Genomic DNA, 230,686 nt, shown 5'->3' on the forward strand with positions numbered 1-230,686 from the left:
TGCCGGGTGCGGTGACGGTGCAGGTGCTCAGCGAGCGGCCCGACGGCACCCGGGCCGTGGTCAGCCACTTCAACAAGACCCACAAGGGCCGGCTGGCCCGGCTCCTGGCCACCACGACCGGCGAGCCGGACTCCGTCGTCCGGCTGCGGGCGCTGCTTCGCCGGGCGGGGTTGCACGTGGAACACCACCGCGGGACCGAGCTGACCCTGGTGGTCCCGGCAGCTGCCGTGACCCGCTGAGCCGGGGTCAGTCCTGCTCGGTGCCGGCGGCGCGGTAGGCCCCGCCGCTGCCGGGCGTGGCGGCCGGCAGGTGCGCCCGGGCCTCCTCGAGCTTCTCCTGCTTGCGGGCCAGGAAGACCGTGACCACCAGGAACAGGCCGGACAGGACCAGGATGACGGCGGTGAAGGCGTTGAGGAACGGGATGTCGACTCCGGCGATGGTGAGCACGCCGATCACGATGAGGACGACCGCGGCCAGCACGGCACCGGCGGCCCGCAGCGGGCTCTTGCCGACCTCTTCGATGCCCTGCTCCGCCTTGTCCTGGGCGTAGTCGAGCGGCTTCTTGGCCCAGTCGAAGCGGGTGGCCAGCACCGCCAGCCCGGCGAAGATGACGATGAACCCGGGCCCGGGGAGGATGAGCAGCCCGATGCCGGCGAGGGTCAGCAGGCCACCGAGGACGGCGATGACGACGGTCTTCATCAACCTGTTGTGCCCTGCCTCTCTCCCAGGCATGCCTCGCGTCGTGCGTGTCCTACCTCGCCGTCACGAGACCGCACGACCTCCCCGGGCTCCTAGCGGCGGCGGCGGAGACCGCGCAGGGTGCGGACGGCGACGACCAGCTCGGCCAGCTCGTGCCGGTCCCCGCCGGCCACCTCGGCCAGCTGGGCGGCCGAGCGCTGCTGGGTGACGTCCCAGGCGTCCGCCCAGCGCTGCACCAGCTCGGCCCCGACGGCCTCCACGTCGTCACCGGGGTGGGACTCGCGCAGCGCCAGGACGTCGGCGGTCAGCGCTGCCTGCTCCGCGGCCAGGTCGTCGCGCAGGCTCGCCCGGGCCATCGACGGCCAGCGGCGGTCGCGGGGGAGCGCGATGACCAGCTCGCGCAGCGGCACCAGGCCCAGCAGCTCGGCCAGGCACTGCGACACCTGCGCGGCCAGCGCGATCGGGGCGCCGGTGTCCTCGACGACCACGGCCAGGTCCAGCGCCGTGGGCAGCAGCGGGGCGACGGCGACCTCGGCGGCCAGCTCCGGCGGCACCCCGGCCGCGCGCAGCCCGGCGGCCCGGTCGGCGTAGGCCTCCGCGTCGGCGCCCAGCAGCCAGCCGGACAGCCCCGCGCACACCTCGGCCACCGGGGCGGCGAACCGCTCGGTCACTGCGGCGAGGCTGGCCGCGGGCTCCGCGGTCAGCTCGGGCACCCGCAGCAGCCAGCGGGTGGCCCGCTCGGCCAGCCGGGTCGCCTCGTTGCGCAGCTGCACCTGGACGGCGGCCGGCACCCGGTTGTCGAGGTCGCGGGGGGAGTCCCACAGCCGGTCGACGTCGAACACCGCCCGGGCCACCGCGTGCGCCCGCACCACCGCCGACAGCGGGGCGCCGGTCTCCTCGGCCAGCCGGAACAGGCCGGTCACCCCGGCGGTGTTCACCGTCCGGTTGGTCAGCGCGGTGGTGATGATCTCCCGGCGCAGCGGGTGGCTGGTCAGCGCGGTGGGGAAGCGGCGGCGCAGCGGCTCGGGGAAGTAGTCGACCAGCAGCTGCTCCAGCGCCGGGTCGTCGGGCAGCCCGGAGTGCAGCACCGCGTCGTTGACCTCGATCTTGGCGTAGGCGAGCAGCACCGCGAGCTCGGGGTTGGTCAGCCCCTGCCCGTCCCGGCGGCGCTCGACCAGCGCCCGGTCGTCCGGCAGCGCCTCCACCGCCCGGTCCAGCCGCCCCGAGCGCTCCAGCGCGCGCAGGTACCGCTGGTGGGCGTCGAGCAGCCCGCGGGCCGCGGTCGACTCCCCGGCGAGGGTGGCGTTCTGCGCGTAGTTGTCGCCGAGCACGCCGACGGCGACCTCGTCGGTCATCTCGCCCAGCAGCCGGGCCCGCCCGACCGGGTCCAGCCGGCCCTCGTCGGTCACCCGGTTCAGGGCGATCTTGATGTTGACCTCGTGGTCGGAGGTGTCGACGCCCGCCGAGTTGTCGATGGCGTCGTTGTTCACCCGCCCCCCGGCCAGCGCGTACTCGATCCGGCCGCGCTGGGTCAGCCCCAGGTTGCCGCCCTCCCCGACCACTCGGACCCGCAGCTGCGCACCGTCGACCCGGACGGCGTCGTTGGCCTTGTCGCCCACGTCCAGAGCGCTCTCCGTGCCGGCCTTGACGTAGGTGCCGATCCCGCCGTTGAACAGCAGGTCGACCGGGGCCAGCAGCACCGCGCGCACCAGCTCCGCGGGGCTGAGCGCCGTCACGTCGTCCTCGAGGCCCAGCGCGGCGCGCATCGGCTCGGAGACCGGCACCGACTTCGCCGTCCGGGGCCACACGCCGCCGCCGGCGCTGATCAGCGAGCTGTCGTAGTCGGCCCACGAGGAGCGGGGCAGGGTGAACAGCCGTTGCCGCTCGGCCCAGGACGCCGCCGGGTCCGGAGTGGGGTCGACGAACACGTGCCGGTGGTCGAAGGCGGCCACCAGCTGCAGGTACTCGCTCAGCAGCATCCCGTTGCCGAAGACGTCGCCGGACATGTCGCCGATGCCGACGACGGTGACCTCCTGGCTCTGCACGTCGACACCGAGCTCGCGGAAGTGCCGGGTGACCGACTCCCACGCGCCGCGGGCGGTGATGCCCATCGCCTTGTGGTCGTAGCCGACCGAGCCGCCGGAGGCGAAGGCGTCGCCCAGCCAGAAGCCGCGCTCCAGCGCCACGGCGTTGGCCAGGTCGGAGAAGGTCGCCGTCCCCTTGTCGGCGGCGACCACCAGGTAGGTGTCGTCGCCGTCGTGCCGGACCACCCGCTCGGGCGGGACGACCCGGCCCTCGACCAGGTTGTCGGTCAGCGACAGCAGCGCGCCGATGAACAACCGGTAGCAGGCCCGGCCCTCGGCCAGCACCGCGTCCCGGTCGGCGCCCTCGCCGGGACCGCGCAGGACGACGAAGCCGCCCTTGGCCCCGGTCGGCACGATCACGGTGTTCTTCACCGTCTGCGCCTTGACCAGGCCCAGCACCTCGGTGCGCAGGTCCTCGCGCCGGTCGCTCCAGCGCAGCCCACCGCGGGCGACGGCACCGAAGCGCAGGTGCACGCCCACCACCCGCGGCGAGCTGACCCACACCTCACGGGCGGGCCGCGGCTCGGGCAGGTCGGCGAGGGCGTGCGGGTCGAGCTTGAGGGCCAGCGGGGCGGTCCCGGCGAGCACGCCGGCGGTGAAGGCCGTCGTCCGCAGGGTCGCCTGCACCGCCGACAGCAGGGCGGTGAGCACCCGGTCGGCGTCCAGGCTCTCGACCGAGCCGATCGCCTCGGTGAGGGAGTCGACCAGGGCGGCGGTGCGCACCTCGCGGCCGGCGGCGAGGTCGGGGTGGAAGCGGGTCTCGAACAGCGCCACCAGCCGGGCGACGACGCCGGGGTGGGCGGCGAGCACCTGCTCGACGTAGGCCGCGCCGAAGGGCAGCCCGCCCTGACGCAGCCACTGCACGTAGGCGCGCAGCACCGCCACCTGCCGCCAGGTCAGCCCGGCCAGCAGCACCAGGGCGTTGAGGCCGTCGTCCTCGGCCCGGGCCGACCAGACCGCGGCGATGGCGTCGGTGAACCGCTCGGGCAGCGTGCCGGCCAGGGGCACGGTCGCGGTCGGTGCGGCCAGGCCGAAGTCGTAGACCCACGCCATCGGCGCACCGATGCGGTCGATCTCGTAGGGCCGCTCGTCGACCACGTCGACGCCCATGTGCTGCAGCACCGGCAGCACGTCGGACAGCAGCAGCCGCTCGCCCACCCGGTAGACGGTCAGCCGGCGGTCGCCGTCGGCGGCGTCCGCGGGTGCCCAGAGCCGCAGGTCGGTCCCGCCGCCGGCGAGCCGGTCCAGCCGGGCGAGGTCCTCGACGGCGACCCGGGCGGGGAAGTCCTCCTGGTAGGCCGCGGGGAAGGCGTCGGCGACCCGGGCGAGCAGCCGGGCGGCGTCGTCACCGTGCCGCGCGGCGAGGGCGTCGGCGAGGTCGTCGGTCCAGCTGCGGGCGGCCGCCGACAGCGCCGCCTCCAGGGCCGGGACGTCGACCTCGGGCAGGGTCGGGGAGCTGTGCCGGCGGACCGGCACCCGGACGACGAAGTGCAGCCGGGACAGCACCGACTCGCTGGACCGCACCGTGAACTCGACGTTGGTGCCGCCCAACGTCTCCAGCAGCAGCCGCTGCATGGTCAGCCGCACCTGGGTCGTGTACCGGTCGCGGGGCAGGTAGACGAGGGCGGAGAAGAACCGGCCGAAGGGGTCCCGGCGCAGGAACAGCCGGGTCTGCCGGCGCTCGCGCAGGTGCAGCACGGCCAGCGCGACCGGCAGCAGCTCCTCGGTGTCGACCTGCAGCAGCTCGTCGCGGGGGTAGGTCTCCAGGACGTCGAGCAGCTCCTTGCCCGAGTGGCTGTCCGCGGGGACGCCGGAGCGCTCCAGCACCGCCTCCGCGGTCCGCCGCACCAGCGGGACGTCGCGCACGCTGCTCGTGTGGGCCTCGGTCGGGAAGAGCCCGACGAGCAGCAGGCGGGCGGGGCTGCCGGTCTCCCCGGGCAGGTCGACCACGACCAGGTCCAGCCAGGCCGGGCGCTGGACGGTCGAGCGGGCGTCGCCCTTGGTCACCAGCACCCGGCGGGTCATGGCCTCGGGGGAGGCGAGCGCCGCCGGCGCGACCGAGGTGGCCCGCTCCGGCGAGCTGCGCAGCACCCCGAGTTCCGAGCCGGGGACGACGGTGGCGGTGGGCCCGTCGGGCCCCGCGACGAGTTCGACGGTGCGGGCGCCGAGGAAGAGGAAGTTGCCCTCGGTCAGCCAGCGCAGCAGCGCCGCGGCCTCGACCGGGTCGTCGGCGGGGTGTGCGGCGCGGTGGGCGGCCCGCCCGGCGAGCTCCCCGGCGACCGGCAGCCGTTCGAGGACGTCGGCGGCCTCGAGGGTCCGCGCGATCAGGGCGCTCTCGTCGAGGTGGCTGCGCCGGACGTCGGCCAGCACGGTGGCCAGCCCGGCGAGCAGGTCGGTGGCCGACTCCTCGTCGACGTGCCCGGCCAGCACCACGGCCATCCAGGACTCGGCGAGCGCGTCGGCGCCGCAGGCCCCGGCGTCCGCGCTGTCGCAGAAGGCGAGCAGCTGCCCGGCGGGGCTCCGCCGCACGACCACGACGGGGTGGACGACGTGCTCCAGAGCGATGCCCTGGCGCACCACCTCGGCGGTGACGGAGTCGACCAGGAACGGCATGTCGTCGACGACGACCCGCAGCACCGAGGGCCCCTCGGCGGTGCGGTGGACGTCGAGCAGCGGGGTGCCCACCGGGCGGGCGGCGGCCAGCCGGAGGTGACCGACGGCCAGCACGGCGAGGTCGGCCGGGTCGTGGCCGACGACCTCGGCGGCGGGCTCGCCGGCGTAGAAGCGGTGCACCAGGGCGGCGGCGTCCGCGGGACCGATCACGAGGACGTCGTCGGGCTCCTCGGCGAGCAGCCCGCCCGCCGCGGCCGCAGCCAGGTCCAGCAGCCGGCGCTTGGCGTGCTGGGCGGCCTCGAGGGAGGCCATGTCGACCGGTCCGTCGGCGGTGACCGACGGCGAGTGCAGCAGGTCAGGAGCAGCGGACCGATCGGACTCCGTACCCAGGCCAGCCATGCTCACCGACGCTAGTGGCCACCCCGCCACGCCGCACGCACATCGGCGTGCCGCGCCGAGCCCCGCGTCGGGCCCGGGACGTCAGCCGCGGACCTTGAGCGGCAGCAGCAGCTCGGCGATCCAGCTGAAGACGGCGATGAGGAAGCCGCCCAGCAGCGCGGCCACGAACCCGTCGACGCTGAACCGGTCGGACAGGGCCGCGGTGAGACCCAGCAGCGCCGCGTTGATGACCAGCAGGAACAGGCCGAGGGTCGCCATGACGAACGGCAGCGCGAGCAGCCGGACGACCGGGCCGACGACCGAGTTGACGACGGCGAACAGCAGCGCGACCCACAGGTAGGTGCCGGTGCTGCCGAGGGTGGCCTGGTCGTTGCCGATGACGTCGATGCCGTCGACCAGCCGGGTGACCACGTACATGATCACGGCCAGCACGACGACCCGGAGGGCGAACTTCCCGATCGTGTTCACGGCGCGCACGCTAGCGCCCGGCGGCCGTCGGGGCGGGCAGCCGCGCACCGACCCGTCGCGCGTCGCAGGCGGCCGCCCGACCGTGCCGTTGTCGGGAACAACTCCCGGTCCCACTCGCTTGTACGAGGTGCCGGTCCGGACAGACCCCCGGGCCTCACCTCAGCGTCGCCGCGAGCGACCACTCGCCGAGAGGCGGCTGACGGACCGGCCATCGCGCGCCCCGTCGGGACCACCTCCAGGCGGGGCGCTGCGCCCGTCCCGGGCCGCGGCGCTTGCGACACTGACGGGGTGGCCCCCGTCCCCGCAACCCCGGCCGGGCGTCTCCCCCGGGGGGCGGTGCTGCGGTCGGTGGCACTGCTCGGCCTGCTGGCCGCCGGCGTCGTGGTGGCCGTCCTCGTCGACGTCCCGGACGTGGCCACGGTCCGGGGCTGGCTGAACCGGCGCGGTCCGGTCGGCTGGGTGCTGCTGCTCGCCGCCTTCTCCCTCGCCCCGCTGGCCCCGGTGCCCCGCACCGCGCTCTCGGTGCTGGCCGGGGTGCTCGCCGGCTTCTGGGGCGGTCTGGCCCTGTCGCTGGGCAGCGGCGTGCTGGCCGCCCTGGCCGGCTTCGGTCTCGCCCGCTGGCTGGGCCGGGAGACGGTGACGCGACTGGCCGGCCCGCGACTGGCCCGGGCCGACGCCCTGCTCACCCGCCGGGGTGCCGTCGCCGTCCTGGTCGGGCGGTTGCTGCCGGTCACGCCGTTCACGCTGGTCAGCTACGCCAGCGGTCTGTCCGGCATCCCACTGGGTGCCTACCTGCTCGGGTCGACGGTCGGGATGGCACCGGGCAGCATCGCCTACGTGACCCTTGGTGCGACCGTCGGGTCCGCAGGGGAGGGTGGCGGGCTGCTGCTGGCTCTGGTGCCGCTCTCGGTCGCGCTGGTCGGGCTGGCCCTCGCCCGCTGGTGGCACGTGCGGCGGCGGGCCACGACCTGATCTCCGTTCGAACACGTGTTCGAGATCGGTGCTAAGGTCGAGACGCGAGCAGGACGACGGACGAACCACCTCTGACGGTGTCTGCGGCTCTCTAGCGCTGTGGCTAGACAGCCTGAGATGCCGATCGAGACGGCGGTCGATGTCGTGGTCTACGCCTGTCTAGCTCCAGACCAAGAAGACCGCATAGCCTCCTCGACATGGACCCCGTCCGGAACCCGTACGCCCCCGGCGCCGGGCAGCGCCCCCCCGAGCTGGCCGGCCGGGACGTCGAGCTGTCGGCCTTCGACGTCGTCCTGGAGCGCATCGCCCGCGGCCGGCCGGAGCGCTCGCTCGTGCTCACCGGCCTGCGCGGGGTCGGCAAGACCGTGCTGCTCAACCAGCTGCGCTCGGCCGCGATCAGCCGTGGCTGGGGCACCGGAAAGATCGAGGCCCGGCCCGACCAGTCGCTGCGCCGTCCGCTGTCGGCCGCGCTGCACATGGCGCTGCGCGAGCTGCGGCACCCCGACCAGGAGTCCACCGACGCCGTCCTGGGCACCCTCAAGGCCTTCGCACAGCGCCAGGCGACAGCGGACGCCAAGGTGCGCGACCGCTGGCAGCCGGGCATCGACGTGCCGGCGACCACCGGGCGGGCCGACTCCGGCGACATGGAGATCGACCTCGTCGAGCTGCTCAGCGACGTGGCCGGGATCGCCGCCGACGTGGGCAAGGGCGTGGCGCTGTTCATCGACGAGATGCAGGACGTGCAGGCCGACGACGTGTCGGCTATCTGCGCCGCCTGTCACGAGCTGTCCCAGCAGGGCGCCCCGCTGATCGTCGTCGGCGCCGGGCTCCCCCACCTGCCCGCCGTCCTGTCGGCCTCGAAGAGCTACTCGGAACGGCTCTTCCGCTACCTGCGGATCGACCGGCTCGACCGGGACGCCGCCGACCGCGCGCTGCTGGCCCCCGCCGAGCGGGAGGACGTCACCTTCGAACCCGCCGCCCTGGACGCCCTGTACGACGCCGCCGACGGCTACCCCTACTTCGTGCAGGCCTACGGCAAGGTCACCTGGGACGTCGCCGCCTCCTCCCCCATCACCGCCGCCGACGTCGCGATGGGCGCCCCGGCCGCCGAGGCCGAGCTCGCGGTGGGCTTCTTCGGTTCCCGCTACGACCGCGCCACCCCCGCCGAGCGCGAGTACATGCACGCCATGGCCGAGCTGGGCGGCCCCGCAGGCGCCGCAGTCGGGACGTCGGACGTCGCGGTCACCCTGGGCCGCAAGCCCGCCTCGCTCTCCCCCGCCCGCGACTCGCTGATCAAGAAGGGCCTGGTCTACTCCGCCGAGCGCGGCCAGATCGCCTTCACCGTGCCGCACTTCGGCCGCTACCTGCTCAGCCACGCCACCGACTGACGCAGGTTCCACGTGCGACAACCGGGTGCCGAGGGCAGGGTGACGGGGTGAGCACCCCCGCCGACGTGCGCCTGCCCGAGGAGATCACCGTCCCGGTGGACGGCGGTGACCTGGCGGCGCTGTACTGGGCGGCCGACGCACCCGCCGCCCCGCTGGTCGTGCTGGTGCACGGGATCACCAGCAACGCGATGGTCTGGGCGCCGGTGGCGTCCGCGCTGGCCGGCGGCTGCCAGGTCGTGGCCCCCGACCTGCGCGGCCGGGGCCGCAGCGCCGGACTCCCCTCCCCCTACGGTCTGGGGACGCACGCCGCCGACGTCACCGCGCTGCTGGATGCCTTCGGGGCCGACGACGGCGCCGGTGCCGACGTCACCGTGCTGGTCGGCCACTCGATGGGCGGCTTCGTCGCCACCCTGGCCACCGCCGGCACCGCCCGCGGCCTGGTGCACGGGCTGGTGCTCGTCGACGGCGGGCTGCCCTTCCCCGTCCCCCCGGCCGCGGACACCGACGCGATGCTGGCCGCCTTCCTCGGCCCCACCCTGGACCGGCTCGACACCACGTTCCCCGACGAGGCCGCGGTCCTGGCCTTCTGGGCCGAGCACCCCACCGTCGGCCCGTGGGTCGACGACCCGGCCGTGGCCGCCTTCCTGGCCCGCGACCTGACCGGGGCCCCGCCGGAGCTGCGCAGCGCGGTCTCCCGGGAGGCGGTGCGGGTCGACGGCGCGGACATGCTGCGCAACGAGGCGGTGCTGGAGACCACGACCGACCTGCCGGTGCCGGCCACGTTGCTGTGGGCGACCCGCGGCATGGACGGCGAGACCCCCGGGCTCTACGACGAGGCGCGGCTGGCGGGCATGGGCCTGGCCGGCGCGCACGTCACCGCCCGCGAGGTTCCCGACACCGACCACGACTCCCTGCTGTGGAGCCCCCAGGGCGTCGCGGCGGTCGCCGCCGCCGTCCGGGAGGCCGTGGTTCGCGCCGACTGAGCGCCGGTCAGCGCCCCGCGGGGTGCGCGCGGACGGCCAGCAGGGCGACGTCGTCCTCCGCGCCGTCGATGAGCAACTCGGTCAACAGTCCGTCGCACAGGTCCGCCAGCGGCTCCCCCGCCAGCGCCGCGACGGCGGCCCGCAGCCGGTCCCGCCCGGTGTCCAGGTCACCGGTGCGGCGCTCGAACAGCCCGTCGGTGAACAGCAGCAGCGTGCTGCCGGGCAGCAGCTCGGCCACCCCGTCGACGCGCGGCCCCCGCCAGTCGGTGCCCAGCGGCGGGCCGACCGGCGCGTCCAGGTCGACCACCGCGCCGTCGGGCTGCACCAGCATCGGCATCGGGTGGCCGGCCGAGGCCCAGCGCAGCCGGCGCCGCCCGGCCGCCCGGTCCTCGTCGCCGGACTCGATCCGGCCGACCAGCGCGGTGGCCAGCGTGGCCACGCCCAGCCCGGCGACGGCCCGGTCGGCCCGGCCGAGGACCTGCGCGGGCGGCTCCTGCCGGTCGTAGGCGATCGCCCGGACGGTCGTCTTCAGCTGGCCCATCGTGGCGGCGGCCTCCAGGTCGTGGCCGACGACGTCGCCGATCACCAGCACGGTGTCCCCGTCGGGCTGCTGGAAGGCGTCGTACCAGTCGCCGCCGATCGCGATGCCCTTGGTCGCCGGCCGGTAGCGGACGGCGACCTCCAGGTCGTCGGGCTGCACCGGGTCCGACAGCAGGCTGCGCTGCAGCCGCTCGGCGACCCGCACCTGCGCGCTGGCCAGCCGGGCGTTGTCCAGCGCCAGCGCCGCCCGGAAGGAGGCGACCGCGGCGGTGCGCAGCTCCAGGTCGGTGAACGGGCCGCGCTCGGGCCCGTTGACCAGGGTCAGCGCGCCGAACAGCTCCTCGCGGGCGATGAGCGGGTAGACCGCCACCGCGCTCGGCTGCAGCACCCGGAGCGCCTCCAGCGCCCGCGCGTCACCGACCATCGAGGCCATGGCCTCGTCGGTGAGCTGCTGGATGACCACCGGCGTGCCCTCGCGCAGCGAGGTGGGCACCGGGGCGTTGGGGCGGTTGGTGCGCACCCGCAGGTCGGCGTACCGGTCGACGGCGGCCAGCTGCGCCGGGTCACGGTGGGCCCGGCCGATGTCGCGGCGGACGCCGTCCTCGACCACGGAGACCAGGCACCAGTCGGCCAGGATGGGCACCACCCGGTCGGCGAAGCGGTGCACCGCCTCCTCGACGTCCAGCGTGGAGGTCATGGCCTGGCTGATGTCTCCGAGCAGCATGAGGTGGCGGCCGGCGAGCGCCGCCTCCTCGGCGGCCGCTGCGGCGCGGACGGCCTCCTCCTCGCGGGCGGCGGCGGCCTCGGCGCGGGCCAGCTGCTCCTGCCGCCGCGCCGTGACGTCGTCGTAGGTGACGACCAGGCCGCCGTCGGTGCGGAAGGCGTCGACCTGGAACCAGATGCCGAGCGGGGCGAACCACGCCTCGAAGCCCTCGGCCACGCCGGTGGCGGCGACCCGCCGGTAGGTCTGCTCGAAGAGGCTGCCGACGGTCTCGGGATAGGCCTCCCAGATGACCCGGCCGACCAGACCTCCGACGGTCTCCCCCAGCAACGCGGCCCCGGAGGGGTTCATGTAGCTGAACCGCCAGGCGTCGTCCAGCACGAAGAGCGGACGCGCCATCCCCTCGACCGCCCGCATCAGCAGGTCGGAGGGCGCCGGGGCCCCGGTGACGGTCATCCGACCACTCTGCACCATCCCCGGGCCCGGGACGGCGACCGCCGCCCCGGGCTCCTGCTGCCGGATCAGCGCGGGGACGGGGTCTCGCCGGTCCCCGGGGCGCCGCTGGCGGCACCGAGCCCGCGGTCGGCGGCGTGCCCGTCGGGCTGGCCGTCGCGCTGGTCGGCACCGTGCCCGTCGTCGACCATGGTGGCCTCGTCGAAGGGCCGCTTCCCGGCCAGGACGGCGTCCAGCTGCTCGCGGTCGAGCTCCTTGGTCCAGTGGGCGACCAGCACGGTGGCGATCGCGTTGCCGGAGAAGTTGGTGACCGCGCGCGCCTCGGACATGAACCGGTCGATGCCCACGATCAGGCCGACGCCGTCGAGCAGCTCCGGACGGTGCGAGGACAGGCCACCGGCCAGCGTCGCCAGGCCGGCGCCCGTGACGCCCGCCGCGCCCTTCGACGCGATGATCATGAAGACCAGCAGGCCGATCTGCTCGCTCAGGGACAGCGGGTCGCCCAGCGCCTCGGCGATGAACAGCGAGGCCATCGTCAGGTAGATGGCCGTGCCGTCGAGGTTGAACGAGTACCCGGTCGGCACCACGATGCCGGCCACCGGCTTGGAGACCCCGACGTGCTCCATCTTCGCGATCAGCCGGGGCAGGGCGGTCTCCGACGAGGACGTGGAGACGATGAGCAGGAACTCCCGGCCCAGGTACTTCAGCAGCTTCCACACGTTGATCCGGGTGAAGACCCACAGCACCGCGCCCAGCACGCCGAAGACGAAGATCAGGCAGGTCGCGTAGAAGCCCAGCATCAGGACGGCGAGGCTCTTGAGCGCGTCGACGCCGGTGGCCCCGACCACGGCCGCGATCGCGCCGAAGGCACCGATCGGCGCCACCCACATGATCATCGACAGCACCTTGAAGACCAGCCGCTGGAAGTGGCCGATCCCGCGCAGCACCGGCTCCCCCGCCGTCCCCATCGACTGGATGGCGAACCCGACCAGCAGCGCCACGAGCAGCGCCTGCAGCACCGAGCCGTCGGTGAGCGCGGAGACCAGCGTCTCGGGGATGAGGCCGAGGATGAAGTCGGTGGTGCCGCCGGCGCCCTCGGCGGTCTCGGCCAGGGTCTGGCCGCGGGCGCGCAGCTCGTCGGAGAGCTGGAGGCCGTCGCCGGGGTGCAGCAGGTTGCCCACGACCAGGCCGATGGTCAGGGCGAAGGTGGACATCAGGATGAAGTAGCCCAGCGCCAGGCCGCCGACCCTGCCGACCTGGGCGGCCTTCCGGATCGAGCCGATGCCCAGCACGATCGTGCAGAAGATGACCGGCGCGATCAGCATCTTGATCAGGTTGACGAAGGCGTCACCGAGCCACTTGAGCTCCACGGCGAAGTCGGGGAAGACCAGCCCGACGACGATGCCCAGGGCCACCGCGGCGATCACCGAGAGGTAGAGCCAGTGGGTGCGGTCGCGGCGGCGGCTCGGCGTGCCGGTGTCCGTCCCGCCGTCGCCGGGTGTCCTGGTGGTGGCCATGGGGAGATCATCGCCCGCCCGGCCCGACCCGTCGAGGCCGGGGTGTGACAGGGGACACCACGACGAGGACCGGGGGACCGGGGCGGGCGCCCTGGTCCCCCGGTCCCGGGGTCGTGCGGTGGAGCCGTGGAGCTGGGGTCAGTGCGCCAGCACGATCGACAGCGCGCCCTTGCCGTACCCGGCCACCTCGGCGTCGAGGTCGATGCGGTTGAACGCGGCCGCCAGGCCGGCGATGTCGCCGGGGAGGGCCTCGCCGGGCGCGTACAGCTTGTACAGCTTCGAGTGGGTGATGCCGCCGCCGTTGAACAGCGCCGCCATCACGTTGACCACCTCGTACAGCACCTCCAGGTGCATGTCCGAGAGCTCGCCCTCGTCGATGGCGTCCTCGAGGCCGCCCTTGGGGAGCAGCGCGAACGCGCCGGCGCACCAGGCGGCGAGGGGGACGTCCACCAGCACCAGGGCGGTGGTGGCCATCGTCGGGTCGACGTAGACGGCCACGGCCGGCTTGTCGTTGAGCGAGAGCGGGTCACCCGCCCCCACGGTGACGTCCTTGCCGATCAGCCCCTCGATCAGGTCGCGGACGTCCTTGGGGTTGGGCAGCAGGGCCGGCGCGGGGGCGGTCACGAGATCACCCCGTCCAGGGCGTCGCGGAAGGTGTCCTCGGTGAAGGGCTTGGCGATGAGGAACAGCGCGCCGGCGTTGGCCGCCTTGTCCCGCATCTCCGGGGAGCCCTCCGAGGTCACGAAGCCGAAGGGCACCTGGGAGCCCGACGCCCGCAGCGCCTCGAGGCACTCGATGCCGGTCATCTCGGGCATGTTCCAGTCCGAGAGCACCAGGTCCGGCTTCTCGGAGGCGACCAGGTCGAAGGCCTCCCTGCCGTCGGCGGCCTGGATGATGTCGTGGTCGTCGTACCCGGCCTGACGCAGGGTTCGGATGACGATCTGCCGCATGACTCGGCTGTCGTCGGTCACCAGGATCTTCACTGCTGCGGCACCTCGTTCCGCTCGGTGTGCGGCGCCCCGGTGGCGCCCTGCACGGAGATGGTCAGGGACTGTCCGCGCCACTGACCGTCGATGCGGCGGACGTCGTCCAGCCGCCCGGTCGGCGGCGCGGTCCCGATCCGGGGCAGCCCGAGGGCCGAGGGCCCGGGCAGCACGGACTTGATGTTGCCGCCGAGCACGTTGGCCAGCTCGCCGAGGGCGTCGGCGACGTCCTCGGCGTCCACGACCGTGGGCGGCCGGGTCATCAGCACGCTCTCGGTGAGCGCCTCGGCCGTGGCCGGGGCGCAGGTGAGGACGACGGCGCCGTTCCACGGGCCGGAGATCGTGACCCAGGCGCTGACGACCTCGGCCGGCGGCGCGACGGGCAGGGGCACGAAGGCCTCCCCGTCGCCCACCAGCGAGGGCCAGACCTCGTCGGCGATGCTCTGCACCGTCTCGGCGTCCAGCAGCTCGGTGATCGGCTGGGCGTGGGACGTGGTCATGCGGACACCCCCTCGGGGAGCAGGCCGAGCAGCGCGAGCTTGTCCCGCATCGCGTCGGCGGTGAACGGCTTGATCAGGTACTCGTGGGCCCCGGCGGCCAGCGCCTTGACGATCTGGCCGGTCTCGCTCTCGGTGGTGACCATCATCAGCGTCACCTGCCGGTACGCGGGGTTGGCGCGGACGGCCATGACGAACTGCAGGCCGTCCATCACCGGCATGTTCCAGTCGATGCAGCACAGGTCGGGGGTGAACCCCTCCTGCAGCACGTCGAGGGCCTGGCGGCCGTCGCCGGCCTCCCGGACCTCGTAGCCGAAGTCCTTCAGGATCGTGCCGACGATGCGCCGCATGGCGCGCGAGTCGTCGATCACCAGAGCGCGCATGGTCATGCTCCCTTCCGGGGTCGGTAGGCGGAGCCGCGGCCGAGGACGACCCGCTCCCAGTTGTCGTCGACCCCGAGGGTCGTCTCGGCGGCGCCGAGGAAGAGCCAGCCGTCGGGCCGCATGATCTGCCGCACCCGACCGAGGATCTGCTGCTTGGTGGCCAGGTCGAAGTAGATGAGGACGTTGCGCAGGTAGACGACGTCGAACGGGCCGAGACGCGGCAGCGGCGCGGCGAGGTTGCACTCGCTGGCGGTGACCATCCGGCGCAGCGCCGGGGCGATCTCCCACTCGTTGCCGGCCCGGGTGAAGTGCCGCACCAGCATCGAGGCCGGGAGGCCGCGGTTGACCTCCAGCTGGCTGAACCGGCCGGCGCGGGTGCGCTCCACCATCTTCTGGGACAGGTCGGTGGCGGTGATCGACACCCGGGTGGCGGCGTTGGGCAGCGCGTCGGACAGCAGCATGGCCAGCGTGTAGGCCTCCTGCCCGCTCGAGCAGGCCGCGGACCAGATCTGCAGCCGCTCGTCGGGACGGCGGGCGGCCAGCAGCTGCGGCAGGACCGTGCTGGTGAAGGAGGTGAACGGGTCGCCGTCGCGGAACCACGACGTCTCGTTGGTGGTCAGCGCCTCCACGATCCGGCGGGTGACCGCCGGGTCGGGGGTCTTGCGGACGCTCTCGACGAGCTCGCTGACCCCGGACAGGCCGCGCTGCTGGGCCATCGGCAGCAGCCGCGCCTCGACGAGGTACTCCTTGCCCGGCTGCAGGACGATCGCGCTCTCGCGGTGCACCAGCTGGCGCACCCAGTCGAAGCTCGTGGCGGTCAGGGTCATCGGATGCCTCCCATCGGAACGGCGGCGCGGCCGGCGGCGGAGAGGCCGCCCGGTCGCGGGGTGGGCAGGAGCCGGATGATCGCCTCGGCGACCCGGCCGAGCGGCAGGACCTCGTCGGCGAAACCGGCCTGGGTGACGGCGCCGGGCATGCCCCACACGACCGAGGTGGCCTGGTCCTGGGCTACGACGCTGCCGCCGGCGTCACGGATGAGGCCGGCGCCGATGCGGCCGTCGGAGCCCATGCCGGTCAGCACGACCCCCAGCACGGCGCCGTCGTAGGCGGCCACGGCGGAGCGGAACAGCACGTCGACGGCCGGGCGGCAGAAGTTCTCCGGGGGGGCCTGGTTCAGCGCGGTGCGCCGGTTGGCCCCGCTGGTGCCCACGGTCAGGTGGAAGTCGCCGGGGGCGATGTGCACGGTGCCCGGGGCCAGCAGGGTGCCGTCGACGGCCTCGACCACGTCCAGCGCGCAGAGGCGGTCCAGCCGCTGGGCGAACTGGCGGGTGAAGACCGGCGGCATGTGCTGCACCAGCAGGACCGGGACGGGCAGGTTGGCCGGCAGCAGCGGCAGCACCTTGGTCAGCGCCTCGGGCCCACCGGTGGAGGACCCGATGACCAGCACGGCGGGGGGCTTGGGGGCGCGGGTGCGGGCGACCGGCGGGCGCACCGCGACCGGCGCGGCGGAGGCGGGCGCCGCGGTGGCGGTCTGCGGGCGGCCGGTGAGGGCCTTGATCTTGGGGATGAGCTGCTGGCGGACGCTCTCCATCGACTGCGCGACGCTGCCGACGTTGGCCGGCTTGGTGACGTAGTCGTTGGCGCCGGCGGACAGCGCGTCCAGGGTCGCGGAGGCGCCGCGCTCGGTGAGCGTGCTGAACATGATGATCGGCACGCGGTTGCGGAGGCCACGGATCGCACGGACCGCCTCGATGCCGTTCATCTCCGGCATCTCGATGTCCATCGTGATCAGGTCGGGCTTCAGCTGCTCCAGCTTCGCCACGGCCACGCGGCCGTTCACCGCGGTGCCGACGACGTTGATCATCGGGTCTGCGGACAGCACATCGGTCACGATCTTGCGGACGACGACGGAGTCGTCGACGACCATCACCTTGATCTGTTCCACGCGTTCCCCCGCAGCCGTAGGTACCGGCCGGTGGGCCGCTCCCTCCCTGTATCGGCACGGGGTGCCGGGGCTTGAGCGGACTCGCGGGTCTCGTGTCAGATCCGGGGGCAGGTCACCCCCGCACGGGTCAGCTCCCCTGCGGCAGCGCGCGCCCGGTGACCATCGCCCAGGGCGAGCCGAGCACGGTCAGCGACTCGTCGTCGAGCAGGTCGGCCATCGCCAGCCCCTGCACGCAGCCGGAGAGGGCGTTCCAGACCCCCTCGGCGCCGTCCCGCGGGGAGAACCCGCCCTCGACGAAGGCCGAGACGGTCATCAGCTGGGCGGCGGCCAGCGTGCGGGTGCGCCCGGAGACGTGGGCGGCCCAGGCGGCGCCGTGCATGGCCGCGGCCCAGGGGCGCCGCTGCGCGCGACCGGCGTCCACGGCGGCCCGCCAGCGGCGGCGGTCCGTGTCGCCGGCACCGCGGACGGCGTCCAGCAGCTCGGCCAGGCCGGTGGCCATCGGCCCGAGGTCCGGCCGCGGGCCGGGCTCCCAGGCGGTGCCGGTGGCGTAGGAGCCGGTCAGCTCCCGGCGGGTCGGGGCGTCCAGGGCCTCGGAGGCCCACCAGCCGGTGGCGGCGTCGGCCAGCACGTCGGCGGCGAGCGCGGCGACGGCGGGGTCGCAGTCGGCGACGACGGGGTGCTCCGGGCCCAGCACGTCGTCGCGGACGAGCCGCTCGAGGGCCGGGGTGTTGCCGATCGTGCTGCGCTCGAGGAGCGTGACCAGCTGCGCCGAGCGGTCGTCGGGGTCCCCGGCCGGCTCGGTCATGTCGCGCAGCTGGGGGACGCCGGCGGCGGCGAGCTCGTGCGCGCGGCGGGCCCGGACGGCCAGCGTGGCGCGCTCGGCGTCGGAGCGGCCGGCGGCGGCGTGGGCGCCGGCGAGCCGGTGCAGGGTGTCGGCGTCGGCGCCGAGGCCGGTCAGCAGGACGTCGGCGACCTGCGCGCCGCCGGGCAGTCGGACCAGGTCGAAGCCGAGCGTCGCTGCGCTGACCAGGGAGTAGGGCACGTCGCCTCCAGGGAAGTGGTGCGGCAAGCGTGCGGGGGGACCGCCACCTGCTGCCACGCCTCGATCACCCGCTCGCGGGACAGCGAGGGAGGAGCGCCGCGCGTTCCTGTCCGAGGGTCAGTGCCCGGTCACAGCCTGTTCCAACCCTTGTCACCCGGTCGGTGCGCCCCGGGGGCGGACCCGACGGCCGCCGGCCGTCAGGGTGACCACGACGCCGCCGCGCTCGTCCTCGGCCACGGTCTCCTCGGGTTCGGTGACGACCACCAGCCCGAGCCGGGCGGCAGCCCGGTCCAGCGCGGCCCGGGCCCGGTCGCGGACCATCCCCCGCTCACCAGCGGACACCTGCCAGGCGCTCGGCGGCACCACCAGGCCGACGGTGACCGACTCCAGGGCCGTCGGGGCGTCCTCCTGGCTGCCCAGCAGGGCGACGAGCTCGCCCTGGAGCACGAGCACCCGCTCGAGCCGGGCCCGGAGCGGGTCCGGGCCGGGCCGAAGCTGCAGCGGCACCCCGGGGACGTCCTGCCCGGCGCGCCGGGCGGCGGCGGCCAGCTCGTCCGTGGCGTCCCCGAGGTCGGAGGTCAGCTGCACGAGCTCGTCCAGGTCCACGGGCGACGAGGGTAGACCGTTTCTGTTTACAACGTAAACCGACTGCGTTGCCGGGTGGGTCGCCCTCAGAAGGTGAACCGGGCGACGCTCCCCCGGAGGTCGCTGGCCATCCGGGACAGCTCGTCCACGGCCAGGCGAGTCTGGCCCAGCGCCGAGGTGGTCGCCGAGGCCGCGGTGGAGACCCCCGTGATGGTGGTGGCGATCTCGGTGGACCCGCCGGCGGCCTCCTGGACCGAGCGGGACATCTCGCTGGTGGTCGCGGTCTGCTCCTCGACCGCGCTGGCGATGGTCAGCTGGAAGTCGTTGATCTGCCCGATGACACCGGAGATGCCGCCGATGGCCGTGATGGCCCGGCTCGTGTCGGCCTGGATGGCCTCCACCCGGCGGGCGATGTCCTCCGTCGCCCGGGCGGTCTCCTGGGCCAGCTCCTTGACCTCGTTGGCCACCACGGCGAAGCCCTTGCCGGCCTCCCCGGCGCGGGCGGCCTCGATGGTGGCGTTGAGGGCCAGCAGGTTGGTCTGCTCGGCGATCGAGGTGATCGTCTTGACCACGGCGCCGATCTCCTTGGAGCTGGCGCCGAGGGCGGTGATGGTCTCGGTCGTCGACTCGGCCTCCCCCACCGCCTGGGCGGCGACCCGGGCCGCCTCGTTGGCGTTCTGGCTGATCTCGCGGATCGAGGCGCCCATCTCCTCGGCACCGGCGGCGACCGTCGCGACGTTGCGGGAGACCTCCTCGGCCGCCGCGGAGACGACGCCGGACTGGGCCGAGGTCTCCTGCGCCGATCCGGAGATCTGCGCCGCGGACGCCGACAGCTCCTCGGCCGATGCGGCGACGGCGTCGGCGGAGGCCACGACCGAGGTCATCACCGAGCGCAGCCCGGTCATCGCGTCGTCCAGCGCGGTCGCCGTCCGGCCCACCTCATCGCGGGAGCGGACGTCGGCGGTGCGGGTGAGGTCGCCGACGGCCAGGCCCTCGGCGGCGTGCTGCACGCGCTGCAGGCCAGCGGTGATCCGCCGGGCGATGAGGACGCCGATGGCCAGGGCGAGCGCGGCGCCGGCCACCACGGTGCCCAGCAGGACCCAGCGGGTGTGCTCGTAGGAGGCGGTCGCCGCGGCGGCGCTGGCGGCGGCGTTCTCCTGGCGCAGCGCGGCCAGCCGGTCCAGGTCGGTGACGATGTCGGCGGCGATCGGGGCCACCTCGGCGTCCCGCTGCGCGGCCCAGGCGGTGAGGTCCCCGCTGTCGGCGAGGGCGTCCAGCGCCGGCAGGGCCGCCTTGTACTCGTTGAGGCTGCCCAGCGCGCTGTCGATCAGCTCGCGGCTCTCCGCCGTCGGGTGGGTGGCGAGGTAGTGCGAGGCGGCCCGGGCGAGCAGGGAGAACGCCTCCTGCCGGTCGCCCATGTACTGCTGCCGGGCGGCGGCGTCGGTGGCGACGGCGTAGTTCACCGCGGACAGCCGCAGGGCGTACAGCTCGGCCCGCACGGCCTCGACGTCGGCGGTGCCCACCAGTTCGTCGCGGTACATGCGCTCCGTCGCGTCGGCGGACCCGCGCAGGCTGGTCAGCCCGACCAGGCCCACGCCGACGGCCACCAGGACGGCGACGGCCACCGCCGAGAGGATCTTGGCCAGAATCCCGCGTACGCGGAACCGGGCGAAGAGGGATGGTGCGCTCACGGGTGTGCCTCCTGGGGCGGGTGGTGCCGGTGCGAGTCGGCAGCGACGTGGTCGATCGTCGGGCAGTCCGGCCGGCACGGACCTGTTCCTCGTCGGCGTGTCGGTGCGCTGACCTGCAGGAAAGGAACTGACCGACGCTCGCTGGCGATGAGTCGACACGGGCCGGTGACCGCACCGCGGCCCGCCCACGACGACGACGGCCGCCGCCCCTCCGGAGAGGTGCGACGGCCGTCGTGGTCGGTCAGGCCCTGGTGCAGGGGCCCGCCCCGAGCCTGCGAAGGGTGGGGAGGAAGGGGGTCCTTCTAGTAGGTGAAGCGGGCCACGCTCCCCCGCAGGTCGCTGGCCATCCGAGACAGCTCGTCGACGGCCTGCCGGGTCTGGCCCAGCGCCTGGGTGGTCGAGCTGGCCGCGGTCGAGACCCCGGTGATGTTGGTGGCGATCTCGGTCGAGCCGCCGGCGGCCTCCTGGACCGAGCGCGACATCTCGTTCGTCGTCGCGGTCTGCTCCTCGACGGCGCTGGCGATGGTCAGCTGGAAGTCGTTGATCGACCCGATGATCTCCGAGATCCGGCCGATCGCGGCCACGGCCCCGCTCGTGTCGCCCTGGATGGCCTCCACCCGGCGGGCGATGTCCTCCGTCGCCCGGGCGGTCTCCTGGGCCAGCTCCTTGACCTCGTTGGCCACCACCGCGAAGCCCTTGCCGGCCTCCCCGGCCCGCGCCGCCTCGATGGTGGCGTTGAGGGCCAGCAGGTTGGTCTGCTCCGCGATCGAGGTGATGACCTTGACGACGTTGCCGATCTCGCGGGACGAGTCGCCCAGCTTGACGACGGTGGCGTTGGTGGTCTCGGCCTCGGCGACTGCCTGGGCGGCGACCCGGGCCGCCTCGTTGGCGTTCTGGCTGATCTCCCGGATCGAGGCGCCCATCTCCTCCGCGCCGGCGGCGACCGTGGCCACGCTGCGGGAGACCTCCTCCGCGGCGGCGGAGACGACACCGGACTGCGCGGAGGTCTCCTCGGCCGAGGCCGAGATCTGCGCAGAGGAGGCGGACAGCTCCTCGGAGGCGGCGGCGACGGCGTCGGAGGAGGCGGCGACCGCGCTCATGACCTGACGCAGGTTGCCGATGGCGTCGTCCAGCGCGCGGCCCATGGTGCCGAGCTCGTCCGTGGTGGTCAGCCCGCTGCTGCGGGTCAGGTCGCCGGCGGCCAGGCCCTCGATGACGTCGCGCACCCGCTGGGTGGCCCGGGCGACCCCGGTCGCGACGAACCAGCCGAGCAGCAGGGCCAGGGCCATGCCGACGACCAGGACGACGAGGACGAGCGTGCGCGCCGAGGAGGCGTCGGCGGCGGCGTCCTGGGCCGCCTCGGTGGCCAGCTGGGTCTCGGCCGAACGGAGCTCACCGAGCACGTCGGTGGCCTGGGTCAGCAGCAGATTGGCATTGTTGGCCTCGATCCACCCCCGCACGTCGCCGGAGAGGGCCAGCGGGGCGAGGGTGCTCTGGGAGTAGGCCTGCCAGTCGTCGACCAGTCCGCCGGCCTCCGCGGCGAGGGCCAGACGGTCGGCGTCCACGTCCAGGCCCGTGTAGGTGTCCTCGTCCTCCTGGTAGGCGGTCAGGATCTCCGGGATCCGGCTGAGCGCCTTCTCCGTGTCCTCGGGGGTCAGGGACAGCGCCGCGTTGCGGGAGGTGACCCGCAGCTGCTGGATGTCGTCGGCCATGTCCCCGACGACGGCGACCGCGGTGACGTTGTTCTCGACCAGGTCCGCCGTGTCGGCGGCACCCTGGCTGACCGACTGGATGCCCACGACACCGATGCAGGTGCCCGCCACGGCGGCGGCACCGACCGCGGCGAGCACCTTGGTCCGGACACTGCGGTCGCCCCAGACGGAGCCAGATCGAGCGAGCGGGTTACCGGACATGGGTCTCTCCTGGAGTGGGGTGGGGAAGGGGTCGGACTGGGGGTGGTGGGCCCGCGGGGAACCGGCGGGAGCAAGTGGAACCGAGGAGTTCCGTGGCCATGGTGGACCGGTCGGGAATGGCGTACCCGACGTCCGTCTGCGTGTCGTGAGGAATGGCGGAGAAAGGACGGCGACCGTCCCGGACAGCTGCTTTGTCGACAATCCCGGGGAACGGTCGACGCAGCAGCTGCGCGGTGGATCAGTAGGTGAACGTCGCGACGCTGCCGCGCAGGTCGCTGGCCATCCGGGAGAGCTCGTCGACGGCCAGCCGGGTCTGCCCGAGGGCCTGGGTGGTCGCGGCGGCCGCAGCGGAGACGCCGGTGATGTTGGTGGCGATCTCGGTGGAGCCACCGGCGGCCTCCTGGACCGACCGGGACATCTCGCTGGTCGTGGCGGTCTGCTCCTCGACGGCGCTGGCGATGGTCTGCTGGAAGTCGTTGATCTGCCCGATGACACCGGAGATGCCGCCGATGGCCGCGACCGCGCGCGTCGAGTCGGCCTGGATGGCCTCCACCCGGCGGGCGATGTCCTCCGTCGCCCGGGCCGTCTCCTGGGCCAGCTCCTTGACCTCGTTGGCCACCACCGCGAAGCCCTTGCCGGCCTCCCCGGCCCGCGCCGCCTCGATGGTGGCGTTGAGGGCCAGCAGGTTGGTCTGCTCCGCGATCGAGGTGATGGCCTTGACCACCGCCCCGATCTCCTGGCTGGAGGCGCCCAGCGCCTGGATCGTCTCGGTGGTCGTCTGCGCCTCGACCACGGCCTGCGAGGCGACCCGGGTGGCCTCGTTGACGCTCTGGCTGATCTCGCGGATCGCCGAGCCCATCTCGTCCGCGCCGGCGGCGACCGTCGCGACGTTCCGGGAGACCTCCTCGGCGGCCGAGGAGACCACCGCGGACTGCACCGAGGTCTCGTCGGCCGAGGCGGAGATCTCCGCCGCCGACGCCGACAGCTCCTCCGACGCCGCTGCCACCGCGTCCGAGGACGCCGCGACCGCGGCCACGACGGCCCGCAGGTGCTGCTGGGCGGTGCGCAGCTCGGCGGCCATCCGGCCCACCTCGTCGCCGGCCGTCACGCCGGAGTCGACGGTGAGGTCACCGGTGGCCATCGCCGCCAGCGAGGCCTGGACCCGGCCGAGGGGGCGGGCCAGCGAGCGCTGGGTGAGCAGGCAGATGCCGGCGATGACCAGCAGGCCGGCGACGGCGGTCAGCACACCCAGCCGGGCGGAGCGGGCGATCGCGGCCTCGACCTCGGCGTCGGCGACGTCCGAGGCGACGTCCAGGACGTCCTTGGCCTCGCTCACCGCGGTGTCGGAGACGTCGTTGGCGTCCTGGATCTCCTCGTACCGGCCCCGGGCGCCGACCTGGTCGGCGACCGCGCCGTCGGTGAAGGTGCGGATCGCGGCGGTGTAGGTCGCGAAGGTGTCCTGCAGCCCGGCGACGGCGGTGGCGGACTCCCCGGTGAGCGGCACCTCGCCGAGCTCGGCCAGCAGGCCGTCGGCGGTCTCCGTGTCGTCCGCCAGGTCGGCCAGCTGGTCCCGCGGGTCCGGGCTGACCAGCGCCTTGAGCCCGTCGACCTTCAGCTCGCTGGCCCGCGTGTCCAGCTGCAGGACCAGGGTCTCCGCGTCGGCCACGGCGGACCGGGTGGCGCTGGCGTCACGGACGACGGCGTTGGAGCTGAGGAGGTTGGCGAGCAGGGCGCCGAAGGCCACCACCACGACGCCGAGCAGGACACCGAACTTGACGGCGAGCCGGCGGCCGGCGAACCAGGCGAGCGGGCCGGACGGTGCAGAGGAGCTCATGACGGTTCTCCAGGACGATGACGGATCCCGGTGTCCGAGGTGGACGGCGGGGGGGAGGAGGAGCACCGTCGTCCGCCGTCACCGCGCGGTCGAGCGTGTTCTCCCGGGCACCAGAGTGGAGCAAGCGGTAACCGCTGTTACCGGTTTTCGCACGTGTCGCGCGAGGTGTCGGGAGAATGGTCGGTGACCCGCCCGGACGGGCACTTTGTCGACAATTCGACGACCATTCCCCGGGCACGGTCCGCACACACGACCGCGGCCGCCGCTCCGCCCGGGGAAGGGGACGGAACAGCGGCCGCGGGGGTCGGTGTGGACGGGGTCAGGCCCTGGTGCAGGGGCCCGCCGCGAGCGTGCGAGCGGTGGGGGGCACCAGGGTCCTTCTAGTAGGTGAAGCGGGCCACCGTGGTGCGCAGGTCGCTCGCCATGCGGGAGAGCTCGTCGACGGCCTGCTGGGTCTGGCCGAGCGCCTGGGTGGTCGAGCTGGCGGCGGTGGAGACCCCGGTGATGTTCATGGCGATCTCCGTGGAGCCGCCGGCGGCCTCCTGGACCGAGCGCGACATCTCGTTGGTGGTGGCCGTCTGCTCCTCGACCGCGCTGGCGATGGTCAGCTGGAAGTCGTTGATCGAGCCGATGATCTCCGAGATGCGGCCGATCGCGGTGACGGCGCCGGAGGTGTCGCCCTGGATGGTCTCGACGCGGCGGGTGATGTCCTCGGTGGCCCGGGCGGTGGCCTGGGCCAGCTCCTTGACCTCGTTGGCGACCACGGCGAAGCCCTTGCCGGCCTCCCCGGCGCGGGCGGCCTCGATGGTGGCGTTGAGCGCCAGCAGGTTGGTCTGCTCGGCGATGGAGGTGATGACCTTGACGACGTTGCCGATCTCGCGGGAGGAGTCACCGAGCTTCACGACGGTGGCGTTGGTGGTCTCGGCCTCGGCGACGGCCTGCGCGGCGACCCGGGCGGCCTCGTTGGCGTTCTGGCTGATCTCCCGGATGGAGGCGCCCATCTGCTCGGCTCCGGCGGCGACGGTGGCCACGTTGCGGGAGACCTCCTCGGCGGCGGCGGAGACGACACCGGACTGGGCCGAGGTCTCCTGCGCCGAGGACGAGATCTGGGCGGAGGTGGCGGACAGCTCCTCGGAGGCGGCGGCGACGGCGTCGGAGGAGGCGACGACCGAGGCCATCACCGAGCGCAGGGCCACCTGGGCGGCGGCGAGCGAGGCGGCCATCTGGCCGATCTCGTCGGCGTCGCGGACCTCGGGCACCACGGTCAGGTCGCCGGTCGCCATCGCCTCGACGGTGGCCTGCACCGAGCGGACGGTGGACAGCAGCCGGCGGATCATGAACACGCCGAGCCCGGCGGCCAGGAGCACCCCGATCAGGGCGGTCGTCACCACGAGGACCACGGCCTGGTCGGCGGCGGCGGCCGCCTCGGCGTTGCGGGCCTGGGCCTGGGTGGACTGGGCGATGCCCTCGTCCTCCAGCGCCTGGGAGAAGTCGCTCACCACCGGCGCGGCGACGTCCTTGTAGAGGCGGCCGAAGCCCTCGAGGTCACCGGCGTCGGCGGCCGGGATCATCTGGGTCTCGTTGATCTCGACGAGCTTCTGGAACTCGGTCTCGAAGGTCGCCGCGGCGGCCTGGTCGATGATGTAGGGCGTGTAGGAGTCGACGGCGGCCTTCAGGTCCGCCAGCTTCTCCGCCGCCTGCTCGGTGATGGCCGGCCGGTCGGCGGGCGTGTAGACCGGGTACTGCAGCACCCGGGAGCGGTAGGCGGCGACCGCGCGCTGCATGGCGGCCAGGTCGTTCAGCGGCCGGAGGTTCTCGGTGTAGATCTCCTCCTGCACCGCGTTCATGTCACGCATGCGGGAGATCGACAGCACGTTGGTGCCGGCGACGACCACGACGAGCAGAGCCAGGACCGCACCGATCTTCAAGCCCAGGGGCCGGTCGGTGAACCACCGGGTCCACCGGGCGGGCGAGGCGGCGTTGCTCATGGTCTGGCTCCTGGCTGGCTGGATGGGTCGTACGGGCCCCGCCGGTGGGCGGGGTGGGAGAGCGCCCCCGGGTGCCTGCCTTCGACGGCGGGGGAGTGGTGCAGCGGTGGGACACCCACCCCCGGCGGACCGGGGGTGGGCCTTCAGGTGCCGACGGCCCGGTTGACGTCCAGGGACAGCAGCAGCTGGCCGGCGAGCTTGTAGGCGCCGCGGATGAGGTCGCGGGCGCTGCCGTCGAGGGTGTCCGGCGGGGCCTCGAAGTCGCGCACGTTGACGTCGACGACGTCGGCGATGCTGTCGACCAGCAGGCTGACGGCCTCGCCGTGCAGCCGGACGACGATGACGACCGGCTGCTCGCCGGCCGGGCGGGCCGGGCGGCCGAGCCGCTCGCGCAGCTCGATCGCAGTCACGACCTGGCCGCGCAGGTTGATCAGCCCGGCGACGGCCGGCGGGGCCAGCGGCACCCGGGTGATGCTCTGGCTGCGCAGCACCTCCTGGACGTGCTCGACCTCCACGCCGTAGAGGTCGCCGTCCAGCCAGAAGGTCGCCAGCTGGCTGGTGACGGGCACGGTGCGGGCGTCGGTGGCGGTGCTCACGTCAGACCTCCATCAGGTGGACGCCGGCGGCCTCGAGGGCGGCGAAGGCGTCGGGCATGCCGGGCGGGGGGTTGTAGAAGGCGGGGTCGGCGGCGAGGATCGCGGCCCGCACGTCGAGCAGCTCGGTGACCCGGTCGCCGATGACGGCCGAGCCGAGCAGGCCCAGGTCGTCGATGTCGCTGTGCACCGAGGCCTCGCCGTCGACGATGTCGAGGATCTCCTCGACCACGATGGCCACGCTGCGGCCGTGGTCGGCGTAGACGATGACCTCGAGGGTCTCCCGGTCGTCGTTACCGAAGGCGCCCAGGTGCCGGTCGAGCCGGACGATCGGGAGGATCGCGCCGCGGTACTGCACGACCTCCCGCGACCCGACCCGCTCGACGGTGTCGCTGCGCACCTGCTCGAGGCGGGTGACGGTGTCCAGCGGGATGGCGACCCGGCGGCCGCCGCCGATGGCGGCCAACAGCATCCGCTGGCGCTCCTGGGTGGCGACCGCGGCGGTGATCGCCGCGCGGGTCTCCTGCCGGTCCGCGGACTCGGCGCGCAGCGCGCGGCGGGCCAGCGCCTGGACGTCGAGGATCAGCGCGACGGCGCCGTCGCCGAGCACGGTGGCGCCGGAGTACAGCCCGATCGCCTTGAGCACACTACTGACCGCCTTGACGACGATCTCCTCGGTGTTGATGACGCGGTCGACCACCAGGCCGAACCGGCGCCCCTCCGAGCGGAGGACGGCGATGACGACGTGGCCGTCGTGCCGGTCCGAGGGCAGGCCCAGGACGTCGGCCAGGCGCACGAGGGGGAGCAGCTCGCCGCGCAGCCGGTAGACCGATGCGCCGCCGACCTCCTCGACCGCGGCCGAGGCCTTCTCCGCGTCCAGCGAGACGAGCTCCTGAAGGCTGATCTGCGGGATGGCGTAGCGGTCGCCGGCGCACTCGATGGTCAGCGCCGGGACGATCGCCAGGGTCAGCGGGATGCGCAGCCGCATGCAGGTGCCGCGGCCGACGGTCGACTCGACCTCGATGGTGCCGCCGATGCCCTCGATGTTGGTCTTGACCACGTCCATGCCGACCCCGCGACCGGAGACGTTGGTGACCGCGGCGGCGGTGGAGAAGCCGGGCGCGAAGATCAGCTGCAGCAGGTCCTGCGGGCCCATCCGGGTCAGCTGGTCGGGGGTGACGAGGCCCTTGGCCACGGCGCTGCGGCCGATCTTGGCCGGGTCGATGCCGGCGCCGTCGTCGGCGACCTCGACCACGACCTGGCCGCTCTCGTGCCGCGAGCGCAGGGTGAGCACGCCCTCGGCCGGCTTGCCGGCGGCGATGCGGTCGGCGGTGGCCTCGATGCCGTGGTCCACGGAGTTGCGGACCAGGTGGGTCAGCGGGTCCTTGACCGCCTCGAGCAGGGTCTTGTCCAGCTCGGTGTCCTTGCCCTCCATCTCCAGCCGGATGTTCTTCTGCAGCTGGAGGCCGAGGTCGCGGACGACGCGGGGGAGCTTGGACCAGATGTGGTCGATGGGCTGCATGCGCGTCTTCATCGCGCTCTCCTGCAGCTCGCTGGCGATCAGGTTCAGCCGCTGCGAGGCGCGGACGAGGTCCTGGTCGTCCTGCCGGCCGGCGTACTGCACGATCTGGTTGCGGGTGAGCACCAGCTCACCGACGAGCAGCATCAGGTTGTCCAGCAGGTCGACGTCGACGCGGATGGTGCTGTCGGCGACGCCGCGGGCCTTGGGGCCGGCCTCGGCGGTGCCCGGCTCGGGGGCGAGCGGGGCGGCCGGCGCCGGGGCGGCGGCGGGCGGCGGGGTGACGGGCGGGGCCGACGGCATCGCGGCGACGGGGGCCGGGGCGGCAACGGTCTCCATCGCCGGCACCGGTGCCGGCGCCGGGACGGCGGCCTTGGCACGGGAGGCGCGCTTGGCGGGAGCCCGCTTGGCGGCGGGCTTCTCGGCCTTCACGGACGCAGCGGCGGGGGCCTCGGCGGCCTCCACCACGGACTCGGCGGCGACGACGGCCTCGGCGGCCTCGACCACGGCCGTCTCGGCGGCGGGGGTGGGGACGTCCTCCAGGGCGGCGGCGAGCACCGCGACGGTGTCGGCGACCTCGACGGTCCCCTCACCGCCGGTGGCCTCGATGGCGGCCAGCAGCGCCCGGATGATGTCGGTCATCATCAGCAGCGCGCTGGTGCGGGACGGCGTCAGGTCCAGCGCGCCGTCGCGGAGCCGGGACAGCAGGTTCTCCCCGACGTGCGCGACCTCCTCCAGCCGGTTGAAGGCGAGGAAGCCGCTGGTGCCCTTGATGGTGTGGATCGTGCGGAAGATGCTCGAGAGCCGGTCCCGCGACCGTGGGTCCTGCTCCAGGGCGACGAGGTCCTGGTCCAGCTGGTCCAGGTTCTCGTGGCTCTCCACGAGGAACTCCTCGACGATGTCGTCCAGACCTTCCACGCCTGCCTCTTCCCTTGGTGCGCCGTGCGGGCCTGCCCCGTCCGGTGATGGCTGTTTCGGCGCCCTCCGATCCACCTGAAGGTGAATCGAGCGGAATGCGCACGCTTGTCGGGAATGGTCGTGTGAGGCACTCGGAATGGTTCTTCGTGCCCTTGTCGACAATTCCCTGCAGTGACCGTCCGCCCTGGTCAGCGGCGGTACTGCGGCGTACTGGGAGGCATCGGCAGGGCCCGGGACGACCGTGACCGCCGTCCCGGGGGGAACGGCGGTCACGGTGGGGGAGCAGGGGCGGGAACGCACCGGTGAGGCGACTGGGACAGCCGGGCGGGTGTCCGGCTCGCGGCGGTCTAGCCGCGCGGCGGCTCGGCCGGGAGCACGACGACCCCGTCGCGGTCGGCGCAGAGCCACTCGCCGGGCCGGAAGACCACGCCGGCGAACTCGACGGGGCGGTCGGCGACGCTGGAGTGCAGGCCCCGCTCGCTCTTGCGCGGCACGGCCGCCAGCGCCCGGACGCCGATCGGCTGGGCCTCGAGCTCGGCGAGGTCCCGGACGGCGCCGGAGACGACCACGCCCGCCCAGCCGTTCTGCGCCGCCGCGACCGCGAGGTTGCCGCCGAACAGCGAGCAGCGCAGCGAGCCGCCGCCGTCGACGACGAGGACCCGGCCCTCGCCGGGGGTGCTGACCGCCTCGCGGACGGAGGTGTTGTCCTCGAAGACCTTGAGCGTGGTGATCGGGCCGCTGAAGGCGGGCGTGCCGCCGAGCACGAGGAACACCGGCGCGCAGACCTGCGCCTCGGAGTGCTCGTCGCACAGGTCGGTCGTGGACCAGGGGGTGGGTGCGGTCACGGGAGTGCCTCCAGGGGTCGGGAGTGGTGGGACGGGTCGGCCAGCGCGGCGAGCACGGCGGCGGTGTAGGAGGTCGTGGACGCCGTCCCGCCGAGGTCACGGGTGCAGACGCCCGCGGCGACCGTGCTCCGGACCGCCGCCGACACCCGGTGCGCGGCGTCGAGCAGGGCCGGGTCGCCGCGGCGGGTGCCCAGCCACTCCAGCAGCATCCCGGCCGACAGCACCATCGCGATCGGGTCGGCGACGTCCTGCCCGGCGATGTCCGGGGCCGACCCGTGCGCGGCCTGCGCCGCGGCCCGGGTGTCGGAGCTGTTCAGCGACGGGGCGGTGCCCAGGGAGCCGGCGAGCTCGCCGGTCAGGTCGGAGAGGATGTCGCCGAACATGTTCTCGGTGACGACGACGTCGAAGTCACCGCCCCGGCGGAGCAGGTGGACGGTGATGGCGTCCATGTGCAGGTCGTCGACCACGACGTCGGGGTGGCGCGCCGCCACCTCCCGGCACACGTCGCGGAACAGGCCCATGGCCAGCGGCAGCACGTTGGCCTTGTGCACGATCGTGACGTGCCGGCGCCGCCGGCGGGCCAGCTCGAAGGCGGTGACGGCGATCCGCTCGATGCGGGAGCGGGTGAAGACGCCGATGCTGAGCGCGACGTCCGGCGTGGGCATGAACTCACCGGTGCCGGCGTGGGTGTTGCGGTCGGCGTAGAAGCCCTCGGTGTTCTCCCGGACGACGACCACGTCCAGCTCGGGGCACAGCGCCCGCCCGGCACCGAACGCCCGCGCGGGGCGGACGTTGGCGTAGAGGTCGAAGTGCTTGCGCAGGGCGCCGCTGGGGTTGAGCCGGGACCGGAACGGCTCGGGGTAGGCCACCCCGTCCACCGGCCCGAGCAGCCACCCGTCGGTACCGGCGAGGACGTCGAGGGTCTCGGCCGGCAGCGGCGTGCCGTGGCTGGCGATGGCCGCGGCACCCATCGGCAGCTCCCGCCACCGCACCGGTGCCGCACCCGCGGCCTGCAGCGCGGCGTCGACGACCCGGACCGCGGCCGGCACGACCTCCGGCCCGATCCCGTCGCCGAGCAGGACACCCAGCTGCAGGCCCGGCCCGGGCAGGTCCCCGTGCTCCGTCATGGTTATAACCTAGCGGTGACCAGGTGGCGGTGCACAAGTCCTGGCTGCGGTTTCATGCTCACCACCGTTATGAGGAGGGGCCGTGTCGGAGACCTTCGCGACCAAGAGCGACCTCGCCTACGCGCGGGTCCGCGACCTGGTCATGGACGGGTCGCTGCCCCCGGGGACGGTGCTGGCCCAGGCGGCGCTGGCCCGGCAGCTCGGCGTCAGCACCACCCCTCTGCGGGAGGCCCTGCGGCGGCTGGCCCAGCAGGGCCTGGTCGAGCTGGACGCGCACCGGGACGCCCGGGTCGCACCGCTGGACGCCGCCGAGGCCCGCGACCTGGTCGAACTGCGGCAGAGCCTCGACCCGCTGGCCGCCGGACTCGCCGCAGCCCGCCGCACGGCCGAGGACCTCACGGAGATGCGCGCCGCGCTGGACGCCCTGGAGTCGCTGCCCGCCGACCCCTCCCCGGGCCAGCTGGCCGGACACCGGCGCTTCCACGCCGCGGTCTACACCGCCTCGCACAACCGGCTGCTGGTGCAGAGCCTGGACGGGCTGTGGGACAAGACCGACCGCTACCGGCGGCACGCGCTGCAGGAGGAGCGCACCCCCGCCGAGCTCGCCCGGCGTGCCGAGGAGCACCGGCTGCTGCTGGAGGCCGTGGTGGACCGGGACGGAGACGCGGCGACGGCGCTGATGCACCGGCACGTGGAGACCAGCCTGGGCGCCCGGGCCGCCGCACGGCTCGCCGACCCCGCCGCGCGTCGGTGAGCGCGACGGCCGGGGGGAGGGCGTTCCGGCTGCTGCTGGTGCACTCGGTGCTCACCCAGGTGGTCACCTTCGTGCTCCGCCCGATGACCGCCTACCGGGCCGTGGAGCTCGACGTCCCCGCCGCCTGGCTCGGGGCGCTCACCGCCTCCTTCGCCGTCGTCCCGCTGCTGCTGGCCGTGCCGTCGGGGCAGGCCACCGACCGGTTCGGCGAGCGGCGGGTGATGCTGGCCGGCGCCGTCCTGTTCGTGCTGGCCGCCGTCGTCTTCGCCACCGGGCGCGGGGGCGCGGCGGGGCTCGTGGTGGGCAGCGTGGTGCTGGGCACCGGCCACCTGCTGTCGGTGGTGGCCCAGCAGGCGGCCGTGGCGAACTCCGCCGGCCCGGGCCGGTTCGACACCGCGTTCGGGCACTACACGTTCGCCGCCTCCCTCGGGCAGGCCGCCGGCCCCGCGCTGATCACCGTGCTCGGCGGCTCGGGCGCGCTCCCGGACAGCCGGCCGGTGTTCCTGGCCGCCACGGTGCTCGCCGTCGTCCTGCTGGGCGTGACCGCCGTGCTGCGCACCCCGGCCCGGGTGTCCGCCGGCGCTGCCGCCGAGGCCGGCGGCATGGGCGCCCTGCTGCGGCTCCCCGGGCTGCTGCGGGCGCTGACGGTCAGCTGCGTCGTGCTCGCCGCGGTCGACATCACCCTCGTCTACCTGCCCGCCCTGGGCGCCGAGCGTGGGCTGGCCGCGGGCGCGGTCGGGCTGCTGCTCACGCTGCGAGCGCTGGCCTCGATGACCTCCCGCCTGCTGCTGGGCCGGCTCGTCCGGCTGGCCGGGCGCCGCCGGCTGATGATCGGCAGCGTCGCCCTGTCGGCCGTCGCGATGGGGGCCGTCGCGGTGCCGATGCCCCTGCCGGCGACCTCGGTCCTGGTGCTGCTGCTGGGGCTCGGGCTCGGCGTCGGGCAGCCGCTGACGATGTCCTGGCTGGCCGAGGTCGCCCCGCCGGGGTCCCGGGGGCGGGCGATGTCGCTGCGGCTCACCGGCAACCGGCTGGGCCAGGTGCTGCTGCCCAGCGCCGTCGGGCTGCTGGCCGCGGGCTTCGGGGCCGCCGGGGTGCTGTGGGCCAGCGCGGGGGCGCTGGCCGCCGTGGGGGTGGCCGCCCGCCGGCTGGCGGTGGACGGCCACCCCGGTCCGCAGGGCTGAGCTACTCCGAGGTCGGTGCCCGTCCGGCGGGCGCGTCCTGCACCCACCAGCTCCGGACGTTGACGAACTCCCGGATGCCGGCGGCGGCGAGCTCCCGCCCGTACCCGCTGGCCCCGGTGCCGCCGAAGGGCATCCGCACGTCGGAGGCGACCACCGCGTTGACGAAGACCGCGCCGGACCGGATCCGCCGGGCGACGGCCACGCCGCGCGCGGCGTCCGCCGTCCACACGCTCGCCCCGAGCCCGAAGCGGGTGTCGTTGGCGATCCGGACGGCGTCGTCGTCCCCGTCGGCCTCGATCACCGCCGCCACCGGACCGAAGGTCTCCTCGTCGTAGGCGGGCATGCCCGGGCGCACGCCGGCCAGCACGGTGGGGGCGTAGAACCACCCCGGCCCCGGCAGCACCCGGCCGCCGGCCAGCAGGCGTGCGCCGGCGGCGACGGAGGCCTCGACCTGCCGGTGCACCGCCGCCCGCAGGTCCGGCCGGGCCATCGGCCCGACGTCGGTCCCGGGCGCCGTCGGGTCGCCGACGACCAACGCGGCCACCTCGGCCAGCAGCAGCCCGGTGAACTCCTCGACCACCGAGGTGTCGACGACGAACCGCTTGGGCGAGATGCAGCTCTGCCCGGCGTTGAGGTACCGGGCCCGGGTGGCCAGGGCCGCGACCCGGGGCAGGTCCGCGTCGGCGAGCACCACGAAGGGGTCGGAGCCGCCGAGCTCCAGCACCGACTTCTTGATCGCACCCCCGGCGGCGGCGCCCACGGCCCGCCCGGCCCGCTCGCTGCCGGTCAGGGTCACCGCACCCACCCGGGGGTCGGCGACCAGCCGGGCGGTGACCGTGGGCACCTGCGGCTCGGCCACGACGAGGGCGGTGAACAGCCCCTCGGGTGCCCCAGCCTCGGCCAGCACCCGGGCCACCGCCAGCGCGCAGCCGGTGGTGTTCGGCGCGTGCTTGAGCAGCGCGGCGTTGCCGGCCATCAGGGCGGGCGCGGCGAACCGGAACACCTGCCACAGCGGGAAGTTCCACGGCATGACCGCCAGCACGACCCCGACCGGCTCGTAGCCGACCCAGCTGCGGTCGGCCGGGGTGTCCACCGGCTCATCGGCCAGCAGCGCGGGGGCGTGCGCGGCGTACCAGTCGCAGCCGGTGGCGCACTTGTCCACCTCCGCCCGCGCCTCGGCGAGCGGCTTGCCCATCTCGCGGGTGACCAGCAGGGCCAGCTCCTCGGCACCTGCCCGCAGCAGCGCGGCCGCGCGGTGCAGCACTGCGGACCGGTCGGCCGACGCCCGGGCGGCCCACGCCGGTTGCACGGCCGCGGCCCGGTCCAGGGCGGCGTCGACCTGGGCGTCGGACCACGCCGGGTGCTCCGCGAGCGTCTCCCCGGTCGCCGGGTCCACGGTGGTGACCACCCCGGTCACCGCGGGCCCCCCGGACCGGTGGCGCCGCGGTCGGCGTCGGACAGGTGGACGAAGGTCTCCCCGGTCGCGGTGATCGTCCGGGTGACCTCGCGCCCGCCGTAGACCCAGTAGATGGTCAGGTCGCCGCTGCCGCGGTTGAGGAAGCAGTGCGGCACCCCGGCCGGCACCCACGTGGCCTCACCGGCCACCAGGTCGAAGCGCTCGTCGCCGATCACCGCGGTCGCCTCCCCGGCGAAGACCAGGACGGTCTCCTCGACGTTGTGCGAGTGCAGCGGGATGCCCGTGCCCGGTCCGAACACCGTCATCCCGGTCGTGACCGTGTTGCCCTCGGTGTTCCAGCTCCCGACGAAGGGCACGGTGACCACGCCGTTGCCCCGGTCGAAGCGCTCGATCTCCGCCGGTCGCAGGACGTGGGCGGGCTGCGGGCCGCGGGGCGCGCTCACGCCGACTGCTCCGCCGCGTGGCTGGTCACCAGGTTGCCGGCGGTGTTGACCTGGCTGCCGGGCACCACGGTCTGCTCGGCGACGGCGCGCCAGCGCCGGAAGTGCGGCGAGTCCCGGTGGGCCTGGAACGCCGCGGCGTCGGTGTAGAGCTCGTAGAACACGAAGCGGTCCTCGTCGCCCTCCATTTCACAGACGTCAAAGCGCAGGCAACCCGGCTCGTCGCGGACCGAGGCCTCCGCGTTGGCCGCGATCCCGGCGCGGAACTCCGCCTGGCTCCCGGGTCGGACCTGCAGCGTCACCAGCATGCTGAACATCGGGCGTCCTCCAGCTCGTCTTGTGTGCAAAGATGTATACAGGATGCACCGCTCAGGAGGGACCCCGATGACCCAGGACCTGCTCGCGCCGGACGCACTGCGCGACTTCGGCACCGCCGTGCTCACCTCCGTCGGCGTCCCGGCGGACGACGCCGCCCTGGTCTCCGACAGCCTGGTGCAGGCCGACCTGTGGGGGCACCAGTCGCACGGTCTGCTGCGGCTGCCCTGGTACGTCGCCCGGCTGCGCAGCGGCGCCATGACCGCGGTGACCCGGCCCGAGGTGGTCACCGACACCGGCCCGCTGGTGGTCCTCGACGGGCGGGCCGGCATCGGCCAGGTGCTGGCCGACCGGGCCCGGGAGCTCGCCGTCGGACGCGCCCGCCGGCACGGCGTCGGCGCGGTCGGGGTGCGCGACTCCAACCACTTCGGCACCGCCATGTACTTCACCCGCCGGGCCGCGCGGGAGGGCTGCGTCGCGGTGCTGACCACCAACGCCAGCCCGGCGATGGCGCCCTGGGGCGGCCGGGAGAAGGTGCTGGGCACCAACCCGTGGTCCATCGCCGCACCGGCACCCGGTGGCCGGGTGGTCGCCGTCGACATCGCCAACACCGCCGTGGCGCGGGGCAAGGTGTACCTGGCGGAGAGCCGGGGCGAGCCGATCCCGGCGACCTGGGCGCTCACCGCGGACGGCGCGCCCACCACCGACGCCGCCGAGGGCGTGCGCGGGGTGATCCTGCCGATGGCCGGGCACAAGGGCTACGCGATCACCTTCCTGATGGACGTGCTCTCCGGCGCGCTCACCGGCAGCAGCGTGGGCAGCGACGTGCACGGCCCCTACGAGCCCACCGCGCGCAGCGGCGCCGGCCACCTGTTCCTCGCCCTGGACCCGGCGGCCTTCGGCGACGAGGCCGGCTACGGCGCCCGGGTCGAGCAGCTGATCGCCGAGGTCAAGGGCGTGCCGCTGGCGCAGGGGTTCGACGAGGTCTTCTACCCCGGCGAGGTCGAGGACCGGGCCGAGGCCGCCGCGCTGACCGCCGGCGGGGTCGGCCTGTCCGAGGGGTCGCTGACCGCCCTGCGTGCGCTGGGCACCGAGACCGGCGTCGCCTTCCCCCCGGCCGGGGCCGGCCGGTGACCGCCGCCGCTGCCCCGGGCCCGGGCAAGGGCGAGCTGGTCTACCAGCAGCTGCGGGCCGACATCGAGGCCGGCACGCTGCCCCCCGGTGCGCCGCTGGGCGAGCTGGCCCTCGTCGCGCGCACCGGTGCCTCGCGCACCCCGGTCCGCGAGGCGCTGCGCCGGCTGGCCGCCGACGGGCTGGTCGAGCTGGCCCCCCGGCAGGGCGCCCGGGTGTCGCGGGTGTCGCTGCGCAGCGTGCGCGACCTCTACGACCTGCGGGCGCTGCTGGAGCCCGAGGCGATGCGCCAGGCCGCCCGGGCGCCCGGCTCCCCGCTGCACGCGCAGCTCCCGCGCGTGCGGGCCGAGCTGGTGCGGCTGCAGCGCCGCTCGCCGTCCGCGGCCCGGTCGGCGGCCTTCTACGCGCTGGCCGACCGCTTCGACCAGGCAGTGGCCGACGCCTGCCCCAACGCGCACCTGCAGCGGGTGCTGGCCGACCTGCGCCCGCACAGCGCCCGGCTGCGCAACCTCTCCCACCTCGACCCGGCGCGGATCGAGACCTCCCTGGTCGAGCACCTGCGGATGGTCGACGCGCTGGCGGCCGGGGACGCCGAGGAGGCCGCCGCCGCCTGCGCCGCGCACCTGGCGCAGGGGCTGGCCACCATCGTGGCCACCCTGCGCCAGGACACCGGCGGGGTGCTCGACGACCTCGACCTGCCCCTCGGCGCGCGCTGAGGGCTAGTACGTGGCCTTGACCGCCAGCACGGGGCAGGGCGCGTCGAGCAGGATCCGCTGGGCCTGGCTGCCGGTGAGCAGCTTCCCGGTGGGGCTGCGACGCCGCATGCCGATGACGATCAGGCTGGCCTGCACCCGGGCCGCGGCCTCGACGACCTCCTCGGCGGCCTCGTGCCCCCGCACCTCCTGGGCGATCTCGAAGACCACGCCGGCCTCCTCCAGCCGCGCCCGGACCGTCGCCAGTGCGTCGTCGGAGGCGAAGCGCGGGTCGGCGAGGGCGTCCCCGCGGGAGCTGTTGACCAGGTGCAGCGGCTGCTCGCGCAGCCGGGCCTCGGCGATGGCGGCGGTCAGCGCGGCTTCCCCCTCGGGGGTGGGGACGTACCCCACGACGATCGTCATGCACGGATGATCGCCGACGCCTGCCGGGTCGGCAGCCTTGCGGCGTTAACGGATCTTTCGTTCCTTCCGTGCACCCGGGCGGCACCTGGCGGCCGGCTCGTCCGGCCGGCTCAGTCCGGGCGCCGGGCCGCGCGCAGGGTGAAGCGCCGCTCCGGACGGCCCGCGGTGCCGTAGCGCTGCCGGACGTCGGCGTCCTGCAGGGTCACCAACTGCTCCAGGTAACGGCGGGCGCTCACCCGGGCCAGCCCGGTGCGCTCGCTGCACTCGGTGGCCGACAGGCCGTCGGCGCCGGCGTCGAGGAGCACCCGGCGCACCAGCTCCAGCGTCTCCGGCGCGATGCCCTTCGGGGTCGCCGCCGGCGCCGGCGCGGCCCCGCGGGCGCGGCCGAACACCCGGTCGACGTCGCCCTGCCCCACCTCCCGGAGCTCGGCGAGCTCCCCGCGCAGCGCCGCGTAGTCGGTGAGCCGGGCGCTGAAGGTGCGCCGGTCGAAGGGCTTGACCAGGTAGTGCAGGACGCCGCCGTGCAGCGCGCTGCGGATGCTGTCGACGTCCCGGGCGGCGCTGATCACGATGGCGTCGGTGGGCGCACCGGCGGCCCGCAGCCGGCGCAGCACCTCCAGCCCGGTCATGTCCGGCAGGTAGACGTCCAGCAGCACCAGGTCCGGGGCCAGCCGGTCGACCTCGGCCAGCGCCTGCGCCCCGGTCGAGGCCGTCCCGACCACCTCGAAGCCCTCCAGCGCCGCGACGAACCCGGCGTGCACCCGCGCCACCATGAAGTCGTCGTCGACGATCAGGACGCCGATCACGAGTCCACCAACGCCGGTTCCGCGGGCAGCCGGGCGCTGAACGTGGACCCGCCGATCGACGTCGCCGTCACCTCCCCGCCACGCCGGGTGCAGACCAGGTGCACCAGCGACAGCCCGATGCCCCGCTCTCCCGGCCCGCCGGGCGAGGAACGGGCGACGTCCTTGCTCGTCACACCCCGGCGGAAGACCTCCCGCTCCATCCCCGGCGGCACCCCGGCGCCGGAGTCGCGCACCACGACGTCGACCTCACCGTCGACGAGGCCCAGCCCCACCTCGACCCAGCGGTGCGGCGCGAGCGCGGCGGCGTCCATCGCGTTGTCCACCAGGTTGCCCACGACGGTGGCCACGTCGGTGCTCAGCTCGTCGTCCAGCACCGGCAGCGCGGAGTCCGGGGCGATGCGCAGGTCGACGCCGAGCTCGTCGGCCTGGCTGGCCTTGGCGATGAGCAGGGCCGCGACCGAGGGGTCGCGCACGGCGCCGGCGACCACCGCGCTGAACTCCGAGCGGCTGGAGCTGATCCGGTGCACCAGCCGCACCGCCTCGTCGGCCTCGCCCAGCTCGATGAGCCCGGCGATGGTGTGCAGCCGGTTGCTGAACTCGTGCGCCTGCGCCCGGAGGGTGTCGGTGACGTGCCGGGTCAGCTCCAGCTCGCGCCGCAGCTCCAGCAGCTCGGTGCGGTCGCGCAGCGTGGTCACCGAGCCCAGCGCCCGTCCTCGGCTGGAGATCGGCAGCCGGTTCACCACGAGCACCCGGCCGGCGCTGCCCACCGGCCGGTCCCGGGTCACCTCGCGGTCCAGCAGCACCTCGCGCATCTCCGCACCGACCCCGAGGTCGGCCAGCGTGCGGCCCAGCGCGTCCCCGGGGATGCCCAGCAGTCGGATCGCCTCGTCGTTGACCAGCGTCACCCGGCCCTGCAGGTCCAGTCCGACGACGCCCTCGCGGATGCCGTGCAGCATCGCGTCGCGGTGCTCGACCAGGCCGGCGATCTCGGTGGGCTCCATGCCGAGGGTCTGCCGCTTCACCCGCCGGGCGACCAGCAGCGACCCGACGATGCCCAGGACGCTGGCCAGGCCCAGGTAGGTGAGCAGGTTGGGGGCGGCGGCGGCGAGCCCGTCGGCCAGCGTGGGGTACTCGCGCTCGACCGCGACCAGGCCCAGCAGGCCGCCGCCGGTGCCGCCGAGCACCGGCACCATGGCGACCGCGGCCGAGTCGCCGTGCAGGACGCCCTCCCCGACCCAGGCGCGGCCCTGCAGCACCGTGCTCTCCCCCACCACCAGCGGGTCCCCGAGCTCGTCGGGCTCCGCGGTGGCGATGATCCGGCCGTCCGGCGCGGCCACCACCACCGACCCGGAGCCGGAGACGCTGCGGCTGCTCTCCGCCGCCACCCGGACGTAGGTCTCCTCCCCGCGCTCGAGCGCCTCGCGGATGAGCCGGGTGTTGGCCACGGTCTCGGCCACGGCGAGCGCGCGGCGGCCCTCGGTCTCCTGGGCGCGCTGCGCGGTCTGGGCCACGGTGACCGCGGCGACCCCCAGCAGGACGGCGCAGACGATGACCACCTGCAGGGCCAGCAGCTGACCGGCCAGCGACAGTCGCCGCTTCACACCTGACCTCCTGACCGGTTGCTGAGGGGAGCGCCGCGCGGCCGCGCGACGGCCGCTGGGGCACGGCGCGGCGTGGACACAACGACCACAAAGCGCACTGCGCACGCAAGAGTGACATGGGCCACCATCGTTGCCACCTTCCTTGTCACGCGGCGGCATCCCGCCCGACATCCAGGAGGAACAATGCGCACTGCTCCCGCTCGGAAGCTCACCGTCGGCATCGTCGCCGCCGGCCTCGTGCTCACCGGCTGCGGCACCACCGCGGACGGCGGCTCGGCGGCCGCGGGCGGGGAGTCCGGTCCGATCACCGGACTGCGGGTCATGGTGCCCAACTCCCCCGGCAGCGGCTACGACACCACCGCCCGCGAGTGGAGCAAGGTCCTCGAGGACGAGGAGCTGGCCACGGGTCTGGAGGTCTTCAACCTCGAGGGCGCCGGCGGCACGGTCGGCCTGCAGCGGCTGGTCAACGAGAAGGGCAACGACAAGCTCCTCATGCAGATGGGGCTCGGCGTGGTCGGCGCGCAGTTCAGCAACCAGTCCGAGGCGACCCTGGACCAGACGACGCCGATCGCACAGCTGATCGAGGAGGCCGAGGCGATCGTCGTGCCCGCCGACTCCCCGTTCCAGAGCATGGACGACCTGGTCACCGCGTGGAAGGCCGACCCCGGCGCCACGCCGGTCGGCGGCGCCTCCAACCCCGGCGGTCCGGACCACCTGACCCCGATGCTGCTGGCGCAGGAGGTCGGGGTCACCCCGACCGACGTCAACTACGTCAGCTACGACGGCGGCGGCGAACTGCTGGCCGGCATCCTGGGCAAGGACATCGCCTTCGCCGCGACCGGCATCGGCGAGGTCACCGAGCCCGCCGCCGCGGGCCAGGTGCGGATCCTCGCCGTCACCAGCGAGGAGGCGGTCGCGGGCGTCGACGCACCGACGCTGCAGGACGAGGGCATCGACCTCACCTTCACCAACTGGCGCGGCATCGTGGCCCCGCCGGAGCTGTCGGCGGAGCAGACGCAGGCCTACGTCGACGCGGTCACGGAGATGCACGACAGCGAGGCGTGGAAGCAGGTCCTCACCGACCAGGGCTGGACCGACGCCTTCACCACCGGCGAGGAGTTCAGCGCCTTCCTGGAGTCGGAGAGCGAGCGCGTCGAGGGCGTGCTGACCGAGCTGGGGCTGGCGTGACCTCTGCCCCCCGGGGCAGCACCGTGGAGCAGGGCCGCTCCGAGCTCGGGGTGGCCCTGTTCCTCGGGGTGATCGGCCTCGTCGTGCTGGTCTCGGCGATCATGCTCCCGGAGAGCCGGATCGCCCGCGGGCCCGTCGGCCCGGGCGCGGTGCCCATGGTCGTGGGCGGCCTGCTGGTCCTCACCGGCGTCTTCCTGGCCGTCGACGTCGTGCGCGGCGGCCGCGGCGAGCCCGAGGGCGGGGAGGACGTCGAGCTGGGCGGGGGCACCGACTGGCGCACCGTCGGCCTGCTCGCGGTGGCCTTCCTGTCCAACGCCCTGCTCATCGAGCCGCTGGGCTGGCCGCTGTCGGGGGCCATCCTGTTCTGGGGATCGGCCTTCGCCCTCGGCAGCCGCCACCACGTGCGCAACGTCGTCATCGCCCTCGTCCTGGGCGTCGGCTCCTGGTACCTGTTCGTGCTCGGCCTGGGCATCAGCCTGCCGGTGGGCGTCCTGAAGGGGATCCTCTGATGGACTCGTTCTCCTCCCTGATCGACGGGTTCGGCACCGCGCTCACCCCGACCAACCTGCTGTTCGCCTTCCTCGGCGTGCTGCTGGGCACCGCCATCGGCGTGCTCCCGGGCATCGGCCCGGCCATGACCCTGGCACTGCTGCTGCCGCTCACCCGCGGCCTGGACGTCACGACGGCGCTGATCATGTTCGCCGGCATCTACTACGGCGGCATGTACGGCGGCTCGACGACGTCGATCCTGCTGAACACCCCAGGGGAGAGCGCCTCGGTGGTGACCGCCATCGAGGGCAACAAGATGGCCCGCGCCGGCCGGGCGTCCCAGGCCCTGGCCACCGCCGCGATCGGCTCGTTCGTCGCCGGCACGATCGCCACCCTGCTGCTGGCGCTGCTGGCACCCGTCGTGGCCGACCTGGCCGTGCAGATCTCCCCGGCCGACACCTTCGCGGTGATGGTGCTGGCCTTCATCGCCGTCACCTCGGTGCTGGGCAGCTCGCGGGTGCGCGGTCTGGCCGCCCTCGGGATCGGCCTGGCCATCGGGCTCATCGGCATCGACGCCACCTCCGGCCAGCAGCGGCTCACCTTCGGAGTCGACGAGCTGGCCTCGGGCATCGACGTCGTCGTCGTCGCGGTGGGGCTGTTCGCCGTCGGCGAGGCCCTGTGGACGGCGGCGCACCTGCGCCGGCGCCCGCTCCAGGTCATCCCGGTCGGCAACCCGCGGATGAGCCGGGAGGACTGGCGGCGCTCCTGGAAGCCGTGGCTGCGCGGCACGTTCATCGGCTTCCCGTTCGGGGCCATCCCCGCCGGTGGCGCGGAGATCCCGACGTTCCTCTCCTACGTCACCGAGAAGCGCCTGTCCAAGCACCCCGAGGAGTTCGGCAAGGGCGCGATCGAAGGGGTGGCCGGGCCCGAGGCCACCAACAACGCCTCCGCCGCCGGTGGCCTGGTGCCGCTGCTGACCCTCGGCATCCCGACCACGGCGACCGCCGCCGTGATGCTCTACGCCATCCAGAGCTACGGCATCCAGCCCGGGCCGCGGCTGTTCGCCACCGAGCCGGAGCTGGTGTGGGGCCTGATCGCCAGCCTCTTCATCGGCAACGCGGTGCTGCTGCTGCTCAACCTGCCCCTGGCCCCGCTCTGGGCCAAGCTGCTGCGGATCCCCCGCCCGTACCTGTACGCCGGGATCCTCTTCTTCGCCAGCCTCGGGGCCTACGCGTCGAACGCCAACACCTTCGACCTGTTCCTGCTGCTGGTCATCGGCGGGCTGGGCTTCATGATGCGGCGGTACGGCATCCCGCTGCTGCCGGCCATCATCGGGGTGATCCTCGGCCCCTTCGCCGAGGAGGAGCTGCGGCAGGCGCTGCAGATCAGCAACGGCGACCTCGGCGGCCTCATCGAGCCGATGTCGGTGGTCGTCTACGTCATCGTCGCGTTCGTCCTGCTGTTCCCGGTGGTCAAGCGGTTCCTGCCGAAGAAGGCGGTCCCCGCGGTGCTCAGCGAGGCGGTGCACGACGTCGAGGTCGTCCACCACCAGCACGGCACCACCGACGCGGTGTCGGTGGAGACCTCCGGCGACTCCCCGCAGCGCGGCGGGGAGCCGCGGTGACCTGAGGGCGGCCCCGCCGCCCTCTCCTCGTCGAGCCGGGTGCGGTCTACCGCACCCGGCTCGACGGCGTCCGGGGCCGATCAGGCGCCGAGGGCTCCGGCCAGCCGGGTGAGCAGGGCACGGACGCCGTCCAGGTCGGGCACCCGGTACCGGGCGACCGTCGCGCCCTCGCCGACCTTGACGCTGAGCCCGTCGGGGGCGATCGCGGTGAAACCGTCCTCGTCGGTGACGTCGTCGCCGAGGTACAGCACGCCCGCCGCACCCAGCTCGTCGCGCAGCCGGACGAGCGCGGACCCCTTGTCGGCGTCGGTGACGGCCAGCTCCAGCACGTCCTTGCCGGGCTTGGCGGTCAGCGACGGGTGGGACCCGGGGCCGGCCGCGGCGTCGGCGAGCAGTCGGGCGGCGGCGTACCGGTCGGGGACCGTGCGCACGTGCACCGCGGCGCTCGCCGGCTTGACCTCCAGTCGGGCACCGGGCACGGCGGCCACCAACGGGGCCAGCGCGTCCGCCAGCGCGTCGCGGCGGGCGGCGAGATCGCCGGCCAGCGGACCGTCGAACTCCGCGCCGTGGCTGCCCACCCAGCGGAACGGCCCGGTGAGCCCGCTGGTCGCCTGCAGGTCGGCGACCCCGCGACCGCTGACCAGGGCGACGGTGACCCCCTCGACGGCGGCCAGCCGGGTGAGCAGGTCGGCGACCCCGGGCTCGGGGACGGCGGTGTCCGGGTCGTCGCGCAGCCGGGCGAGCACCCCGTCGTAGTCGCTGGCCAGCAGCAGCGGCCGCCGCGTGGCCAGCTCGTCGAGCGCGGCCTCCAGCGGCGTCACACCCGCACCCGTCACACCTGCAGCCGTCACACCTGGGCCTGGAGCGACTCGATGAAGGAGTTGGCCCAGTGGTCGAGGTCGTGCTCGGTGATGTGCGCGCGCATCGACCGCATCCGCTCGGCGGCCTCGGCCGGCTCCATCCGCAGCGCCCGCAGCAGCTGGGTCTTGACCCCGTCGATGTCGTGCGGGTTCACCAGCAGGGCCTGGGTGAGCTCGGCGGCGGCACCGGCGAACTCGCTGAGCACCAGCACGCCCTGGTCGTCGCCGCGGGCGGCCACGTACTCCTTGGCGACCAGGTTCATGCCGTCGCGGTACGGGGTCACCAGCATGACGTCGGCGGCCCGGTAGAGGGCGGCGAGCTCCTCGCGCGGCATCGACTGGTTGAAGTACTGCACCGCCGGCCCCGCGGTCGAGCCGTGCAGGCCGTTGATGTGCCCGACCTGCTGCTCGATCGTCTCGCGCATGGTCACGTAGTGCTCGACCCGCTCGCGGCTGGGCGTGGCCACCTGGACCAGCACCGTGCCCGGCGCCTCGATGGCGCCGTCGTCCAGCAGCTCCCCGAAGGCCTCCAGGCGGACGCCGATGCCCTTGGTGTAATCGAGCCGGTCGACACCCAGCACGATCTTGTCCGGCCGGCCCAGCTCCTCGCGGATCTCCGCGGCGCGGGCCAGCACCTCGGGGGTGCGGGCCAGCTCGTCGAAGGAGGAGACGTCGATGGAGATCGGGAACGACTTCGCGGTCACCGTGCGGCCCTCGTAGCGGACCGTGCTGCCCTCGGTGGGCAGGTCGTGCAGCCGGTGGGCCAGGTTCACGAAGTTGGTCGCCCCGGCGGGCTGCTGGAAGCCGATCAGGTCCGCGCCCAGCAGGCCCTCGATGATCGCCGAACGCCAGGGGAGCTGGGTGAACAGCTCGAAGGGCGGGAACGGGATGTGCAGGAAGAACCCGATGGTCAGATCGGGCCGGCGCTGGCGGAGCAGCGCCGGCACCAGCTGCAGCTGGTAGTCGTGCACCCACACGACCGCGCCCTCGCCGGCCACCTCGGCGGCCCGGTCGGCGAAGCGCTTGTTGACCTCGACGTAGCTGTTCCACCAGCTGCGCTGGTACTCCGGCTTCTCCACCACGTCGTGGTAGAGCGGCCACAGCGAGGCGTTGGAGAAGCCCTCGTAGTAGCGGTCGACCTCCTCGGCCGAGAGCGGCACCGGGACCAGCTGCATGCCGCCGGACTCGAAGGGCTCCGGGGCGTCCCCGGCCGCACCCGACCAGCCCACCCACGCACCGCCGCGGCCGGCGACGAAGGGCTCCAGGGCCGTCACCAGGCCCCCGGGGCTGCGCTGGTAGCGCGTCGTCCCGTCGGCGTCGGTGACCTGGTCGACCGGGAGTCGGTTGGCGACCACGACCACCGGACTGTCGGCCCGGACCTGCGTTCCCGCTGTCTCGCTCATCACCGCCGACCCTAGGGGACGGGCGTGGCCCGTGGCGCGGCGGAGGGACCGTTCACCGGACCAACACGTACCCGAGTGCCGCGACGCCCAGACCGAGCACCAGCGACCCGGCCACGTAGCCGGCCGCGCGGAGCACCGCCCGCTGCTCGACCAGCCGGACGACGTCGGTGCCGAAGGTGGAGAAGGTGGTCAGCGAGCCGCAGAAGCCGGTGCCCACGAGCGCCACGACGGCGGGCGGGACGTCGCGCAGGCCGAGCAGGACGCCGAGCACCGCGCTGCCGACGACGTTGACGGTCAGCGTGCCCAGGACGCTGGCCCCACCGCGCCGCGCACCGGCCACCCGGTCGGCGAACAGCCGCAGCGGCGCCCCGACGACCGCGCCGAGCACCACCAGCAGCGCGGTCACCGGCGCGCCTCCCGTGCGGCGGGGACCGCCCGGCCCAGCCGGACACCGGCCGCCGCGGCCAGCACCCCGCCGGCCACCGAGGCGAGCACGTAGCCGGCTGCCGCGGCCCCGCGGCCGGCGTCGGCCAGCTGCACCGCGTCCACGGCGAAGGTGGAGAACGTGGTCCAGCCGCCCAGGACACCGGTGCCGAGGAACGGGCGCAGCCAGGGCGAACGGGGGTGCCGGGTGAACAGCGCGAAGGCGAGCAGCCCGAGCAGCAGGCAGCCGGTCAGGTTGACCACCAGCGTCGCCGTCGGCCAGGCGCCGGGGTCGTGGGGGAGAGCCAGACCCAGCCCCCAGCGGGCCAGCGAGCCCAGCGCGCCGCCGAGCGCGGCGGCGACGTAGCCGATCAGCGGTCCTCCCCGGGCCCCGGCCACCCGGCGGCGGCTGGGGGGCAGCATGCCACCGGGGTCCGGCGTCGTACCGGAGGCTGCGCCCGGGTCCCGCCGGATGCGCTGTTCCACGTGGAACGGACGCCGCCCCGGGCAGAGGCGGCGTCCGGGTGGGTCAGGAGGCTGCGGCCTCGATGTCGTCCATGACCAGCTGCGCGGCGGTCGGACCCGAGGCGCTGCTCCACACCGAGCCGTCGACCTCCGACGTCGTCCCGGCCTGGACGGCGCCGAGCTGGGTGAAGGCGGGCTGGGCCTTGGCGGCCTCCAGCGCCCCCTTGCCGTCGGCGCCGAAGGCGGCGACGAACAGCCGGTCGGCGTCGACCTGGCCGAGGTTCTCCAGGGACAGCGGGTCGCTGTGCGGCTCGGCACCGAGGTCGGCGATCGGCAGCGGGTCGGCGCCGGCGGCCTGCAGCAGGGAGCCGGGCATGAGCGCGGAGTTCATCACCAGCGCGCCGTTGGCCATCCAGCGGAGCACGGCGGCGGTGCCGTCGAGGGAACCGGCGGCGGCCACCGCCTCGGCCCGGGCGGTGATCGCGTCCAGGTCCGCGGTCAGCTCGTCGTCGGCGCCGAGCGCCTGGGCGTAGACGTGCAGCGGCTCCTGCCAGTCCCCGCCGGTGGCCGTGTCCGGGACGACGGTCGGCGCGATGGCCGTCAGCGCGTCGTACTGCTCCTGCGCCAGTCCGGCCGAGGCGAGGATCAGGTCGGGCTCGGCCTCCAGGACCGCCTCGAGGTTCGGCTCGGCCACCGTCGCGACGACCGGGATGGCCGCGGCAGCCTCGCCGAGGTAGGCCGGGGCGGCGTTCCCGCCGCGGCTGGCCGTGGTGCCGACCGGGGTGACGCCGACCGACAGGGCGACGTCGAGCGCGTTCTCGGCCAGCGTGACCACGCGCTGGGGGTCGGCCGGCACGGCGACCTCGCCGAAGGCGGTGCCGACCGTGGTCTCCGAGGCGGCTGCCTCGCTGGCCGCGTCGGCCGCGGGGGACGCCGTCTCGCTGCTCCCGCAGGCGGACAGGGCCAGGGCGGCGGCGGCCAGGGTCGCGGCGGCGCGGACCGGGCGGCGGCGCGCTCCGGGCAGGTGGGTCACAGGGGTCCTCCAGCGTTCGGGTACGGCACCGTCCATCGGCGCCGCGGCCGTAGGTTAGCCTCGCCTAACAACAGGCTGGCAAGGCCGTGGTGGAACGGGGGAGCAGGGTGCGCTCGGTGCTGCTGCGCGGCCTGGTGCCTGCGCTGGCCGTCCTCGTGGTGGCCGTGCTGGCCAGCCTCGCGGTCGGCGCCGGGGAGGTCGGGCCGGCGCGCGCGCTGGCCGTCCTGGGCGGCGGAGGGGACGCCGACGCCCGGTTCGCCGTCCTCCAGCTGCGGGTGCCGCGCACCGTGGTGGCCGTCGCCGTGGGCATCGCGCTCGGGGTGGCCGGCGCCGTCCTGCAGACCGCCGCGCGCAACCCGCTGGCCGAGCCCGGTCTGCTCGGGGTCAGCGCCGGCGCCTCCTTCGCCGTCGTGCTGGTCATCGCATCCGGGGCCAGCGCCGCCTCGCTCGGCCCGTGGGTCGCCGTCCTGGGCGCGGGGGCCGGGTGCCTGCTCGCGGTGGGCGCGGCCCGGCTGCGGGGTGCCGGCGACGACCCGGTCCGGTTGGTGCTGGCCGGCGCGGCGCTGTCCGGGCTGCTGTCCGCGGCGACCTCGGTGGTGCTGCTGCTGGACCAGCGCACCGCCGACGAGGTCCGGTTCTGGACGGTCGGCTCGGTGGCCGGCCGCGACCTCGGCACCCTCACCCAGGTCGGCCCGGTGCTGGCCGTCGGCCTGCTGATCGCCCTGCTCGCCGCCCGGCCCCTGTCGGCACTGGCCCTCGGCGACACCGTCGCCCGCGGGCTGGGCCACCGCCCCGCCCGGGCCCGCGCCCTGGCGATGGTCGCGGTCGCGCTGCTCGTCGGGGGCGCGGTGGCCGCTGCCGGCCCGGTCGTGTTCATCGGGCTGGTCGTGCCGTTCCTGGCCCGGGCGCTCGTCGGCCCCGACCTGCGCCGGGTGCTGGCGGTGACCGTGCTGCTGGGTCCCGCGGTGGTGCTGCTCGCCGACGTCGCGTCCCGGCTGCTGGTGCGGCCCTACGAGATGCCACTCGGCGTGGTCACCGCGATGATCGGCGCCCCCGTGCTGGTGGCCGTCGTCCGGTCGACCCGGATGCCGGCGCTGTGACCGCCACCCTGCCCCGGCCCGCTGCCCGCGCCGCAGCCCCCGCGCCCCCGGGCACCTGGCGGCTGGCGCTGGGCGGCCGCTCGGTGCTCCTCGACCGCCGGGCCGCCCTGGCCGCCACCGCGCTCGCCGCGCTGGTGGTCGTCGCGGTCGCGGTGAGCCTGGCCGTGGGCACCGCCCGGCTGCCGCTGACGCACACGCTGCCGGCGGTGTTCGGCTCCGGCAGCGACCGGGAGGTCCTGCTGGTGCAGCGGCTGCGACTGCCCCGGGTGGCGGCCGCGCTCGCCGTCGGCGCGGCGCTGGGCACCGCCGGGGTCCTGCTGCAGACCCTGGCCCGCAACCGGCTGGCCACCCCGGACACGGTCGGCCTCAACGACGGCGCCACCGCCTTCGCGGTGGCCAGCGTCGTCGCCGTCTCCACGAGCATCTCCCCGTCGGCCTTCGCGCTCGTGGGCGCGGCGACCGCCGCAGCGCTGGCGCTGGGCCTCGCTGGCGGCGCCGGCACCCACGGGTACCGGTTCCTGGTCGTCGGGCTGGGGGTCGGCGCCGCGCTGGGCGCGGTCACCCAGCTGATGCTCGCCCGGGCCGCCATCGACGACGCCAACGCCGCCTTCCCCTGGAGCGTCGGCAGCCTCAACAGCCGTTCCGCCACGTCCGTGGCGGTGCTCGCCGGAGGGCTGGCCGTGGCGCTCCCGGTGGCGGTCGTGCTGGGCCGGCAGCTGCGGCTGCTCCGGCTCGCCGACGCCGTCGTGGTCGGGCTGGGCACCCGCGTGAAGCGGGTCCGGCTGGCCGTCATCGCCACCGCCGTCGTCACCGCCGGGCTGGCGGTGGCCACCGCCGGGCCGCTGGGGCTGGTCGCCCTGCTGGCCCCCGAGATCGCCCGCAAGGCCGCCGGCCCGCGAGTCGTGCCGGTGTTCGGCGCGGCGCTGGCCGGTGCGCTGGTCGTGCTGCTCGCCGACCTGGCCGGCCGCACGGTCGCCGCGCCGCTGGAACTGCCCGCCGGCCTGGTCACCGCCGTCATCGGCGGCCCCTACCTGTTGTGGCTGCTGCTGGCCACCCGATCGAGGAGGCTCGCGTGAGCACGCTGGAGGCACCCCGCCCCACCCGGGGGGACACCGTGGCCGACCCCGCCGACCTCGTCACCGAGGCCCTGGACCTCGGCTACGACGGCACCCGCGTCGTCCACGCCCTGGACCTGCGGCTGCCGCCCGGGCAGGTGACGGCGATCGTCGGGCCCAACGGCTGCGGCAAGTCCACCCTGCTCGGCGCGCTGGCCCGGGTGCACGAGGCGCAGGGCGGCGCCGTCCTGCTCGACGGCCGCGACCTGGCCACGCTGCGGCCCCGGGACGCCGCCCGGCGGATCGGGCTGCTGCCCCAGCAGGCCGCAGCACCCGACGGGCTGACCGTCCGCGACCTGGTGCGCTACGGCCGGCACCCGCACCAGGGGCTGCTGCGCCAGTGGTCGCCGGAGGACGCCGCCGCCGTGCACGGGGCGCTGGCCGCCGCCGACCTGCTCGACCTCGCCGACCGCCCGCTGGACCAGCTCTCCGGCGGGCAGCGGCAGCGGGCCTGGATCGCCATGGTGGTCGCCCAGCAGACCGCGGTCGTGCTGCTCGACGAGCCCACCTCCGCGCTCGACCTCGGCCACCAGCTCGAGGTGCTGGAGCTGGTGGCCGACCTGGCCGCGCAGGGCCGCACCGTGGTCCTGGTGCTGCACGACCTGTCCACCGCCTGCCGGCACGCCGACCACCTGGTCGCCATGCGCGACGGGCGGGTGGTCGCCGAGGGACCGCCCGCCGACGTCGTCACCGCCGGGCTGGTGCGCGAGCTGTACGGCGTCGAGGCCGCCGTCCTGCGCGACCCGACGTCCGGGACGCCGGTGGTGTGCCCGGTGCGCCGCGTCGCCGCGACTGGTTGACCCGTGCACATCCGGGGCACGCACCCTTCATGCAGATCCGACAGCTCCGCGACCTGACCGTCTCCGCCCAGGGCCTGGGCTGCATGGGCATGAGCGAGTTCTACGGGACCGGCGACCAGGCAGAGGCCGAGCGGACGATCGGCCGCGCCCTCGACCTCGGCGTCACGTTCCTCGACACCGCCGACATGTACGGCCCCTTCACCAACGAGCGCCTCGTCGGGCAGGCGATCGCCGGCCGCCGCGAGGAGGTCACCCTGGCCACCAAGTTCGGCAACGAGCGCAGCGAGGACGGCTCCTTCCTCGGCATCAACGGCCGGCCCGAGTACGTGCACGCCGCCTGCGACGCCTCGCTGCAGCGCCTCGGCGTCGACGTCATCGACCTCTACTACCAGCACCGCGTCGACACGACCGTGCCGATCGAGGACACCTGGGGCGCGATGAGGGAGCTGGTCGAGGCCGGGAAGATCCGGCACGCCGGCATCTCCGAGGCCGCCCCGGACACCATCCGCCGGGCGCACGCCGTCCAGCCGGTGACGGCGCTGCAGACCGAGTACTCGCTGTGGTCCCGCGACCCCGAGGACGACGGCGTGCTGGCCGTCTGCGCCGAGCTGGGCATCGGCTTCGTCGCCTACTCCCCGATCGGCCGCGGCTTCCTGTCCGGGCAGATCCGCAGCATCGAGGACCTGGCGCCCGACGACTTCCGCCGGCACAACCCCCGCTTCCAGGGCGAGGCGTTCGCGGCGAACCTCGAGCTGGTCGACCGGGTCCGGAAGATCGCCGACGCCAAGGGCGTCACCGCCACCCAGCTCGCCCTGGCCTGGGTCATGGCGCAGTCCGGGCGCGACGGGAACCCGACGATCGTGCCGATCCCGGGCACCAAGCGGGTGTCCTACCTGGAGGAGAACGCAGCGGCCGCCGACGTCGAGCTGACCGCCGACGACCTGCGTGCGCTCGACGCGGCCGCCCCGGCGGGGTCCACCGCCGGCGACCGCTACCCGGACATGTCCTCCGTCCACCGCTGAAGGAGGACGCGGGAGGATGGGGGCGTGCAGCCCTCACCTCCCGGCCGGTGCCGATGAGCACGCCCCTCGTCGTCGTCCTCACCGTCGTCGCCGTCGTCCTGGCCGGGGTGGGGGCGCTGAGCACGGTGCTGCGCCGGCGGATCGGCACCGCGCACCTGGCCGTCGCCGGCGTGCTGGAGCTGCTGCTGGTCGTGCAGGGGGTGCTCGCCGTCGTGCGGCTCGTCGGCGGGCACCGCCCGGCCGAGCTGACCACCTTCGCCGCCTACCTGGGCAGCGTGGTGCTGCTGCCGGTCGCCGGCGTGCTGTGGGCGCGCACCGAGCCCACCCGCTGGGCCGGCACCGTGCTCGGCGTCGCCGCGCTCACCGTCGCGGTGATGCTGTGGCGGCTGGTCGACCTGTGGGCGGTCACCGGTGGCTGACTCCCCGCTGGGCGGGCCCGCACCGGAGCCGACCGGCGCCGACACCGCCCGCGGTCCGGGTCGGGTGCTCGTCGCGGTCTACGGCGTGTTCGCCCTGGCCGCCGGCGCCCGCGCCGTCGTCCAGCTCGCGGTGCAGTTCGACGAGGCGCCGGTCGCCTACCTGCTGTCCGCGCTGGCCGCGGTCGTCTACGTCGTGGCCACCGTGGGCCTGGCCCGGGGCGGCCGGAACGGACGGCGCACCGCGATGGCCGCCTGCGGCGTGGAGCTGGCCGGGGTGCTCGTGGTCGGCACGCTCTCGCTGGTCGACCCGGCGGCCTTCCCCGACGCCACGGTCTGGTCGGGGTTCGGCCAGGGCTACGGCTACGTCCCGCTGGTGCTGCCGGTGCTCGGGCTGCTGTGGCTGCGCCACCTGTCCGAGCTCGACGCCCCGGACGGCGACGCGCACGGGCGGCCCGGCCCGGGTTGACCGGGCCGGGCCGCCGGCGTCAGAACTCGCCGCCGAAGTCTCCGCCGCCGTCGAAGTCGCCGCCACCACCGTCGAAGCCGCCGCCGTCCTGGTAGCCGCCGGCGTCGTAGTCGGCGCCGCCGCCGTCACCGCCGTCGCCGCCACCGTCGCCGCCGTCGCCGCCACCGTCGTCGGACTGATCGCCGTCCTGGTAGCCCTCGGCGTAGGCCTCCTCGTCGCCGCCACCGAACAGGCCGCCGTCGCCGAGGCCGGTGTCGAACAGCGCGTCGGCCACCGCCGTGCCGACGACGAGCCCGCCGATCGTGCCCAGCATGCTGCCGCCGATCATGCTGCCCATGCCCATGCCGCCGCCCATGCCGAAGCCGCCGCCCCGGCCGTAGCCACTGCCGCCGTAGCCGCCGCCGCCGTAGCCCGGGCCGTAGCCGCCCCCGCCGTAGCCGGGGCCGTACCCGCCACCCCCGCCGCCGAAGACGCGCTCGAGGGTGCCGGGCTGGCGGATCTCGGCGCGGGTGGCGGCGCGGGCCAGGCTCTGCGCGTCGTCCCCACGGGGTCGCTCGGAGGCCGGACCGGCCGCCGCCAGCTGCTCCAGCACCTGTGCGCGCTGCTCGGGGGTCAGCTTGGCGAACGCCTCGGCGTGCGCGGCCTCCACCTGGTCCGGCGGGGCGGTGCGCAGCAGGTACCGGTAGCGCTCGACCGCCTGTTCGTCGGCCGAGCGGGCAGGCCGCTGCCCGCCGGTGGGCGCCGCGGGGGCCGGCTGGCGGGCGTACCCGTAGCCCCGCTCCTCCCCGGCGTACTGCTGGTCGGGGCCGTACGGCGAGCTGGTGCGCTGGCTGCGCCCGAAGAGCCGGTCCAGGAGTCCCATGCCGCGTCCTCTCTCGTGGTCCTCGTCCGGCGCTCGGCGCCGGACGTCCGTCGTCCCTACCCCGCCCGCCGCCGGGTGACGCACCACCCGAAAGGCGTGCTCAGACGGCCGGTCCGTGGTGCGCAACGGACCCCCTCGGTAGTCTCGTGCCGTGCCGTCCGACAGACGACCGGGGGACCGCGTCCCTGCCCAGGTCCCCCCCGAGGCCGCTGCCGCGCTGGCCCACACCCTGAACGTGGGCTCCGACCCGACCGAGCGCGACCAGCAGGCCTCGCTCGTCGGCGCTGCCGAGGCGGTGGTCACCGGCAGTGACTCCGAGCGCGGTGCGCAGGCGGCCCTGCCGGGCGTGCTCTCCGACGTCCCGGTCGCCGTCCTGGTGATCGACCAGGTGGCCGGCACCGTCACCTACGCCAACACCGCCGCGATCGAGCTCGCCGGCAACGTCCGCCTCCCGGTCCCGGTGGACGCCTGGGGCGCCGCCGCCGGGCTCACCGACCTGGGCTCGGCCCCGCTGGCCGACACGAGCAGCCCGCTGTCCCTGGTGGCCGCCGGACGCCCGGTGGTGGGGGAGGCGGTGCGGTTGTCCCCGCGGCGCAGCTCCGACCAGGAGCGGGCGGACGCGTCGACGGACGCGTCGGACCAGGTGCTGTGGGTGACCGGCTTCCCGCTGTCGCAGGACGGCAGCGCGCAGCGCCTGTCCCTGGTGGTCTTCCTCAAGATCGACGAACCCGCCCTCTCCGACGACCCCGAGGCCCAGCTGCAGGACCTGCGCGAGCGCGCGGTCATCGCCACCGACATCGCCTTCACCATCACCGACCCGCGCCAGGAGGACGACCCGCTGGTCTGGGTGAACCCCTCGTTCAGCCGGATCAGCGGGTACACCTACGAGGAGAGCGTCGGGCGCAACTGTCGCTTCCTGCAGGGCCCGGCGACCGACCGCGAGACCATCGCCCAGCTGCGCAAGGCGCTGCAGGAGCACCAGCCGGTCAGCACCACGCTGCTGAACTACCGCAAGGACGGCACCGCCTTCTGGAACCAGCTGTCCATCACGCCGGTCTTCGACGGCGAGGGCGAGCTGGTCAGCTTCGTCGGCGTGCAGAGCGACGTCACCGAGCGCGTCCGGGTCGAGGATGACCGCCGGGCCGCCTTCGCCGCCGAGCGCGCCGCCCGCCGGGACGCCGAGGAGGCGCACGCCGCCGCCGACGCCGCCCGGGTGCAGGCCGAGCGGGCCCAGAGCCGGCTGGCGCTGATGGCCGAGGCGACGAGCACGCTGAGCGCCACCCTGGACATGGACGACCTGCTGGGCCGGCTGGCTGCGCTGTGCGTGCCGCTGCTGGCCGACTGGGTGTTCGTGACCCTGGTCGACGAGCACGGGGTGGTCCGCGGCACCGACTCCCGGCACCGCGACGGCCGCGCCGCCGAGCTCCAGGAGCTGGCCGAGCTGCACGTCAGCAACCTCCCGGAGAACTCGCCGACGCGCCGGTCGCTGACCAGCAGCGAGCCGGTGCTGCAGGCCCGGGTCACCGAGGAGTGGACCGACCGGGTCTTCCCGACGGCGCGCACGGCCGAGCTGTTCCGCTCCCTGGGCGGGGCCTCGGTGCTGACCGTGCCGCTGGTCGCCCGCCGCCGGATGCTCGGCGCGATGGCCATGGTCAAGACCGACCAGCGGCAGCCGTTCACCACCGAGGACGTCGAGCTGGCCCGCGACCTGTCCCGGCGCGCGGCGCTGTCGATGGACAACGTGCGGCTCTACCAGCAGGAGCACACGGTCGCCGAGACGCTGCAGCGGTCACTGCTCCCCGAGCTCCCCACGATCCCCGGCATCACCGCCGCCGCCCAGTACCTCAGCGCGTCCAGCAGCGCCGACGTGGGCGGCGACTTCTACGACATGCTCCACCTGCCCGACGGCAGCGTGGGGATCGCGATCGGCGACGTGGTCGGCCACGACGTCGCCGCCGCCGCGGCGATGGGCCATCTCCGCGGTCTGCTGCGGGCCTGCGCCTGGGACGCCGGGGACGGCGACACCGGGGATATCCTCGGCCGGGTCGACCGGCTGGTGCAGGGCCTGCACGTCGCGCCGATGGCGACCATGGTCTACGGCCGGGTCGTGCGCCCGACCGGGCCGGGGGAGCCGTGGCGGATGCAGCTGGCCAACGCCGGCCACCCGCCGCTGCTGCTGCGGCACGTCGACGGCAGCGTGGAGGTGCTCGACGGCATCACCGGGCTGCTGATCGGTGTCGACGCCACCCACGTGCGGGCCTCCCGCGAGGTGGCCATCCCGCCGGGGTCGACGCTGGTCGCCTACACCGACGGTCTCATCGAGCGTCCCGGTGAGGACCTCGACCAGGGGATCGCCTCCCTGATGACCCGGCTGTCCGCGGCGCCGGTCGACGCCTCCCCGGTCGAGCTGTGCGTGCACGCGGTGGGGCCGCACCCCGACCGCCGGGACGACGTCGCGGTCATCGCCGTCCGGTTCTCCTGACGGCCCCGCTGCAGGGGCCCGCCGCGAGCTCGCGAGTGGTGGGGGGCAGCGGGGTCCTTCCTCAGGCCCCCGGGTCGGGCAGGGCCGCCCGCACGCCGTAGCCGCCGCGGTGGAACAGCAGCGGCGTCCGGGATGCGTCCGCGCCCAGGTCCAGGACCCGGGCCACGACGATCGTGTGGTCACCGCCCTCGTACTCGGCCCACAGCTCCCCGTCGATCCAGGCCACGACCCCGTCGAGCACCGGCGAGCCGTGCGCGCTGGGCGCCCAGTCGACACCGGCGAACTTGTCGGTGCCGGTGCGGGCGAACTGCCCCGACAGCGCCCGCTGGTCCTCCGAGAGCACGTTGACGCAGAAGCGCCCGGCCTCGCGCAGTCGCGGCCAGGTGGTGGAGGTGCGCGACGGGGCGAAGGTGACCAGCGGTGGGTCCAGCGACAGCGAGCTGAACGACTGGCAGGTGAAGCCCACCGGGCCGTCGGTCCCCATCGCGGTCACGACGGTGACGCCGGAGGCGAAGTGCCCGAGCACGTCGCGCATCGCCCTCGGGTCGATCACCTGGGCGGGGACGTCCGGTTCGCCAGTCACGCCCCCGATCCCATCACGCGGCCGCCCGACCGCCCCGGGAGGGGCCGTCGCGTTCCACGTGGAACCGACGGAGCATCAGCGCCGTCCGGCGGGCTCGGGCTCGGGCTCGGGCGCGCGCACGGCGTCCAGCCGGGCGCCCTCGACGTCCAGGTCGGGGAGCAGGCGGTCCAGCCAGCGCGGCAGCCACCAGGCCGAGCGCCCGACCAGCGCCAGCACCGCCGGCACCAGGGTCATCCGGACGACGAAGGCGTCGACCAGCACGCCGACGGCCAGACCGAAGGCGATCGCCTTCACCGTCACGTCGTCGATGTGCACGAAGCTGGCGAACACCGCGAACATGATCAGCGCGGCCGCGACGACCACCCGCGCGGCGTGCCGCATCCCGGCGACGACCGACTCCCGCGGCGCCCCGCCGTGCACGAACTCCTCGCGCATCCGGGAGACCAGGAAGACCTCGTAGTCCATGGCCAGGCCGAAGAGCACGGCCATGAGCAGGATCGGCATGAAGCTGATCACCGGCCCGGTGGCCGGGACGCCGAAGACGTCCATCAGCCAGCCCCACTGGAAGACCGCCACGACGGCGCCGAAGGAGGCGCCCACCGACAGCAGGAAGCCGAGTGCGGCCTTCACCGGCACCAGGACCGAGCGGAACACCAGCAGCAGCAGGACCAGCGCCAGGCCGACGACGACGAGCGTGAAGGGGAGCAGCGCCTGCGCGAGCCGGGTGGAGACGTCGATGGCCACCGCGGTCTGCCCGGTGACCGCCACCTGGGCGCCCGTGCGGGCCTCCAGCTCGGCGCCGGTGTCCCGCAGCGCGGTGACCAGGTCGGTGGTGGCCTCGTCCTGCGGGCCGCTCTCCGGCACCACCTGCACGATGGCGTCGGTGCCGCCGGGCAGCAGCTGCGGGGCGGCGTAGACGACGTCGTCCAGGCCGCCGTCGAACTGCCCCGGCGTCCCCGTGGGCGTGCCGCCGATGGTCACCGCCGCCTCGTTCGCGGTCTGCTCGGCGGTCGCCGGGTCCAGCTCGCTGAGGAGGACCAGGATCGGCCCGTTGACGCCGGGGCCGAAGTACCGGCTGACGGCGTCGTAGGCCTGCCGCTCGGTGGTGTCCGCAGGGGCGGTGCCGGCGTCGGGCAGCGAGAGGCGCAGCTGCAGCGCCGGGATCGCCATGACCAGCAGGCCGACCACGCAGACGGCCACGGTGAGCGCCGGGCGCCGGGTGACCAGGGCGGCCCAGCGGGCGCCGCCGGTGCGCGCCGGGGCACCGGCGTGCTCGGCCAGCGCCTGCTCCCGGCGGGCGGCCCGCGACCCGGGCCCCGGCACCAGCCGCGCACCGGCGAAGCCCAGCAGCGCCGGCAGCAGGGTGAGCGCGACGAGGACGGCGACCAGCACGGTGCCGGCCGCGCCCAGACCCATCACGGTGAGGAAGGGGATGCCGACGACGGACAGCCCGGCCAGCGCGATGATCACCGTCAGGCCGGCGAAGACGACGGCGGAGCCCGCGGTGCCGGTGGCCCGGGCTGCGGACTCCTCGGGTGCCATGCCGGCGGCCAGCTGGGAGCGGTGCCGGGACAGGATGAACAGCGTGTAGTCGATGCCGACCGCCAGGCCGACCATCAGCGCCAGCGTCGGGGCGGTGGACGACAGCGTGATCACCCCGGACGTCGCCAGCAGCCCGGTCAGCCCGATCCCCACCCCGACCAGCGCGGTCAGCAGGTTCATCCCGGCCGCCAGCAGCGAGCCGAAGGTCACCACGAGCACCAGGACGGCGACGACGACGCCGACCAGCTCGGTGGGCCCGACGGTGACCGCGCCGGTGTTGAACGCGTTCCCGCCGACCTCGACCTCCATGCCGGCCGCGGTGGCCGCACCGGTGGCCTGCTGGAGCTGCTCGAGGGCGTCGCCGGAGAGCTGGTCGGCGCTCACGCCGTACTGCACCGACGCCAGCGCCGCCCGGCCGTCGGGGCTGACCGCCTGGCTGGTGAAGGGGTCCTGCACCGCCGCGACCTGGTCGACCGCACCGGCCGTGGCCACGACCTCACCGATCGCCGCGGCGTACTGCGGGTCGACGACCGTCGCGCCCTCGGGGGCGATGAACACCAGCTGTGCGCCGGCACCGGCGGCACCGGGGGAGGCCTGGCCGAGCTGGTCCAGTGCGGCCTGGGACTCCGAGCCCGGGATGGTGAACTCGTCGTCGAACTCCCCACCGATCGTCAGGAACAGGGCGATGACGGCGCCGAGCACCACCACCCACGCCGCGGAGAAGAGCACGCGCCGGCGGTAGGCGGCACGGCCCAGGCGGTAGAGCAGCGTCGACATCGGTTCTCCTGGATCAGCCGGTCAGGGGGTGGTCGGGGGTGGTGCTCACGGCGCCCCGGACGAGCAGCAGCAGCGCGTCACGCCGCAGCCCGTCGGCCTCGGCCGGGTCGGTCAGGGACAGCACGGTCATGCCGGCGTGCAGGGCGAAGACCGCCTGCATCAGCTCGGCGGCGGGCACCCGCAGGTGCAGCCCGGCCTCGGCCAGCGCGGGCGTGATCAGCTCGACGAGGCTGTCCTGCATCTGCCGGCGGTAGCGGCGGAGCACCTCGGCGGCCTCGGGGTGCCGGGCGGCGTGCAGCACGTACTCGGTGGTGACCAGCGTCCAGACCCGGCCGACCCGGAACAGCGCCAGGCCGCGGTCGACGGCGGCGGTGACCGGGTCGGGCTCGTCGACCAGGCCGGTCAGCATGTCGGCGGCCCGGGCGAGGTCGCGCTCGACCTCGCGGTGCATCAGGGCGGCGAAGAGCTCGTCCTTGCTGCGGAAGCTGGAGTAGAACGCGCCGCGGGTGAACCCACCGCGGCCGCAGACGTCCTCGACGCTGGAGGCCGCGAAGCCCTGCTCGGCGAAGGTCTCCAGCGCGGCGTCGAGCAGTCGCTCCACGGTCGCCTCACGGCGCCGCCGGGGCCGCTCGCCGTCCGCCTCCGTCACGATGCACCACTGTATTGGATACAGCGGTGCATCGGGGGCGTTCCCGACCCCCGTCGGCACCGCTCTCACCGTCCTGGCCGGGACGCCGTCCCCCTGCAGCGGAGACTGTCCCCCTGCACCAGCGTTGATGCGGGGGGACAGTCTCTGATCAGGTCACCTGATCACTGCTGCGTCCGGGCGGGGGTGTCCCTCAGGCGAGGGCGCGGCCCACGGCGACGGCGCGGGTGTCGGGCGCGGCGAGCCGGACGGCGTCGGCCGCCAGGTCGTCGCCGGCCTCCTGCGAGCGCCGCTCGGCGTCGACCCGGGCGCGGTAGCTGTCGACCTCGCTGGCGATGCGCGCGGCGTCCCAGCCGAGCACCCCGGCCACGGCACGGGCCACCGGCTCGGCCGACTCCACGCCGCGGTGCGGGGTCTCGATGGAGATCCGGGTGCGCCGGGCGAGCAGGTCGTCCAGGTGCAGGGCGCCCTCGTGTGCGGCCGCGTAGACCATCTCGACCATCAGGTACTCCTCGCCACCGGGCACCGGCTGGAGCAGCGACGGGTCGTCGGCGGCCAGGGCGAGCACCTCCGGGGTCAGCGAGCCGAACCGGTTGAGCAGGTGCTCGGCGGCGAAGCGCGGGATGCCCCAGCGCTCGCTGAGCGAGTCGAGGGAGTTGACCATCGCCTTGTAGCCCTCGGCGCCGACCAGCGGGATGTCCTCGGTGACGCTCGGCGGCACCCGGCGGGTGACGTCCTCGGCCACGGCGTCGACCGCGTCGGCGGCCATCGGGCGGTAGGTCGTGTACTTGCCGCCGGCGACGGCGATCACGCCGGGCATCGGCCGGGCGACGGCGTGCTCGCGGGAGAGCTGGCTGGTCGACTCCTCCTCGCCCGACAGCAGCGGGCGCAGCCCGGCGTAGACGCCGGTGATGTCGTCGTGCGTGATCGGCACCGAGAGCACCTCGTTGACGTGCTCGAGGATGTAGTCGATGTCGGCCCGGGACGCCGCCGGGTGCGCCTTGTCCAGCGACCAGTCGGTGTCGGTGGTGCCGATGATCCAGTGGCTGCCCCACGGGATCACGAACAGCACGGACTTCTCGGTGCGCAGGATCAGGCCGGCCTCGCCGTTGATCCGGTCGCGCGGGACGACGATGTGCACGCCCTTGCTGGCCCGCACGTGGAACCGGCCGCGGCCGCCGACCAGGGTCTGCAGGTCGTCGGTCCACACCCCGGTCGCGTTGACCACGACCTCGCTGCGGACGTCGACCTCCTGGCCGGTCTCCACGTCACGCACCCGGGCGCCGACGACGCGGCCGCCGGCGTGGGCGAAGGAGACGACCTCGGCGGAGTTCAGCACGGTCGCGCCGTAGGCGGCGGCGGTGCGGGCCACGGTGAGGGTGTGCCGGGCGTCGTCGGCCTGGGCGTCGTAGTAGCGCACCGCGCCGACGAACGCGTGCTCCTTGAGCGCGGGGAACATCCGGCGGGCGCCGGTGCGGGTCAGGTGCTTCTGCCCGGGCATGGGCTCCGACAGCGCGCCGAAGCGGGCCAGGCCGTCGTAGAGCGCCAGGCCGGCGGTGACGTAGGGCCGCTCCCAGCCGCGGTGGGTCAGCGGGTAGAGGAAGGGCACCGGCTTGACCAGGTGCGGTGCGATCCGGTTCACCGAGAGGTCGCGCTCGTGCAGCGCCTCGCGGACCAGGCCGAAGTCGAACTGCTCCAGGTAGCGCAGGCCACCGTGGAAGAGCTTGGAGGAGCGGGACGACGTGCCGCTGGCGAAGTCACGCGCCTCCACCATCGCCGTGCGCAGGCCGCGGGTGGCGGCGTCCAGCGCGACTCCGGCACCGGTCACCCCGCCACCGACGACGAGGACCTCGAACTCGCCCCGGGCCAGTTCGGCCCAGGCCTCGGCGCGCTGCTGCGGACCGAGCGGGGGGACAGCGGTCATGTGAGAGCTCCTCGTGCCGGGCCGGCGCACCTCGCTGTGGCCTCTGGCACCCCACGGTAGGTCGGTCGCGGCACCCGCGCCGAGGGCCGGCGTCCGACGATGTCGCACAGCCCGGCGGGCTCCGCTGCGCCCGGGAATGGCCTACGGTCGCGCCGTGCCCGGGAGCGTGCAGTCCATCGAGCGGGCGGCGGCCATCCTGCAGGTGGTGGCCGGGTCCGGCGGGACGCTCGGGGTCACCGACATCGCCGAGGCCGTCGGGCTGGCCAAGACCACCGCGCACAGCCTGCTGCGCACGCTGCTGCTGGTCGGCTTCGTGGAGCAGGACCCGGCGACCGGCCGCTACTCCCTGGGCACCGCACTGCTGCGGCTGGGCTCCTCCCTCGACACCAACGAGCTGCGCGCCCGGGCGTCGAACTGGGCCGACGCGCTGGCCGCCCGCAGCGGGCACGCCGTCCGGCTGGCCACCCTCTCCGGCGACGAGGTCGTCGTCGTCCACCACGTCTTCCGGCCCGACGACTCCGCCCAACTGCTCGAGGTCGGCACCGCGCTGCCGCCCAGCAGCGCGCTGGGCAAGGTGCTGCTCGCGCACAGCCACCCGCACACCGGCTCCCGGTCGGGCCCCCGGCCCCCTGCGGTCGCGGCGGAGCTTGGCGAGGTGCGCGCCCGCGGCTGGGCGGCCGACCGCGCCGAGGCCAACCCCGGGTTCGGCGGGATCGCCGCACCGGTGCGCGGCGCCGGCGGGCTGGTCGTGGCGGCCCTGGGCGTCAGCGGGACGCGCAGCGCGCTGTTCGACGCCGCCGGCGTCCCGCGCCCGCTGGTGCTGTCGATGGTCATCGATGCGGCGCACGCCGTCTCCCGCGAGCTGGGCGCCCCCGGTGCCTGAGCGGTACGTGCTCGCCGTCGACCAGGGGACGACGTCGACGCGGTCCCTGGTCTTCGACCGGGGCGGGCGGATGGTCGCCGTCCGGCAGCGGGAGCACCGGCAGTACTTCCCGCGCCCGGGCTGGGTCGAGCACGACCCGATGGAGATCTGGGCGAACACCCAGCGCACCGCCGCCCAGGTGCTCGCCGACGTCCCGGGCACCGGTGAGGTGATGGCGCTGGGCATCGCCAACCAGCGCGAGACGACCGTGGTGTGGGACCGGGACACCGGCCGGCCGGTGACCCGCGCGCTGGTCTGGCAGGACACCCGCACCGACGACCTGGTCACCGAGCTGGCTGCGCGGCAGGGGGCCGCGCTGGTGGCCGAGCGCAGCGGCATGGCGATCGCCGGCTACTTCTCCGGGCCCCGGTTGCGCTGGATCCTCGACCACGTCCCCCGCGCCCGGGAGCGGGCCGAACGCGGCCAGCTGCTGTTCGGCACGATGGAGACCTGGCTGATCTGGAACCTCACCGGCGGCCCGGACGGCGGGGTGCACGTCACCGACGTGACCAACGCCAGCCGCACGCTGCTGATGGACGTGCGCACCTGCCGCTGGGACCCCGACCTGCTCGCCTTCTTCGACGTCCCGGCCGCGATGCTGCCCGAGATCCGCCCGTCGGTCGGCGTCCTCGGGACGGCCACGGCGCTGTCCCCGGCGCTGCCGATCACCGGTGCGCTGGGCGACCAGCAGGCGGCCCTGTTCGGCCAGACCTGCTTCGCGCCGGGCGAGGCCAAGTGCACCTACGGGACGGGGAGCTTCCTGCTGCAGAACACCGGCACCGAGCTGGTGCGCACCCGCTCGGGGTCGATCAGCACGGTGGCCTACCAGCTGGCCGGCGAGCCGGTGCACTACGCGCTGGAGGGCTCGGTGGCGGTGGCCGGCGCCCTGGTGCAGTGGCTGCGCGACGGGCTGGGGCTCATCTCCTCGGCCGCGGAGGTCGAGACGCTGGCCCGCACCGTCAGCGACAACGGCGGCTGCTACGTCGTCCCGGCGTTCTCCGGGCTGCTGGCCCCGCACTGGCGGGGCGAGGCCCGTGGGCTGGTCGCCGGGCTCACCTCCTACGTCACCAAGGGGCACCTGGCCCGGGCGGCACTGGAGGCGACCGGCTGGCAGACCCGGGACGTCGTCCGGGCGATGGCGGCGGACTCCGGGCTGTCGCTGCCGGCGCTGCGGGTCGACGGCGGGATGACCACCAACAACCTGCTCATGCAGTTCGTCGCCGACGCCCTGGACACCCCGGTGGTGCGGCCGATGGTGGGGGAGACGGTCTCCCTGGGCGCCGCCTACGCCGCGGGGCTCGCCGTGGGGCTGTGGTCGGACGTCGAGGCGCTGCGGCGCAACTGGCACCGAGCGGCCCAGTGGTCGCCGTCCCCGGAGCGGGCGCGCGCCCTCACCGCCGAGTACCCGACGTGGGAGCGCGCGGTCCAGCTCAGCATCGCCTGGGGCGCTCCCTGACCTGGTACGACCATGTCGCACCAGGCGTGTTGTCCGGGTCACATCGGCACTCATACGGTCCGCACCACACCCGGTGACGGTGATCACCACACCGGGTGGGACATCCACGGCCCGCATCGGAGCGGGCCCGTTGTGAGGAGCGCCTACACGTGGACAGCGTCGGTCTGCTGACCGTCTTCGCCAGTGAAGTCACCGGTACCGCCATCTTGATCCTGCTCGGCGTGGGCGTGGTCGCCAACGTCCTGCTGGCCAAGTCCGGCGGCCTCGGCGGCGGCTACATCGTCATCATCTTCGGCTGGGGGCTCGCCGTCTTCGCCGGCGTCTACGCCGCGGCCACCTCGGGAGCCCATCTGAACCCGGCGGTGACCGTCGGGCTGTGGGCCAGCGGGGCCGACGAGTACGCACCGGGTGTACCGGTGACGTTCACCGCCACCCTGGTCTACTTCGCCGGCGAGCTGGTCGGCGCGATCCTGGGCGCCGTGCTCGCCTGGGCCGCCTACCGCAAGCACTACGACGCCGAGCCCGACCAGGGCACCATCCTCGGCACCTTCTCCACGGGCCCGGCGATCAAGAGCACCGTGGACAACCTGGTCACCGAGATCATCGGCACCTTCGTGCTGATCTACATCATCCTGCGGTTCGGTGACACCCCGGTCGCGCTCGGCCCGCTGGCCGTGGCGCTGCTCGTCGTCGGCATCGGCGCGAGCCTCGGCGGGCCCACCGGCTACGCCATCAACCCGGCCCGCGACCTCGGCCCGCGCATCGCGCACGCCCTGCTGCCCATCAAGGGCAAGGGCGGCAGCAACTGGGGCTACTCGTGGGTGCCGATCGTCGGCCCGCTCATCGGCGGCACGCTCGCCGGCCTGTTCTCCCACGTCTCCATCTGACCTCCCCCACCCGCTCCCTCACGGGCGAAAGTGGCCACTTTCGCCCTCCTCGACCAGGAGGAACTGTCATGCCGCAGTACGTAGCAGCGATCGACCAGGGCACCACGAGCACGCGGTGCATGCTCTTCGACCACGACGGCAAGGTCGTCGCGGTCGGGCAGAAGGAGCACGAGCAGATCTTCCCGCGGGCCGGCTGGGTCGAGCACGACGCGAAGGAGATCTGGGCCAACACCCGCGAGGTGGTCGGCCAGGCCCTCGCCCGGGGCAACGCCAGCAACTCCGACATCGTCGCCGTCGGCATCACCAACCAGCGCGAGACCACCGTGGTCTGGGACCGCACCACCGGCGAGCCCGTGTACAACGCGATCGTCTGGCAGGACACCCGCACCGGCAAGATCTGCGAGGAGCTGGGCGCCCTGGGTGGCGGTGCCGACCGCTACAAGGACAAGGTCGGCCTGCCGCTGGCCACCTACTTCGCCGGCCCGAAGGTGCGCTGGATCCTCGACAACGTCGAGGGCGCCCGGGCCAAGGCCGAGGCCGGTGACCTGCTCATGGGCACCATCGACTCCTGGCTGATCTGGAACATGACCGGCGGGGTCGACGGCGGCAAGCACCTCACCGACGTCTCCAACGCCTCCCGCACGATGCTGATGGACTACCGCACGCTCGCCTGGGACACCGAGATCGCCGCGGAGATGAAGATCCCGGTCTCGATGCTGCCGGAGATCCGGTCCAACTCCGAGGAGTACGGGGTCGGCCGCAAGTCCGGCTTCCTCGCCGGGGTGCCCATCGCGGGCTCCCTCGGTGACCAGCAGGCGGCCACCTTCGGCCAGGTCTGCTTCACCAAGGGCATGGCCAAGAACACCTACGGCACCGGCAACTTCATGCTGCTCAACACCGGCGAGGAGGCCGTCCCGTCGAAGAACGGGCTGCTCACCACGCTGTGCTACCAGCTCGGCGACGCCAAGCCGGTGTACGCCCTCGAGGGCTCGATCGCCGTCACCGGCTCACTGGTGCAGTGGGTGCGGGACAACCTCAAGATGATCTCCAGCGCCCCGGAGATCGAGACCCTGGCCCGTGAGGTCGAGGACAACGGCGGCTCCTACTTCGTGCCGGCGTTCTCCGGTCTGTTCGCCCCGCACTGGCGGGCCGACGCCCGCGGCGCCGTCGTGGGCCTGACCCGCTTCGTCAACCGCGGCCACCTGGCCCGCGCCGTCCTGGAGGCCACCGCCTACCAGACCCGCGAGGTGCTCGACGCGATGAACGCCGACTCCGGGGTCGACCTGACCGAGCTGCGGGTGGACGGCGGGATGGTCGGCAACGAGCTGCTCATGCAGTTCCAGGCCGACATCCTCGACGTCCCGGTCATCCGGCCGGAGATCGCCGAGACGACGGCGCTGGGCGCGGCCTACGCGGCCGGTCTGGCCGTCGGCTTCTGGTCCTCCCTGGACGAGCTGACCGCGAAGTGGGCCGAGGACAAGCGCTGGTCGCCGGCGATGCCGACCGAGGAGCGCGAGCGGCTCTACCGCAACTGGCAGAAGGCCGTCACCAAGTCCCTGGACTGGGTCGACGACGACGTCAGCTGACGTCGAGCCCTGACGAGAGGCCGGGTGCCGGCCCGCTGGAGGTGACTCCGGCGGGCCGGCACCTCCTCGTCCCCGGACGACGGCGTACGCCGGAGGGAGGGCTCCCCGATCGACCCCACGACCACCGTGGGCACTGGACGGACCATGCACGACCTCGACGAAGAGGATCGATCATGAAGGCTGCTCTCCCGAAGACCCTGTTCACGATGGCGGTGGCCGCGGGCCTGTCCGTCGCGGCACTGCCACTCGCCTCGGCCACCGACCCGGAGCCGACCACCGCTCCGGGCACCGTGTTCGGCACGGCCGCCGACGTCACCGGCCCGCTGCCGGTCACGGCCGACTCCCACCCGTTCGGCGCCGCGGACCGGACGGAGGTCCCCGAGGACCTGGCCGCGTCCGGTTACGTCGAGGAGGAGTTCCTGGCCAGCGGCACGTCGAACGTCTACAGCTGGCCGGCCGACGCACCGGCGGTCGTGCGCACCGCCGACGCCCCGTACACCACCCGCGTCCTGGTGCGCCGCCCCGCCGAGGGCGCGCAGTTCAGCGGCAACGTCGTGGTGGAGATGCTCAACCCCTCCAACCTGTTCGACCTCAACATCGGCTGGGCGGTGGCCAACCGCCAGCTGGTCGAGAACGGCGACGCGTGGGTCGGCATCACCGCCAAGCCCGTCGCGGTGGAGGCGCTGAAGAACTTCGACGCCGAGCGCTACGGCGCCCTCTCCTTCGCCAACCCGCTCCCGGAGTCCGATCCGGCCAACTGCTCGACGGTGGACGCCGATGCCGACCCGGCCACGCCGGAGGTGCCGCTGCCGGCGGACACCACGCGGGCCACCGAGAACGGCCTGATCTGGGACGTCTTCACCCAGGTCGGCAACTGGCTGCGGACGGACGACGCGAGCAACCCGCTCACCTACGGGGCGCCGGAGACCCAGGTGGAGCACGCCTACGGCTTCGGCTACTCCCAGACCGGCGGGTACCTGATCAACTACATGAAGGCGGTGCACCCCCTCGTCGTGGCGGCCCAGGGCGGCCCCACCTACGACGGCTACCTCCTCGGGGTGGCCGGCGGCGGGTTCGCCGGCGCCTACCCGATGAACCAGTGCGAGGCCGCCCCGCCGGTGGACGACCCGCGCCGGGACCTCTACGGGATCGGCGTCCCGGTGATCCAGCTGATGTCCCAGTCGGACTACCTGCGCGGCATCGGCTCCCGTCGTCCGGACAGCGACACCGCCCCGGACCGGTTCCGGCACTACGAGATGGCCGGCGCCGGCCACGCCACCCCCGACGAGCTGTACTTCTCGGCGTCGTCGGCGGACATCGTCGCGGCCGGCCGGGCCGTGCCCCCGGCGGCCTGTGACCAGGGTCCGCGCAGCCGCTTCCCCAGCTCGATCTTCTTCGACGCCGCGCTGCGCAACCTCGACCGCTGGGTCCGGGACGACGTCGCGCCGCCGCGGGCCGACCCGATCGTCGTGCGCAACGGCGAGCCGGTCCTCGACGAGTTCGGCAACGTGCAGGGCGGCCTGCGCTCGCCGTACCTCGACGTGCCGCGGAGCACCTGGTTCGGCTCCGCCACCGGCGCGTCGTTCTGTTACATCGCCGGCTACGAGGTGCCCTTCGACCAGGCCACCCTCGACCGCCTCTACCCCACGGCGGAGGACTACCTGGCGCCGGTCTGGGACAGCGTGCACGACCTGGAGGAGGCCGGGTTCCTGACCTCCTCCGACGCCCGGCGGCTCTTCGCTGAGGCGGAGGACGTGGCCGGCGAGTAGGCCCCGCTGGACGACCGCCCTCCCACCGCCCCGCCGGCGAGCCACGCCGGCGGGGCGGTGGGCGGTGGAAGGTGGCCCGCCGGCGGGAGGCCGTCGGGACGCCGGAGGAGCACGCCGCCCAGGTCGCCGCCGCGCCGGGGGTCACCCCGGTGGGCCGGTGGGCGCAGGTGCGCGCAGGACTGTCCTGGCGGGACCTGCTCCTCGCCGTTCTGTGCGGCCTGCTGACCCGGGTCCGGCAGCTCAGCCCTGCTGGCCGGCGGCGGCCCACTGCTGGACGACGCGCTGCCCGCTCAGCGACGCGGTGACGACCGGCAGGACGAGGGCGGCGATCACGAAGAACAGCAGGCCGATCGTCTCGTCGCCGTCCAGGGTGACCGTGGCGGCGAGCAGAGCCAGCAGCAGGACGGCGACCGCGGCCACGGATCCCCACAGCACCCAGGTGGCCCGGCGCCGGTTGAGCAGGGAGATGCCGCCGGCGAGCAGGACGCCACCGACCGGCAGGCCGAGCGCCAGCAGCCAGGTGGGCAGGTCGCCGTCGCCGGTCGACCCGGCGACCAGCATGCCCAGGCCACCGAGCGCGGTCAGGGTACCGGTCACGATGGCCAGTACAGCCGAGGCGGTGGCCAGCCCGGGGCGACCCGGACCGTGCGGCCACACACCCGGCTGCTGCCACCCCGGGCCGTACCCGGTGGGCCCCCAGGCCGGCGGCTGACCGTAGGGCCCCTGCCCGTGGGGAGCCCGCCCGTACGGCTGCCCGTACGGAGCGGGCGGGCCGTACGGGGGCTGCCCGTACGGCTGCTGGCCCGGCGGCTGCTGCCCGTCCTGCGGTCGGCCCTGCTCCCATGCGGTCACGGCCGGGAGTCTGCCAACGCCCGGCCGTGCCGCACAGCACGTCTCACCCCTTCAGGGCGGCGCTGACCACCTCGCGGGCCTCGACCTGCACCTGGGCCAGGTGCTCAGGACCCTTGAACGACTCGGCGTAGACCTTGTAGACGTCCTCGGTGCCCGACGGGCGGGCGGCGAACCAGGCGTTCTCGGTGGTGACCTTGAGCCCACCGATCGAGGCGTCGTTGCCCGGGGCCCGGGTGAGCTTCGCGGTGATCGGCTCGCCGGCCAGCTCGGTGGCGGTGACGGCGTCGGGGGAGAGCTTGCCGAGTGCGGCCTTCTGCTCCCGGGTGGCCGCTGCGTCGATCCGCGCGTAGGCCGACTCGCCGAACCGTTCCGTCAGTGACGAGTGCAGCTGCGAGGGCGAGCTCCCGGTGACCGCCTGGATCTCCGAGGCCAGCAGGGCGAGCAGGATGCCGTCCTTGTCCGTCGTCCACACCCCGCCGTCCCGGCGCAGGAAGGAGGCACCGGCCGACTCCTCGCCGCCGAAGCCGACCGACCCGTCGAGCAGGCCGGGCACGAACCACTTGAACCCGACGGGCACCTCGACCAGCGTCCGGCCCATGTCCGCCACGACCCGGTCGATGAGCGAGGAGGAGACCAGCGTCTTGCCGACGGCGGTGCCCGCGCCCCACTCCGGCCGGTGGGCGAACAGGTAGGAGATCGCGACGGCGAGGAAGTGGTTGGGGTTCATCAGCCCGCCGTCGGGGGTGACGATGCCGTGCCGGTCGGCGTCGGCGTCGTTGCCCGTGGCGATCTGGTAGTCGTCCTTGGCGCTGATCAGCGAGGCCATCGCGGACGGCGAGGAACAGTCCATCCGGATCTTGCCGTCCCAGTCCAGCGTCATGAAGCGCCAGGTCGGGTCGACCAGCGGGTTGACCACGGTGAGGTCGAGGCCGTGCCGCTCGGCGATGGCGCCCCAGTAGTCGACGCTCGCGCCACCGAGCGGGTCGGCGCCGATCCGGACGCCGGCGCTCTTGATCGCGGCCAGGTCCAGGACGTTGGGCAGGTCGTCGACGTAGGTGCCCATGAAGTCGTAGGCCTGCGCGGCGGCGCGGGCCCGGGCGAACGGGACGCGCTTGACGCCCTCGAGCCCGGTGGCCAGCAGCTCGTTGGCCCGGCGGGCGATCCAGCCGGTGGCGTCGGTGTCGGCGGGGCCGCCCGAGGGCGGGTTGTACTTGAAGCCGCCGTCGCGGGGCGGGTTGTGCGAGGGGGTGACGACGATGCCGTCGGCCAGCCCGGTGGTCTTGCCGCGGTTGGCGGTGAGGATCGCGTGGCTGACCGCCGGCGTGGGGGTGTACCGGTCGGCGGAGTCGACCAGCACGGTGACGTCGTTGGCGGCGAGCACCTCCAGGGCGCTGACCCAGGCCGGCTCGGACAGCCCGTGGGTGTCGCGGCCGATGAACAGCGGGCCGTCGTACCCCTGCTGGGCGCGGTACTCGCAGATGGCCTGGGTGGTGGCGAGGATGTGCGGCTCGTTGAACGCGCCGTCCAGCGAGGACCCCCGGTGGCCGGAGGTGCCGAAGACGACCTGCTGGGCGACGTCGGCCGGGTCCGGCTGCACCGCGTAGTACGCGGTCACCAGGTGCGGGACGTCGACCAGGTCGGAGGGCTGCGCGGTCTGTCCGGCGCGGTCGGAGCTCATGCCCCGATCTTCGCGCCGCAGGGCCGGTCCGCGCGACCCGGGTCACCCTCCCAGGCGAGCAGGCCGGGCGGTCAGGAGCTCCTGGGTCGCTTGTCGAAGGCGGCCCAGACCACCTTCGAGTCCGTGCCGTAGTGCACCCCGCGGGCCGAGGTCAGGTCGGCGACGACGTAGAGGCCGTAGCCGCCCTGCCCGGCGGGCCGGCCACCGGCGGGGGCGGGCCGACGTCCGGGGGCGCTGTCGGTGACCCGGACGACCCACCGGGTGCCCTCGTCACCGAGGTGCAGCCCGGCCGGGCGCGAGCCGTGACGCAGGGCGTTGGACGCCAGCTCGTCGATCACCAGGACCGCCTGGTCGACGACGTCCTCGTCGGACCCGGGACCCAGCGAGGACGTCAGGAACTCCCGCACCTGCCGGCGGACGCCGCTGAGCCCGCGCAGCGAGGTCAGCTCGACCTCGAGCCCGGCCTCCGCGGGTGCCGGGACCGGGTCACCGCCCCGCCACGTGGCACGGGCCTCGGTGTACCGCTCCGGCGTCCGACCGGGGGCACCGGCCGACGACCGGTCCAACCGGACCGCGACGAGCGCGACGTCGTCGGCCGCCCGGCCGTCCACCAGCTGGTCGATCACGCGGTCGCACAGCTCCTCCAGCGGCAGCGCGGCGGCAGCCGTGACGACCTCGCACAGCGCCGCCACGCCGGCGTCCAGGTCGCTGCCGGGCCGCTCGACCAGCCCGTCCGTGTAGAGCAGCAGGGTGGCGCCGTCCTCGAGGTCCAGCACGGTCTCCCCGCGGGTGCTGGTGGGGGTGACGCCGAGCATCAGGTGCCCGGGGGCCTGGGGGACGACGACGAGCCGGCCGGCCGCGTCGAGGACCACCGGGGGCGGGTGCCCGGCGCTGGCCCACCGCAGCCGGGTGCCGCCGGACGACGTCCACTCCAGCCGGCCCATGCCCACGGTGGCGTAGGTGGCCAGCCCGAGCTGGGTGATCGCGGTGTCCATCGTGTCGAGCACCGCCGCCGGGCCGGGACCGCCGGACACGGCGATGCCCCGCAGGAGGCTGCGCAGCTGGCCCATGGTGGCGGCCGCACCGGTGTCGTGGCCGACCACGTCGCCGATGACCAGGTCGACCGACCCGTCCGCCTGGTGGAAGGCGTCGTACCAGTCGCCACCGACCTGGGCGGTGCCGGTGGCCGGCAGGTAGCGCACCGCGATCTGCCCGTGATCGGGCTGCACGGGCTCGGTGAGCAGGCTGCGCTGCAGCTCCTCGGCCAGCTGGCGGCTGCGCTCGGCGGACCGGCGCTCGAGGGTCAGGGCCTGCAGGCGGTCCAGCGCCTGGGCGCACTGCGCGGCGAAGGCCTGCACCAGCTCCACCTCGGCGGCGGGGATGGCCCGGTCGACCCGCCAGCCGGCCAACAGCGAGCCGATCAGGCGGCCACCGGTGGTCAGCGGGACGGTGATCCAGGACCGCTGCCCGGACTGCTCGGAGGCCTCGCGCATCTCCGGGGACCAGGCCTCCGCCTCGGCCTGGGTCTCGTGGACCAGGGTCTCGCCGGTGCGCGCGGTCCACGCCGCCGGCAGCCGGCTGTCCAGGTCGATGGTGCCGAACCGCCGCTGCGCCCCGGTCCCCAGCGACGGGGTCATGGTCACGTGCACCACCCCGCGGTCGTCGTCCCGCAGCGCGATCGCGCCGCCGTCCGCACCGATCGCGCTCAGCCCCGCCCCGGCCAGGATGTCGGTGACGTCCTCGACGGTCTCCGCGTCCGCCAGCTGCAGCACGACCTGCGCCGTCGCGGCGAGCCGGCGAGCCGTCGCCTCCTGCGCCGCGAGGACGGCCCGCAGCTCCTGGCTCCGGGCGAACAGGTCGGCCTCCAGGACGTCCAGGCGCGCCCAGGTCCCCTCGGCCCGGTGCTCGGCGACCCGCTCGCGCTCGGCGAGGAAGTCCGACACGTCCTCGACCCGCTGCAGCACCAGCTGGGTCCGGCCTCCCTCGTCGGGCACCGGCGCGCTGATCAGCGACCAGGCACGGGGGACCGAGCGTCCCGTCTCGAGGTCGGTCACCTCGTAGCGGAACAGCGGCAGCTGGTCGGGCACGCCGGTGTCCCGGGCCCGCTCGAAGGACAGCTGCAGCGGGTTGTGGCCGTCGGCGTCCAGGCTCTCCGGCGCCGGCGGGAAGGCGTCGAAGACGTAGCGGCCGACCAGCTCCTCGCGCGTGCGGCCCAGCAGCTCGAGATAGGCCGGGTTCGCCTCGACGATGACCAGGTCCGGCGACATCACCAGGTAGGCGGTCGGCTGGGCGGTGAAGACCGCCGCGAAGTCCACCTCGACCGGCCGGTGCCTCGCGCCCGTCTCGTCCGTCACACGTCCCCCTGGCCCGGGCCCACCGCCAGGCGTGACGCCTGGTAGCCGACCGTGAGCGCACATCATCCCGCACGCGCCCCGCGCCCGCGCCGTCCTGTCGGCCGACCGCCGTAACCTGTCGGGGTGCTCGGGGACTGGCGGGACATGGTCACCGATTCGGCTCTCGCCGACGCGGTCGGCCCCGACGTGCTCGACCGTGCCCAGCGGTACGTGGCCCGCGCGGTGCTGGACGTCCGGGTCGCCGAGGACGCGCGGCGGGTCACCGGTCTGGTGCAGGGCGGCGCCGACGCCCCGTACCGGACGACGGTGGTGCGCACCGACGGCGGCCGGGTGGGCTGGGCCGGTGCGTGCACGTGCCCCGTGGGCGACGACTGCAAGCACGCCGTGGCGGTGTTGCTCTACCTGCGCCCGCAGGTCCAGCGCGCGCCGGGCGGCGCGCTGACCCGGCCCGGGCGCACCTGGGAGCAGGAGCTCGAGGAGCTGGTGACGGCCGCCGCCGAGCGGGTCCCGCGCACCGCCGTCCCGCTCGGGCTGCAGTTCGAGGCGGTCGAGCAGGAGCCCGGGCGGGGGCGGGCCTCGGTGGGCGCCCCGGGCACGCGGCAGCGGCTGGTGCGCCTGCGCCCGGTCACCCCCGGCCAGCGCGGCCAGTGGGTGCGCAGCGGGGTGTCCTGGAAGCAGCTGCAGTACGACAGCGTCCAGGCCGGCTGGGACTCCGGCCACCTGGCGGCCCTCCGGGCGCTCTACGCCACCCACCAGGCCGCGCGCGGGCAGTACTACTCCTACGCACCGGTCGACGTGTACCTGCACGAGTTCGGCCCGGGCCTGTGGCGGCTGCTGGCCGAGGCGGTGGCCGACGGCGTCACGCTGGTCACCGCCGACCGCCCACCCCGGCCGGTGGTGCTCGCCGCCGCGGACGCCGACGTCGCCGTCGACCTGCGCCAGGGCGAGGACCGCACCGAGCTGTCCGCGCTGCTGCGCGTCGACGGCCGGCCGGTCGACCCGCAGCAGCTGTCCTTCCTCGGCGTCCCGCCGCACGGGGTCACCGTCGACGGCCCCCGCCGCGACCAGGCGGCCGAGGGCGCCCCGGGGCTGGTGCTGGCCCGGCTGGACTCCCCGGTGCCGCCGGCGCTGGCCGGGCTGGTGGCCCGCGGCGGGTCGATCGGCATCCCCGCCGCCGACGTCGACCGCTTCCTCCGCGACTGGTACCCGGGCCTGGCCCAGACCGTGCCGGTGGTCTCCGTCGACGGCTCGGTCGACCTGCCCGACGTCGTCCCGCCCCGGCTGGCCGTCGACGCCCGTCACCCCGGCGACGGCACCGTCTGCGTCTCCTGGGAGGTGCGGTACGGCCCCGACCGGTCGCACCCGCCGGGTTCCCCGTCCACCCCCGGCGACGGGCGCGACCCGGCCGCCGAGCTGGCCCTGGTCGAGGCGCTGCCCGGTCCGGTGGGCGGCCTGCCCGAGCTCTGGACGACGGAGCGCGAGCTGGCCGCGCGAGTCGAGCTGGCCGGCGTGGAGGCGCTGGAGTTCACCACCGAGGTGCTGCCCGCGCTGCGCGCCGACCCCGGCGTCGACGTGACGGTGGAGGGCACGCCGCCGGACTACCGGCAGAACACCTCCGCCCCGCAGATCAGCTTCACCGCGCGCGACACCCGGGAGTCCGACTGGTTCGACCTGGGGGTCAGCGTCTCCGTCGACGGCCAGAGCGTGCCGTTCGAGACGCTCTACAAGGCCCTCGCCGCCGGCCGCACCCGGCTGGTGCTGATCAGCGGCACGCACTTCTCCCTGATGCGCCCGGAGTTCGAGCAGCTGCGGCTGCTGATCGAGGAGGCCCGCGAGCTGCGCGACGTCCCCGGCGACGGCGTCCAGGTCAGCCGCTACGCCGTGGGGCTGTGGGAGCAGCTGATGGGCCTGGGGGTGGTGGAGGCGCAGAGCGAGCGCTGGACGCAGGACGTGCGCGGGCTCCTCGACGCCGAGGACGCCACCCCGCCGCCGGTCCCGGCCGGGCTGGCTGCGGAGCTGCGGCCCTACCAGCACGAGGGTTACGGCTGGCTGTCCTTCCTCTGGGACCACCGCCTCGGCGGGGTGCTCGCCGACGACATGGGGCTGGGCAAGACCCTGCAGACCCTGGCGCTGCTCGTGCGGGCGCACGAGGCCGGCGAGCTGGACGACGCCCCGGTGCTGGTGGTGGCCCCGACCAGCGTGATGTCCACCTGGTCGCGGGAGGCGGCCCGGTTCGCCCCCGGGCTGCGGGTGGTGACCATCGCGGAGACCGAGCGCCGCACCGGCCGGACGCTGGCCCAGGAGGTGGCCGGGGCGCACGTGGTGATCACCTCGTACGCGCTGTTCCGGATCGACGCGGAGTCCTGGACCGGGCTGCCGTGGCGGGCGCTGGTGCTCGACGAGGCCCAGTTCGTGAAGAACCACCAGTCGCGCACCTACCAGTGCGCGCGGCAGCTCACCGCGCCGGTGAAGTTCGCGCTCACCGGCACGCCGCTGGAGAACAGCGTGATGGACCTGTGGGCGCTGACCTCGATCGTCGCGCCCGGGCTGTTCCCCGACCCGTCCCGGTTCACCGAGTTCTACCGGCTGCCGATCGAGCGGGACGGCGACGCGGAGAAGCTGGCTCTGCTGCGCAGGCGGATCCGGCCGCTGGTGCGCCGGCGCACGAAGGAGATGGTCGCCGCCGACCTGCCGCCCAAGCAGGAGCAGGTGCTGGAGGTGGTGCTCAACCCCGAGCACGAGAAGCTCTACCAGACCCACCTGCAGCGGGAGCGGAGCAAGGTCCTCGGCCTGGTCGAGGACATGTCGCGGAACCGGATGACCATCTTCCGGTCGCTGACCCTGCTGCGGCAGCTGAGCCTGGACCCGGTGCTCATCGACCCGGCCTACTCCGACGTGCGGTCCAGCAAGGCCGACGCCTTCCTCGACCACCTGCGCGAGGTCGTCGCCGAGGGCCACCGGGTGCTGGTGTTCAGCCAGTTCACCCGCTTCCTGCGCAGCATCCGCGACCGGCTGACCGCCGAGGGCATCGACTGGGTCTACCTCGACGGCACCACCCGCGACCGGGACGCCGCCGTCCAGGACTTCCGCACCGGGACGGCGCCGGTGTTCCTGATCAGCCTCAAGGCCGGCGGGTTCGGGCTGACGCTCACCGAGGCCGACTACGTGTTCGTGCTCGACCCGTGGTGGAACCCGGCGGCCGAGGCCCAGGCCGTCGACCGGGCGCACCGGATCGGCCAGGACAAGACGGTGATCGTCTACCGGCTGGTGGCCGTCGGCACGATCGAGGAGAAGGTCATGGAGCTCAAGGCCCGCAAGCAGGCGCTGTTCTCCCGGGTCGTGGACGACGGCGCGCTGGCCTCCGGTGCGCTCACCGCCGACGACGTCCGCGGCCTGTTCAGCTGAGCTGCCTCACCCCACCCGCGGCTGGCCCCGGTAGGTGCCGAAGCTCCACAGGTTGCCCTCCGGGTCACGGGCGGTGAACTCCCGGGAGCCGTAGTCGGTGTCGTTCAGCGGCTGGACCACCTCGGCCCCGCCGGCCACGGCTCGGTCGTGGACCCCGTCCGGGTCGTCGGTGACGACGTAGCAGCCGGTGCTGCCCGGCGCCACCGTCCAGATGCTGCCCTCGCGGACGGAGCCGAGCATCACGCCACCGCCCGCCGGCCAGGCCAGCTCGGCGTGCACGACGTCGCCGCCGCCGTCGGGCTGGTCGCCCCAGACGACCACCTCCTCGAACCTGAAGGCGTCGACGAGGAAGCGGATCAGGGCACGAGCGTCCCGGGCGCGCAGCGTCGGCCAGACGGTGGGCGGGGGAGCGGCTGCAGAGGTCGTCATGTCCGCAGCCTGGCCTCGGCGCCCGCGCTGCGGGACCCCTTCCTGCGCCGGCTCCGCAACGGTGGCCCTGCGGCCACGGGCTGGAGGGCAGGCCGTCGTCCGCACGAGGAGCCGGCTGGCCTGACGTCGAGCCGTGCCGTGGCACGGCCGGACGTCGGGTGGACCGGCTCAGCGGTCCCAGGCCCGCCCGGGGGTCAGCTGAAGCCGGAGGTGGAGCTGAGCACGACACCGAAGAGGAGGATCACGGCCAGGATGCCGATGCCGACCCAGCCGAGCACGATGCCCGCGGTCGCCATGCCCCCGCCGGCCTCGCCACGCTCGCGGATCTGCCGCTTGGCGACGTAGCCGAAGACCAGCGCCAGGACGCTGCCGATCCAGTAGATCCAGAGGATCCCGAGCACCATCGAGGCGATGGCCATCCCGTTGGTGCGCTGCGGCGGCGGGTAGCCGTACCCGTACGGCGGCGGGCCGTAGGGCTGGACGTGGGGCTGCTGGCCGGGGAGCTGCGGCGGCTGTCCGTACGGCGTGGCCTGCCCGTACGGCTGGGCGGTCGCGCCGTGGGACGGGGATGCCTGCCCGTACGGCGCGGCGGCCTCCCCGTACGGCTGGGCGGTCTGCCCGTAGGGCTGGGGCTGCTGCCCGTACGGCTGCGGTTCCTGACCGTGGAGCGGCTTGTCGAACGGCTCCGTCGGGTGCCGCCTCGCCGCGTCGTCGTCCTGGCTCATCTGCTCGTCCCCCGCGCTCGGGTGCCGCCCCGGCGGGTCGGACCACTGTGGTCCGGACTGTAGGAGCCCGCGGGACCACCGACCACCCGCCACGCTCCGAAGGGTGAGCGCCGCCCAGCCGGGTCGACCCGCGCCGGGCAGGGGAGAGCCGCGTACGCACGCGGCTCTCCCCTGCCTCGCGCGGGTCCACCCGCGGGGGACGGGCTCAGCGGTCGACGCGGGCCGCGGTCCGGCGGACGGCGAGGCCCTGCAGCAGCAGGCTCGCGGCCAGCACGGCCCCGACGCCCTCCCCGGCACGCAGCCGCAGGTCCAGCAGCGGCTCGCAGCCCAACGCCTGCAGCACCAGGTCGTGCCCGCGCTCCCGGCTGCGCTGCCCGGCGACCAGGCTCGCCTGCACCGCGGGCTCCAGCTGGACGGCGGCCAGTGCGGCCAGCGACGCGGCGAACCCGTCGACGACGACCACCGCCCGCACCTCCGCCGCCCCCAGGGCCACCCCGGCGAGCACGGCCAGCTCCGGACCGCCGAGCTGGGCAAGCGCGGTCAGCGGGTCGGGAACCACGCCGGCCCGGGCGACGGCGGCGGTGACCACCGCGGCCTTGCGGGCCAGCATCGCCGAGTCCGCGCCCGAACCGAGGCCCACCACGGCCGCTGGTTCCACGTGCAACAACGCACAGGCGAGTGCGGCGGCCACGGTCGTGTTGGCGACGCCGACCTCACCGAGGGCCACCAGTCCGCTGGCACCGGCCTCCCTCCCCAGGGCGCGGCCGGCCTCGACCAGGGCCGTGGTGTCCTCGGCGGTCATCGCGGGGGAGCCGACCAGGTCCCCGCGCGGGCCGGCCGGGCGCGCGCCGACCGCGCCGGGCACCGGTCCGCCGGCCACCCCGGCGTCCACCACGACCGCCGTCAGCCCGGCGCCGCGGGCAGTGGTGACCCCGACCGCCGTCCCGGCGACGGCGGCCTCGGTGACGTCCCGGGTGACCCGGGGGTCGAAGGCGGAGACACCGTGGACGGTGACCGGGTGGTCGGCGGCGGCCAGCACCAGCACGCCGCCGGTGACCCCGCCCCGGCCCAGGGCGACGGCCCGGTCGACGGCGGCGTCGAGAACGCCGAGCGAGCCCGGCGGGGTGAGCAGCCGGTCCCCGCCGTCCCGGGCGGCGACGACGTCGGGCTGGTCGGGGCCGCGCAGTGCCGACGGCGGGGGAGCCGCACCGGCCCAGCGGTCGGTCATGAGGACGTCGGCCAGCGGCAGGCGCTGCGACCAGCCGGCCCGCTCGAGGCCGGGTGCGGGCGGGCGCTCGTCGGGCCAGCCCAGGCACAACCAGCCCAGCGTCTCCACGCCGTCGGGCAGGCCGAGCAGCTCCGCCAGGTCGGCGGGGCGGAACAGCGTCACCCAGCCCAGGCCGAGGCCCTCGGCGCGGGCGGCCAGCCACAGGTTCTGGATGGCGGCGGCGCAGCTCCACAGGTCGGCGTCGGGGTAGGTGGCCCGGCCGAGCACCCCCGCGGCCGGGGCGCGGCGGTCGCAGCAGACGACGACGCCGAGCGGGGCGTCGCGGACGCCCTCCAGCTTCAGGTCGAGCAGCCGGCGGGCGGCGTCGGGCTCCAGCTGGGCGGCCTGGCGCAGCCGCTCGCGGTCGGTGAGGACGGCGGCGCGGTCACGCACATTGGGGTCGGTGACCACGACGAAGCGCCACGGCTGGCTGTGCCCGACGCTGGGGGCGGTGTGCGCGGCGGTGAGCACCCGCTCCAGGACGTCGGCCGGCACCGGGTCGGGGCGGTAGCGGCGGACGTCGCGGCGGGCGGCGAGCACCCGGTGCAGGGCGTCCCGGTCGGCCGGGTCGAACGCCCAGCCGGTCGGGTCCGCCGCCCGCTCCGAGGCCGCCGTCGGGTCACCGATCAGCGGTACCGGCCGCGGGTGCACGCTCACGTCTCGACCTGCTGCAGGAACCGCCGGAGCGTCTCGACGAACACCTCGGGCTGCTCCGAGTGCACCCAGTGCCCGGCGTGCTTCACCCGCACCAGCCGCACGAGCGGGAAGAGCCCGGCCATCCGCGGGCGGTCGGTGTCGAGCACGTAGTGCGAGTTCGCCCCGGCGATCCACAGCACCGGCCCGTCGAAGTGAGCGCCGGCCGGGGGCTCAGGAAAACCCCGCAACGTGGCCAGGTCACGGCCCAGGACGTCGAGGTCCAGCCGCCAGCGCCAGCCCCCGCCCTCCCGGACGAGTGACTGCAGCAGGAAGGACCGGACCATCGTGCTCGGGACGGCGGGCCGCAACGCGGCGTCGGCGTCCTCGCGGGTGGCCAGCGCGCCGAGGTCGATCGCCTTCATCGCGGCGATGAAGGCGGCGAAGGGGGAGGCCTCCTCGGACGGGTCCTCGGTGCGCCCGCCGGTCTCGGGGTACTCGACCGGGGCGATGTCGACGACCACCAGGGCGCGCAGCAGGTCCGGGGTGCGCAGCGCGAGCTGCATGGCCACCTTGCCGCCCATCGAGTGCCCGACCAGCGTGACCGGCTCGCCGAGCGCCGCGAGCTCGGCGGCGACCAGGTCGGCCATGTCCAGGTAGTCGACCCGTTCGGTCCACGGCGAGTGCCCGTGGTGGGGGAGGTCGAGCAGGGTGACGCGGTGGCCGTCCTCGGCCAGCTGCCGGGCGATCGTCGTCCAGTTGCGGCCCTGGCCGAACAGCCCGTGCACGAACACCACCCGCGGCCCGGTGTCGCCGAGGGTGCGGGCGGCCAGCCGGACGGGATCGGTCATGCCCCCATCCCATCAGACGCCGCAGACCCGATGTCGCTGCCGCGGATCGTCGGTGGCCCCGCCTACGGTCGCAGCGACCGGCCGCTCGACCCCAGGAGACCCCGTGCCCGGACGCCGACGGCGCTCCACCAGCTCCTCCCGCACCACCACCGCCCGCGCGGCGACCCCGGCGAAGAACGCAGCGGCCGCGAAGAAGGCCACGCCAGCGAAGAAGGCCGCCCCCGCCAAGAAGGCGACGCCCACGAAGAAGGCCACTGCCCGGGCCGCGCCGACGAAGCGGGCTGCAGCGGCGAAGGCCGCGCCCCGCACGGCCGCCCCCCGGAGGACCGCGGCCGCCGCCGGGCTGCCGACCGCGCCGGCCGGGCAGCGGGTCTGGGCGCTGGCCGTGCCGTTCCGCGCCCCCGCGCCCGGTGCCACGTGGCACGCCGGGCTGTCGACACACGTGTACGTCGGGGCGTCCCTGCCCGCCGCGCTGGCGCCCTACGACCCGGCGCCGTACAGCTTCGAGCGGTTCGTCGAGGACGAGCTGAACGCCGACCCGCGACCGGTGCCGCCGGGCCGGCCGATGACCCCGCGAGCCGAGCAGACCACCGGGGCCGCCGTCATCGCCGCGCACGCCGCCGCCGGCGGGCGGATGTTCCTGCTCGGCGACGACCCGGGCGTGGGCAAGACCGGCACCGCCGTCCTGGCCGTGCAGCAGATCGCCGCCCAGCGCGCCGAGACGCCCCGCCCGGTGCGCACGGTGCTGGTGGTCGCCGACCGGCCCGCGGCGATCACCGTGCCGCACTGGGCGCGGTCGATCGCCGCCTTCGGCGATGCCGGGCTGCGGTGGTGCGTGACGACGTGGGACCGGCTGGGCAAGGTCAACGGCGCGCTGAAGGCGACCGGGAGCCGGTTCGACGTCGTCATCGCCGACGAGGCGCACATGGTGCGGCACACCACGACCCAGCGGTGGAAGCACTGGAAGGCCGTCTCCGGCGCCGGCCGGGTCAAGGACGCCCCCTACGTCCTGCTGGCGACCGCGACCCCGGCGCACTCGCCGCTGGAGCTGCCCTACCTGGCGCCGCACTTCGCCGCCGTCCACGGCGAGCCGCTCAAGGAGTGGTCCGACCTCCCGGCCCGGCTGGCCGCGCACGGGTTCCACGTGGAACGTGCCCGCTACGGGTGGAGCTGGACCGAGGACGCCGACGAGCGCTGGGCCGACCTCACGCAGCTGCGCAGCTGGCTGACCGACACCGACCCGCCGGCCACGCTGTACCGCCCTGCCCCCTGGGGGCCGGTGTCGGTGACCGGCACGCCGGTCGAGCTGACCCCGGCCGAGCGCGCGCAGTACGAGGCGGAGTGGTCGGAGTTCCGGGCCGAGATGCAGCTGGCACGCCGGGCCCGGCAGAGCGCCCGCGGCCGGGCAGCGCTGCTGCGCTTCCGGCAGAAGGCCGGGCTCATCCGGGCCGCGGCCACCGTCGACTGGGTGAAGGCACAGGTCGAGGCCGACCGGCAGGTCGCCGTCTCGGTGGAGTTCGTCGAGACCGCCGCCGACCCGATCCGGGAGGCGCTGCTGGACGGCGGCATCGAGGTGGCCGGCATCTACGGCCGGGACCGCTTCGACGTCGAGGCCGAGCGGCTGCGCTTCCAGACCGGTGCGGCGCCGGTGTGCGTGTTCACCGTGACCGCCTCGATCAGCCTGCACGCCCGCGAGCAGCTGCCCGGCGGGCTCACCGCGTCGACCACGCCGCGGGTGGGACTGTTCCACCAGCCGCGGTTCTCCGGGATCGCCGCCCGTCAGGTCACCGGCCGCACCCACCGCGACCACCAGGTCTCCCCGTGGCGGGTGGCGTTTGCCGCCGACACCGTCGAGGAGGACGTCGCCCGGGTGATGGTCGAGCGGCTGGCGGTCACCGGCTCGACCGCCGGCGGCGACACCGCGGGGCTGCAGCAGATCGCCGAGCTGCTGGAGGCCGACTGGCTCCCCGCCGCCTCCCTCACCGGCTCCGACTAGACGAGGACCCCGTCCCACTCACCACTCGCCAGCTCGCGGCGAACCTCCGGACGGGGCCGGGAACGATCGGAACTCAGGCTCGCTGCAGGCGCATGGGGAGGTGCTGGATGCCGTCCTCGTCGTAGTCCGGGCCGGAGCGGCGGAAGCCGAAGCGGGTGTACCAGCTCTCCAGGTACGCCTGGGCGCCGATGTCGATCGTGCGGCCCTCGCTGAGCTCGATGCCGCGCTCGACCAGCCGGGCGGACAGCCCGCGCCCGCGCGCGGACACCGCGGTGGCGACCCGGCCGATGGCCCGGTCCTCGCCGTTGTGCAGCAGTCGGATGGTCGACAACACGGTGCCGTCGTCGTCGGCGAACCACAGGTGCTGCGTGGTCGGCTCGGTGTCGCGGCCGTCGAGCTCGGGGTAGGGGCAGGCCTGCTCGACCACGAACACGTCGACCCGCAGCCGGAGGATGCCGTACAGCTCGGCCGGGGTCAGCTCGGAGAAGTGGGCGGTGCGCAGCACGGGCTGGTCGGTCACCGGGACATGCTCCCCCGAGCGGGGCAGGTGGTCGGCGCGGGCCCGGGGTCAGCTGCCGGTGCGGGACCGGTGCGCGACCTGGTCAGCGGGCAGCACCCGGGTGTCGGCGACGCTGACGTGCCCGCGATCGGCCAGGTCACCTGAAGGCGGCGTACTGCCTGGCCACCTCGCCGGCGGGGAGTGCGGTCACGAAGACGCCCATGTGGGCGATCGACCCGGCGAAGAAGTTGCTCGTGGGGGCGTTCGGCCAGCCGGCCAGGTTGTCGTACCCGGCCCGGAAGAGGCCGGACACCGGCTCGGCGGTGGTCATCGCGCTGTTGACGGCGACCTGGACGCCGTCCACGTAGAGGGTCGCACCGGTCGAGCCGGAGAAGGTGGCGGTCACCATGTGCCAGGCACCGTCGTTGTAGGCCCTGGACGAGCTGATGGTCCGGGCGCTGCCGTCGTAGACGCCGAAGGTCACCCGCCCGTCGTTGGTCATGTAGACCAGCCGGTCCCTGCTGCTGGAGGTGTCGCCGTTGGTGCCGTTGCCGAAGCCGACGAGGTACCCGCCGCGGGCGGTGGTGGTCCGGAACCACAGCTGGGTGCTGAACGGCGAGGGGTTGCTGACCCGGATGGACGTGTAGACGAAGCCGGAGCTGCCGTCGAGGGTCACGGCGCGGTCCGCCCGGTCGCAGGGCGGTCCGGAGACCCGGTAGGTCACCCCGGTGCCGCTGTACGTGCCGTCCGCGGTGAACGTGCCGTCGTTGACCGCCGTCGGGCCGCGGGTCTCCTGCATCGCCAGGTACTGGGCGGCGACCGGCGCGGCCGGACCGGTGCAGGTGAAGTTCGGTGCCGCGGCGAAGGTGTTGGTGTGGTTGGCCGTGCTCCCGCTGAACGCGGCCGCCGTGGTCGGCACGAGGACGGCGACGGCCAGGGCTGCCGTGCTCCCCCGCACCGCCGTCCGCAGGCGCCGGCTGCGTCGGGGCCCGGACGGCGGTCCGACGAGGGCCGGCGGCTCCTCGCCGGGCTCGTCGTCGGGGGAGCGGTGCAGCAGGGCGAGCCCGAGCAGGGCGGTGAGCACGAGCGTGGCACCGGACAGCGGGAGCCAGCGGCCCTCCGACGCCCACAGGACGGGCAGGCCGAGGTCGGGGAGCCGCAGCGCGCCCACCCCGTGCACGGCCGAGGGGGCGACCAGCGAGCCGTCGGCCGTGGCGTTGGCGTCGCCCTTGAGCTGGAGGAGACCGGCGTCGGTCACGGCCGCCAGACGGTGCAGCCGCAGGCCGCCGGGGACGTCCGGGTCGTCGACGAGGAGGACCTGGCCCGGTTCCAGGGCGGCGGCCTCGACCGGGCGGACCAGCGTGACGTCGCCGGGCTGGACGCTCGGCGCCATGGAGCCGGACATGACCACGGTGGACTCCCAGCCCGCCACGGCCGGGACGACGGAGACCATGACGAGCAGGACCAGCGCGCCCAGCACGGTGCGGGCCAGGGCGCTGACGACGAGGGCCGCCCGGGAGCTGCGCAGCCCGGTGGGGGAGGCGGTCACGAGAACCTCGACTCCCACACGAAGGTGGCGCCGGCCGACCCGCCCTGGGCACTGGTGGGCGTGGCGGCGTCGAGGGTCACGGTGATCTCGTAGGTGCGGGTCTCACCGGCAGCGGGTGCCGTCCACGAGTTCCGCCCGTTCGACCAGCTGTCGGCGGGGAAGTCGGTCAGGTGCCCGGAGAAGACCTGCGCCTTGGACTGGAACCCGGTGCAGCCGGCGTAGCCGCCACCGGTGCCGATCCGGACGCCGACGGTGAGCCAGCCGGCCAGCGAGCGCTGGCTGCTCAGCCCGGTGGCGTACATCCGGACGTCGGAGGGCCGGGCGGTCGGGCCCACGGTCGAGTTGGTGGAGCGCACCGTGATGCACCGCGGCCCCGTGCTGTCGCCGGGCCGGAGACCGGTCACGGTGAAGAGCTTGCCCTCCGCGTCGTCGTCGGTGAGCGTGATGGTGGCCGTGCCCGCGGTGGCCCGCAGGGGAGCCGTGGAGTCGGTGAAGCCGGCCGAGGCCGACTGCCAGACCACGGTCACGGCCAGCAGCAGGGCGCCGGTGGCCGACGCCACCGCGACCAGCCGGGCCCGCGCGCGCCGGGACCGGGGGCGACGAGCGGTGGCGCTGCGCATCCTCGGTCTCCCGTCGTCGGTGGGGTCATGGGCTCCTGCGGTGGTCCGCAAGGGTGACGCTAGGAGCAACGGCTGGATCCGGGCAGACGTTGAGTGACTCGCTCACTCCGCAGGGTGACGACCCAGGAGCATGGTGCCGCCCCACCGGGTGGACCCGGGACGCAGGGCCACCCGGTGGGGCTCAGGGACGGAGCGGTCAGCGGTGCCCGTCGGCCGAGGCGCCGTTGCCGCTGACGCCGTCCAGCGGCACGTGGGTCACCGTCGCCGCGGGGTTCCCGTCGGTCGCGCCCACGCCCAGCCGGCGCAGCATCGCGGCGACGTCCAGGCCGGTCAGGTCGCCGGTGATCTGCATCCCCTGCGCCACGTTCGCCGCGACCGACCGGCCCAGCGCGCCGGCGCCGTCGGCGGAGATCACCGTCATCTTGTCCACCGCGGCCAGCGGGGCCGACGCCGCCGACACGATGTCGGGGAGCACCTTGACCAGCAGGTCCAGGATCGCGGCCTCGCCGTAGGTGGCGAACGCATCGGACCGGGCGTCCATCGACGCGGCCTCGGCCTTGCCGCGGGCCAGGATGGCGGCGGCCTCGGCAGCACCCTCCCGCTCCACGGCGTCGGCGATGGCCTCGCGGCGCAGCTTCTCGGCCTCACCGCGCTTGGCGCCCTCGATCGCCTCCGCCTCGGCCAGCGCGCTGCGGCGGGCCCGCTCACCCTCACCGGACAGCCGCGCCTGCTCTGCAGCGGCCTGGGCGGCGGCGATGGTGGCCTGGCGCTGGGCCTCGGCGGAGAGGATCGCGGAGTTCTTCCGACCCTCGGCCTCCTGCTCCACCCGGTAGCGCTCGGCGTCGGCCGGACGGCGCACCTTGGTGTCCAGCTGCGCCTGGGTGAGGGTGGCGGTGCGCTCGGCGACCTTCTCCTGCGCGGCCAGCACCTCCTGGTCCTGGGCGGCCTGGCTCAGCGGCCCGGCCGCGGCGGCCCGGGCCTTCGCGGCGTCGATCTCCGCGTCGATCTCGGCCTGCTTGAGCGCCAGCTGCCGCTGGGAGATCGCGATGGCCTCGTCGGCCAGCAGCTGCTCCTGCTGCGCGGCCTGCCGGGCGCGGGCCTCGGCGATGCTCGCCTCCTTCAGCACCCGGGCGGCCTCGGGCCGGCCCAGGTCGGCGAGGTAGGTGCCCTCGGCCTGGATGTCCTGCAGCTGGAAGGTGTCCAGCACCAGCCCCTGGCCGGTGAGCGAGGACTCGGCCTCCTCGGCGACGGCGGAGGCGAAGGCCGCCCGGTCGCGGATGATCTCCTCGATCGTCAGCCGACCGACGATGGAACGCAGCGCACCGGCGAGCACCTCAGAGGTGAACGTGTCGATGCCCTCCTGCTGGTTGAGGAAGCGCTGGGCGGCGGCCCGGATGGCGCCCTCGTTGCCGCCGACCTTGACGATCGCGACGCCCTCGAGGTCGCACTTGACGCCCTGCAGGCTCACCGCCCCGCGGATGGCGACCGGGATGCGCCGGCTGGACAGGTCGATCGAGTGGAGCTTCTGCACGACCGGGAGCACGAAGACGCTGGCGCCCATGACGACCTTCTGCCCGCTCATGTCGCGGCTGACCGCCCCGTCGGTGCTGGTGACCGAGCGGCCCTGCCGGCCGGTGACCAGGAACGCCTGGTTGGGGCCGGCGACCTTGATCCGGGAGAGCACCAGCAGGACGAGCAGCAGCACCAGCAGTGCGATGCCGCCGATGGCGATGAGCAGGGTCACGCGGTTCCTCCGGGATCTGGGAAGGGGGTCGTCTCCGGGGCGGTCGAGACGACGTGCACGGAGGTCTCCGTGGGGGTGTCGACGACGTAGACCGGCGTCCCCGCGGCGAGCGGGACGTCGCTGCGGGCGTGGTACTTGAGCTGCTGACCGGCGACCGCGAGCCGCACCTCACCGAACCCGCCGGCCGGGACCCGGCTGATGACGACGCCCTGGGCGCCGAGCAGCCGGGCGGGGGTGAGGGTCGGCTCGGTCGCCATGTCGCGCAGCGAGGCGGAGAGCCGGACGGCGCCGGCGGCCAGCGGCAGGGCGACCACGAGGCCGGCGACCAGGGCCAGCAGCACGGTGGCCACCCCCGGCAGCTCGGGCAGCAGCGCGGTCGCCGCGGCCCCGCCGAAGCCGATGCCGCCGAGGAACGCCGCGATCGCCGGGACGGAGAACGGGCCGTCGGCGTCACCGTGCCCGAGGTCGCCGAGCTCCCCGGCCAGCAGGGACACGACGAGCACGAGCAGACCCACCCCGCCGACGGCGAGGAAGGCCATGGCGACGGGGTCCACGCGGGCCTCCTCCTGGGTCTCTGGCGGCCAGAGTCACAGGTCAGCGCATCGTGATCAAGCAGTCTCACCCCTCCGGGGGCGAGAAACGGACGGTGCCGTCCGGGTCCTCAGCCGGCGGCGGCGAACTGGGCGGCCACCTCGGCCCGGGTCAGCCTGCCGGCGAAGACGCTCATGTGGGCGATGGAACCGGCGAACCAGTGGCTGGTGGGCTCGTCCGGCCAGCCCTGGAGGCTGTCGTAGCCGGCCCGGAAGTACCCGGTGTTGTTCTCCGCAGCCGTGACCGTGGCGTCGGACTGGACGAGCGCGCCGTCGACGAAGAGCCTGATGCCGGTGTCCGTGGAGAAGGTGGCGGTCACCAGGTGCCACTTCCCGTCGTTGTAGCTCGCCGGTGAGACCACCGTGCGTGGCGTGGTGTCGTAGACGCCGAACCGGATCCTGCCCGTGGTGGTCATGTAGACCATCCGGTCCTTGGCGCTGGAGGTGGCGCCGTTGGTCCCGTTGCCGAAGCCGATGAGGTACCCGCCACGCGTGGTCGTGGTCGAGAACCACAGCTGGGTGCTGAAGGCCTGACCCGGGGGGAGCGAGACGTTGACGCCGCTGTGGACGAAGCCCGAGCTGCCGTCCAGCCGGACCGCCCGCGTCGCGCCGGTGCAGGGTGGACCGGCCACCCCGTACGTCACCCCGCCGGCGTAGGTGCCGTTCCCGGCGTAGGAGCCGCGGTTGGTCGCCACCGTCCCGCTGCTCTCCTGCAGGTCCAGGTACTGCGCCGCACCGGCTGACCCCGAGGCGCAGGTGTAGTACAACGCGGAGCCGAAGGCGTCAGGACCGTTGGCCGTGCTGGCGGTGTAGGCCGCCGCCGCGGTGCCGTACGCCGCCACGGCGGCGCCCGGCAGCAGGACGGCGACGGCGAGGACCGCCGCCGACCGGCGCCGCCCCCGCCGGGGACCCCGGCCGGGCCGCTGGTCGGCCGGGGGCCGGTGCAGCACCGCCAGGCCCAGGAGGCCGGCCAGTGCCAGCGTGGCGGCACCGAGCGGCGCCCAGCGCTGCTGCGCCGCCCACACGACGGGCAGGCCCAGGCCGGGCAACCGCAGGGTGGCGACCCCGTGCACCGCCGCCGGGTCGACGAGCGCGCCGTCGGCGGTGGGGTTGGCGTCGCCCCGCAACCGGAGACCGCCGTCCTCCACCGTCACCAGGCGGTGCAGCAGGAGTCCGCCGGCGCCGTCCGGGTCGTCGACGAGCAGCACCTGGCCGGCCGCGAGGTCCGCGGTGTCCACCGGCCGGGCCACCGTGACGTCGCCGGGCTGCACCCGGGGCGCCATCGACCCGGACGTGACCACGGTGGCCTGCCAGCCCGCCACCGCGGGCACGAGGGCGACCAGGACGGCCAGCGCGAGCGCCGCCAGCACCGTGCGGGCCAGCGCGCTCACGACCTGGGCCGCCCCGGAGCCGCGCACGCCGGCGCGCGCCGGGTCGGGCGCGGGGGGAGCGGCAGTGGTCACGTGGTCGGTGCTCTCCGGACGGGGGTCGCGCCGAGGGGTCGGTGCGCTCAGGGGTGCCGGCCCGGGGGACGCGGTCGTCCCGGCGGTGCGGACGTCGCCGGCGCCGGGCGACGGGGGTCCTCCCGTCGTGCCGGCCGGCGGACGGGTCCTCCCGGCCGCCGGAGCATAGGACGGCGGGGATGCGGAACCGGGCAGTTGCGGCTGTGACGCAGCCGGTGTCGCCGGTCCCCGACCGCTGCAGCCCGTCGCGGCAGTGGTGTTAGCGTCGCCTGCTGACACGGGGTGTCCCGACCGGGACTGAGATCACACCCGTCGAACCTGCTCCAGCTCTCGCTGGCGAAGGGATGTCACGGCGTGGACGCCACCTCACTGCGCGCCGCCAACGCGGCGCTGCGCAGCACCTCCCCCCTGGTGCACTGCCTCACCAACACCGTCGTCCAGACGATCACCGCGAACGCGCTGCTGGCGGTGGGTGCGGCGCCGGCGATGGTCGACGAGCCGGCCGAGGCCGGCGAGTTCGCCGCAGTCGCCTCCGCGGTGCTGGTCAACGTGGGCACGGTGCACCAGCGCACCGCCGAGGCGATGCGGGTCGCCGCCCGGGCCGCCGGGCAGGCCGGCACGCCCTGGGTGCTCGACCCGGTCGCCGTCGGTGGGCTGACGTTCCGCACCGGGCTGGCCGTGGACCTCGTCGGCATGTCGCCCACCGTCGTGCGCGGCAACGCCTCGGAGGTGCTGGCGCTGGCCGGCGCGGGGAAGGGCGGCCGCGGCGTGGAGAGCGTCGACGGTCCCGAGGAGGCCCTCGAGGCCGCCGGCGAGCTGGCCCGGCGCACCGGTGCGGTCGTCGCGGTCAGCGGCCCGGTCGACGTGGTCACCGACGGGCACCGGGTGGTCCGGGTCGGCGGCGGGTCGGTGCTGCTGACCCGCACCACCGGCGCCGGCTGCGCGCTCGGCGGCCTGGTCGCCGCCTACGTCGCCGCCGCCGGGGACGCGCTCACCGGCACCGTCGCCGCGCACGCCCACGTGGCGCTGGCCGCCGAGGCCGCCGCCGCGACGGCGGCCGGCCCGGGCACCTTCGCCGCGCTGTGGCTGGACGCGCTGGACGCCGTGGACGGCGACGCGCTCACCCGCGCGCAGGTGAGCTGGTGACCCGCCGGTTGGACGCCACGCTCTACCTGGTCACCGACACCCTGCTCTGCGCGCCCCGGTCGGTGCCCGCGGTGGTGGCCGCGGCCGTCGCCGGTGGCGTCACCGCCGTCCAGGTGCGGGACAAGACCGCGAGCCGGCGCGACCTGCTGGCGTTGACCCGCGCCGTCCAGGCGGTGCTCGCGCCGACACCGCACGTCCCGCTGTTCGTCAACGACGCGGTGGACGTCGCGCTGGTCGCCGGCGCCGACGGCGTGCACGTCGGCCAGGACGACCTGCCCGCCGAGGAGGTGCGGGCGCTGCTCGGGCCCGACGCGCTGGTCGGGGTGTCCACCGGCAGCGACGCCGAGCTCGACGCCGTCCTGGCCCTCCCCGGCGGCACCGTGGACCTGGTCGGCATCGGCCCGGTGTGGTCCACGCCCACCAAGCCCGACGCGGGGGAGTCGCTGGAGCCCGCCGGGGTCCGCGCGCTGGCCGCACGCGCCCGGGCCGCGGGCCTGGTCGCGGTGGCGATCGGGGGCATCCACTCCTCCAACGCCTCGCTGGTGACCGGCGTCGACGGCATCTGCGTCGTCTCCGACGTCTGCGCCGCCGCCGACCCGGCGGAGGCGGCCCGGCTGCTGCGCGAGGAGATGGGGCGGTGACGGCGGCCGTGGCGCTGACCGTCGCCGGCAGCGACCCCAGCGGGGGCGCCGGCGTGCAGGCGGACCTGAAGACCTTCAGCGCACTGGGCACCTACGGCACCGCGGTGCTCACCGCGCTGACCGCGCAGAACACCCGCGGGGTCACCGGGGTGCACGGCGTCCCGGCGGACTTCGTGGCGCTGCAGCTGCAGACGCTGTTCGCCGACGTCACCGTGCACGCCACCAAGCTGGGCATGCTCGGCACCGCCGACGTCGTGCGGGAGGTGGCCCGGGTGCTGGCCGACCGTCCCGGCGGCCCGGTGGTCTGCGACCCGGTCATGGTCGCCACCAGCGGCGACCGGCTGATCTCGGCCGAGGCGGTGGACGCCGTGCGGGCCGACCTGCTGCCGGTCACCGACCTGCTCACCCCGAACGTGCCCGAGGCCGCCGCGCTGCTCGACGTCGCACCGGCCACCACGGTCGAGGAGCTGGCGCCCCAGGCCACGGCGCTGCTGGCGCTGGGCCCGGCGGCGGTGCTGCTCAAGGGCGGGCACCTGGGCGGGGAGCAGAGCGTCGACGTGCTGGTCACCGCGGGCGGGGTGCTGGAGACCCGGCGCCCCCGGGTGGCCACCACCTCCACCCACGGCACCGGCTGCACGCTGTCCTCCGCGCTGACCGCGCTGGCCGCGCAGGACCGCCTGGCCGGCCGCGAACCCGACTGGGCACCGCTGGTCGACCGGGCGCGCGACTACCTGCAGACGGCGCTGGAGGCCGGTGCCGCGCTCGGCGTGGGCTCCGGCCACGGCCCGGTGCACCACTTCGCCGGGTGGTGGGAGGCGTGAGCTTCACCGCCGACGCCTGGGCCGCCACGGCGGCGCTGCGCACCGCGATCGAGGAGTTGGCCTTCCTCACCGAGCTGGGCGAGGGCACGCTCGCCCCGGCGGCGTTCCGGCACTACCTGGAGCAGGACGCCCTCTACCTGGCCGGGTACGCGAAGGCGCTGGCCCTGCTGGCCGCCCGCGCAGACGACCCGGACGCGGCCGCCGTCTGGGCGGGCTCCGCGTCGGTCACCCGCACCGTCGAGACCGCGCTGCACGCCGACCTGCTCGGCTCCGAGCTGCTGGGCCCCGCGTCCGCCGAACTGCTGCACTCACCGACCTGCCTGGGCTACGTCTCCTACCTGGTGGCCACGGCCGCGACGGCGTCCTACGAGGTGGCCGCGGCGGCGGTGCTGCCCTGCTACTGGGTCTACGCCGACACCGGCGTCCGGCTGGCGGCGACCGCCCGCAGCACGCCCGGGCACCCCTACGCCCGCTGGGTCGCCACCTACGACGACCCGGCGTTCCAGGAGTCGACCCGCCGGGCGCGGCAGCTGGTGGACGAGGCCGCGGCGGCCACGCCGTCGGCGGTGCCGGCGATGCACCGGGCGTTCGCCCTGGCCACCCGCTACGAGCTGGAGTTCTGGCGCTCGGCACACGCGCAGGAGACCTGGGCGCACCCGCTGGGCTGACCCCGCCCGTCCGGCTCAGCCCTCGGAGATGACCTGGCGCAGCACCCGGGCGGCCAGCTCGTCGCCACCGGCCGCGGCGATGGAGAAGTGCTCGATCGCGCCGTCGACGTCACCGGCGCCCAGCAGCAGCACCCCGAGGTTGTGGTGGGAGTGGATGTCACCGCCCTCGATGCCGGCCCGGTAGGCGGCCTCGGCGGCGACGACGTCGTCCAGCTCCTCGCGGTAGATGTTGCCCAGCGGCAGCCAGCTGGCGACCTCACCGCGGACGGCGCCGCGCTCCAGGACGCTGCGGGCCTCCTCGACCCGCCCGGTGACGCGGAGCAGGTCGGCCAGGCCGGCGCGGGCGGAGTGCGAGTGGTCGGCGCCGGCGCGCAGCTGCGGCTCCAGCGCGGTGTCCCGGCTCTCGACCCAGCGCCAGCAGGCGAGGGTCCCGGCGGCGGTCAGGTTGCCGGCGTCGGCGGCCAGCTGGGCCCAGTGCCAGGACTCCAGGTGCCGGCCGGCCTCGCGCAGCAGGTGCGCCAGCTCGAGCGCGGCGGGGGCGTCGCCCCGCTCGGCGGCCTCGCGCAGCGACCGCTCGCGGAGGGTCTCGACGGTGTCGGGTCCGTCGGGGGTGGGGTCCTGCGCCGGCTCGGCAGGGTCGCCCGGGGACCGGGCGACGAGGTGGTCGTCGTCCGAGGGGAACTGGGGGTCCAGGGGCACGCTCGGAGTCTGTCGTGCCCGGGCGTCCGCGCGCCTCACCCCAGGGGGCTGGTCCACCCGTTCAGGGGGTCCAGTCCGGAGGGTCGGCCGGCTGCAGCGCCGGGTCGTCGGCGGGCAGCGTGCGCACCGGGCCGGGGGTGGTCAGCGGGCCCTCGAAGCGCACGGTCACCCGGTTGAGCCCGCTGCCCCACACCCAGCCCGCGCCGTGGTCGGGGTGGACGACGTCCTGCCCCGGGTACCAGGCGTGCACCGCGGCGCCCGGCCGCGGGTCGTCGGGCACCGGCTCGACGTCCGGCTCCTCGGCGGCGGGCTCCACGACCGGTGCGGCCTCGGTGGCGAACAGGTCGCCCTGGGCGTAGGGCGAGAGCCCGGAGACGCCGACGCCGAGCAGCCGCAGCCCGCCCGAGCGGTCGACGGCGGTCAGCAGCCGGTGCGCGACCTCGGCGATGTGCCGCGGGTCGTCGACGGCGTGCGCGAGGGTCTGCGAGCGGGTGAGGGTGCTGAAGTCGTAGCGGCGGACCTTGAGGGTCACCGTGCGCCCGGAGGTGCCCGAGCGCTGCAGCCGCACCCCGACCCGGGTGGCGAGCGCGTCGACCTCGGCGGCCAGCCGCGCGGGGTCGGTGACGTCGCGGGCGAAGGTCTCCTCCGCGCTGACCGACTTGGCCTCCCGGTCGGCGACCACCGGCCGGTCGTCGTCGGCACGGGCCAGCCGGTACAGCCCGGCGCCGTTGGCCTGGCCGACCAGGCTCGTCAGGTCCACGAGCGAGAGCCGGTGCAGGTCGCCGACGGTCTTCACCTTGATCTGCGCCAGCCGCTCGGCGGTGACCGGGCCGACGCCGCCCAGCGCCCGCACCGGCAGCGGGTGCAGCACCTCGAGCTCCGAGCCGGCCGGGACGACGGTGAGCCCGTCGGGCTTGTCCAGCTCCGAGCCGATCTTGGCCAGCGACTTGGACGTGCCGATGCCCACCGACCCGGTGACCCCGCCGGTGGCCGCGGCGAGGCGCGCCTTGAGGTCGGTCGCCATCGCGGTGAGCCCGGCGATGCCCAGGTCGTGCCCGCCGGCGGCCAGGTCGACGTAGGCCTCGTCGATGGAGACCGGCTCGACCAGCGGGGACAGGTCGCGCAGCAGCGCCATCACCACCTCCGAGGTGCGCCGGTAGGCGGCGAACCGGCCGCCGAGGAACGCCGTCCCGGGTGGGCAGAGCCGCCGCGCCTCGGCGGTGGGCATGGCGCTGCGGGCGCCGAACGCCCGCGCCTCGTAGGAGGCGGTGGCCACCACACCGCGCCCACCGGTGCCGCCGACGACCACCGGCCGGCCGCGCAGGGAGGGCTTGTCGCGCTGCTCGACCGCGGCGAAGAAGGCGTCGAGGTCCAGGTGCAGGATGCTCGGCTCACGCCGCACGCCCGTCCCCCCTCCACCGCCGCTCCGACCGACCCTCGATGATGCCCCCATGGTCGAGCCGAGCGCATGGACGCAGATCACCCAGTCCGACCCCGAGCACTCGCACCGCTACGTCGAGCGGTTCCGCGCGATGGCCGCCCGCGGCGCCGACCTCGCCGGGGAGGCGCGGCTGGTCGACGCGCTGCTGCCGCGCGGCGCCCGGGTGCTCGACGCCGGCTGCGGCCCGGGCCGGGTGGGCGCGGTGCTGCACGCCGCCGGGCACACGGTGGTCGGCGTGGACGGCGACCCGGTGCTCATCGCCGCCGCCGAGGCCGACCACCCCGGTCCGCGGTGGGTGGTCGGCGACCTCGCCGAGCTCGACCTGGGCGAGCAGTTCGACGGCATCGTCTGCGCCGGCAACGTGATGGCGTTCCTGGCGCCCAGCACCCGGCGCGAGGTGCTGCGGCGGCTGCGGGCGCACCTGGCCGACGGCGGCAGGGCGGCATTCGGCTTCGGCGCGGGCCGCGGCTACGAGTTCGACGAGTTCCTCACCGACGCCCGCGCCACCGGCTGGGAGGCGGACCTGCTGCTGTCCACCTGGGACCTGCGGCCCTCCACCCCGGACGCCGACTTCCTGGTCGCCGTCCTGCGCTGAGGAGCAGGCTCGGGGCATGACCCACCTGCCCGACCCGGCCACGTTCTCCCGCCAGGAGGACCAGCGCTCCGCCGGCCGCACCCGGTTCCTCGCCACCGGCGACCAGACCCGCGGCGACTTCGGCCTGTTCGAGGTGACCATGGCGCCGGGCGGCAGCGGCCCCGGGCCGCACCTGCACCGCACGTTCAGCGAGTCCTTCCACGTGCTGGAGGGGTCGCTGGCGGTGCTCGCGAACGGCGGGTGGACGACGGCGCACGCCGGGGACCTGGTGTACGTGCCCCGCTCCGCCGTGCACGGCTTCCGCTCGGCCGGGCCGGACGTCGGCGCCCGCTTCCTGGTCCTGTTCACCCCCGGCATCCCACGGGAGGCGTACTTCACCGGTCTGGTCGAGCTGCACGCCGGCGGCCGGACGCCGTCCACGGAGGAGATCGACGCCTTCGCGCTGGAGCACGACCAGCTCAACCTCCGCGACTGACCGCCGTCCCGGGGCTCATCCCAGGGAGAGGCGGGTGGCGGACCGGCGGAGGGTGACCGTCTGGCCGTAGGAGAGGTGCGGGCCGGAGTCCACCGTCGCCACCCGGGACGGCGGCCGATCCGCGCAGCTGTACCGCCGCGGCCCGGCGGCGGCGCTGCACCCGCCGCTGCGGCGCACCGAGGGCTGAGCGCAGCGCCGGCCGGACCCGGGCCGTCAGCCGTGCAGAAAGGGGGTGTGCGGTGGGTGTCACCAGCGCTACGGTCCGGCGTCGTCCGGTACGGGCGCGCACGGCGCCGACGACGAACGGGAGACCTCCGATGACCAGCTCCGCTCCTGGAGGACCCCACCTGCTGCGGCGCGCGCGGGCCGCCGCCACGCTCGTCCTCGGCCTGCTGGCCGTGCTGTTGCTCTCCACGGCACCGGCCCAGGCCGCGCCGCCCGGTGCGCCGACTGCCTCGCTCGTCACGCCCACGATCGCGGACCTCAGCCCGATCCGGCTCGCGTACCACCGATCCGGCGCCTCCTCCGGGCCACTCGGCGCGCAGGTGAGCGGTGAGATCTGCGGGCTGGTCCGCTCGGGGTGCTACCAGCACTACACCGGCGGCTCCATCTACTGGTCGCCCACCACCGGCGCGGTCATCGTCCTGAACCAGGTGCGCGACCGCTGGGCCGCCCAGGGCTGGGAGCGGGGCGCGCTGGGCTACCCGATCTCGGGCACCTTCTGCGGGCTGCGCGACGGCGGTTGTGGCGAGCACTTCGAGGGCGGGTCCGTCTACTGGTCGCCGGCCACGGGTGCCCGCCAGGTCGCCGGCGTCGTCCGTGACCGGTGGTCGGCCACCGGCTGGGAGTCCGGGCAGCTGGGCTACCCGACCAGCGAGCTGTTCTGCGGCCTGCGCGACGGCGGGTGCGGCCAGCACTTCCAGGGCGGGTCGATCTACTGGACGCCGGCCGGCGGGCCCGTCGTCGTCACCACCGCCGTCCGCGACCGCTGGGCCGCGCAGGGCTGGGAGAACGGCCCACTCGGCTACCCGACCCGCGACACCTTCTGCGGGCTGCGCGGCAACGGCTGCGGCCAGCACTTCCAGGGCGGGTCGGTCTACCGGTCGGCCTCCACCCCGACCGTCGTCGTCCCGGTCGTGTTCCGGGACGCCTGGGCCGCTCAGGGCTGGGAGAACGGCCCGCTGGGCTACCCGACCGGGGAGACCTTCGACTACCGCGGCATGCTCGCCCAGTCCTTCCAGGGCGGCACGCTGGTGCGGCTGGCCGACGGCCGGGTGGTGCGCGGCTGAGCGGGGGAGTGACCCCGGCGCCGCGGCGCCGGGGTCACTCGCAGGCGACGCCGTCCCCGTCGCCGTCCATGCTGTCGGACCAGCCCGGGTCGCCCCGGTGCAGCGGCGCCGCGCCTGCGGCCCGGACTGCGGCACAGTTCACGTAGGGCTCGGTCCGTGGGGCGCTGGACGGGGCCGCGGGGGTGCCGGCCGCGGGTGCGGTGTCCGGGCCGGGGACCGGCTGGTCGGGGCAGGTCTCCAGCACCCGGGTGATCGCGTCGTGCTCGGCCTGGGTCACCCACAGCCCGTAGGTGGCCTTCACCGCGACCTGCCGGGCGACGTAGGTGCAGCGGTACCCGGTGACGTCGGGCAGCCAGGTGGCGGCGTCGGCGGCGCCCTTCTGGCGGTTGGCGGAGTAGTCGACGGCCAGCAGGTTGAGCGGGTCGTTGGCGAACGACGTGCGGCGGGCCTCGTCCCAGGCGAAGGCGCCGGTCTGCCAGCCGTTGCTCAGCGCGACCACGTGGTCGATGTCGACGCTGCTGCCGTCGCCCTTCTCGAACCGGATCGTCTGCCCGGTGTAGGGGTCGGCGAGGGTGCCGGTGACCACGACGCAGTCGCTGCCGGCCTTGAACGCCTCGTCGACGAGGTCGCGGGCCAGGACGTCGTTGCGGGTGTCGCAGCCGTTGCGGTCGACGTCGGCCCACTGCTGACCGAACTGGTCACGGTCGTAGCCGGTCTCGGGGGCGCGCCCCTTGACCGCGAGCCGGGCCAGGACGTCGGTCGCGCGCTCACCCGCGGTGGGTGCGCCGGGCTGCGCCTGCCGGGCGGCCTCGGAGACGGCGTCCGGGGTCGTGACGGGGGCGATGGTCTGGCAGCCGGCGGTGCCCAACGCCGTGGCGGCCAGCAGGACGGCGATGCGGTGTTTCACGTGGATCCCCCGGGAGTCGATCAGCTCCCGACGCTACGAGCGGACCAGGCCGATCTTCCGCAGCGACGCGCGGTCACGCCCGTGAGGACGCCGACAGGGGCCGGGCGAGGAGATCGCCCGACCCCTGTCGGCTCACTGCGCTGCGGTGGGACTCAGCCCTTGCCGCCCTTGCCGCCACCCTTGCCGTGGCCGCCGTCGGACGTGTCCTGCCCGTCCTCGACCTCGGGGGCCTCGGGCTCCTCGACCTCGACCTCGTCCTCGTCATCCGCGTCCTCGTGCGCACGGGCGGCAGCCGAGACGGCCTTGCCGTGGTCGCGGCCGGTCAGGGTCTTGTCGTGGGCGACCGCGGAGACGGCGGCCCCGTGGTTGTCCGGGTGCCCCTCGTCGGCGTCGTCCTCGGGGGCCTCCGGCGTCTCGGCCTCGGGGACCTCGGGGGTCTCCGGGTCGGTGACCTCGGGCTCCGTCGGCTCCGGCTCGGTGACGACCGGGTCGGTCGGCTCGGGCTCCGTGACGACCGGGTCGGTCGGCTCCGGCTCGGTCACGACCGGGTCGGTGGGTGCAGGCTCCGTGACCACGGGCTCGGTCTCCTCCGGCTCGGTGACGACCGGGTCGGTCACCGGGGCGTCCGTGGGGTCCGCGGCGACCTCGGCGACCTCGGTGCTGGCGACGGGCGTCGACTCGACGGCCTGGGCCGTGGCCGCAGCGCCACCACCGACGACGACGAGAGCGGTGGCGCCGGCGGCGATCTTGGCGGCGAGTCCGGCGGAGCCGACCTTGCCCAGCAGACCGGTGAGAAGTGCGTGCACGGAGGAACTCCCTGGATCGGTGGACGGGGGGCGTCCTGATCTGTATCGACACCACCCGGTCTCGCCTGAAGGCGATTCACCCGTTCGTGCTCGCCGGCCCGCTGCGGCGCTGGTCTCAGCGGTCAGCGGACGGTGATGGTGCCGCCCGCGAAGGGCTGCGCGATGCCGCCGGCAACCGAGTAGGCCGGCCCGGACGGATAGCCGTACCGGCCGTTCTCCCATCCACGGGCGGCCCAGACGTCCCGGATGGCGGTCGGGACGGCGACGGACTCCAGCGGCCCGGGGACCGAGTAGACCGAGCCGCCCTGGAAGTGCTGGCCGCACCCCAGGTTGCTGAGACCGCAGAAGAAGTCGCTCGTCGGGTAGCCGAGCGCACCGCTCTCCCAGCCCTGCGCGGCCCATGCCGAGCGGAGGTCAGAGACCCCGTTCCTGATGGTCGGGACGGCGAAGGTGCCCGTCGGCGAGCTGTAGATCGAGCCGTACTGGAAGTGCTGACCGCAGCCGCCGCCCCGCAGACCGCAGAAGGCCGTCGAGATCGGCGAGCCCAGGTGGCCGCGTTCCCAGCCCAGAGCGGCCCACTTGTCCCTGATCGCACCGGTGACCGCGAACGTGCCCTTGTACGACGTGTAGACCGAGCCGCCCTGGAAGTGCTGTCCGAGACCCTGGTCCACCGTCTGGAAGGGCCTCGACACCGGGTAGCCGAGTGCGCCGGTCTCCCAGCCCTGGGCCGCCCACGCCGCCTCGGCTGCCTTGACGGCGAACGTGCCAGCCGGTGAGGAGTAGATGGACCCGTTGTGGAACTCCTGCCCGCAGCCACCGTTCCGGAGACCACAGAAGGCGTCGGACGTGGGGTACCCCATGCCCCGCTCCCAGCCTTCGGCGGCCCAGACGTCACGGAGGGGCACCGGGACGAGGACGACGCCGTCGTACCAGGTGTCGTAGATCGAGCCGCCCTGGAAGTGCTGCCCGACGCTGGCCAGGGCGTTGAACTGCTCGGACGCCGGGTAGCCGAGCTGACCGTTCTCCCAGCCCTGCGCCGCCCAGCGCTCCTCGACAGCTCCCGTGACGATGAACGTGCCCGACGGACCGCGGTAGATCGAGCCGCCCTCGAAGTGCTGGCCGCACCCGCCGCTCTTCAGTCCGCAGAACTGGGCACTGGTCGGGTAGCCGAGGTCGCCGCGCTCCCAGCCCTGCGCGCCCCACCGGTCCTTGATCGAGCCGCTGACGGCGAAGGTGCCGGCGGGGGAGTCGTAGACGGTGCCGCGCTGGAAGTGCTGAAGACAGGCGTCCCAGTCCAGTCCGCACTCGACATCGGACGTGGGGTAGCCCAGCGGGCCGGTCTCCCAGCCCTGCGCCGACCACACGTCCCGCACCACGTCGTACACCGCGACCGCGCCGCTCGCCGGTGACCAGTAGACCGAGCCACCGGTGAAGTGCTGGCCGCAGCCGCCGCCGGCCAGGCCGCAGAAGGTGTCCCGGGTGGGGTAGCCGAGGTCGCCCTCGACCGCGCCCCACTCCACCCACTCGGTGAGGACCTCGTCATTGGTGAGCGCGTGTGCGCCGGTCGCCGACGACCAGACGATCGCGCCGTTCGCGAAGTCCTGGACGCAACCGCCGCCGGTCAGCGAGCAGTCCTCAGCAGCCAGAGCCGGGCCCAGCACCCCGGCCGCACCGCCCAGGGCCGCGTACTTCGCAGCGACCGGGGTCGGGTCGGCCGCCGAAGCGACTCCCGGCACGGCCAGCAGACCGAACGATGCGATCACCGCCGAGGCGAACGCCCACCGACGACGAGACCCCGCGGACACCGACACGTGCACTCTCCTGCCCTCGCGCGACGACCGGCGCCCGGGCGGGCGAGGTGTGCCGCGGCAAGGTAGCGGGAGGACCGCCGTCGAGGGAACCTGCTGGTGAGAGCGGCGTGTCGAGTCGACTCGGGACGGTGACCTGCCTGCTAGTTCGCCATGTCGACGAAGCGGCTGTAGTGGCCCTGGAAGGCGACGGTGACGTTGGCGGTCGGGCCGTTGCGGTGCTTGACCAGCATGATGTCGGCCTCCCCGGCCCGCGGGGACTCCTTCTCGTACATGTCCTCGCGGTGGATCATCATGACCATGTCGGCGTCCTGCTCGATCGAGCCGGACTCACGGAGGTCGGACAGCATCGGCTTCTTGTCCTGACGTTGCTCCGACCCGCGGTTCAGCTGGCTCATCGCGATCACCGGCAGCTCGAGCTCCTTGGCCAGCAGCTTCAGCGCACGGGAGAACTCCGAGACCTCCTGCTGGCGGCTCTCGACCTTCTTGCCCGAGGTCATCAGCTGGAGGTAGTCGATGACGATCAGCTTGAGGTCGTTGCGCTGCTTGAGCCGCCGCGCCTTGGCCCGGATCTCCATCATCGTCATGTTCGGTGAGTCGTCGATGTAGAGCGGGGCGTCGGCGATCTCGCCCATCCGGCGGGCCAGCTTCGACCAGTCCTCGTCGGAGAGGGTGCCGGCGCGCATGTGGTGCAGCGGCACCTTCGCCTCCGCCGACAGCAGACGCATGGTGATCTCGTGCTTGCTCATCTCGAGCGAGAAGATCGCCGCCGGCATGTGGTGGTGCACCGACGCCGACCGGGCGATGTCCAGGCCCAGGGTCGACTTGCCCACACCGGGGCGGGCGGCGATGACGACCATCTGCCCGGACTGCAGGCCGTTGGTCAGCTCGTCGAGGTCGCGGATGCCGGTCGGGACGCCGCGGGCCGTGCCACCGCGGGAGGCGATGGCGTCCAGCTCGTCCATGGTGGGCTGCAGGACGTCGGCGAGGCGGGAGTAGTCCTCGCTCATCCGCTTCTCGGTGACGTCGTAGATCTCCTGCTGGGCCCGGTCGACGATGTCGTCGACGTCGCCCTTGCCGCCGGCCGCGCCGTAGCCGAGCTGCACGACGCGGGTGCCGGCCTCGACCAGCCGCCGCAGGACGGCCTGCTCGGCGACGATCGCGGCGTAGTAGCCGGCGTTCGCGGCGGTGGGCGTGGAGGCGATGAGGGTGTGCAGGTAGACCGCGCCGCCCATCTTGGACAGCTGGTCGGTGCGGTTGAGCTCGGCGGCGACGGTGATCGCGTCGGCGGGCTCGCCGCGGCCGTAGAGGTCCAGGACGACGTCGAAGACGATCTGGTGCGCCGGGCGGTAGAAGTCGGCGCCGTGCAGGACCTCCACCACGTCGGCGATGGCGTCCTTGCTCATCAGCATGCCGCCGAGCACGGACTGCTCGGCGGCGACGTCCTGAGGGGGCTGCCGGTCGTACTCAGGAGCCGCAGCCCGCGGCCTGCTGATGTCGTCGAGTACCGCCACGTGGTCCACCCTTCTCAGCCGTGCCCGAGAGCCCAGGGGCCCTCGACACGACGCATCCTGCTCGAACAGCTGTTCGACACACGTCTACCACCGGGTACCGACAGTCCTCGGTCCGGCGGGAGCTGGGGACGACGGTAGGAACCAGGGAGGGGGTCCGTCCAACACCGCTGTGCACGCCTCTCTGCACAACTTGTGGACAAGTCGGTGGATTGCGGTGGTCACCGTGTGGAGAGCGCGGGGGACCGGGGCCCGTCGTGTCCCGTCAACCCGCCCGTCACCTGCACTCCGCTGTGTCCCGGGGTGTGGACGGAAGAAATCTGCCGACCGACGGGGTGTTCTCCACCACCGGCGTGTCGGGTCGTTCCCGCTGGTCACACGGGCACCGCGCCAGGTGGTCCGGCTGCTCGTCCACCGGCGGGGGAGTGCGCCGGCCACCTCCCGGACCACCCTGGGGTCCACGCTCCGTCCACGGGCCGCTGGAGGCGCCGTGTCGACACGGTGGACAGGTGACCCCGGGCCCGGGAACGCCACGAGGGGCGCCGGACCGGAGTCCGACGCCCCTCGGGGCGGTGCTGTGTGCGACCCCTCCGGGGAGGGGCCGCTCGTCAGCCGGCGACGACGTCCAGGGTGACCGGGACGTTGACCTCGGGGTGGACCCGCACCGTGACGGTGTGGGTGCCGACGCTCTTGATGCTGCTGGGCAGCTCGATGCGACGACGGTCCAGCTCCGGGCCACCCGCGGCGGTGACCGCAGCGGCCACGTCGGCGGTGGTGATGCGGCCGAAGAGACGGCCACCGTCACCGGAGCGGGCGGGCAGGGTCACGGTCAGCCCGGAGAGGCGGGCGGCGACGGCCTGGGCCTCCTCGAGCGTGCGCACGTCGCGCGCGTCACGCGCCCGACGCAGGCTGGCGACCTGCTTCTCGGCCCCGCGGGTGGCGAGCATCGCCAGCCCACGCGGCAGGAGGTAGTTGCGGCCGTAGCCGCCCTTGACCTCGACGGTGTCGCCGGAGGAACCGAGACCGGTCACCTCGGCGGTCAGGATCAGCTTCATGGTGCTCATGGTCAGCGCGCCGTGGAGGTGTAGGGCAGCAGTGCCATCTCGCGGCTGTTCTTCACGGCCACGGCGACGTCACGCTGGTGCTGGCTGCAGTTGCCGCTGACGCGGCGGGCACGGATCTTGCCGCGGTCGGAGATGAACTTCCGCAGCAGGGTCGTGTCCTTGTAGTCCACGTAGGTCGCCTTGTCCTTGCAGAACTGGCAGACCTTCTTCTTGATCTTGCGGGGGGGAGGCTTCGGCACTTGGGGTTCTCCTGGGAGAGATCAGTTCAGAGATGTTGTGTGGTCAGGCCCCGTCGCAGGGGCCCGCGCCGCGCGGAGCGTGGCTCGGGGGGCGACGGGGTCCTTCGTCAGAAGGGCGGTTCGTCGGAGGACGCCGGCGGAGTCGACCAGGGGTCGCTCGCACCGCCGCCGGAGAAGCCGCCGCCGCCACCGCCACCGTTGCCGCCACCGCCACCGAAACCACCACCGCCGCCGCCACCCTCGCTGCGTGCAGCGCGGGTGACCTTGGCCGTGGCGTAGCGGAGCGAGGGGCCGATCTCGTCGACCTCGAGCTCGATGACGGTGCGCTTCTCGCCCTCCTTCGTGTCGAAGGAGCGCTGCTTGAGCCGCCCCGACACGATGACCCGCGAGCCGCGGGTGAGGGACTCGGCGACGTTCTCCGCCGCCTGGCGCCAGACGTTGCACCTCAGGAACAGCGCCTCGCCGTCCTTCCACTCCTGCGACTGACGGTCGAAGGTGCGGGGGGTCGAGGCGACGGTGAAGTTGGCGACGGCGGCGCCGGACGGGGTGAACCGCAGCTCCGGGTCGGCCGTCAGGTTCCCGATGACGGTGATGACGGTCTCGCCGGCCATGGTCAGTGGACCTCGGGCCGCATCAGCTTGGTGCGCAGGATGGACTCGTTGAGGTTCAGCTGGCGGTCCAGCTCGGCGACAGCGGCAGGCTCGGCCTGGATGTCGACGATGGCGTAGATGCCCTCGACCTTCTTCTGGATCTCGTAAGCCAGCCGACGGCGGCCCCAGATCTCGGTCTTGACGGTGCCACCGGAGTTGGTGACGACGGTCAGGAAACGGTCCAGGCTGGGAGCGATGGTGCGCTCCTCGAGCTCGGGGTCGAGGATGATCATCAGTTCGTAGTGACGCACGGAGAACCCCACCTCCTCTGGTCTCAGCGGCCGCAGGGGATCTGCAGCAGGAGGGTCGTACACGCGTCGCCCACCCCGTCCAGGCCCACGGGAGCGGGCAGCAGACGGGACGAGCACCGCACAGGCTACCAGCGCGGCCGCCCCTGCCTCCTCGCGCTGTGGACGGGGCGGCTCACCGGGCCTCCACACCGGTGCGCGCACTAGGGTCGCCGGGTGGCTGAGCAGCTGATCGGCGTGCACGTCGGACCGGGCCTGACCGAGGACAACGAGCTGGACGACGGCGGCCCGCTGGCCCGCGCCGCGGAGATGGACGCCGACGCCGTCCAGGTGTTCCTCGCCGACCCGCAGGGCTGGAAGAAGCCGCTGCCGCGCCCGGACGCCGACGCGCTGCTGGCCTCCGACGTCGCCGTCTTCGTGCACGCGCCCTACATCGCCAACGTCGCCTCGACGAACAACCGGATCCGGATCCCCAGCCGCAAGCTGCTGGCCCAGCACGCGGCGGCCTCGGCGGCGATCGGGGCGGCGGGCATGGTGGTGCACGGCGGGCACGTGCTCGCGAAGGACGACCCCGCCGCCGGCGTCGACAACTGGCGCAAGACCTTCTCCCGGCAGGCCGACGACGGCGGGTTCGGCGTCCCGGTGCTGATCGAGAACACCGCGGGCGGGGACAACGCGATGGCCCGCGAGCTGGCCGCCGTGGCCCGGTTGTGGGACGCCGTCGGCGAGTTCGGCGCCGGCTTCGTGCTGGACACCTGCCACGCCTGGGCCGCCGGCTGGGACCTCACCCGCGTGGTGGACGACGTCCGGGCGGTCACCGGGCGCATCGACCTGGTGCACCTGAACAACAGCCGCGACCCCGCTGCCTCCGGCCGCGACCGGCACGCCCCGCTGGGCTCGGGGGAGATCCCGCTCGAGCTGCTGGTCGGCGTCGCCCGCGCGGCCGGTGCCCCGGTGGTGCTGGAGACCCCCGGCGACGCCGCCGGTCACGCCGAGGAGATCGCCCTCCTCCGGGAAACGCTGGGCTGACCGGCCACGCACGGCCGCACGCACCTGCGGGACTCCGCGGACGAGCGGGACCCGACCACTGGGGACCGCGAGGAGTGGGGCCCGGAGGGTCCCGCGATCGAGCGGCTCAGCGGCTCAACGCGGCTCGGGCACGGCTGCTGGCCGCGGTGCGGCGCGCCAGCGTCGCAGTGTGCGCACATCGGGGGCGCCGTCGAGGACACCGCCGGCGGGGTCGTCGGTGCCCGACCAGCTGCGCCGCACCAGGTCGGCGTCCGGGCGCCAGACGTCGCGCACCACGAGGCCCGCGAGGACGAGGACGGCGACGTCCCGCACCCCGACGGAGAGGTAGAACCACTCGACGCCGATGCCCCGGTTGTCGGTGCCGAGGTAGTACAGCATCGTCGTGAGCCAGACCAGCGCCTCGGTGACCTGCCAGACGAGCAGCTCGCGCCAGCGCGGCCGGGCCAGCACCGCCAGCGGCAGCAGCCACAGCGAGTACTGCGGGCTCCAGACCTTGTTGAACAGCAGGAACGCCGCGACCAGCAGGAACGCCAGCTGGGGCACCCGCGGGCGCACGGGTGCGGCCAGCGCCAGGAACGCCACCCCGGCCGACGTGGCGATCATCAGCACCGCGACGGTCGCGTTGAGCACCGACGGCGCCTGCCCCGCGGCCAGCGGCCCGTCGAGGGCCTGCCCGTCGGTGAGGTCCAGCAACATCGCCCAGATGCTCTCCGGGTTGGCCGGACGGGTGTCGCTGAGGCTGAAGAAGCGGGCCCAGTTCTCTGGCGCAGCCAGGGCGACCGGCACGTTGACCACCAGCCAGGCGAGGGCGGCCGCCACCGTGGTCGCCAGCCAGGCCCGCAGCCGGCCGGCGCGCAGGCACAGCACCAGCAGGGCCCCCAGCAGCAGCACCGGGTAGAGCTTGGCGGCGATCCCCAGACCGATCAGCACGCCGGCCAGCACCGGACGGCGGCGCGCCCAGGCGAGCATCCCGAAGGTGGTCAGCGCGACGGCCAGCAGGTCCCAGTTGGTGAAGGCGTGCACCAGCAGCAGCGGTGAGAGACCGACCATCGCCGCGTCCCAGGGACGGCGGCCGGTCAGGCCCAGGACGCCGCGGGTGACCAGCAGCGCCAGCGCGGACAGCAGCAGGCAGGTGACGACGTAGTAGGTCTCCACCGGCACGGTGTCCGGCAGCAGGCCCGGGCCCGCCGCCAGCGAGTCGTAGGCCCGGCCGACCACCGCGGCCAGCTGCATCAGGCCGCCGGTGAGCACCGGGTACTCGACCGCGGAGTCCAGGTAGGGCACCAGGCCCTGGTCCTGGCCGTGGATGCCGAACAGCGGGACCGCGTCGTTGTAGCAGAGGTGGGTGTACTGCTTGGAGCCCGACCAGTCGCCGGACGCGCACGGCGCCTGCTTGGCCCAGGCGAGGGCCAGGACGGCCACGGTGAACAGCAGGCACACCCGCAGCGGCGTCCAGAACAGCGCCCGTCCGGTCACGGCGTGCCGGCCCCACGGGCCGCCGACGGCCTCGCTGGCCTGCGCCACCACCGGGTCCACCCAGCTGGGCACGACGCGGTCGGGCTCACCCGGGACGGCGAGGTCGGCCCGCCGGCGGGTCGTCACGGAGGCGCCCGACGCGACGGGCCCGCCCCCCGGGAGTGCAGGGGACGGGCCCGTCGACGGTGCGGTCACGCGGTCAGTGTGCCTGGCGGCGTCAGTTGTCCGGGGGGTCGACCGACGGTGCCGCCGAGCAGCCGGCAGCGGTCGGGTCGACGGTGCACGGGTCCGGCGCCGGACTCTCGTTCGCCGACCTGCTCGCCTCGGCCGCAGCGGCACTGCTCGCCGCGGCGGCACTGCTGGCTGCCGCGGCACTGTTCGCTGCCTGACGTGCCCGGTCGGCCTCCGCCTTGGCCCGGTCCCGTGCCCGCTGCTCGGCGGCCGCGGTGGTCTGGGCGGCGGCGGAGGACGCCGGCGCCTGCGTCTCCTGCTGCACCTGGGTGGCCTGGGCCTCGCTGCTGGTGGCCGGCGCCTCGGTCGTCTCCTCGGCGGCGTCGGTCAGCGAGGGGTCGGCCTTGATCACCGACTTCGTGGGCAGCGGCTCCTCCGGCGTGCCGGCCAGGACGGTGTCCATGAACTGCTGCCAGATCTGACCGGGCAGGCCGGAGCCGTAGATGATCTTGTCCTGGGAGTTCCGGATGGGCGCGATGCCCTGCGTCCCCATCCACACCGCAGTCGAGATCGACGGGGTGAAGCCCACCATCCAGGCGTCGGAGTTCTCCGCACCGAGCCCCTGGGTGCCGGTCTTCGACGCCACCGGGCGGTTTCCCTCCAGCGAGCGCTTGGACGCCTTGGCGACGTCCTCCATCGCGAAGGTGGTGTCGCTGGCGACGTCGGCCGGGATGACGGACCGGGCGTCCTCGGCACCGGTCACCGTGCGCAGCACCGCACCGCTGCTGTCGGCGACCTGGGCCACGAAGTGGCGCTCGTGGTACATCCCGCCGGCGGCCAGGGTGGCGAACCCGACGGCCTGGTCGATCGGGCGGACCTCGTACTCACCGATGCCGATCGCGCCACCGGTCTGGCCGTTCTCCGGGCTGGCCAGCGACGTCTTGCCCCGCAGCGTGTCCGGCACGGTGGCGTCGTCCGGCCAGGTGGGGTCGACGCCCATGGCCGCGCGTGCCTGCTCGGCGACCTTCGCCGGGCCCACGTCGTAGGCCAGGCCGTAGAAGGTGGTGTTCAGCGACTTGGTGACCGCCTCCTTGATCGAACAGGCGGCGCACTGCGCGTTGCCGGAGTTGACCACCTCCCGCTCGCGGTCCGGGAACTCCTGCGGGGACGTGCCGTCGCGCTTGGTGTCGACGCTGAAGCCGTTCTGCAGGGCCGTGGCGACCGTGTACGGCTTGAACGACGAGCCCGGCTGCTTGTAGGCCTGCGCGTAGTCGGTGGTGTCGTCGTCGGGGTTGTCGCTGCCGTGCCGCTTGTTCCCGTAGTAGGCGAGCACGCCGCCGGTGCGGGGGTCGATCGCGACGAGCGCCTGCCGCAGCGCCGGGTCCTCGCCGTCCATGACCTCGTTGACCGTGGCCACCGCAGCGTCCTGGTAGCCCTTGTTGATCGTGGTGGTGACCCGCAGCCCGGCGCCCTCGACGTTCTCGAAGGCCATCTCCGGGCCGGCCAGCTCGTCGAGCACCTGCTCGACGATGAGGCCCTCGGGCCCGGACGGGATGCCCAGGTTGGCGCCCGTCCTGGGCTGCACCGGCGGGTAGACCATCGGCGTCCGCGCGGCCGGGTCGACCCAGCCGGACTCGACCATGGCGTCGAGCACCAGGCCCCAGCGCTTCTGCGCGCCCTCGGGGTTGGTCTCGGGGTCGTTGGCGCTGGGGTTGCGGATCAGCACCGCGAGCACCGCACCCTGCTCGGCGGTCAGCTGCGAGGCCGGGACGCCGAAGTAGGTGTTGGCCGCGGTCTCGATGCCGTAGGCGCCGCGACCGAAGTAGATGGTGTTGAGGTAGTTCTCCAGGATCTCGTCCTTGGAGTACTCGTTGTCCAGCTTGACCGCGAGGAAGAGCTCCTTGAACTTGCGGCTGAACGTCTGGTCGGAGTTCAGGATCGCGTTCTTCACGTACTGCTGGGTGATCGTCGACCCGCCCTGCGTGGAGCCACCGCTGAGGTTGTTGTAGGCCGCCCGGGCGATGCCGGTGAAGGAGATGCCGGGGTCGGAGTAGAAGCTCTTGTTCTCCGCGGCCAGCACGGCGTTGCGGGCCGGCTCGGAGATCTGCGCGAGCGGGACGCTGGTGCGGTTCTCCCCGTCGGACAGCCGGGCCATCTCGGTGACGCCGTCGGCGTAGTAGAGGACCGTCGTCTGCTTGTTGGTGATCGACTCCGGCGAGGGGACCTCGGTCGAGGCGTAGACGACGCCGACGAACACGCCCAGCAGCACCAGCATGCTGACGAACGCGCCGACGAGGAACTTCAGGAAGCGCCGCCGCCGCTGCTTGCCGGTGCGCTTGCGCTTCGCCCCACCCGGCGGGCGGCCCGAGCCACCGCTGCCGGAGCTCCCGGGACGACGTCCGCCGGTCGGCGGCTTCGCCGGGGGCCGCCCGCCACCGCCACCGGACCGGGCCGCCGGCGGACGGGCCTCACCGCTGCGGGAGGCCGTCGTCCGGGTGCGGCTCGGCGCGGGACGGCGCGGCGCTGCGGCGCCGCCACCGTTCGCCGACCGGGCCGCCGGGGGGCGACGCACCGCGCCGGCACTGGGGCCGACGCGGGCGGTCTCGTCGAAGGGAGGCACGCGGTGGCCCCTTTCCTGCTGCTCGTGGGATGTCGGGTGGCGAGGTGTCGCTCCGCCCGGCTCACCCAGGATGCCGTCTCCGGCTGTGCGGCGGCAGCGAGCGGACCGGGATCCGGCTCTCGTGCACCACACGGCACACCGGTCCCAGCCGTGCGGCGACCACTCCGCCGCGACGGGGCGCCGGAGGCTGCGTGCTGCTCGTCCCGGGAGCGGCCCGGCGCGGGTCGGGACGTGCCCCTGCGTAGTCCACCACCGACCGACGTCCGGGCACAACGGGCGATGTACACACCCGGAGGGCCTGCCGGGACGCTCCCGCGACGTCGCCCCGACCGCGCAGCCAGGCGCCCGACGGCGTCCCGACTTGCGGTCCGTAGTACGTCCAGATGTATCGTCTCGATACATCGACCGGCCGAGAGTGAGGTGACACGGTGCTCGAGTTCGCCATCCTGGGGTTGCTGCACCAGTCGCCCGTGCACGGCTACGAGCTGCGCAAGGAGCTGGCCGCCGTCCTGGGCGGGCGGCGCAGCATCTCCTACGGCTCGCTCTACCCCGCGCTCAAGCGCATGCACGCCGCCGGGCTCATCTCCAGCGACGAGCCGACCCCGCGGGCCCTGCTGCCCGCCGACGCCCCGACGCTCACGGGCCGGCGCGGCAAGGTCGTCTACACGATCACGCCCGCGGGCCGGGAGCGCTTCGCCGACCTGGTCAGCGAGGCCGGGCCGGAGGCCTACGACGACGAGGGCCGCTTCGGCGTCCACCTCGCCAACTTCGCCCACACCGCCTCCGACGTGCGGCTGAGGATCCTCGAAGGCCGCCGCCGCACGCTCGAGCGCCAGCGCGACCGCCTCCTGGACTCGCTGCGCCGCACCCAGGAGCGGCTGGACCGCTACACGCTCGAGCTGCAGCGGCACGGCCTGGACTCCGTCGACCGCGAGGTCCGCTGGCTCACCGAGCTGATCGACAGCGAGCGCACCGACCCCGGTGCCGCACCGCCGGCGGCCGAGCCGCCGGCCCCCCGGACAGCACCACCCGCACCACACGGCTCGACCAGCTCCACCTGACCCGCACGGCAGCACCATCGGCACGGCACGGCACCACCAGTTCTGCACCGCACATCGTCCGGGCCCACACGGGGCCCGCCGGAGGGAGACAGTCCATGGCATCGGTCAAGGTCGCCATCGTCGGCGTCGGCAACTGCGCCGCCTCGCTCGTCCAGGGCGTGGAGTACTACAAGGACGCCGATGAGACCGCCACGGTCCCCGGCCTCATGCACGTCCGGTTCGGCGACTACCACGTCTCCGACATCGAGTTCGTCGCCGCGTTCGACGTCGACGGCAAGAAGGTCGGCCGTGACCTCTCCGAGGCGATCTCGGCCAGCCAGAACAACACGATCAAGATCGCCGACGTCCCGCCGCTCGGCGTGACCGTCCAGCGCGGCACCACCCTCGACGGGCTGGGCAAGTACTACCGCGAGATCGTCGAGGAGTCCGACGACGAGCCGGTCGACATGGTCGCCGCGCTGCGCGAGTCCGGCGCCGACGTGCTCGTCTGCTACCTGCCCGTCGGTTCGCAGCAGGCTGCGGAGTTCTACGCGCAGGCCGCCATCGACGCGAAGGTCGCGTTCGTCAACGCCCTCCCGGTCTTCATCGCCGGCACCCCCGCGTGGGCGCAGAAGTTCACCGACGCCGGTGTGCCGATCATCGGCGACGACATCAAGAGCCAGGTGGGCGCCACCATCACCCACCGCGTGCTGGCCAAGCTGTTCGAGGACCGCGGCGTGCAGCTCGACCGCACCATGCAGCTCAACGTCGGCGGCAACATGGACTTCAAGAACATGCTCGAGCGCGAGCGCCTGGAGTCCAAGAAGATCTCCAAGACCCAGGCCGTCACCAGCCAGGTCGACCGGGACATGGGCAAGGACAACGTGCACATCGGCCCCTCGGACCACGTGCCGTGGCTCTCGGACCGCAAGTGGGCCTACGTCCGCCTCGAGGGCCGCGCGTTCGGCGACGTCCCGCTGAGCCTGGAGTACAAGCTCGAGGTCTGGGACTCCCCGAACTCGGCCGGCATCATCATCGACGCCGTCCGCGCCGCGAAGATCGCCAAGGACCTCGGCATCGGTGGCCCCGTCCTGTCGGCGTCCTCGTACTTCATGAAGAGCCCGCCAGAGCAGTACGACGACAGCACCGCCCGTGACGCCGTCGAGGCCTTCATCCGCGGCGACGTCGAGCGCTGAGGAACGCCGTCCCGCTGAGGACGGTGCCGTGACGGCCCGCGCCCCCCGCACCACGGGGGCGCGGGCCGTTCCTCGTCGCGCGGCCGGCCCGCTCAGGCCGGGCTCCTAACCTAGGAGCATGCGCTCCCTCCGCCGTCCCCGTCCGCTCGCGCGCCTGTCCTCCCGGGTCGCGGTCCTCGGCGTGGTCGCCGCACTGCTGGCCGGCTGCGGCGAGGACGAGGCCGCGCAGCGGACGCCCGGTGACCCGGTCAGCACCCAGGAGGCCGAGGTCCTCAGCCAGGTCCTCTACGCCGACCGTGAGGCCGGTGGCGCCGACTTCGAGGTCCGCGCGCCCTACGCCCAGGGCGCCGAGCTGACCCTCACCGGCGAGATCGACTTCGCCCGCAGCATCGGCCGCGCCCAGGCCGTGACCACCTACGGGGACGGCCGGCCGGAGGAGACCCGCACGCTGTTCTTCAGCGAGCAGGAGCTCTACCAGGGCGACGTCCCGGGGCTGGCCGAGGCGCTCAGCGGTGCCGGGCTCCCGGCTGCGACCTACGTCCGCCGGCCGGTCACCGCCACCAACGCCAACGGCACCGCCTCACTGCTGGACGTGCTGGTGCAGATGGTCACCCGGCTGTCGGCCCGCAGCGCTGACGACCCGGGGTCCTTCGGGCAGTACACCTGGCGCGGTGCGCAGCAGGTCGACGGCGAGCTGGCCTCGCTCTTCCAGAGCGGCACCGGCGCCACGATCGCCGTGGGCGCGGAGAGCCGGCTGCTGCTGCAGTACGTGACGCGGTTGCAGGACTTCGACGTCACGATCGACCTGTCCGACCACGGCGAGCGGGAGATCCCGCTGCCCGCCGACGCCGACACGGTCGACCTGACCGCCCACCCGGAGATCGCCAGCACGCTGGGCCTGTAGCAGACAGCACAGGAGGGGGCGGCCTCTTCCCCAGGCCGCCCCCTCCTGCGGGTCCCTTCCTACCAGGCCGCGGCCCGCTGCGGGAGTCGACACGCGCAGCTGTCGACCCGGCACCCCGGGTTCAGTTGGCGGAGGGGTCCGCGGGGGCCGTCGACAGCACGCCGAGCCGGCCGGACTGACGGCGCAGCACCGACCGCCACAGCTCGGGACCGGCCGCGCCGGTCAGCAGGTCACCGGGCAGCCCGGTCACGCAGGCCCAGGCGCCCTCGGCGAGCTCGTCGGCCAGCTGCCCGTGGGACCAGCCCGCGTACCCGGCGAACACCCGCAGGCCGCCGATCTCGCCGATCAGCTCGTCGGGGTCGCTGTCCAGGTCGACCAGGTGCACCGCGCCGGCGACCTGGCGCAGGCCGCTGTCCTCGGGCAGCGGGGCGCTGCCCCGGCGGGTGGCCAGGCACAGGGCGGTGTCGGCCTCGACCGGGCCACCGATGTGGAAGACCTCCGGCGCCACGGCCAGCTCGGACCAGCCCGGGAGGACGTCGCCGATGCGCACCTCGCTCGGCCGCCCCAGCACCACGCCGATCGTGCCGGTGCCGGAGTGGTCGAGCACGTAGACCACCGCGCCGGCGAAGGTCGGGTCGACCAGACCGGGCAGCGCGACCAGCAGCGAGCCCGGACGGACGTCGTCCAGGCTCCCCACCGAGAGGTCGGGGACGCCACCGGACCGGCGTCGACCGGCGGCCTGCTCGGCCGCGGGACGACGCTCGGGGTCGGGTGACGAGGGCACCGGGTTCATCCCCTCCAGTGTGCATCAGCCACGGCCGTGAGGGGCGGCACACCGCCCCGCCCCGTGGAGCCGTGCGCGCCGTCCACCGGTCCTCCGCTCCGGGCTGGCGGGTCACCGGCAGCGACGTAGTGTTGTCCGAGTGCAGCAGGCGCCCACCACCGTGCGTCACCTCCTCCTGCGCGGTGACTTCCGCCGGCTGCTGGCCACCCGCCTGGCCTCCCAGTTCGGCGACGGCGTCTTCCAGGCCGCGCTGGCCGGGACGGTGCTGTTCAACCCCTCGCAGGCCACCGACCCGTTCGACATCGCCGCCGGGTTCGCCGTCCTGCTGTTGCCGTACTCGCTGGTCGGACCGTTCGCCGGGGTGTGGCTGGACCGCTGGAGCCGCCGGCAGGTCCTGATGGTCGCCAACCTGGTGCGCGCGGTGCTGGTGCTGGGCGTGGCCGCGCTGGTCCTGGCCGAGGTGACCGGGGCCGGCTTCTACATCGCCGGGCTGCTGGTCTTCTCGGTCAACCGGTTCGTGCTCTCGGCGCTGTCGGCGGGGCTGCCTCACGTCACCGACGAGCCGTCGCTGGTCTCGGCGAACGCGCTGTCGACGACCTCGGGGGCCATCGCCGCGGTGCTGGGCGGCGGCCTGGCGATCGGGGCGACCGAGCTGGGCGGGTCGGGTGCGGCCGGCTACGCCCTGCTGGCGCTGGTCTCCGCGGTGCCCTACCTGGTGGCGTCCGCGGTCGTCTCCGGGTTCCCCCGCCCCTACCTGGGGCCGGACCACCTGACGCTGGCGGCCACCGTGAGCGCCCGCGACGTCCTGCACGGGATGGTGGGCGGCGCCCGGCACATGCTCGCCCACCCCCCGGCCACCGCCGTCCTGTCGGTGATGGCGGTGCACCGGGTGTTCTACGGGCTGCTCACGCTGATGACCCTGCTGCTGTACCGCAACAGCTTCGAGGGCGAGTCCGGTCTCTTCCCGGGTGGGCTGGCCGGACTGGGCGAGGTCCTGGCCGCCGGTGCGGCCGGCACCCTGCTGGCCGCCGCCGTGACCCCGGCTGCGGTGCGCCGCTGGGGCAAGGCGCCCTGGGTGATCGGGCTGCTGCTGCTCGCCGGCGTCGGCCAGCTCGTGCTCGGCGGGCTGTTCACCCCGCCGGCGATCGTGGCCGCCGTCCTCACCCTGGGTTTCGTCGCGCAGGGCGTCAAGATCTGCGTCGACACGACCCTGCAGGAGTCGGTGGACGACGACTTCCGCGGCCGCGTCTTCTCCGCCTACGACACCCTGTTCAACGTCACCTACGTGGTCGCGCTGCTGGTCGGCGCGCTGCTGCTGCCGGCCTCGGGGGTCAGCTGGCCGGTGCTCATCGCCGTCGGCGCCGGCTACGTCCTCACCGCCCTCGCCTTCTCCCGCTGGGCGAAGCGGAGTGGATTCGTCGAGCTGACGCCGGCTCATCCACTCCACTCAGTGCACGAGGGCCGCGATCTCCCGGCCGCAGGACACCCGGTCGGCTCGCAGCCGCGGCACGGGGAAGCGGAGTAGCACCAGACCAGCGCCGTGCAGGGCGTTCTGCCGGCGCAGGTCGGCGGCCCAGTCCTCGGCGCTGAGGTGCCACGCACGCCCGTCGGCCTCCGCGCCCACGCCGTGCTCGCGCCACAGTGCGTCGACGAAGAACCGGCCGGCCGGTGTGTCGACGGGCGCGTTCCACTCCGGTTCCGGGAGTCCGGCCGCGACGACGACCCGGCGGAGGTCGCTCTCGCCGACCGAGCGCATGCCCCGGCGGGCGTCCTCCAGCGCGGACCGCAACCACGGGCCCAGTCGCCGGCCCAGCGCACGCGCCTCGGAGAAGAGGTCGTCGATCGAGACGAGCTCGCGCTGCAGAGCGTCGGAGACCACGTGCTCGACGTCGGCCCGGCGGTGTGCGCCCAGGCTGACGTCGACCACCGCCCGGGCGGCAGTCGTCACCGGCAGACCAGCGACGACCACCGGTTCCAAGGGACGCCGGCTCTGGTGGACGACGACGAAGCCGTGCGAGGCCATGTGCTGACCGTGCGGGCGGGACACCTCGACCATCCCCGTCTCGGGGGGTGCGGCGAAGGCGCCCGTCACCCCCGCCGTGCGGCGGCGGGGCGACAGCTCGTCCACGCGGGCCCCCCAGGCCACCAGCGCGCTGTGGTGGGACAGGCAGGCGTCAGGGCCGGCGAACTCCAGGCCGACCTGCCACCGCTCACGGCGGGTCAGCCCGCCCCCGTGCGCCACGACCACCCCGCGGACCGGCTCCTGCCAGCGTCCGGTCCGCACCGCCGTGCGGACCCGCTGGTTGCTGATGCCCGCCGCCCTCAGGTCCCGCCGGTGGGCGACGCGGCGGTCGGTGGGGAAGAGGGAGGCGCTGGGCACCGCAGCAGGGTGGCGGCAGACCGGTCACCCTCGCGGGCGCCGTCCACAGGTGGAGTGGATCCGTCGGCGTCAGCGCGACGGATCCACTCCGCTCACGAGCTGCGGTTGCGCCACCAGGTGAGGAGCTCGGCCTCGGCCACGTCGGGGTCGAGGGGGCCGCGCTCGAGGCGCAGGTCCTTGAGGAAGCGCCACGCCTCGCCGACCTCGCGGCCCGGCGGGATGTCCAGCAGCTCCATGATCCGGTTGCCGTCGAGGTCGGGCCGGATCCGGCCCAGGTCCTCCGCCTTCGACAGCTCCTTGATCCGCTCCTCGAGGGAGTCGTAGGTCGCCGACAGCATCGCCGCCCGCTTCTTGTTGCGGGTCGTGGAGTCCGAGCGCACCAGCTTGTGCAGCCGGGGGAGCAGGTCGCCGGCGTCGGTGACGTAGCGGCGGACGGCGGAGTCGGTCCACTCGCCGTTGCCGTACCCGTGGAACCGCAGGTGCAGGAAGGTCAGCCGACCGACGGCCTCCACGACGTCCTTGGGGTACTTCAGCGCGGTCAGCCGGCGGCGCACCAGCTTGGCGCCGACCACCTCGTGGTGGTGGAAGGACACCCGGCCACCGGCCTCGTGCCGGCGGGTGGCCGGCTTGCCGATGTCGTGCAGCAGCGCGGCCAGCCGGAGCACCAGGTCCGGCGACTCCGCCTGCGGGTCGGCCTGTTCCAGCGCGATCGCCTGGTCCAGCACGATCAGCGAGTGGGCGTACACGTCCTTGTGCTGGTGGTGCTCGTCGATCTCCATCCGCAGCGCGGACAGCTCGGGCAGGACGACGTCGGCCAGCCCGGTGGACACGAACAGGTCCAGCGCCTCGCTGGGGGAGTCGTTGAGCAGGGTGCGGGAGAACTCGTGCTGCACCCGCTCCGGGGTGATCCGGCCCAGCTCGCCGGCCAGGGAGGTCATCGCCTCGACGACCTCGGGGTCGGGGACCAGCTGCAGCTGGGCGACGAAGCGCACCGCGCGCAGCATCCGCAGCGGGTCGTCGGCGAAGGAGTCCTCGGCCCGGCCGGGGGTGCGCAGCCGGCGGGCGAGCAGGTCCCCGAGACCGCCGAACGGGTCGGTGACGGTGCGGTCCTCACCGAGGGACACCGCCATCGCATTGACGGTGAAGTCCCGGCGGGCCAGGTCCTCGACCAGGGAGTCGCCCCAGGCGACCTCGGGGTTGCGGGACTCCCGGTCGTACCGGTCGGCCCGGAAGGTGGTGATCTCCAGCCGTTCCCCGCGGACCTCGGCGCCGACCGTGCCGAAGGCGATGCCGGTGTTCCACGTGGAACTGGCCCAGCCGCGCAGCACCTCCAGGGTCTGCTCCGGCCGGGCGTCGGTCGTCAGGTCGAGGTCGCCCGTCGGCAGGGCGGCGTCGTCCGCGGCTGCCAGCAGCGCGTCGCGCACCGATCCGCCGACCAGGTGCACCTCGAACCCGGCCGCGGTGAACCGGCGGCCCACCTCGGCGAGCACCGGCGAGAGGTCCACGAGCTCGCGGACCGTCGCCTGCACCGCCGCGGGGACGGGCTGGGCGGGAGGACGACGCGGATGCTCGACTGACACGACGAGCGAGGGTAGTGCGGTCGCGCGCGCTACCCTCTCCGCATGGCTGGGACGGGCGGGCGACAGCGCCCCGGCCGCCGACTGCGCCGGGTCGACGAGACCTCTGCCGGCGGCCTGGTGGTCGCCGACGACGCGCTGACCGGGCCGCGCGCTGCCCTCATCGGGCGCACCGACCGGCGCGGCCGCCTGCTGTGGTCCCTGCCGAAGGGCCACATCGAGGCGGGCGAGACGCCCGAGGACACCGCCGTCCGCGAGGTCGCCGAGGAGACCGGCATCATCGGCGAGGTCGTCGCCCCGCTGGGGATCATCGACTTCTGGTTCGTCGCCGACGGGCGGCGGGTGCACAAGACCGTCCACCACTTCCTGCTCCGGGCCACCGGTGGCGCGCTGTCCGACGAGGACGTGGAGGTCACCGAGGTGGCCTGGGTGCCGCTGGACGAACTGGGCGGCCGACTGGCCTACGCCGACGAGCGCGCCCTGGTGGAGCGCGCGCCGGGCCTGCTGGCCGACAGCGCGTGAGGCGGCGGGCCGCCGGCCGCGCCGACGGCCGCACTGGCCTCGGCGTCGCCTCCTGCACGTCGTCCCGGGCCGCCGGGCGCACCGCCGTCCTCGGGGCGGTCCTGACCGTGCTGACCGGCGTGGTCGGCCCGCCGGCCGCGCAGGCGGCGCCGGGCGAGCCGGACCACAGCACCGCCGCCACCGAGGCCACCCGCCCGGTGCGGGTGGTGGTCCAACGCCTCGAACCGCGCACGGTGGTCCCGGGCGCACCGGTCCAGCTGGGCCTCACCCTGGTCAACGACGGCACCACCACCTACCGCGACCTGTCGGTGCGGCTGCAGCGCGGCGACGTGCTGCGCACCCGGGCCGGCCTGGACGCCGAGCTCGACTCCGCCGACAGCGGTGGGGCCGCGGCCGCGGCGCCCTGGCAGGACGTCGACGGCGAGCTGGCCCCCGGTGAGTCCCGCAGCGTCGAGTACACGACCACCGCGGAGGTCCTGCAGCTCACCGAGGACGGCGTCTACCCGGTGCTGGTCAACGTCAACGGCGTGCCCACCGACGGCGCCGAGGAGCGGGTGGGGGAGCTGGCCACCCAGCTGGTCTCCCGGGTCACCCCGCCGGCCGACCCGCCCCGGCGGACTGCGGTCGCCTGGCTCTGGCCGATCGCCGACCGGCCGCACCGCGACCCCACCGGCGCCTTCCTCGACGACCAGCTCGCCGCCGCGGTGGCCGAGGGCGGCCGGCTCGACCGCGCCCTCGACGTCCTGGACCGGCTGCCCCGGGTGCCCGGTGAGACCCGGCCGACGGTGCCGGTGACCCTCGCCGTCGACCCCGCGCTGCTGGAGGAGCTGGCGGTCATGGCGGCCGGCCCCTACCGCGTCGGCGACGCCGACGGCACCGGGACCGCCGACGCCGCCGACCTGCTCGAGCGGCTGCGTGCCGCGGCGGTCACCTCGGTGATCGCGCTGCCCTACGCCGACGTGGACGCCGACGCGCTGGTCGCCGCCGGACAGACCGAGGTGCTGACCCGCTCCCTCCCCGGCACGCCCGAGGGCACCGCCCGCCAGCCCGGCGTGCCCGGGGCCACCGAGGCCACGACCGGCAGCGCGGGGGCCGCGATCGTCCGCGACGTGCTGGGGGTCGAACCGCGCACCGACGTGGCCTGGCCGGCCGAGGGCGCGGTCCGTCCCGACACCCTCGCCGCCCTGCGCACCGGCGGGGCGCGCACCGTGGTGCTGGCCCAGGAGCAGCTGACCGCGGGCGACCGCGCCGTCGGCGCCGCGGGCGGCTCCGCGGTGCCGGCGAGCAGCCTGCCCACCGCGGTGGGGCCGATGACCGCCCTGGTCGCCGACCAGCGGCTCACCGACCTCGTCACCGGCGCGACCGCCGAGTCCGACCGCGGACGGCTGACCGAGCAGAGCTTCCTGGCCGAGCTGGGCACGCTGGCCACCCAGACCGCGGACGCACCGTCGACCCTGCTCGTCGTCCCCCCGCGCCGGGTCGACCCCGACCCGGTGACGGTCGCGGCGATGATGACCGACACCGTCGAGCAGCCGTGGCTGACCGCCGTCCCGGTGGCCGACCTGGCCGGCGCGGGGACGGACGCCGACGCGACCACCCCCGGCCCCGCCGGCGACCTGGCGCCCGAGGCCGGGAGCGGTGCACCGCTGTCCGCCGACGACCTGGCCGTGATCGCCGCGACGGCTCGGGTGCGCGACGACTTCAGCGCCGCCGTGAGCGAGCCGGCCAGCGTGCTCGCCGGCTACGACGCCGCCATCGCCCGGGCCGCCTCGGCCGGCTGGCGGGGCGATCCGGTCGAGTTCGCCGCCGGGGCCGCGCGGCTGCGGGACTCGATCGACGCCCTGCGCCGGCAGGTCACCCTGGTCGCCCCGGTCGACGGCACCTACAGCCTCGCCTCCCGGGACGCCCCGCTGGTGCTCACCGTGCGCAACGACCTGCCCTTCCCCATCGACGTGGAGCTCGAGCTCATCACCCGCGAGAACGTGCAGCTGACCACCGAGGACATCGGCGTCACCACCCTGGAGCCCGAGTCCCGCCGCCTGCTGGAGGTGCCGGCCCGCGTGGAGCAGTCCGGCGGCTTCGCGGTGACCGCCCGGCTGACCACGCCCGGCGGTGAGCTGCTGGGCGAGGAGGTGCAGATGCAGGTCAAGAGCACCGCCTACGGCCCGATCACCCTCGGCCTCACCATCGGCGCCGCGGGCCTGCTCGGCCTGCTGTTCCTGCGCCGGGGCGTGCTCTTCGTGCTGGCCCGCCGCCGCGGCGAGACCACCGGAAACTCCTCGCCCGCCGGTGGCGCCGGCGTGCCGCCCACCCGGAGCCCGGTGTGAGCAGCAGTTCCCGCGCCGGCTCCCCGGAGGACCAGCGCGCCGACGCCGGGTCATGGCGGTCCGCCGACGAGCAGCGGCCCGCCGACCGCCCCGACGCCGCCGCCCGCCCGCTCGCGCGGCCGGACCGCCCGGTCCCGCCCGTGCCGCTGCCGCCGCCGCCGTACAACGGCGCCCGCGGCGTCCCCGCCCCGTCCCCGGCCCAGGCCGCCGCCCCGGCGGTCCCGGTGCCACCGCCGTCCCGCGCCGTCCCGCCGGCACGCGACGTCCCACCGGCACGCGACGCCACGCAGTCCCGCGACGTGGCACCGGCCCGCGACGTGCCACCGGCACGGGGCGCGGGTCCCTCCGGCGACGCCGGGTCCGCCCCCGCCCCGGCCCGGCCCGCTGCCCCGGCACCCGCGCGCGACCGGGTGCCGCCGCGAGCGCTGCCCCTGCCACCGAACTACCCCTCGGCCCGCCCCTCGGGTGCCGGACCCCGCACCGGCGCGGAGCTGCCCCAGGCACCCAGCCAGGTCCGCCGTCCGCTCCCGCCGGTGACGCCGCTGGACCCGGCCCCGGTGGCCGGCCTGCCGCCGGTCGTGCCGCGCCGGCGCACCGACCTGCCCCCCGTCCCGCCGCCGACCCGCGTGCGGCGGTTCGTCCCCGGCCCCGACGACACCCAGCTCATCCCCGCCTTCCCGCCGGTGCAGCAGGTCGACGAGGACGACGAGGAGGTCGCCGACCGCGAGGGCGCCCCCGGCGGCAGCAAGGGGATCCTGCGGGCCGCCGGCACGATGGCGGTCGCCACCCTGGTCAGCCGGCTCACCGGGCTGCTGCGCACCGTCGTCATCGCCGCCGCGCTGGGCGTGACCCTGGTCAACGACGCCTACAACACCGCGAACACCCTGCCCAACCTGGTCTACGAGCTGCTGCTGGGCGGCGTGCTGTCCTCGGTCGTCGTCCCGCTGCTGGTCCAGGCCCAGGTCAAGGACCGGGACGGCGGCGTCGGCTACACCCAGCGGCTGATGACCATCGCCACCGTCGGGTTGCTGGTGATCACCGCCCTGGGGGTGCTGGGCGCACCGCTGCTCACCCGGCTGGCCGACATCAGCGGGGACGCCGACCAGGTGTCGCTGGCCAACTGGCTGGCGAGGCTGCTGCTGGTCGAGATCGTCTTCTACGGGCTGGGGGCGCTGGCCGCCGCGGTGCTCAACTCCCGCGGGGTCTTCGGAGCCCCGGCCTGGGCGCCGGTGCTCAACAACCTGGTGGTCATCGCCACCGGTGCGCTGTTCATCGCCGCCAGCGGCCCCGGTGAGCTCACCCCGGTCACCATCAGCGACTACCAGGTCTGGCTGCTCGGCATCGGCACCACCGCCGGCATCGCCGTGCAGTCGTTGATCCTGCTGCCGCTGCTGCGCAAGGTCGGCGTGCCGCTGCGCCCGCGCTGGGGCCTGCGCGGCACCGGGCTGCGCGAGGCCGGCTCCCTGGGCATCTGGGTGGTGGCCTACGCGGCGATCAGCCAGGTCGGCGTGATCATCGCGATGCGCGTGGCCAACGCCGCCGGCCGGGAGGGCGGGCTGGGGTCCAGCGCCTTCGCCATCGCCAGCCTGCTGTTCCAGATGCCCTACGGGATCATCGGCGTCGCCCTGCTGACCGCGCTGCTGCCCCGGATGAGCCGCGCCGCCGCCCGCCAGGACCTGGACGGCGTCGTCGCCGACCTCACCCTGGGCACCCGCCTGTCGGCCACCGGGCTGCTGCCGGTCACCGCCGTCCTGGTGGTGCTCGGCCCGGCCGTGGCCACCGTCGCCTTCGGCTGGGGCAACACCAGCGTCGAGCAGGCCCACTCGATCGGCGTCGCGCTGGCCTGGGGGGCCTTCGGGCTGCTGCCGATGGCGGTCACCCTGCTCCAGCTGCGGGTCTTCTACGCCATGAAGGACGCCCGGACGCCGACGTTCATCCAGCTGGCCATGGTCGCCGTCCGGGTGCCGCTGCTGCTGCTGGTGCCCGTGCTGGTCAGCCCCGAGCACGTCGTCGCCGGCCTGATGATCGCCACCAGCACCACCTACCTGATGGGCTGGCTGGCCGGCAGCGTCGCCCTGCACCGCAAGCTCGGCGTCCGCGCCGGCCCGGACGCCGGCCGGACGGTCGCCCGGATGGCCCTGGTCTCCCTCGTCGCCGGCGTCCTGGGCTGGGTCGCGGTCTCCCTGGCCGGCCGTTCCCTGGGGGAGTCGGTCCCGGGCTCGCTCGGAACGGTCCTCCTCGGTACCGTGGTCATCGGCAGCGCGGTGGTCGCGGGTGCCGTGGTGGTCGGCGTCCCCGAGGTCCGGGACGGCCTGGCCGGTGTCCGGGCGAAGCTCGGGCGATCACGGTGACCAGACCACCGGTGCCGGGCACGGGGGCGCCGTCCCCGGCAGGACAGAGCAGGGGGTCGGCAGCGTCCGTGACGTCGACGACCACAGGCCTGCCCGACCGGTACCGCCCGCTCGACCAGGTCGCCCCCGACGAGGAGACGCCCACCGGCGTCATCCGCTCCTGGCGCGCCCGGGACCGCGTGCTGAACCGTGACGTCGCGCTGCGCGTCCACACCCCCGGCGGCCCCGCCGCCCGGGAGTGGATCACCCGCGCCCTGACCGCCGGCGGGCTGGCCACGCCGGCGCTGGCGATGGTCTACGACGCGGCCGAGGGCACCGGTGGCACCGAGCCCGGTGGCGCCGCCTACGTGGTCAACGAGTGGATCGAGGGCACCCGGCTGTCCGACCGGCTGGCCGAGGGCCCGCTGGGCGAGCGCGAGGCCAGCGCCGTCGTGCGCCGGCTGGCCGAGGGCGTCGCCGAGGCGCACCGAGTCGGGCTGGCCGTCGGCGGGCTGACCGCCGAGCACGTCGTGCTGCGCCCCGGCGGCCTCGTCGGCCTGCTGTCGGTGCCGGCCGCCACGAGCACCGAGGAGGGCGACATCGCCGCCCTCGGCGCGCTCCTGGAGCTGTGCCTGACCGCCGGCCGACCCACGCCGATCTCCTCTCCCGACCTGGCCGCCCTGGTGCGCCGGGCCCGCTCGACCGACCCCGCGAACGGGCTGTCCAGCGCCGGCGCGATGGTCGCCCTGCTGGCCGAGCGCCCGCGCACCGCCCCGCAGGAGGCGGCCCGTCCCGACGGGCTGACCGACAGCGGCTGGATGCGCCGGCTGCGCGACCGCCGCGACCTCGCCGACGCCGAGGACCCCGACGGTCCCGTCCGGCTCGACCCGCACACCTTCCCGCCGGTGCCCGGCCGCGCCATGGCCCGCCCGCTGGCCGCCCGGCACGCGGTCGAGGTCGACGACGAGGACGATCTCGACTGGGGGACGACCTTCGCCGAGGACGAGGAGGAGGTCGACGAGGAGCCGGCCCCCACCGCCCGTCGCCGGCTCGCGGTGGTCGGGCTGCCTCTGCTCGCCCTCGCCGTGATCGTCGCGATCGGCTGGTGGGTCGGCAGCAACGTGCTGACCGTCGCCAGCAGCGTGGACTCCAACGGTGGCCGGACGGTGCCCGGCGCGGGTGCCACCGCCAGTTCCTCCGCCGCCGGCGACCCCGCGGCGCCGTCGTCCAGCCCGGGCACCCCGCTGTCGGTCACCGGCGCCACCGTCTTCGACCCCTTCGGCGACGGCGAGCCGGAGAACGACGGCGACGTCCCGCTGACCACCGACGGCGACCCCGCCACCGCCTGGTCCACGCTGAACTACCGGAACTCCGCCGACTTCGGCAACCTCAAGGACGGCGTCGGGGTCCTCTACGACCTGGGCAGCGAGCAGCCGGTGACCAGCGTCGAGCTGCAGACCTCCAAGCCCGGCTCCACCGTCGAGATCCGCACCGGCGGCACCCCCGACAGCGACCTGACCGACTTCACGGTCGCGGCCAGTGGCGACCTGGCCGGCACCGACGACCTGGCCTTCCAGGCCCCGATCACCACCCGCTACGTGCTGGTGTGGGTCACCGGACTGGTCCCCGAGGGCAGCACCTTCAGCGCCGACCTCGCCGAGGTCACCTTCCGCTCCGCCGGCTGACCACTCCCTCGGGGGCGTGACCGGGGGGAATGCCCCACCTAGGCTGTCCGTTGTGCCGACCGTGACGAACGACCAGCCCGCTCCCGGCCCCGCGGTCTCCACCGACCCGGCGCACCCGGCGATCCCCCCGGCGGAGCACGACGGCGTCCGTGACCTGATCATCATCGGGTCCGGCCCCGCGGGGTACACCGCTGCCACCTACGCCGCCCGCGCGAACCTCCACCCCCTGGTGTTCGAGGGCTCGCAGTTCGGTGGCGCCCTGATGACCACCACCGAGGTGGAGAACTTCCCGGGCTTCCCCGAGGGCGTCCAGGGCCCCCAGCTGATGGACGACATGCGCACCCAGGCCGAGCGCTTCGGCGCCGAGCTGGTGCCCTCCGACGTCACCGAGGTCGACCTCACCGTCAACCCCAAGATCGTCAAGGTCGGCGGGGTGGAGCACCGTGCGCACGCGGTCATCATCGCGACCGGGTCCAAGTACCGGTACCTGGGTCTGGACAACGAGCAGCGGCTGCTCGGCCACGGCGTCTCCGCCTGTGCCACCTGCGACGGGTTCTTCTTCCGGGACCAGGACATCGTCGTGGTCGGTGGCGGTGACTCCGCGATGGAGGAGGCCACCTTCCTGACCCGCTTCGCCAAGTCGGTCACCGTGGTCCACCGCCGCGAGGAGCTGCGCGCGTCGAAGATCATGGTCAAGCGCGCGCAGGACAACGAGAAGATCCGCTGGGCCCTGGGCAAGCAGGTCACCGACGTCCACGGCGAGGGTGCGGTCTCGGCCGTCGAGCTCACCGACGTGGCCACCGGCGCCACCGAGCAGCTCCCGGTCACCGGCCTGTTCGTCGCGATCGGACACGACCCGCGCAGCGAGATGTTCGCCGGCCAGCTGAAGCTGGACGACGAGGGGTACGTGGTGGTCGACCACCCGACCACCCGCACGAACATCGACGGCGTCTTCGCCGCCGGCGACGTCGTCGACCACATCTACCGGCAGGCGATCACGTCCGCCGCGACCGGTGCGGCCGCCGCGATCGACGCCGAGCGCTGGCTGGCCGACACCTTCAACGAGCGCTGAGGAAGGGCCCCTCAGCCCCCGTGCGGAGGGCCAGGGGGGCCGGGGGCATAGACCCTGCCCCGCACCTGTTGGACCGAACGACTCACCCGCGACCCGAGGGAGCACCACCATGGCAGGCAAGAACACCGTGACCGTGACCGACGCCAGCTTCGCGACCGACGTGCTGGGCAGCGACAAGCCCGTGCTGGTCGACTTCTGGGCCGAGTGGTGCGGCCCGTGCAAGATGGTCGCCCCGGTGCTGGAGGAGATCGCGGCGGAGCACGCCGACAAGCTCACCATCGCCAAGCTCAACATCGACGAGAACCCGCAGATCGCCCGGGACTACCAGGTCATGTCGATCCCGACCATGACGGTCTTCCAGAACGGCAAGCCGGTCAAGAGCATCATCGGCGCGAAGCCCAAGGGCGCCATCCTCTCGGACCTGTCCGACTACATCTGAGGAAGGACCCTCCTGCCCCCCACCGCTCGCACGCTCGCGACGGGGCCCTGCAGGAGGGCCGACCACGGCCCGCCTGTCCTCTGGACGGGCGGGCCTCGTCGGTTCCGGGGGGCGGTGACCCGGCCGTCCGCCACCGGGCACCCGTCGGCATCAGGTCACCCGGTGCGCACCCCTCCGTCACCACCGGCCACAATCGACGTCCGTACTGCCGGCCGTCCCGACCGGCCCCCGACCGTAGAGGAGCGACGAGCGCCGCATGGACGTCCTGCGACCCGGCAGCACCGGCCCCGCGGTGGCCGAGGTGCAGGCGGTCCTCCGGTCCCTCGAGCTGCTCGACGGCGACCCCACCCAGCCCGCCGGCCCCACCGCCGAGTACGACCCGGCGACCGAGCTCGCCGTCCGGCACTTCCAGCAGGTCCGCGGGCTCTCCGTCGACGGGCGGGTGGGCGACGAGACCTACCGCGCCCTGCACGAGGCCCGCTGGTCCCTCGGTGACCGCCTCCTGCGGTACGACCCGGAGCGGCCCGTACGCGGCGACGACGTCCGCCGGCTGCAGGAGCTGCTGCTCGAGCTGGGCTACGACGCCGGCCGCGCCGACGGCATCCTGGGCGCCGAGACCGAGTCGGGGCTGCGCACCTTCCAGCGCGACTACGGCCTGACCGCCGACGGCACCTGTGGGCCGGCCACGCTGCGCGCCCTCAAGCAGCTGGGGCGCCGGGTCACCGGCGGACGGCCCCAGCTGCTGCGGCAGAGCGCGTCGATGGTCGAGTCCGGCTCGCACCTCATCGGCCGGGTCATCGTCATCGACCCCGGTCACGGTGGCGCGGACACCGGGTTCACCGCGGGGGAGACCACCGAGGCCGACCTGGTCTTCGACCTCGCCTCCCGGATCGAGGGCCGACTGGCCGCTGCCGGTGCGACGGTCTACCTGACCCGCGGGCGGGACGGCGACCCCGCGGCCGGCGACCGGACCGCCTTCGCCAACGACACGCGCGCCGACCTGTTCCTGTCCCTCCACATGGAGGCACACGGCTCGGCGCACGCCCGCGGCGTGGCCAGCTACTACTACGGCACCGGGTCCGGGGCCAGCTCCACGGTGGGCGAGGAGTTCGCGAACCTGGTGCGGCGTGAGGTCATCGCCCGTACCGGCCTGCTCGACTGCGGCTCGCACCCCAAGACCTGGGACATCCTGCGGATGACCCGGATGCCGGCCGTCCGCGTCGACTGCGGCTACCTCTCGCACCCCGTCGACCGGCTGCTGCTCCTGGACGCCCGCACCCGCAGCACCATCGCCCAGGCGGTGGTCGCCGCCGTGCAGCGGCTCTTCCTCCCCGCCGACGCCGACCCCCCGACCGGCACCTTCCTCCTGCCCGCCCGGCGCTGACGAAGGGCCCCCTCGCCCCCCACCGCTCGCAAGCTCGCGGTGGGGCCCTGTGAGGGGGCCGGACGCCACGCCGGGGGGACGGACCGGTCCGGCTGCGCGCCGGGCCGCTTACACTCCGACAGGTGACCCCTCCTGTGCCCGACCCCTCGGTCGGTCCCGGTCAGGCCGGGGCGCGCTCACAGGGTGCGCCCTCGCACGTCTCTCCGCGGCATCCGCGGCTGGACCCGCTGGCAGACCGGTACGCAGCACGCACCCACGGCATGAAGAGCTCGGAGATCCGGGCCCTGTTCTCCGTGGTGAGCCGGCCGGAGGTGGTGTCGTTGGCCGGTGGCATGCCCGCCGTCACCGCGCTGCCGCTGGACGTCGTCGGCTCCATGATCGGTGAGCTCGTCTCCGGGATGGGCGCCCAGACGCTGCAGTACGGCTCCGGGCAGGGCGACCCGCGGCTGCGCGAGCGGATCTGCGACGTCATGGCACTCGAGGGCATCCTCGACGCCTCGCCCAGCGAGGTGGTGGTCACCGTGGGGTCCCAGCAGGGGCTGGACCTGGTGACCCGTGTCTTCGTCGACCCCGGTGACACCATCCTGGCCGAGGGACCGTCCTACGTGGGCGCCCTCGGGGTGTTCCAGGCCGCCCAGGCGCACGTCCGGCACGTCGAGATGGACGACGACGGGCTGATCCCCGAGGCGCTGGAGCAGGCCCTGCTGGAGTGCCGGGCCCGCGGCGACCGGGTCAAGTTCCTCTACACGGTGCCCAACTACCACAACCCCGCCGGCGTGACCCTCTCCGAGGAGCGGCGCGAGGCGGTCATGGCGATCGCCGAGCAGTACGACCTGCTCGTCATCGAGGACAACCCGTACGGCCTGCTGGGCTTCGAGCACGAGCCGATGCGCGCGCTCCGAGCCCGCAACGACGAGCGGGTCATCTACCTCGGCTCGTTCTCCAAGACCTTCTCCCCGGGCCTGCGGGTCGGCTGGGTGCTGGCGCCGCTGGCGGTCCGGGAGAAGCTGGTGCTGGCCACCGAGGCCCAGGTGCTCTGCCCCCCGTCGCTGACCCAGTACGCCGTCGCCCGGTACCTGGACACCCAGCCCTGGCAGCAGCAGATCAAGGTGTTCACCGAGCTGTACCGGGAGCGCCGTGACGCCACCCTGGAGTCGCTGGCGGCGCTGATGCCCCGCGGCACCACCTGGAGCAAGCCCGACGGCGGTTTCTACGTGTGGCTGAAGCTGCCGGAGGGCCTGGACGCCAAGCTGATGCAGCCCCGCGCGGTCGCCGCACACGTGGCCTACGTCCCCGGGATCGGCTTCTACGCCGACGGCTCGGGCCGGGAGCACATGCGGCTGTCCTACTGCTACCCCGAGCCCGACCAGATCCGGGAGGGCGTGCGCCGGCTGGCCCGGGTCATCGAGGCGGAGCTGGACCTGCACTCGACGTTCGGCTCGGTCGACACGGGCACGTTCCGGGCCGTGACCTCCACGCCGCGGCCGTCGTCCCGGTCGGTCTACCCGCCGCCGGTGATCGGCCCGGCGAACGGCGCCGAGGGCGGCGAGCCCGCCATCTGACGACCGCCCCACCGACAGTTGCGTCAATGACGGAACTGTCGGTGGGGCGGGGTCAGCCCTGGTCGGAGCGCCCGGTGATGTCGGGGGCCATCATCCCGATGATGCGCTGCAGGTCGTCGACCGAGCCGAACTCCACGACGATGCGGCCCTTGGCCCGGCCGATCTGGATCTTGACCTTGGTCTCGAACATGTCCGACAGCCGGCCGGAGAGGTCCTCGACCCCCGGGGCGCTGATCTTGCGCGTCTGCCGGCGGGCGGCGGCGGGGGAGTCGGCGACCGCCATCGCGACGGCCTCCTCGGTGGCGCGCACCGACATGCCCTCGGCGACGATCCGGGTCGCCAGCGCGTCCTGCGCCTCGGCCTGGGGGAGACCCAGCAGCGCCCGGGCGTGACCGGCGGAGATGATCCCGGCCGCGACCCGCGTCTGGACCTTCACCGGCAGCTTCATCAGCCGGATGGTGTTGGTGACCTGGGAGCGACTCCGGCCGATCTTGCTGGCCAGCTCCTCGTGGGTGGCGCCGAACTCCTCCAGCAGCTGCTGGTAGGCGGCCGCCTCCTCCAGCGGGTTGAGCTGGACGCGGTGGATGTTCTCCAGCAGGGCGTCGCGCAGCATCGCGTCGTCGGTGGTGTCCCGCACGATGGCCGGGACCGTCTCCAGGCCCGCAGCCCGGGCCGCGCGCAGCCGGCGCTCGCCCATGATCAGCTCGTACTGGCCTCCTACGCCCTCCCGGACGACGATCGGCTGCAGCAGGCCGAACTCACGCACCGAGTGGGTGAGCTCTTCCAGCGCCTCGTCGTCGAAGACCTGACGCGGCTGCTTGGGGTTGGGGACGACGTCGCCGACCGGGAGCTCGCGCAGCTGCGCCCCGGGGACGCCCACCACCTCCTCGAGCACGCGGGCGGGCAGCTCGTGCACCGACGCCGCACGACCCTCCACCGGACCGCTGACCGCGGCCTCCGCCGCCTCCGCGGCGCGGGCAGCCGGGGTGGCCGTCGGAGCGGGTGCGCTGGTGGGGATGAGGGCCGCCAGGCCCCGGCCGAGACCGCCGCGCTTCGTCACTGGTCCTCCTCGCTGGGGCCCGTGGTCCGCTGACGCGGTCCGGGGGTGGTGCTGGGGCCCACCGGGCCCGGGGTGCCGGCAGGGCGGCTCATGTCGCGTGCCGCCCGCGGGGCGTCGGCGCCGTGGCCGGCTCGCCGAGCACCATGGCCGCCACCGAGGGCGGGCCGGCGACCGGCGGCGGGGGAGGAGGCGTCGTGGGCTGGGCGGTGGCCGCAGGCAGCAGCGCGCCACGCTCGGCGAACTCGCGGGCCGCCTCCACGTAGCTGGTGGAGCCCCGGGAGCCCGGGTCGTAGGTCAGCACCGACTGGCCGTAGCCCGGCGCCTCGCTGACCCGGACGTTGCGGGGGATCGCGGACTTCAGGACCAGGTCGCCGAAGTGGTTGCGCACCTCGTCGGCCACCTGGTCGGCGAGCTTGGTGCGCCCGTCGTACATGGTGAGCAGGATGGTGCTCACCGCGATGCCCGGGTTGAGGTGCTGGCGCACCAGGTCGATGTTGGAGAGCAGCTGACCCAGGCCCTCCAGCGCGTAGTACTCGCACTGGATGGGGATGAGCACCTCGTCGCCGGCCACCAGCGCGTTGAGGGTGAGCAGACCCAGCGACGGCGGGCAGTCGATGAGCACGTAGTGCGGACGCTCGGTGGCGGGCAGCTCGTGCAGGTACGTCTCGATGGCCCGGCGGAGCCGGTGCTCACGGGCGACGACGGAGACCAGCTCGATCTCCGCGCCGGCCAGGTCGATCGTCGCCGGCACGCAGAACAGGTTCGGGCTGGCCGTGGTCGGGTGGGTGACCTCGGCCAGGGTGTTGTCCCCGACGAGCGCGTCGTAGATCGAGGGCGTGCCGATGGTGTGCGCGACCCCGAGGGCGGTGCTGGTGTTCCCCTGCGGGTCCAGGTCGATGACCAGCGTGCGCAGCCCGTAGAACGCGAGCGCGACCCCGAGGTTCACCGTGGACGTCGTCTTGCCGACGCCGCCCTTCTGGTTGGCGATCGTGACGACGCGGATGCGGCCGGGCGCCGGGAACGGGTCCTGGTCGGCCGCGTGCAGCACCCGGGTGGCCCGCATGGCCTCCATGGCGATCGGGCTGTCGAAGTCCGGACCGACGGCCTGGTCGGCGGCGAGACTGGAGCGCAGCCGCTCACCGGGGTCAGTCATCGGTGCGTCCTCCTCACCACCGTGTTCCACGTGGAACGTCGATGTGTCGATGGTGCGCGTTCCACGTGAAACGAGCTCACCCAGGCCTGCGTGCAGTCCGGGCGGGACCACCACGGGTCATGACCACCACGGTAGTGGCTGCCGAGCCCAGCTCTCCACCGACCGCGCGGGTGTGGACGTCTCGCATCCCGGCGGCCTCGAGCTCGGGGACCAGCCCGGGCACCTCGGCGGCGGCCCGCTCGCCCACCAGGGCGATCAGCTGCGCGCCGGGCACCAGCAGTCCCTTGCACCAGCCCACGAGCCGGGGCAGCGGCGCGACCGCCCGCGCGGTGACGACGTCGACCGGCCCGACGGCGCGGACGACGGAGCGCTCCTCGGCGCGGCCGCGGACGATCCGCCAGGGGGCGCCGAGGGCGGTCACCACGTCGGTGAGGAACTCGACCCGGCGTGCCATCGGCTCCACCAGGGTCAGCGTCAGGTCCGGCCGGGCCAGCCCCAGCGGGATGCCGGGCAGCCCGGCACCGCTGCCGACGTCGACCACCCGGGCACCTGCCGGCACGGCCTCGGCCAGCGCGGCGCTGTTGAGCAGGTGCCGGTCCCACAGGCGCGGGACCTCCCGTGGCCCGATGAGCCCGCGGGTGACGCCGTCCCCGGCCAGCATGGCCACGTACCGGACCGCCGCGTCGGTGGCCGCACCGAACACCGTCGCAGCCACCGCGGGCATCTCCGGAACCTGATCGGCCGGATCTTCCTGCAGGTCAGCAGCGGTGTCCGCACCGATCACGCGGTCACCCCCGGCGTGCACACCGGCTCGCCGCGGCGCCGGCCCGCTCGCCTGGCCGCTCACCGGTCGGGCAGGACCACGACGCGGCGGTTGGGCTCCTCGCCCTCCGACTCGCTGCGCACCCCGGCCGCACCGGCGATGACGTCGTGGACGACCTTGCGCTCGAAGGGGTTCATCGGCGCCAGGCGCTCGGGCGCACCGCTCTGCCCGACCCGCTCCGCCGCGGCCGAGGCCAGCGAGGTCAGGTCGGCCCGCCGCTTGGCCCGGAAGCCGCCGATGTCGAGCATCAGCCGGCTGCGGACACCGGTGGACTGGGCGACCGCGAGCCGGGTCAGCTCCTGCAGCGCCTCCAGCGTCGCGCCGTCGGGCCCGATCAGCGTCTTGAGCTCGCCGCCCACGACCGCCACCGAGGCCCGGTCGCCCTCGACGTCCAGGTCGATGTCGCCGTCGACGTCCAGGATGTCCAGCAACCGCTCGAGGTAGTCGCCGGCCACGTCGCCCTCACGGACGAGCAGGCCCTCGCCGGTGTCGTCGTCCTCGTCGTCCTCGTCGATGTCGACGGGCTCGACCAGGGCGTCGACCGACGCGGCGTCGGCGTCGGGCAGCGCCGGGTCACCGGACCCGCCGACCGGGGTCAGCACCGCGTCCGAGGTCGCCTCGGCGGTGGTCGCGGTGTCGCTCTGGGGTGCACTCATGTCTGGTCCTCCGTGTGGTGCAGGCGGCCGGGCGGACCCGGTGGTCGAGAGCCGGGCACGCGACGGGTGGTGGCCCGGGTGCCCCGGCCGGTCAGCGGCGCTTGCTGCGCTTTCCGCGGTTGGCCGGGCCGGCCGCGGAACGGCTGCCCGAGGCGCCGGTCCGCGGTCGGTTGGCGCTCGCGGACGGGCGTCCGGCGGCCGAGCCGGCCGCGGTGGCGCCGGCGGCGGTCGCGCCGGTCGCGGACGAGCCGGTGCCGACGGCGTCCGGTGCCGGGATGACGACGTCACCCTCGACCGGCGCGGGGTCGACGACCGAGCCGTCCGCGTCCACGGTCGAGGTGGGGGCCACGGTGGTCGGCTTGACGGCCTTGGGGCGGACCGGCTTGGCGCCGGGCTTGGGGGCCAGCGTCTTCGGGTCGATGGCCGGCTTGTCGGCGGCGGCCTTGGCGAGCGCGTCCGGGGAACCCGGCATCGGCAGCGCCTTGAGGATGTAGAACTGCTGGCCCAACGTCCACAGGTTGTTGGTGAACCAGTAGAGGAGCACGCCGATGGGGAAGAAGAAGCCGGAGACGAAGAGGCTGATCGGCATGCCGTAGAGCAGCAGCTTCTGCACCATCGCCGCCTGGCCCTCGACCGGGCCGGAGCGCTTCTGGATCTGCTTCTGCGTGAAGAAGGTCGTGAAGCACATGACCACGATCAACACCATCGCGACGATGCGGATGTTGCTGTAGCTGCCACCGGTCAGGCCCAGGATGGCCTGTTCCTTGGCGCCGTCCATGTTGAACGAGGCCGAGATCGGCGCACCGAGCAGCTTGGCGCTGGCGGCCTGGTCGGTGAGCTGGTCGTCCCAGCTGTAGAGCCCGTCCTTGCCCGGGGCGAGCCGGCGCAGCACGTGGAACAGCGCGATGAAGACCGGGATCTGCGGGAGCAGCGGCAGGCAGCCGGCCAGCGGGTTGACCCCGCGCTCCTTCTGCAGCGCCATCATCGCCTGGCTCAAGCCCTGCCGGTCACTGCCGTACTGCTTGCGCAGCTTGGCCATCTCCGGCTGGATCTCCTGCATCGCACGCTGGGACTTGACCTGCTTGACGAACAGGCGGAACAGCAGCACGCGGATGGTGATGACCAGGAAGACGATGGACAGCGCCCAGGTCCACCCGCTCGCCGGGTCCAGGAAGGTGGAGAACGCGGAGTGCCACGTCTTCATCACCCAGGCGATCGCGGTGTACATCCAGTCAAGCAACGCCAGCCTCCTGCTGCGCGGACCGGCGGGGAGCCGGCGGGGTGGCTCGGCCGGAGCGGCGTGCGCCCCGAGCCGGTGGAGCAGGTGCCGCGGGAGGTGCCGACGACTGCGCCGAGGTGGACGACGAGTGGCCCTCCCCGTCGGTTCCATCGGCCTCGGACCGGGCAGGTCGTGGGGGCACCAGGTCGAGACCGCCGGGGTGCCAGGGAGCGCACTTGGCCAGCCGCTTCACGGCGAGCCAGCTGCCCCGGGCCGCACCGTGCACCTCGAGGGCCTCGGCGGCGTAAGCACTGCAGCTGGGCTCGAAGCGGCAGCGCGGCGGGAACGCCGGGCTGATCGCACGCTGGTAGAAGCGCACTGCGGCCAGCAGGGCGTGGGCGGCGGTCACGGCCGTGCGGCCCGCGGCCGGCTGCCCAGCAGCCGGTCGAGACCGGCGTCCAGGTCGCGCGCGAGGACTGCCGAGCCGGCGTCGGCCGCTTCGGGACGGGCGCGGACGACGAGGTCGGCGGTGGCCGGGAGCCGGTCGAGCTCTGCCGCGACGAGGTGGCGCAGCTGCCGGGTCACCCGGTGCCGGCAGACGGAGTTGCCCACCGTCTTGCCGACGACGAAACCGGCCCGCGGCCCGACCGGGACGTCCAGGGGACGCCCGGCCGTGGCGACGGGCCGTTCGGAGAGGTAGTGCAGCACCAGGGTCGGGCGCCCGGCACGACGGCCGGACCGCACGACCGCGGTGAAGTCCGGCCGCCGGCGCAGGCGTGCCTGCGCGGGCAGCACCTCAGGCGGAGAGCTTGTCGCGACCCTTGCCACGGCGGGCGGCGAGGATGGCACGGCCGGCCCGGGTGCGCATGCGCAGCCGGAAGCCGTGGGTCTTGGCCCGGCGGCGGGTGTTCGGCTGGAAGGTGCGCTTGCTCACGAGGGACTCCTACTGCTGACGACGTCGGTGCGGCGCGGACCCGGACGGGCAGCGCACGCGCGGGGGACGGGCAGGCCGCCGGCCCGTGGGCCCGCGACCGGCGCCCGGCACCCCGGGGCTGGTCTGCTGCACGCGGGCCCCGGGCCGCACCCCGGTCGAGCGGGTACGGCGGGTCCTGCGCACAGACTCCGACCAGCATAGCCGAGAACCGGCAGCGCCTGGGCGGTCGCCCCGGCTCCCCGCGGTGCACCGCCGTCCCGCCCGGTGCTGCGCCGCCGTCGGGGCGGTGGCGCACGGTCGTCCCTCCACCTGGGGACGACGGACGCGTCCGCGCGGGTGCCCGGGCGCCGGGAGCCGTGCGCGGCTCGTTGCCGGGCTGTGGATGAGGCTGTTAGCGTCGCCGTCGCCCCGTGTTGGACGAATGGTCGTCGGTCCGTATGCCCACGCCGTCGCCCGACCGGTCCCCAGCTCACTCCCTGACCACTCGTCCACTGCGCTGACCAGCGATGACACAGGATCCGGCCGTCGGCACCACCGACACCGGCACCTGTGTCGCCGGGCGTGCACAGACTGTGGACACTCATGTGGACGACGCCCTCCCGGGTGTCCACACCTGGGGAGTGGACGGGGGACCCAGCCGTCCACCGAGCGTCGTCCGTCCCCTGTGGACGGATGCACCCGGCGGGACCGGGGCGCAGCACCCGGAGCACGAGGAGGGACACAGTCGATGGCCGACTCCACGGTCGACCTGGCGACGGTCTGGGACCAGATCCGCGAGCGTCTGGCGACCAGCCTGTCCCCGCAGCAGAACGCGCTGCTCAACCTCACCCGGCCGCTGGGCCTGGTCGAGGACACCGCCGTGCTCGCCGCACCCAACGAGTTCACCCAGACCGTGCTGGAGTCCCGGATGCGGATCCAGCTCGCCGAGGCGCTCTCGGCCGAGTTCGGCCGCGCCATCCGCGTCGCGGTGCAGCTGGAGGACGTGCCGGCCACCCAGGCTCCCGAGGCGGCTGCGCCCGCCCGCGGCCAGGAGGACCGGCGCTGGGCCCCGGCCGACCGCGAGCGCCTCGCCCCGCTCGGCCAGTCCTCGGACTGGTCGGCCGACGAGCGGATGGCCCAGGACCAGCTCGCCCAGGACCGCATCGCCCACGACCGTGCCTCCGCCGAGCTCGCCGCCCGGGAGCGGGCTGCCTCCGACCGGGCCGCGGAGGACCGGGCCGACCGCGACCGGGTCGACGACGGGCGCAGCGCCTTCGGGGTGCGCACCGACGCCGTCCGGGCCGAGGCCTGGCTGCCGGAGTCCGGGGACGGCCGCGACTGGTCCCGGGGATCGGTGGCCGAGGAGACCCCCCGGGAGGCCGCGGGTGACGACAGCGGTGCCGGCGTCGGCGTCCAGGCCCGGCTGGCCCCCTGGGACCGGGAGTCCGACGACCGCGGGGACCGCCAGTCCGGCACCGACGACCGCCGGCCCGCCGACCGCTCGGCCCGGGGCGGTGGCGCCGTCCCGCTGTTCGCCGACCGGCGTCCGGGCGGTCTGGACCCGGGCCTCAACGCCAAGTACGTGTTCGACAGCTTCGTCATCGGCAACAGCAACCGGTTCGCCCACGCCGCGGCGGTCGCCGTGGCCGAGGCGCCGGCGCGGGCCTACAACCCGCTGTTCATCTACGGCGACTCCGGGCTGGGCAAGACGCACCTGCTGCACGCCATCGGGCACTACGCCGCCCGGATGTTCCCCAACGTGCGGGTGCGCTACGTCAGCACCGAGGAGTTCACCAACGAGTTCATCAACCTGGTGCACTCCGGCCGGGCCGAGGACTTCCGCCGCCGCTACCGCGACATCGACTTCCTGCTGATCGACGACATCCAGTTCCTGGAGCGGGCCGAGCGGACGCAGGAGGAGTTCTTCCACACCTTCAACACGCTGCACAACGCCAGCAAGCAGATCGTGATCACCTCCGACCGGGCGCCGAAGAAGCTGACGACGCTGGAGGACCGGCTCCGCACCCGCTTCGAGTGGGGCCTGATCACCGACGTCCAGGCGCCGGACCTGGAGACGCGGATCGCGATCCTGCGCAAGAAGGCGTGGGGCGAGCGGCTGCAGGCCCCCGACGCGGTGCTGGAGTTCATCGCCAGCAAGGTGCAGACCAACATCCGCGAGCTCGAGGGCGCGCTGATCCGGGTCACCGCGTTCGCCAGCCTGAACAAGCAGCCGGTCGACCTCGCGCTGGCCGAGCTGGTGCTCAAGGACCTCATCAGCGACGAGCAGGGCCCGCAGATCACCGCGGCGATCATCATGGCCGCGACCGCCGAGTACTTCTCGGTGACCATGGAGGAGCTGCAGGGCGCCAACCGCAGCCGCACCCTGGTCAACGCCCGGCAGATCGCCATGTACCTGTGCCGCGAGCTGACCGAGCTGTCGCTGCCCCGCATCGGTGCCTCGTTCGGCGGCAAGGACCACACCACGGTCATGCACGCGGTCAAGAAGATCACCGGCCTGATGAGCGAGCGCCGGGCGACCTACACCCAGGTCACCGAGCTCACCGCGCGCATCAAGAGCCGCGCCCGCCAGTAGCGGGACGGCCGGAGCCCGCCCCGGCCGGCGGGGGGACGACGTCCGACGTCCCCCCGCCCCCGACCCCGGTTGCCCACAGGCGACCGGCCCGGACGACCGCCCACAGGGGCCGTCGACGCTCTCCCCATGACGTCGAACGGTCACCGGCTGTCGACATCCGGCCCTCCGGACCGCCCTCCCCAGCTGTCGACACAGGCTGGGGGCAGACCGCGCCGGCGGGGCCGCGCGGCTCGTCCACACCCCCGATCCCGCGCTCGACCTGCACGTTCACCGGTCTGCGTGGTGCACGAGGGGGTCCTCCGGACCCGCGGACGGGCGCTCACCGACGTCCCGTGTCGCCTTGTCCCCAGATCTGTACACAGGTTGGGGAGAGCGGTCGCCGATGTGGAGCGATCAGGCCCCCACCCCGTCCGCGCAGGTCAGGCCGTCACCCGTCGTCCCCGTGATGTCCCCCGGGAGTCCACATGTCGACTCCTGCGGTCGGTGGACAACCCGTGCTTCCCCTGGGGATGGGGACGGACCTGCGGGTGACCAGGGGAGACGCGGTGGAGAGGCGCCGACGACGGTGCAGAACTGTCGAGTTGTCCACGTGTCGACACAGGCAAGGGCCCCTGAGCCCACAGCGGGCCAACAGGGCGAAACCACGGTTGACCTGCGCAAAGGGCCTCGTTCCCCAACATCCACACGTGTGATGACGAAGATGAGCTATATCTGCCGAGGAGTTCTCGAACCACATTCAGGCTGGGGAGTGCCGGGCAGGGCTCCGCCCGCTGCCCGGCAGCAGGGCAAGAGCACGCTCCACCAGGGCCGAGAGGCAGTGCCCAGGGACTCCGGGACCGGGGGACTGGTCAAGCAGGGGGTCGCTCGGGAGAGGATGGCGCCGCACACCGCGCCGCAGGACCCAGCGCAGACCGGCACGGCACACCAGCAAGGGGTGGATCACGAGATGAAGTTCCGGGTGGCACGCGAGGTGCTCGCCGAGGCCGTGGCATGGACGGCACGCAGCCTGCCGCCGCGGCCGTCGGTGCCGGTGCTGGCCGGGATCATGCTGGAGGTCCAGGGCAGCCAGCTCTCGGTCTCCGGCTTCGACTACGAGGTCTCCGCCCGCGCCGAGATCGACGTCCAGTCCACCGAGGACGGCCGCACCCTGGTGCCCGGCCGGCTGCTCGCCGAGATCACCCGGGCCCTGCCGCCGCACCCGGTCGACGTCGTCGCCGAGGGCGCCCGGCTGTCGATCATCTGTGGCAACGCGCGCTTCAGCCTGCCGACGCTGCCGGTCGAGGACTACCCCTCGCTGCCGTCGATGCCCTCGGCCGCCGGCGTGGTCGACAGCGACGCCTTCGCCGAGGCCGTCAGCCAGGTCGCGGTGGCCGCCGGGCGCGACGACACCCTGCCGATGCTCACCGGCGTCCGGCTGGAGATCGAGGGCGACGTGGTGACCCTCGCCGCCACCGACCGCTACCGGCTCGCGGTCCGCGAGTTTGCCTGGCGCCCGGAGACCCCGGGTCTGTCCGCCGCCGTCCTGGTGCCCGCCCGCACGCTGGCCGACGCCGCCAAGACGCTGACCAGTGGGCCGGAGGTCGTGCTCTCGCTGTCCTCCGGCGGCTCGGGCGAGGGCATCCTGGGCATGTCGGGCAAGGACCGGCAGACGACCACCCGGCTGCTCGACGCCGAGTTCGTCAAGTACCGCGCGATCATGCCCAACGAGTCGTCCTCGTTCGCCGAGCTGCCGGTCGGGCTGTTCACCGACGCCGCCAAGCGCGTCGCCCTGGTCGCCGAGCGCGGCACCCCGCTGCGCTGCGAGTTCACGCCCGGCCAGGTGACGCTGAAGGCCGGCGGCACCGACGACGAGGGCCAGGCCGAGGAGCGCTGCGACGTCGTGTTCGACGGCGACCCGCTGACCATCGGCTTCAACCCGACGTTCCTGCTCGACGGGCTCGCCGCCGTGCACACCCCCCGCGCCCGGATGGACTTCACCACCGCACTCAAGCCCGCGGTCCTCTCCGGCGTCGACGAGTCGACGGGTGACGACGACCGTCCGGCGGAGCGGCCCGGCAGCTACCGCTACCTGATCATGCCGGTGCGCCTGCCCGGCTGATGAAGGACCTCGCTGCCCCCCACGCCACGCTCCGCGCGGCGCGGGACCCTGCAGCGAGGCCGGTGACCGAGGCTCGTCCCGAGCTCGCGAGGGATGAGGAGGACGGGGTCCCCCCGCGCGTCCGGGGACCCCGGCGCGCGTCCGGGGCACCGGGCGAGCACGATGGGCGCCGGTGAGCCCCGGCCCTGCGGGCCGGCGGCACCGGACCCCGCAGCGTGGCGAGGGCTCCTGGACACGCAGGACGACGACCGAGGGACCGACCGCGGCATCCCGCGGGCCGAGACAGACATCGAGTACGAGGAGGACCGGCGTGCAGCTGGGCATGATCGGGCTGGGCAAGATGGGCGGCAACATGGCCGAGCGCGTGCGTCGCGCCGGCCACGAGGTCGTCGGGTACGACCGGGCGCCGGGTGCGCGCGACGTCGACAGCCTGCAGGGGCTCGTCGACGCGCTGCAGGCACCGCGCGTGGTCTGGGTGATGGTCCCCGCCGGTGACCCGACCCGGGCCACCGTGCGTGAGCTCGGCGAGCTGCTGTCCCCGGGCGACGTCGTCGTCGACGGTGGCAACTCGAAGTACACCGACGACAAGATCCACGCCGACGAGCTGGCGGAGAAGGGCATCGGCTACGTCGACGCCGGCGTCTCCGGTGGTGTCTGGGGCCTGCAGAACGGCTACGCGCTGATGGTCGGCGGCAGCGCCGAGGACGTCGCGAAGGTCCAGCCGGTCTTCGACGCCCTCAAGCCGCCGGCCGAGGCCGCCGAGGGTGCGCCGGTGGACGCGGGCGCGGGCTTCGTGCACGCCGGCCCCGTGGGTGCCGGTCACTTCGCCAAGATGGTCCACAACGGCATCGAGTACGCGATGATGCAGGCCTACGGCGAGGGCTACGAGCTGCTGGAGAAGGTCGACCTGATCGAGGACGTGCCGGGTGTCATCGGCTCCTGGACGCAGGGCACCGTCATCCGCTCGTGGCTGCTGGACCTGCTGGTCCGCGCGCTGCAGGAGGACCCCGAGCTCGAGCGGATCACCGGCTACGCCGAGGACTCCGGCGAGGGCCGCTGGACCGTCGAGGCCGCGATCGACAACGCCGTCCCCATGCCGGCGATCTCCGCCTCGCTGTTCGCCCGGTTCTCCTCGCGCCAGGACGACTCCCCGACGATGAAGGCCGTCGCCGCGCTGCGCAACCAGTTCGGTGGCCACGCGGTGCGCTCCATCGACACCGGGGCGGCCGAGAAGCCCGCCTGATGAAGGACCCCCTCGCCCCCCACCACTCGCACGCTCGTGGCGGGACCCTGCGAGGGGGCCTGACCCGTGCTCCGCACGGGGGCCGTTGCACCATGTCGTCGGAGGTCTGAACCGTGTACCTCCGGCACCTGCAGGTCGGCCAGTTCCGCAGCTGGGAACTGGCCGACCTGGCGCTGACCCCCGGGCCCACGGTGCTCGTCGGCCGCAACGGGCAGGGCAAGACGAACCTGGTCGAGGCGGTCGGCTACCTGGCCACGCTGGGCAGCCACCGGGTCTCCGCCGACGCCCCCCTCGTGCGGCACGGTGCCACGCAGGCCGTCGTCCGGGCGGCGCTGCGCAAGGACGACCGCGAGCTGCTCGTCGAGGTCGAGATCAACCCCGGCCGGGCCAACCGGGTGCGGGTCAACCGCGCCCCGCTGACCCGCCCCCGCGACGTGCTCGGCCTGGTCCGGACCGTGCTGTTCGCCCCCGAGGACCTCGCGCTGGTGCGCGGCGACCCGGCCGAGCGCCGCCGGTTCCTCGACGACCTGCTGGTCAGCCGCACGCCCCGGCTGGCCGGCGTGCGCAGCGACTACGACCGGGTGCTCAAGCAGCGCAACGCCCTGCTGAAGACGGCGAAGCTCGCCCGTGGCGACGCCCTGGCCACCCTCGAGGTCTGGGACGGTCACCTCACCGGGCTCGGCGGGCAGCTGCTGGAGGCCCGGCTGCAGCTGGTCGCCGACCTCGCCCCCTACGTCACCGACGCCTACGCCGGTGTCGCCGGTCCGGGCGCGGACCGGGCCGCGCTGGGCTACACCAGCAGCGTCCCGCTGGCCGGCGACGGCACTCCGGCCGACCCCGACCGCGCGCTGCCCCGGGCCGAGGAGCTCGCCGCCGCCCTGCGCGACCGCATCGCCGAGCGCCGCAAGGAGGAGGTCGACCGGGGGATCACCCTGGTCGGACCGCACCGCGACGACCTGGTGCTGCACCTGGGGCCGGCGCCGGCCAAGGGCTACGCCAGCCACGGGGAGTCCTGGTCCTTCGCCCTCGCGGTGAAGCTGGCCTGCTTCGCCCTGCTGCGCGCCGAGGGCGACGACCCGATCCTCGTCCTCGACGACGTCTTCGCCGAGCTGGACGCCGGCCGGCGGTCCGCGCTGGCCGAGGTCGCCGGCAGCGCCGAGCAGACCCTGATCACCGCCGCCGTCGCGGAGGACGTCCCGGCAGCGCTGCGCGGCACCCGGGTGCAGGTCGCCGACGGCCGGGCGACGGTGCTGCCTGCCGATGACGAGCCGGGGGCCGCGTCGGCGCCCGACGACGAGGAGACGGGAGAGGTCCACGGTGGCTGAGGAACGACCGGCACGCCCCTCCGACATCGCCCGGGCCGCGCTCGAGGCCGCCCGCGCGGCGTCGGCGTCCCGGCCGCAGCCCACCCGGCGGCGGATCGCCGGGCCCCGCCGCCGGTGGACCGGCCCGGGTCCCGGCGCCGACGACCCCCAGACCCTGGGCTCGCTGGTCGACTCCCTGATCAGCCAGCAGGACTGGACCGCCCGCACCAAGGTCGGCAGCGTCTTCGGCCGGTGGGACGCCCTGGTGGGGGCCGACATCGCCGCCCACTGCCGGCCCGAGTCGCTCAGCGAGGGCGAGCTGCTGGTCATCGCCGAGTCCACCGCGTGGGCCACCCAGCTGCGGCTGCTGGCCCCGAGCATCCTGGGCCGGCTGCGCGCCGGGGTGGGCGGGGACGTCGTGACCAGGCTGCGCGTTGTGGGTCCGACGGCGCCGAGCTGGAAGAAGGGCCCGCGCACCGTCCGCGGCCGGGGGCCGCGCGACACGTACGGCTGAGGTGCCCGCAACGGGGACCCGGCGAGCCAGACGGACAGTGACGGAGGAGCACCCGGCGATGAGCAGCCCGCGCGACGGTGACGGCGACGGCTTCGAGGACGGCCGTCCGGCCGGCTGGCAGGAGCCGTCCCACCTGGGCGGTGACCCCGCCCCCGGCGAGCCGGTTCCCGGAGAGCCGACCTCCAGTGACCCCGCACCGCGTGACGCGACCGGCCCGGTCCCGCCCGGCGGGACCGGGTCCACCGGCAGCACCGCCGCCGACGGCGCCGGCTGGCAGCCCGCCGGGTGGGACCTGCCGGCGGTCGAGCCCGACCGCCCCGGTCTCCAGTCCGCCCCGGCCCCGGCCCCGGCCCCGGCGCCTTGGCCGGCGGACGAGCCGGTGACGAAGGACGACCCGGACGCCGGCCGCCCGCGCCGCGGCCTCGGCGGCCTGTTCGGTGGCCGGTCGCGTGCCGACGACGTACCGAAGGGGCCGGCCGACGACGACCGCCCCGACGACGAGCTCCAGCAGCCCGACCAGGGACCGGCGCTGGACCCGACCGACCCCTTCGGCACCCTGCAGTGGGCCCGGCAGTGGGGCTGGGTCCCCTCCGACGGCACCAGCCCGCAGGACGCCGAACTGGTGCCGCTGCTGCAGAGCTCACCGGTGCGCCCCGGACGCGAGGACCGGCCCAGCCGGGTGCTGCGCGGCCGCGGCGACGGCCTGGACCTGGTCGCCTTCGACATCGCCTCCCCGGTCGGGCGCTCGTGGGTCAGCACCCACGCGGTCACCGCGGCCCCGGTGCTGGGCGCGGTGCCCACCTTCAGGCTCTCCCCGGCCCGGCTGTGGCGGCACGGCACCGCCGGGATGCTGCAGATCCCCAGCCCGGACCCGGAGTTCGACCGCCGCTGGCTGCTCATGGCCGTGGAGGACTCACCGCAGGTGCGCCGGCTGGTCGCCGACCCGCTAGTCCGCCAGTCGCTGCTGGGCACCGACGACGGCGACGAGCTGTGGTCGGCCGCCGGGTTCGTGGCCGCCGTCCGCCCGGACCCGAACCGGCCGCAGCTCATCGAGCACCACGCCCGCCTGCTCGCCGCCATCGCCGGCGCCCTGGCCGCCGCCGGGTGACGACCGGGGAGACCGCACGGCCGACGGCAGCGGGGGAGGAGCCGCCGACCGCGGGGCTGCGCGAGCTGCTGCCGCTGCTGCGCCCGCACCGCCGCGCGCTGGCCGCGGCGGCCGTGCTGTCGCTGGTCTCCGCCGCCGCCGCGCTGGCCCAGCCCGCGCTGGTCGCCCGGGTCATCCGGGCGGTCGGCTCTGGCGAGGCGGTGCTGCCCGGGGTCCTGGCCCTGGTCGTCGTCCTGGTGCTGGCCTCGGTGCTGGGCGCCGGCCAGCAGTTCCTGCTGCAGCGGACCGCCGAGGGCGTCGTCCTGAGCACCCGGCGGCTGCTGACCGACCGGCTGCTCCGGCTGCCCGTCGCCGAGTACGACCGGCGGCGCACCGGTGACCTGATGTCGAGGGTCGGCTCGGACACCACCCTGCTGCGGGCCACGGTCACCAGCGGCGTGGTGGAGCTGGCCGGGTCGGTGGTCGTCGGGGTCGGTGCGCTGATCGCGATGGCCGTGGTCGACGTCTGGCTGCTGCTGGTCACCGTGCTCGCGGTGAGCGTGGGGGTGACGGTGGCGGTGCTCGCCTCCCGGCGGGTCCGTGAGCTGTCCCGGCAGGCGCAGGAGCAGGTCGGGGAGATGAGCTCGGCGGTGGAGCGCGCGCTGTCGGCGGTGCGCACCATCCGCGCCAGCGGGGCCACCGAGCGGGAGGTGGCCGCCGTCGGCACCAGCGCGGAGCGGGCCTACGGCGCCGGGGTGCAGGTCGCCCGGCTGCAGGCGCTCGTCTCGCCGGCCGCCGGCATCGCCGTGCAGGGCGCGTTCCTCGCCGTCCTGGGGCTGGGTGGGTACCGGGTGGCCACCGGCTCGATCGCCGTGGCCGACCTGGTCGCCTTCATCCTCTACCTGTTCCTGCTGATCAGGCCGCTGGGCGAGGTGATCAGCAGCTACACCCAGCTGCAGACCGGGCTCGGTGCCCTGGCCCGCGTGCAGGAGGTGCTCGCCCTCGACCCCGAGCACGACGACGTGCCCGAGCGCCCGGGCCGCTCGCCCGTGGTGCTGCGCGTGCCGTCGGCCGCCGACCCGGTGCCGCTGCTCGAGCTCGACGGCGTCGGCTTCGGCTACCCCGACGGCACCCCGGTGCTCAGTGGCGTGTCCTTTGCCGTCCCCGCGGGGAGCCGGGTGGCGCTGGTGGGCCCGTCGGGTGCGGGGAAGTCGACGGTGCTCGCGCTGGTCGAGGGCTTCTACCCGCTGTCGGCCGGCGCCGTCCGGTGGGCCGGCACCGACACCCGTGAGCTGCCGCGGGCCGCGCTGCGCGCCCGGATGGGCTACGTCGAGCAGGAGGCGCCGGTGCTCGCCGGCACCGTGCGGCAGAACCTGCAACTGGCCACCCCCGACGCGACCGACGAGCAGCTGTGGGCGGCGCTGGCCGACGTCGGGCTCACCGGTGTCGTCGAGCGGTCACCGCTCGGGCTCGACGTGCCGGTGGGGGACGACGGCGTGCTGCTCTCCGGCGGGGAGCGCCAGCGGCTGGCCATCGCCCGGTCCCTGCTGTCCCGGCCGGCGCTGTTGCTGCTCGACGAGCCCACCGCCAGCCTCGACGCCCGCAACGAGGGCCTGCTGCGGGACACCCTGGCGGCCGCAGCCGCGGACCGGGCGCTGCTGGTGGTCGCCCACCGGCTGTCGACCGTGCTCGACAGCGACCGGATCGTCGTCCTGGACGCCGGCCGGGTGGTCGCCTCCGGCACCCACCACGAGCTGGTCGACACCAGCCCGCTCTACCGGGAGCTCGCTACCGCCCAGCTGCTCGTCTGAAGAAGTCGAAGGACCCCCTCTCCCCCCACCACTCGTCCCTCGCGGCGGGCCCCTGAGAGGGGGCCACAGCGGTGATCTGCGCAGGGCGTCCCCCGTGGCTGGAGGGGGTGGGCGTTCCGGTCGCGTTGCGGCGCCGTTCCACGTGGAACACCGCGCGCTCACCGGTCGACAGACGGCCGCGCGCACAGCACGATCCCTGTCACCACACAGGGAGGCACCGCGATGGCCGAGAGCGTGCGCAGCGAGCAGGAGTCCGCGAACGGCCAGCCGAGCCTGAAGCGGGTGATGGGCCCGGGGCTGCTCCTGCTGTTCATCATCGGCGACATCCTGGGCACCGGGATCTACGCGCTCACCGGCCAGGTCGCCGCCCAGGTCGGCGGGGTGGTGTGGCTGCCGTTCCTGGTCGCCTTCCTGGTCGCGCTCGTCACCGCCTTCAGCTACCTGGAGCTGGTCACCAAGTACCCGCAGGCCGCCGGCGCCGCGCTGTACACGCACAAGGCGTTCGGCGTCCACTTCATCACCTTCCTGGTCGCCTTCGCGGTGATGAGCTCGGGCATCACCTCGGCCTCGACCGCGGCCCGGGCGTTCAGCGCCAACGCCGCGGACGTGTTCGGGCTCGGCTTCGACGAGGGCATCGGGATCACGCTCATCGGCCTGGGCTTCATGACCCTCGTCGCGCTGATCAACCACCGCGGCGTCGGCGAGAGCGTCAAGGCCAACGTGCTGCTCACCTGTGTCGAGCTCACCGGCCTGCTGATCGTCATCGGCGTCGGCGTGTGGGCGCTGGGCGGCGGCAACGGCGACTTCAGCCGGGTGACCGAGTTCGACACCGGCGAGCGCTCGCTCGTCGTCGGGGTCATCGCCGCCACCGGACTGGCGTTCTTCGCGATGGTCGGCTTCGAGGACTCGGTCAACATGGCCGAGGAGTGCAAGGAGCCGCGGAAGATCTTCCCCAAGGTGCTGTTGATCGGCCTGCTGGCCACGGGCGTCATCTACGTGCTCGTGTCGATCTCGGCGATCGCGCTGGTGCCGGCCGAGCGGCTCAGCGAGGGCGACACCCCGCTGCTGCAGGTCGTCCAGGCCGGTGCCCCGGGCTTCCCGATCGGCGTCTTCGGCGTCATCACCATGTTCGCCGTCGCCAACTCCGCGCTGATCAACATGCTCATGGCCAGCCGGCTGGTCTACGGCATGAGCGTCCAGGGCGTGCTGCCGCCGCTGTTGGGCCGGGTGCACCACGCCCGCCGTACGCCCACCACGGCGATCCTGTTCACCACCGCGCTCGCCTTCGGCCTGATCACCTTCGTCGGCGCCGTGCCGGCGCTGGGCGGGACGACGGCGCTGCTGCTGCTGGTCGTCTTCACCGTCGTCAACATCGCGGTGCTGGTCCTGCGCAAGGACCACGTGGACGCCGACCACTTCCACACGCCCACCGTGCTGCCCGTGGTGGGGGCGCTGGCCTGCGCGTTCCTCGCCACGCCCTGGGCCGGACGGCCGACCGAGCAGTACCGCATCGCCGGCGTCCTGCTGGTCATCGGCGTCCTGCTCTGGGCCGTGACGGTGCTGGTCAACCGGCGCACCGGCCGACCCGCCGGGCGGCTGGACCCCGCCCAGCTCACCGGCGAGGGCCCGGTCAACTGAGGAAGGACCCCCTCGCCCCCCACCACTCGTCCCTCGTGGCGGGCCCCTACGAGGGGCCTGACCCTCGCCCCCACTCGTCCCTCGTGGCGGGCCCCCACGAAGGGCTCGACCCTCGCGCTCCGTCTCAGGGCGGTCCGGCGGGGGGCGGGCCAGCCGCCGCAGGACGGCGTGTCCCCCCGGGGGTCGACACCCGGTTGTGGTGACCGGGCCGCCAGGGCCTCTCGCGCCACGTCAGGGCGTGGACGACAGCTCCTGGCGGTCGGCACCCGGTACGCTGGAGGGGACACACCGCCAGCAGCCCTCTCAGAGCCGCCCTGCGCCGGTCGACGCAGGCGTCGACGTGGTCGCCCCCGGCCGAGCGGCTGCGCAAGAGAAGGGCCCCACGTGGTCGCAGCGCCCCAGAACGAGACCGCCTACTCCGGCAGCTCCATCACCGTCCTGGAAGGGCTGGAGGCGGTCCGCAAGCGCCCCGGCATGTACATCGGCTCGACCGGCGAGCGCGGCCTGCACCACATGGTGTGGGAGGTCGTGGACAACGCCGTCGACGAGCACCTCGCCGGCTGGTGCGACACCGTCCGGGTCACCCTGCTGGCCGACGGCGGCGTCCGGGTCGAGGACAACGGCCGTGGCATCCCGGTCGACATGCACCCGGTCGAGAAGCGCCCCACCGTCGAGGTCGTGCTGACGATCCTGCACGCCGGCGGCAAGTTCGACGGCAAGAGCTACGGCGTCTCCGGTGGTCTGCACGGCGTCGGCGTCACCGTGGTCAACGCGCTGTCCACCGAGCTCGACGTGACCATCTGGACCAAGGGGTCCGAGTGGCACCAGCGCTACGAGCTGGCCAAGCCCGGCAAGCTCGAGGAGGTCGGACCGACCGACAAGCGCGGGACGGCGATCACCTTCTGGGCCGACGGGTCGATCTTCGAGACGACCACGTTCTCCTATGACACGATCGCCCGTCGCCTGCAGGAGATGGCCTTCCTGAACAAGGGCCTGACCATCGTCCTGCGCGACGAGCGCCCCGGGCACAGCAAGGTCGAGTCCGGCATCGGCGAGGAGTCGCTGGCCGAGCACGCCGCCCCGGTCGAGACCGTCGAGGAGGCCTTCGAGCCCACCGAGGTCACCTGGCGCTACGACCAGGGCCTGGTCGACTACGTCGCCTACCTCAACCGCCGCAAGTCCCCGATCCACAAGTCGGTCATCGGCTTCTCCGCCGAGGGCGTCGGCAAGAACGACACCGCGATGTCGGTCGAGGTCGCGATGCAGTGGTCGGACGCCTACTCCGAGTCGGTGCACACCTTCGCCAACATCATCAACACCCACGAGGGCGGCACGCACGAGGAGGGCTTCCGGGCGGCGCTCACCTCGATCGTCAACCGGTACGCCAAGGACAAGGGCATCCTCAAGGCCAAGGACGACGCCCTGACCGGCGACGACATCCGCGAGGGCCTGGCCGCCATCGTCTCGGTGAAGCTCGGCGACCCGCAGTTCGAGGGCCAGACGAAGACCAAGCTCGGCAACACCGAGGTCAAGGGCTTCGTGCAGAAGGTCTGCAACGACCAGATCGGGCACTGGTTCGAGTCCAACCCGGCCGAGGCCAAGTTCATCATCACCAAGGCCGCCTCCGCCGCCCGCGCCCGCCGCGCGGCGCAGGACGCCCGCAAGCTGGCCCGCAAGAGCCTGCTGAGCGTCAGCGGCCTGCCGGGCAAGCTCTCGGACTGCCGGTCCACCGACCCGCGCAACTCCGAGGTCTACATCGTCGAGGGCGACTCGGCCGGCGGCTCGGCCAAGTCCGGCCGCGACTCGATGTACCAGGCGATCCTGCCCATCCGCGGCAAGATCATCAACGTCGAGAAGGCGCGCATCGACCGGGTGCTGAAGAACACCGAGGTCCAGTCGATGATCACCGCGTTCGGCACCGGCATCCACGACGAGTTCGACCTGACCAAGCTCCGCTATCACAAGATCATCCTGATGGCGGACGCCGACGTCGACGGCCAGCACATCACCACGCTGCTGCTGACCCTGCTGTTCCGGTTCATGCGCCCGCTGGTCGAGGCCGGCCACGTCTACCTGGCCGCACCGCCGCTGTACAAGATCAAGTGGGGCGGCAAGGTCGGGCTGGAGTACGCCTACTCCGACCGCGAGCGCGACGCGCTGCTCAAGGCCGGCGCCGAGGCGGGTCGCAAGATCCCCAAGGACGACGGCATCCAGCGGTTCAAGGGCCTGGGCGAGATGGACGCCAAGGAACTGTGGGAGACCACGATGGACCCCGACACCCGCATCTTGCGCCAGGTCACCCTGGACGACGCCGCGGCCGCCGACGAGATCTTCAGCGTCCTGATGGGCGAGGACGTCGAGGCCCGTCGCAGCTTCATCACCCGCAACGCCAAGGACGTCCGCTTCCTGGACGTGTGAGGACCCCCCCGCCACTCGTACCTCGTGGCGGGACCCTGCGAGGGGGCCGAACGGCCCCGGAGGGGGCCGGAACGACCAGACGGGTGACCGTCTTGGACGCCACGCCGGGGCAGTGACCAGCTGCCCGGCGTGGCGACCGCCCCGGCGATGACTTCTGACTCGCTGGTTGACCTGGGCATTTGTCCACCGCTGTGCATCGACTTGTGGAGAACCAGACGTGACCGAGACCCCCAGCCGCGACCGCGTCGAACCGGTCGACCTCCAGCAGGAGATGCAGCGCAGCTACATCGACTACGCGATGTCGGTGATCGTGGGCCGTGCGCTGCCCGAGGTGCGCGACGGCCTCAAGCCCGTGCACCGCCGCGTGCTCTACGCCATGTACGACCAGGGCTTCCGCCCCGACCGGGCCACCGTCAAGTGCGCCCGCGTCGTCGGTGAGGTCATGGGCAACTACCACCCGCACGGTGACTCGGCGATCTACGACGCCCTCGTGCGGCTGGCCCAGCCCTGGGCGCTGCGGTACCCGCTGATCGACGGCCAGGGCAACTTCGGCTCCCCGGGCAACGACCCGGCCGCCGCCATGCGGTACACCGAGGCCCGGCTGACGCCGCTGGCCATGGAGATGCTGCGGGACATCGACGAGGAGACCGTCGACTTCCAGCCCAACTACGACGGCACCAAGTCCGAGCCGCTCGTCCTGCCCGGCCGGTTCCCGAACCTGCTGGTCAACGGATCGGCCGGCATCGCCGTCGGTATGGCGACCAACATGCCCCCGCACAACCTGCGGGAGGTCGCGGCCGCCGTCTTCTGGATGCTCGACCACCCCGAGGCGGAGGCCGAGGAGGCCCTCACCGCCTGCATGACCCACATCAAGGGCCCGGACTTCCCGACCCACGGGCTGATCGTCGGCCGCGAGGGCATCGAGGACGCCTACCGCACCGGTCGCGGCTCGGTGCGCATGCGCGCCGTCGTCACCGTCGAGGAGGACTCCCGGGGCCGGGTGCAGCTGGTCGTCACCGAGCTGCCCTACCAGGTCAACCCGGACAACCTGGCCGAGGCGATCGCCGACGGCGTCCGCGACGGCCGCCTGCAGGGCATCAGCGAGATCGCCGACGAGTCCTCCGACCGCGTCGGCCGCCGGCTGGTCATCACGCTGCGCCGCGACGCCGTCGCGAAGGTCGTGCTGAACAACCTCTACAAGCACACCCAGCTGCAGACCACCTTCGGCTGCAACATGCTCTCCATCGTCGACGGCGTGCCCCGCACGCTGCGGCTGGACGAGCTGGTGCGCATGTGGGTCATGCACCAGGTCGAGGTCATCGTCCGGCGCACCCGCTACCGGCTGCGCAAGGCCGAGGAGCGCGCGCACATCCTGCGCGGTTACGCCAAGGCCCTCGACCAGCTCGACGCCGTCATCGCCCTCATCCGGGCCAGCGAGTCGGCCGAGGCCGCCCGCACCGGCCTGATGGAGCTGCTGGACGTCGACGAGATCCAGGCCGTCTCGATCCTGGACCTGCAGCTGCGCCGGCTGGCCGCCCTGGAGCGGCAGCGGATCCTCGACGAGCTGGCCGAGATCGAGGCACGCATCGCCGAGCTGCAGGCGATCCTGGACTCCCCGGAGCTGCAGCGGCAGATCATCCGCGACGAGCTGGCCGAGCTCGTCGAGAAGTACGGCGACGACCGGCGCACCCAGTTCGTGGCCAACGACGGTGACGTGTCGATGGAGGACCTCATCGCCGAGGAGCAGGTGGTCATCACGATCACCCGCACCGGCTACGCCAAGCGCACCAAGGCCGACCTGTACCGCTCGCAGCGACGCGGCGGCAAGGGCGTCATGGGCGCCGCGCTCAAGCAGGACGACCTGGTGCAGCAGTTCTTCGTGGGGTCGACCCACGACTGGATCCTGTTCTTCACCAACAAGGGCCGGGTCTACCGGGCCAAGGCCTACGAGCTGCCCGAGGCGGCGCGCACCGCCCGCGGCGCGCACGTGGCCAACATCCTGGCGTTCCAGCCGGACGAGAAGATCGCCCAGGTCATCCAGATCAAGGACTACTCGGTCGCCCCGTACCTGGTGCTGGCCACCGCCCGCGGTCAGGTGAAGAAGACCCGGCTGGCCGACTTCGACTCCCCGCGCACCGGTGGCGTCATCGCCATCAACCTGCGCGAGAACGACGAGCTGGTGGGCGCGGCGCTGATCAGCCAGGAGGAGAACCTCCTCCTGGTGACCCGCAAGGCGATGTCGATCTGCTTCAAGGCCACCGACGAGCAGTTGCGGCCGATGGGCCGGGCCACCGAGGGCGTGCGCGGCATCTCGCTGGCCGACGACGACACGCTGCTGTCGATGATCGTCGTCCAGGAGGGCGTCGACGTCCTGGTCGCCACCGAGGGCGGCTACGCCAAGCGCACCGGCATCGAGCACTACCCGGAGCAGAACCGCGGCGGCAAGGGCGTGCTGACCGCCGACCCCAAGGCCCGCAAGGGCGCGCTCGTCGGCGCGCTGGCCGTGGTGCTCGGCGACGAGCTCTACGCCATCACCTCCGGCGGCGGCGTGATCCGGACGCCGGTCAACGGCGTGCGGCACACCCGCGACCGGGCCACCATGGGCGTCAAGCTCATGAACTTGCCGGAGGACGTCTCCATCGTGGCGATCGCGCGTACGACGGACAACGACGAGCCCGAAGCCTAGGGTGGGGCGGATGCCAGGTCGGGTCCCGGGACGACGACGTCCTGGCCCCGCCCTGCGCGACGACCACCGCACCGACCGCGTCGCCGTCCCCTCCCGGACGGCGCCGGTCGGTGAAGCAACGCGGCGAGGGCCGCAGGCGGACAGGAGACTGGGATGAGCGACCGGGCGCGTAGTTCGGTGCGTACCGACTCCCGTGAGGGGTCGGGAACGGCCGACGCGGAGCCGGCCGGCGCCTCCCAGGTCAGCGACGTGCCCGAGCAGGCACCCGCCACCTCCGGCGGACCGGACGGCGCCGCGGCGGAGACCCCGGCGTCCCCGGTGGCGGGCGGGTCCACCGCCGCGACGGCCCGTCCGCTCGCCGGGCAGCCCACGCCGGCGGACGACGCCCGCGCGGCCGCCGCCGCCACGCCGCCGGTGCCCCCGGCGGTCCCGCCCGTGACCGGGCAGGGCAACCGGATCTCCGCCGGCGTGCGGTCGGCCGCCCGCAGCGCTGCTCCGGTCGACGCCACGCAGTCGGTCACCCTGCCCCCGGCCGGCGTCCGTCCGGCCGAGCCGACCCGCCCCGCCGAGCCGGTCCGCCCGGCTGACACCGCGCGTCCGGTGGAGGCGCCGCGGGCCGCGGCCGGCCCCCGGACCGCCGGTGACGGGACCCGCCAGGCCACCAAGGGCCGACGCGGCCCGCGCCGGGCCCGGCTGCAGCTGCGGCACATCGACACCTGGTCGGCGCTGAAGATCTCGCTGGTCGTGTCCATCGCGCTGTTCTTCGTGTGGATGGTCGCCGTCGGTGTCCTCTACGGGGTGCTGAGCGGGCTCGGCGTCTTCGACAGCGTCAACGACCTCATCGGCCAGGTCAGCACCTCCAGCGGTGGTGCGGCCACCGAGTCCTTCACGATCACCGCCGGCCTGGTGTTCACCGGCGCCGCCGTGATCGGCGCGGTGAACATCCTGCTGCTGACCGCGCTGTGCACCGTCGGGACGTTCGTCTACAACGTGTGCTCCGACCTGGTGGGCGGCCTCGAGCTCACCCTCGCCGAGCGCGACTGACGACGGACCCCCTCGCCCCTCACCGAGGGGGCCGAGGGCCCTGGAGCCCCCCGTCCGGGGGCTCCAGGGGGCCAGGTAAGCTGTTCATCGGTTCACGGGCGTGTAGCTCAGGCGGTTAGAGCGCATCCCTGATAAGGATGAGGTCGGAGGTTCAAGTCCTCCCACGCCCACCCGTGCACCGACGGCGGAGAGAGACCCGGACCTGCTGGTCCGGTCCACCCCGCCCGAGGTCCCCCCGAGCGGTCACCAGCACCGCGGTGACGACCACAGTCCGAGGAGGTCACGCGTGCTGAAGAAGCTGGTGGTGGCAGCACTCGCTGCCGGTACCGTCGTGGCAGTACGCAAGCGCACGGCCGCCAAGGGCGAGGCCGACCTCTGGGCCCAGGCCACCAGCGGCCCGGACGCGGTCAGCACCCCCCGCTCGTCCTGATCCACCGGCACTGAACCACCCGGTGCGCCCGCCGCGCCGCCCGGGGACGTAGCTCAATTGGCAGAGCACCGCCTTTGCAAGGCGGGGGTTAGGGGTTCGATTCCCCTCGTCTCCACTCCCCGGCCCCACCAGGCCCCGCGCCGTGACGCCCGTCGCGCGGCGGGCGCGCGCCGGTAGTGGCCCGCGCAGTCGGACGGCGACCTCCGTGCACGCTGCACCAGGCCGTTGCCCTCCGGAGGCGAGCACGGTCCGGCTCCGCGGTCGCCGGTCCGTCGCGGTCGGGAGGGCCCTCCGGACGCGGCTGCGGTGCCCCGACCGTGCGTGCGCGGTCCCGCCCCGTGGGTGGCTGCACGAGCGGGCACCCAGCGGGACGGTGGCGAGGAGTGGGAGAGTGGTCGCGTGACTGAGCAGACTCCCGCAGCACGGCGCGCCGTCCTGCACACCAACCGTGGCGACATCGTCGTCGACCTGTTCCCCGACCACGCGCCCAAGACGGTCGCCAACTTCGCCGAGCTGGCGGAGGGCACCCGCGAGTGGACCGACCCGCGCACCCGCGAGAAGACCACCGCCAAGCTGTACGACGGCACCGTCTTCCACCGCGTCATCGACGGGTTCATGATCCAGGGTGGCGACCCGCTCGGTCAGGGCACCGGCGGCCCGGGCTACCGCTTCGGCGACGAGTTCCACCCCGACCTGGCCTTCAACCGGCCCTACCTGCTGGCCATGGCCAACGCCGGTCCGGGCACCAACGGGTCGCAGTTCTTCATCACCGTCACCAACACCCCGCACCTGAACAACAAGCACACGATCTTCGGTGAGGTCGTCGACGAGGCCAGCAAGAAGGTCGTCGACGCCATCGCCACGACGCCCACCTCCCGCGGCGACAAGCCGGTGGACGAGGTCGTCATCGAGTCCGTCGAGGTGCAGCGCAGCTGAGCACAGCTGAGGGCAACGGGGGCGCCGGCGCGGGAGACCCGCAGCCGGCGCCCCCCGCCCCGACCTGCTACCGGCACCCCGACCGGCCCACCGGCGTCTCCTGCGTGCGCTGCGGGCGGCCGATCTGCCCCGAGTGCATGAACCCGGCGTCGGTCGGCTTCCAGTGCCCGGACGACGTGCGGGCGGGCAACGCCGGCATACGGCAGCCCCGGCGCACCACCGGCCTCCGCGTGGCCGGACGGCGCTTCGGCCCGGTCACGCTCACCCTGATCGGGGTCAACGTGCTGGTGGCGCTGGCCACCGCCGTCTCCGCGGCGACCCAGGGGGTCAACCCGCTCCGGAGCTTCGCCTCCCCGCTGCAGAACGCCTTCGCGACCGCCCCTGTCGTCATCGACCAGGGCGAGTGGTGGCGGGTGGTCACCAGCGCCTTCACGCACGTGAGCCTGGTCCACCTGGTGTTCAACATGCTCGCGCTGCTGGTGTTCGGCTCCGAGCTCGAGCGCCAGCTCGGCCGCGGCCGGTACCTCACCCTGTACCTGGTGTCCGCCCTCGGCGGCGCCGCGGCCATCCAGCTCTTCGCCCCGCCCTACCAGGGGGTGGTGGGCGCCTCGGCGGCCATCTACGGCCTGCTGGGCGGTCTGGGCGTGCTGCTGCTGTCCCGGCGGGAGGACCTGCGGGGCCTGCTCACCCTGCTGGCCATCAACCTGGTGGTCAGCTTCCTGCCCGGCATCTCCTGGCAGGGCCATCTCGGCGGACTCGTGGCCGGCGCGCTCGTGGCCGCGGTGATGGTGCTCGGCCGGCGCAACCGCCCGGTCGTGGTCGGCGGGACGGCCCTGCTGGTCGTCGTCCTGCTGGTCCTGGTGTTCGGCGGGCTGCGCTAGCCCCTCCCGCCGCAGGGACCAGCGGTCAAGAGCCGGCCCCGGCGGCGTGCAGCGCACCGGCGACCACGCCGGGGTCGGCCCCCAGCTCACGGCGCCCCAGCACGACCAGGACGGCGTCGTCCGTGCGGTCCTCCAGCTCCAGCGTGGTCGACCGCACGCCCCACCGCCGCTGGCTGCGCACCCGCGCCCGCAGCGCCGGCCAGGCGATCGCCGTGCTGCCGGTCAGCGCCCGGGCGGTGACGCCGACGGCGTCGGCCCGCAGCCGCGGCCGGACCAGCGCGTCGCGCCCCGCCAGCCCGAGCAGCAGCAGCGCGGCGCCCCCGACCAGCACCCGGCCGACCGGGTCGGCCAGCAGGGCGGTCAGCGCCAGGGCGAGCCCGGCGGCCGCGACGGCGACCGTCTCGCCGACCCGGGGCGACCACTGCACCCGGCCAGCTTCTCACCTTCGCGCGCCCGGCTGCGTCCCCCGGGCGTGGACGGGTCCGGGAGGCCCGTCCGTCCACAGACCACGCTGCTGCCGGGAGCCCGCTCCTCACCGACCACGGTCGTCCGCTCACTGCCCGAGTTGTCGACAAGGAGCCCGGACACGCCGACGAACAAGCCGTCACGCTGTTGGTTTGCGATCGCCGGGGACGGGTAGTAGAGCGCCGCCAGCCACGAGCACGCCGCCGTTTCCCACAGTTGTGTACACAGCTGGGGACGGACTTCCACGCGTGTAGTCACCTCGCTGTGCTTCCCGTCCCAGTGGTCACACCAGGGACATCCGCGCAGGTCAAGCCCGTGTGGACGGCCCTGGAGACTCCACACGCCGTGGACAGGCCCGTGGACGGACCACGCGGCGGCCTGTGGACAGACGTCGCGGCTGTGCACAGACGGTGTCCGCGCGGACCGCCGACGAGCGCCTGACCTGCACGTTGACCACTTTGTCGACTCTGTCGCCTGGTGATCGCAGCGCTCCGGACGGTCACGATCGTCGTCCCCACATCAGGGCCCGACGGGACCGCCGCACGAGGGGCGCGGGACACGACCCAGGACGTGCGCCGAGGACGACGAAGGCCCCCGTCCGGAGGGGACGGGGGCCTGTCGGAGCCGTGGGGCAGGGCGCGGTCAGCGCCAGCGCATCGACATCACGAGACCGGCGACCATGAGGCCGAAGCCGATGCCGAAGTTCCACGCACCCAGGGAGCTCATGAGGCCGATACGGGCGCCGGCCACGTAGTAGACGACGATCCACAGCAGACCGACGAGCATCAGCGCGACCATCAGGACGGCGTACCAGCGGGGGCTCGGTTGGACTGCGCGCGCCCGGGCGGCCGTGGAGGGGAGGACCCCCTCCGGCGGCGTGTACACCGACTTCTTGCGCACCTTCGACTTCGGCACCTGCGGACTCCCTCCCGGGCCGTGGCCTGTCGCCCCGGCGTGAACTGCACCCAGCCTAAGCTGCGGGGCCAGGAGAGCGGCTCCACCATGCGGACCGGGTCACCCGATCCGGCGCCCCGCGGAGCCAGCAGGGGAGGTCGACGTGCGCCGGTCGGTCGGCTCGCTGCGGGTCGACCCGTGGACGGCGCTGGTGCCCGTCGTCGCCCTCGTGGCCGGCCTCATCTTCGCCACCTCCGGCACCACGGCGCAGGGCACCGACCTGCGCGCCGGCCAGAGCTCGCAGCTGACCGACCTCATCGCCCAGCGCGAGGCCTCGGTCGCCGACCAGCAGGCGACGCTGGCCGGCCTGCAGGCCGACGTGCAGGCGCTCACCGACCAGGCCGCCGGACGCAACGGCGCCGTCGCCGAGGCGCAGGCGCTGGGCCGAGCTGGGCTGCCCTCCGCCGGCCTCACCGCCCTCGCCGGGCCAGGGCTCACGGTCACCCTGGACGACGCCCAGCTCGGCCCCAACGGCGCGCTGCCCACCGGCGCCCGGCCCGACGACGTCGTCATCCACCAGTCCGACGTCCAGGGCGTGGTGAACGCACTGTGGGCCGCCGGCGCCGACGGGGTGTCGATCATGGGCCGGCGGCTGACCGCCACCAGCGCGGTCATCTGCGTCGGCAACACGTTGCTGCTGCAGGGCCGCACCTACTCACCGCCCTTCGTGGTGACCGCGGTGGGCAGTGCCGGGCAGATGCGTGACCAGCTCGACGCCTCGGAGCAGGTCCGGATCCTCCGCGACGCCGCCGACCGCTACGGGCTCACCTACGACGTCCAGGAGGAGCGCGGCGTGACGCTGGCGCCCTACGACGGCACCCTGGACATGCAGTACGCCCGCACCGACTGAGCCGGGGGCGGGTGACGTCCGCGGGCCGGGCGTGTACACCTGGACCCGGCAGCGCGCACCCTGGCGCCCGCCGGTCCCGCCGTCGTCGTCCCCCTGGAGCCCTGAACCAGCCGTGAGCCTCCCTGACGCCCCTGCAGCCGGCACGGAGCCCGCACCGGTCCGTCCGGTGCTGGTCGTCGACAACTTCGACAGCTTCGTCTACAACCTCGTCCAGTACCTGGGCCAGCTGGGCGTGCCCAGCCTCGTCCGGCGCAACGACGCGGTGACCGTCGCCGAGCTCGAGGACCTCGACGTCGCCGGGGTGCTGCTCTCCCCCGGCCCCGGCACCCCCGTGGACGCCGGGGTGACCGTGCCGATGGTGCGGGCGGCCGCCGAGGCGGGCCTGCCGGTGCTGGGCGTGTGCCTGGGCCACCAGGCCATCGCCGAGGCCTTCGGTGGCGTCGTGGGCCGTGCCCCGGAGCTGCTGCACGGCAAGACCAGCCAGGTCCTGCACGACGGCGTCGGCGTGCTCGCCGGGCTCCCCTCGCCGTTCACCGCGACCCGCTACCACTCGCTGGCCGTCGAGGCCGACACCGTCCCCGACGAGCTCGAGGTCACCGGGCACACCCCGTCGGGGATCGTCATGGCGCTGCGGCACCGTGAGCTGCCCATCGAGGGCGTGCAGTTCCACCCCGAGTCGGTGCTCACCGAGGGCGGCCACCAGCTGCTGGCGAACTGGCTGGTCGGGTGCGGACTCGCCCCGGACCCGGCCCTCGTCGAGGCGGCCTCGGCCGCGACGCGGAGGCTCAGCACCGCGACCGTCTGAGCCGACGACGACAGCGGGCCCCTCTCCCGGTCGGGAGAGGGGCCCGCTGTGTCACCTGTCGCGGATCAGCCGCCCGGCGGGGCGCTGGTCGCCGGTGCCGAGCTCGCCGGCGGGGTGGTGGTGGGTGCCGCGGGGCTGGTGCTCGCCGGGGTGCTGCTCGGCGCCGGCTCCTCGACCGGGACCGGGACGGCGATCTGCAGCTCGACCGGGTCCTCGGCCGAGACCGGGGAGCGCGGCCCCGGGTCGGTGTCGATGACGCTCCCGGCTGCGACGGTGTCGTCCTCCCGGTTGAACTCGGTGATGAGGCCGTTGTCGATGCCGGCGCTGATCAGCCGTTCCCGGGCGGCGGCGGCGGTGAGCCCGCGGACGTCGGGCAGGTCGATCGTGCCGGTGGAGACCTTCAGCGTGATGTCGGCGTCCGGGTCGGCCTGGGTGCCGGCGGGCGGGTCGCTCTCCACGACGGTGCCCTCCGGCTGGAGGCTGTCGACCTGGTCGGTGCTGATGCTGCCGGTGAACCCGGCGGCCTCCAGCCGGTCCCGGGCGTCGGCGGTCTCCCGGCCGGCCAGGTCCGGCACGGCCAGGCTGTCGGGGCCGGCGCTCACCACGAGGGCGACCGGTGACCGCTCGGCCAGCTGGGTGCCCGATGCCGGGTCGGTGCGCACGACCTGGCCCTCGACGACCGTCGGGCTGGCCTCCTCGGTGACCTCGCCGACCGTCAGACCGGCCGACGTCAGCGCCGTCGTGGCCGCCTCCTCCGTCTGCCCGACCACGTTCGGCACCGCCACCTGGACGACGGCCGGGGTGGTGGGCTCGCGGTCGCCGCCGCTGTTGAGCACCACGATCCCGGCGATGACCAGCCCGAGCAGCAGCAGGCCGCCGATCACCGCGGCGATGAGGGTGCGCCGCTTGCGGCGGCCGTCGTCCTGCTCGTCCCACTGGTCGTCGTACCGGCCGGCGGAGGTGGCGCCGATGATCGTGGTGCGGTCGGCGTCGCTCATCACCGGCGTGGCCTCGACCCGCTGGCCGGCGATGGCGCGCAGCAGGTCGGCGCGCATGTCGGCGGCCGACTGGTAGCGGTTGGCCGGGTTCTTGCTCATCGCCTTGAGCAGGATCGCGTCGAGGGCCGGCGGGATCTCCGGGTTGATCGACGACGGCGTCCGCGGGTCCTCGCGCACGTGCTGGTAGGCGACCGCCACGGGGGAGTCGCCGGTGAACGGCGGGGTGCCTGTGGCGAGCTCGTAGAGCAGGCAGCCGGCGGAGTAGACGTCGGAGCGGGCGTCGACGCCCTCGCCACGGGCCTGCTCGGGGGAGAGGTACTGGGCGGTCCCTATCACCGCGGCCGTCGAGGTCATCGTCGCGGCGGAGTCGGAGACCGCGCGGGCGATGCCGAAGTCCATCACCTTGACCGTGCCCTGCGGCGTGATCATGACGTTCCCGGGCTTGACGTCGCGGTGCACGATGCCGTTCCGGTGGCTGAAGTCCAGCGCCGCGCAGATGTCGGCGGTGAGCGACATGGCGCGCTCGGGCGGGAGCCGGCCCTCGGTGCGCAGCAGGTCGCGCAGCGTCTCGCCCTCGACGTACTCCATCACGATGTAGGGGGTGGCGCCGGTGGCGGTGCGGTCCTCGCCGGTGTCGTAGACGGCCACGATGGCCGGGTGGTTCAGCGACGCCGCGGCCTGGGCCTCGCGGCGGAAGCGCACCTGGGACGACGGGTCGCGGGCGAGGTCCTGGCGCAGCACCTTCACCGCGACCTCGCGGCCCAGGCGCAGGTCACGACCGCGGTGCACCTCGGCCATGCCACCCCGGCCGAGCACCCCACCGATCTCGTAGCGCTCGCCGAGCACCTGGGGGGTGGTCATCGGGATCGGGGGTCCTCTCGGGGAGTGCGGAGCGGTGGTCGCGACGCCGGGACCACCCGACCGCGGAGCGGCGGGCCGTCGGCGAGCCTAATCGCTGGTCGGACCGTCACCGGGAGGACGCGGACGGCGCGCAACGCATGTGTCATGGGTGGCTCACGGGGCTGGCTGCGGGGCCACGGCATCACCCTGCACGGCCGTCGACTCGGTCGTCGTGGTCGGAGCCCCGGTCGTGGCTGGTGCGCTGGTGGAGGTCGTGGCCGGGGGTGCCGTCGTCGCCGTCGTCGCCGGGGCGCTGGAGGCGGGGGCACTGCTGCCGCCGGTCGGGGCAGGCACGACGGGCGTGCGGCTGGTCGGCGCGGCGCTGGTGCCGGGCGCCGGGGCGCCGCCGCCGGGAGCCCCACCTCCGGCCGAGGTGGGCGCGCTGGTCGACTGCTGCCCGCCACCGTCCGTCGGTGCCGGGCTGGTCTCCTCGGACGGCGCCGTGTAGTCCTCGGTCGCGTAGTAGAGCGTGACGGTGGAGCCGCGGTCGACCTGGGTGGTGTCGGGGCTGACCGCGGCGACGTCGTCCTCGGCCAGGTCGACCCCGGCGGCCGCGAGCTGGTCGGCGTCCGCCTCCCGGGCGTCGACCATCAGGTCCTCGGCCTCGAGCAGGTCGGTCACGTCGTCCAGGCTCTCGCCGATGTAGGAGTCCGGGTCGATGGTGACCAGGTCGGTGCCCGTGGGGCTGGCCGGTGCCGAGCTCGACCCGGACGGCGTCGCGCCGGTGAGGGCCGGGGCGCCGTCGGCGTCCCGCTCGTCCCCGCCGGACTGCAGGACGATGAAGCCGGCGACCGCCAGCGCGAGCAGCACGGCGGCTGCCGCGGCCCACAGCAGGCGGGTGCGGCGGCGGCCGGCGGGGTCGTCGTCCCCGCCGTCCGCGCCGTCCCAGTCCCGGACCGGGGTGGCCCCGCCGCCGGTCGGGGGACCGTGCAGCGGCGGCATGGTGCGCGGGGCCGTGGAGTGGATGACGCCCGTCGCGGCCTCGGCCACCGGGATCACCGTGGTCGCTGCCCCGTCGGCCGCGATCACCTGGGTGACGCCGGTGGGCGGGGGCACCGCGCGACCGGCGGCGACCTCGCGGACGGCCGCGGCGAACGCACCGCCGTCGGGGAAGCGGGCGGCGGCGTCCTTGGACAGGGCCCGGTCGATGAGCTGGCGCACCGCCATGGGCACGTCTGCGGGCAGCGGGGGCGGCGGCCGGTTGATCTGGGCCAGCGCGATGGCCACCTGCGACTCGCCGTCGAAGGGGCGCACGCCCGCCACGCACTCGTAGCCCAGCACGCCGAGGGAGTAGACGTCGGAGGCGGCGGTGACCACGTGCCCCTGCGCCTGCTCGGGGGACAGGTACTGGGCGGTGCCCACGACCATGCCGGTACGGGTCAGTGGGGCGGCGTCGCGGGCGTAGGCGATGCCGAAGTCGGTCAGCTTCACCACGCCGTCGGGGCGCACCAGCAGGTTGCCCGGCTTGATGTCGCGGTGCACCATCCCGGCCGCGTGCGCAGCGGACAGGCCGTCGCCGGCCTGGCCCAGCACGTCCAGCGTCTGCTCGGCGGTCAGCCGGCCGCGCTCGGCCAGGATCTGCACCAGCGGCTTGCCCTCGACGAACTCCATGATCAGGTAGGCCAGCCGCTGGCCGTCCTCGGTCGTCTCGCCGTAGTCGTAGACCGAGGCGATGTTCGGGTGCGACAGCGCCGCGGTGTGCCGGGCCTCGTTGCGGAACCGGATGAGGAAGCTGGAGTCACCGGTGTACTCGCTCTTGAGCACCTTGACGGCGATGACCCGACCAAGTGTGCGGTCGCGGGCCTGCCACACCTCGCCCATGCCGCCCGTCGCGATCGGCTCGGTGATCTGGTACCGGCCGGCCAGCACGGTGCCCACGCGGACGGCCATCAGTTCCCCTGCCCGAGGTGGGCTTCCATGACGGCGCGCGCGATCGGCGCCGAGGTGTCGCCGCCGGTGCCGCCACCGTTCTTGACGAAGACCGCGACCGCGATCGTCGGGTCGTCCGCCGGCGCGAAGCCGATGAACCAGTTGTGGTCCGGCGCGTCGGTCCCGGTCTCCGCCGTCCCGGTCTTGCCGGCCACCTGCACGCCGTCGATCCGGGCCCGCCGGCCGGTGCCGTTGTCGACGACGCTGCGCATCATCGTGGTCAGCTGCTCGGCGACCTCCGCCGACACCGGGCGGGACATCTCCTCCGGGTCGGTCTGGTCGATGACCGACAGGTCCGGCGCCTGGATCGAGTCGACCAGGAAGGGCTTCATGAGGCTGCCGTCGTTGGCCACGGCCGAGGCGATCATCGCCGCCTGCACGGTCGTGAGCGACACGCTCGACTGGCCGATCGAGCTCTGCCCGAGGGCGGCGTCGTCGCCGATCTCGCCGAGGGTGCTGCCGGCCACCCGCAGGGGCAGGTCGAACTTCTGGTCGTCGATGCCGAACGCCTCCGCCATCTCCCGCACCCGGTCCGCGCCGAGGTCGATGCCCAGCTGCGCGAAGGCGGTGTTGCAGGAGATGGTCAGCGCGTCGATGAGCCGCTGCTGCCCCGAGGGGTCGCAGGCCTCGTTGCCGAAGTTGCGCAGCGGCTGGTTGGTGCCCGGCAGGACGTAGTCCCGGGGCGCGGCGATGACGCTGTCCGGGGTGTAGTCGCCGCTGGCCAGCGCCGCGGCCGAGACGATCACCTTGAAGATCGAACCCGGGTGGTTGCGCTCGTCGGTGGCCTGGTTGACCCGCGGGTCGACGGCGTCGGAGCCCTCGTCGGGGGTGATCTCCGAGTCGTACGCGCGCACGGCGTCCGGGTCGTGCACCGACAGCCGGTTCGGGTCGTAGGTCGGGGTGCTGGCCAGGGCCAGGACCGCGCCGGTCGACGGGTCGAGCGCCACCACCGCGCCGGTGACGCCGTCCAGTCCGGCCATCGCGGCCTCCTGGACGGCGGGCTCCAGGGTCAGCTCGACGTTGCCGCCGGAGGGGTCGCGGCCGGTGAACAGGTCGGCCAGCTGGCGTCCGAAGAGGCGGTCGTCGTCGCCGTTGAGCACCGCGTCCTCCGCCTCCTCCAGCCCGTCGGCGGTGGCCAGGATCGACTGGTAGCCGGTGACCGGGGCGTACAGCGGACCCTGGGCGTAGGTGCGGGTGTAGCGCAGCGGGTCGTCGGGGGCGCTGGGCACCGAGGAGGCGATCTCGTTGCCGGCGACCACGATGGCCCCGCGCTCGCGGTTGTACTGGTCGGAGAGCCTGCGGGTGTTCTGTGGGTTCTCCCGCAGGCCGTCGGCCCGCACGACCTGGATGACGTTGACGTTGACGATCAGCAGGGTGAACAGCACCAGGACGGCGACGGCCACCTTGCGCAGGGGTGCGTTCACGGCCGGACCACCTCCGTGGGTGCGTCGGTCAGTTTCGCGACCGGGGCGGCCGGCGGGGCGGCCGGGCGGCGGGCGGCGTCGCTGATCCGGACCAGCAGCGCGACCAGCCCGAAGTTCGCGACCAGCGAGGAGCCGCCGTAGGCGACGAACGGCGTGGTCAGGCCGGTCAGCGGGAGCAGCCCGGTGACCCCGCCCAGGACGACGAACACCTGCCAGGCGACGGCGAAGGCCAGCCCGGCGGCCAGCAGCTTGCCGAAGCCGTCCCGGCAGACCAGCGAGGTGCGCAGCCCGCGCTCGACCAGCACCAGGTAGAGGACGATCAGCGCGACCAGGCCGAACAGGCCCAGCTCCTCACCGATCGCCGCGGCGATGAAGTCGCTCTTGGCCACCGGCACCTGGTCCGGGCGCCCACCGCCGAGGCCCGCGCCGAAGAGGCCGCCGGTGCCGAGGCTGAACAGCGACTGGACGATCTGGTAGCCGCCGGTGTCGGCGTAGCCGAACGGGTCCAGCCAGGTGTCGACGCGCACGCGGACGTGGGAGAACGCCTGGTAGGCCACGTAGGCACCGCCGGAGAACAGCAGCAGGCCGATGACCAGCCAGCTGGCCCGCTCGGTGGCGACGTAGAGCATCACCACGAAGATGCCGAAGAGCAGCAGCGAGCTCCCCAGGTCGCGCTCGAAGACCAGCACCAGGATCGAGGCCACCCAGGCCAGCAGCACCGGGCCGAGGTCGCGGCCACGGGGCAGCTCCAGCCCGGCCACCCGCCGGCTGGCCAGCGCCAGCACGTCGCGCTTGTCGACCAGGTAGGCGGCGAAGAAGACGATCAGGCAGATCTTGGCGAACTCGCCGGGCTGGATGGAGAACCCGGCCACCCGGATCCACAGCTTGGCGCCGTTGATCTCGGAGTTGGGCAGCACCGCGGGGATGGCTAGCAGCACCAGGCCGACCAGTGCCAGCGTGTAGGCGAAGCGGGCCAGCACCCGGTGGTCGCGGACGACCACCAGCACCGCGATGAAGAGCACCAGCCCGACGGTGGCCCACAGCAGCTGGACGGGGGCGTCCTCACCGGAGTTGTTGCGGCCCAGCGTGTTCCCGGCGATGTCGAGCCGGTGGATCATCACCAGGCCCAGGCCGGAGAGCATCGCGATGCAGGGCAGCAGCAGCGGGTCGGCGTAGGGGGCGAAGCGGCGCACCACGAGGTGGGCGACCAGCCACAGCGCGCTGAACCAGATGCCGAAGGTGGCCAGCTCCGGGCGGAGCGCATCGGTCAGCGTCAGGTCGACGATGCACTGCGCGGCGATCGTGAGCAGCACGGCGAAGCCGAGCAGCAGCAGTTCGGTGTTGCGCCGCTTCGGGGTGGGACCGGTGCCCACCGGGGCGGCGTTCGGGTCGGTGCCGGAGGCACTCGCCAGCCCGGCCACTAGTCGGACTCCCGGCAGTCCACCCCCGGCTCACCGGAGCGGGACTGTCCCGTGACCGGAGCCGAGCTGGTGGTCACGGAGGAGGAGGGGGCCGGGTCGCTGCTGGTGGGCGCGCCGCCGGACGTGGTGGGGAGGGCGGTGGCCGACGGGGCGCCGGGGAGGCCCTCGGTCGGCGGGGTGCTGCTGGGTGCGGGGCTCGGGACCGGGCTCGGGGCGGCCGCGGTGGAGGTCGGGGTCGTGCTGGCCGCGGGGCAGGAGGGCAGCTGCTGGCCCTGCAGGTTGGACAGGATGCGGTCGGCGTCGGCCCGGTCGGCCGCGTCGATCCCGCCGGCGACCCGGTTGCGGGCGGCCTGGGTGAGGTCGCCGGTGGCCAGGGTGGTCGCCGTCTCGAGCCGGTAGAGGTCCACCCCGACGACGGAGGTGTCCAGCCCGCGGAAGACACCGACCCGGTCGCCGTCCGCGGTCTCGGCGACCCCGATGAACCAGTGCCCCATCACGAACAGGTAGCCGCCGATCGCGGCCGCGCCGAGCACCACCACCGCCGTCAGCGCGATCAGGGCCGTGCGCAGCGGACGGCGGCGGCGGACCGGCGGGGAGACGGTGGCCTGGACGGCGGTGGGGCTGCCGGCCGGCGGTTTGGACAGCGCGGCGCGCCCGGCGGCCGAGCGGGGGTCGACCTCGCGCTGGCCGACGTTGTCCCCCGCGGCGCCGTCGATGACCGGGTCGATGCGGGCACCGCGGCCGTCGTCCTCCACGACGTCGGCGACGATGCAGGTGATGTTGTCCGGGCCGCCGCTGCGCAGCGCCAGCTCGATCAGCCGGTCGGCGGTGGCCTGGGCGTCGGGGTCGCGCATCGCCCCGGCGATCGTCTCGTGGCTGACCACGCCCGAGAGGCCGTCGGAGCAGAGCAGGTAGCGGTCGCCGGCGCGGGCGTCGCGCATCGACAGGTCGGGCTCGACGTCCTGGCCGTTGAGGGCGCGCAGCAGCAGCGAGCGCTGCGGGTGGCTGTTCGCCTCCTCCTCGGTGATCCGGCCCTCGTCGATCAGCGACTGCACGAAGGTGTCGTCGTGGGTGATCTGGAAGAGCTCGCCGTCGCGCATCAGGTAGGCGCGGGAGTCGCCGACGTGGCACAGGCCCAGCCGGCCGCCGGCGAACAGGACGGCGGTGAGCGTGGTGCCCATGCCCTCCAGCTGCGGGGACTCGCGGATCACCTCGCGCAGGTGCTCGCTGCCGTCGAAGACCGCCTGACGCAGTGCCTGGAGCAGGTCGCCGGAGGGGGTGTCGTCGTCGAGGTGCTCGAGCGCGGCGATGACGACCTTGCTGGCCACGTCACCGGCCGCGTGACCGCCCATGCCGTCGGCGACGGCGAGCAGCCGGGGACCGGCGTAGACCGAGTCCTGGTTGGTGCCGCGGATGAGCCCGCGGTCGGAACGGGCCGCGTAGCGGAGGACCAGGGTCATCGTTCCTCCTCGCTGGTGCTCGTCGATCCGTCGACCCGGGGTGCTGTGCTGCTGCGGGACCTCGCGAGCGCGGTCACGTCCGGAGCTCCAGGACGGTCTGCCCGATCTTGATCGGCTGCCCGGGGGAGACGAGCAGCGGACCCTGCACACGCTGCTGGTCGAGGTAGGTGCCGTTGGTGGACCCGAGGTCCTCGACGTACCACTGCCCGCTGCGGTTGGTCAGCCGCGCGTGCCGGGAGGAGGCGAAGTCGTCGGTGAGCACGAGGGTCGAGTCGTCCGCGCGGCCGATCAGGATGGCCTGCTCCCCGAGGGTGATCCGGGTCCCGGTGAGCGGGCCGGCGGTGACGACGAGGTGCCGGGGGCCCCGGGAACCCCGCTTGCGGGCCGGTGCCGCACGGGGCGGCACCGACGCCACCCGGCCGGTGCGGCCACCGAACAGGTCGGCGCGCACCACCCGGAAGGCGGCGAAGACGAACAGCCAGAGCAACAGCAGGAAGCCGAAGCGGAAGGCCTGGAGCACGATCTCGGAGGTCACGATGCCATCCCGGCCCCGCGGTCCGCAGTCGGGCCTCTCACGCGCCGTCCTGCCGGTAGACCAGCACCGAGTGGCCGACCCGGATCACGTCGCCGTCGAAGAGCTCCTGGAACCCGACGCGGCGGCCGTTGACCAGGGTGCCGTTCGTCGAGCCCAGGTCCTGGACGGCGATCTGGTCACCGTCGAGCTGGACGTCGGCGTGCTTGCGGCTGACCCCGGTGTCGGGCAGCCGGATGTCGGCCTCGGTGCCGCGGCCCAGCACGTTGCTGCCCTGCTCGAGCACGTGCTTGGTGCCCGGGCCGTCGACGACGAGCAGGTGGGTGACCTGCGCCGCGGGGTGGCGGACCACCGGTGGCGGGGCCGCGACCGGGGCTCCGCCGCGCAGCGGGGGGAGCGGGGGCACGCCGGGCGGCGGGGGCGGCACGGCGGCCGGGGCGCCGCGGTGGCCGTCGTCGCCGACGTGCGAGGCGACCTCGAAGACGCCGGTGCGCAGCTCCTCGTCGCGCTCGAGGCGGACCTCGACGTCACCGAAGGTCTGGTAGCCCTCGCCCTCGATGTGCTCGCGGACCATGTCGGCGAGCTCGGCGGCCAGCTGCTCGGACCACTCGGCCAGGTTGTCGTGGTCGGTGGGGCCCAGGGTCACGACGAAGACGTTGGGGGCTAGGACGCGGCCACCGCCGAGGACCGAGCGCTGCTCGTCGGCCTCGCGCTGCAGGGCGTGGGCGATCTCGGCGGGGTGGACCTTGCCCTTGAAGACGCGGGCGAACGCCAGCCCGACCATGCCCTCGAGCCGTCGCTCGAAGCGCTGCAGCACACCCACAGTCGCTCCCTCGCGTTCGGCTGACCTCCCCGGTGCACCTGAGCGTCGATCGTAACCGGGGGAGGGTCGCCGGACCGTTCGCCGAGGCGCGGAGTCCGGTGGACGGGGGGTGTCCCCCGGAGCTCGCGGGACCGTTGTACCAGGGTGTCGGGCCCTGCGCCCCGGGCCGCGCCGGGAGGAGCCGACACGACCTGGCTGCGGGGTGGTCGACAGGGGCGCGCGCGGTGGCTGCTATCGTTCTTCCTCGCCAGGGCAAGTGGCGGAATGGCAGACGCGCACGGTTCAGGTCCGTGTGTCCGAGAGGACGTGGGGGTTCAAGTCCCCCCTTGCCCACCAGGACCCCTCCTCCGGGAGGGGGAACAGAGCGCCGGATGCCGCCAGGCACCGGCGCTCTTCCGTTCCCGCGGTCAACCGGGCAGCTGGTCCCTGCCGCGGCGCGTGAGCGTCTGGCTGAGCAGGACGACCCCCCAGGGCCCGATCACCCAGACCGGCCACGGGTAGAGGACCTGACCGGCGGAGACCGACGTGAGGGTCCAGACGCCGAGCACGATCACCGCGGTGACCAGCCAGTTCCGCCACGCGTCGGCCAGCTGGGCCCCGCCCGGGCCGGCGCAGGCGGAGGCGGAGGACGGCGGTGCCGACTGCTTCGTCAGCGACACCGGCGCGGTGGTCGGTGGCAGGTCGGTGGTCAGCGCGGCCAGCTCGCCGTAGGTGCGGGCGTCGTAGGCGCGGGCCAGTCGCTCGTCGTACTCGGCGACGGTCAGGCGGCCGGTGGTCATCGCGGCGCCCAGCCGGTCCGCGACCGCGGCCCGGTCGACGTCGGCGGCACGCAGGTGGGGCTCGGGCACGGGGTCCTCCTCGGATCGACGTCCCCAGTGTGGTGCCGGACACGGGCCCAGGACCACTGACGTCTGTCACCAGCTGAGGCGACGTTCCACGTGGAACGGACGCGGGTCGGCTGTGGTGAGCTGTGCGCTCCGGCCGTCTCCCTGGAGGACCCCATGTCGCTGGACCCGTCGTCGCCCGAGCAGCCCTGGCCCCGCACCGAGCCGCTGGAGGTCGAGGTGGCCGCCGGTGACGCCCGGCTGGTCGTGGACCTGCGCGGCGGGGGGCTGCGGGAGCTCGTCGTGGGGGACTGGCCCGTCGTCGACGGCTACCCCGCCGGCACGGTGCCCGCCGGACGGCGCGGCGGCGTGCTGCTGCCCTGGCCCAACCGGCTGCGCGGCGGCCGGTGGTCGTGGCGCGGCCGGGACCTGCAGCTGGACGTGGTCAGCGAGGCCTCGCCCAACGCCGTCCACGGGCTGGTCACCGCCCAGCGGTGGGAGGTGCTGGCGCAGCGGGCGGACGCCGTCACCGTCGGGACGACGATCGAGCAGCGCACCGGCTGGCCCTTCCGGCTGGCCGCGGCGGTCGACTACGAGCTGGCGCCGGGGCAGTTGACCGTCACGGTGCGGGTGCGCAACCCCGGCGACCAGGACGTCCCCTTCGGAGCGGGCATGCACCCCTACTTCTCCGTCGGCGCCGACGCCCCGGGGGACGTGTCGGCCGCCGAGCTCTCGGTGCCGGCCCGCACCGCGCTGGTGCTCGAGGGCGGCCTGCCCACCGGCGGGAGCCGGCCCTTCGACGGCGCGATCGGCCGCATCGGCGACCTCCCGATCGACACGGCGGTGACCGACCTGGTGCGTGACGACGACGGCTGGGCGCGCACCCGGCTCAGCGGCCCGGCCGGTGCGCTGACCGTGGCGGTCGACGCGGCCTGGCGCTGGCTGCAGGTCTACACCGGCGACACACTGCCGGCCGACCAGCGGCGGCGGAGCGTGGCCGTCGAGCCGATGACCTGCCCGCCCAACGCGCTGGCCGACGGTGTGGACGTGCTGGTCGTGGCGCCGGGGGAGACCTGGTCGGGCAGCTGGACGTGTGCGTGGACGCCGGCGTGACCAGCCCGTTGGAGGTCCTGGAGGTCTGGCGGTTCCCGGTCAAGTCGCTGCTGGGCGAGCGCCTGGAGCGGGCCGAGCTGGGCCCCGAGGGCGTGGCCGGCGACCGCGGCTGGGCGCTGTTCGACGTGGCCACCGGGTTCGGGCTCACCGCGCGCCGGGTCCCCGAGCTGCTGTTCGCCGCCGGCCGGCTGCTCCCCGACGGCACCGCCGAGGTGGTGCTCCCCGACGGCACGGCCACCGCCGAGGACGACGTCCTGTCGGACTGGGCCGGTCGCCGGGTGACCCTGCGGCCGGCCGCCGAGGTGCACGGGGACCGCCGCTACGAGAACCCGGCCGACGTCGACGACGAGGGCGGGCGGTGGAACCCCTTCTCCGGGGCCGACGGCGCCTTCCACGACAACGCCGACGCCCGGGTGACGTGTGTGTCCACCGGCACCCTGGGCGGCTGGGACCGGCGCCGCTTCCGGGCCAACCTCGTCCTGGCCGGTGCCGGGGAGGACGAGCTGGTGGGCCGGCGGGTGCAGGTGGGCACCGCGGAGCTCGACGTCGTCCGGCGGGTGCCGCGCTGCGTGATGACCACCCGGCCGCAGGGCGGCGGGATCGCCCGGGACACCGGGGTGCTCAAGACGATCCACCGGGAGCGTGGCGGGGCGCTCGCGGTGGGCGCCCTGATCACCCGGCCGGGCACGGTCGCGGTGGGCGATGGGGTCGACGCGGGCTGAGCCGGGGGAGGATGAGCGGGTGCGCACCATCGAGCTCCGCTCCGGCGAGGAGTCCATCCGGCTGGGTCAGCTGTTGAAGCTGGTCGACGCCGTGCCCTCCGGCGCCCAGGTCAAGGACGTGCTGGCCGCAGGCGACATCCGGGTCAACGGTGAGGTCGAGGACCGCCGCGGCCGGCAGGTCCGCCGCGGCGACGTCGTCTCCGTGGTCGATCAGGAGGACGTGCAGGTCAGCTGACCGGAACGACCCGGACGCGCTGGGTGACCGACGCGGCGGTGCGCGGGTGAGTTCACACAGATGTCACACAACCGGCGAGCGGCCCAGCGGGGAGCAGGCAAGCTGGAGGGAGCCCGGGCGGCGGTGCTGCGGAACCCGCCGCCCGGGACACTCTTCTCCCGCTCAGCTCTCCTGACCGGTCACGCGAGGGCCGGCAGGCGCAGCTCGGCGACGAGCGCCCGGTGGTCGCTCCCGGGCACGTGCACGACGTGCAGCCACTGCGGGGTGATCCGCTCGTCGACCAGCACGTGGTCCAGCGTCAGCCGTGGCCGGCCACCGTGGACCGGTGACCAGGTCGACCGCAGCCCCGCACCGGTCGCGCGGGCGACGTCGACCCAGCCGGACCGCAGCAGCCGGCGGAACGAGGCGTGGTCGGGTGTGGCGTTGAAGTCGCCGGCCAGCACCCGCAGGACGCCGTCCTCGGGGTCGGGGAGCTCGCGGAGGTCCTCCTCCCAGTCGGCCACCCGGGCCGGACCCTGCAGCGGCGGGTGCGTGTGCACCGCGGTGAGCTCGACGTCGAGGGCGCCGGGCACCGTCAGCCGGACCGCGGGCTGGCCGAAGCGACCCGGCACCATGGTTCGCTGCTGCACCTCCAGCCGCGTCCAGATCGCGCCCCCGGAGCCCGGCGGCTGCTCGGGCCCGGCCGGCATCACGTGGCCGTGCGGCAGCAGGTCGGCGATCCCGGCGTCGACGAGCGCGGTCACCCCCTCGGGCGTGACCTCCATCAGCGCCACGACGTCGGCGTCGTGCTCGCGGACGAGGGCGACCACCGTGGCGGCGTCGGCGCGGCCGTGCAGCGTGTTCAGCGAGACGACCCGCAGCCGCGGCCCGTCGGCGTCCGAGACCGGCGGGGTCGGCCGTGCCCGCGGCAGCACGGTGGCGCCGAGCACGAGGGCCGACCCGGCGGCCAGCGCGGTGACGCCCCGCGACCGGCTGAGCAGGGCCGCGGTCAGCGGCAGCACCGAGCTCAGGGCCGCCTGCGGGGTGAAGGACAGCGCCGGCACCAGCGGGAAGCCCCGCTCGGCACCGAGCGCGCGGAGGGCGGCGAACCCGGCCCACGGGGCGGTGAGCGCGAGCGCGACGCGGGCAGGGACACGCGGGGAGGGGCTCACGGTGCCATCGTGCCGGGCCGGGGCGGAACCGTCGCGCAGCGGTCCCGTGTTCATCTTCGTCCTGTAGGACGGACGCCGGACCAAGGCAACACGACGGTGACGCAGAGTTGAACGAGGAGTGAACGCCATGGCGGACGTACAACTGGAGATCGAGCAGAAGTTCGACGTCGAGGAAACGTTCGTCCTGCCCGACCTGTCCGGGGTGGCTGGTGTGGCCGAGGTGCGCGAGCCGGTCGAGCACCACCTCGACGCCGCCTACTACGACACCGCCGACCTGCGGCTGGCCCGCGCCCGGGTCACCCTGCGTCGGCGCACCGGTGGCACGGACGCCGGCTGGCACGTGAAGCTGCCGGCGGTGGCCGGCGCCCGCCGGGAGCTGCACTCCCCGGTCGGCCGCGCCGCCAGGACCCCGCCGAAGGCCGTGCTCGAGCCGGTGCTGGGCATCGTCCGGCAGGCGCCGGCCGCCCAGGTCGCCCTGCTGCGCACCCGCCGGGTGGTCACCGAGCTGGTCGACGCCGAGGGCCGGGTCCTGGCCGAGGTCGCCGACGACCACGTGACCGGCACCGCCTACCCCGCCGGCCCCGGCGAGGCCGCCGTCGTCACCACGTGGCGCGAGGTCGAGGTCGAGCTGGTCGACGGGGACGACGCGGTGCTCGTGGCCGTCGCCGAGGCGCTGCTGGACGCCGGCGCCCGCCCGGCGGACTCCCCGTCCAAGCTCTCCCGCGTGCTGGGCGACCGGCTGGCCACGCTGGCCCCCGAGCCGGTCACCCCCGCGGCGTCGCCGAAGAAGAAGGGCAAGAAGGGGAAGAAGCACGCGCCGGCCGCTGCCGCGGGCGACGTGGTCGCCGCAGCGCTGCGGAGCCAGGTCCAGGCGCTGTCCGACGCCGACCTGATGGTCCGCACCGGCCAGGCCGACGGCGTGCACCAGGTGCGGGTGGCCTGCCGCCGGCTGCGCAGCACGCTGGCCGCCTTCCGGCCGGTGCTCGACCGCACGCAGACCGACCCGGTGCGCGCGGAGCTGGCCGTGGTCGGCTCGGCCCTGTCGCCCACCCGGGACGCCGAGGTCGCCGTGGCCCACCTGCGCGAGCTGGTCGCCGGGCAGCCTCCCGAGCTGGTGCTCGGCCCGGTCGCGGCTCGGCTGCAGCAGCTCGCGGTCAAGGACGAGGCCGCCGGCGACGCCGCGGCCCGCAAGGTGCTCTCCGGAGCGGACTACCTGCGGCTGCGGGAGGACCTCGACGCACTGGTCGCCGAGCCGCCGCTGACCGCGGCCGCCGTTCGCCCGGCCGACGAGGTGCTGCGCGAGGTCGTGGCACGCACCGGCCGCCGGCTCGAACGGACGGTCGACCTCGCCCGCGACAGCGACACCGACGAGGCCCTGCACGACGTCCGCAAGGCCGCCAAGCGGCTGCGCTACACCGCCGAGGCCGCGGTGCCGGTGCTGGGGCGGCCGGTCGCGGAGCTGGTGACCGCGATCAAGGACGTGCAGGAGGTCCTCGGCGACCGGCAGGACACCTTCGTCACCCGCCCGCTGTGCGTCCAGCTCGGGCTGCAGGCCTTCGCCGCCGGGGAGAACGCCTGGACCTGGGGCCGGCTGCACGCGCTGGAGCAGGCCCGGTCCGAGGAGTCCGAGCGGGAGTTCTGGGTCCGCTGGCCCCAGCTGCGCCCCGCGCTGCGGACCGCGACGACGTAGCGTCGGGCGGACCGTCCGCCACCGCTCGAGGAGCCCCCGCTGTCCCTGATCCGACTGCTGGGGTTCGGCACGGTCGTGCTGCTGGCCATGGCCCTGCTGCACGCCTACCTCTGGTGGCGGCTGGTCCGCGGCACGACCACCCCGGGGCGCACCCGGCGGCGGCTGACCCTGCTGCTGGCCGGCCTCGGGCTGCTGGTCGTGCTGACCGTGGTGCTGAGCGGCCAGGTGCCGCTGGCGGTGGCCACACCGTTGAACTGGGTGGGCTACAGCTGGCTCGGGCTGGCGTTCTACCTGTTCCTCGCCGTCCTGGTGACCGAGCCGGTGCGCCTGGTGGCCCGCGTGGTGCAGGCCGTCCGGCGCCGGCGTGGCCCGGCGGTGGCTGCGCCCGTCGCCGTCACGTCCCCCGCTGTCGCGCCGGTCGCTGCCGAGCCCGCCGCCGTGGCCCCGGCCGGGAGCTCCGCCGTCCCCGATCCGGGACGGCGGCTGTTCCTGGCCCGCACGCTCGCCGTCGGGGCCGGCGCGGTCGCGGTGGGGACGGCGGGCGCCGGCGCGGTGTCCGCCAACTCCGCGCCCGTCGTCCGGCGGATCCCGATCCACCTCCCGCGGCTGGACCCGGCGCTGGCCGGGTTCCGGATCGTCACCTTCTCCGACGGGCACCTCCCCGCGACCTACGGCGGGCGGCGGTTCGAGCGGGTGGTGGAGACGGTCAACGCCCAGCGCCCGGACGTCGTCGCGATCGTCGGGGACCTGGTCGACGACTCCGTCGAGGAGCTGCGCGAGGACGTCGCGCCGCTGGGCGACCTGGTCAGCTAGCAGGGCCGGGACGACGCCGTCCCGGTCGTGCTGCTGGCCCACCAGCCGGTGCAGGTCGAGCAGGCCCGGCTGGCCGGGGTCGACCTGCAGCTGTCCGGGCACACCCACGGCGGCCAGCTGTGGCCCTTCGACTACGCCGTGCGGCTCGACCAGCCGGTCACCGAGGGCTGGTCGCAGCAGGGCCCGACCCAGCTGTACGTGACCACCGGCGCCGGCTATTGGGGTCCGCCGATGCGTGTCGGCGGCCACCCGGAGGTCACCGTCATCGAGCTCCAGCCCGGCGACCCGGTCCGCCCGCGCCGCTGAACGTCGGCATTGGTACCAACACCTGCGTTCCACGCCCTGACACGCAGGTGTTGGTACCAACGCCTGGGCTGTGCCGAGCGGGCGGGGCCCGCCGTCAGCCGGTGAAGGCGGAGAGCTCGGCGATGCGGTCCGGCGGGACCGTCTTCAGCCGCGCGACGGCCTCCTTGAGCGGCACCAGGGCGATCTCCGTGCCGTGCAGGGCGACCATGTTGCCGAAGTCGCCGCGGTGCGCGGCGTGGGCGGCGTGCATGCCGAAGCGGGTGGCCAGCACCCGGTCGAAGGACGTCGGCGTGCCACCGCGCTGCACGTGGCCGAGCACCGTGGTGCGCACCTCCTTGCCGCTGCGCGCCTCCAGCTCCCAGCCCAGCTGCTGGGCCACGCCGGTGAACCGCCGGTGCCCGAACTCGTCGATGCCGCCGTCGCGCAGCTCCATGGTGCCGGGCTTGGGGGTGGCGCCCTCGCTGATGACGGCGATGACGTGGGTGTCCCCGCGGTCGAAGCGGGCGCTGATCAGCTGGCAGATCTCCTCGACGTCGAAGGGCTGCTCGGGCATGAGGATCAGGTGCGCGCCGGCGGCCATCCCGGCGTGCATGGCGATCCAGCCGGCGTGCCGGCCCATGACCTCGACCAGGAGCACGCGCTGGTGGGACTCGGCGGTGGTGTGCAGCCGGTCGATCATGTCGGTGGCGATGCTGACGGCGGTGTCGAACCCGAACGTCAGGTCGGTGCAGTCGATGTCGTTGTCGATCGTCTTCGGGACGCCGACCACCGGGACGCCCTCGTCGGACAGCCAGGCCGCGGCGGTCAGCGTGCCCTCGCCGCCGATGGGGATCAGCACGTCGATGCCGTGGTCGTCGAGCACCTGGCGGGTGCGTCCCAGCCCGTCGTGCAGGGCCTGGGGAGCCGCGCGCATGGTGCCCAGCGTCGTCCCGCCGCGGGTGAGCAGCTTGTCGACCTTGCCGATGTCGAGCGGGGTGGCCTCGTCGTCGAGCAGTCCGCGCCAGCCGTTGCGGAAGCCGATGACCTCGCTGCCGTACTCGATGACCGACGTCCGGACCACCGCCCGCAGGACGGCGTTGAGGCCGGGGCAGTCGCCACCGCCGGTCAGCACTCCGATGCGCATGAGCTCTCTCCTCCGGGCGTGCCAGTGGTCCAGGACACACCGTACGTCATGACGTCTTGATGACCAGACGTGTGCCGTAACGTCCTGTCCCGTGTCGAGCTCCGAGGGGGGACCCAAGTACCTCGCCGTGCGCGAGGCGCTGCGGCGACGGGCCTCCGCGTTGCCCGAGCACACCCTCCTCCCTCCCGAGCCGGTGCTGTGCGCCGAGTACGGCGTCAGCCGGATCACGCTGCGCCGGGCGGTCGACGGTCTGGTCGCCGACGGGCACCTGGTGCGCGAGCAGGGGCGGGGGACGTTCGTCAGCCGGCCGGGCATCCGGCACGAGTACCGCGAGAGCTTCGTGCACCGGATCGCCGGGTTCCACTCGGTGATGACCGAGCAGGGCGCGCAGGTGGGCACCACCGTGCTGACCCAGCGGGTGGTGCCGGCCGCGCCCGCCATCGCCGCCGAGCTGTCGATGGGCCCGGCCGAGGACGTCGTGGAGCTGGTCCGGCTGCGCAGCGTCGACGGGCTGCCCAACCACGTCGTCCGCAGCTTCCTGCCGGCCGCGCGCTACCCGAAGGCGGCGACCGAGGACTTCGGGCACGGCTCGCTGTACGAGTTCCTGCGTCGGGAGTACGCCGCCGACCTGGCGCACGCCCGGATCATGGTCGACGTCGGGACGGCGGCAGCCGACGAGGCCGGCGTCCTGGACGTGACCACCGGCTCCCCGCTGCTGGTCGTGCGCACCACCGTGCGGGACCGCAGCGGCCACCCGCTGGTGCACTCCTTCTCCCGGCTGCGGCCCGACGTCAGCCAGGTCGAGTTCGAGGTCTCCGTGGGCGGTCGGTGAGCCGGTCGCCGGGGTAGGGGGCTCCCCATGACCGTCAGCTACTTCGCCCTGTACCAGACCCCTGACGACCCGGCCGGCTTCGAGGAGCGGTACGCCGCCGTCCACACCGGGCTCGTGCAGCAGACCGCCGGCCTGGTCGAGAACCGGGTCCACTCGGTCACCCGCCAGGTCGTCGGCAAGCCCGCCTGGCACCTGGTCGCCGAGTTCGTCTTCGACTCCCAGGACGCGCTGGACGCCGCCCTGGCCTCGTCCGAGTGGGCCTCGGCGTGGGACGAGGTGCCGGGCGGGGCGGACTCGGTGGCCATGTTCGCGGCCCAGCCGCACGGTGCCGGGGCCGCGACCCCCAGCTGAGCCGGGCGGCTCAGGGGCTCAGCGGCGCCGGGTCCGCCGGGTCGGTGGCCAGCCACCGCCGGTGCTCCTGCAGCAGCTCCCGGTCCAGCGCGTGACCCACGTGCAGGGCCAGGTCGGCGGCGACCGCGCGCACCGCGCCGTCCAGCTCGCGCCGCTGGGTCCAGCCCAGCGCCAGCGCCCCGATCGCGCTGTGCTGCCCCAGCACCAGCGGTGTGGCCAGCACCGTCTCGGTGCCGGGGGCCAGCGGCGCCAGCTGCGGGAACTCGTCGCCGGCTTCGGCCAGGGTCGCCACGGTGACCAGTCGGCGCTCGGTCATCGCGGCGGTGAGCGGGTGCGGGTCGGTCAGCGTCAGGGTCACCACCGGCTCGGGCGAGGGCGGTGCACCGGCGGTGGCCGACCAGACCCGCACGTCGGCGCAGCCGGACTCGGCCACGCCCAGGAGGACCGTGCGGCTGCCCAGGGGCGAGCGGACGAACCGGTCGACGGCGCGGAGGACCTCCGGCAGCGAGCCGGCGGTCAGCAGTGCGCCGCTGAGCCGGGCGACCAGCCGGGTGCGGTCGGCCTCGGCCTCCGCCTCGACCAGCATGCTGCGAGCACGTTCGGCCGCTGCCCGGGCCGTACCGTCGTCCCGGACGGCGGCAGCCAGGGCCTCGCGCTCGGCCAGCTCGACGGCCTGCACCTGCAGCTGACGGGAGCCCTCGGCGGCGAGCCGGCGCAGCGCCTCCAGCTCGGCCGCCGTCCAGTCCCGGGGCTGGAGGTCGCAGGCGACCAGGACCCCGATGGGCCGGCCCTGCGCCCCCCACAGCGGCATGCCGGCGTAGGCGACCACGCCCAGCTCGCGCACCGACGGGCTCTCCGCGGTGGCGGGGTCCTCCCGTGCGTCGCGCAGGACCAGCGGTTCCCCGGTGGTGGTGACCCGCTGGCTCAGCGAGTGGGTCAGCGGCATCGACCGGCGGGTCGCCCACGGCTCGGGCAGCCCGAACGCCCCGGGGATCACCTGCCCGGCCTTGGAGACCAGCACGACCAGCGACCGGTCGACGCCCAGCCGGCGGGCGACGGTCGCGGCGAGCCGGTCGAACCCCTCGTCGGCCAGGGCCGGGAGCGGGGCCCAGGTGGGCAGCTCGTAGTCGGTGCCCATCGCCGTCCCCCTCCCTCGTGTCGTCGCTGCCGGCTGAGCTGAGAGCGCTCATCCGTTGGGAGCAGGCAGATGCTGTCAGACTCCAGGGGCCTGTGCCGGGCACCGGGAGGGGGCGACGTGCAGCACTTCGGGGGTGGTCCGGCGTCCGGCGTGCGCGCCGTGCTCGACGACCGGTCCGTGACCAGCGTCTTCCAGCCGATCGTGGAGCTCGACAGCGGCACGGTGGTCGCCTACGAGGCGCTCGCCCGGGGTCCGGAGGGCCCGCTGCACGCACCCGACGACCTCTTCGCCGCCGCCCGGGCCGAGGGCTGCCTGACCGAGCTGGACCAGGCGTGCCGGGCCGCGGCGCTGCGGGGTGCGGCCCGGGCGGGCCTGCTCGCGCCGCTGACCGTCTTCGTCAACGTCGAGCCCGACGCGCTGGACGACGAGCCGCTGGCCGCGCTGTTCGACCGGGCCGACCGCTTCGCCGGGGGCCTGCGGGTGGTCCTGGAGATCACCGAGCGGGCACTGGCCGCACGCCCGGCGGAGCTGCTGCGCACGGTGTCCCGGGTCCGGGAGCACGGCTGGGCGGTCGCGCTGGACGACGTCGGGTCGGAGTCGCTGTCGCTGGCGTTCATGCCGCTGCTGCGCCCGGACGTGGTGAAGCTGGACCTGCGGCTGGTGCAGGAGCGCCCCGGCCCGGCGATCGCGGAGATCATGAACGCGGTCAACGCCTACGCCGAGTCCAGCGGTGCGGTGCTGCTGGCCGAGGGGATCGAGAACGAGCAGCACCTGGCCACGGCCCGGGCGCTGGGCGCGACGCTCGGGCAGGGCTGGCTGTTCGGCCGTCCCGGCACCGGGCTCGCCACCGGCCGGCGGGCCGGGGCGCTGCGGCTGCCCCCGCCGCGTCCCTCCGACCCGCCGTGCGACGCCGTGTCGCCGTTCGACTGCCTGCCGGCCGGTGCGCCGGTGCGGGAGGCGCCCAAGGCGCTGCTGGTCGAGGTGAGCAAGCAGTTGGAGCGGCAGGCCATGCGGCTGGGGGAGACCTCGGTGCTGGTGACCGCCTTCCAGGCCGCCGGGCACGTCACCCCGGCCACCCGGCTGCGCTACCGGGACGTCGTCGAGCGGGTCGGGTTCGTCGCCGCGCTGGCCGAGGGGATGACCGGCGAGCCGATCCCCGGCCTGCGGAACGCCGACCTGCGGGCCGACGACCCGGTGCGCCGCGAGTGGGACATCGTGGTGCTGAGCCCGCACTTCAGCGCGGCCCTGCTGGCCCGCGACCTGGGCGACACCGGGGTGGAGAGCGAGCGGCGGTTCGACTTCGCGCTGACCTACGAGCGGGACACCGTCGTGCGCGCCGCGCGGGCGCTGCTGTCCCGCGTCGCGCCGCGGCCGGAGGAGCCGGCGGCCCCCGCCCCGGTCGCCGTCGACCGGCCGGCGGCCCCGGCCGGCGCCGGTGACCCCGGCGAGGGGCTGCTGCACCGGGCGCTGGCCGCGGTGAGCACCGGGATCACCATCGCCGACCTCCAGCAGCCCGACCAGCCCCTGGTCTACGTGAACCCCGCGTTCGAGCGGCTGTCCGGCCACGCCGCCGACGCGGTCATGGGCCGCAACTGCCGCTTCCTGCAGGTGCCGGACACCGACCCGGCGGCCATCGCCCGGCTCCGCGCCGCGATCGACGCCGGTGAGGAGGTCCGCGAGGTGCTGCTCAACCGCCGGGCCGACGGCAGCACCTGGTGGAACGACTGCCACCTGACCCCCGTCACCGACGCCGACGGGCGGGTCACGCAGTACATCGGCGTCCAGACCGACGTCACCGCCCAGGTGGAGGCCGAGCGCGCGCTGGTCACCGAGCAGGAGCGCAGCCGGCGCTATGAGGCCCAGCTCGCCCGGCTGGGCGCCCAGCTCGGCGGCACCCTGGTGGCCCTGCCGGCTCAGACGTCGACGGAGTCGCCGGGGGCCAGGCGCGCGTAGGGCGTGGGCTGGCCCGGGCCGCGCTCGCCGAAGAGGCCGGTGAGCAGACCGAGGCCGGTGTCGTTGAGCAGCCCGTCGTGCACCGCGTAGGCACGCTCGGCGCGCACCTCGCGCAGGTAGTCGATCAGCTCCCCGGTCTTGGACCAGGGCGCGTGCGCCGGCAGCAGCAGCGTGGGGACGGCGACCTCCGGCACGGTGAGCGCGTCGCCGGGGTGGAACACCTGGCCCTCCACCAGGAAGCCGACGTTGCGCACCCGCGGGAGGTCCGGGTGGATGACCGCGTGCCACTCGCCGTGCACGGAGACCTCGAACCCGGCGGCGGTGAAGGTGTCGCCGGGGCCCACGACGTGCACGCGGGAGCCGGCGCCGCCCAGCTGCTCGGCGACCGAGGCGTTGGTCCACACCTCCAGGGCCGGGTCGGCCTCCAGCGCGGCCCGCACCTTCGCCGGGACGACGTGGTCGGCGTGCTCGTGGGTGACCAGCAGCGCCGAGGCGCCGGCCCAGGCGTCGTCCGCGGTGAACGCGCCGGGGTCGACGACCAGCCGGCGGTCGTCGGCGGAGAGGACGACGCAGGCGTGTCCGTGCTTGGTGAGCTGCACCGGGGCCTCCAACGGGTGAGGGGTGGGTCTGCACCGTCCCACGGCGGGGCGGGCATGTGTCGGGCAGGCATCCGGTCGTGTGACGTCCGGGTTGCACGCTCAACCACGGGCGGTCGGCTGCCGACAAGAGGTCATGAGCACCTCGACCCCGACCCTGGTGGCAGCGCGCAGTCGAGCGCACGGACCGGCCGCGGCCCTGTGGCACGCGGTGGAGGTGCACCGGCCCGCGGCCGAGGTCGACGCCGCGTGCGAGCTGGCCCTGTGCGGTGCGCTGGCGCGCGTGGACGTCGACCAGCCGTGGCCGCCGGCCGCGCCCGACGTCTGCCCGGCCTGCGCCACCGCCTGACCCCTCCGCGCGGGACGGTCGCCCGACCCTCGCCGCCGGCGCGCGGGCGCCTCGCTACCGTCCCGGGGTGCACCTGGCGCTCGAGCTGCTCGTCCTCGCGTTCGGCAGCGCCTCCTACGTCGTCGGTGCCCGCGACATCCTGGTCCGCGGGTACGCACCGAGCGTCTTCAGCCGGGTCGTCTGGCTGCTGCTGGCCGGTGTCAGTCTCGCCGGGGTGGTCGGCAGCGGGAGCGGCTCCGGCGCGGTCCTGCTCGCCGGCGTCTTCCTGGCCGGCAACGCCGTCATCTGCCTGCTGAGCCTGTGGAAGGGCACCCGCGGGATCGGCCGGCTCGAGCACGTCTGCCTGGCGATCCTCGTGGTGAGCGTCGTGGTGTGGCTGGTGTTCGACGCCCCACTGGTCAGCCTGGTGATCAGCCTGCTGGCGCACCTCGTCGGCGGCGTGCCGACCTACCGCCGCGCGTGGCGGCGACCGGCCAGCGAGAGCGCCGGCTTCTGGTCGCTGTTCCTCCTCGCCAGCGTCTTCAGCCTGCTGGCGACCCTGGGGGAGCCGGCGCAGTCCCTGGTCTTCCCGCTCTACTTCGTCCTGTTCGACGGGGGCATGACCGCACTGGCCCTGCGGCGACAGCAGTAGTCCCCGTCCAGCCGGGCGGCCCCGCCGACCGGCGAGGCCTCAGCGGCCGGTGAACCGGGCCGGCCGCTTGCCCAGGAACGCCTCGACGGCCTCGCGGTGGTCGGCGGTCGCGCCCAGCTCGGCCTGCAGCCGCGCCTCCAGCGCCAGCGTCTCCGCCAGCGTGTCGGTGCCGGCGGTGGCCAGCACCGTCTTCAACGCCCGGTGGGCCGCCGTCGGGCCGGCGGCCAGCCGGGCGGCCAGCGCCTGCGCCTCGGCGTGAACCTCCCCGGCCGGGACGACGCGGTGCACCAGTCCCCAGCCGGCGGCGGTCTCGGCCGTGAAGGGCTCGGCCAGCAGCAGCAGCTCGGCGGCCCGGGACCCCCCGACGCAGTGCACCAGCCGGGCGGCGACCGCCGAGTCGCTGGACAGGCCGATGCCGGCGAAGGCGGTGCTGAGCTTCGCCCCGGCGGCGGCGACCCGCAGGTCACCGGCCAGCGCCAGCCCCAGCCCCGCGCCGGCGCAGGCGCCGTTGACGCCGACGACGACTGGTACCGGCACCGCGGCCAGCGCCAGCAGCAGCGGGTTGTACTCGGCGGCCACGACCCCGAGGGAGTCCGCGGCACCACCGCGCAGCACCTCGGCGTGCTCGGTGAGGTCCTGGCCCAGGCAGAACGCCCGGCCGCTGCCGGTGAGCACCACCGCGCGCACCGATGCATCGGCCGCGACCTCCCGGACGGTGGCCAGCAGCTCAGTGCGCAGCCGGGAGGTCAGCGCGGGTCGCTGCAGGGTGAGCGTCGCGACGCCGTCGGCATCGGTGCGGGTGACGGTGGGCTCGGACATCGTCGTCCTCTCGGTCGTGGTCCTCGCCACCCTGGCAGACCCGGGCTGTACCGGACGGCGAGGGCCACCTAAGGTGAGCCTGCCCTACGCCAGACGGCGGGGGATCTGATCCGGAGGTCCCCATGGGGCAGGTGTTCGCCGCCAGCTACCTCATCGGTCTGCGTGAGGGCCTGGAGATGGTCCTCATCGTCAGCGTGCTGGTCGCCTACCTGGTCAAGACCGGACGCCGCCGGCACCTACTGCCGGTCTGGGCGGGTGTGGGCGCCGCGGCCGCGCTGTCCATCGGCTTCGGCTGGGCGCTGAGCTACGTCTCCACCACCGTGCTCGGTGGCCCGGGGCAGGAGCTGTTCGACGCGGTCACCTCCACGATCGCCGTCGTCCTGGTCACCTGGATGGTGTTCTGGATGCGGCGCACCGCCCGCCGGCTGTCCGGTGAGCTGCGCGGGAAGCTCGACGGCGCGATCGGCCTGGGTGTCGGTGCCGTCGTCGGGATCGCCTTCCTCTCCGTGGCCCGCGAGGGTCTGGAGACGACGCTGTTGTTCTTCGCCTCGGCGCAGGGCGCGACCACCGCAGCCCCGCTGCTCGGGCTGGGCGCCGGGCTCCTGACCGCCGTCGTCGTCGGGTTCGGCCTCTACGCCGGGGCGATCCGGATCAACCTGTCCCGCTTCTTCATGGTCAGCGGAGCCCTGCTGGTGGTCGTGGCGGCGGGGATCCTCAAGTACGCCGTGCACGACTTCCAGGAGGCCGGCGTCCTGCCGGGCCTGTCGACGCTCGCTTTCGACGCCTCCGGCTGGCTCGACCCGGGCAGCTGGTACGGCGCCCTGGCCGCCGGTCTGTTCAACATCACCCCCCAGCCCACCGTGCTGGAGACCATCGCCTGGATCGCCTACCTGGTGCCGGTGCTGGTGCTCTTCCTCCTCCCGTCCCGCAAGCCGGCCGGCGTCACCACGCCTGCCCCCAACGTCGTCTCGGAGACCACTGAGCATGTCGAAGCCCGCGCGTAGGCGCACCACCCTGGCCGTGCTGGCCGGGATGACCGCCCTCTCCCTCGCCGCGTGCGGCAACGAGGACCCCGCCGCCGCTGCCGGTGGTGAGGCCGCCGCCGACGACATCGCGGTCGCCGCCAGCGACGACGCCTGCGACGTGGCGTCCTCCGAGCTGCCCGCCGGTGTCCACCAGTTCACCGTCACCAACTCCGGCAGCAAGGTGACCGAGTTCTACGTCTACGCGGACGGTGACCGGGTGATGGCCGAGGTCGAGAACATCGCTCCCGGCGTGGCCCGCGAGCTGCGAGTGGAGCTGCCGGCCGGTGAGTACGAGACCGCCTGCAAGCCCGGCATGATCGGCGACGGCATCCGCTCCGCACTCGTCGTCTCCGGCGAGGCGACTGCCCTCTCCCAGGACGAGTCGCTGGCCCAGGCCGGGGTCGACTACCAGCGCTACGTGCAGTCCCAGACCGGCGCGCTGCTGGAGCAGACCACCGCCTTCACCGATGCCGTCAAGGCCGGTGACATCGAGGGCGCGAAGGCGCTGTTCCCCGTCGCCCGCACCTACTGGGAGCGGATCGAGCCGGTCGCGGAGAGCTTCGGCGACCTCGACCCGATCATCGACGGCCGCGAGGGCGACCAGGCCGAGGGTGAGGACTTCACCGGCTTCCACCGGATCGAGAAGGCGCTGTGGGAGACCGGCGACGTCTCCGACATGGGCCCCTACGCCGACCAGCTGAAGAGCAACGTCGAGGAGATCGTCGCCCGCGCGAACGAGGTCACCCTCGACCCGCTGCAGCTGGCCAACGGCGCCAAGGCGCTGCTCGACGAGATCGCCACGGGCAAGATCACCGGCGAGGAGGACCGTTACAGCCACACCGACCTGTGGGACTTCTCGGCCAACCTCGAGGGCTCCGAGGCCGCCGTCCAGGCGCTGCGCCCGTACCTGGAGACCCACGACGCCGAGCTGGTCGCCGAGATCGACGAACGCTTCGCCGCCACGGAAGAGGAGCTGGCCCAGTACCGTTCCGGTGACGGGTGGACGTCCTACGAGCAGCTCACGCAGGACCAGCTGCGCGGGCTCAGCGACTCCATCACCGCCCTGACCGAGCCGGTCAGCCAGGTCGCCGCCGTCGTCGCGGAGAAGTGAGTCCACGTCTGCCATGAGCGCTGAGGGTCTGTCACGCCGCCGGTTCTTCGGGCTGGCCGGTGCCGGTACGGCGGGGGTCATCGCGGCCGGCGCCGCCGGTGGGGCGATCGGTCGGGCCACCGCCGGTGAGCCGCTCGCGCCGCCTGCCTCCACGGCCACCGACGCCGTCCCCTTCACCGGGGAGCACCAGGCCGGCATCGTGACCCCGGCGCAGGACCGGCTGCACTTCGTCGCCCTCGACGTCATCACCGACGACCGGGCCGAGCTGGTCGAGATGCTGCAGGCGTGGACGGCGGCGGCACGGCGGATGACCGCCGGGCAGGACGCCGGCGAGGTCGGTGCGGTCGAGGGCGGCCAGTACGCCGTCCCCGACGACACCGGTGAGGCCCTGGACCTCCCCGCCTCCGGGCTGACCCTGACCATCGGGTTCGGGCCGACCCTGTTCACCACCGCCGACGGCGTCGACCGCTTCGGGCTGGCCGACCGCCGTCCCGGGCCGCTCGCCGAGCTGCCGGCCTTCCCGGGCGAGGCGATCGACCCGGCGATCAGCGGCGGCGACCTGTGCGTGCAGGCGTGTGCCAACGACCCGCAGGTCGCCGTGCACGCCGTCCGCAACCTGGTGCGCCTGGGCGCCGGCGTCGTCAGCGTCCGCTGGTCGCAGCTGGGCTTCGGCCGGACGTCGTCGACGTCGAGTGCGCAGGCCACGCCGCGCAACCTCTTCGGCTTCAAGGACGGCACCGACAACCTCAAGGCCGAGGCGCCCAAGGCCCTGGACCAGTTCGTCTGGGTCGCCGACGACGACCCGGGTGCGGACTGGCTGGCCGGTGGCTCCTACGTGGTCACCCGCAAGATCCGGATGCGGATCGAGCAGTGGGACACCGCCACCCTCGCCGACCAGGAGCAGACCATCGGCCGCACCAAGAAGGCCGGCGCACCGCTGGGCCAGGCCGCGGAGTTCGACCCGGTCGACTTCGCCGTCCAGGTCGACGGTCAGCCCGCGATCCCGGTGCGGTCGCACGTCGCCCTGGCCCACCCGACCAACTCCGGGACGGCGATCCTGCGCCGCGGGTACAGCTTCGTCGACGGCTCCGACGGGCTGGGGCGGCTGGACGCCGGGCTGTTCTTCATCGCCTACCAGCGCGATCCGGAGACCGGGTTCGTGCAGGTGCAGCGGAACCTGCGCACCGACGCGATGAACGAGTACGTGCAGCACACCTCCTCAGCGGTGTTCGCCTGTCCGCCGGGGGTCACCGGCCCCGACGACTGGTGGGGTCGCACGCTCTTCTCCTGACCGCACCGGGGGCAGCACGGCGCGGCTGTGCTCGACGTTGCCCACCCACACGGCCTCCGGGTGGGTGTCGACACCCTCCACGACGTCCTCGGCGGTGCGCAGCTTGGCCACCTTGTGCACCAGGACGCCGAAGCCGACCTTGGCCACGACGTCGGCGGCGGAGTAGGCCAGCTGGATCGTCGTCAGCCAGGACGCGGTGACGTCGACGAACACCGGGATCGCGTAGACCAGCGGGTAGACGCCGAAGCCGGCCAGCAGCACGATCGTAGCGTTGCGGAGGCTCACCGCGGCCTCGCGGCCCATCGCCGGCATCGAGGACCGCACCGCGCCGATCAGCGCCACGTACAGGTAGGCGTAGAAGACGCAGCTGACCAGGCCCCACCCGACGAGCGCGGTGGTGTCCCGGCCCCCGTCGACGATCTGCGCGCCCAGGTGGCCGGTGAGGATCATCAGGAACGCCGCCGTCATCGCGGAGGCCCGCAGCGCGCGGACCCGGGCGCCGGCCAGCGCGCACACGGCCAGCAGCTCGGCGGTCAGCAGCGGCACCGTCACCGACCAGTCGACGTAGCGCGGCGACAGCGCCAGCCGCGCCTGGTCGTCGGGCACGTAGCCGACGTCGGTCAGGTCGTATCCGCTGCTCCAGCGCAGGAACAGCAGCAGGTAGGACACGGTCGCCACCGCACCGATGCACAGGCCGGCCAGCACGGCGGGGCGGTACCGGACGCCCACCTCACCCCGGCTGGTCCAGCTATAGAGGGTGTAGGCCAGCAGCGCGAAGCCCGCGCCGGCGAGGGCGTACTCGACCAGGTCGTACTGGGCCCGGCTCAGGGTCTGCAGCTCGGGGGTGGGGGAGTCGGCGAGGAGCACGGGCCCGACTACCCGGACGGCGCGGTGGGGAACCGCACCGGCTTGCCCCGGCGGTGCCCGACCGGCCAGGCTGCCGGCATGACCCGCGTGGTGTTCGCGCCGGACTCCTTCAAGGGCACCCTGGGCGCCGCCGAGGCCGCCGACGCCCTGGCCGCCGGCTGGCGCCGGGTCCGCCCGGACGACGAGCTGCTCACCCTCCCGCTGGCCGACGGCGGCGAGGGCACCCTGGAGGCGCTGGGCCACGACGTCCCCCGCAGCGCCTGGCGCACCCAGCCGGTGACCGGCCCCGACGGCCGCCCGGTGGACGCCGCCTGGCTGCTGTTGCCCGACGGGACGGCGGTGGTGGAGATGGCCCGGGCCGCGGGCCTCCCGCTGCTGGCCGAGCTCGACCCGCTGGGCGCCACCACCCGGGGGCTGGGGGAGCTGCTCGCCGCGGTCGTCGCCGACCCGGCCGTGCACCGGGTGCTGCTCACCCTGGGCGGCTCGTGCACCACCGACGGGGGCACCGGCGCCCTCGCGGCGCTGGGCGCCCGCTTCCTGGACGACGCCGGCGCCGACCTGCCGCCCGGCGGCGCCGCGCTGGCCCGGCTGGAGCGCGTGGACCTGACCGGCCTGGTGCCCCCGCCGCCCGGCGGGGTGCAGTGCCTGGTCGACGTCACCGCCCCGCTGCTCGGCCCGCTCGGTGCGGCCGGCCAGTTCGGGCCGCAGAAGGGCGCGTCGCCGGCGCAGGTCGTCCAGCTGGACGCCGCGCTCACCCGGCTGGCCGACGTCCTGGGCGGGGACCGGGAGGCGCCGGGGGCCGGCGCGGCCGGCGGGACCGCCTACGGCTTCGCGACCTGCTGGGGAGCGGGCTCGGTCAGCGGCGCCCGGGCGGTCGCCGGGGCCGCCGGCCTGGACGCGGCGCTGCGGGGTGCCGCCCTGGTGGTGACCGGGGAGGGCCAGTTCGACGCCCAGTCGCTGCGCGGCAAGGTCGTCGGGCACCTGGTCGAGCGGGCAGGGGCCGCCGGGGTACCGGTGACCGTCGTCGCCGGCCGGGTGGCGGCCGACGGCACGCTGCCGGTCGCCCGGGCGCTGTCGCTCACCGACCTGGCCGGGTCCGGGGCCGCGGCGATGGCCGACCCGGCCCGCTGGCTCACCGCCGCAGGCGACCGGCTGGCCCGGGAACAGTCCGTCCCCATGTGACGTTGGGGACTCCTGCGACCATCAGCGCGTCCGCATGTGTACGACGGCCCGTCCGGGGGCATCCCCCCGCTCAGTGTGTCCAGTCCGCCAGCGCCGGACGGCTGGGGCAGCACCGGAGGAGCAGGCAGTGACGAGGGGACGGCGCACGTGACGGAGCCCATGAGGAAGGTCCTCGGGAACCGCTACGAGCTGCACACGCTGCTCGCGGCCGGGGGCATGGGTCAGGTCTGGAGCGCCCAGGACCAGCTGCTCGGCCGGCCCGTCGCGGTGAAGGTCCTGCGCAGCGAGTACACCGGCGACGAGGTCTTCCTCGCCCGGTTCCGCTCCGAGGCCCAGCACGCCGCCGCCCTCAGCCACCCCAACATCGCCGCCGTGTACGACTACGGCGAGGAACCCGCGGTCGACGGCTCCGACGAGCACCTGGCCTACCTGGTCATGGAGCTGGTCGAGGGTGAGTCGCTGTCGGTCCAGCTGGCCCGCGTCGGCAAGCTGAGCCCCGACCGCACCGTCGACGTCCTGCGCCAGACCGCTGCCGCCCTCGCGGCCGCCCACGAGGCCGGCGTGGTGCACCGCGACGTCAAGCCGGGCAACGTGCTGGTCCGCCCGGACGGCGTCGTCAAGATCACCGACTTCGGCATCGCCTGGTCGGCGGGCAGCGTGCCGCTGACCAAGACCGGTCAGGTCGTCGGCACCGCCTCCTACCTCTCCCCGGAGCAGGCCGCCGGGGCGCACGCCACCGCCGCCAGCGACGTCTACTCCCTGGGCATGGTCGGCTACGAGTGCCTGACCGGCCGGCGGGCCTTCGACGGCGACAACTCGGTCACCATCGCGCTGCGGCACCTGCGCGACCAGCCCGAGCCGCTGCCCGAGGACGTCCCGGCCGGCATCCGCACCCTGGTCGAGCGGGCCATCGTCAAGGACCCGGCGCAGCGCTACCCCGACGGCGCGGCCGTGGTCGCGGCCGTCGACGAGGTCCTCGCCGGCCGTCAGCTCCCGCCGGTGCAGCGCACCGACACCCAGAGCTTCTGGCTGCTGCCCGACGCCGCCGCCTACACCGGCGCCTCCACCGCGCGCGCCGCGGCCACGCGGTCCGGCGGCAGCCGCCTGGGCCGGCTGCTGGTCCCGGTGCTGGCGCTGCTGGTCGGCGCCGGGATGGCCACGGCCGTCCTGCAGACCGTCAGCCCGGGCGGCGGGACGACCGCCACGGCCGCTGCGATCGGCGCCGGCGCGCCCGGGCCGGCCGCCCCCACCTCCGCGTCGGTCGACGTCGTGGCCGCCGACTACCTCGGCCGTCCCCTCGCCGCCGTGCAGGCCCAGCTGGAGGGCCTCGGCCTGCTGGTCCAGCTCGAGGAGGTCGTGACCGGCGACGCCGAGCCCGGCACCGTCGTCGACGTCGCCGCACTGGCCGACGGCACGACCGTGGTCGTGAGCTACGCCGTCGCCCCGGAGACCGTCGCCGCCCCGACGTCGGCCACCCCGCGCCGGTCCGCCGCGGTGGTCCAGCGCCCGGTCGAGACCCCGGCGGCCGCGCCGACCACCGCCGCGCCCACCCCCGCCCCGTCGTCGACGGCCCCGCAGCCTGCCACCCCGTCGCCGACCCCGACGACGAGCGCTCCGGCCGACGAGACCACCGAGCCCGCCGAGGAGACGACGCCGGCGGAGACCACGCCGGTCGAGACGCCCGCGCCCACCGGCAGCACCGTGACCCCGACCGACCCCGGCACGACCGAGCCGGCTCCCGGCAGCACGACCCCGGCGCCGACCACCGGCGTCCAGGACGAAGGCAGCGGCAACGGCAAGGGCAAGGCGCCCAAGGACGACGGGCAGGTCACCGCCCAGGGCTGACGGTCAGCCGCGGGCCCTCCGCGCCGGGAGCACCCGGCGCCCGGCGGCCCGGCCGCCCAGCACCAGGCAGACCCCGGCCGCGGCGAGCGCCACGCGGCCCGGCTGCGCCGTGAGCCCGCCCAGCAGCACACCGAGGACCACCGCGCCCAGTGCCGCGGTGAGCAGCTGGTCCCGTCCGCTCCGCAGTCCGACCACGACCAGGGTCACGGCAGCGACGACCGCCACCCGCGCGGGGACGTCGGCGCCGGTCAGCGGGCCGTCCCAGCGCAGGCCCAGCGACGCGGCGGCCAGCACCGCCCCCGTGGCCAGCCAGCCGCGGCCCGCGGTCACTCCGTACGTCCGGGCGCCAGCCACACCGCGCAGGCCGCGGCGGCGAGGGCGGCGGTCAGCCAGAACCCGCGGTCGCTGACCACGAGCGGGAGCCCGACGAGCACCCAGAAGGCGCCCAGCGCCGCGACGCCCCCGGCACCCACCTGCCAGGCCGTGCGCGCGGGCAGGCCGCGGCCCAGCAGCCCGACCACCAGCGGCACCAGGGTCACGAGGACGGCGAGCGTGGCGAACGTCGACCAGGTGGGCACCGCGGCCCACAGCGAGCGGGTCCCGTCCTCGAGCACCAGCCCGGCCTGCAGCAGCGCCAGCGCCAGCGCGCCCAGGCCCAGGGCGACCAGGACCCGGCGGCCCCGGCCACCGGCCGCGCGCCGCACGCCGGCCAGCCGCTCGCCGGCCCGGTGCGCGGCGCCCGGTCCGGCGGCGGGCTCGTTCCCGGCCGGCGCGGTGACCGGGTTGGTCTGCGGGTGCGGCTCGGAGGTGGCGACCGGTGCGGTCAGCGGCCCGGGCACCGGCGGCGGGGAGTGCAGGCCCGCGGGGTCGGCGGCCGGCTCGTCGCGGACGGCGGGGAACTGGGCGGTGCGAAAGGGCTCCGCCGGCGGCTCGGGCGCGGCGTGCTGCTGGTGGCCCGGTGGCACGAGGATCGACTGCGTGCGCGGGCCCGGCGCCGGCGGCGGGGCGCCCGGCAGGTCGCCGGCGGACGCCGCCGTGCTCCCGGCGGTGTGCGGCTGGGGCTCCGGGATCGGCGGGTGCGGCTGGCTCATCGGACCTCCTCGGGAGGCGCCGGGCGCGCCGGCGGCCCCGGTCCCCACCGGTGCGGAGAGCTGGACGGGGCGGGAGTCACCGTAACCGCGGGCACCGCGGCCGGGCGGCCTCCCGCGCCGACCGGGGCCACCCTGCCCGGCCGCCGCCGCGCGCCTAGGGTCGGTGCGTGGCAGCGCGCGCAGGCATCGTGGTGACCGGCACCGAGGTGCTCACCGGCCGGGTGGCCGACCGCAACGGGCCGTGGCTGGCCGAGGCGCTCCGGGGCATCGGGGTCGACGTCGGCTCGGTGGTGGTGGTCGGTGACCGGCCCGACGACCTCACGGCCGCGCTGGGCTTCCTGGCCGGCAGCGGGGTCGACCTGGTGCTCACCACCGGTGGCCTGGGGCCCACCGCCGACGACCTCACCGCCGCGGTGGTCGGGGACTTCCAGGGCCGCCCCTCGGTGCTGGACCCGGAGCTCGAGCAGCGGATCGCCGACGTGGTGGCCCGGCTCAGCGCCCGCCGCGGCTGGCACACCGACCCGGCCGCCACCGCTGCCGGCACGGCGAAGCAGGCGATGGTGCCCGCGGGGGCCACCGTCGTGGAACCGGTGGGCACCGCGCCCGGGCTCGTCGTCCCGGTCGCCGACGGGCGCAGCGGGCCGCCGGTGCTCGTGCTGCCCGGCCCGCCGTCGGAGCTGCAGGGGATGTGGCCGGCCGCGCTGGCCACCGACCTGGTCCGCCGCGCCCTCGCCGGGGCCGCCGAGCTGCGCCAGTCGACGCTGCGGCTGTGGGGCACCCCGGAGTCCGAGCTGGCCGCCACCCTCCGCCGGGTCGACGACGAGCTCGCCGGCCTGGAGGTCACCACCTGCCTGCGGGACGGCGAGCTGGAGATCGTCACCCGTTACGACCCGGACGCCGCCCTCGCGTACGCGCGGCTCCGCCGGGCCGTCGACGAGGACTTCGGCGCGACCCTCTACAGCGACGGCCCGACCCTCGACGAGCTGGTGACCGCCGCGCTGGCCGACGCCGGCTGGCGCGTGGCGGTGGGCGACTCGTGCACCGCCGGCCTGGTCACCGCCCGGCTCACCGAGCCGGCTGGCGCCTCGGCCTGGCTGCTGGGCGGGGTGGCGGCCTACGCGAACAGCGCCAAGGAGCAGCTGCTCGACGTCCCCGCGGAGCTGATCGCCGCGCACGGCGCGGTCAGCCCCGAGGTCGCGCGGGCGATGGCCGAGGGGGCGCGGCACCGGTTCGGCGCCGACGTGGGGATCGGCGTCACCGGCATCGCCGGGCCGGGCGGCGGCACGCCGGACAAGCCCGTGGGCACCGTGCACCTGGCCGTCGTCGCGCCGGAGCAGGTGCTCACCCGGTCCGTCGTCCTCCGGGGTGGGCGGGACGCCGTCCGGCAGCGGACGACGACCCTGGTGCTGCACCTGCTGCGCGAGCTGCTGCTGGGCGGGCCGCCGGCGTGACCGCCCGGGGTTCCACGTGGAACGACCGGGGCACTGGCCGGAGGTGACCACGCTGACCCTGCACGCCACCGGCCCCGTCGACCCCGCGGAGGCCTGGAGCCGGTACCTGCACCCCGCCCGCTGGTCGAGCTGGTCGCCCTACATCACCGGCGCGGACACCGACGCGCTGACGATCTCGCAGGGCGTCACCGGCCGCGTGCGCGGCCCGGTCGGCGTCTCGGTGCCCTTCCTGGTCGACGAGGTCGACGCCGCCACCCGCAGCTGGCGGTGGACGGTGCAGGTGGGCCCGGCCCGGCTCACCCTGCTGCACTGGGTCGCCTCCGGCCCGGACGGCGGGACCACGACGGGCCTGCGGGTGCGCGGGCCGCTGCCGCTGGTGGTCGGCTACGCACCGGCGGCGCTGGCGGCCCTGAACGGGCTGGTGCGCGCCTGAGCGCGGCCCCGTCGGAGCGGCCTCGTACCGTGCGCCCTGTGAGTGGACAGTCCTCGTCCGGTGGGCCCTCGTGACCCCGCGCGTCCGCCGCCGGGCCACCGCCCCGGCGGGCACCCCGGTGGCACCGACCCGCCCGCCGACCCGCCCGCCGACCCGCCCGCCGGTCCGTACCGGGGGCGAGGACCGGCACACTGGGCGGGTGACCGAGAGCCTCGTCGAAGAGACCGGATCGGCCGACGGGTACGACCAGCCCGCCCTGGACGGCGCCCGGCCGCCGCTGGACCTGCTGGTCTGGGACGCGCCCAACATCGACATGACGCTGTCCAACGTCATCGGTGCCCGGCCGACCGCAGCGTCCCGTCCGCGCTTCGACGCGATCGCCGCCTGGTTCGTCGACGGCGCCTCCGAGCCGCAGACGGAGGTCGAGGCCGCGGTCTTCGCCAACGTGCCGCCGCAGCACGCCGCGTCGCTGCAGCGCTGGGTGGAGGCGCTGCGCAGCTTCGGGTACGGGGTCTTCGCGCGCCCGAAGCTGCAGCCCGACGACGACATCGACCAGTCGATGCTCGACCACATCAGCGTCCGCGCGCACAGCCACCTGCTGCGCCGCCTCGTCGTGTTCTCCGGCGACGGCCGCAACTTCGCCGAGCCGCTCGAGGACCTCGCCCGCTCGGGAACCGAGGTCGTCGTCGTCGCCTTCAGCGAGGTGGCCGGCTACGCGATCAGCTCGGAGCTGCTGCGCTTCATCGACATCGAGGACGTGCCCGGCGCGTTCGCCGCGCCGCTGGACCGCGTCCGGCTCGACGCCCTGCCCGTCGACGGTGCCTGGCTCAAGCCCACCAAGAGCCTGCGCGACGCCGCCAGCGCCTTCACCGCCCGCCGGAGCTGACGAAGGACCCCCTTGCCCCCCACCACGAGCAAGCTCGCGGCGGGGCCCTGCAAGGGGGCCGGGGGCAAGGGGGTCCTTCGACTAGCGGCGGGCGAGGCGGCGGACGCCGGGGGTGTAGGCGAAGCCGTAGTAGCTGAAGACGTCGGGCTCGGACTCGGCGGGCAGCTCCCCGTCGGTGTCGATCGACGGGGCGTTCTTCGCCAGGTCCTTGCTCACCTGGACCGTGATGTGGTCGGGGGCGACCGTGGCGTCGGTCAGCGGCACGAAGGTCAGCTTGTGCCGGCCGATGAAGCCGGTGACCACGGCGGCGAAGAACGGCTGGTCGGTGGTCGTGTCCACGTAGACCGACTCCAGGGTGCCGATCTTGGCGCCGGTGGGGTCGACGACGTTGAGGGTGCGCCAGTCACGGATGTTCTCGGCCGGGAACACAGGGTCTCCTTCGATCGCGGGCAACTCCTCCGGTCTGCCCATCCCCGGCAGCGATCAACCCCCCCAGGCCGCTGACCTGGGAATCCGGTACCCCCAGGGGGTGTTCCACCTGGTGAGGACAGGACAACGAGGAGGACGCCGTGAAGGGTGACCGCGTGGAGGTCGTCGTCGATGCAGGCGGCAGCGTGCGCACGTACGACATCGAGGCGACCCGGGCCGGCCGCCGGGTGGAGACCACCCACGGTCGCGGGGTGGTGGAGGTCGCCGAGGTGACCCGGGGCGGCACCACGGTGCGCACCGCCCGGTTCATGTCCGGCCGGGTGCTGGCCCTGGTCGAGCACCCCGCGCCCCGCCCCGGCGCCGAGGACGACGACGCACCGGTGACGCGGCTCCGCGCGACGGCCTGAACGGCCCTCGTGCCCCCCATCACCCGCTCCGCTCGTGGCGGGCTCCTGGGCGAGGGCCGATCGGGCCCGCTGGACGGGGACCCGGCTGGGCCGCGGCCCGGGGGTCGGCGGCCGGAGCTGGTGGTGATGGTCGGGCTGCAGGCATCCGGGAAGTCGACGTGGGTGGCCGGTCACCTGGCCGGCACCCACGCCGTGGTAAGCAAGGACCACTGGCCGCGGGCCCGGCACCGTGAGGCGCGGCAGCAGCGGGTGGTCGCAGCGCTCCTGGCCGTGGGGCGCAGCGTCGTCGTGGACAACACCTCGCCCTCGGTCGCCGAGCGCGCCCCGCTGATCGCGCTCGCAGAAGCGGCCGGCGTCCCGGCGCGGGCGGTGTTCCTCGACGTCCCCCTGGCGACCTGCCGCGAGCGCAACGACGCCCGTACCGGCCCGGCCCGCGTGCCCCTGGTCGGGCTGCACAGCGCCGCGGGTCGGCTGGTCGCCCCGACGACCGCCGAGGGCTTCACCGAGGTGACGGTCGTCCGCCCGGAGTCGACCCCCTCGCAGGCTCCCGCCGCGAGCGGGTCAGTGGTGGGGGACGAGGGTCAGGCCCCCTCGTAGGGTCCTGCCGCGAGCGTGCGAGTGGTGGGGGCCTTCTTCAGGCTGCCGGGCCGGAGGAGGAGCGGGGGCGGGGGACCGCGGCCGTGGCCATCCCCGAGGGCAGCATCGCCCAGACGTGCTTGCGGTCGGCCTCGGCAGCCCAGCCGTAGTCGACCGACAGCTGGGCGACCATCGGCAGCCCCATGCCGCCGTAGGCGGGGTCGCGGTCGACCGCGGGCTGCGGCGGGGAGTCGGGGTTGCCGTCGGTGAGCACGATCAGCCAGCCCGTGGGCAGCGCGTGGATCACCGCCTCCACCGAGCCGCCGCCGTGGCGCAGCGCGTTGGAGCTCAGCTCCTCGAACGTCAGCAGCAGGCCCTCACGGGCGTCCTCGGTCGACCGCGAGGCCAGTGAGGGGTGCGCGAGCCGGGCACGCAGGTCCATCCGCACGCGGGAGGCGTCGTGCACCGTGGGGAGCTCCCACCGCCAGACGTCGCCCTCCTCGGCGGGGACGGGTGTGGAGGGCCAGACCAGTGCAGTCACTCTTCGGTCCTCCCGCGGGGTCGGTGTCTCCGGCACCCATCGTGGCCGACGCGGACGTCTCCTGCAGCACAGGGGGTCCCGACGGGAGTCGTGTCGCTCAGCGGGACGGCGGGGCCGGGCTCCCGTCCGCGTCGTCCGGGATCTCCCCGTCGGGCCCGTCGGGGGTCTCGGGCATGCCCTGCACGTCCAGCCGCTCCAGCAGCCCGGTGAGCTCCAGCGGGCCGGTGACGATGCGGCTGGTGGCCACGACCCGCACGTGCTTGCCGGCGGCCTCGGGGTGCTGGCTGACCCAGACGAGCGCGGTCACACCGGCCGAGCCGAAGAAGGTGACCCCGGACAGGTCGATGGTCAGCACCCGCGCGGCCCGGCGCAGGGCCTTGAGGAGGGTCGCCTGCAGCAGCGGGTTGCCGGCCGCGTCGAGCTCACCGCGCACCTGCGCGACGAGCTGGCCCGGCTCGGTCCCCTCGGTCAGCGCCACGTCGAACGACGCCGACTCAGCTGCCGGCCTCACGATGTCGATGGTGTCTCCTCGTCCGTCCGGGACGTGGTGCCCCGGCTGATCCTCTGCTCCGGTGCCGGTGGAGCGGGAGGGCGTCCCTGCCTGCGCTACCCCGCTGGGGGTGCGCCACGCCTGCCGGCCGCCGATCACCAGGAGTTCCGTCCCGGTGGCGTTCCGTCCTCACGTTCGCGGTCCCCCGCAGGCTGTGACACCGTGGCACACCCGGACGACGAGCGCCGAGCCCAGGCCCGTCGTCCCGCGCGGGGGACGGACTCCCGCGGACGGCGCCCCGTGCGCCCATCCGTGCCGCCGGACGGCTGCCGGACGCCCCCCGTGGCGATGGACGTCCCGGCCCCCTGGAGCCGGGCGGAGGAGGAGCCACCTCGGATGTGGGACTACGTGCTGGACCGGCGGGGCCAGATCGCCCAGCAGGCGCTGCAGCACCTCAGCCTGGTCGTGCAGTGCGTGCTGCTGGGCACGGTGCTCGCGCTGCTGATCGCCATGGCGGTCTACCGGAGCCCCCGGGCCACCGCCCTGGCCAACGGGGTGTCCGCCATCGGGCTGACCATCCCCGCCTTCGCGCTGCTGGGGATCCTGCTGGCGCCCTTCGGCTTCGGCATCACCCCGGCGGTCATCGCCGTCACCTTCTACGCCGCGCTGCCGGTGCTCCGCAACGCCGTCGTCGGCCTGGCCGGGGTCGACCCGGCGCTGATCGAGTCCGCGCGGGGCATGGGCATGAGCCGGCTGGCCACGCTGCTGCGCGTGGAGGTCCCGCTGGCCTGGCCGGTCATCCTGGCCGGCGTCCGCACCTCCACCCAGATGGTGATGGGCATCGCCGCCATCGCCGCCTACGTGCTCGGCCCCGGGCTGGGCGGCTTCATATTCACCGGGCTGTCCCGGCTGGGCGGCGCTAACGCCGTCAACTCCGCGCTCACCGGCACCATCGCCGTCGTCCTGCTGGCGCTCGTCCTCGACCTGCTGCTCGTGCTGGCCGGTCGCCTCACCACCCCCAGGGGGATCCGTGTCTGAGACCACGGCGCCGACCGGCGCCACCGCCGTCGACACCGGACGGCGGGCCAGCGGCCTGCCGATCCGGCTCGAGGGGGTCACCAAGCGCTACCCGGGGCAGGGCAAGCCTGCCGTCGACGCGGTCACCCTGGAGCTCCCCGCCGGGCAGACGACGGCGTTCGTCGGCCCGTCGGGCTGCGGGAAGACCACGCTGCTGAAGATGATCAACCGGCTCATCGAGCCCACGAGCGGCAAGATCTTCCTCGGCGACGAGGACGTCACCGGTCAGGACCCGGACAAGCTCCGTCGCCGGATCGGCTACGTCATCCAGGCCGGCGGGCTCTTCCCGCACATGACCGTGGGCGCCAACGTGGCCCTGGTGCCGAAGATGCTCGGCTGGGACAAGAAGAAGGTCGCCGGCCGCGTCGAGGAGCTGCTGGACCTGGTCGGGCTGGACCCGGCGGTCTACCGCGACCGCTACCCCCGGGAGCTCTCCGGCGGGCAGCAGCAGCGCGTCGGCGTCGCCCGCGGGCTGGCCGCCGACCCGCCGGTGCTGCTGATGGACGAGCCCTTCGGCGCCGTGGACCCGATCACCCGCCAGCGCCTGCAGGACGAGATGCTGCGGATCCAGGACGAGCTGGGCAAGACCATCGTCTGCGTCACCCACGACTTCGACGAGGCCGTGAAGCTCGGCGACAAGATCGTGGTCTTCGACGTCGGCGCGCGGGTGGTGCAGCACGGCACGCCCGAGGAGATCCTCAGCAACCCGGCCGAGCAGTACGTGGCCGACTTCGTGGGCGCCGGGGCCACCCTCAAGCAGCTCACCCTGGCCCGGGTCGAGGACGTCGAGCTGCGGCGGGTCACCACCGCCGTCGTCGGCACCGAGTCCGCCGCTGCGGTGGCCGCCGCCCGTGCGGTCGGGGACGACTACGTCGTCGTGCTGGACTCCCGCGGCCGCCCGGTCAGCTGGCCCACGCTCGCCGAGCTCGTCCGGACGACGACCGTGCCCGGGACCGTCGACACCCGGCTGCCGGTCGTCGGCCTGCGCTCGACCCTCAACGACGCCCTGGACACCATGTTGGCCGCCAGCCAGGCCGGGGTCGTCGTCATGGGCGGCCGGGACGACCTGGCCGGCGTGCTGACCATCGAGAGCGTGATGGCCGCCATCCAGCAGGCCCGCGCGGCGGTCGCCGGATGACCGCGGCGACCACCGGCCGGCCCGGCGTCGACACCGCAGGAGCCGGCGCGGCCGCCGACGCCCGGGACACCGCCGCGCCGGAGCAGGCCCGCGGCGGCTGGCGGGCCCTGGCGGTCCAGCCGCTGCTGGTCCTCCTCGGCGTCGTCGCCTTCCTCGTCTGGCGGACCACCGCGACGCTGACCGAGACCGAGGCCCGCCAGCTCAACGCCACCGCGCTGTGGACCAGCATCCGCGAGCACCTCTCGCTCACCGTGGTGGCCGCGGTGCTGGTGCTGGTCATCGCGATCCCGCTGGGGATCGCGCTGACCCGCGGCCCGCTCCGCCGGCTCAGCCCGCTGGTGCTCGCCGTGGCCAACACCGGCCAGGCCGCACCGGCCATCGGCCTGTTCGTGCTGCTGGCCATGTGGCTCGGCTTCGGGTTCCGGACGACGGTGATCGGCCTGGTCCTCTACGCCGCGCTGCCGGTGCTGCGCAACACAATGGTCGGCATCCAGCAGGTCGACGCCCGGCTGGTCGAGGCCGGCCGGGGCATGGGGATGAGCGCCGCGGCGGTGCTGTTCCGGGTGGAGCTGCCGCTCGCCGTCCCGGTCATGCTCGCCGGGGTGCGCACCGCGCTGGTGCTGCTGGTCGGCACCGCCACGCTGGCCACCTTCATCGACGGCGGTGGCCTGGGCGTGCTGATCAACACCGGCATCACGCTGAACCTGAACTCGCTGCTGGTCTCCGGTGCCGTGCTGGTCGCGCTGCTGGCGCTGGCCGTCGACTGGCTCGGCCGCGTGGTCGAGCACGTCGCCCGACCGAAGGGGCTGTGATGGGCACCCCCCGCACGTGCGCCGTCGTCCTGCCGCTGGTCGGCGCCCTGCTCACCGGCTGCGGTCTGCAGAGCGCCAGCACCTTCACCCCGCAGGCCTCGGCCGGCGCCATCGCGCCGATCGCCGGGGTCGACGGCGCACCGATCACCGTCGGGTCCAAGAACTTCACCGAGCAGCTGGTCCTGGGCAAGATCGCGGTGATCGCGCTGCAGGTCGCCGGCTTCGACGTCGCCGACAGCACCAGCATCCCGGGCGCCGCGCCGTCCCGGGCAGGTCAGCTCAGCGGCAAGATCGACATGCAGTGGGAGTACACCGGCACCGGGTGGCTGAACTACCTGGCCATGCCCGAGGGCATCCCGGACCAGCAGGAGCAGTACGCGGCGGTGCGGGACGCCGACGCGGCCAACGGCATCAGTTGGCTGCCGCCGGCGGAGGCGAACAACACCTACGCCTTCGGCGTCCGCAGCGAGTCGATCGCCGAGCTCGGTGGGGTCGCCTCGCTGTCCGACGTGGCCGCGCTGCCGGTGGAGCAGCGGACGTTCTGCGTTGAGTCGGAGTTCGCCACCCGCAGCGACGGCTTCGAGCCGATGCTGGAGACCTACGGCATCCCGCTCGGTGACCCGCAGGGGGTGCCGCGGGGGAACGTGCGCGTGCTGGACACCGGTGCGGTCTACACCGCCACCGACCGCGGTGACTGCAACTTCGGCGAGGTCTTCACCACCGACGGGCGACTGGAGTCCCTGGACCTGACCGTGCTCGAGGACGACCAGGGGTACTTCCCGGCGTACAACATGGCGCCGGTGGTGCGGACCGAGACGCTGGACGAGCACCCGGAGATCGCGGACGTGTTCGCCGAGATCACCCCGCTGCTGACCGACGAGGTGATGATCGGGCTCAACGGCCGGGTCGACGTCGGCGGCGAGGACCCGGCGGACGTCGCCTACGAGTGGATGCGCAGCGTCGGCCTGGTCTCCTAGGCGGACCACCCGGCGCCGTCCGGGCTCACCGTGCGTGCTCCTGGCTCACCTCCTGCCCTGAGCCAGGAGCACGCACGATCAGGTCACCTGATCCCGGGCGACCAGGTGCTCAGCCCAGCGAGGCCAGCCGGCTGACCAGGAACTCGACCGCCGCGTCGCTGTCCACGCCCTCCGCGACGGCGACCGCCGTGTCCGAGGTGGACGGCGACCGGCGGTCCACCAGGGTCTGCCCCCGCCCGGCGCCGGGGCCGGTGTCCACGACGACGTCCCGCGGCACGGTGTGCAGGGTGCCGGGCACGATCGCCTCGGTGAGCGCCAGCGCGTCGTGCACGACCACCCCGTCGATGCCGTAGCTGGTGCGCGCGTGGTCCAGGTACTGACGGAGGACTGCGGCGGCCTGGGCACCGATCGGGCCGGCGGCGGCGAAGCGGGCGATGCCGGCCTCGGTGAGCACCGTGGGCAGGGTGACGTCCAGCCCCACCAGCACGGTGGGCAGCCCGGCGGCGAACACCACCGCGGCGGCCTCGGGGTCGGCCCACACGTTGAACTCCGCGGCCGCGGTGACGTTGCCGCCGCGGGACGCCGAGCCGCCCATCACCACCAGCCGGCCGATCCGGGCGGCCGCGTCGGGGTACACCGACACCAGCAGCGCGATGTTGGTCAGCGGGCCGATCGCGGCCACCGTGACCGGGCGGTCGCTGCGCATGAGCAGCTCGGCCAGCGCCACGACGGCCGGCCGCGGGTCCACCGCGGCGACCGACGGCGGCAGCACGACGCCGCCCAGCCCGGCCTCGCCGTGCACGTGCCCGGCCCGCCGGGCCAGCGGCACCACCAGGGAGCTGCGCGCACCCGCGGCCACCGGCACGTCGGAGCGGCCGGCCAGGTGCAGCACCCGCAGCGCGTTCTCCGTGGTCTGCGCCAGGTCGACGTTGCCGTGCACGGTGGTCACCAGCTGCAGGTCGACCTCCGGGCTGGCGAGGGCGAGCAGCAGCGCCAGGGCGTCGTCGATCCCGGGGTCGGTGTCGACGACCAGGGGCGTGGGAGCAGGGGTGTCGGGCACCCGGTCATCCCACCAGACGCCGCCGACACGCCGGTACGTCGCCCGGGCCGCCGAGGTCACCGACCCCGGAAACCGCGCTCGACCTGGGCTTTCGCACCCGTGCTGTCGACAAGTGGCCGGGCCTGAGAGGGGTCGTCGACCGCTGCGCGGGGGTAGCACAACGGTTCGGTCACGCGCCCCGGCGGGGGTGTCCGCGACGGGCTCTGCGGAGGGCTCGCGTCCGTAACTTCTCCCTCAGCCGCGGTCCCTTCCCCGACCGCGGCGACGACGAGGAGGAGGCACGCGATGGACGACGTTCGACAGCCCGGCGACTCGCCCGTCGCCGTCCGCACCCTGGTGCGGGACCACGCGGTCCGCGGCAGCGCCGCCCAGCGCGAGGCGGCGCGGCGCCGGGAGCTGGCTGCCCGCCCGGCCCCGCGCCGCACGCTCGCCCAGCGGGAGGCGGACGCCCGGACCGCACCGGTCCGCGCCGTCCCGGACCCGAGCGGGACGGTCCGCCGCCGCGTCGACGGCGACGCAGCGCCCGCCGGCCCCGCGGTCGACCCGTACGAGCTCCTGGCCGCCGGGCACCTCGCGGCCGCGTGGCTGGCCGCCGAGCTGGCCGCCGCCGCCACGGCGACCAGCACCGCTCGGGCGAGCAGCACCGCCACGGCGACCACCGCGGCCACGGCCTCCGGCGCCACCGCCACCACCCCGACGGCGTGCGCGCCGTCGACCGTTCCGGCCGCAGCTGCCGGGTTCCCCGCGTCCGAGGTCACCGCGACCCGGCGCAGGACGATCACCACCCGCGCCTCCCGCTGGGGCGCCGGCCCCGGAGGCGCCCACCTGGCGTGGGGCCCCGCCCCCCGGGTCCACCGGCTCACCGACGGCGCCGACCGGCTCCTGCCCACCGCGGCCGCCCCTGTGCGGCCGGTGACCGCAGCCGTCCCGCCCCGTCCCGCCGTCCCGGTCGGGCCCGCCGCCCCCCGGACGGTCGCCCTCGACGCCGAGTTGGAGGAGGCGATCGCCTTCGCCACCGACCTCGGCACCGACCTGCTCACCACCCGCGCCCGGCTCGCACCCCGCCCGTCCCGGCTCACCGCCCCGGTCCGCGGGGTCCTCGCCGGGCTGCGCCGGCTGACCCGTGCCGCCGCCGGCTGGGGCGCCGGACCCGGTGGCGACCACCTGGCCTGGGACCGGCCCACGCCGCCTCCGGTGCACCGGCTGACCCTCGCCCCGGAGCAGTCCCCGGCCGACCCGTCCGGCCCGGCCACACCCCGCCCGTTCCCGGCCGACCTGCGCCACCGCGCACCGGACGGCGACGAGCCCGCGCCCCGGCCCGGCACCCCTGCCCGCCCGGCCCTGCCGCAGGGCCCCGCGTGGACCGGCGGCGTCCGGTCGCCGCTCTCTAGGGTGGCGGCATGTTCACGACTCGGCCGGAGCTCGCCGGCACCTTCGGCATGGTCGCCTCCACGCACTGGCTCGCCAGCGCCGCGGGCATGGCGACCCTCGAGGCCGGTGGCAACGCGTTCGATGCCGCGGTCGCTGCGGGACTCACCCTGCAGGTGGTCGAGCCGCACCTCAACGGTCCGGGGGGCGAGGTCCCGATCCTCTTCGCCCGGAGCCCGCGGGCAGCCTCCGGCGCGGGGGAGCCCGTCGTCCTGTCCGGACAGGGGACCGCCCCCGCCGGCGCCACGATCGAGGCCTACAACCACCTGGGTCTCGACCTGGTCCCCGGCACCGGCCTCCTCGCCGCGACCGTGCCCGGCGCCATGGGCGCCTGGCTGACCCTCCTGCGCGACCACGGCACCCTGCCGCTGGACGCCGTCCTCCGCTTCGCCATCGAGTACGCCGAGCACGGCCACCCGCTCCTGCCGCGGGTCGCCGCGACCGTCGCCTCGGTCTCCGCGCACTTCCGTTCCCACTGGCCGACCTCGGCCGCCACCTGGCTCGCCGCCGACGGAGCTGTCCCCACCGCCGGCCGTCTGTTCCGCAACCCGGTCCTCGCCTCGACCTACCGCCGACTGCTCGACGCAGCGCGCGGACCCTCCCGAGAGGCGCAGATCGACGCGGCACTGACGGCCTGGTACCAGGGGTTCGTCGCCGAGGCGATCGACGAGTTCTCCCGGTCCGCTGTGATGGACGACTCCGGTCGTGCCCACAGCGGCTTCCTCACCGGAGCAGACCTCGCCGGCTGGCGCCCGACGTACGAGCCGCCGGTCACCCTGGACTGGCGTGGGTGGACGCTCGCGAAGGCCGGGCCGTGGTCCCAGGGCCCGGCGCTGCTCCAGGCGCTCGCGATGCTGGACGGCGTCCCGGCGGCGGGACCGGGGGCCGGGTACGCCTCGGGCACCGCCGACGCCAACCTGGTCCACGTCAGCGCGGAGGCGGTCAAGCTGGCGATGGCCGACCGCGAGGCCTGGTACGGCGACACGGCAGAGGCACCGGTGGACGACCTGCTCCTCCCCGACTACACCGCACAGCGGCGGGCGCTGATCGGCGACCGGGCCAGCACCGAGCTGCGGCCCGGCTCGCCCGGGGGGCGCCCGCCGCGGCTGCCCCGGTTCGTCACGGAGACCTCGGGCCGCGAGCGGCCGTCGGGGCGGGCGCTCGCCGGGGTCGGTGAGCCCACCGTGGACACCCGGGGCACCACCCGCGGCGACACCGTGCACGTCGACGTCGTCGACCGCTGGGGCAACATCGTCTCGGCCACCCCCTCCGGCGGCTGGCTGCAGAGCTCACCGACCATCCCCTCGCTGGGCTTCGCCCTGGGCACGCGGGCGCAGATGTTCTGGCTGGAGCCCGGCCTGCCCAACTCCCTGGCCCCGGGCAAGCGCCCGCGCACCACGCTCACGCCCTCGCTGGCGCTGCGTGGCGGCGTCCCGACGATGGCCTTCGGCACGCCGGGCGGCGACCAGCAGGAGCAGTGGCAGCTGTGCTTCTGGCTGGCCCACACCCTCGGCGGGCTGGACCTGCAGGCCGCGATCGACGCGCCGGCCTGGCACACCACCAGCTTCCCGTCGTCGTTCTACCCGCGGGAGATGACCCCAGGGGAGCTGGTCGTGGAGTCCCGGCTGGGCGAGGACGTGATCGCCGAGCTGCGCCGCCGCGGCCACCAGGTCAGCGTCTCCGACGCCTGGTCGCTGGGCCGGATGTCGGCGGTCTCGATCGACCCGGAGACCGGGGTCCTGCGGGCCGGCGCCAACCCCCGCGGCATGCAGGGGTACGCGGTCGGCCGCTGAGCAGCGTCCTCAGCTCCCCGGCGGGCCGCACTGGGGAGCGCCGGGGCACTCGGGCATGATCGGCCGGGGCGCGGGCGTGCAGGACGCCGCCGGTGCCACGGGCCAGGGCTGGGGCGGAGGTCGGGCGATGTCGCTGCAGGACCGCGACCGGATCGCGGCCGGCGCGCGGATGGCGCTCGCGTCGACCAGCGGGCCGGGGCTCCAGCGCCTGCTGGACCTCGCCGCCGCCCTGCTGGCCGCGCCCTCGGTCGGGGTGGCGCTCGCCGGTGAGGTGCAGACCATCGTCGGCACGTCGGGCCGGCCGGTCTGGCGGGTCGGCGCGCAGCACCGGCTGAGCGACACCGTCGGCAGGACCGTCGTGACCGCGCGGGCGCCCAGGGCCTACGCCGACGCGCGCGCCGACCCCCGTGTCGCCGACCTCCCCACCGTGCGGGCCGGCGACGTGGTCGCCTACCTCGGCGTCCCGCTGTTCGAGGCGACCGGCGAGCACGTGGTCGGCGTCCTGGCGGTCTTCGGGCCGGAGCCGCGGACCTGGACCGACACCGACGTGGCGACGCTGGTCCAGCTCGCCGGGCCCGTCGTCTCCGAGCTCGAGCTGGCCGCGATGACCGCGGAGCTGGAGCACAGCCGGCTGCGCGGCGACCTGGCCATCGAGGCGGCCGGCATCGGCATCTTCGACTGGGACCTGGCGACCGGCCGGCTGGACTGGGACGACCGGATGCTGCGGCTGCTGGACTACGACCGCAGTGCGTTCCCGGGCACCATCCGCGCCCTCCTCGACCGGCTCGACCCCGACGAGGTCGACCGGGTCAGGACGGTGATCGACGCCGCCGTCGCCGCCGGTGGCCCGTTCGAGCTGGAGTACCGCGCGCTCCTGCCCTCCGGCGAGGTCCGCTGGATGGCGAGCCGCGGGCGGGCGCTGCGCGACGGCACCGGGGCGGTGACGCGGCTGCTGGGCGCCGTCCAGGACGTGACCCGCCAGCGGCACGGCGAGGCGGCGGTGGCCCGGGTCCTGGAGTCGATGCCGGCGGCGTTCTTCTCCCTGGGCCGGGACTGGCGGTTCAGCTACGTCAACGCGGAGGCCGAGCGCCTGCTGGGTCGCACCCGCGAGGAGCTGATCGGCGGGGACATCTGGGAGCTCTTCCCGGCTGCGGTCGACAGCGACTTCGAGGTGCACTACCGCGGGGCGATGGACACCGGCGAACTGGCGGTCTTCGAGGCGTACTACCCCGCGCCGCTCGACGCCTGGTACGAGGTCCGGGCCTGGCCCAGCACCGACGGGCTGTCGGTCTACTTCCTGAACGTGACGCAGCGGCACCGCGCCGACGAGACCGCGCGCCAGGAGGTCGAGCGGCTGGCGCTGCTGGCCCGGGTCACCGACTCGCTCTCCGACGCACTGATCTCCCGTCGTGGTGGCCGGGGCGCGCTGACGCAGCTGATGCAGGCCGTGGTCCCCGGGCTGGGCGACTGGGTGATCGGCAGCCTGGTGGAGGACAGCGGCCGACTGCGGGACGTCGGCGGCTGGCACCGGGACCCCGACCTGCGTCCGGTGGTGGACCGGTACGCGGAGCTGCGGCTGGGCGCCCTGCGGTCGACCGCCCCGATCGTGACCGCCCTGGCGACCGGCGAGCTGACGGTCGTACCGGACGTGGCGGCCGCCGTCGGGAACGGGCTGCCTGCAGGTGCCGTGGCCGACGCCTACTGGACGCTGGACCCCGGGACGGCCGTCGCGGTCGCGCTGATCGCCCGCGGCCGCGTGCTCGGGGCCATGAGCGTCTACCGGTCGCGGGACCGCGCGCCGATGAACGCCGCCGAGCAGGCGCTGCTGAAGGAGGTGGCCGACCGGGTCGCGCTGGCACTGGACAGTGCCGCGCTGCACGAGCAGCAGCGCCGGATGGCCGAGGAGCTGCAGCGCAGCCTGCTCACCGCCCCGCCGGAGCCGGACCACTCCGAGATCGAGGTGCGCTACGTCCCCGCCGTCCAGGCCGCCCAGGTCGGCGGCGACTGGTACGACGCGTTCCTGCAGCCCGGCGGCGCCACCGTGCTGGCGATCGGTGACGTCGTCGGGCACGACACGGTCGCGGCGGCCGCGATGGGCCAGCTGCGCAGCCTGCTGCGGGGCATCGCCTACAGCAGCGGCGGCGGCCCGGCGGCCGTCCTGTCCGACCTCGACCGGGCGATGGCGGGCCTGCAGGTGCACACCCTGGCCACCGCGGCGGTCGCCCGGCTGGAGCAGACGGACGAGGAGCGTGCGCAGGGCCTGACCCGGCTGCGCTGGTCCAGCGCCGGCCACCCCCCGCTGCTGGTGCTGCACCCCGACGGCCGGGTGGAGGAGCTGGCGACCGAGCGGGCCGACCTCCTGCTGGGCGTGGCGCCGGAACGCCCCCGCCGGGAGCAGGTGGAGGTGCTGCAGCGCGGCGCGACGGTGGTGCTCTACACGGACGGGCTCGTCGAGGGCCCGGACCTGCCCCTGGACGACGGGGTGCTCCGGCTGCGGCAGCTGCTCGGGGAGCTCGGCAACCTGCCACTGGGCGAGCTGTGCGACCAGCTGCTGCAGCGGATGCGGCCGGGCGGCTCGGAGGACGACGTCGCCCTGGTCGCGGTGCGGCTGCACCGGGAGGACCGCCCCCGCCCGCAGTCCGCCGGCCCGGAGGTCGTGCCGCCCACCCCGTGAACGAGGGAGTTCAGCGGCGGGGGAGCAGCGCCCAGACGCTCTTGTGCCCGTCGGCGCTGTGCCAGCCGTGCGCGTCGGCCATCTCGGCGATCAGGTAGAGGCCGAGGCCGCCCTGGCTGGGGTCGCGCCCGACGGCGGGCTGCGGCGGCTGCTGCGCGTTGGCGTCGCGCACCTCGATGAGCCAGGCGTCGGGGGTGCGGCGGACCCGGGCCTGCACGCCCCCACCGCCGTGCCGCAGGGCGTTGGAAGCCATCTCGTCGAAGGCCAGGACGACGGCCTCGTCGAGGTCGGCGGCCTCCTGGTCACCGGCGGACTCGGCGGCCAGACCGCGCCGCAGTTCCGAGCGGACCCGGGGCAGCTCGGCGACGTGCGCGAGCTCCCACGTCCATCCGTCCTGGCCCGGTGGCGGGGGGGACGACGGCCATGCGAGGCCGGCCGACTCGCCCGTCACTCGGTCTCCTTGCGCTCTGGCCGCTGTGTGCTCAACGGCGAACTCCTGTCTTGTCTCCGTGGCGGCAGCCCAAACCACGACACGCCTGTGATCCACGACTCATCGTCCGACTGTCCTGGTGCGGCGGGGTCGGGGCCGACGGACGTCCTCCGGGCACCGTAGAGCACCGCGGTCCGCAGCAGGAGCTCAGGCGCCGGCGGCGAGGTAGCGCCCCACCACCGACGGGTCTCGCATGACCGGGCCCATCACCGCCACGCCGTGGGCGCCGGCGGCGCGGCAGTCGGCGACGTCCCCGGGTGCCACCCCACCGAGGGCGAACACCGGGGGGCCGAGCGGCACCAGCGCCGCCAGCCCGGCGGTCCCGAGCGCCGGTCCGTACCCGGGCTTGGACGCCGTGGCCGCCAGCGGGGAGAGGAAGGCCCAGTCGCAGCCCTCGGCCCGGGCCCGGGTCAGCTCCGCCGCCGAGTGGCAGGACCGGCCCAGCAGCGTCGGTCGGGCCTCGGGCAGCGGGTCGGCCGCGGACAGGTGGACCGCCGTCCGCCCCGCGCCGCCTGCTGCGCCGGCCCACACCAGGACGCCGTCCACCGGGGCGAGCAGCCCGGCGATCTGCTCGGCGAGGGCGGCGCGCTCGGGCAGCGGCAGGTCCTTGTCCCGCAGCACCACCGCCCGGGCGCCGGCGTCGACGGCCGCGGCCACGGTGTCGACGAGGCTCCCGGTGCACTGGGTGCGGTCGGTGAGCACCAGCAGCCGCGGCAGCCTCACAGCTCCGGGCGCCCGGCCATGGCCGTGGACTCCTGGGCGTGGAAGCGCCGGGGGATCCGGCCGGCGCCGCGGGCGAGCCGGCCGCCCTCGACGGCCTGGCGCATGGCCAGCGCCATGCGCTCCGGGTCCCGGGCCCGGGTGACGGCCGAGGCCAGCAGCACCGCGTCGCAGCCCAGCTCCATGGCCAGGGCGGCGTCCGACGCCGTGCCGATCCCGGCGTCGAGCACCACCGGCACCGACACCGCGTCGCGCAGCAGCGCGATCGAGTGCGGGTTGCGGATGCCCAGGCCGCTGCCGATCGGGGAGCCCAGCGGCATCACCGCCGCGCAGCCGGCATCGGCCAGCCGGCGGCCCAGGACCGGGTCGTCGGTGGTGTAGGCGAAGACCTGGAAGCCCTTGAGCACCAGCTGCTCGGCGGCGTCCAGCAGCTCGACGGCGTCGGGCAGCAGGGTCTGCTCGTCGCCGATGACCTCCAGCTTCACCCAGTCGGTCTCGAACGCCTCCCGGGCGAGCTCGGCGGTGCGCACCGCCTCGCGGGCGGTTCTGCAGCCGGCGGTGTTGGGCAGCAGCCGGACGCCGCACCGGTCGAGCACCTGCATCATCGAGTTGCCGGCGACGGCCTCGACCCGGCGCAGTGCCACGGTCACCAGCTGGGTGCCGGAGGCGCGGACCACCCGCTCCAGGGACTCCATGCTGGGCAGCCCGCCGGTGCCCAGCACCAGCCGGGAGGTGAAGGTCTCCCCGGCGAGGGTGAACGGGTCGCCGGCCTCCTCGGCGGCCAGCGCCGGGACGAGCTCGTCGGTGAGTTGGCCCCCTTGCAGGGGCCCGCTGCGAGCCTGCGAGTGGTGGGGGGCAAGGGGGTCCTTCTGCACGGGGTCAGCCTCCTGCGGTGGGGGCGAGCACCTCGACGGCGTCGCCGGGGGACAGTCGGGTGGCGGCCCAGGTGCTGCGCGGGACGACGTCGCCGTTGCAGGCCACCGCGACCCGGTCGTGGCCGGAGCTGCGCTGGGCGACGAGGTCGGCCACCGTGGCGCCGTCAGCCAGGTCGACGGGGGAGCCGTTGACGGTGACGTTCACGGGGAGGTCCTCTCGAGTCGGTCGGCCCGCACGAAGCGGTCGACGGTGAAGGGGGCGGCCAGCTCCGGGACCTCGCCGGTGGCCAGGTGCTCGGCGACGACGTCCCCGGTCACCGGGGTGAGCAGGACGCCGTTGCGGTGGTGCCCGGTGGCGAGCACCAGCCCGGGCAGGCCCGAGGAGCCCAGCAGCGGGGCGTTGTCGGCGGTGCCGGGCCGCCAGCGGGCCAGCGTCTCGACCAGCTCCAGCTCGGTCACCCCGGGCACGACCTCGATCGCGTCGTGCAGCAGGTCGTGCACGCCACCGGCGGTGACGGTGGCGTCGAAGCCGCGGTCCTCGGTGGTCGCGCCGATGATCAGCCCGTCGCCGGCGTAGGGCACCAGGTAGACGTGCCGGCCGCGCACCAGCGCCCGCACCGTGCCCTCGAGCAGCCCCTCGGCACCGGCCAGCCGCAGGATCTGCCCCTTGACCGGCCGCACCGGCAGCGGCGGGACGCCGGGCAGCCCGCCGCTGTGCGCGCCGAGGGCCAGCACGACCTGGCCGGCCGGCAGCTCCCGGCCGCCGTCCAGCACCACCCCGGTGGCCCGGCCGTCGGTCACCTGCAGCTCGCGCACGCGGGCGCGCAGCACCTCGACGCCGGTGGCCTCGGCCGCGGCCAGCAGGCCGGCGTGCAGCGCGCGGCCGTCGACCGAGTGGTCGCCGTCGACGGCCAGCCCGCCGCGCACCCGCGGGGTCAGCGAGGGCTCCCGGCGGCGCGTCTCCCGCGGGGTGAGCCGCTCGGCGGCCAGGCCCAGCTCGCGCTGGTAGCCGTGCAGCGCGTCGAGCTCGCGCATGTCGTCCTCGTCGAACCCGACGACCAGGGTGCCCACGGTGCGCAGCCCCACCGGGCGGCCGCCGGCGGCCTCGACCTCGGCGGCGAAGTCGGGGTAGCGCTGCAGCGAGGTCAGGCAGAGCCGGAGCAGGTCGGTCTCGCCGTAGGCCGCCTCGGTGACCGGGGCCAGCATCCCGGCCGCCGCCTGCGAGGCGCCGGCGCCCGGGGACTCGTCGACGACGGTGACCGAAAGGCCGCGCTGCGCCGCGCGCCAGGCGACCGACAACCCGATCAGCCCACCCCCGGCGACGACGACGTCGGTGCGGTCCACGGCTGCTCCCATCACCGGCATTACCCGGCTGGTCCGAGCGGTCGGTGGCCAGGCAGCCACCCTCTCAGCCCGGTCCCGCCGAGCTCCCGCACACGGCCGCGAGCCGTGCCCGGCCACCATAGACCGGCTCCGTAGAGTGCCCGCCGTGCTCCAGTACGGGTCCGTCGGGTGCGCCCGGTGACCGACGAGCCACTGCTGGACGTCACGGACCTGTCGGTCGGCTACGGCGGCGATCCGGTCTGTGCGCCGGTGTCCCTGGCCATGCTCCCGGGCACCGCGGTGGGGCTGGTCGGTCCCAACGGCGCGGGCAAGTCCACCGTCCTGCAGACGATGGTCGGTCTGCTGCCCCCGTTGGCCGGCACGGTCACCTTCGCCGGACAGCCGGTCGACGAGCGCTCCGCGGACTTCCGCCGCGCGGTCGCCGGGGTGCTGGACGACGACGCCTTCTTCCCCTCGCTCACGGGTGCCGAGCACCTGCTGCTCACCGCCCGGGCGCACGGCGTCACCGACGCCGAGCAGGTCGTGGCCGACGAGCTGGCCGCCTTCGGGCTCACCGAGCGGGCCGGTGCGCTGCCCTCGGCGCTGTCCTCGGGACAGCGGCGGCGACTGGCGCTGGCCGGGGCGCTCGTGCGTCCGGCCCGGCTGCTGGTGCTGGACGAGCCGGAACGGCGGCTGGACACCGCCATGCGCCGCACGCTGGCCGACCGGCTGGCCGCCCTGGTGGCCGCGGGCGCCACCGTGCTGTTCGCCTCGCACGACCCGGCCTTCCTGGGCACGCTGGCCGACGCGGTGCTGGTGGTCGCCGACGACGAGTGCCGGCTGGTCGAGCCCGCGGACGCGGTCGCCGACCTGCGCGAGGGCTGATGGCGCTCCTGGCGCGGACGGCGGAGGAGTGGGACGGCGCCGCCGTCCGCCGGTTCACCCGGCGGGCCACCGCGGCCCGCGCCGACACCCGCTGGTGGACCCGGCTCGGTGACCTGGCCTCCGGGCTCACCTCGGCCGCGATCGCGGTGGCGGTGTGCGGTGGGCTGGTCTCCGGTCTCCGCGAGCAGATCGCCGCCCGGCCGCCGGTCTCCGCGGCGGTGCTGCCGGGCGGGCTGACCGCGACCGCGGTCGCCGTGGCGGTGGCGGCCGGGCTCGTCGCCCTGTTCGCCCGGCTCGGGCCGGTCAGCGCGACCCCGGGCGTGGCCGCCTGGTGGCTGCCGCTGCCGGCCGGACGCCGGGAGCTGCTGCGCGGCGAGCTGCGCCGGGGACTGGGGCTGGCCGCCGCCGCGGCGGTGGGGGTGGCGCTGCCGGTGGTGCTCACCGGGACCAGGACGCTCGGCGGGGTGCTCACCGGGCTGGTCGCCGGCGGGCTGCTCGCGGTGGCCGCGGTCGGGGCACTCGTCGTCCGGCAGGCCGGGAGCGGCACCCGGTGGGTGCCCGCCGCCGCCGGGGGCGTGGTGGCGGCCGCGCTGGTCGCCCCGCCCGTGCTCGGCTGCCTCGCCGTGACGGCCGGTGCCCGGGTGGCCTGGCCGGCCGTGCCCGCGCTGCCCTGGGGAGCGGCCGCGGCACTGCTGCTGGTGCTGGGTGCCGGTGCCGCGTGGGCCGTGGTGCTCGCCGACCGCCGGCTGGGGGAGCTGTCGGCCGCCGCGCTGCGGGCGTCGGGGGAGACCGTGCAGTACGCGACCGCCTCGGTGTTCTCCCTGGACACCCGGGAGATCGGCCGCGCGCTGCGCAGCCCGGTCCGCCGTCCGCGCCGGGCGCTGCGCTGGCGGTGGGTGCGCCGGGCCGAGCACGCCGTCGTCGCCGGCGACCTCGCGGTGCTGGCGCGGTCGCCGTGGCGCTGGGGACAGCTGGCGGGAGGCGCGGCGCTGCCCGTCCTGGCCGCCCGCACGCAGGGGCTGGGCGAGCTGCCGGCGCTGGTGGCGGTCGCCGTCGTCCTGGGCTGGTGGACCGCGGCGACGGCGGTGGGGGAGCCGAGCCGCCGGGCGTCGTCCGCCCCGGGGGCCGACCGGTCGCTGCCGCTGGCCGCCGCGGTCGTCGTCCGCTGCCGGGCGGTGGTGCCCGTCGCCGTCCTCGCCGTCGTCCTCGGGGTCTCGGCGCTGCTGGTCGGGCAGGGCGCGGGCTCGCCGGTGGCCTGGCTGGCCCTCGGGGTCGCGGCCGCTCCGGCCTGGGCGGGCGCGGCGGTGCGCGCCGGCTACCGGCCCGACCTGGACTGGGCGGGCCCGGTGGTCTCCTCGCCGATGGGCGCGGTCCCGACCGGGGTCGGCGCCACCCTGGTGCGCGGCCCGGACGTCGGGGTGCTGGGCATCGTCCCGGTCGTGCTGGCCCTGCTGCTGGGCGCGGTGCCGTGGTGGCTGGTGGCTGGTGGCCTCGCCTGGTCACTGGCGCTCGCGGCGTTCGCCGTCGCGACCGCGCACCAGGACTGACGGTCGGCGGCCCTCGCCGTCCTGCCCGGCTCGACCCGGTGCAGGCAGGGTGGAGCCGCGTGCGCACGCGGCTGGACCCTGCAAGGCCCGGCTCGAGCTGCGGTCGTGACCGGTCGGTGGGGCTCAGCCGAGGGCTGGGTCCCACTGGCCGGTGAGCACGCTCGTGGTGACCGCCGCGACGCAGACGAGCACCGCGCCGACGACGAACGCCGCGTCCAGCGGGCGCAGCTGCGAGCCGCGGGCGTTGGTGCGGGCGGTGCCGGAGTCGAAGCCGCGGGCGTCCATCGCCGTGGCCAGCCGGGTGCCCCGCCGGATCGCCCCGACCAGCAGCGCGAACGAGGTGCTGACCAGCAGCCGGGCGTGGGCGACCGGGTCGGCGCCGGCGTCCACCCCGCGGGCACGGCGGGCCAGCCGGATCGTCTCGAACTCCGCGGCCAGCAGCGGGACCAGCCGCATCGCGGCCAGCGCGCCGTAGGCGAAACGGGTCGACACCCGCCAGTGCAGGGTCAGCGCGTCGGCCAGCCGCACCGGGTCGGTGGAGGCGACCAGCAGGATGCCCGGCAGCGACAGCGCGACCACCCGCAGCGCCCAGGTCGCGCCGCTCGCCCACGCCTCCGCGCCGGACAGCGACCCGAACGCCACGTTGACCCACGCCACCCCCAGCGCGCTGACCAGCAGCGGCCAGGTGCGGCGCAAGACGTCGCCAGGGCGGGTCAGCCCGGCGGCCGGCAGCAGCGCGAGCTCCGCGGCCACCAGCACCGCCGAGGTGACCAGGTCACCGCTGACCAGCAGCACGGCGGTGACGACGACGATCGCGGTCAGCTGGGCGACCGGGTTCACCGCCGACAGCGGTACCGGGCGGGCCGGTCCGAGCGCGAGGGGGAGGCTCATGCCGGCACCGTCGAGCCCAGCGCCAGCACGTCGTCGGCGAGCGCGGTGACCACGCCGGCGTCGTGGGTGACCAGGCACAGCGCCCGGTCGCCGTCCTGCTGCTCGGCCAGCAGCGCCACCAGCTCGGCCCAGGTCTCCCGGTCCTGGCCGAAGGTGGGCTCGTCGAGGACCAGCACCCGCGGGTCGGTGGCCAGCGCGGTGGCCACCGACAGCCGCCGCTGCTGGCCGCCGGAGAGGGTGAACGGGTTGGCCTCGGCGAGCGCGGCCAGGCCCAGCCGCTCCATCAGCTCCCCGGCCCGGGCGGTGTCGCCCGCGCCCAGGGCGAGCTCGTCGCGCACCCGGCCGGTGAGGAACTGGTGCTCGGGCTGCTGGAACACCGTGCCGATCCGCTGCACCAGCTCCCCGGCCCGCCACCGGTGCGGGGGCCGCTCCGGACGGCGCAACCCGGCGGTGAGCGCCGCGCCCGCGGTGACCCGGCCGGTGGTGGGGGCCCGCAGCCCGGCCAGCAGCAGCGCCAGCGTCGACTTGCCGGTGCCGTTCGGGCCGGTGACGGCCAGCGTCCGGCCCGCGCGCAGGACGACGTCGGTGGGCAGCAGCCCGGGGGAGTCGCTGCCGCGGTGGGTGTACCCGGCGGCCTCGGCGGCCAGCAGCTGCTCGCCGGGGGAGTGCTGCTGCCGCACGGGCAGCCGCGGGGGCGCGGGCCGCCAGTCCCGGCCGTGCTCGACGGTGCCGCCGCCGGGCAGCAGCTCCACCACCCGGTCGACCAGCGGCAGCCAGGACTCCACGTCGTGGTCGACCACGACCAGCGTGGCGTCGCGGGCGTCGACGGCCCGGAGCACCGCGGTGCGCACCTGCGCCGCACCGTCGGGGTCGAGCTGGGCGGTCGGCTCGTCGAGCAGCAGCAGCCCGGGCCGGGAGGCCAGCGCGCCGGCCAGCACCAGCCGCTGCTTCTGCCCACCGGACAGTGCGGCGGTCGCCCGGTCGCGGCCGAGGTCGAAGCCGACGGCGTCCAGTGCGGCGTCGACGGCGGGCCAGATCAGCGCCGGCGGGGTGCCGGTGTTCTCCAGCCCGAAGGCCACGTCGTCCCCGGCCCGGGTCATCACCAGCTGGGAGTCCGGGTCCTGGAAGACCATGCCGACCCGCTGCCGGCGCCGGTCGGGCACGGCGCCGTCGACGGTCAGCTCACCCGTGGGGTCGCCGGCCTCGGGGTCCAGCAGGCCGGCGAGGGCCCGCAGCAGGGTCGACTTCCCCGCGCCGGAGGCCCCGGTGAGCAGCACGCGCTCGCCAGGGGCCACCGTCAGGTCGACGTCCCGCACCGCCCACGCCCGGCGGGTGGCGTGCCGGAACCCCCAGCCCGCCAGCCGCACCGCCACCGGCGTCACCGGAGCGTCCTCGCCTCGGGGCGCGTGACGCAGGGAGGGGTGAGGTCCTCCGTCACACCCGGGTGCGGTCGGCGGCGAACGAGGACAGCGCGCCGCTGGCCCGCAGCGCGCGGGTCAGCGCGGTGCCGCCGATGCCGGCGACGAGCACGGTGCTGGTGACGACCAGGGCCAGGTAGACGGTCTTCCAGCCGCCGGTCCAGTCCGGGTAGTAGAAGTGGAAGTCCAGCAGGGCGGCGGCCAGCCCGGCCAGCGCCGCGGCCAGCAGCGCCTGCAGCCAGCCGAACCGGCGGTAGCGGAACGCGGCGAAGCCGAGCTCGGCGGCCAGGCCCTGGAGCAGGCCGTAGAGGATCACGGTGCTGCCGAAGTGCGAGCCGAGCAGCGCCTCGACGGTGGCCCCGATCAGCTCGGCGAACACCGCCGCGCCCGGCTTGCGGACGATGAGCGGCGCGACGACCGCGGCCACCAGCCAGACGCCGTACATGACGGCCTGGCTGGGCGGGAAGCCGGCGAAGGCCGGCCCGGCGGCGGTGTAGAGCAGGGACCATAGCCAGAACAGGACGCCGAAGGCGACCCCCAGCACGGCGGTGACGACGATGTCGACGGTCCGCCACGTGGGCGTCCCCGGGGCAGCGTCGGTCGATCGGACGGCCTTCTCGGCCATGGTGCTCCTCCAGACTCCCTGCGCCGGCATGACCCGGATCAGGTTCGAGGGTCTGCGGTCTCCCGCACTCTCAGCGCCGAGGCGCTCCCCTGTCGTGTGTGTGGCCGGAGCCTAGACCGACGGCGTCCGACCGCGCGGGTCCAGCCACCTCCCCGACCGGTGCGCCGCGGCCGACCCGGCGCACCGGTCGGCGGGGTGGCTCAGCCCCGCCGTCGCTCCGGGCCGCCGTGCAGCCCGCGCCGGGCCATCGACGCCGTCAGCGCCGTCCAGACCCGGACGGGGAGCACCCGGACGACCTTCATCAGCACCGCCATGGGCAGCGGGAACACGATCTCGGCGCGGTCCCGGGCGATGCCGTCGGCGATGGTGCGCGCGGCGGCCTCCGCGCTGATCTTGAACGGCATCGGGAAGCGGTTGCGGTCGGTCATCCGGGTGGCGACGAAGCCGGGGTTGACGGTCTGGACGACGATGCCGCGCGGGGCCAGCGACCCGCGCAGGCTCTCCAGCAGGTTGATCAGGGCCGCCTTGCCCGCGCTGTAGGCCTCCGAGCCGGGCATGCCCCGGTACCCGGCGACCGAGGCGACGCCGACGACCCGCCCGGCGCCGGCGCTGAGCATCTGCGGGACGACGGCCTCCATCGTGTGCACCGCGCCCATCACGTTGACCTGGAGGTGGTCGGCGAACAGCTGCGAGTCCCACGGTTCCACGTGGAACGACGACCAGGTGCCGGCGTTGAGGACCGCGACGTCCAGCCCGCCGAGCGCCTCGCGCACCGCCTGCCCGGCGGCGACGGTGGCCGCCCGGTCGGTGACGTCGACCGGGACGACGGCCATCCGGCCCGCCGCCACCTCGGCCAGCTGGTCGGCGCTGCGGGCGCTGATCGCCACGTGTGCCCCGCGGTCGGCCAGCTCGCGGGCCAGCGCGGCGCCGATGCCGGTCGAGGCGCCGGTGACCCAGATGCGTGCTCCGTCGAGCTCCATGGGCACAGCGTGGAGGATGGCCGGCATGGCAACGCGCAAGGGGTCGGGCAGGAAGGCAACACCGGCCGGCTCGGTGGGCCACGGTGACTTCGTCGCCTACCCGGGCGGGCCGACGGCGATCTACGACCTCCTGGAGCGGCTGTCCGAGGCGGCCGGCGACGCCCCCGAGTACGGCACCCCGGGCATCAGCCTGGACCGCACGCGCCTCACCGTGCGCTGGTTCGGCGAGCCGCCGGCCGCGGTGCAGCGGGTGCTGGACGGCGCGCAGGGCTTCGAGCTGACCGTCGCGCACACCGAGTTCCGCCCCGCCGACCTGCGCGCCGAGGCCGAGCGGCTGCGGGCCGACCACCCCGGCCTGGTCACCAGCGCCCGGGAGCGCCCCGAGGGCGACGGCATCGACGTCCTGGTCGCCCCGTCCGCCGCCGAGGCCGCCGGCAGCGCCGACGCCGCCCTGCAGCAGGCCGGCGTCCGGGCCGCCTTCCCCCTCATGGCCGAGGCGGGTGAGGCGCCCACACCCTGACCCCGGCTTTGCATGAAAATACAGAGCAGTGAATAATGCTCGTCGTGTCCAAGGTCCTGACCTCCCTGCCCGTCGGCGAACGCGTCGGCATCGCCTTCTCCGGAGGTCTCGACACCTCCGTCGCGGTCGCCTGGATGCGCGACAAGGGCGCGGTGCCCTGCACCTACACCGCCGACATCGGTCAGGCCGACGAGCCTGACATCGGCTCGGTGCCCGGCCGCGCCACGACCTACGGCGCCGAGATCGCCCGGCTGGTCGACTGCCGCGCCGCGCTGGTCGAGGAGGGCCTGGCCGCGCTGACCTGCGGGGCGTTCCACATCCGCTCCGGTGGCCGCAGCTACTTCAACACCACCCCGCTGGGCCGCGCGGTCACCGGCACGCTGCTGGTGCGCGCCATGCTCGAGGACGGCGTCCAGATCTGGGGCGACGGGTCGACCTACAAGGGCAATGACATCGAGCGGTTCTACCGGTACGGACTGCTGGCCAACCCCTCGCTGCGGATCTACAAGCCCTGGCTGGACGCCGACTTCGTCACCGAGCTCGGCGGCCGCAAGGAGATGTCGGAGTGGCTGGTCGCCCACGGCCTGCCCTACCGGGACAGCGCGGAGAAGGCCTACTCCACCGACGCCAACATCTGGGGCGCCACGCACGAGGCCAAGGCGCTGGAGCACCTGGACGCCAGCGTCGAGATGGTGCAGCCGATCATGGGCGTCCGGTTCTGGGACCCTGAGGTGGAGATCGCCACCGAGGACGTGACGATCGGTTTCGAGTACGGCCGGCCGGTCACGATCAACGGTGCGGAGTTCGCCTCCCCGGTCGACCTGGTGCTGGAGGCCAACGCCATCGGCGGCCGGCACGGCCTGGGCATGAGCGACCAGATCGAGAACCGGATCATCGAGGCCAAGAGCCGGGGCATCTACGAGGCGCCGGGGATGGCGCTGCTGCACGCCGCCTACGAGCGGCTGGTCAACGCCATCCACAACGAGGACACGATCGCCAACTACCACAACGAGGGCCGCCGGCTGGGCCGCCTGATGTACGAGGGTCGCTGGCTGGACCCGCAGGCGATGATGCTGCGCGAGTCGCTGCAGCGCTGGGTCGGCATGGCGGTCACCGGCGAGGTGACCCTGCGGCTGCGCCGCGGCGAGGACCACTCCCTGCTGGAGACCTCCGGCCCGGCGTTCAGCTACCACCCGGACAAGCTGTCCATGGAGCGCACCGTGGACTCCGCGTTCGGCCCGGTGGACCGGATCGGCCAGCTGACCATGCGCAACCTCGACATCGCCGACTCCCGCGCCAAGCTGGAGCAGTACGCCGCGATGGGCATGGTCGGCGGGGCGACCCCGACGGCCATCGGTGCGGCGCAGGCGGCCTCGACCGGGCTGATCGACGCCTCGCAGGCCGGCGGGGCCGAGGCGATCGCCTCCCGCGGTGGCATCTCCGCCCACGACGAGCTGCTGGACCGGGCCGCGATGGAGTCCGGTACCGACTGAGTGACCCGCCGGGCTCCTGCGCGCGGGAGCCCGGCGGACACGGTCAGCCGGCGGCGGGGCCGTAGGTCAGGTGCGCCACGCCGTTGCTCAGCGACTCCGAGCCCAGCAGCGTCAGCGTCTGCGCCGTCCCCTCGGGGAAGAGCCGGATCCCGGTGCCCACCGCCACCGGGTAGACGTAGAGGTGCAGCTCGTCGACCAGGCCGTCGGCGAGCAGCGCCCGGACCAGGGTGGCGCTGCCGCTGACGTAGAGGTCGCCGTCCACCTCGTCCTTCAGCGCCCGGATGCGGTCGGCGTCGTAGCCGCCGACCACGGTCGAGTTCCGCCAGACCGACTCGGCGTCGGTCAGCGTCGAGCTCACGACGTGCTTGCGGGTGTCGTTGAAGAACGGGGCGCCCGGGTCGTCCTCGACGGTGCGCGTCGACCACGCCGGGGCGAACATCTCGAAGGTCGTGCGGCCCAGCAGGATGCCGCTCGCCGACCCGGTCAGCGCGCCGATCGAGGCCGACAGGTCGTCGGGGAAGCCGTACTCGACCGTCCACATGGGGACATCGACCACGCCGTCGACGGTGGTGAACTCGTGGACCTTGATCGCGCCCATGTGCACTGGCTCCTCGGCATCGACCCGGCCGTGCCGGGGGGTGTCATCGCATGAGACGACTGCCGGCGCAGTTTCTCATCGCCGAGGCGGGGAGCGGGTCCGCCGGCGTGCGGGTGCTCAGCTCGGCAGGACCCGGACCTCGTCGACGGACCCGGCGAGGTGGCTGACCGACGGGGCCTGCGGCCAACCGGTGAGGTCCTCCCTACCCACCCGCCAGTAGCCGGTGGTGGTGGTCGGTGGGGTCGCTGAGCGGGTCACCGTGTTGCCGTCGTAGGTCAGCGACAACGTGCCGTCGGCGGCGATGCGGGCGGAGAAGTCGTGCCATCCGCCGTCGGCCTGGCTGTAGGCGGAGTTGACGGTCACGTGACCCGTGGCGGTCCGGACGCCGAAGTAGACGCGTCCGGTGCTGACCCCGTCGTTCGGGCCGAAGTAGAGGGCGGCCGTGGTGGTCGAGCTGTTCCCGCCCTGGCTGTCGCCGAAGGTCACGATCGGGCCGCCCAGGTCGGTCGAGCTCCTGACCCTGAGCTGGATCGTCAGCGGGAGCGTCAGCGCGTCGGCTGCGCTCCGGGTCACGTAGCCGGTCGAGCCGTCCAGGGTGATCGCGGGGTTGCTGCTGCCGGAGAGGCCCGCCGTCACGCCCCGGCTGATCCCGCCGACGTAGCTGCCGGTCCGCCCGTTGCTCGTCTGGTCCTCCGCCACGCTGCCCGACGGCTCGTCCAGCCGCCAGAAGAAGGACGGCCCCTGGCCCAGCACGGACCGACACGATGCCTCGGTGCACCAGGACGAGGCTGCGACGAAGGAGTTGCCCGGGTTGGTGGTCGGGGCGCTGAACGCGGCGTACGACACCTGCCACAGCAGGGCGGCGGAGACCGTCATGGCGACCGGGATCGTCGACCACAGGCCGACGGTCCGCGCGGACAGGGCCATCGGACCTCCTCCGCGGCCGGGACCTGGTCGGTATCGGCAGCAGGGACGCTCGTCTGCAGTCCAACGCCCTCGTCGGCGCCGGGCCCACTCCTCAGCCCAGGAAGGTGCTGACCAGCAGGTAGCCGTTGAGCCCGATGATCAGGGCGGCGACCACGGACCCGGTGAGGGTGGTGAGGCGGCGGTTGACCCAGCCGCCCATGAGGTCCTTGCGCGAGGTCAGCCACAGCAGCGGCACCAGGGCGAACGGGATGCCGAAGCAGAGCACGACCTGCGACCACACCAGCGCCTTGGTCGGGTCGACGCCCAGGCCCAGCACCAGCAGCGCGGGGGCCAGGGTGATCAGCCGGCGGACCAGCACCGGGACGTGCTTGCGCAGGAACCCGGCCATGACGACCTGCCCGGCGTGGGTGCCGACCGAGGAGGCGGCGAACCCCGAGGCCAGCAGCGCCAGCGCGAAGGCCAGGGCGGCGCCGGTGCCGAGCTGGTCGCCGAGGCCGGCGTGCACGCTCTCCAGCGAGGTGATCGAGGCGTCGCCGGTGAACAGCTGCGCGGCGATGACGAGCATCGCGGCGTTCACCAGGCCGGCCAGGCCCATCGCCAGCAGCACGTCCAGCCGCTGGGCCCGCAGCAGCCGGCGCCGTCCGGTGTGGCTGCGACCGGCGGTGACGGCGTCGCCGTAGCGGCCCGGGGTCAACGCGGAGTGCACGTAGATGACGTGCGGCATGACCGTCGCGCCCAGGATCCCGGTGGCCAGCAGCAGGCTGTCCTGCCCGGCGAAGCTGGGCATCATGCCGGTGGCGACCCCGCCCATGTCCACCCCGGAGCCGACCAGCGTGTAGGCGAACCCGCCGCCGATGACCAGCAGCAGCCCGGTGATGACCCGCTCGAAGGGCCGGTGCCCCCGCGACTGGAAGGCCAGCAGGACGAACGCGACGACCGCGGTGATCAGCCCGCCGATCGGCAGCGGCACCCCGAAGAGGAGGTACAGGGCGACCGCGCCGCCGACGATCTCGGCCAGGTCGGTGGCGATGGCGACCGCCTCGGCCTGCGCCCACAGGCCCCAGACGACCGGGCGGGGCAGCCGCTCGCGGCAGCAGGTGGCCAGGTCGCGGCCGGTGGCCAGCCCCAGCTTCGCGGTGAGGGTCTGGATGAGCATCGCCATCAGGTTGGCCGCGACGATCACCCACAGCAGCGTGTAGCCGAAGGAGGCGCCGCCGGAGAAGTTGGTGGCGAAGTTGCCCGGGTCGACGTAGGCGACGGCGGCGACGAACGCCGGGCCGAGCATCGCCCACGTGCGGCGCTTGCTCCGCGCCGGGTGCCGGGCCGGGCGCGACAGGGTGCTCGGGAGGACGGCGGCCTCGGTCTTCGACAGGTACACGTGCCCTCCCGGGGCTGGGGTGCGGGGTTGCCCTCCTGTCCTGCCCGGTCCGGGAGGGCCATCGGGGCCGACCTGTGGCCCCCGGGGGTCAGGCCAGGCTCACCTGTGGCCGGGGCACGGACGGGTCGGCGCCCGCCCGTCCCCCGAGGCGGTCAGGCCGGGACGATCAGACCGCTGGTCGCCGTCCGGGCCGTGGTGAGGCGCCGCTGCACGTCGGCCCAGTTCACGACGTTCCACCAGGCCTTCACGTAGTCGGCCTTCACGTTCTGGTAGTCCAGGTAGAACGAGTGCTCCCACATGTCGAGCATGAGCAGCGGCACCAGGCCGGCCGCGAGGTTGCCCTGGTGGTCGTAGAGCTGGTTGACCAGCAGCTTCTGGCCCACGGAGTCCCAGGTCAGCGCCGCCCAGCCGGAGCCCTGCACGCCCAGGGCGGTGGCGGTGAAGTGGCCGTGGAAGCCCTCGAAGCCGCCGAACTGGTCGTCGATCGCGGCGGCGATCTCGCCGTCGGGGCGGCCGGCGCCGTCGGGGGTCATGTTCGGCCAGAACACCGAGTGGTTGACGTGGCCGGCCAGGTTGAAGGCCAGGTTCTTCTCGTGCAGGTTGACCGTGCCGAAGTCGCCGGTCGAGCGGGCGTCGGCGAGCTTCTCCAGCGCGGTGTTGGCCCCCGCCACGTAGGTGGCGTGGTGCTTGTCGTGGTGCAGTTCCATGATCCGGCCGCTGATGTGCGGCTCGAGGGCGGAGTAGTCGTAGGGCAGGTCGGGCAGGGTGTACTCGGGCACGAGGTCTCCTCGGGTCGGGACCGGACACCTCGGTCATCCCCGCCCGGGCCGTCCTCCCCGTGCCGTCCGGTGGCCCCCCGGGGTCAGGCTCGCTTCGGCTGGCGGACCAGGGTCCAGATCGGCAGCTCGTGGTCGACCGCCGTCCGGGTCGCGTGCGTGACGGCGAACCCGGAGCGCTGCAGCCAGCGGACGACGGTGGAGGTGTAGACCGTCGCCGCCGCCGGCACGCCCTCGGCGTCGCAGCGGTCGAGCACCGGCTGGAGCACCGCGGCGCCGAGCCCCGCGTGCCGGGCGGCCGGCCGGGTGCCCACCGCGTGCAGCCACCAGTGCGGCTCCGGCGGCCGGCCCAGCGCGCCCAGCCGCTCGCTGGCCAGCACCACCGGCTGCCGGGCGCCGAACACCCGCGGCAGGTCCCGGTCGATGACCGCCTGCAGGTCCGCGGCCGGCGCCCCGGCGTCGGGGGCGACCCAGGCGGCGACCGCGCTCACGTCGTCGGTCACCCACGCCGTCCCGGCCAGGACCGGAACCAGCCCGCCCCACAGCTCCGACCAGCGGGACAGCCGCTGCGTGCGGCCGTCCTCCGGCAGCGCCCAGCCGGTCCACCGGTAGTCGGGGTAGGCCTGCGACAGCGTGGCGGCGATGCGGGGGACGTCGGCGCGGGTGGCGAGCCGGACGACGGGGGGAGTGCTCACCTCCCGATGAGACCACGCGGCGGGCGGGCGGGCGGCCGCACGCCGGAGCACCGCCGTGGACATCCGGCGCGGGTACCGTGCCCGACGGTCGGTCGACAGCGCGCGAAGGGGTGGCCGTGGGGGACGTGGTGGTGGGCTCGCTCCCGTCGGCGCTGCCGGAGACGGTCGCGGCGGCCTCCGACCCGGCCTTCGAGCGGTTCGCCCGCCTGGCCCGGCAGATGCTCGGGGTGCCGGTGGCCCTGGTCTCCTTCGTGACCGCCGACGAGCAGGTCTTCCCCGGCGCACTGGGGCTCCCCGAACCCTGGCAGGGCAGCCGCCGGACGCCGCTGTCGCACAGCTTCTGCCAGCACGTGGTGCGCACCCGGGCGCCGCTGGTGGTCACCGACGCCCGGGTCGACCCGCTGGTGTGGGAGAACCTGGCCATCCGCGACCTGGGCGTCATCGCCTACCTGGGCATCCCGCTGGTGGGTGCCGAGGGCGCGGTCGTCGGGTCGCTGTGCGCGATCGACGACCGGCCGCGGGCGTGGACCGGCACCGAGGTCGCGGTCCTGCAGGACCTGGCCGACGCCTGCAGCTCGGAGCTGCAGCTGCGCACGCTGCGCGCGCGGGCCACCGAGGCAGCGGTGCGCGCGGCCACGGCCCAGGCGCACGCCGAGGTGTCCCTGGCCGAGCGGCGCACCGTCGCCGAGACACTGCAGCAGGCGATGCTCACCCACCTGCCCGAGGCCGACGACCTGGAGATCCGCGCCCGGTACGTGCCCTCCCACGTCGGCGACCAGGTCGGCGGTGACTGGTACGACGCGTTCCGCACCGCCGACGGCGCCACCGTGCTGGCGATCGGCGACGTCACCGGCCACGACATGCAGGCCGCGGCCACCATGGGCCAGCTGCGCACCCTGCTGCGCGCCTTCGCCTACGACCGTGGCGAGGAGCCCTCCCAGACGCTGGGCCGCCTGGACCGGGCGATGACCGGCCTGGACGTCGCGGGGCTGGCCACCATCGTGCTGGCCCGCATCGAGCAGGACGCCGCGGGGACCCGGCTGCTGCGCTGGTCCAACGCCGGCCACCCGCCGCCGGTCCTGCTGCACGCCGACGGCCGGACGACGCTGCTGGACCGGCGTCCCGACCTGCTGGTCGGGGTGGACGCCACCCGGCAGCGGCACGACTGGGCCGTCGAGCTCGCGCCCGGGGACACCGTCGTGCTCCACACCGACGGCCTGATCGAGCACCGCGACTGGGGCGCCGACATCGACCGCGGCACCGCCGAGCTGCGCCGCACGCTCACCGGGCACCACCACCTGCCGCTGGACCGGTTGCTGGACACCGTCGTGAGCCGCAACGGCGACGGCCGCGAGGACGACATCGCCCTGCTGGCGGTGCGCTGCCACCCCGCCGACCCGGCCCGCCCGGTCGAGGTGGGGACGCGCGGCCTGCCGGCGCTCGGCTGAGGCCCGCCGTCGGTGTGTGCTCTGCTGTGCCGGAGATGACGCCGACCGTGAGCTCCCGGGAGCGCTGGGACGTCGTCGTCGCCGGGGCCGGACCGGCCGGGCTCGCGGTCGCCGCCGCGTGCGCGACCCGCGGGCTGCGGGTGGCGCTGGTCGCCCCGCACCTGCGGCCCTGGCACCAGACCTACTGCCTGTGGGCCGACGAGCTCGACGCGGCGGCCACGGCCCTGCGCGGTCCCGCGGGCGGCCCCGCCCTCGGCGTCCGCTACCCGGAGACGGTCGTGCGCACCAGCTCCGGGCAGCGGAGCCTCGGCCGCGGGTACGCCCGGCTGCACAACGACGTCGTCCACGGCCTGCTGCTCGACCAGTTCGCCACCGGCGGCGGGGTGTCCCTGCCCGGCACGGTCACCTCGGTCACCGAGGACGCCGTCGGTCAGCAGGTGACGCTGACCGACGGGACGGCGCTCACCGCCGGGCTGGTCGTGGACGCCCGGGGCGGCGGACCGGGCAGCGCCCAGCAGCGGGCCTGGGGCGAGCGGGTCACCGGCGACGTCGGGGCGCTCGTCCCGTCCGGCAGCGCCCTGTTCATGGACTGGGTCACGCTGCGGGACCCCGCCACGCCGCAGCCGCCGGTCTTCCTCTACGGGATGGCCCTGGACGACGGCACCACCCTTCTGGAGGCCACGTCGCTCGCGGCCCGGCCGCCGGTGCCGCTGCCGCACCTGCGCGACCGGCTGCACCGGCTGATGGCCGAGGCCGGGCTGCGCACCGCCGAGGACCCGGAGCGGGTGGCGATCCCCCTGGACGCCGCGGTCCGGCGCGGCGCCGGCGTCCCGGTGGGGGCCGCCGCCGGCCTCGTGCACCCGGCGACCGGCTACAGCGTGGCGACCTCGCTGCGCACGGGGAGTGTCGTCGCCGACGCGGTGCAGGCCGGGGCCGACGCCGCCGCGGTGCGCGCGCTGGTGCGCGGGGCTCGCCGGCGGGCGACCCTCGGGCTGTTCGCGCTGGGCCGGGAGGTGCTGCTCGGCCTGGACGAGGAGCAGACCGACACCTTCTTCTCGACCTTCTTCACCCTGCCGCCGTCGGCGTGGAACGCCTACCTCGACACCGGCTCCCCGCCGTCCGCGGTCGCGGCCACGATGTGGCGGGTCGCCCGGGCGCTCCCACCGGCGGGCCGCCGCTCCCTCGCCACCGGGGTGGTCCGCGCCGCCCGACCCCGACGTGCCGGCGGTACTTGAAGTCTCAAGCACTGAGGCGCAGACTGGAGTCCTACCGACCATCAGGAGCCCCGCCGTGCCCGTCCAGCGCCTCAACCACGCCGTCCTCTTCGTCCGCGACGTCGACCGCAGCGCCGCCTTCTACCGCGACGTCCTCGGCTTCCGGGTGAAGGTCGAGATGCCCGGCCGAGCGGTGTTCCTGCAGGCCGAGGGGTCGACCAACGACCACGACCTGGGCCTGTTCGCGGTGGGCGCGCAGGCCGGCGCGTCCGGCGCCGGGCGCAGCACCGTCGGGCTCTACCACCTTGCCTGGGAGGTCGACACCCTCGCCGAGCTCGCCCGGATCCGCGGGGTGCTGGCCGACGCCGGTGCCCTGACCGGGGCCTCGGACCACGCCACCACCAAGGCGCTCTACGCCCAGGACCCCGACGGCATCGAGTTCGAGGTCTCCTGGCTGCTGCCGGCCGACCTGATCACCCCTGAGATCGAGGCCCAGGGCGCCACCACCCGGGCGCTGGACCTGGCCGGCGAGATCGCCCGCTACGGCGCCGACACCCGCGGCGGCGTCGGGGTCAGCGTCCCCGTCTGACCCCGACGAGATCTGCGATCTCGGGCCGTCCCGGCCCGGGAAGCCACGAGATCGCAGATCTCATGCACGGGCGTCTGGCCGGGCCTGCGGACGTCGTCCGGCTGGGCCACGCGCCGTCCGGCTGCGTCCGCGGACGTCGTCCTGCCGGGCCCGGCGAGATCTGCGATCTCGGGCCATCCCGGCCCGGGTAGCCACGAGATCGCAGATCTCACGGACGGCGTCCGGCTGGGCCGGCGGACGTCGTCCGGCCGGGCTCGAGTGGGCAGTCGTGGTCGCCGACACGGGGCGGCGTGCCGTCCGGGGCGACCGTGACTGCCCACTCGGCGTCAGGCGGACGGGCGGAGCAGCAGGATGCTGCTGACGGCGGTGGCGAGCAGCCGGTCGGCGTCGTCGACCAGCCGGGCCTCGGCCAGCGCCGTCCGGCTGCCCAGGTGGGTGACGGTGCCGGTGCAGCGCACCCGGCCGGTGTCGACGGTGATCGGGCGGAGGAACTTCACCGTCAGGTCCAGGCTGGTGTAGCCCACGCCGGCGGGCAGCATCGAGTGCACGGCGCAGCCGGTCGCGGAGTCGAGCAGGGTCGCGTAGACGCCGCCGTGCACCGAGCCGATCGGGTTGTAGTGGAACTCCGCGGGCTGGAGGGCGAAGACGATCCGGCCCTCCTCGACCGACTCCAGCTCGAAGCCGAGCGTGGCGATCACCGGCGGGGCGGGCAGCTCGCCGGCCGCCATCGCCCGCAGCACCTCGATCCCCGAGGACGTGCGGGCGGCGGTGGCCGAGGCCATCGGGTCGCCCCAGGAGTAGGTCCGTTCGCGCATCGGTTCACTGCTCACCCGGCGGACCGTATCCCGGCCCCGCTGCAGGGGCCCGCCACGAGCGTGCGAGTGGTGGGGGGCAGGGGGGTCCTTCGTCAGGCTCCGGCGGGCCAGCGGAACAGCTCGTCGCCGGCGGCCACGGACGCGCCTGCGGTGACCGGCGGCATGGTGTCGGCGGCGGCGTCCATCACCACGACCGGGCTCACCGGCGACATGCCGGCAGCGCGCACCGCGGCGACGTCCACGGTGACCACCCGGTCGCCGACGGAGACCTCGTCGCCCTCGGTCACGTGCAGCGTGAACGGGGCGCCGTCCAGCCGCACCGTGTCGATGCCGACGTGGACGAGCACGCCGCGGCCCTCCGGGGTGAGCACGATGAACGCGTGCGGGTGCACCTTGAGCAGCCGACCGCTCACCGGGGCCACGACGTCGACCAGCCCGGCGTCCGCGGCCGGGGCGATGCCGACGCCGGCGCCCACCATCGAGGCGGCGAAGACCGGGTCGGGCACCTCGGTGATCGGCAGCACGGTCCCCGGCAGCGGGGCGGTGACGACCAGGGTCACAGCAGGTCGTTGACGTCGTCGGCCAGCGAGTCCGCCTCGGGGCCGACGACGACCTGGACGATCCGCCCGGCCACCAGCACGCCGTGCGCGCCGGCCCGCTTGAGCGCGGCCTGGTCGACCAGGGACGGGTCCTTGACCTCGGTCCGCAGCCGGGTGATGCAACCCTCGACGTCGTCGATGTTGGCGGCGCCGCCCAGTCCGGCGACGATCTGCTCGGCCTTGTCCATGGAGCACTCCTCCCGGCGGCCCGGGGGCCGCGGTCACGTCGTGAAGTCGTACAGGTAACGGCATCGGACCGGCGGCGTCCAGGGTGTTGACAGGCGACGGGCGCGCCCACCATCCTCCCGGATCAACTGGTCATGACCGGACGGTACCGGTTGGTCGACGTCCGAGGGAATGGCCGGCGAACAGCTCGGCAGTCCGTGTCGTCCCGTCCCGCGCACCCACCCGAGGAGAGCTCCCATGGCCAGCCTGACCACCGCACCACCGAAGGAGCGCAGGGGCCTCGCCGGCCTCCAGCGCCTGGGCCGCAGCCTGATGCTGCCCATCGCCGCGCTGCCCGCCGCCGGTCTGCTCCTGCGACTCGGGCAGGACGACATGATCGGCCGCTGGGAGTCGATGGAGACCGTCGCCGCGGTGCTGGCCGCCGCCGGCAACGCCCTGTTCGGCAACCTGCCGCTGATCTTCGCCGTCGGCATCGCCATCGGCTGGGCCAAGAAGGCCGACGGCTCCACCGCCCTGGCCGCGGTCGTCGGCTACCTGGTGCTGTCCAACGTCTTCGAGGCGATGAGCCCGGTCGTCCTGGGCGCCGCGGCCGAGGGCGAGGACCAGGAGCTGATCAACTTCGGGGTGCTCGGCGGCATCGTCGTCGGTGTCCTGACCGCGATTCTCTGGCAGCGCTTCTACCGGATCAAGCTGCCCACCTACCTGGGCTTCTTCGGTGGCCGGCGGTTCGTCCCGATCATCACCGCGATCACGATGCTGCTGCTCGCCGTGCTGATGTCGTTCCTCTACAAGCCCTTCGACAGCGTGCTGACCAACCTCGGCGAGGCCGTGGACGGCAACACCGTCGTCGGCGGCGGCATCTTCGGCACGGTCAACCGGCTGCTCATCCCGCTGGGCCTGCACCACATCCTCAACACCGTCGTGTGGTTCACCCTCGGCGACTACACCGGCGCCGACGGCGTCGTGGCCAACGGCGACATCAACCGCTTCTTCGCCGGTGACCCGGACGCCGGCACCTTCATGACCGGCTTCTTCCCGATCATGATGTTCGCCCTGCCCGCTGCCGCCATCGCCATCTGGCACGAGGCCCGGCCGGAGCAGCGCAAGATCGTCGGCGGCATCATGCTGTCGACCGCGCTCACCGCGTTCCTCACCGGGATCACCGAGCCGCTGGAGTTCTCCTTCCTGTTCGTGGCGTGGCCGCTGTACGTGGTGCACGCGCTGCTGACCGGCACCTCGCTGGCGCTGACCAACGCCCTGGGCATCCACGACGGGTTCAGCTTCTCCGCCGGCGCCATCGACTACCTGCTCAACTACGGGCAGGCCACCAAGCCGCTGCTGCTCATCCCGATCGGTCTGGTCTACGCGGCGATCTACTACGTGGTGTTCCGCTTCGTGATCCGCAAGTGGAACCTCAAGACGCCGGGCCGCGAGGCCGACGCCGAGGCCGTCGTGAGCAGCACCGACGACGGGGTCGCCCCGGCCGCGACGCCGGAGACGGTCGCCCCGGCCAGCACCACCGAGACCAGGACGCAGTCCTGACCGACCGGCCCGGCCCCGTCCTGCGGGGCCGGCTGGTCACCGGCGGCTCGGTCACCGACGACGGCATCGTCGCCGTCGTCGGTGACCGGGTCTCCTACGCCGGCCCGGCGGCGGGCTGGGACGGCGAACCGCCCCCGCCCGCCCCTGACCGGCTGCTGCTGCCCGGCCTGGTCGACCTGCACTGCCACGGCGCGGCCGGCGCCGGGTTCCCCGACGACGACGTCGACGGGGTGCGGGCCGCCACCGCCCACCACCGCGCGCACGGGACGACGACGCTGGTCGCCAGCCTGGTCTCCGCCCCCGCCGCGGTGCTGCGCGAGCGGCTGGCGCTGCTGGCCCCGCTGGTGCACGCCGGTGAGCTGGCCGGGGTGCACCTGGAGGGGCCGTTCCTGTCCGTCGCCCGCTGCGGCGCGCAGGACCCGGCCGCGCTGCTCCCCGGCGACCCGGACCTGCTGCGGGCGCTGCTGGCCACCGGGGTGGTCGTCTCGGTGACGCTGGCGCCGGAGACCGCGCGGGCGGCCGAGCTGGTCGCCGTCCTGCGGGAGCACGGGGTGCTGCCCAGCTTCGGGCACACCGACGCCTCCGCCGGGGTCACCACCGCGGCGGTCCGGGCGGCGGCCGCGACCGGCCGGCTCTCGGCGACCCACCTGTTCAACGGGATGCCGCCGATGCTGTCCCGCGCCCCCGGCCCGGTCGCGGCCTGCCTGGCCGCCGCGGCCCGCGGCGAGCTCGTGGTCGAACTGGTCGCCGACGGCGTGCACCTGGCCCCGGAGACGGTGGCCGCCGTGTTCGACCTGGTCGGCCCGGCGCAGGTCGCCCTGGTCAGCGACGCGATGGCCGCAACCGGCATGCCCGACGGCGCCTACCGGCTGGGTGCGCTGTCGGTCGAGGTCGCCGGGGGAGTGGCCCGGCTGGCCGGCGGCGAGGGCCCCGGTGCCATCGCCGGCGGGACGGCGCGGTTGGTCGACGTCGTCCGCAGCACCGTCGCCGCGGGCGTGCCGCTGGCCGACGCCGTCCTGGCCGCGACCGCGACCCCCGCCGGGCTGCTGGGGCACGACGACGTGGGCCGCCTGGCCTCCGGTGCCCGCGCCGACGTGCTGGTCACCGACCCCGACCTGAACCCCACCGCCGTCCTCCGGGCCGGTGCGTGGGTGCACCGAGAGGAGAGCTGACCGTGGAGGTCGTCCTGCTGCCCACGCCCGAGGACTGCGGGCGGGTGGTCGCCGACGCCGTCGTCGGGTCGGTGCTGCCCGCGCTGGCCCGGGGCGGACCGGTCGTGCTGGGCCTGGCGACCGGGTCCTCGCCGCTGCTGGCCTACCGCGAGCTGCTGCGCCGGCACCGCGAGGAGGGGCTGGACCTCACCGGCGTCCAGGCGTTCCTGCTCGACGAGTACGTCGGCCTGCCCGCGGGGCACCCGGAGTCCTACCGGGAGGTCATCCGCCGCGAGCTCACCGACGCCCTGGGTCTGGACCCCGCGGTGGTGCACGGCCCGGACGGCGCCGCGGCCGACCCGCTGCAGGCCGCGCGGGACTACGAGCAGCAGCTGCTGGCCGCCGGCCCGGTCGTCGTCCAGGTGCTCGGCATCGGCAGCAACGGGCACGTGGGCTTCAACGAGCCCGGCTCCTCGCTGGCCAGCCGAACCCGGGTGAAGACGCTGACCGAGCAGACCCGCGCCGACAACGCGCGGTTCTTCGGCGGGGACGTCGAGGCCGTGCCCCGGCACGTGATCACCCAGGGGCTGGGCACGATCCTGGGCGCGGAGCACCTGGTGCTGGTGGCGACCGGGGAGGGCAAGGCCGCGGCGGTCGCCGCGGCCGTGGAGGGTCCGCTGACCGCGTCCTGCCCGGGGTCGGTGCTGCAGCTGCACCCGCACGTGACCCTGGTGGTCGACGAGGCGGCCGGCAACCGGCTGGAACGCGCCGACCACCACCGCTACGTGCTCGCCCACAAGCTGGCCTCCCAGGGGTGGTGAGCGCAGCGGCGTGGGGAGCCGGTCGCACTGGCACCATGACGGCCGTGTCCGAACCCCTCATCGTCGACGGGGTGGTGCCCAAGCACGAGCAGCTGCGGGGCCGGCTGACCGAGCTGGCGGCGCGGCTGCCCGCCGGGTCGCCGCTGCCGGGGGAGCGCCAGCTCTGCGTTGAGCACGGGGTCAGCCGGATCACCGTGCGCGAGGCGATCGGGCAGCTGGTCAGCGAGGGCGTGCTGGTGCGGGTGCGCGGCAAGGGGACCTTCGTCGCTGAGCGGGCCGCCCGCTCGCAGCTGCACCTGGCGTCCTTCACCCAGGACATGCGCCGGCTGGGGCTGCGCCCGAGCACCGTCGTCCTCGACGTCGCCCGGCTCACCCCGCCGCCGGCGACCCGGCGCGCGCTGCAGCTGCCGGCCGGTGC

The 230,686-nt window shown here is 74.7% G+C and carries 211 protein-coding genes, 3 tRNA genes and 2 riboswitches (2 of these 216 cut by a window edge); of the genes, 102 read left to right on the forward strand and 112 right to left on the reverse strand.

The features are described 5' to 3' along the window. Positions 1-239: the 3' end of a peroxide stress protein YaaA gene (gene yaaA, locus GCU67_RS05770; protein ID WP_163610103.1), read on the forward strand. The gene continues 520 nt to the left of window position 1, outside the view; 239 of the gene's 759 nt are visible here — the last part of the coding sequence; its start codon lies off the left edge, out of view; the stop codon is at positions 237-239. 7 nt (positions 240-246) lie between these two features. Here yaaA and GCU67_RS05775 read toward each other — a convergent pair whose 3' ends face one another. The 3 genes from GCU67_RS05775 to GCU67_RS05785 all read right to left on the reverse strand — a co-directional run bounded on the left by GCU67_RS05775 (position 247) and on the right by GCU67_RS05785 (position 6,263). Then, positions 247-699, reverse strand: coding sequence for a PGPGW domain-containing protein (locus GCU67_RS05775; protein WP_163610104.1), 453 nt, complete (start codon positions 697-699; stop codon positions 247-249). A 92-nt stretch (positions 700-791) separates the two neighbouring features. Further along, the gene (locus GCU67_RS05780) at positions 792-5,795 is read right to left on the reverse strand and encodes an NAD-glutamate dehydrogenase (protein ID WP_163610105.1); all 5,004 of its coding nucleotides are present in this window, start codon (positions 5,793-5,795) and stop codon (positions 792-794) included. Positions 5,796-5,876: 81 nt separating this feature from the next. Continuing rightward, a complete protein-coding gene (locus tag GCU67_RS05785; protein ID WP_338104796.1) occupies positions 5,877-6,263 on the reverse strand; it encodes a phage holin family protein in 387 nt (128 codons plus the stop codon). Positions 6,264-6,551: 288 nt separating this feature from the next. Between GCU67_RS05785 and GCU67_RS05790 the strand changes: the two genes are divergently transcribed. From GCU67_RS05790 to GCU67_RS05800, 3 genes are all read left to right on the forward strand, one after another. Next, the gene (locus tag GCU67_RS05790) at positions 6,552-7,235 is read left to right on the forward strand and encodes a VTT domain-containing protein (RefSeq protein ID WP_163610106.1); all 684 of its coding nucleotides are present in this window, start codon (positions 6,552-6,554) and stop codon (positions 7,233-7,235) included. 197 nt (positions 7,236-7,432) lie between these two features. After that, positions 7,433-8,623: an ATP-binding protein gene (locus GCU67_RS05795; protein WP_163610107.1), complete on the forward strand. Its 1,191-nt coding sequence runs from the start codon at positions 7,433-7,435 to the stop codon at positions 8,621-8,623. Positions 8,624-8,670: 47 nt separating this feature from the next. Further along, a complete protein-coding gene (locus GCU67_RS05800) occupies positions 8,671-9,606 on the forward strand; it encodes an alpha/beta fold hydrolase (protein ID WP_163610108.1) in 936 nt (311 codons plus the stop codon). Positions 9,607-9,613: 7 nt separating this feature from the next. Here the strand turns inward: GCU67_RS05800 and GCU67_RS05805 are convergent, their stop codons facing one another. The 18 genes from GCU67_RS05805 to GCU67_RS05890 form a co-directional block, all read right to left on the reverse strand. Next, on the reverse strand, positions 9,614-11,323 hold the full coding sequence (locus tag GCU67_RS05805) for a SpoIIE family protein phosphatase (protein WP_163610109.1): 1,710 nt from the start codon (positions 11,321-11,323) through the stop codon (positions 9,614-9,616). 65 nt (positions 11,324-11,388) lie between these two features. Further along, on the reverse strand, positions 11,389-12,837 hold the full coding sequence (locus tag GCU67_RS05810; RefSeq protein WP_246214588.1) for a cation:dicarboxylate symporter family transporter: 1,449 nt from the start codon (positions 12,835-12,837) through the stop codon (positions 11,389-11,391). Between the two features lie 138 nt (positions 12,838-12,975). Beyond that, on the reverse strand, positions 12,976-13,461 hold the full coding sequence (locus tag GCU67_RS05815) for a hypothetical protein (protein ID WP_163610110.1): 486 nt from the start codon (positions 13,459-13,461) through the stop codon (positions 12,976-12,978). Further along, entirely contained in the window at positions 13,458-13,820 is a 363-nt protein-coding gene (locus GCU67_RS05820; protein ID WP_163610111.1) for a response regulator, read from the reverse strand. The genes GCU67_RS05815 and GCU67_RS05820 overlap by 4 nt, the downstream gene beginning before the upstream one ends. Beyond that, the gene (locus GCU67_RS05825) at positions 13,817-14,320 is read right to left on the reverse strand and encodes a chemotaxis protein CheX (protein WP_163610112.1); all 504 of its coding nucleotides are present in this window, start codon (positions 14,318-14,320) and stop codon (positions 13,817-13,819) included. The genes GCU67_RS05820 and GCU67_RS05825 overlap by 4 nt, the downstream gene beginning before the upstream one ends. Next, positions 14,317-14,700, reverse strand: a complete 384-nt coding sequence (locus tag GCU67_RS05830; RefSeq protein WP_163610368.1) for a response regulator — start codon at positions 14,698-14,700, stop codon at positions 14,317-14,319. The genes GCU67_RS05825 and GCU67_RS05830 overlap by 4 nt, the downstream gene beginning before the upstream one ends. A gap of 2 nt (positions 14,701-14,702) precedes the next feature. Continuing rightward, positions 14,703-15,527, reverse strand: a complete 825-nt coding sequence (locus GCU67_RS05835) for a CheR family methyltransferase (RefSeq protein WP_163610113.1) — start codon at positions 15,525-15,527, stop codon at positions 14,703-14,705. Beyond that, entirely contained in the window at positions 15,524-16,645 is a 1,122-nt protein-coding gene (locus tag GCU67_RS05840; protein WP_163610114.1) for a chemotaxis-specific protein-glutamate methyltransferase CheB, read from the reverse strand. The genes GCU67_RS05835 and GCU67_RS05840 overlap by 4 nt, the downstream gene beginning before the upstream one ends. A 127-nt stretch (positions 16,646-16,772) precedes the next feature. Then, positions 16,773-17,687, reverse strand: a complete 915-nt coding sequence (locus tag GCU67_RS05845; RefSeq protein WP_163610115.1) for a hypothetical protein — start codon at positions 17,685-17,687, stop codon at positions 16,773-16,775. 150 nt (positions 17,688-17,837) lie between these two features. After that, positions 17,838-18,293 (reverse strand): hypothetical protein, encoded by a 456-nt coding sequence (locus tag GCU67_RS05850; RefSeq protein ID WP_163610116.1) that lies wholly within the window; start codon positions 18,291-18,293, stop codon positions 17,838-17,840. 65 nt (positions 18,294-18,358) lie between these two features. Then, complete coding sequence (locus tag GCU67_RS05855) at positions 18,359-19,963, reverse strand: methyl-accepting chemotaxis protein (protein WP_163610117.1); 1,605 nt, start codon at positions 19,961-19,963, stop codon at positions 18,359-18,361. A 302-nt stretch (positions 19,964-20,265) separates the two neighbouring features. Beyond that, entirely contained in the window at positions 20,266-21,876 is a 1,611-nt protein-coding gene (locus GCU67_RS05860; RefSeq protein ID WP_163610118.1) for a methyl-accepting chemotaxis protein, read from the reverse strand. 238 nt (positions 21,877-22,114) lie between these two features. Beyond that, positions 22,115-23,710 (reverse strand): methyl-accepting chemotaxis protein, encoded by a 1,596-nt coding sequence (locus tag GCU67_RS05865; RefSeq protein WP_163610119.1) that lies wholly within the window; start codon positions 23,708-23,710, stop codon positions 22,115-22,117. A gap of 380 nt (positions 23,711-24,090) precedes the next feature. Continuing rightward, the gene (locus tag GCU67_RS05870) at positions 24,091-25,698 is read right to left on the reverse strand and encodes a methyl-accepting chemotaxis protein (protein ID WP_163610120.1); all 1,608 of its coding nucleotides are present in this window, start codon (positions 25,696-25,698) and stop codon (positions 24,091-24,093) included. 143 nt (positions 25,699-25,841) lie between these two features. Continuing rightward, a complete protein-coding gene (locus GCU67_RS05875; RefSeq protein WP_269174284.1) occupies positions 25,842-26,294 on the reverse strand; it encodes a chemotaxis protein CheW in 453 nt (150 codons plus the stop codon). A gap of 1 nt (position 26,295) precedes the next feature. Further along, positions 26,296-28,728, reverse strand: coding sequence for a chemotaxis protein CheW (locus GCU67_RS05880; RefSeq protein WP_163610121.1), 2,433 nt, complete (start codon positions 28,726-28,728; stop codon positions 26,296-26,298). Between the two features lie 347 nt (positions 28,729-29,075). Then, complete coding sequence (gene rraA, locus GCU67_RS05885; RefSeq protein ID WP_163610122.1) at positions 29,076-29,573, reverse strand: ribonuclease E activity regulator RraA; 498 nt, start codon at positions 29,571-29,573, stop codon at positions 29,076-29,078. Then, on the reverse strand, positions 29,570-30,700 hold the full coding sequence (locus GCU67_RS05890; protein ID WP_163610123.1) for an isocitrate/isopropylmalate dehydrogenase family protein: 1,131 nt from the start codon (positions 30,698-30,700) through the stop codon (positions 29,570-29,572). The genes rraA and GCU67_RS05890 overlap by 4 nt, the downstream gene beginning before the upstream one ends. An 82-nt stretch (positions 30,701-30,782) precedes the next feature. Here GCU67_RS05890 and GCU67_RS22710 point away from each other — a divergent pair, with 82 nt between their 5' ends. Beyond that, positions 30,783-31,454: a GntR family transcriptional regulator gene (locus GCU67_RS22710; RefSeq protein WP_338104797.1), complete on the forward strand. Its 672-nt coding sequence runs from the start codon at positions 30,783-30,785 to the stop codon at positions 31,452-31,454. After that, entirely contained in the window at positions 31,451-32,635 is a 1,185-nt protein-coding gene (locus GCU67_RS05900; protein ID WP_338104798.1) for an MFS transporter, read from the forward strand. The genes GCU67_RS22710 and GCU67_RS05900 overlap by 4 nt, the downstream gene beginning before the upstream one ends. A 1-nt stretch (position 32,636) precedes the next feature. On the opposite strand, the gene GCU67_RS05905 is transcribed toward GCU67_RS05900, so the two are convergent. Genes GCU67_RS05905 through GCU67_RS05915 form a run of 3 tightly spaced genes read right to left on the reverse strand, consistent with a single transcriptional unit; the run spans position 32,637 to position 34,809 of the window. After that, complete coding sequence (locus GCU67_RS05905) at positions 32,637-34,043, reverse strand: NAD-dependent succinate-semialdehyde dehydrogenase (RefSeq protein WP_338104799.1); 1,407 nt, start codon at positions 34,041-34,043, stop codon at positions 32,637-32,639. A 5-nt stretch (positions 34,044-34,048) separates the two neighbouring features. Beyond that, positions 34,049-34,495 carry a cupin domain-containing protein gene (locus GCU67_RS05910; protein ID WP_163610125.1) on the reverse strand — a complete coding sequence of 149 codons (447 nt, stop codon included), beginning with the start codon at positions 34,493-34,495 and terminating at the stop codon, positions 34,049-34,051. After that, positions 34,492-34,809, reverse strand: a complete 318-nt coding sequence (locus GCU67_RS05915; protein ID WP_163610126.1) for a putative quinol monooxygenase — start codon at positions 34,807-34,809, stop codon at positions 34,492-34,494. The genes GCU67_RS05910 and GCU67_RS05915 overlap by 4 nt, the downstream gene beginning before the upstream one ends. 67 nt (positions 34,810-34,876) lie before the next feature. On the opposite strand from GCU67_RS05915, the gene GCU67_RS05920 reads away from it, so the two are divergent. After that, entirely contained in the window at positions 34,877-35,941 is a 1,065-nt protein-coding gene (locus GCU67_RS05920) for an Ldh family oxidoreductase (protein WP_163610127.1), read from the forward strand. Further along, complete coding sequence (locus GCU67_RS05925; protein ID WP_163610128.1) at positions 35,938-36,654, forward strand: FCD domain-containing protein; 717 nt, start codon at positions 35,938-35,940, stop codon at positions 36,652-36,654. The genes GCU67_RS05920 and GCU67_RS05925 overlap by 4 nt, the downstream gene beginning before the upstream one ends. Before the next feature lie 3 nt (positions 36,655-36,657). Here the strand turns inward: GCU67_RS05925 and GCU67_RS05930 are convergent, their stop codons facing one another. The 3 genes from GCU67_RS05930 to GCU67_RS05940 all read right to left on the reverse strand — a co-directional run bounded on the left by GCU67_RS05930 (position 36,658) and on the right by GCU67_RS05940 (position 39,460). Further along, positions 36,658-37,053: a universal stress protein gene (locus GCU67_RS05930; RefSeq protein ID WP_163610129.1), complete on the reverse strand. Its 396-nt coding sequence runs from the start codon at positions 37,051-37,053 to the stop codon at positions 36,658-36,660. A gap of 110 nt (positions 37,054-37,163) precedes the next feature. Continuing rightward, a complete protein-coding gene (locus tag GCU67_RS05935; protein ID WP_163610130.1) occupies positions 37,164-37,859 on the reverse strand; it encodes a response regulator in 696 nt (231 codons plus the stop codon). Next, the gene (locus GCU67_RS05940) at positions 37,856-39,460 is read right to left on the reverse strand and encodes an ATP-binding protein (protein ID WP_163610131.1); all 1,605 of its coding nucleotides are present in this window, start codon (positions 39,458-39,460) and stop codon (positions 37,856-37,858) included. The genes GCU67_RS05935 and GCU67_RS05940 overlap by 4 nt, the downstream gene beginning before the upstream one ends. Before the next feature lie 183 nt (positions 39,461-39,643). On the opposite strand from GCU67_RS05940, the gene GCU67_RS05945 reads away from it, so the two are divergent. The 3 genes from GCU67_RS05945 to GCU67_RS05955 are packed head-to-tail and all read left to right on the forward strand — an operon-like array spanning position 39,644 to position 42,761. Next, complete coding sequence (locus tag GCU67_RS05945; protein WP_163610132.1) at positions 39,644-40,648, forward strand: Bug family tripartite tricarboxylate transporter substrate binding protein; 1,005 nt, start codon at positions 39,644-39,646, stop codon at positions 40,646-40,648. Next, complete coding sequence (locus GCU67_RS05950; RefSeq protein WP_163610133.1) at positions 40,645-41,157, forward strand: tripartite tricarboxylate transporter TctB family protein; 513 nt, start codon at positions 40,645-40,647, stop codon at positions 41,155-41,157. The genes GCU67_RS05945 and GCU67_RS05950 overlap by 4 nt, the downstream gene beginning before the upstream one ends. Continuing rightward, positions 41,157-42,761: a tripartite tricarboxylate transporter permease gene (locus GCU67_RS05955; RefSeq protein ID WP_163610134.1), complete on the forward strand. Its 1,605-nt coding sequence runs from the start codon at positions 41,157-41,159 to the stop codon at positions 42,759-42,761. The genes GCU67_RS05950 and GCU67_RS05955 overlap by 1 nt, the downstream gene beginning before the upstream one ends. An 80-nt stretch (positions 42,762-42,841) precedes the next feature. On the opposite strand, the gene otsB is transcribed toward GCU67_RS05955, so the two are convergent. The 5 genes from otsB to GCU67_RS05980 all read right to left on the reverse strand — a co-directional run bounded on the left by otsB (position 42,842) and on the right by GCU67_RS05980 (position 46,945). Then, a complete protein-coding gene (otsB, locus tag GCU67_RS05960) occupies positions 42,842-43,582 on the reverse strand; it encodes a trehalose-phosphatase (RefSeq protein ID WP_338104800.1) in 741 nt (246 codons plus the stop codon). A gap of 26 nt (positions 43,583-43,608) precedes the next feature. Continuing rightward, on the reverse strand, positions 43,609-45,024 hold the full coding sequence (locus GCU67_RS05965) for an alpha,alpha-trehalose-phosphate synthase (UDP-forming) (protein ID WP_163610136.1): 1,416 nt from the start codon (positions 45,022-45,024) through the stop codon (positions 43,609-43,611). A gap of 52 nt (positions 45,025-45,076) precedes the next feature. After that, the gene (locus GCU67_RS05970) at positions 45,077-45,430 is read right to left on the reverse strand and encodes a CrcB family protein (RefSeq protein WP_163610137.1); all 354 of its coding nucleotides are present in this window, start codon (positions 45,428-45,430) and stop codon (positions 45,077-45,079) included. Beyond that, positions 45,427-45,870: a fluoride efflux transporter CrcB gene (crcB, locus tag GCU67_RS05975; protein ID WP_211660784.1), complete on the reverse strand. Its 444-nt coding sequence runs from the start codon at positions 45,868-45,870 to the stop codon at positions 45,427-45,429. Before crcB ends, GCU67_RS05970 begins: the two co-directional genes overlap by 4 nt. A 106-nt stretch (positions 45,871-45,976) precedes the next feature. After that, positions 45,977-46,945 carry an ABC transporter substrate-binding protein gene (locus tag GCU67_RS05980; RefSeq protein ID WP_211660785.1) on the reverse strand — a complete coding sequence of 323 codons (969 nt, stop codon included), beginning with the start codon at positions 46,943-46,945 and terminating at the stop codon, positions 45,977-45,979. A 107-nt stretch (positions 46,946-47,052) separates the two neighbouring features. Here GCU67_RS05980 and GCU67_RS05985 point away from each other — a divergent pair, with 107 nt between their 5' ends. Genes GCU67_RS05985 through GCU67_RS06010 form a run of 6 tightly spaced genes read left to right on the forward strand, consistent with a single transcriptional unit; the run spans position 47,053 to position 51,867 of the window. Further along, positions 47,053-48,045: an iron chelate uptake ABC transporter family permease subunit gene (locus GCU67_RS05985; RefSeq protein WP_163610139.1), complete on the forward strand. Its 993-nt coding sequence runs from the start codon at positions 47,053-47,055 to the stop codon at positions 48,043-48,045. Further along, complete coding sequence (locus GCU67_RS05990; protein WP_338104802.1) at positions 48,042-49,121, forward strand: FecCD family ABC transporter permease; 1,080 nt, start codon at positions 48,042-48,044, stop codon at positions 49,119-49,121. The genes GCU67_RS05985 and GCU67_RS05990 overlap by 4 nt, the downstream gene beginning before the upstream one ends. Continuing rightward, entirely contained in the window at positions 49,118-49,960 is an 843-nt protein-coding gene (locus GCU67_RS05995; protein ID WP_338104804.1) for an ABC transporter ATP-binding protein, read from the forward strand. Before GCU67_RS05990 ends, GCU67_RS05995 begins: the two co-directional genes overlap by 4 nt. Before the next feature lie 29 nt (positions 49,961-49,989). Continuing rightward, positions 49,990-50,982 carry an aldo/keto reductase gene (locus tag GCU67_RS06000; protein WP_163610140.1) on the forward strand — a complete coding sequence of 331 codons (993 nt, stop codon included), beginning with the start codon at positions 49,990-49,992 and terminating at the stop codon, positions 50,980-50,982. Between the two features lie 53 nt (positions 50,983-51,035). Then, the gene (locus GCU67_RS06005; protein WP_163610141.1) at positions 51,036-51,401 is read left to right on the forward strand and encodes a hypothetical protein; all 366 of its coding nucleotides are present in this window, start codon (positions 51,036-51,038) and stop codon (positions 51,399-51,401) included. Beyond that, a complete protein-coding gene (locus tag GCU67_RS06010) occupies positions 51,394-51,867 on the forward strand; it encodes a hypothetical protein (protein WP_338104805.1) in 474 nt (157 codons plus the stop codon). The genes GCU67_RS06005 and GCU67_RS06010 overlap by 8 nt, the downstream gene beginning before the upstream one ends. Before the next feature lie 19 nt (positions 51,868-51,886). On the opposite strand, the gene GCU67_RS06015 is transcribed toward GCU67_RS06010, so the two are convergent. Continuing rightward, positions 51,887-52,729: a hypothetical protein gene (locus tag GCU67_RS06015; protein ID WP_163610142.1), complete on the reverse strand. Its 843-nt coding sequence runs from the start codon at positions 52,727-52,729 to the stop codon at positions 51,887-51,889. 235 nt (positions 52,730-52,964) lie between these two features. Here GCU67_RS06015 and GCU67_RS06020 point away from each other — a divergent pair, with 235 nt between their 5' ends. After that, the gene (locus GCU67_RS06020) at positions 52,965-55,211 is read left to right on the forward strand and encodes a SpoIIE family protein phosphatase (protein WP_338104806.1); all 2,247 of its coding nucleotides are present in this window, start codon (positions 52,965-52,967) and stop codon (positions 55,209-55,211) included. A 61-nt stretch (positions 55,212-55,272) separates the two neighbouring features. Here GCU67_RS06020 and GCU67_RS06025 read toward each other — a convergent pair whose 3' ends face one another. The 4 genes from GCU67_RS06025 to GCU67_RS06040 form a co-directional block, all read right to left on the reverse strand. Further along, a complete protein-coding gene (locus GCU67_RS06025; protein WP_338104807.1) occupies positions 55,273-55,794 on the reverse strand; it encodes a flavin reductase family protein in 522 nt (173 codons plus the stop codon). 75 nt (positions 55,795-55,869) lie between these two features. Further along, positions 55,870-58,113 (reverse strand): MMPL family transporter, encoded by a 2,244-nt coding sequence (locus GCU67_RS06030; protein WP_163610144.1) that lies wholly within the window; start codon positions 58,111-58,113, stop codon positions 55,870-55,872. Positions 58,114-58,126: 13 nt separating this feature from the next. Beyond that, positions 58,127-58,762 carry a TetR family transcriptional regulator gene (locus GCU67_RS06035; RefSeq protein WP_163610145.1) on the reverse strand — a complete coding sequence of 212 codons (636 nt, stop codon included), beginning with the start codon at positions 58,760-58,762 and terminating at the stop codon, positions 58,127-58,129. Positions 58,763-58,952: 190 nt separating this feature from the next. Continuing rightward, a complete protein-coding gene (locus GCU67_RS06040) occupies positions 58,953-60,683 on the reverse strand; it encodes a glycerol-3-phosphate dehydrogenase/oxidase (protein WP_163610146.1) in 1,731 nt (576 codons plus the stop codon). Positions 60,684-60,837: 154 nt separating this feature from the next. On the opposite strand from GCU67_RS06040, the gene GCU67_RS06045 reads away from it, so the two are divergent. The 5 genes from GCU67_RS06045 (at position 60,838) to GCU67_RS06065 (ending at position 67,303) form a co-directional block, all read left to right on the forward strand. After that, positions 60,838-61,566: an IclR family transcriptional regulator domain-containing protein gene (locus tag GCU67_RS06045; RefSeq protein ID WP_163610147.1), complete on the forward strand. Its 729-nt coding sequence runs from the start codon at positions 60,838-60,840 to the stop codon at positions 61,564-61,566. Beyond that, positions 61,559-63,061 carry a glycerol kinase GlpK gene (glpK, locus tag GCU67_RS06050; protein ID WP_163610148.1) on the forward strand — a complete coding sequence of 501 codons (1,503 nt, stop codon included), beginning with the start codon at positions 61,559-61,561 and terminating at the stop codon, positions 63,059-63,061. The genes GCU67_RS06045 and glpK (GCU67_RS06050) overlap by 8 nt, the downstream gene beginning before the upstream one ends. Positions 63,062-63,210: 149 nt before the next feature. Next, positions 63,211-63,948, forward strand: a complete 738-nt coding sequence (locus tag GCU67_RS06055; protein WP_338104808.1) for an MIP/aquaporin family protein — start codon at positions 63,211-63,213, stop codon at positions 63,946-63,948. A gap of 68 nt (positions 63,949-64,016) precedes the next feature. Further along, entirely contained in the window at positions 64,017-65,534 is a 1,518-nt protein-coding gene (gene glpK / locus GCU67_RS06060; RefSeq protein ID WP_163610149.1) for a glycerol kinase GlpK, read from the forward strand. A gap of 173 nt (positions 65,535-65,707) precedes the next feature. Next, entirely contained in the window at positions 65,708-67,303 is a 1,596-nt protein-coding gene (locus tag GCU67_RS06065; protein ID WP_163610150.1) for an alpha/beta hydrolase domain-containing protein, read from the forward strand. A 240-nt stretch (positions 67,304-67,543) separates the two neighbouring features. Here GCU67_RS06065 and GCU67_RS06070 read toward each other — a convergent pair whose 3' ends face one another. From GCU67_RS06070 to GCU67_RS06080, 3 genes are all read right to left on the reverse strand, one after another. After that, complete coding sequence (locus GCU67_RS06070) at positions 67,544-67,900, reverse strand: hypothetical protein (RefSeq protein WP_163610151.1); 357 nt, start codon at positions 67,898-67,900, stop codon at positions 67,544-67,546. Between the two features lie 298 nt (positions 67,901-68,198). Next, positions 68,199-69,833 carry a phosphoglucomutase (alpha-D-glucose-1,6-bisphosphate-dependent) gene (gene pgm, locus GCU67_RS06075; RefSeq protein ID WP_163610152.1) on the reverse strand — a complete coding sequence of 545 codons (1,635 nt, stop codon included), beginning with the start codon at positions 69,831-69,833 and terminating at the stop codon, positions 68,199-68,201. A 71-nt stretch (positions 69,834-69,904) separates the two neighbouring features. Next, positions 69,905-72,187, reverse strand: a complete 2,283-nt coding sequence (locus GCU67_RS06080; protein ID WP_163610153.1) for a SpoIIE family protein phosphatase — start codon at positions 72,185-72,187, stop codon at positions 69,905-69,907. A 144-nt stretch (positions 72,188-72,331) separates the two neighbouring features. Between GCU67_RS06080 and GCU67_RS06085 the strand changes: the two genes are divergently transcribed. Continuing rightward, the gene (locus GCU67_RS06085; protein WP_211660788.1) at positions 72,332-75,592 is read left to right on the forward strand and encodes a DEAD/DEAH box helicase; all 3,261 of its coding nucleotides are present in this window, start codon (positions 72,332-72,334) and stop codon (positions 75,590-75,592) included. A gap of 6 nt (positions 75,593-75,598) precedes the next feature. On the opposite strand, the gene GCU67_RS06090 is transcribed toward GCU67_RS06085, so the two are convergent. The 4 genes from GCU67_RS06090 to GCU67_RS06105 all read right to left on the reverse strand — a co-directional run bounded on the left by GCU67_RS06090 (position 75,599) and on the right by GCU67_RS06105 (position 79,497). Continuing rightward, complete coding sequence (locus tag GCU67_RS06090; RefSeq protein WP_163610155.1) at positions 75,599-76,021, reverse strand: VOC family protein; 423 nt, start codon at positions 76,019-76,021, stop codon at positions 75,599-75,601. 194 nt (positions 76,022-76,215) lie between these two features. Next, entirely contained in the window at positions 76,216-76,746 is a 531-nt protein-coding gene (locus GCU67_RS06095) for a DUF4190 domain-containing protein (RefSeq protein ID WP_163610156.1), read from the reverse strand. 205 nt (positions 76,747-76,951) lie between these two features. Next, complete coding sequence (bluB, locus tag GCU67_RS06100) at positions 76,952-78,670, reverse strand: 5,6-dimethylbenzimidazole synthase (protein ID WP_163610157.1); 1,719 nt, start codon at positions 78,668-78,670, stop codon at positions 76,952-76,954. Next, entirely contained in the window at positions 78,667-79,497 is an 831-nt protein-coding gene (locus GCU67_RS06105) for an alpha/beta fold hydrolase (RefSeq protein WP_163610158.1), read from the reverse strand. The genes bluB and GCU67_RS06105 overlap by 4 nt, the downstream gene beginning before the upstream one ends. A 103-nt stretch (positions 79,498-79,600) precedes the next feature. On the opposite strand from GCU67_RS06105, the gene GCU67_RS06115 reads away from it, so the two are divergent. Then, on the forward strand, positions 79,601-81,493 hold the full coding sequence (locus tag GCU67_RS06115; protein ID WP_338104809.1) for a DEAD/DEAH box helicase: 1,893 nt from the start codon (positions 79,601-79,603) through the stop codon (positions 81,491-81,493). A gap of 73 nt (positions 81,494-81,566) precedes the next feature. On the opposite strand, the gene GCU67_RS06120 is transcribed toward GCU67_RS06115, so the two are convergent. The 6 genes from GCU67_RS06120 to GCU67_RS06145 all read right to left on the reverse strand — a co-directional run bounded on the left by GCU67_RS06120 (position 81,567) and on the right by GCU67_RS06145 (position 87,958). Then, entirely contained in the window at positions 81,567-82,013 is a 447-nt protein-coding gene (locus GCU67_RS06120; RefSeq protein WP_338104810.1) for a GNAT family N-acetyltransferase, read from the reverse strand. Between the two features lie 136 nt (positions 82,014-82,149). Then, entirely contained in the window at positions 82,150-83,541 is a 1,392-nt protein-coding gene (locus GCU67_RS22715; protein ID WP_163610159.1) for a LamG-like jellyroll fold domain-containing protein, read from the reverse strand. Further along, positions 83,538-84,161, reverse strand: coding sequence for a hypothetical protein (locus GCU67_RS06130; protein WP_163610160.1), 624 nt, complete (start codon positions 84,159-84,161; stop codon positions 83,538-83,540). The genes GCU67_RS22715 and GCU67_RS06130 overlap by 4 nt, the downstream gene beginning before the upstream one ends. Positions 84,162-84,357: 196 nt before the next feature. Then, positions 84,358-85,905, reverse strand: a complete 1,548-nt coding sequence (locus GCU67_RS06135) for an SPFH domain-containing protein (protein ID WP_163610161.1) — start codon at positions 85,903-85,905, stop codon at positions 84,358-84,360. Then, a complete protein-coding gene (locus GCU67_RS06140) occupies positions 85,902-86,459 on the reverse strand; it encodes a hypothetical protein (RefSeq protein ID WP_163610162.1) in 558 nt (185 codons plus the stop codon). Before GCU67_RS06140 ends, GCU67_RS06135 begins: the two co-directional genes overlap by 4 nt. A 107-nt stretch (positions 86,460-86,566) precedes the next feature. Next, positions 86,567-87,958, reverse strand: coding sequence for a LamG-like jellyroll fold domain-containing protein (locus GCU67_RS06145; RefSeq protein ID WP_163610163.1), 1,392 nt, complete (start codon positions 87,956-87,958; stop codon positions 86,567-86,569). A gap of 268 nt (positions 87,959-88,226) precedes the next feature. Further along, positions 88,227-88,320, forward strand: a riboswitch (TPP riboswitch). Between GCU67_RS06145 and thiM the strand changes: the two genes are divergently transcribed. The 4 genes from thiM to GCU67_RS06165 all read left to right on the forward strand — a co-directional run bounded on the left by thiM (position 88,313) and on the right by GCU67_RS06165 (position 91,234). Then, positions 88,313-89,104 carry a hydroxyethylthiazole kinase gene (gene thiM / locus GCU67_RS06150; RefSeq protein ID WP_163610164.1) on the forward strand — a complete coding sequence of 264 codons (792 nt, stop codon included), beginning with the start codon at positions 88,313-88,315 and terminating at the stop codon, positions 89,102-89,104. It overlaps the preceding riboswitch by 8 nt. After that, positions 89,101-89,745, forward strand: coding sequence for a thiamine phosphate synthase (gene thiE, locus GCU67_RS06155; RefSeq protein ID WP_163610165.1), 645 nt, complete (start codon positions 89,101-89,103; stop codon positions 89,743-89,745). The genes thiM and thiE overlap by 4 nt, the downstream gene beginning before the upstream one ends. After that, the gene (thiD, locus tag GCU67_RS06160; RefSeq protein ID WP_163610166.1) at positions 89,742-90,566 is read left to right on the forward strand and encodes a bifunctional hydroxymethylpyrimidine kinase/phosphomethylpyrimidine kinase; all 825 of its coding nucleotides are present in this window, start codon (positions 89,742-89,744) and stop codon (positions 90,564-90,566) included. The genes thiE and thiD overlap by 4 nt, the downstream gene beginning before the upstream one ends. Further along, positions 90,563-91,234, forward strand: coding sequence for a thiaminase II/PqqC family protein (locus GCU67_RS06165; protein WP_163610167.1), 672 nt, complete (start codon positions 90,563-90,565; stop codon positions 91,232-91,234). Before thiD ends, GCU67_RS06165 begins: the two co-directional genes overlap by 4 nt. Before the next feature lie 15 nt (positions 91,235-91,249). On the opposite strand, the gene GCU67_RS06170 is transcribed toward GCU67_RS06165, so the two are convergent. Next, positions 91,250-91,933 (reverse strand): sel1 repeat family protein, encoded by a 684-nt coding sequence (locus GCU67_RS06170; protein WP_163610168.1) that lies wholly within the window; start codon positions 91,931-91,933, stop codon positions 91,250-91,252. Positions 91,934-91,994: 61 nt separating this feature from the next. Beyond that, on the reverse strand, positions 91,995-93,335 hold the full coding sequence (locus GCU67_RS06175; protein ID WP_170311009.1) for a DNA polymerase IV: 1,341 nt from the start codon (positions 93,333-93,335) through the stop codon (positions 91,995-91,997). 49 nt (positions 93,336-93,384) lie between these two features. Between GCU67_RS06175 and GCU67_RS06180 the strand changes: the two genes are divergently transcribed. The 3 genes from GCU67_RS06180 (at position 93,385) to GCU67_RS06190 (ending at position 95,733) form a co-directional block, all read left to right on the forward strand. Next, positions 93,385-93,969, forward strand: coding sequence for a class I SAM-dependent methyltransferase (locus GCU67_RS06180; RefSeq protein ID WP_163610170.1), 585 nt, complete (start codon positions 93,385-93,387; stop codon positions 93,967-93,969). A 16-nt stretch (positions 93,970-93,985) separates the two neighbouring features. Beyond that, a complete protein-coding gene (locus tag GCU67_RS06185) occupies positions 93,986-94,444 on the forward strand; it encodes a cupin domain-containing protein (RefSeq protein ID WP_163610171.1) in 459 nt (152 codons plus the stop codon). A gap of 317 nt (positions 94,445-94,761) precedes the next feature. After that, positions 94,762-95,733 (forward strand): LGFP repeat-containing protein, encoded by a 972-nt coding sequence (locus GCU67_RS06190; RefSeq protein WP_163610172.1) that lies wholly within the window; start codon positions 94,762-94,764, stop codon positions 95,731-95,733. Positions 95,734-95,767: 34 nt separating this feature from the next. On the opposite strand, the gene GCU67_RS06195 is transcribed toward GCU67_RS06190, so the two are convergent. From GCU67_RS06195 to rpsF, 8 genes are all read right to left on the reverse strand, one after another. Beyond that, the gene (locus GCU67_RS06195) at positions 95,768-96,640 is read right to left on the reverse strand and encodes a GmrSD restriction endonuclease domain-containing protein (protein WP_338104811.1); all 873 of its coding nucleotides are present in this window, start codon (positions 96,638-96,640) and stop codon (positions 95,768-95,770) included. Positions 96,641-96,792: 152 nt separating this feature from the next. After that, entirely contained in the window at positions 96,793-97,446 is a 654-nt protein-coding gene (locus tag GCU67_RS06200) for a hypothetical protein (protein WP_163610173.1), read from the reverse strand. A gap of 122 nt (positions 97,447-97,568) precedes the next feature. Next, entirely contained in the window at positions 97,569-99,257 is a 1,689-nt protein-coding gene (locus GCU67_RS06205; protein WP_163610174.1) for a hypothetical protein, read from the reverse strand. A gap of 140 nt (positions 99,258-99,397) precedes the next feature. Next, a complete protein-coding gene (gene dnaB / locus GCU67_RS06210; RefSeq protein ID WP_163610175.1) occupies positions 99,398-100,768 on the reverse strand; it encodes a replicative DNA helicase in 1,371 nt (456 codons plus the stop codon). 605 nt (positions 100,769-101,373) lie between these two features. Continuing rightward, the gene (gene rplI / locus GCU67_RS06215; protein WP_163610176.1) at positions 101,374-101,820 is read right to left on the reverse strand and encodes a 50S ribosomal protein L9; all 447 of its coding nucleotides are present in this window, start codon (positions 101,818-101,820) and stop codon (positions 101,374-101,376) included. 11 nt (positions 101,821-101,831) lie between these two features. Further along, positions 101,832-102,068, reverse strand: coding sequence for a 30S ribosomal protein S18 (gene rpsR / locus GCU67_RS06220; RefSeq protein ID WP_163610177.1), 237 nt, complete (start codon positions 102,066-102,068; stop codon positions 101,832-101,834). Between the two features lie 107 nt (positions 102,069-102,175). Next, the gene (locus GCU67_RS06225; protein ID WP_163610178.1) at positions 102,176-102,679 is read right to left on the reverse strand and encodes a single-stranded DNA-binding protein; all 504 of its coding nucleotides are present in this window, start codon (positions 102,677-102,679) and stop codon (positions 102,176-102,178) included. A gap of 2 nt (positions 102,680-102,681) precedes the next feature. Continuing rightward, complete coding sequence (gene rpsF / locus GCU67_RS06230) at positions 102,682-102,969, reverse strand: 30S ribosomal protein S6 (protein WP_163610179.1); 288 nt, start codon at positions 102,967-102,969, stop codon at positions 102,682-102,684. A gap of 213 nt (positions 102,970-103,182) precedes the next feature. Between rpsF and GCU67_RS06235 the strand changes: the two genes are divergently transcribed. Further along, positions 103,183-103,995 (forward strand): deoxyribonuclease IV, encoded by an 813-nt coding sequence (locus GCU67_RS06235; protein WP_163610180.1) that lies wholly within the window; start codon positions 103,183-103,185, stop codon positions 103,993-103,995. 114 nt (positions 103,996-104,109) lie between these two features. Here GCU67_RS06235 and GCU67_RS06240 read toward each other — a convergent pair whose 3' ends face one another. Together GCU67_RS06240 and GCU67_RS06245 are read right to left on the reverse strand one after the other, a co-directional pair. Beyond that, complete coding sequence (locus tag GCU67_RS06240) at positions 104,110-105,597, reverse strand: glycosyltransferase 87 family protein (protein WP_163610181.1); 1,488 nt, start codon at positions 105,595-105,597, stop codon at positions 104,110-104,112. Positions 105,598-105,688: 91 nt separating this feature from the next. Beyond that, positions 105,689-108,262: a transglycosylase domain-containing protein gene (locus GCU67_RS06245; protein ID WP_163610182.1), complete on the reverse strand. Its 2,574-nt coding sequence runs from the start codon at positions 108,260-108,262 to the stop codon at positions 105,689-105,691. A gap of 428 nt (positions 108,263-108,690) precedes the next feature. Here GCU67_RS06245 and GCU67_RS06250 point away from each other — a divergent pair, with 428 nt between their 5' ends. The 3 genes from GCU67_RS06250 (at position 108,691) to GCU67_RS06260 (ending at position 111,402) form a co-directional block, all read left to right on the forward strand. Beyond that, positions 108,691-109,323 carry a helix-turn-helix transcriptional regulator gene (locus GCU67_RS06250; protein ID WP_163610183.1) on the forward strand — a complete coding sequence of 211 codons (633 nt, stop codon included), beginning with the start codon at positions 108,691-108,693 and terminating at the stop codon, positions 109,321-109,323. Positions 109,324-109,418: 95 nt separating this feature from the next. After that, positions 109,419-110,498, forward strand: coding sequence for an inositol-3-phosphate synthase (locus tag GCU67_RS06255; protein ID WP_163610184.1), 1,080 nt, complete (start codon positions 109,419-109,421; stop codon positions 110,496-110,498). A gap of 118 nt (positions 110,499-110,616) precedes the next feature. Next, positions 110,617-111,402 (forward strand): hypothetical protein, encoded by a 786-nt coding sequence (locus GCU67_RS06260; protein WP_163610185.1) that lies wholly within the window; start codon positions 110,617-110,619, stop codon positions 111,400-111,402. Positions 111,403-111,523: 121 nt separating this feature from the next. On the opposite strand, the gene GCU67_RS06265 is transcribed toward GCU67_RS06260, so the two are convergent. Then, entirely contained in the window at positions 111,524-112,195 is a 672-nt protein-coding gene (locus GCU67_RS06265) for a YqgE/AlgH family protein (protein WP_170311011.1), read from the reverse strand. A gap of 130 nt (positions 112,196-112,325) precedes the next feature. Between GCU67_RS06265 and GCU67_RS06270 the strand changes: the two genes are divergently transcribed. Then, positions 112,326-113,711: an MFS transporter gene (locus GCU67_RS06270; RefSeq protein ID WP_163610186.1), complete on the forward strand. Its 1,386-nt coding sequence runs from the start codon at positions 112,326-112,328 to the stop codon at positions 113,709-113,711. On the opposite strand, the gene GCU67_RS06275 is transcribed toward GCU67_RS06270, so the two are convergent. Together GCU67_RS06275 and GCU67_RS06280 are read right to left on the reverse strand one after the other, a co-directional pair. Then, positions 113,634-114,566 carry a PDDEXK family nuclease gene (locus GCU67_RS06275; RefSeq protein ID WP_163610187.1) on the reverse strand — a complete coding sequence of 311 codons (933 nt, stop codon included), beginning with the start codon at positions 114,564-114,566 and terminating at the stop codon, positions 113,634-113,636. The genes GCU67_RS06270 and GCU67_RS06275 overlap by 78 nt on opposite strands. A 92-nt stretch (positions 114,567-114,658) precedes the next feature. Beyond that, positions 114,659-116,146 carry a CCA tRNA nucleotidyltransferase gene (locus GCU67_RS06280; RefSeq protein ID WP_338104812.1) on the reverse strand — a complete coding sequence of 496 codons (1,488 nt, stop codon included), beginning with the start codon at positions 116,144-116,146 and terminating at the stop codon, positions 114,659-114,661. Between the two features lie 42 nt (positions 116,147-116,188). On the opposite strand from GCU67_RS06280, the gene GCU67_RS06285 reads away from it, so the two are divergent. The 8 genes from GCU67_RS06285 (at position 116,189) to GCU67_RS06320 (ending at position 127,464) form a co-directional block, all read left to right on the forward strand. Continuing rightward, the gene (locus tag GCU67_RS06285; protein ID WP_163610188.1) at positions 116,189-116,665 is read left to right on the forward strand and encodes an NUDIX hydrolase; all 477 of its coding nucleotides are present in this window, start codon (positions 116,189-116,191) and stop codon (positions 116,663-116,665) included. Next, positions 116,662-118,992 (forward strand): DUF6049 family protein, encoded by a 2,331-nt coding sequence (locus GCU67_RS06290; RefSeq protein WP_163610189.1) that lies wholly within the window; start codon positions 116,662-116,664, stop codon positions 118,990-118,992. Before GCU67_RS06285 ends, GCU67_RS06290 begins: the two co-directional genes overlap by 4 nt. Beyond that, on the forward strand, positions 118,989-121,343 hold the full coding sequence (gene murJ, locus GCU67_RS06295; protein WP_338104813.1) for a murein biosynthesis integral membrane protein MurJ: 2,355 nt from the start codon (positions 118,989-118,991) through the stop codon (positions 121,341-121,343). The genes GCU67_RS06290 and murJ overlap by 4 nt, the downstream gene beginning before the upstream one ends. A 68-nt stretch (positions 121,344-121,411) precedes the next feature. Further along, on the forward strand, positions 121,412-123,007 hold the full coding sequence (locus tag GCU67_RS06300) for a protein kinase family protein (protein ID WP_163610190.1): 1,596 nt from the start codon (positions 121,412-121,414) through the stop codon (positions 123,005-123,007). A gap of 52 nt (positions 123,008-123,059) precedes the next feature. After that, entirely contained in the window at positions 123,060-124,079 is a 1,020-nt protein-coding gene (trxB, locus tag GCU67_RS06305; RefSeq protein ID WP_163610191.1) for a thioredoxin-disulfide reductase, read from the forward strand. 109 nt (positions 124,080-124,188) lie between these two features. Beyond that, complete coding sequence (gene trxA / locus GCU67_RS06310; protein WP_163610192.1) at positions 124,189-124,518, forward strand: thioredoxin; 330 nt, start codon at positions 124,189-124,191, stop codon at positions 124,516-124,518. Positions 124,519-124,774: 256 nt separating this feature from the next. Next, positions 124,775-125,902 carry an N-acetylmuramoyl-L-alanine amidase gene (locus tag GCU67_RS06315; protein WP_163610193.1) on the forward strand — a complete coding sequence of 376 codons (1,128 nt, stop codon included), beginning with the start codon at positions 124,775-124,777 and terminating at the stop codon, positions 125,900-125,902. 260 nt (positions 125,903-126,162) lie between these two features. Beyond that, positions 126,163-127,464, forward strand: coding sequence for an aminotransferase-like domain-containing protein (locus GCU67_RS06320; RefSeq protein WP_246214589.1), 1,302 nt, complete (start codon positions 126,163-126,165; stop codon positions 127,462-127,464). A 52-nt stretch (positions 127,465-127,516) separates the two neighbouring features. Here the strand turns inward: GCU67_RS06320 and GCU67_RS06325 are convergent, their stop codons facing one another. The 8 genes from GCU67_RS06325 to rpmH all read right to left on the reverse strand — a co-directional run bounded on the left by GCU67_RS06325 (position 127,517) and on the right by rpmH (position 133,309). Continuing rightward, positions 127,517-128,524 carry a ParB/RepB/Spo0J family partition protein gene (locus GCU67_RS06325; protein ID WP_163610194.1) on the reverse strand — a complete coding sequence of 336 codons (1,008 nt, stop codon included), beginning with the start codon at positions 128,522-128,524 and terminating at the stop codon, positions 127,517-127,519. A gap of 88 nt (positions 128,525-128,612) precedes the next feature. Next, positions 128,613-129,677 (reverse strand): AAA family ATPase, encoded by a 1,065-nt coding sequence (locus GCU67_RS06330; protein WP_163610195.1) that lies wholly within the window; start codon positions 129,675-129,677, stop codon positions 128,613-128,615. A gap of 76 nt (positions 129,678-129,753) precedes the next feature. Beyond that, positions 129,754-130,401 (reverse strand): 16S rRNA (guanine(527)-N(7))-methyltransferase RsmG, encoded by a 648-nt coding sequence (rsmG, locus tag GCU67_RS06335; RefSeq protein WP_163610385.1) that lies wholly within the window; start codon positions 130,399-130,401, stop codon positions 129,754-129,756. A 119-nt stretch (positions 130,402-130,520) separates the two neighbouring features. Then, entirely contained in the window at positions 130,521-131,156 is a 636-nt protein-coding gene (locus GCU67_RS06340; RefSeq protein ID WP_163610196.1) for a Jag family protein, read from the reverse strand. A gap of 91 nt (positions 131,157-131,247) precedes the next feature. Beyond that, positions 131,248-132,396 (reverse strand): membrane protein insertase YidC, encoded by a 1,149-nt coding sequence (gene yidC, locus GCU67_RS06345; RefSeq protein WP_246214590.1) that lies wholly within the window; start codon positions 132,394-132,396, stop codon positions 131,248-131,250. After that, a complete protein-coding gene (gene yidD / locus GCU67_RS22980) occupies positions 132,389-132,784 on the reverse strand; it encodes a membrane protein insertion efficiency factor YidD (RefSeq protein ID WP_163610197.1) in 396 nt (131 codons plus the stop codon). The genes yidC and yidD overlap by 8 nt, the downstream gene beginning before the upstream one ends. Next, positions 132,781-133,170 carry a ribonuclease P protein component gene (gene rnpA / locus GCU67_RS06355; protein WP_163610198.1) on the reverse strand — a complete coding sequence of 130 codons (390 nt, stop codon included), beginning with the start codon at positions 133,168-133,170 and terminating at the stop codon, positions 132,781-132,783. Before rnpA ends, yidD begins: the two co-directional genes overlap by 4 nt. A 1-nt stretch (position 133,171) precedes the next feature. Beyond that, positions 133,172-133,309 (reverse strand): 50S ribosomal protein L34, encoded by a 138-nt coding sequence (rpmH, locus tag GCU67_RS06360; protein ID WP_163610199.1) that lies wholly within the window; start codon positions 133,307-133,309, stop codon positions 133,172-133,174. A gap of 727 nt (positions 133,310-134,036) precedes the next feature. Here rpmH and dnaA point away from each other — a divergent pair. From dnaA to GCU67_RS06440, 16 genes are all read left to right on the forward strand, one after another. Next, positions 134,037-135,881, forward strand: a complete 1,845-nt coding sequence (dnaA, locus tag GCU67_RS06365) for a chromosomal replication initiator protein DnaA (protein WP_163610200.1) — start codon at positions 134,037-134,039, stop codon at positions 135,879-135,881. A 946-nt stretch (positions 135,882-136,827) separates the two neighbouring features. Then, the gene (gene dnaN, locus GCU67_RS06370; RefSeq protein ID WP_163610201.1) at positions 136,828-137,979 is read left to right on the forward strand and encodes a DNA polymerase III subunit beta; all 1,152 of its coding nucleotides are present in this window, start codon (positions 136,828-136,830) and stop codon (positions 137,977-137,979) included. Between the two features lie 172 nt (positions 137,980-138,151). Next, positions 138,152-139,222: a phosphogluconate dehydrogenase (NAD(+)-dependent, decarboxylating) gene (gene gnd / locus GCU67_RS06375; protein WP_163610202.1), complete on the forward strand. Its 1,071-nt coding sequence runs from the start codon at positions 138,152-138,154 to the stop codon at positions 139,220-139,222. 113 nt (positions 139,223-139,335) lie between these two features. Further along, positions 139,336-140,547 (forward strand): DNA replication/repair protein RecF, encoded by a 1,212-nt coding sequence (gene recF / locus GCU67_RS06380; protein ID WP_338104814.1) that lies wholly within the window; start codon positions 139,336-139,338, stop codon positions 140,545-140,547. Then, the gene (locus tag GCU67_RS06385; protein WP_163610203.1) at positions 140,540-141,040 is read left to right on the forward strand and encodes a DciA family protein; all 501 of its coding nucleotides are present in this window, start codon (positions 140,540-140,542) and stop codon (positions 141,038-141,040) included. The genes recF and GCU67_RS06385 overlap by 8 nt, the downstream gene beginning before the upstream one ends. Before the next feature lie 58 nt (positions 141,041-141,098). Next, entirely contained in the window at positions 141,099-142,148 is a 1,050-nt protein-coding gene (locus GCU67_RS06390; protein WP_163610204.1) for a hypothetical protein, read from the forward strand. Further along, positions 142,145-143,938: an ABC transporter transmembrane domain-containing protein gene (locus GCU67_RS06395; RefSeq protein WP_163610205.1), complete on the forward strand. Its 1,794-nt coding sequence runs from the start codon at positions 142,145-142,147 to the stop codon at positions 143,936-143,938. Before GCU67_RS06390 ends, GCU67_RS06395 begins: the two co-directional genes overlap by 4 nt. Before the next feature lie 222 nt (positions 143,939-144,160). Next, positions 144,161-145,576: an APC family permease gene (locus tag GCU67_RS06400; RefSeq protein WP_163610206.1), complete on the forward strand. Its 1,416-nt coding sequence runs from the start codon at positions 144,161-144,163 to the stop codon at positions 145,574-145,576. A 384-nt stretch (positions 145,577-145,960) separates the two neighbouring features. Then, the gene (gene gyrB, locus GCU67_RS06405) at positions 145,961-147,994 is read left to right on the forward strand and encodes a DNA topoisomerase (ATP-hydrolyzing) subunit B (RefSeq protein WP_163610207.1); all 2,034 of its coding nucleotides are present in this window, start codon (positions 145,961-145,963) and stop codon (positions 147,992-147,994) included. 217 nt (positions 147,995-148,211) lie between these two features. Beyond that, positions 148,212-150,680 carry a DNA gyrase subunit A gene (gyrA, locus tag GCU67_RS06410; RefSeq protein ID WP_163610208.1) on the forward strand — a complete coding sequence of 823 codons (2,469 nt, stop codon included), beginning with the start codon at positions 148,212-148,214 and terminating at the stop codon, positions 150,678-150,680. A 153-nt stretch (positions 150,681-150,833) separates the two neighbouring features. Next, positions 150,834-151,724: a DUF3566 domain-containing protein gene (locus GCU67_RS06415; protein ID WP_163610209.1), complete on the forward strand. Its 891-nt coding sequence runs from the start codon at positions 150,834-150,836 to the stop codon at positions 151,722-151,724. Between the two features lie 96 nt (positions 151,725-151,820). Then, a tRNA-Ile gene (locus GCU67_RS06420) sits at positions 151,821-151,894 on the forward strand. A 116-nt stretch (positions 151,895-152,010) separates the two neighbouring features. Then, on the forward strand, positions 152,011-152,154 hold the full coding sequence (locus tag GCU67_RS06425) for a DLW-39 family protein (RefSeq protein WP_163609825.1): 144 nt from the start codon (positions 152,011-152,013) through the stop codon (positions 152,152-152,154). Positions 152,155-152,196: 42 nt separating this feature from the next. Then, positions 152,197-152,269 (forward strand) — tRNA-Ala (locus GCU67_RS06430). Positions 152,270-152,553: 284 nt separating this feature from the next. Next, a complete protein-coding gene (locus GCU67_RS06435) occupies positions 152,554-153,090 on the forward strand; it encodes a peptidylprolyl isomerase (RefSeq protein ID WP_163610210.1) in 537 nt (178 codons plus the stop codon). 137 nt (positions 153,091-153,227) lie between these two features. Continuing rightward, the gene (locus tag GCU67_RS06440) at positions 153,228-153,971 is read left to right on the forward strand and encodes a rhomboid family intramembrane serine protease (protein WP_163610211.1); all 744 of its coding nucleotides are present in this window, start codon (positions 153,228-153,230) and stop codon (positions 153,969-153,971) included. Positions 153,972-153,996: 25 nt separating this feature from the next. Here the strand turns inward: GCU67_RS06440 and GCU67_RS06445 are convergent, their stop codons facing one another. After that, entirely contained in the window at positions 153,997-154,398 is a 402-nt protein-coding gene (locus GCU67_RS06445; RefSeq protein WP_163610212.1) for a PH domain-containing protein, read from the reverse strand. 680 nt (positions 154,399-155,078) lie between these two features. After that, positions 155,079-155,351: a cell division protein CrgA gene (gene crgA, locus GCU67_RS06450; protein WP_163610213.1), complete on the reverse strand. Its 273-nt coding sequence runs from the start codon at positions 155,349-155,351 to the stop codon at positions 155,079-155,081. A gap of 142 nt (positions 155,352-155,493) precedes the next feature. Here crgA and GCU67_RS06455 point away from each other — a divergent pair, with 142 nt between their 5' ends. Together GCU67_RS06455 and GCU67_RS06460 are read left to right on the forward strand one after the other, a co-directional pair. After that, a complete protein-coding gene (locus GCU67_RS06455) occupies positions 155,494-156,240 on the forward strand; it encodes a DUF881 domain-containing protein (RefSeq protein ID WP_163610214.1) in 747 nt (248 codons plus the stop codon). Between the two features lie 112 nt (positions 156,241-156,352). Beyond that, a complete protein-coding gene (locus tag GCU67_RS06460; protein WP_338104815.1) occupies positions 156,353-157,045 on the forward strand; it encodes an aminodeoxychorismate/anthranilate synthase component II in 693 nt (230 codons plus the stop codon). A 65-nt stretch (positions 157,046-157,110) separates the two neighbouring features. Here GCU67_RS06460 and pknB read toward each other — a convergent pair whose 3' ends face one another. The 7 genes from pknB to GCU67_RS06495 form a co-directional block, all read right to left on the reverse strand. Further along, positions 157,111-158,904: a Stk1 family PASTA domain-containing Ser/Thr kinase gene (gene pknB / locus GCU67_RS06465; RefSeq protein WP_163610215.1), complete on the reverse strand. Its 1,794-nt coding sequence runs from the start codon at positions 158,902-158,904 to the stop codon at positions 157,111-157,113. 153 nt (positions 158,905-159,057) lie between these two features. After that, positions 159,058-160,833, reverse strand: a complete 1,776-nt coding sequence (locus GCU67_RS06470; RefSeq protein ID WP_163610216.1) for a serine/threonine-protein kinase — start codon at positions 160,831-160,833, stop codon at positions 159,058-159,060. Then, on the reverse strand, positions 160,833-162,296 hold the full coding sequence (locus GCU67_RS06475) for a penicillin-binding transpeptidase domain-containing protein (RefSeq protein WP_163610217.1): 1,464 nt from the start codon (positions 162,294-162,296) through the stop codon (positions 160,833-160,835). The genes GCU67_RS06470 and GCU67_RS06475 overlap by 1 nt, the downstream gene beginning before the upstream one ends. Further along, the gene (locus tag GCU67_RS06480) at positions 162,293-163,717 is read right to left on the reverse strand and encodes an FtsW/RodA/SpoVE family cell cycle protein (RefSeq protein ID WP_338104816.1); all 1,425 of its coding nucleotides are present in this window, start codon (positions 163,715-163,717) and stop codon (positions 162,293-162,295) included. Before GCU67_RS06480 ends, GCU67_RS06475 begins: the two co-directional genes overlap by 4 nt. Continuing rightward, complete coding sequence (locus GCU67_RS06485) at positions 163,717-165,177, reverse strand: PP2C family protein-serine/threonine phosphatase (RefSeq protein ID WP_163610218.1); 1,461 nt, start codon at positions 165,175-165,177, stop codon at positions 163,717-163,719. The genes GCU67_RS06480 and GCU67_RS06485 overlap by 1 nt, the downstream gene beginning before the upstream one ends. Positions 165,178-165,250: 73 nt before the next feature. Next, complete coding sequence (locus tag GCU67_RS06490) at positions 165,251-165,712, reverse strand: FHA domain-containing protein FhaB/FipA (protein WP_163610219.1); 462 nt, start codon at positions 165,710-165,712, stop codon at positions 165,251-165,253. A gap of 37 nt (positions 165,713-165,749) precedes the next feature. Continuing rightward, positions 165,750-166,532: an FhaA domain-containing protein gene (locus tag GCU67_RS06495; protein WP_163610220.1), complete on the reverse strand. Its 783-nt coding sequence runs from the start codon at positions 166,530-166,532 to the stop codon at positions 165,750-165,752. Positions 166,533-166,782: 250 nt separating this feature from the next. Here GCU67_RS06495 and GCU67_RS06500 point away from each other — a divergent pair. Continuing rightward, positions 166,783-166,868: transfer RNA gene (locus GCU67_RS06500), tRNA-Leu, on the forward strand. Positions 166,869-166,939: 71 nt separating this feature from the next. Here GCU67_RS06500 and GCU67_RS06505 read toward each other — a convergent pair. Beyond that, positions 166,940-167,380: a DUF1707 domain-containing protein gene (locus tag GCU67_RS06505; protein WP_163610221.1), complete on the reverse strand. Its 441-nt coding sequence runs from the start codon at positions 167,378-167,380 to the stop codon at positions 166,940-166,942. A 153-nt stretch (positions 167,381-167,533) separates the two neighbouring features. Here GCU67_RS06505 and GCU67_RS06510 point away from each other — a divergent pair, with 153 nt between their 5' ends. Genes GCU67_RS06510 through GCU67_RS06520 form a run of 3 tightly spaced genes read left to right on the forward strand, consistent with a single transcriptional unit; the run spans position 167,534 to position 169,426 of the window. After that, positions 167,534-168,469: an aldose epimerase family protein gene (locus GCU67_RS06510; protein WP_163610222.1), complete on the forward strand. Its 936-nt coding sequence runs from the start codon at positions 167,534-167,536 to the stop codon at positions 168,467-168,469. Further along, a complete protein-coding gene (locus GCU67_RS06515; protein WP_338104817.1) occupies positions 168,466-169,191 on the forward strand; it encodes an MOSC domain-containing protein in 726 nt (241 codons plus the stop codon). The genes GCU67_RS06510 and GCU67_RS06515 overlap by 4 nt, the downstream gene beginning before the upstream one ends. A gap of 19 nt (positions 169,192-169,210) precedes the next feature. Further along, positions 169,211-169,426 carry an RNA-binding S4 domain-containing protein gene (locus GCU67_RS06520; RefSeq protein ID WP_338104818.1) on the forward strand — a complete coding sequence of 72 codons (216 nt, stop codon included), beginning with the start codon at positions 169,211-169,213 and terminating at the stop codon, positions 169,424-169,426. A gap of 179 nt (positions 169,427-169,605) precedes the next feature. Here GCU67_RS06520 and GCU67_RS06525 read toward each other — a convergent pair whose 3' ends face one another. Then, positions 169,606-170,577: an endonuclease/exonuclease/phosphatase family protein gene (locus GCU67_RS06525; protein WP_338104819.1), complete on the reverse strand. Its 972-nt coding sequence runs from the start codon at positions 170,575-170,577 to the stop codon at positions 169,606-169,608. 127 nt (positions 170,578-170,704) lie between these two features. Here GCU67_RS06525 and GCU67_RS06530 point away from each other — a divergent pair, with 127 nt between their 5' ends. The 3 genes from GCU67_RS06530 to GCU67_RS21675 all read left to right on the forward strand — a co-directional run bounded on the left by GCU67_RS06530 (position 170,705) and on the right by GCU67_RS21675 (position 173,386). Next, entirely contained in the window at positions 170,705-172,267 is a 1,563-nt protein-coding gene (locus GCU67_RS06530) for a CYTH and CHAD domain-containing protein (protein ID WP_163610225.1), read from the forward strand. An 87-nt stretch (positions 172,268-172,354) separates the two neighbouring features. Next, positions 172,355-173,080: a metallophosphoesterase family protein gene (locus GCU67_RS06535; RefSeq protein WP_246214591.1), complete on the forward strand. Its 726-nt coding sequence runs from the start codon at positions 172,355-172,357 to the stop codon at positions 173,078-173,080. Between the two features lie 27 nt (positions 173,081-173,107). After that, complete coding sequence (locus tag GCU67_RS21675) at positions 173,108-173,386, forward strand: metallophosphoesterase family protein (protein ID WP_246214592.1); 279 nt, start codon at positions 173,108-173,110, stop codon at positions 173,384-173,386. A 94-nt stretch (positions 173,387-173,480) separates the two neighbouring features. Here GCU67_RS21675 and GCU67_RS06540 read toward each other — a convergent pair whose 3' ends face one another. After that, positions 173,481-174,509, reverse strand: a complete 1,029-nt coding sequence (locus tag GCU67_RS06540) for an ATP-dependent 6-phosphofructokinase (protein WP_163610226.1) — start codon at positions 174,507-174,509, stop codon at positions 173,481-173,483. Between the two features lie 91 nt (positions 174,510-174,600). On the opposite strand from GCU67_RS06540, the gene GCU67_RS22725 reads away from it, so the two are divergent. Both GCU67_RS22725 and GCU67_RS06550 read left to right on the forward strand, forming a co-directional pair. Then, positions 174,601-175,341 (forward strand): UTRA domain-containing protein, encoded by a 741-nt coding sequence (locus GCU67_RS22725; protein WP_163610227.1) that lies wholly within the window; start codon positions 174,601-174,603, stop codon positions 175,339-175,341. 27 nt (positions 175,342-175,368) lie between these two features. Continuing rightward, positions 175,369-175,692 (forward strand): EthD family reductase, encoded by a 324-nt coding sequence (locus tag GCU67_RS06550; protein WP_163610228.1) that lies wholly within the window; start codon positions 175,369-175,371, stop codon positions 175,690-175,692. Between the two features lie 10 nt (positions 175,693-175,702). Here GCU67_RS06550 and GCU67_RS06555 read toward each other — a convergent pair whose 3' ends face one another. Continuing rightward, complete coding sequence (locus GCU67_RS06555; protein ID WP_163610229.1) at positions 175,703-176,830, reverse strand: GAF domain-containing protein; 1,128 nt, start codon at positions 176,828-176,830, stop codon at positions 175,703-175,705. A 117-nt stretch (positions 176,831-176,947) separates the two neighbouring features. Between GCU67_RS06555 and GCU67_RS06560 the strand changes: the two genes are divergently transcribed. Then, a complete protein-coding gene (locus GCU67_RS06560; RefSeq protein WP_338104820.1) occupies positions 176,948-178,783 on the forward strand; it encodes an EAL domain-containing protein in 1,836 nt (611 codons plus the stop codon). Here GCU67_RS06560 and GCU67_RS06565 read toward each other — a convergent pair. Further along, positions 178,744-179,382, reverse strand: a complete 639-nt coding sequence (locus GCU67_RS06565; protein ID WP_163610231.1) for an MBL fold metallo-hydrolase — start codon at positions 179,380-179,382, stop codon at positions 178,744-178,746. The genes GCU67_RS06560 and GCU67_RS06565 overlap by 40 nt on opposite strands. A gap of 133 nt (positions 179,383-179,515) precedes the next feature. Here GCU67_RS06565 and GCU67_RS06570 point away from each other — a divergent pair, with 133 nt between their 5' ends. Both GCU67_RS06570 and GCU67_RS06575 read left to right on the forward strand, forming a co-directional pair. Beyond that, complete coding sequence (locus GCU67_RS06570; protein WP_163610232.1) at positions 179,516-179,728, forward strand: hypothetical protein; 213 nt, start codon at positions 179,516-179,518, stop codon at positions 179,726-179,728. 67 nt (positions 179,729-179,795) lie between these two features. Then, the gene (locus GCU67_RS06575) at positions 179,796-180,359 is read left to right on the forward strand and encodes a hypothetical protein (RefSeq protein ID WP_163610233.1); all 564 of its coding nucleotides are present in this window, start codon (positions 179,796-179,798) and stop codon (positions 180,357-180,359) included. Between the two features lie 39 nt (positions 180,360-180,398). Here GCU67_RS06575 and GCU67_RS06580 read toward each other — a convergent pair whose 3' ends face one another. After that, positions 180,399-181,178, reverse strand: a complete 780-nt coding sequence (locus tag GCU67_RS06580; protein WP_163610234.1) for an enoyl-CoA hydratase-related protein — start codon at positions 181,176-181,178, stop codon at positions 180,399-180,401. 122 nt (positions 181,179-181,300) lie between these two features. Here GCU67_RS06580 and efeU point away from each other — a divergent pair, with 122 nt between their 5' ends. From efeU to efeB, 3 genes are read left to right on the forward strand one after another with little or no spacing between them, the layout of a single operon-like run. Beyond that, a complete protein-coding gene (gene efeU / locus GCU67_RS06585) occupies positions 181,301-182,182 on the forward strand; it encodes an iron uptake transporter permease EfeU (RefSeq protein WP_163610235.1) in 882 nt (293 codons plus the stop codon). Then, positions 182,163-183,314, forward strand: a complete 1,152-nt coding sequence (efeO, locus tag GCU67_RS06590; protein WP_246214593.1) for an iron uptake system protein EfeO — start codon at positions 182,163-182,165, stop codon at positions 183,312-183,314. The genes efeU and efeO overlap by 20 nt, the downstream gene beginning before the upstream one ends. A gap of 13 nt (positions 183,315-183,327) precedes the next feature. Then, positions 183,328-184,605 (forward strand): iron uptake transporter deferrochelatase/peroxidase subunit, encoded by a 1,278-nt coding sequence (gene efeB, locus GCU67_RS06595; protein WP_163610236.1) that lies wholly within the window; start codon positions 183,328-183,330, stop codon positions 184,603-184,605. Here efeB and GCU67_RS06600 read toward each other — a convergent pair. Beyond that, a complete protein-coding gene (locus GCU67_RS06600; RefSeq protein WP_338104821.1) occupies positions 184,534-185,472 on the reverse strand; it encodes a bacteriorhodopsin in 939 nt (312 codons plus the stop codon). The genes efeB and GCU67_RS06600 overlap by 72 nt on opposite strands. Before the next feature lie 78 nt (positions 185,473-185,550). Between GCU67_RS06600 and GCU67_RS06605 the strand changes: the two genes are divergently transcribed. Both GCU67_RS06605 and GCU67_RS06610 read left to right on the forward strand, forming a co-directional pair. Then, complete coding sequence (locus GCU67_RS06605; protein ID WP_163610237.1) at positions 185,551-186,654, forward strand: glycerate kinase; 1,104 nt, start codon at positions 185,551-185,553, stop codon at positions 186,652-186,654. Positions 186,655-186,813: 159 nt separating this feature from the next. Next, the gene (locus tag GCU67_RS06610; protein ID WP_170311012.1) at positions 186,814-188,499 is read left to right on the forward strand and encodes a serine/threonine-protein kinase; all 1,686 of its coding nucleotides are present in this window, start codon (positions 186,814-186,816) and stop codon (positions 188,497-188,499) included. 3 nt (positions 188,500-188,502) lie between these two features. Here GCU67_RS06610 and GCU67_RS06615 read toward each other — a convergent pair whose 3' ends face one another. Then, positions 188,503-188,829, reverse strand: a complete 327-nt coding sequence (locus GCU67_RS06615; RefSeq protein WP_163610239.1) for a hypothetical protein — start codon at positions 188,827-188,829, stop codon at positions 188,503-188,505. Continuing rightward, on the reverse strand, positions 188,826-189,590 hold the full coding sequence (locus tag GCU67_RS06620; protein WP_163610240.1) for a hypothetical protein: 765 nt from the start codon (positions 189,588-189,590) through the stop codon (positions 188,826-188,828). The genes GCU67_RS06615 and GCU67_RS06620 overlap by 4 nt, the downstream gene beginning before the upstream one ends. Positions 189,591-189,757: 167 nt before the next feature. Here GCU67_RS06620 and GCU67_RS06625 point away from each other — a divergent pair, with 167 nt between their 5' ends. The 3 genes from GCU67_RS06625 to GCU67_RS06635 all read left to right on the forward strand — a co-directional run bounded on the left by GCU67_RS06625 (position 189,758) and on the right by GCU67_RS06635 (position 192,360). Further along, entirely contained in the window at positions 189,758-191,041 is a 1,284-nt protein-coding gene (locus tag GCU67_RS06625; protein ID WP_163610241.1) for a competence/damage-inducible protein A, read from the forward strand. Positions 191,042-191,084: 43 nt separating this feature from the next. Beyond that, a complete protein-coding gene (locus GCU67_RS06630; protein WP_163610242.1) occupies positions 191,085-191,474 on the forward strand; it encodes an SRPBCC family protein in 390 nt (129 codons plus the stop codon). A gap of 199 nt (positions 191,475-191,673) precedes the next feature. Then, entirely contained in the window at positions 191,674-192,360 is a 687-nt protein-coding gene (locus tag GCU67_RS06635) for an NYN domain-containing protein (protein ID WP_163610243.1), read from the forward strand. An 81-nt stretch (positions 192,361-192,441) separates the two neighbouring features. Here the strand turns inward: GCU67_RS06635 and GCU67_RS06640 are convergent, their stop codons facing one another. Continuing rightward, on the reverse strand, positions 192,442-192,789 hold the full coding sequence (locus tag GCU67_RS06640; RefSeq protein ID WP_163610244.1) for a PRC-barrel domain-containing protein: 348 nt from the start codon (positions 192,787-192,789) through the stop codon (positions 192,442-192,444). Between the two features lie 140 nt (positions 192,790-192,929). Here GCU67_RS06640 and GCU67_RS06645 point away from each other — a divergent pair, with 140 nt between their 5' ends. Next, positions 192,930-193,196, forward strand: coding sequence for a hypothetical protein (locus GCU67_RS06645; RefSeq protein ID WP_163610245.1), 267 nt, complete (start codon positions 192,930-192,932; stop codon positions 193,194-193,196). Between the two features lie 126 nt (positions 193,197-193,322). Next, positions 193,323-193,793 carry an ATP-binding protein gene (locus tag GCU67_RS06650; RefSeq protein WP_163610246.1) on the forward strand — a complete coding sequence of 157 codons (471 nt, stop codon included), beginning with the start codon at positions 193,323-193,325 and terminating at the stop codon, positions 193,791-193,793. A 37-nt stretch (positions 193,794-193,830) separates the two neighbouring features. Here the strand turns inward: GCU67_RS06650 and GCU67_RS06655 are convergent, their stop codons facing one another. Both GCU67_RS06655 and GCU67_RS06660 read right to left on the reverse strand, forming a co-directional pair. Then, positions 193,831-194,313, reverse strand: a complete 483-nt coding sequence (locus GCU67_RS06655; RefSeq protein WP_163610247.1) for an ATP-binding protein — start codon at positions 194,311-194,313, stop codon at positions 193,831-193,833. Positions 194,314-194,410: 97 nt separating this feature from the next. After that, the gene (locus tag GCU67_RS06660; RefSeq protein ID WP_163610248.1) at positions 194,411-194,824 is read right to left on the reverse strand and encodes an STAS domain-containing protein; all 414 of its coding nucleotides are present in this window, start codon (positions 194,822-194,824) and stop codon (positions 194,411-194,413) included. A gap of 375 nt (positions 194,825-195,199) precedes the next feature. Between GCU67_RS06660 and GCU67_RS06665 the strand changes: the two genes are divergently transcribed. From GCU67_RS06665 to GCU67_RS06680, 4 genes are read left to right on the forward strand one after another with little or no spacing between them, the layout of a single operon-like run. Then, positions 195,200-195,841: an ABC transporter permease gene (locus tag GCU67_RS06665; RefSeq protein ID WP_163610249.1), complete on the forward strand. Its 642-nt coding sequence runs from the start codon at positions 195,200-195,202 to the stop codon at positions 195,839-195,841. After that, the gene (locus GCU67_RS06670; RefSeq protein ID WP_163610250.1) at positions 195,834-197,018 is read left to right on the forward strand and encodes an ATP-binding cassette domain-containing protein; all 1,185 of its coding nucleotides are present in this window, start codon (positions 195,834-195,836) and stop codon (positions 197,016-197,018) included. The genes GCU67_RS06665 and GCU67_RS06670 overlap by 8 nt, the downstream gene beginning before the upstream one ends. Continuing rightward, the gene (locus GCU67_RS06675) at positions 197,015-197,830 is read left to right on the forward strand and encodes an ABC transporter permease (protein WP_163610251.1); all 816 of its coding nucleotides are present in this window, start codon (positions 197,015-197,017) and stop codon (positions 197,828-197,830) included. Before GCU67_RS06670 ends, GCU67_RS06675 begins: the two co-directional genes overlap by 4 nt. Next, positions 197,830-198,807 carry a glycine betaine ABC transporter substrate-binding protein gene (locus tag GCU67_RS06680; RefSeq protein WP_163610252.1) on the forward strand — a complete coding sequence of 326 codons (978 nt, stop codon included), beginning with the start codon at positions 197,830-197,832 and terminating at the stop codon, positions 198,805-198,807. Before GCU67_RS06675 ends, GCU67_RS06680 begins: the two co-directional genes overlap by 1 nt. Before the next feature lie 109 nt (positions 198,808-198,916). On the opposite strand, the gene GCU67_RS06685 is transcribed toward GCU67_RS06680, so the two are convergent. Continuing rightward, a complete protein-coding gene (locus GCU67_RS06685) occupies positions 198,917-199,867 on the reverse strand; it encodes a nucleoside hydrolase (protein ID WP_163610253.1) in 951 nt (316 codons plus the stop codon). Between the two features lie 1,400 nt (positions 199,868-201,267). On the opposite strand from GCU67_RS06685, the gene GCU67_RS06690 reads away from it, so the two are divergent. Both GCU67_RS06690 and GCU67_RS06695 read left to right on the forward strand, forming a co-directional pair. Further along, a complete protein-coding gene (locus GCU67_RS06690) occupies positions 201,268-203,088 on the forward strand; it encodes a gamma-glutamyltransferase family protein (RefSeq protein WP_163610254.1) in 1,821 nt (606 codons plus the stop codon). 127 nt (positions 203,089-203,215) lie between these two features. Further along, positions 203,216-205,762: a SpoIIE family protein phosphatase gene (locus tag GCU67_RS06695; RefSeq protein WP_163610255.1), complete on the forward strand. Its 2,547-nt coding sequence runs from the start codon at positions 203,216-203,218 to the stop codon at positions 205,760-205,762. 10 nt (positions 205,763-205,772) lie between these two features. On the opposite strand, the gene GCU67_RS06700 is transcribed toward GCU67_RS06695, so the two are convergent. The 5 genes from GCU67_RS06700 to thiO all read right to left on the reverse strand — a co-directional run bounded on the left by GCU67_RS06700 (position 205,773) and on the right by thiO (position 209,191). After that, on the reverse strand, positions 205,773-206,213 hold the full coding sequence (locus GCU67_RS06700; RefSeq protein ID WP_163610256.1) for an ATP-binding protein: 441 nt from the start codon (positions 206,211-206,213) through the stop codon (positions 205,773-205,775). Between the two features lie 186 nt (positions 206,214-206,399). Next, positions 206,400-206,975 carry a thiamine phosphate synthase gene (locus GCU67_RS06705; RefSeq protein WP_163610257.1) on the reverse strand — a complete coding sequence of 192 codons (576 nt, stop codon included), beginning with the start codon at positions 206,973-206,975 and terminating at the stop codon, positions 206,400-206,402. Then, positions 206,972-207,847, reverse strand: a complete 876-nt coding sequence (locus GCU67_RS06710) for a thiazole synthase (RefSeq protein WP_338104822.1) — start codon at positions 207,845-207,847, stop codon at positions 206,972-206,974. The genes GCU67_RS06705 and GCU67_RS06710 overlap by 4 nt, the downstream gene beginning before the upstream one ends. Positions 207,848-207,851: 4 nt before the next feature. Next, positions 207,852-208,052, reverse strand: a complete 201-nt coding sequence (gene thiS / locus GCU67_RS06715) for a sulfur carrier protein ThiS (protein WP_163610258.1) — start codon at positions 208,050-208,052, stop codon at positions 207,852-207,854. After that, complete coding sequence (thiO, locus tag GCU67_RS06720; protein ID WP_338104823.1) at positions 208,049-209,191, reverse strand: glycine oxidase ThiO; 1,143 nt, start codon at positions 209,189-209,191, stop codon at positions 208,049-208,051. The genes thiS and thiO overlap by 4 nt, the downstream gene beginning before the upstream one ends. Before the next feature lie 177 nt (positions 209,192-209,368). Between thiO and GCU67_RS06725 the strand changes: the two genes are divergently transcribed. Together GCU67_RS06725 and GCU67_RS06730 are read left to right on the forward strand one after the other, a co-directional pair. After that, positions 209,369-210,055 (forward strand): ATP-binding cassette domain-containing protein, encoded by a 687-nt coding sequence (locus GCU67_RS06725; RefSeq protein ID WP_170311013.1) that lies wholly within the window; start codon positions 209,369-209,371, stop codon positions 210,053-210,055. Beyond that, the gene (locus GCU67_RS06730) at positions 210,055-211,602 is read left to right on the forward strand and encodes a DUF6297 family protein (protein ID WP_163610260.1); all 1,548 of its coding nucleotides are present in this window, start codon (positions 210,055-210,057) and stop codon (positions 211,600-211,602) included. Before GCU67_RS06725 ends, GCU67_RS06730 begins: the two co-directional genes overlap by 1 nt. Before the next feature lie 123 nt (positions 211,603-211,725). Here the strand turns inward: GCU67_RS06730 and GCU67_RS06735 are convergent, their stop codons facing one another. From GCU67_RS06735 to GCU67_RS06750, 4 genes are all read right to left on the reverse strand, one after another. Then, positions 211,726-212,493 carry an energy-coupling factor transporter transmembrane component T family protein gene (locus GCU67_RS06735; RefSeq protein ID WP_163610261.1) on the reverse strand — a complete coding sequence of 256 codons (768 nt, stop codon included), beginning with the start codon at positions 212,491-212,493 and terminating at the stop codon, positions 211,726-211,728. Beyond that, positions 212,490-213,875: an ABC transporter ATP-binding protein gene (locus GCU67_RS06740; RefSeq protein ID WP_338104824.1), complete on the reverse strand. Its 1,386-nt coding sequence runs from the start codon at positions 213,873-213,875 to the stop codon at positions 212,490-212,492. Before GCU67_RS06740 ends, GCU67_RS06735 begins: the two co-directional genes overlap by 4 nt. Positions 213,876-213,927: 52 nt before the next feature. Beyond that, complete coding sequence (locus GCU67_RS06745) at positions 213,928-214,536, reverse strand: ECF transporter S component (RefSeq protein WP_163610262.1); 609 nt, start codon at positions 214,534-214,536, stop codon at positions 213,928-213,930. Continuing rightward, positions 214,535-214,637: riboswitch (TPP riboswitch) on the reverse strand. Its footprint overlaps the gene before it by 2 nt. 99 nt (positions 214,638-214,736) lie before the next feature. Beyond that, on the reverse strand, positions 214,737-215,516 hold the full coding sequence (locus GCU67_RS06750) for an SDR family NAD(P)-dependent oxidoreductase (RefSeq protein ID WP_163610263.1): 780 nt from the start codon (positions 215,514-215,516) through the stop codon (positions 214,737-214,739). Positions 215,517-215,541: 25 nt separating this feature from the next. On the opposite strand from GCU67_RS06750, the gene GCU67_RS06755 reads away from it, so the two are divergent. Next, positions 215,542-216,036 (forward strand): hypothetical protein, encoded by a 495-nt coding sequence (locus GCU67_RS06755; RefSeq protein WP_163610264.1) that lies wholly within the window; start codon positions 215,542-215,544, stop codon positions 216,034-216,036. A 44-nt stretch (positions 216,037-216,080) separates the two neighbouring features. Further along, positions 216,081-217,529: an argininosuccinate synthase gene (gene argG / locus GCU67_RS06760; protein WP_163610265.1), complete on the forward strand. Its 1,449-nt coding sequence runs from the start codon at positions 216,081-216,083 to the stop codon at positions 217,527-217,529. Positions 217,530-217,572: 43 nt separating this feature from the next. Here the strand turns inward: argG and GCU67_RS06765 are convergent, their stop codons facing one another. The 5 genes from GCU67_RS06765 to GCU67_RS06785 form a co-directional block, all read right to left on the reverse strand. After that, complete coding sequence (locus tag GCU67_RS06765) at positions 217,573-218,127, reverse strand: dihydrofolate reductase family protein (RefSeq protein WP_163610266.1); 555 nt, start codon at positions 218,125-218,127, stop codon at positions 217,573-217,575. A gap of 117 nt (positions 218,128-218,244) precedes the next feature. Further along, entirely contained in the window at positions 218,245-219,054 is an 810-nt protein-coding gene (locus GCU67_RS06770) for a LamG domain-containing protein (RefSeq protein WP_163610267.1), read from the reverse strand. 91 nt (positions 219,055-219,145) lie between these two features. Next, positions 219,146-220,432 (reverse strand): Nramp family divalent metal transporter, encoded by a 1,287-nt coding sequence (locus GCU67_RS06775; RefSeq protein WP_163610268.1) that lies wholly within the window; start codon positions 220,430-220,432, stop codon positions 219,146-219,148. A gap of 152 nt (positions 220,433-220,584) precedes the next feature. Continuing rightward, a complete protein-coding gene (locus GCU67_RS06780) occupies positions 220,585-221,211 on the reverse strand; it encodes a Fe-Mn family superoxide dismutase (RefSeq protein ID WP_163610269.1) in 627 nt (208 codons plus the stop codon). Between the two features lie 83 nt (positions 221,212-221,294). After that, the gene (locus tag GCU67_RS06785) at positions 221,295-221,903 is read right to left on the reverse strand and encodes a GNAT family N-acetyltransferase (protein ID WP_163610270.1); all 609 of its coding nucleotides are present in this window, start codon (positions 221,901-221,903) and stop codon (positions 221,295-221,297) included. A gap of 116 nt (positions 221,904-222,019) precedes the next feature. Here GCU67_RS06785 and GCU67_RS06790 point away from each other — a divergent pair, with 116 nt between their 5' ends. The 3 genes from GCU67_RS06790 to GCU67_RS06800 are packed head-to-tail and all read left to right on the forward strand — an operon-like array spanning position 222,020 to position 225,154. Continuing rightward, positions 222,020-223,351, forward strand: coding sequence for a PP2C family protein-serine/threonine phosphatase (locus GCU67_RS06790; RefSeq protein WP_211660793.1), 1,332 nt, complete (start codon positions 222,020-222,022; stop codon positions 223,349-223,351). 35 nt (positions 223,352-223,386) lie between these two features. Then, complete coding sequence (locus GCU67_RS06795) at positions 223,387-224,586, forward strand: lycopene cyclase family protein (RefSeq protein WP_163610271.1); 1,200 nt, start codon at positions 223,387-223,389, stop codon at positions 224,584-224,586. A gap of 55 nt (positions 224,587-224,641) precedes the next feature. After that, complete coding sequence (locus GCU67_RS06800) at positions 224,642-225,154, forward strand: VOC family protein (RefSeq protein WP_163610272.1); 513 nt, start codon at positions 224,642-224,644, stop codon at positions 225,152-225,154. A gap of 326 nt (positions 225,155-225,480) precedes the next feature. Here the strand turns inward: GCU67_RS06800 and GCU67_RS06805 are convergent, their stop codons facing one another. The 3 genes from GCU67_RS06805 to GCU67_RS06815 form a co-directional block, all read right to left on the reverse strand. Continuing rightward, on the reverse strand, positions 225,481-225,984 hold the full coding sequence (locus GCU67_RS06805; protein WP_338104825.1) for a PaaI family thioesterase: 504 nt from the start codon (positions 225,982-225,984) through the stop codon (positions 225,481-225,483). 77 nt (positions 225,985-226,061) lie between these two features. Next, entirely contained in the window at positions 226,062-226,529 is a 468-nt protein-coding gene (locus GCU67_RS06810; protein ID WP_163610273.1) for a glucose PTS transporter subunit IIA, read from the reverse strand. Next, a complete protein-coding gene (locus GCU67_RS06815) occupies positions 226,526-226,756 on the reverse strand; it encodes a PTS sugar transporter subunit IIB (RefSeq protein WP_163610274.1) in 231 nt (76 codons plus the stop codon). The genes GCU67_RS06810 and GCU67_RS06815 overlap by 4 nt, the downstream gene beginning before the upstream one ends. Positions 226,757-226,991: 235 nt before the next feature. Between GCU67_RS06815 and GCU67_RS06820 the strand changes: the two genes are divergently transcribed. From GCU67_RS06820 to GCU67_RS06835, 4 genes are all read left to right on the forward strand, one after another. Then, positions 226,992-228,296 (forward strand): PTS transporter subunit EIIC, encoded by a 1,305-nt coding sequence (locus tag GCU67_RS06820; RefSeq protein WP_163610275.1) that lies wholly within the window; start codon positions 226,992-226,994, stop codon positions 228,294-228,296. A gap of 167 nt (positions 228,297-228,463) precedes the next feature. Beyond that, the gene (locus GCU67_RS21680; RefSeq protein WP_276508435.1) at positions 228,464-229,468 is read left to right on the forward strand and encodes an N-acetylglucosamine-6-phosphate deacetylase; all 1,005 of its coding nucleotides are present in this window, start codon (positions 228,464-228,466) and stop codon (positions 229,466-229,468) included. A 2-nt stretch (positions 229,469-229,470) separates the two neighbouring features. Next, positions 229,471-230,268, forward strand: coding sequence for a glucosamine-6-phosphate deaminase (gene nagB, locus GCU67_RS06830; protein WP_163610276.1), 798 nt, complete (start codon positions 229,471-229,473; stop codon positions 230,266-230,268). 44 nt (positions 230,269-230,312) lie between these two features. After that, positions 230,313-230,686, forward strand: partial view of a GntR family transcriptional regulator gene (locus GCU67_RS06835; protein ID WP_338104826.1) — the 5' portion only. The gene runs 355 nt beyond the window's last position; 374 of the gene's 729 nt are visible here — the first part of the coding sequence; its start codon is at positions 230,313-230,315; its stop codon lies off the right edge, out of view.

The sequence above is a fragment of the Modestobacter muralis genome (genome assembly GCF_010682105.1).
Classification (GTDB): Bacteria; Actinomycetota; Actinomycetes; order Mycobacteriales; family Geodermatophilaceae; genus Modestobacter; species Modestobacter muralis.

What these genes read in the sequence shown, in the direction of transcription:
- GCU67_RS06485 (WP_163610218.1), bottom strand. Translation starts at nt 165,177, where the DNA reads ATGACCCTGGTCCTCCGCTACGCGGCCCGTTCCGACCGCGGGCTCATC.
- GCU67_RS05795 (WP_163610107.1), top strand. Translation starts at nt 7,433, where the DNA reads ATGGACCCCGTCCGGAACCCGTACGCCCCCGGCGCCGGGCAGCGCCCC.
- GCU67_RS06620 (WP_163610240.1), bottom strand. Translation starts at nt 189,590, where the DNA reads ATGAGCCAGCCGCACCCGCCGATCCCGGAGCCCCAGCCGCACACCGCC.
- GCU67_RS05775 (WP_163610104.1), bottom strand. Translation starts at nt 699, where the DNA reads ATGAAGACCGTCGTCATCGCCGTCCTCGGTGGCCTGCTGACCCTCGCC.
- efeB (WP_163610236.1), top strand. Translation starts at nt 183,328, where the DNA reads ATGAGCGCTGAGGGTCTGTCACGCCGCCGGTTCTTCGGGCTGGCCGGT.
- GCU67_RS06555 (WP_163610229.1), bottom strand. Translation starts at nt 176,830, where the DNA reads ATGGGCACCGACTACGAGCTGCCCACCTGGGCCCCGCTCCCGGCCCTG.
- GCU67_RS06265 (WP_170311011.1), bottom strand. Translation starts at nt 112,195, where the DNA reads ATGAACCCGGTGCCCTCGTCACCCGACCCCGAGCGTCGTCCCGCGGCC.
- GCU67_RS05830 (WP_163610368.1), bottom strand. Translation starts at nt 14,700, where the DNA reads ATGCGCGCTCTGGTGATCGACGACTCGCGCGCCATGCGGCGCATCGTC.
- GCU67_RS06540 (WP_163610226.1), bottom strand. Translation starts at nt 174,509, where the DNA reads ATGCGCATCGGAGTGCTGACCGGCGGTGGCGACTGCCCCGGCCTCAAC.
- GCU67_RS06190 (WP_163610172.1), top strand. Translation starts at nt 94,762, where the DNA reads ATGACCAGCTCCGCTCCTGGAGGACCCCACCTGCTGCGGCGCGCGCGG.
- GCU67_RS05945 (WP_163610132.1), top strand. Translation starts at nt 39,644, where the DNA reads ATGCGCACTGCTCCCGCTCGGAAGCTCACCGTCGGCATCGTCGCCGCC.
- GCU67_RS06735 (WP_163610261.1), bottom strand. Translation starts at nt 212,493, where the DNA reads ATGAGCCTCCCCCTCGCGCTCGGACCGGCCCGCCCGGTACCGCTGTCG.
- GCU67_RS05920 (WP_163610127.1), top strand. Translation starts at nt 34,877, where the DNA reads ATGACCCAGGACCTGCTCGCGCCGGACGCACTGCGCGACTTCGGCACC.
- GCU67_RS06470 (WP_163610216.1), bottom strand. Translation starts at nt 160,833, where the DNA reads ATGGCCGTCCGCGTGGGCACCGTGCTGGCCGGCCGGTACCAGATCACC.
- GCU67_RS06040 (WP_163610146.1), bottom strand. Translation starts at nt 60,683, where the DNA reads ATGACCGCTGTCCCCCCGCTCGGTCCGCAGCAGCGCGCCGAGGCCTGG.
- GCU67_RS05965 (WP_163610136.1), bottom strand. Translation starts at nt 45,024, where the DNA reads ATGAGCGAGACAGCGGGAACGCAGGTCCGGGCCGACAGTCCGGTGGTC.
- GCU67_RS06730 (WP_163610260.1), top strand. Translation starts at nt 210,055, where the DNA reads ATGGCGCTCCTGGCGCGGACGGCGGAGGAGTGGGACGGCGCCGCCGTC.
- GCU67_RS06535 (WP_246214591.1), top strand. Translation starts at nt 172,355, where the DNA reads ATGGCCCTGCTGCACGCCTACCTCTGGTGGCGGCTGGTCCGCGGCACG.
- GCU67_RS05835 (WP_163610113.1), bottom strand. Translation starts at nt 15,527, where the DNA reads ATGACCCTGACCGCCACGAGCTTCGACTGGGTGCGCCAGCTGGTGCAC.
- GCU67_RS06665 (WP_163610249.1), top strand. Translation starts at nt 195,200, where the DNA reads ATGTGGGACTACGTGCTGGACCGGCGGGGCCAGATCGCCCAGCAGGCG.
- GCU67_RS06675 (WP_163610251.1), top strand. Translation starts at nt 197,015, where the DNA reads ATGACCGCGGCGACCACCGGCCGGCCCGGCGTCGACACCGCAGGAGCC.
- GCU67_RS06570 (WP_163610232.1), top strand. Translation starts at nt 179,516, where the DNA reads ATGAGCACCTCGACCCCGACCCTGGTGGCAGCGCGCAGTCGAGCGCAC.
- GCU67_RS06065 (WP_163610150.1), top strand. Translation starts at nt 65,708, where the DNA reads ATGAAGGCTGCTCTCCCGAAGACCCTGTTCACGATGGCGGTGGCCGCG.
- GCU67_RS05805 (WP_163610109.1), bottom strand. Translation starts at nt 11,323, where the DNA reads ATGACCGTCACCGGGGCCCCGGCGCCCTCCGACCTGCTGATGCGGGCG.
- GCU67_RS06765 (WP_163610266.1), bottom strand. Translation starts at nt 218,127, where the DNA reads ATGGGCGCGATCAAGGTCCACGAGTTCACCACCGTCGACGGCGTGGTC.
- GCU67_RS06820 (WP_163610275.1), top strand. Translation starts at nt 226,992, where the DNA reads ATGGCCAGCCTGACCACCGCACCACCGAAGGAGCGCAGGGGCCTCGCC.
- GCU67_RS06750 (WP_163610263.1), bottom strand. Translation starts at nt 215,516, where the DNA reads ATGGAGCTCGACGGAGCACGCATCTGGGTCACCGGCGCCTCGACCGGC.
- GCU67_RS06015 (WP_163610142.1), bottom strand. Translation starts at nt 52,729, where the DNA reads ATGGGACTCCTGGACCGGCTCTTCGGGCGCAGCCAGCGCACCAGCTCG.
- GCU67_RS06030 (WP_163610144.1), bottom strand. Translation starts at nt 58,113, where the DNA reads ATGTCGACGCTGCTCTACCGCCTGGGCCGTGCCGCCTACCGCCGGCGC.
- efeU (WP_163610235.1), top strand. Translation starts at nt 181,301, where the DNA reads ATGGGGCAGGTGTTCGCCGCCAGCTACCTCATCGGTCTGCGTGAGGGC.
- GCU67_RS06400 (WP_163610206.1), top strand. Translation starts at nt 144,161, where the DNA reads ATGGCCGAGAGCGTGCGCAGCGAGCAGGAGTCCGCGAACGGCCAGCCG.
- pknB (WP_163610215.1), bottom strand. Translation starts at nt 158,904, where the DNA reads ATGACCACCCCCCAGGTGCTCGGCGAGCGCTACGAGATCGGTGGGGTG.
- GCU67_RS06130 (WP_163610160.1), bottom strand. Translation starts at nt 84,161, where the DNA reads ATGCGCAGCGCCACCGCTCGTCGCCCCCGGTCCCGGCGCGCGCGGGCC.
- GCU67_RS06005 (WP_163610141.1), top strand. Translation starts at nt 51,036, where the DNA reads ATGAGCACGCCCCTCGTCGTCGTCCTCACCGTCGTCGCCGTCGTCCTG.
- GCU67_RS05890 (WP_163610123.1), bottom strand. Translation starts at nt 30,700, where the DNA reads ATGACGGAGCACGGGGACCTGCCCGGGCCGGGCCTGCAGCTGGGTGTC.
- glpK (WP_163610149.1), top strand. Translation starts at nt 64,017, where the DNA reads ATGCCGCAGTACGTAGCAGCGATCGACCAGGGCACCACGAGCACGCGG.
- GCU67_RS06695 (WP_163610255.1), top strand. Translation starts at nt 203,216, where the DNA reads ATGTCGCTGCAGGACCGCGACCGGATCGCGGCCGGCGCGCGGATGGCG.
- GCU67_RS06090 (WP_163610155.1), bottom strand. Translation starts at nt 76,021, where the DNA reads ATGACGACCTCTGCAGCCGCTCCCCCGCCCACCGTCTGGCCGACGCTG.
- GCU67_RS06340 (WP_163610196.1), bottom strand. Translation starts at nt 131,156, where the DNA reads ATGAGTGCACCCCAGAGCGACACCGCGACCACCGCCGAGGCGACCTCG.
- GCU67_RS06755 (WP_163610264.1), top strand. Translation starts at nt 215,542, where the DNA reads ATGGCAACGCGCAAGGGGTCGGGCAGGAAGGCAACACCGGCCGGCTCG.
- GCU67_RS05810 (WP_246214588.1), bottom strand. Translation starts at nt 12,837, where the DNA reads ATGGCCACCACCAGGACACCCGGCGACGGCGGGACGGACACCGGCACG.
- trxA (WP_163610192.1), top strand. Translation starts at nt 124,189, where the DNA reads ATGGCAGGCAAGAACACCGTGACCGTGACCGACGCCAGCTTCGCGACC.
- GCU67_RS06745 (WP_163610262.1), bottom strand. Translation starts at nt 214,536, where the DNA reads ATGGCCGAGAAGGCCGTCCGATCGACCGACGCTGCCCCGGGGACGCCC.
- GCU67_RS06415 (WP_163610209.1), top strand. Translation starts at nt 150,834, where the DNA reads ATGAGCGACCGGGCGCGTAGTTCGGTGCGTACCGACTCCCGTGAGGGG.
- GCU67_RS06680 (WP_163610252.1), top strand. Translation starts at nt 197,830, where the DNA reads ATGGGCACCCCCCGCACGTGCGCCGTCGTCCTGCCGCTGGTCGGCGCC.
- GCU67_RS06105 (WP_163610158.1), bottom strand. Translation starts at nt 79,497, where the DNA reads ATGACCGATCCCGTCCGGCTGGCCGCCCGCACCCTCGGCGACACCGGG.
- GCU67_RS05825 (WP_163610112.1), bottom strand. Translation starts at nt 14,320, where the DNA reads ATGACCACGTCCCACGCCCAGCCGATCACCGAGCTGCTGGACGCCGAG.
- GCU67_RS06610 (WP_170311012.1), top strand. Translation starts at nt 186,814, where the DNA reads ATGAGGAAGGTCCTCGGGAACCGCTACGAGCTGCACACGCTGCTCGCG.
- rplI (WP_163610176.1), bottom strand. Translation starts at nt 101,820, where the DNA reads ATGAAGCTGATCCTGACCGCCGAGGTGACCGGTCTCGGTTCCTCCGGC.
- GCU67_RS06095 (WP_163610156.1), bottom strand. Translation starts at nt 76,746, where the DNA reads ATGAGCCAGGACGACGACGCGGCGAGGCGGCACCCGACGGAGCCGTTC.
- dnaA (WP_163610200.1), top strand. Translation starts at nt 134,037, where the DNA reads ATGGCCGACTCCACGGTCGACCTGGCGACGGTCTGGGACCAGATCCGC.
- crcB (WP_211660784.1), bottom strand. Translation starts at nt 45,870, where the DNA reads ATGCTGCCCCCCAGCCGCCGCCGGGTGGCCGGGGCCCGGGGAGGACCG.
- GCU67_RS06000 (WP_163610140.1), top strand. Translation starts at nt 49,990, where the DNA reads ATGCAGATCCGACAGCTCCGCGACCTGACCGTCTCCGCCCAGGGCCTG.
- rsmG (WP_163610385.1), bottom strand. Translation starts at nt 130,401, where the DNA reads ATGCCCGCGGTGGCTGCGACGGTGTTCGGTGCGGCCACCGACGCGGCG.
- GCU67_RS05780 (WP_163610105.1), bottom strand. Translation starts at nt 5,795, where the DNA reads ATGGCTGGCCTGGGTACGGAGTCCGATCGGTCCGCTGCTCCTGACCTG.
- GCU67_RS05860 (WP_163610118.1), bottom strand. Translation starts at nt 21,876, where the DNA reads ATGTCCGGTAACCCGCTCGCTCGATCTGGCTCCGTCTGGGGCGACCGC.
- GCU67_RS06180 (WP_163610170.1), top strand. Translation starts at nt 93,385, where the DNA reads ATGGTCGAGCCGAGCGCATGGACGCAGATCACCCAGTCCGACCCCGAG.
- GCU67_RS06330 (WP_163610195.1), bottom strand. Translation starts at nt 129,677, where the DNA reads ATGACTGACCCCGGTGAGCGGCTGCGCTCCAGTCTCGCCGCCGACCAG.
- pgm (WP_163610152.1), bottom strand. Translation starts at nt 69,833, where the DNA reads ATGAGCTCCGACCGCGCCGGACAGACCGCGCAGCCCTCCGACCTGGTC.
- GCU67_RS05955 (WP_163610134.1), top strand. Translation starts at nt 41,157, where the DNA reads ATGGACTCGTTCTCCTCCCTGATCGACGGGTTCGGCACCGCGCTCACC.
- dnaN (WP_163610201.1), top strand. Translation starts at nt 136,828, where the DNA reads ATGAAGTTCCGGGTGGCACGCGAGGTGCTCGCCGAGGCCGTGGCATGG.
- GCU67_RS06225 (WP_163610178.1), bottom strand. Translation starts at nt 102,679, where the DNA reads ATGGCCGGCGAGACCGTCATCACCGTCATCGGGAACCTGACGGCCGAC.
- GCU67_RS06315 (WP_163610193.1), top strand. Translation starts at nt 124,775, where the DNA reads ATGGACGTCCTGCGACCCGGCAGCACCGGCCCCGCGGTGGCCGAGGTG.
- GCU67_RS06440 (WP_163610211.1), top strand. Translation starts at nt 153,228, where the DNA reads ATGAACCCGGCGTCGGTCGGCTTCCAGTGCCCGGACGACGTGCGGGCG.
- GCU67_RS06185 (WP_163610171.1), top strand. Translation starts at nt 93,986, where the DNA reads ATGACCCACCTGCCCGACCCGGCCACGTTCTCCCGCCAGGAGGACCAG.
- GCU67_RS06320 (WP_246214589.1), top strand. Translation starts at nt 126,163, where the DNA reads ATGAAGAGCTCGGAGATCCGGGCCCTGTTCTCCGTGGTGAGCCGGCCG.
- GCU67_RS06580 (WP_163610234.1), bottom strand. Translation starts at nt 181,178, where the DNA reads ATGTCCGAGCCCACCGTCACCCGCACCGATGCCGACGGCGTCGCGACG.
- GCU67_RS05915 (WP_163610126.1), bottom strand. Translation starts at nt 34,809, where the DNA reads ATGTTCAGCATGCTGGTGACGCTGCAGGTCCGACCCGGGAGCCAGGCG.
- GCU67_RS05865 (WP_163610119.1), bottom strand. Translation starts at nt 23,710, where the DNA reads ATGAGCTCCTCTGCACCGTCCGGCCCGCTCGCCTGGTTCGCCGGCCGC.
- GCU67_RS06690 (WP_163610254.1), top strand. Translation starts at nt 201,268, where the DNA reads ATGTTCACGACTCGGCCGGAGCTCGCCGGCACCTTCGGCATGGTCGCC.
- GCU67_RS06815 (WP_163610274.1), bottom strand. Translation starts at nt 226,756, where the DNA reads ATGGACAAGGCCGAGCAGATCGTCGCCGGACTGGGCGGCGCCGCCAAC.
- GCU67_RS06510 (WP_163610222.1), top strand. Translation starts at nt 167,534, where the DNA reads ATGTCGCTGGACCCGTCGTCGCCCGAGCAGCCCTGGCCCCGCACCGAG.
- GCU67_RS06285 (WP_163610188.1), top strand. Translation starts at nt 116,189, where the DNA reads ATGGCTGGGACGGGCGGGCGACAGCGCCCCGGCCGCCGACTGCGCCGG.
- GCU67_RS06530 (WP_163610225.1), top strand. Translation starts at nt 170,705, where the DNA reads ATGGCGGACGTACAACTGGAGATCGAGCAGAAGTTCGACGTCGAGGAA.
- efeO (WP_246214593.1), top strand. Translation starts at nt 182,163, where the DNA reads ATGTCGAAGCCCGCGCGTAGGCGCACCACCCTGGCCGTGCTGGCCGGG.
- GCU67_RS06550 (WP_163610228.1), top strand. Translation starts at nt 175,369, where the DNA reads ATGACCGTCAGCTACTTCGCCCTGTACCAGACCCCTGACGACCCGGCC.
- GCU67_RS06255 (WP_163610184.1), top strand. Translation starts at nt 109,419, where the DNA reads ATGGCATCGGTCAAGGTCGCCATCGTCGGCGTCGGCAACTGCGCCGCC.
- GCU67_RS06795 (WP_163610271.1), top strand. Translation starts at nt 223,387, where the DNA reads ATGACGCCGACCGTGAGCTCCCGGGAGCGCTGGGACGTCGTCGTCGCC.
- GCU67_RS06085 (WP_211660788.1), top strand. Translation starts at nt 72,332, where the DNA reads ATGGTCACCGATTCGGCTCTCGCCGACGCGGTCGGCCCCGACGTGCTC.
- GCU67_RS06770 (WP_163610267.1), bottom strand. Translation starts at nt 219,054, where the DNA reads ATGGCCCTGTCCGCGCGGACCGTCGGCCTGTGGTCGACGATCCCGGTC.
- GCU67_RS06390 (WP_163610204.1), top strand. Translation starts at nt 141,099, where the DNA reads ATGAGCAGCCCGCGCGACGGTGACGGCGACGGCTTCGAGGACGGCCGT.
- GCU67_RS06260 (WP_163610185.1), top strand. Translation starts at nt 110,617, where the DNA reads ATGCGCTCCCTCCGCCGTCCCCGTCCGCTCGCGCGCCTGTCCTCCCGG.
- GCU67_RS05930 (WP_163610129.1), bottom strand. Translation starts at nt 37,053, where the DNA reads ATGACGATCGTCGTGGGGTACGTCCCCACCCCCGAGGGGGAAGCCGCG.
- GCU67_RS05870 (WP_163610120.1), bottom strand. Translation starts at nt 25,698, where the DNA reads ATGAGCAACGCCGCCTCGCCCGCCCGGTGGACCCGGTGGTTCACCGAC.
- GCU67_RS06650 (WP_163610246.1), top strand. Translation starts at nt 193,323, where the DNA reads ATGGTCGGGCTGCAGGCATCCGGGAAGTCGACGTGGGTGGCCGGTCAC.
- GCU67_RS06605 (WP_163610237.1), top strand. Translation starts at nt 185,551, where the DNA reads ATGACCCGCGTGGTGTTCGCGCCGGACTCCTTCAAGGGCACCCTGGGC.